Genomic DNA, 227,980 nt, shown 5'->3' with positions numbered 1-227,980 from the left:
CTGGAGCCGCCCCGGCGGCGCCGCCCGCCGCCCCCGCCGGTACGCGAGGAACCGCCGACCGACATCATCCCCGCCCAGGCCCCGCCGGAACCGGCGCACGAAGAGCCCGGCGAGTTCTTCGCCGAGGACGACGAGTACGCGGAGTACGACGAGTACGACGACGAGTACGCGGACTACGACGACGCTGAATACGACGAGTACGACGACTACGAAGACGAGCCGGCCAAGCCCCGCAAGAAGAAGGGCAAGCGCGCGTTCGGCTGGGTCGCCGCGCTCGTCGTGATCGTGCTGCTCGCCGGCGGCGCCTACTACGGCTTCACCAAGATCTTCGGCTACGAGGACTTCGAAGGCTCCGGCGACGGCGACGTGCTGTTCCAGGTCGACGACGGCGACTCGACGTCGGCGATCGGCGCGAAGCTCGCCTCGGCGGGCATCGTCGCCAGCGGCAAGGCCTTCGTGAAGGCCGGCGAGGACAACCCGAAGCTGGCCCGGATCCAGCACGGCTTCTACGTGATGAAGTCGCACATGTCCGGCGCCAGCGCCGTCGACCGGATCACCGCCGCCGGCTCGCGCGTCGGGCAGCTGGAAATCCGGCCGTACACGCAGTTCGACGACATCACCCAGCCCGACGGCAAGGTCACGCCCGGCGTGTACAGCCTGATGGCGAAGGCGTCGTGCGCGCAGCTGAACGGCAAGAGCACCTGCGTCTCCGCCGACGACCTGCGCAAGGCCGTCGACGCGGCGGACCTCAAGGCGCTCGGCGTCCCGGACTGGGCGATCGAGCCCGCCAACAAGGCCGACCGCAAGGACCGCAGGCTGGAGGGCCTGATCGCGCCGGGGCTCTACGACGTCCGGCCGGGCGCGACCGCCCAGGAGATCCTCGGGCAGCTGGTGCGTTCCTCCACCGAGGCGATCCAGAACGCCGGGCTGAGCCCGCAGTCGACCGGCCCCGGCATGACGCCGTACCAGACGCTGATCATCGCCTCGATCATCGAGCGCGAGGCCGTGAAGGCCGACTTCGGCAAGCTGTCGCGGGTGATCTACAACCGGCTGGCGATCAACATGCGGCTGCAGATGGACTCCACGGTCAACTACGTGCTCGACCGGCCGACACTGCTGACGGACGAAGCCGACCGCGTCAAGTCCGGTGCCTACAACACCTACAAGAACACCGGGCTGCCGCCGACGCCGATCTCGGTGCCGAGCGCGGACGCCATCCAGGCGGCCGTGCACCCGGTGGCCGGGGACTGGGTCTACTTCGTCAAGTGCGAGAAGAACGGCCTGTCCTGCTTCGCGGTGACGAACGACGAGCACAACAGGAACCGGGACCTGGCCAGGCAACGCGGTGTCATCTGAACCCCGGAAGGCCGCCGTGCTGGGCAAGCCGGTGGCGCACTCGCTGTCGCCGGTGCTGCACGGCGCCGCGTTCGCCGCGCTCGGCCTGAGCGGCTGGACCTACGAGCGCATCGAAACCGGCGCCGACGAGCTGCCAGGCCTGGTCGACGGCCTCGGCCCGGAGTGGGCCGGCCTCTCGGTCACCATGCCGGGCAAGCGCGCGGCGCTGGACCACGCGGACGAGGTGACGCCGCGCGCGGCCGCCGTCGGCGCGGCCAACACCCTGGTGCGCACGGCGAAGGGCTGGCTGGCGGACTGCACGGACGTCGACGGCGTCACGGGTGCCCTGCGCGCGGCGGGCGGTTACGAACCGGCGCCGTCGGACACCGCGGTCGTGCTCGGCGCGGGCGGCACGGCGGCCGCATCGGTCGTCGGCCTCGCGGCCCTCGGGGTGCGGCAGGTGCGCCTGGTCGTCCGGGATCCCGCGCGGGCCGCGGAAACCCTCGACGCGGCGAAGCGGGCTTCGCTCGACGTCGACGTGCTTCGCTGGGCTGACACGGACTTCGCGGCGTTGGCGGGCGCAGCCGCGGTGCTGGTGAACACCGTCCCGCCGGACGCGGTCGTCCCGCACGTGGCCGACCTCGCGGCGGTCGCGCACGTCCTCGACGTCATCTACCACCCGTGGCCGACGCCGCTGGCCGAAGCGGTCGCCGAGCGCGGCGGACGGCTGGCGACCGGCCTGGACATGTTGCTGCACCAGGCGTTCGGGCAGGCCGAGCACTTCACCGGCCGCCCGGCACCGCGGGCGGCGATGCGCGACGCGTTGCGCGAAGCGACCGGGAACCTGCTGCCGCTGCCGATCGACTGACGAAAACCCCTGGACAAGGTCCGATATTCTGGCGGACTGCCTTCGAGAAGGGGGTCTACCGGAATGACCAGCCAAGAAGCGTTGAGCGACGAGCAAATCCAGGACGGCTGGGTCGGCGACGCGCCGGAAGCTCAACTCGACCGTCACGCTCGTCGACTACGACCCGCGGTGGCCGGAGCTCTTCGAACGCGAAGCCGAGCGGATCCGCGGCGTGCTGGGGGAGCGGGTGCTCGTCCTCGAGCACGTCGGCTCGACGTCGGTGCCGGGGCTGTGCGCCAAGCCGATCGTCGACATCCTCCTGGAGGTGCCGGACACCGACGACGAGGACGCCTACCTCCCGGCGCTGGAGGCGGCGGGCTACCGGCTCGTCATCCGCGAGCCGGACTGGGAGAAGCACCGCTGCTTCAAGGGCCCGGACACGAACATCAACCTCCACGTGTATTCGCCGGGCAACGGCCAGACACCGCGCTACCGGCTCTTCCGCGACCGGCTCCGGTCGCACCCGGAAGAGCTGGCGCTGTACGCGGCGAAGAAGCGCGAGCTCGCCGCGAAGACGTGGAAGTACATCCAGAACTACGCCGACGCCAAGACCGAGGTGGTCGAGGAGATCCTCGGCCGCGCCCGGGCCGAGCAGTACGACGGCCACAGCGAGGCCTACGCCGAGCACGCCGAGAAGTCCGTCACGAACGTCCTCTACGACCGGCCCGCGATCCTGGACCTCGCCGGGGATGTCGCGGGCAAGCGCGTCCTGGACGTCGGCTGCGCGGCCGGGCACCTCAGCGCGCTCCTGGCCGAGCGCGGCGCGGACGTCGTGGGCGTGGACGCGAGCGCGGGCATGGTCGCCGTCGCGCGCCGGAAGTTCGGCGACGTCGCCCGGTTCGAGGTCGCCGACATCACGCGGCCGCTGCCGGTGGAGTCCGGGTCTGTCGACGTGCTCACGGCGTCGCTGGTGCTCCACTACGTGAAGGACTGGGGCCCGACGTTGGCGGAGTTCCGCCGCGTCCTGAAACCCGGCGGGGTGCTGGTGTTCTCGGTGCACCACCCGGGCGAGGACTGGCGCTGGTTCGGGAAGGAGAACTACTTCGAGGTGGAGCTGCTCGAAGACGAGTTCCCGCCCGGACAGGTCGTGCGGTTCTACCGCCGTCCGCTGAGCTGGACGTTCCAGGCGGTCCGCGACGCCGGGTTCGCCGTCGACCGCCTGGCCGAGCCGATGCCGGTGGCCGAAGCCGACGAGGCCGACCCGGAGTGGGCGGCGAACCTGCGGACGAAGCCGCGGTTCCTGTACTTCCGGGCGGTCAATCCCGCTTGGCGAGGTCCTGGATCAGGTCGACGATCTCCCGGCTGACCGGCCGGAACACCCGCAGCCGGGAGAGTGCGGCCAGCTTCGCCAGCAGCGGGACGCTGCGCTCGACCAGCATCCGGCTGCGCTTCGTCCCGGCCGAGCGGTCGTGGACCCAGAACAGCACCACGCCCATCTGGTAGAGCCACAGCAGCTCGGGCAGCTGCGCCCGCAGTTCGGGGTCGAGCTTGACGTCGGAGCCGTCGACGACCTCGCGCATGAGGCCGATCGACGCGTCGCGGGCGGCCGAGGAGTCGTCGCTGAACGGGCTCAGCGGCGACTCCGGGTCGGCCGCGTTGACGAAGAACTGCGTGCCGAAGCGGTGGTAGGGCTCGGCGATGTCGAGCCAGCACAGCAGCACGTCTTTCAGGCGGGCCGCGAAGCCGGTCTCGCGGTCCAGCAGCGGGCGCGCGGCGGCGAGGTGCTGCCGGGCGATCTCGTCGTAGAAGCCCTGGATGAGCTGTTCCTTCGACGAGAAGTAGTAGTACGCGTTCCCGACGGAGACCCCCGCTTCGGCGGCGATCGCGCGCATCGTCGTGCGGTCGTAGCCGTTCTCGGTGAACAGCCGCATCGCGGTCGTGACGATCAGGGACCGCGTTTCCTCGCTCTTGGCCACGCGCTGCACGTTAGCGCCGAGCACGTCAGCGCGCGGGGAAGGGCGGGACCTGCGGAGTGCCGGGGTAGGGCAGGGGCAGCGGCGGGGCGGCGGGCTTCGGGGCCAGGTGGCGGCGCCGGATGCCGTTGAAGACCAGCACGTTGGTCAGGTGCATCGCGCCGAGGATCAGCGCGACGACGCCGACCTTCACCGAGAGCAGCTCGAACACCTCCCGCGCGGTGGCGACGTCGGCGTGGCTGGTCAGGAAGAGCGTCACGAACCCCAGGCTGACCAGGTAGAAGCCGACGACCAGGAGCTGGTTGACGGCGTTGGCCAGGCCGGGGCTGTCGGCGAAGACCTCGGCGAGGAAAGTGCGGCCGTGCTTGCTCAGGGTGCGGGCCACCAGCACCGTCAACGGGATGCTGATCAGCAGGTAGAGCGCGTAGGCGACGACTACTCGGTCCATGGTTCCTCCTCTTTTGAACGTGTTCAAGAAGTACCGTAGCGCGGTTTTTGAACGCGTTCAAGAGGGTAGGGTGGCCGCCGACTGGGAGGTACCACCGTGAAACGCATCGCCGCCGGGCTGACGGCCGCCGCGCTCGTCGCGCTCTTCGTGCCCGCCACCGCATCCGCGCACCCCGGACAGCACGTCCGGTTCGCCACGTTCAACGCCTCGCTGAACCGCGCCGCCGCCGGCCAGCTCGTGACCGACCTGTCCACGCCGGACAACGCGCAGGCGCGCGAGGTCGCCGAGGTCGTCCAGCGCAACCGCGCCGACGTCCAGCTGATCAACGAGTTCGACTACGTGCCCGGCAACGCCGCCGCGGACCTGTTCCGGAAGAACTACCTGGCCCTCGGCCAGAACGGCGCGCAGCCGATCGACTACCCGTACGCGTACACGGCACCGGTCAACACGGGTGTCCCGACGGGCTTCGACCTTGACCGCAGCGGCACGGTCGGCGGCGGCAACGACGCGCAGGGCTTCGGCGCGTTCGAGGGTCAGTACGGGCTGCTCGTGCTGTCGAAGTACCCGATCGACCTCGCGCACGTGCGGACGTTCCAGCACTTCCTGTGGAAGGACACGCCGGGCGCGCTGCTGCCGGACGACCCGGCCACCCCGGCCCCGCACGACTGGTACAGCCCGGCGGAGCTGAACGTGCTGCGGCTGTCGTCGAAGTCGCACTGGGACCTGCCGCTGAAGATCGGCCGCTCGACGGTGCACTTCCTGGTGTCGCACCCGACGCCGCCGAGCTTCGACGGCCCGGAGGACCGCAACGGCACCCGCAACAACGACGAGATCCGCTTCTGGGCGGACTACGTGACACCGGGCAAGGGCGGCTACATCTACGACGACGGCGGCCACCGCGGCGGCTTGGGTGCCGCGGAGCGTTTCGTCGTGGCGGGCGACAACAACTCCGACCCGCTCGACGGCGACAGCGTCCCGGGCGCGATCGACCAGCTGCTGCACGCGCGCCGCGTGATCGAGACGCACCCGGGCAGCCAGGGCGCGGTGGAGGCGGCGCAGGTCCAGGGCGGGGCGAACGTCGGCCAGAAGAGCGACCCGTTCTACGACACGGGCGACTTCAACGACGTCGCGCCGGGCAACCTGCGGACCGACTACGTGCTGCCGTCGAAGGGCCTGCTGCCGTGGCACGCGGAGGTGTTCTGGCCGGTGGCGTCCGACCCGCTGTCACGGCTGAACGACGCCTCCGACCACCACCTGGTCCGGGTGGACGTGTTCGTCCCGCGCGCCTAGCCCCAAGCGCCCCAATGTGGCCTTCGGTGCGTCTGCCGCAACCAAGGCGGCCTTCGGTGCGTGTGACGCAACCAAGGCCGCCTTGGGGCGCTCGGCCGCTTGCCGCCGACTAACGTGAGGTCCATGCGCATCGCGATTCTCGACGACTTCCAGAACGTCGCTCTCACCTTCGGAGACTGGAATTCGCTCAAGGCCGACATAACGGTCTTCACCGAGCCCCTCACCGACGTCGTCAAGCAGCTGCAGGGCTTCGACTGCGTGGTCGCGATGCGCGAGCGCACCCGGTTCCCGGCCGAGGTGCTCGACGGGCTGCCCGATCTCAAGCTGCTCGTCAGCACCGGCAAGCGCAACGCCGCCATCGACGTCGGGGCCGCGACGCGCAACGGCGTCGTCGTGTCCGCCACCGGCTACATCGGCGAGCCGACCGCCGAGCACACCTGGGCGCTGATCCTCGCCGCGTCGCGGAACCTGCCGCAGGAGTTCCGGTCCATGCGGGAGGGTGGCTGGCAGACCACCGTCGGCACCATGCTGCACGGCAAGACGCTCGGCCTGCTCGGCCTCGGCAGGCTCGGCGCGGGCGCGGCGAAGATCGGGCAGGTCTTCGGGATGAAGACCATCGCCTGGAGCCAGAACCTCACGCAGGAGAAGGCGGACCCGCACGGCGTCACCGCGGTGTCCAAGGAGGAGCTGTTCGCCCGCTCGGACGTGCTGTCGGTGCACCTGGTGCTCAGCGCGCGCACCCGGGGGCTGGTCGGCGCGGCCGAGTTCGCCGCGATGAAGCCGACGGCCTTGCTGGTGAACACCTCGCGCGGCCCGATCGTCGACGAGGCCGCGCTGGTGGACGCGTTGCGGCGCAAGGAGATCCGAGCCGCGGCGCTCGACGTCTACGACACCGAGCCGTTCCCCGCCGACCATCCACTGAGGACGATGGACAACGCCGTCCTCACGCCGCACATCGGCTTCGTCGCCCGGGAGACCTACGAGATCTTCTACGGCGACGCGGTCGAGGACATCGCGGCCTTCCAGGCGGGGGCGCCGATCCGCGTCCTGACCGAGTGAAGGCGTGCGGCCCGCCGGGGCCCGAGGTCCCCGCACCGGCCCGGCGGCGGGCTCGCACCCCTAGATGACACCACCCGGCCCGAGGCGGCGGCAGGGTCTTTGGACCCTGTCCCGCCCGGGTCGTCGGTCCTCACCACCGGTCGGCGATTTTCCCTCAGGGAAAGGGAATCGTGTCGGGTGCGCACGTCGTCCCGGCCGCCGGCGCGGCCAGGTCCGCCAGGTAGCGCACCACGGCCGCCGACGCGCACGCGCTCGGGACGTCGAGCGAGGTGTGGCCGTAGCCGTCCACGACGAGCACCCGCCCGTCACCCAGCTCGGCCGCCGTCGCCTCCGCGTTGTGCAGCGGCGTCGCCGGGTCGAACCGGTTGTTCAGCACCAGCACCGGGTTCTTCCGCACCCGGTTCCACGGCCCGGTGTAGCGGTCCTCGTCGTGTCCGGGCCAGCCGACGCACTGGGCCATCGAGTACACCGCGCTCAGCCCGAAGTACGGCTGCTGCGTGCGTTCGCGGGCGGCGAGCGCGGTGTAGTCCGCGATCGACGACGGGTTGTCGCTGTCGACGCACTGGACCGCGAGGAAGCCGGGGGAGTGCGTGGGCACGTACGGGTCGAGCACCGGTGCGGCCGCTCCCGGGTCCGACGGCATCGCCGCGAGCGTCTGGGCGAGCCGCTTCCACCGGCCGGACTGGTACAGCGCGCTGTCGACGGTCTTCATCAGGGACGCCACGCCGGAACCGCGGGACGCGTGGGCGAAGATCCCGGCGAACCGCTGTTTCGGGTCACCCGCGGAGAACGCGCACTTCGGCCCGGCCGCGGCGCAGACGGCGAAGAACTGGTCCAGCTCCTGCTGCTGGGCGCCCGCGACGTCGGCGCGGACGTCCACGGGTGCTTTCTCCTGGCCCGGCTTCCCGGTGGCGTTCGCGACGAGGTCGAGCGTGCCGTCGAGGACCATCGCGCGGACCTCGTCCGGGAACAGGTTCGCGTACGTGCCGCCCAGGTAGGTGCCGTAGGAGTAGCCGTAGAAGTTCAGCGAGGCGTCGCCGACGGCCCGGCGCAGCAGCTCCAGGTCGCGCGCCACGTTCGCCGTCGAGAGGTGGTCCAGGAGGGCACCCGAGGCGGCGCAGGCCTTGCCGGTCGCCGCGCTCGCCGCGAAGAACGCGTCCGGCTGCCGCAGCGGCGACCCGGCGGGCGGGGCATGGTCCGCGCCGGGACAGCTGACCGGAGCCGACCCGCCGATCCCGCGCGGGTCGAAGCTCACCAGGTCGAACCGGGCTCGCAGCTCTTCGGGGTAGCGGGCAGCAAAGCGCATTAGCTCGCCGACGCCGTCCGTTCCCGGGCCACCGAAGTTGAAGAACAGCGAGCCGAGCCGCCGTCCCGGGTCACTCGCGGGCAGCCGGATGACCGACAGCGTGATCGCGGTGCCCTTCGGCGCGCGATAGCTCAGCGGCACGGAAGCGGCCGCGCACTGGAACTGCCCGTGGCACGACGTCCAGCGCAGCGTCGGCACGGCGGCGCCGTTGGTGCCCATCGCCGGGGGAGCCTCGGCGGGTTTCGACGCGGGCGCGGGGACGGTCGCGGCTTGCGGCGCGCTGCAGGCGGTCAGCAGCAGGAGCGCGGCGAGGAGGAGGACCCGCTTCACGCGCCCAGTTCGGCCAGGACGGCGTCGGTGTAGGCGGGCCAGACCTCGGCGGCCCACGGGCCGAACGCGCGGTCGGTCAGGGCGACGCAGGCCGCGCGCGCGTCCGGGTCGACCCAGAGGAACGTGCCCGACTGCCCGAAGTGCCCGAACGTCCGCGGCGAGCTGTGCGCGCCGGTCCAGTGCGGGCTCTTGTGGTCGCGGATCTCGAAGCCGAGGCCCCAGTCGTTCGGCTTCTGGTGGCCGAAGCCGGGCAGCACCCCGGACAGCCCGGGGAACACGACGTTCGTCGCCTCGGCGACGGTGGCCGGGTCCAGCAGCTTCGGGGCCTGCAGCTCGGCGGCGAACGCCACCAGGTCGTCCACAGTGGACACCGCACCGGACGCGGGCGAGCCTTCCAGCGCGGTCGACGTCATCCCGAGCGGCGCGAACAGCGCCTCGGCCTGGTACTGCGCGAACGGGATGCCGGAGTGCTCGGCCAGCGCGTCGGCGAGCTGCTCGAACCCGGCGTTGGAGTAGAGCCGCCGCGTACCGGGGGCGGCCATCGCCTTGTGCGCGTCGAAGGCGAGCCCGGAGGTGTGCGCGAGCAGGTGCCGCACGGTCGAGCCGTCGGGCCCGGCCGGGGTGTCGAGCTCGACGACGCCCTCTTCGACGGCGATGAGCGCGGCGTAGGCCGTGAGCGGCTTGCTGACCGAGGCCAGCCGGAACTTCCGCGCGGTGTCGCCGTGGCTGCCCCGGACGCTGCCGTCGGCGGTCACCACGGCCGTCGCGGCGTTGTCCACCGGCCACTCGTCGATCAGGCGCACGCTCTCCATGCGCCCACCCTACGAAACGAAAGCCCCCGCACCGGTGTCGGGGACCGGTGCGGGGGCCTCGCGCGAGGGTACGGCGTCAGGCGTCGAGGTCGGTGGCGACGAGCTGGGCGACCGCTTCCACGGCCTCCTCGGCACCCTCGCCCTCGGCGCTGATGATGACCTCGTCGCCGTAGCCGGCGGCGAGCGTCATCAGGTTGAGCACGCTGCCGGCGGCCACCGGGTCACCGCCGGCCTTGGCGATCTGCACCGCGACGGGCTGCGCCGCGGCCGCCTTCGCCACCAGCGCGGCCGGCCGGGCGTGCAAGCCCACCTTGCTGGCCACGGCGACGCGTTTCTCCGGCATGTTCGTCCTCTCCACGGGGTGTTACGTCGGTACGGATGTTACTTCGCGGCCGTGCGGTCGAGGTCCGCCTCGATCGAGTCGTCCTCGCGGCCTGGGGTGCGCAGGTTCCACTTCGTGATGACGATCCGGAACACGAAGTAGTAGATCACCCCGAAGACGAGGCCGATCGGGATGAGCAGCCACGCCTTGTGGGCGGTGTCCAGGCTGGAGTTGAGCAGGAAGTCGATCGCGCCGCCGGAGAACGAGAAGCCCAGGTGGATGTCGAGCGCGTTCACCACCGCCAGCGAAACGCCGGTCATGATCGCGTGGAAGATGTACAACGGCCACGCCACGAACATGAACGAGAACTCGATCGGCTCGGTGACACCGGTGATGAACGAGGTCAGCGCGGCCGCGATCATCACACCGCCGACGATCTTCTTCTGCGCCGGGCGCGCGGTCTGCCAGATCGCCAGCGCCGCCGCGGGGAGGGCGAACATGAAGATCGGGAAGAACCCGGTCATGAACGTGCCCGAGCCCTGCACGTGGTTGAAGAAGTTGGTCAGGTCGCCGCCGTTGAAGATGAACCACACCGGGACGTTCAGCAGCTGGTGCAGACCGACGGGGATGAGCAGGCGGTTGAAGAAACCGTAGATGCCGCCACCGACGACCGGCGCGCCGACGATCGCCTCGCCGAGGTTCTGGATGCCCGCGTCGACGTACTTGAAGACGAGGCCGAACAGAACGCCGAGGATGATCATGGCGAAGGCGGTGATGATCGGGACGAACCGCCGTCCGCCGAAGAAGGCCAGCCACGCGGGCAGCTTGATCCGGTGGTACCGCTGCCACAGCAGCGCCGCGACGATGCCGGACACGATGCCGGTCAGCACGCTGTAGGGCCAGTGCAGCGGAGAGCCGTCCCAGCTGGGCTTGTAGCCCGCCTGGCTGCTGATCGGCGCGATGGCCTGGATCACCCGGTTGAAGACGACCCAGCCGACGGCCGCGGCCACCGCGGTCGAGCCGTCGCCCTTGCGGGCGAACCCGACGGCGATGCCGATCGCGAACAGCAGCGGCAGCCAGTCGAAGAGCGCGTTGCCCGCCGAACCGATGACGGCAGCGACCTTGTCCCAGCCCAGCCCGTCCTTGCCGAGCAGGTCGTCCTGGCCGAACCGGTTGAGCAGGCCGGCCGCCGGGAGGGTGGCGATCGGGAGCATGAGGCTACGGCCGAAGCGCTGAAGACCGGCGAGACCGCCGCCGCTCTTCTTCGCCCCCTCCGCGGTGGTGGAGCTCATCAGGAACCTCCATAGTGGGGTGGTTGACCGGGTTCCGGGGTGTTCCGGTCCAACTGCATGGTCACCTGGTAGTGATCTCCCCGGTACCAGGACGTGATGTCTTCGATGGGGTCGCCGCCCGCGCTGGAGACCCGACGGAACACGAGCAGGGGGCTGCCGGCGCGCATGCCGAGCAGCCGGGCCGTCTCGCGGTCCGCTCCTTCGGCCCAGACCGTCTGCCACGCCTGGTCGGGACGCACACCGTACGTCTCGGCCAGCTGCGAGTAGATGGACTGGGTCAGGTCGAAGCTCGAGCAGGCCGGGAGCCCGGCCCGCGTGGTACCACCCGCGCTCGACGGCCAGTGGCACGCCGTCGGCGTGGCGCAGCCGCACCAGGTGGTGCGCGGGTGCGCCCTCGGCCAGGCCGAGGGCGTGCGCCGAGGCGGTGGGCGGCACCTCGGTGGCCGCGGAGACCACCTCGGTCGTCGGGGTCAGCCCCCGCCTCCGCATGTCGTCGGTGAACGACATCAGGTAGAGCTGCAGCTCCATCCGCCGGGCGGCGGTGAACGTGCCCTTGCCGCGGACCCGGGCCAGCAGGCCCTCCTCGACCAGCTTGCCGATCGCCGATCTGACCGTGAGCCGCGACACGCCGTAGCGTTGTGCGAGCTCGCGTTCCGACGGGATCGGCGCACCCGGCGGAGCTCGCGCTCCACCGTGCGGCGGAGGATTTCCCGCAGCTGGGCGTGCTTGGGCGTGGGCCCGTTGACGACCCGGTCGGGTGGCGGGACGTGCGCGGCCGCGCTCATCGGCGTCACCCTCCTCGTTCTCGCGGCACCGGGGACCGGTGCTCGCGTCCGGCCCGGAACATTGGTACGTTCCGGTCTAGACCAATGATCTGATGGGGCAGGATGCTCCGCCGTGCGGACGGGTGTCAACCACCGTTATCCGTTCGTGGCCCGCGGCGGGGTGCATGCCGACGATCGGCGTAGTACAGGTGGACACGCGGTTCGCGTCAGGTTGGGAACAAACAGTGATCAAGGAGACCGCGATGGCGGATGACAGGCCCGAAAAGATCCTCGCGGCACTCGGCGGCGCGGACAATCTCACCGAGGTCGAGGGCTGCATCACGCGGCTGCGCTGCGAGGTCGAGGACATGAGCCTCGTCGACGAGGCGGCCCTGAAGAAGGCCGGCGCGATGGGCGTCGTGAAGATGGGGTCGACGGCGCTGCAGGTGATCGTCGGGCCGGAGGCGGACACCATCGCCAGCGACATCGAGGACCTCCTGTGAGCCTGGAGATCCTCAGCCCGGTCGCCGGGCGCGTGGTGCCGATCACCGAGGTCCCGGACCCGGTGTTCGCGCAGGCCATGGTGGGTCCGGGCATCGCGGTGCAGCCCTCGGGCGGGCGGTCGGACGCGGTCGCGCCGGTCGACGGCACGGTCGCGACGCTGCACCCGCACGCCTACGTCGTCGCGACCGAGGACGGCAAGGCCGTGCTGGTGCACCTGGGCATCGACACGGTCAAGGAGAAGGGCGAGGGCTTCACGCTGCACGTCGTCAAGGGCGAGCAGGTGCGCGCCGGCCAGCCGATCGTCAGCTGGGACCCGGAAGCGGTCACCGCGGCGGGCTACTCGGCGATCGTCCCGGTGGTCGCGCTGGACGCGTCGGCGGACGTTCTGTCCGGTTTGGACACCGAGCGCGACGTCGAGGCGGGCGCCCGGCTGTTCGGCTGGGACGCCTGAGGTCTTTCTGTCACACGAAGGGCCCTTGTGGACGGACGTCCGCAAGGGCCCTTCGCGCCGCCCGGCTCGTCAGCCGGCGACGACCTTCCCGTTCTCGACCTTGACCGGCACGCTCGGCAGCGGCTTGTTCGCCGGGCCCTGCTTGACCTCGCCGGTGAGCGCGTTGAACACCGAGCCGTGGCACGGGCAGACCAGGTCGGCGCCCTTCGGCGCGACCGTGCAGCCCTGGTGCGTGCAGATCGCGCTGAACGCGGCGCAGGCCGACTCGGACGTCCGGGCCACGATCACGTCGGAGCCGTCCGGCGCCTTGGCGGCCTTCGCCTGCCCGACCGGGACGTCGGCCAGCGCGACCAGCGGCGTCCCGGCGGCGATCGGCGCCTGCGCGGTGCCCGGCTTCCCGTCGTCGGACGAGCAGGCGGAGAGCGCGACGGCGCCGACGGCGGCACCGGCGACGGCGGCACCCGTGGTCAGGACGGTGCGGCGGGAGTGCAGTTCGGCAGTCATGCCCTACTGAACGAGATCGACACCGGTTCGGTTCAATCGCCGGTGAACCGGATCGGCCTCCGTTCCGTGTATAGACCCGAGTGGGTGTGGAGTGGAGGAACGATCATGGTGGGATGGGTTCTGCGCATCGTCGTGGCGGCCGCGCTGCTCGGCTCGGCGGGCGTGCACTACTTCCTGTGGACGGAGGACTACCCGGGCATCGTCGGCCCGCTGTTCCTCCTCGACGCGATCGGCGGGCTGGTCATCGCGATCGCGGTGCTGGCCTGGCGGCACTGGCTGCCGGCGCTGGGCGCGGTCGGGTTCGGGGTGCTGACGCTGGGCGCGTACGTACTGGCCGCGACGGTCGGGTTCGCCGGGAACCACGACCAGTTCAACAGCCAGCCGGAGTACTGGGGTGTGATCACCGAGTCGGTGTGCATCGTGGGCGGGCTGGCGCTGATGTTCGTGAAGGACCGGCGCCGCGCCGCGGTCTAGGTCCGCGCCGGTGAAGGAAGTCGCCGAAGACGCGCTGATGCGCGCGCTGCACGAGGAGCATTCGGCCGCGCTGTGGTCGTACGCGCTCCACCTGACCTCCGGCGACCGGATCCGCGCCGAGGACGTCGTCCAGGAGACGCTGCTGCGGGCCTGGCGGTCGACGGCGGTGCTGGACCAGTCGCAGGGCTCGGCGCGGGCGTGGCTGTTCACGGTCGCGCGCCGCATCGCGATCGACGGCTGGCGGTCGGCGTCGGCCCGCTCCGAGGTGGTGACGGACCGGCCCCCGGAACGCGCGGTCGCCGACGGCACGGACCGCGCGGTGCAGGGCTGGCTGGTGGCCGAGGCGCTCGCCGAGCTGTCCGAGCGCCACCGCGAAGTGCTGGTGCTGTGCTACTTCCAGGGCTATTCGGTCGCCGACGCGGCGCTGCGGCTGGGAGTGGCCGAGGGAACGGTGAAGTCGCGCACGCACTACGCGTTGCGCGCGTTGCGGCTGGTGCTGGAGGAGAGGGGGGTGACCCAGTGAGCGAAGACCCGTTCGCGACATTCGACGCGGCGTACGTGCTGGGAGCGCTGTCCCCCGAGGACCGCCAGCGGTTCGAAGCGCACTTGGCGACGTGCGACCGCTGCGCGGCTTCGGTCCGCGAGCTGGCGGGCCTGCCGGGGTTGCTGGCCAGGGTCGACGCGCCTTCGGTGGCGTTCGACGCGGGTCCGCCCCCGCCATCGCTGCTCCCGGCGATGCTTCGGCGAGTCCGCCGAGGACGTCGGATCCGGGTGGCGGTGACGTCGGCGTCGGCGGCACTGGCGGTGTCGGCGTGCGTGGCGCTGGGCGTGGTGGCGGCGTGGCCCGCGCCCCAGCCGCCGCCATCGGTGGCGATGACGGCGCTGGGCGAGTTCCCGGTCCGCGCGGACGCCCGCCTGGACACGTTCGCGTGGGGCACGCAGGTCGACATGTCGTGCAGCTACACGGGCGGCCGCAGTGGCGGGGAGTACGTGCTGGTGGCGATCTCGAGGTCGGGGGAGGAGACGCAGCTGGCGACGTGGAAGGCGGTCCCGGACAACACGGCCCGCATCGTGATCGGCACGGCGCTGCAGCGGTCGGACCTGGCGGCGCTGGAGGTGCGCGGGGGGAGCGGGCGCCCGTTGCTGCGGTTGACCTTGTGACCGGGGGTGGGTGGCTCGTCCGGGGCGCAGGGGGTCCCGGACGAGCCCGCCTGCTTCGGCACCCCGCCGAGGTGGGCTGAAGGGTCCTTTCCTCGCATCAGATGCGAGGAAAGGACCCTTCACCGCATCAGATGAGAGGAACGTCCCCTTCAGCTCGCCCGGGTACCCGGCCGCGCGAGCCGCCCCGCACGGCCGTTCGTCACCTGTCCGAGGCCGCGAACACCCGACCCAAACCCGCCCGAAATCGTCGCTCACAGGAGTGAAAACGGGCCGAAAACGTCGCGAACCTTCCGTTCGCGGCAACCGACATTTGCCCAGCTCAACCCCGCCCAGCACGCTGGGGACATGACCTCCCCGATCCTCCTCACCACGACCACGACGGCAGCCGCCGCACCCCTCACCACGACGCTCCTGAAACGCGCCGAGGCACCGATCCCCGCGATCCCGGCGGCGATCCTGACGGCCCTCGGCGTAACGACCGTCACCCTCCTCGGCCAAACCGGCGGCAGACCCACCTGGTGGCTGCCGATACCCGTCCTGCTCACCGTCCTGGCCGTCCCGCTCGCCCTCGCCGACCTGAGACACCTCCGGCTGCCGGATGTCCTCACCCTCTCCGCCTACCCTCTCCTCGGCGCCGCGATCGGCGCAGCCGCACTCGGCGGTGGCGGCCCAGCCCTGGCGATCCGCGCCACCGCCGGAGCCCTGCTCTTCGGCGGCGCCCACGCCCTGGTCCACCGGGCGAAACCGGGGAGCATCGGCGCCGGTGACGTCAAGCTGTCCGGCAGCCTCGGTGCCGTGCTGGGGGCGGTCGGCTGGCCCGCGCTCGCCGTCGCCGCGGTGCTGGCCGCCCTCCTCAGCCTCGCCACCGCGATCGCCACCGGAACCCACCGCGTGCCCCACGGACCCGCCCTGCTCACCGCCACCTGGCTGTGCGCCGTCTTCCCCGGTGCGCCGTGACCGGAGGCACGTCCCGCCCCGCACCGCGCCCGTGACAGGATTGACGCCATGTTGCGCTGGATCACCGCAGGTGAATCGCACGGACCCGCGCTGGCCGCCGTGCTCGAAGGCATGCCCGCCGGCGTCGGCGTCACCACCGCCGACGTCACCGAGCAGCTCGCCCGGCGCCGCCTCGGCTTCGGGCGCAGCCCGCGGATGGGCTTCGAGACCGACCACATCGAGTTCCTCGGCGGCGTCCGCCACGGCCTCACCCAGGGCGGCCCGGTCGCGATCCAGATCGAGAACGCCGAGTGGCCCAAGTGGGAGCAGGTCATGGCGGCCGACCCGGTCGACCCGCAGGTCCTCGAAGGCCTCGCGCGCAACGAGCCGCTCACCCGGCCCCGCCCGGGCCACGCGGACCTGCCCGGCATGCAGAAGTACGGCTTCGACGAGGCCCGCCCCGTCCTCGAGCGCGCCAGCGCCCGCGAGACGGCGTCGCGGACCGCGCTCGGCACCGTCGCGCGCAACTTCCTCAAGCAGCTGCTCGGCGTCGAGATCCTCAGCCACGTCGTCTCGATCGGCGGCGCGGACGCCCCTGAGGGTCCGCTGCCGAAGGCCGAGGACCTCGCGGCCATCGACGAGAGCCCGGTGCGCGCCTTCAGCCAGGAGGGCACCGACGCGATGGTCGCCGAGGTCGACGCCGTGCGGAAGGCGGGCGACACCGTCGGCGGCGTCATCGAGGTGCTCGCCTACGGCCTCCCGCCGGGCCTCGGCTCCCACGTCCACTGGGACCGGCGGCTCGACGCGCGGCTGGCCGGCGCGCTGATGGGCGTCCAGGCGATGAAGGGCGTCGAGGTCGGTGACGGCTTCACCACCGCCCGTCGCTGGGGCAGCCAGGCGCACGACGAGATCGACCGCGGCACCGGCCCGGTCGGCGTCACCCGCCGGTCCAACCGCGCGGGCGGCCTCGAAGGCGGCATCACCAACGGCGAGCCGCTGCGGGTGCGCGTCGCGATGAAGCCGATCTCGACCGTCCCCAAAGCACTGTCCACTGTGGACGTCAAGACGGGCGAGCCCGCCGTCGCCATCCATCAGCGGTCGGACGTCTGCGCGGTGCCGCGCGCCGGGGTCGTGCTGGAGTCGGTGGTGGCGCTCGTCCTCGCCGACGCCGCGCTGGAGAAGTTCGGCGGCGACTCGCTCGCCGAGAGCAAGCGCAACGCCGAGGCGTACCTCAAGGCCCTCGAGGAGCGGTGGTGAGCCCTCGCGCGGTGGTCGTCGGGCCGCCCGGCTCGGGCAAGAGCACCGTCGGCCCGCTGCTCGCCAAGGCGCTCGGCGTCGCGTTCCGCGACAGTGACGACGACATCGTCGCGCGCGCCGGGCGCAGCATCTCCGACATCTTCGCGGAAGACGGCGAACCCGCTTTCCGCGCCCTGGAAGAAGAAGCGGTCGCGACGGCGCTGGCGGAGCACGACGGCGTGCTCTCCCTCGGCGGCGGCGCGCCGCTCACCCCGGGCACCCGCGCGCGGCTGGCCGAGCACACCGTCGTGTTCCTCAACGTCGGCCTCGCCGCCGGCGTGCAGCGCACCGGTCTGTCGAGTGCGCGACCGCTGCTGGCCGGGGTGAACCCCCGCGCCACGTTCAAGAAACTGCTCGACGAGCGGGTGCCCGTCTACCGCGAGGTCGCCACCGTCGAGGTCGTCACCGACGACCGCACCCCGGCCGAGATCGTCGCGGACCTCGCCGCGCGGCTCGCCCCCGCCGAAGCCAAGGAGTGATCCCCCCGATGTCCGACCCGGTGCGCATCCCGGTCGCCACCGCCCACCCCTACGACGTCGTGGTCGGGCGCGGCCTGCTCGGCGACCTCACCGAGCACCTGGCCGACGCCTCGAAGATCGCGCTGATCCACCCGCCGACGCTCACCACCACCGCCGAGGCCATCCGCGACGAGCTGAACGCGGCGGGCCTCGACGCGCACCGCGTCGAAATCCCCGACGCCGAAGACGGCAAGGCACTCACCGTCGCGAGCTTCTGCTGGGAGGTGCTCGGCCGGATCGGGCTGGACCGGCGCGGCGTCGTCGTCGGGCTCGGCGGCGGCGCCGTCACCGACCTCGCCGGGTTCGTCGCGGGCACCTGGATGCGCGGGGTCCGGCTGGCCAACGTGCCGACCACGCTGCTCGGCATGGTCGACGCCGCGGTCGGCGGCAAGACCGGCATCAACACCGAGGCGGGCAAAAACCTCGTCGGCGTTTTCCACGAGCCGAGCGCGGTCTTCGTCGACCTCGCGACGCTGGAAACCCTGCCGCCCAACGAACTCGTCGCCGGGATGGCCGAAGTCGTGAAGACCGGCTTCATCGCCGACCCGCGCATCCTCGAGCTGATCGAGGCCGACCCGGCCGCGGCGCTCGACGCGACCGGCGAGGTGCTGGGCGAGCTGGTCCGGCGGTCGATCCAGGTCAAGGCCGACGTCGTCGCCGCGGACCTGCGCGAGTCCGACCTGCGGGAGATCCTCAACTACGGCCACACGCTCGGGCACGCCATCGAGCGGCGCGAGCGGTACCGGTGGCGCCACGGCGCCGCGGTGAGCGTCGGACTCGTGTTCGCGGCCGAGCTGGCGCGGCTGGCCGGTCGGCTCGACGACGCCACCGCCGAACGGCACGCCGCCGTGCTGAAGCTGCTCGGCCTGCCGACGACGTACGACGCCGACGCGTTGCCGCAGCTGCTCGAAACCATGAAGGGCGACAAGAAAACCCGCTCGGGCGTGCTGCGGTTCGTCGTCCTCGACGGGCTCGCGAAGCCGGGGCGGCTCGAGGGCCCGGACCCGTCGTTGCTCGCCGCCGCGTACTCGGCGATCGCGGCCGAGGACACCAAGAGCGGCGGGAGCGTGCTGCTGTGAAGGCGTTCGTGTTCAACGGCCCCAACCTCGGGCGCCTGGGCAAGCGCGAGCCGTCGGTCTACGGCTCGACCACCCACGACGACCTCGCCGCGCTGTGCGTGAAGACCGGCGAAGAGCTCGGGATCGAGGTCGAGGTCCGGCAAACCGACCACGAAGGTGAGCTGGTCGGCTGGCTGCACGAAGCCGCCGACGGCGGCAACCCGGTGGTGCTCAACGCCGGTGCGTGGACGCACTACTCGATCGCGGTGCGCGACGCCGCGGCGCAGCTGCCCGCGCCGCTGATCGAGCTGCACATCTCGAACGTGCACAAGCGGGAAGCGTTCCGGCACCACAGCGTGCTCTCGGACATCGCGACCGCGGTGATCGCGGGCCTCGGCGTCGACGGCTACCCCCTGGCACTGCGCTGGCTCGCCGCCCACCCGGGATGAGCCTGCCGCAGCTCACCACCCCGCGGCTGCGGCTGCGGCAGCTCGTCGAGGCCGACCGCGACGCCGTCGTGAAGGTCTTCTCCGATCCGGAGATGAGCCGGTTCTTCGCGGCCGACTTCTCGGACCCGGCCGCGGCGAATGCGATGGTGGACCGGCGGCTGGCCTACCGCGGGCCGGCCGGGCAGGGGCACTGGGTGATCGAGCGCGACGGCGAGGTGATCGGCGTCGCGCACCTGCGGCCGTCGTCGGAGCTGCCGGGCGGGGTGGCCGAGCTGGGCTACTACGTCGCGAGCGCGCACGCCGGGCAGGGCCTCGCGTCCGAGGCCGCCCGCGCCGTGCTGGACCACGGGCTCGACGCGCTCGGGCTCCCGGCGGTCTGGGCGCTGGTGCACGAAAACAACGCCGCGAGCCGGAAAGTGGCCGGGCGGCTGGGTTTCCTCGACGTCGGCGGCGGCGTGCACTACGGCGACCTGCACCGCGTGCTCGTCGCGCTGCCCGCCGTCCACGGGCGGGCGCACCACATCGAGCTGTGGGTGCCGGACCTCGCCGCGGCCGAACGCAGCTGGGGCTGGCTGCTCGGCGAGCTCGGCTGGCGGGCGTTCCAGCGGTGGCCCGCCGGAGTCAGCTGGCGGCTCGGCGGGACGTACCTCGTGGTCGAGGCTTCCCCCGCGCTGAGCGCGGCGGAGCACGAGCGCACCCGGCCGGGGCTGAACCACCTGGCTCTGCACGTGGACACCCGCGCCCGCGTCGACGAGCTGGCGACGCGCGCGACCGAGCACGGCTGGCGGCCGATGTTCGCCGACCGGTACCCGTATGCGGGCGGAGACGCCCACTACGCGGCTTACCTGGAGAACGACGCGGGGTTCGAGGTCGAGCTGGTCGCGATCGAGGGACCGCCGACCGGGAGCGTCATCACCCGGACAGGTTAGGTCTCGCTACACTTCGATGCCGTGCACCCTGTTCGTCGTGGGGGTCGGCGACCCGCTCGTGCCTTCCTCGTCAGTGTCCTGGCGGCCGTACTGCTCGCGGGGTGCACCGAGGGTTACGCCCAGCCGCAAGCGGCGGGGGAGCAGCCCGCCATCGCGGGCGGGAAGACTGCCGCGCCGCCGCGTCCGGTCGACGTCAAACTCCCTTCGGGTGACCCCCGCCAGAGTGGTGGCGTGATCGCCGCCGGTGGGGCGGACGCCGTCTACAACTACGGGCCGTCCGTGATGCTCGACCGGGGGCAGACGCGGATGTGGTGGTGCAGCCAGTACGGCGGCGCCGGCCCGGCGGGCGACGACATCCTGTACGCCCAGGCGCAGTCGATCGACGGGCCGTTCACCGCGCCGGGCGGCGGCATCCCGGCGGCCGTGTTCTCCGGCGCGCCCGGCAACTTCGACGGCATGCACACGTGCGACCCGTCGGTGCTGCGGGTCGGCTCGACGTACTACCTGTACTACACCGGCGCGGCCGGCGACCACGCGCTCGGCAACGCCATCGGGCTCGCGACCAGCACGGACGGCGTCCACTGGACGCGCGCGGCCGGTGGGCGCCCGATCCTCGGCCCGTCGCACGACGTGCACCGCGACAACGTCTACGGCGCGGGCCAGCCGTCGGCGGTGTACCTCGACGGCTGGTTCTACCTGATGTTCACCGACACGACCGGCCGCGCCGCGGAGTGGAACGGCGCGGGGCAGTTCGTGCTGCGGTCCCCGGACCCGGCGTTCGGCTCCGGGGTGCAGGCGCTCGACGTCGGCGGGTTCGTGCCGGTGGCGTCGACCGCGACGGCGCGGACGCGCTCGGTGGTGGAGGGGTTCAGCGCGGACCTGATGTGGGTGGGCGCGCTGGACGCGTTCGTCATCGCGCACGAGACCGACGCCGGGACGACGCTGACGTTCTGGACGGCGGACTTCGCGGAGCACCCGTACCAGCCGGTGGTGATCGCCGGGCCGTGGAAGGAGGGGCCGGGGCTGGTGCGCCGCCCGGACGGGCACGCGCCGCTGTCGTCGGCGGACCCGTGCGACCGGGTGCCGTTCGACGTGGTCCGCGCGACGGCGATCGGCGGCGCGGCGGCCCCGACCGCGCTGCGGCACTTCGGGCTGGACCTGCTGGGCAGCCAGGCGTGCGCGACGCCGTCCCGGGTGGCGAAGGCGTTCGACGGGGTCACGATGCCCTCGCCGGAGCGCACGATGGACCTGGTCCGCGAGGGCAAGCAGGTCCGGGTCGACCGCCGCGCGGTGGCGGTGGCCCTGGCGGGGGAGCTGCTGGAGAAGGCCCCGTCGGCGGTGGCGGCGTTGCCGGTGGCGGCGAGGTTGCGGTCATCGGCGGAGGCGCTGGCGGCCCCGGGCCGGGGGTACGCGCTGGTGCTCGACGACCACCGCCTGTGGCGCGTCCCGGACGCGGGGGTGCTGACGCTGAACGGGTCGGCGAGCCGCCCGGTGACCGACGCCCAGTGGGACGCGGCCCCGAAGGGCCCCGCGCTCAGCGGCTGAGACCGCTACCCGCGCGGTTCCTCACCCGGCGGCTGAGACCGCCCGATCCGCCCGCCGACGAACAACCCCAGCCCGGCCGGGATCAACACCAGCAGCGCGGAAAACGCCGCCCCACCGGTGAGGGCCCCGCCCAGCTCGGACACCCCGGTCTGGTCCACGAACACGGCCCGGCCGATCACGTACAGGATCCCCGCCACCGGCCCGGCGACGATCGCCGAGATGAACCACACCCGGCCGCGGTCGGCCAGTCCGCGCCACGCGTCCAGCGCGCTCCACAGTGCCGCCGCGCCGACCAGGACCGCCAGGGCCAGCGACACCACCAGGGTCTGGTCCGTCGGGTGGTAGACCGCGTATTTGGCGAGCAACGTCAGCGCCACGCCGTGCAGCACCGCCATCCCGAGTCCGCGGATCACCCAAGCGCTCATCCTGCGGAGTGTAGGCCAGGTTACCGACGAGTTGCCCTTGCCGGCGCGCACTAGGGTGAAGACGTGCCTGAAACCCATGGACGACGTCGTGCGGCGCTGCGCCGGCTCCTGACCGAAGCCGGTGTCGACGCGCTGCTGGTCACCGATCTGCTGAACATCCGCTACCTCACCGGGTTCACCGGCTCGAACGCCGCCGTGCTGCTGCACGCCGACGGGGACGGCAAGACCCTCTTCTGCACCGACGGCCGCTACACCACCCAGTCGGCCGCCGAGGTGCCCGATCTCGACAAGGTCGTCGACCGGGCCAGCGCCGCCGCCCTCGTCGCCAAGGCCGCGAAGGACCCCAAGACCTACGGGCGCGTCGGCTTCGAGAGCCAGCACGTCAGCGTCGAGGACTACGAGGCCCTCAAGCAGGACGTCGACCTGACCCGGACCCCCGGGCTCGTCGAGCAGTTGCGGCTGGTCAAGGACGAGGCGGAGATCGACGCGCTGCGCCAGGCGTGCGCGGCCGCGGACCGGGCGCTGGACGACCTCGTCGCCGCCGGGGGGCTGCGGCCCGGGCGGACCGAGCTGGAAGTGGCCCGTGACCTGGAGAACCGGATGCTGGAGCACGGCTCGAGCGAGCCCAGCTTCGCCTCCATCGTCGCCGCCGGCGCGCACTCGGCCATCCCGCACCACCGGCCCACCCACGCCGAGCTCAAGCGCGGCGACTTCGTCAAGATGGACTTCGGCGCGACCGTCGACGGGTACCACTCCGACATGACCCGCACCTTCGTCCTCGGCGAGCCCGCCGACTGGCAGCGGGAGGTCTACGACCTCGTGCACGCCGCGCAGGCCGCGGGCGTCGACGCCGTCGTCCCCGGCGCCGAAGTGTCCGAAGTGGACGCCACGGCGCGGAAGGTGATCGCCGACGCCGGGCACGGCGAGCACTTCGCGCACGGCCTCGGCCACGGCGTCGGCCTGCAGATTCACGAGGCGCCCAGCTTCGCCGCGACGGGCGTCGGTACACTGTCCGCCGGTATGGCGGTCACCGTCGAGCCCGGCGTGTACCTCGCGGGGCGCGGTGGCGTGCGCATCGAGGACACGCTCGTCGTGCGGGCTGGGGAGCCCGAACTCCTCACCCTGAGCACCAAGAACCTCGTGGTCGTCTGACGGCGGCCCCGAACCGTAGATCGACACAGGAGACTGCAAGCTCGTGGCCACGACCAACGACCTGAAGAACGGGCTCGTCCTCAACCTCGAGGGCCAGCTGTGGACCGTCACCGCGTTCCAGCACGTCAAGCCGGGCAAGGGCGGCGCGTTCGTGCGCACCACCCTCAAGCACGTGCTCACCGGCAAGGTGGTCGACAAGACGTTCAACGCGGGCACGAAGGTCGACACGGCCACGGTGGACCGCCGCAACATGACGTACCTGTACAAGGACGGCGCCGACTTCGTGTTCATGGACGGCGACACCTACGACCAGATCACGGTCCCGGCCGAGGTCGTCGGCGACAACGCCAACTACATGCTCGAGAACACCGAGGTCCAGGTCGCGGTGCACGAGAACGAGCCGCTGTACGTCGAGCTGCCGACGTCGGTCGAGATCGTCATCCAGCACACCGACCCGGGCCTGCAGGGCGACCGCTCGACCGGTGGCACCAAGCCGGCGACGCTGGAGACGGGCGCGGAGATCCAGGTCCCGCTGTTCCTGTCCACCGGCGAGAAGATCAAGGTCGACACGCGCGACGGCCGTTACCTGGGCCGCGTCTCCAGCTGATGCCGACGTCGAAACCCCACCCGAACCGCGGCGGCGCGATCAGCCGCAGGCAGGCGCGCCGCCGTGCGGTGGAAATGCTGTACGAGGCCGCGCAGCGCGACACCGACGCGGTGACGCTGCTGGCCGACCGGGTCGGCGCGACGGACGTCGACCCGATCGCGGACTACACGATCAGCCTGGTCGAGGGCGTCACCGGGCGGAAGCCCCAGATCGACGAGCTGCTGGCGGAGCACGCGCAGGGCTGGACTCTGGAGCGGATGCCGAAGGTCGACCTCGCGGTGCTGCGGGTCGGGGTCTACGAGCTGCTCTGGGCCGAGGACGTGCCGGACCCGGTCGCGATCGACGAGGCCGTGGGCCTCGCGAAGGAACTGTCCACGGACGACTCGCCGCGGTTCGTCAACGGCGTCCTGGGCCGGATCGGCACGATCGCCGACCGCCTCCGCGCCGTGCTCTGAGTGCCGGGAGCCCCCCGACGAAGTCAGTGAGCGTCTCCGGTGCCCCACCGGGAACGCTCACTGCGTCGGCCACAGCACATCGAGCGATCAGTCCTCCTTGGAAGGACGAGCCTCCGGCGGGAGCACACCCCAGTCGATGAGCTGCTCGGTCAGCTCGCCGGGGGTCATGTCGTAGATGATCGCCAGGGACCGCAGGTCTTCGGTCCGGATCGAGAGCACCTTGCCGTTGTAGTCGCCGCGCTGGCTCTGGATCGTCGCGGCGTAGCGGGCCAGCGGGCCCACCTTCTCGGCCGGCAGCTGCTGCAGGCGCTCGAGGTTGATCACGATCTTGGTGGCGGGCTCGGCGCCGGAGGGGACCCGGCCCTCGGGCAGCAGCTCGACCACCGGCACACCGTAGAAGTCGGCCAGCTCGGCCAGCTTCTGGACGGTGACGGCACGGTCGCCACGCTCGTACGAGCCGACGACGACGGCCTTCCAGCGCCCACCGGACTTCTGCTCGACCCCGTGCAGGGACAGGCCCTGCTGCTGGCGGATCCCGCGGAGCTTGGCCCCGAGCGCCTTGGCGTAATCGCCCATCTGGTCGTTCTCCGTTCTCCACCCCCTTCCCGGTCGGGGTGACCGGTCCAGGGGACTCTTCGAGTCGAATACTCAGAGTAATGGTTACGCATTGTTGTCACCAGGTCAAGCGCGAGCTTGTCGCGAATCACGCCACACCACCCGGAAGACTGAGCAAAGTCCCTGCTACTGTCGGTGCGAAAGCCCCGACCAGCAGGGGAACAGACGTCCTTTAAGGACCCGTCCGGTGAGGCGGGGAAGGAGTCCGAAGTGTCGTCACGTCCGCGTGGCGCGGCTGGTTCGGCCGGGGAGCGCGAGCTCCTGACGGCCGGCGATGTCGCGCGCACGATCGCCCGAATGGCCCATCAGGTCATCGAAAAGACCGCGAACGGTGCGGAAAGCACTACCCCGCCCGTGTTGCTCGGGATCCCGTCCCGCGGTACCCCGCTCGCCGTCCGGCTGGCCGACAAGATCGGCGAATTCTCCGGGGTCCGCCCGCCGACCGGCGCCCTCGACGTCACCCTCTACCGGGACGACCTCCGCCGCCGCCCGCCGCGCGCGCTCGAACAGACGCAGCTGCCGCCCGACGGCATCGACGACCGCGTGGTGATCCTGGTCGACGACGTGCTCTTCTCCGGCCGGACGATCCGGGCCGCGCTCGATGCCCTCCGTGATCACGGCCGCCCGCGCGCGGTGCAGCTGGCCGTGCTGGTCGACCGCGGGCACCGCGAGCTGCCGATCCGCGCCGACTACGTCGGCAAGAACGTGCCGACCGCGCGCGCCGAAGGCGTGTCCGTCCTGCTGGCGGAGATCGACGGCCGCGACGCGGTGCTGTTGCGCCCCGCCGAAGTCACGGGAGAAGAGTCTTGAAGCACCTGCTCGCCACCGACGGCCTGGACCCGGCGCTGGCCACGGCCGTGCTCGACACCGCCGACGAGCTCAAGCACACGCTGCTCGGCCGCGAGGTCAAGAAGCTGCCGACGTTGCGCGGCCGCACGGTGATCACCCTGTTCTACGAGAACTCGACGCGCACCCGGGTGTCGTTCGAGATCGCCGGGAAGTGGATGAGCGCGGACGTCATCAACGTCTCCGCCTCCAGCTCCTCGGTCAACAAGGGCGAGTCGCTGCGGGACACCGCGCTGACGCTGGCCGCCGCGGGCGCCGACTGCGTGATCGTCCGCCACCCGGCCAGCGGCGCCGCCCAGCGGCTGGCCGACTGGCTGGCCGAGCCGGGCACCTCGGTCGTCAACGCCGGCGACGGCACCCACGAGCACCCCACGCAGGCGCTGCTCGACGCGGCCACGCTGCGGGAGCGGCTCGGGTCCCTCAAGGACCGGCGCATCGCGATCGTCGGTGACGTCCTGCACAGCCGCGTCGCCCGCTCGAACATCCACCTGCTCGCCGCCCTCGGCGCGGAGGTGGTGCTGGTCGCGCCGCCGACGTTGCTGCCCTACGGCGTCGAAAGCCTCCCGGTGACCGTCTCGCACGACCTGGACGCCGAGCTGCCCGCGGTCGACGCGGTGATGATGCTCCGGGTCCAGGCCGAGCGGATGCACGGCGGCTTCTTCCCGAGCGCACGCGAGTACTCGATCGCCTACGGCCTCTCGGAACGGCGGCAGAAGCTGCTGCCGGACCACGCGGTCGTCCTGCACCCCGGCCCGATGCTGCGCGGGATGGAGATCGCGAGCGCGGTCGCCGACTCCCCGGCCTCGGCCATCACCGAACAGGTCCGCAACGGCGTCCACGTGCGCATGGCGGTCCTCTACCACCTCTTGGCCAGCGAAGGAGCCGCAGCGTGAGCACCGTGATCAAGGGCGCCCGCCCGTACGGCGAGGGTGACCCGGTCGACGTCCTGGTCGAGGACGGGGTGATCACCGCGATCGGCGCCGTCCAGGTTCCCGAAGACGCCGAAGTGATCGAGGCGGGCGGCCAGGTGCTGCTCCCCGGCTTTGTCGACCTGCACACTCACCTGCGCGAACCCGGCCGTGAGGACACCGAGACGATCGACACCGGCTCGGCCGCGGCGGCGCTCGGTGGCTACACCGCGGTGTTCGCCATGGCCAACACCGACCCGGTCGCCGACAACGCCGTGATCGTCGAGCACGTCTGGCGGCGCGGGCAGGAGGTCGGGCTGGTCGACGTCCACCCGGTCGGCGCGGTCACCGTCGGGCTCAAGGGCGAGAAGCTCGCCGAGCTGGGCACGATGGCGAACTCGCAGGCGCGGGTGAAGGTGTTCTCCGACGACGGCCTCTGCGTCGCCGACCCGCTGCTCATGCGGCGCGCGCTGGAGTACTCGACCGCGCTCGACGTCGTCATCGCGCAGCACGCGGAGGAGCCGCGGCTGACCGTCGGCGCCCAGGCCCACGAGGGGGAGCGCGCGGCCCGGCTCGGCTACACCGGCTGGCCCGCCGCCGCCGAAGAGTCGATCGTGGCCCGCGACTGCCTGCTGGCGCTGCACGCGAACGCCCGGCTGCACGTCTGCCACGTCTCCACCTCGGGCACCGCGGACGTCCTGCGGTGGGCGAAGGACCGCGGCACCAAGGTGTCGGCCGAGGTCACCCCGCACCACTTGCTGCTCACCGACGAGCGCCTGGCCACCTACGACCCGGTCAACAAGGTGAACCCGCCGCTGCGGACCGAGTCCGACGCCGAGAAGCTGCGCGCCGCGCTGGCCGACGGGACCATCGACTGCGTCGCCACCGACCACGCGCCGCACGCCGTCCAGGACAAGGACACCGAGTGGACCGCGGCCCGGCCGGGCATGCTCGGGCTGCAGACGGCGCTGTCCATCGTGGCCGAGACCATGGTCCGCACCGGGCTGCTCGACTGGCGCGGCGTCGCCCGGGTGATGAGCGAGCGGCCCGCCGAGATCGGCAACCTGGCCGACCAGGGCCGGCCGATCGCGGTGGGCGAGCCCGCCAACCTGGCGCTCGTCGACCCGGACGCCGAGTGGACGGTCCGCGGCGCCGAGCTGGCCAGCATCGCGGCCAACACCCCGTACGAGGGAATGCGGCTGCCCGGCGTGGTGACCGCCACGCTGCTGCGCGGGCGGGTCACCGCCCGGGACGGGAAGATCTGCTGATGGAACGCCTTTGGCTGGTGCTGGCGATCATCGCCTTCTTCCTGCTGTGCCTCTGGGGCATGTACGTCGGCTGGCGGCGCAAGTCCCGCTCGCAGAGCGCGCAGCTGCCGCCGTTCCCGTCGATCCCCGAAACCCCGGGCGAGGCGCTGCTGGAGTCCACCGGCGTCTACGTGGCCACCACGACGGCCGGGAACTGGCAGGACCGCGTCGTCACCCGCGGTGCCGGGCTCCGCACCGGCGCGGTCTGGCGCCTGCACGACGGCGGGGTCGCCGTCGAACGCGGGGGCGCGCCCGACTTCTGGATCCCGCGCGACGCGATCACCGGCGTCCGGCGCGACACGAAGATCGCCGGGAAGGTGATGGGCACGGACGCACTGCTGGTGCTCACCTGGCGGCTCGGCGACGCCGAGCTCGACACCGGCTTCCGCGGCGACGACCTCGATGACTATCCACAGTGGATCGAACGGATCCAGATCAAGGGAGGTGCCCAGTGAACGCGCGCGCTCAGGCCGCACTGGTACTCGAAGACGGCCGGGTGTTCCGCGGCGCTGCCTACGGCGCGCAGGGGCGAACCCTCGGCGAGGCGGTGTTCTGCACCGGCATGACCGGTTACCAGGAGACGCTGACCGACCCGTCCTACCACGGCCAGATCGTGGTGCAGACGGCGCCGCAGATCGGCAACACCGGCTGGAACGACGAGGACGACGAGTCCTCGAAGATCTGGGTCAACGGCTACGTGGTCCGCGACCCCGCCCGCACGCCGTCCAACTGGCGCTCGAAGCGCACGCTGGACGAGGAGCTGGAGCGGCAGGGCATCGTCGGCATCGCCGAGGTCGACACCCGCTCGCTGACGCGGCACCTGCGCGAGCTCGGCGCGATGCGCGCCGGGGTCTTCTCCGGCGACGCGCTGGGCACGGTCGACGACATGGTCGCCCAGGTGCTGGCCAGCCCGAAGATGGCGGGCGCCGACCTGGCGGGCCAGGTCACGACGCCGAAGCCGTACGTGGTCTCGCCCGAGGGGGAGACGCGGTTCCGCGTCGTCGCGCTGGACCTGGGCATCAAGTCCAACACCCCGCGCCAGATGGTCAAGCGGGGCATCGAGGTGCACGTGCTGCCCTCGACGTCGACGCTGGACGAGCTCCTGGCGGTCGAGCCGGACGGCGTGTTCCTGTCGAACGGCCCCGGCGACCCGGCCACCACGACGCACGCCACCGAGCTGACCAAGCAGGTCCTCGGCCGCGAGATCCCGCTGTTCGGCATCTGCTTCGGCAACCAGATCCTCGGCCGCGCGCTCGGCCTGGGGACGTACAAGATGCGCTACGGCCACCGGGGCATCAACATCCCGGTGATCGACGTCGCGACCAAGCAGGTCGCGATCACCGCGCAGAACCACGGCTTCGCCCTCGAAGGCGAGCCAGGGCAGCGCTTCGAGTCGCCCTTCGGCGCGGCTCAGGTCAGCCACTACTGCGCCAACGACGGCGCGGTCGAGGGCCTGCGGGCCTTCGACGTCCCGGCGTTCTCGGTGCAGTACCACCCCGAAGCCGCGGCCGGCCCGCACGACGCGGCCCCCCTGTTCGACGATTTCGTTTCGCTCATGGAGAAGAAGGCCTGATGCCGAAGAGGACGGACATCCAGCACGTGCTGGTGATCGGCTCCGGGCCGATCGTGATCGGGCAGGCGGCGGAGTTCGACTACTCCGGGACCCAGGCCTGCCGGGTGCTGCGCAGCGAAGGCCTGCGCGTGTCCCTGGTGAACTCGAACCCGGCCACCATCATGACCGACCCCGAGTTCGCCGACGCGACCTACATCGAGCCGGTCACGCCGGACTTCGTCGAGAAGGTCATCGCCGAAGAGCGTCCCGACGCGCTGCTCGCGACCCTCGGCGGGCAGACCGCGCTGAACTGCGCCGTCGCGCTGCACGAGCGCGGCGTGCTCGACAAGTACGGCGTCGAGCTGATCGGTGCCGACATCGACGCGATCCAGCGCGGCGAGGACCGGCAGAAGTTCAAGGACATCGTCCGCACGGTCGGCGCCGACGTCCCGCGCTCCCGCGTCTGCCACGACATGGACGAGGTCCGGGACACCGTCAAGGAGCTCGGCCTGCCGGTCGTCATCCGGCCGTCGTTCACCATGGGCGGGCTCGGCTCCGGCATGGCGCACACGCCCGAGGACCTCGAGCGGCTCGCGTCGACCGGGCTCGCGGAATCTCCCGTCACCGAGGTGCTCATCGAGGAGAGCGTGCTCGGCTGGAAGGAGTACGAGCTCGAGCTGATGCGCGACAAGAGCGACAACGTCGTGGTCGTCTGCTCGATCGAGAACGTCGACGCGATGGGCGTGCACACCGGTGACTCGGTCACCGTCGCGCCGACCATGACGCTCACCGACCGCGAGTACCAGGTGATGCGCGACGTCGGCATCGCCGTGCTGCGCGAGGTCGGCGTCGACACCGGCGGCTGCAACATCCAGTTCGCGATCAACCCGCGCGACGGCCGGATGGTCGTCATCGAGATGAACCCGCGCGTGTCCCGCTCCAGCGCACTGGCGAGCAAGGCGACCGGCTTCCCGATCGCCAAGATCGCCGCGAAGCTCGCCATCGGCTACACGCTCGACGAGATCCAGAACGACATCACCGGCGAGACCCCGGCGGCGTTCGAGCCCGCGCTGGACTACGTCGTCGTGAAGATGCCGCGGTTCGCCTTCGAGAAGTTCCCGGGCGCGGACCCGACGCTGACCACGACGATGAAGAGCGTCGGCGAGGCGATGTCGTTCGGCCGCAGCTTCCCCGAGGCGCTCGGCAAGGTGATGCGGTCGATCGAGACGAAGGCGACCGGCTTCTGGACCCTGCCGGACCCCGAGGGCGCGACGCTGGAGTCCACATTGGACGCCCTGCGCACGCCGCACGAGGGTCGGCTGTACGAAGTGGAGCGTGCCCTGCGGCTCGGCGCCACCGTCGAGCAGGTGCACGAGGCGTCCGGTATCGACCCGTGGTTCATCGACCAGATCGCCCTCATCGGCGAAGTGGGCGCCGAGGTCCGCGACGCGCCCGTGCTGAACGGCGACCTGCTGCGCCGCGCCAAGCGCACCGGGCTCTCGGACCGCCAGATCGCCGCCCTGCGCCCGGAACTGGCGGGCGAGGACGGCGTCCGCGCGCTGCGCCACCGCCTCGGCGTGCGGCCGGTGTTCAAGACCGTCGACACGTGCGCGGCCGAGTTCGCGGCCAAGACGCCGTATCACTACTCGGCCTACGAGTCCGACCCCGACGCCCAGTCCGAAGTGGCCGTCCAGTCGGACAAGCCGAAGGTGCTCATCCTCGGCTCGGGCCCGAACCGGATCGGCCAGGGCATCGAGTTCGACTACTCCTGCGTCCACGCGGCGATCGCGTTGCGGGAGGCGGGTTTCGAGGCCGTCATGGTCAACTGCAACCCGGAAACCGTGTCCACCGACTACGACACCTCCGACCGGCTGTACTTCGAGCCGCTGTCCTTCGAGGACGTCCTCGAGGTCGTGCACGCCGAGCAGGCGTCCGGCACCGTCGCGGGCGTGATCGTCCAGCTCGGCGGCCAGACCCCGCTGGGCCTGGCGAAGCGGCTCGCCGACGCCGGGGTCCCGGTCGTCGGGACGCCGCCGGAGGCCATCCACCTGGCCGAGGACCGCGGCGCGTTCGGCGAAGTCCTCACCGACGCCGGGCTGCCCGCACCGCGCTACGGCACGGCGACGTCCTTCGAAGGCGCCAAGCGGATCGCCGACGAGATCGGCTACCCGGTCCTCGTCCGGCCGTCCTACGTGCTCGGCGGGCGCGGCATGGAGATCGTCTACGACGAAGAGACCCTGGCCGGCTACATCCGGCGCGCGACCGAGGTCACGCCGGAGCACCCGGTGCTCGTGGACCGCTTCCTCGACGACGCCATCGAGATCGACGTCGACGCGCTGTTCGACGGCGAGGAGCTCTACCTCGGCGGTGTCATGGAGCACATCGAGGAAGCCGGGATCCACTCCGGCGACTCCTCGTGCGCGCTGCCGCCGATAACGCTGGGCCACACGGACCTGCAGGCCGTCCGGAAGTCCACCGAGGCGATCGCGCGGGGCGTGGGCGTCCGCGGGCTCCTGAACGTCCAGTACGCGCTCAAGGACGACGTCCTGTACGTCCTGGAGGCCAACCCGCGCGCGTCGCGCACGGTGCCGTTCGTGTCCAAGGCGACGGCGGTGCCGCTGGCCAAGGCCGCCGCGCTGATCATGACCGGCTCGACGATCAAGGACCTGCGCGCCGACGGCGTGCTGCCCGCCGAGGGCGACGGCGGGCAGATGCCGGCCGACTCGCCGGTCGCGGTCAAGGAAGCCGTGCTGCCCTTCCACCGCTTCCGCACCCCCGAGGGCCACGGCGTGGATTCCTTGCTGGGCCCGGAGATGAAGTCCACCGGCGAGGTGATGGGCGTCGACGTCTCCTTCGGCAAGGCGTTCGCCAAGTCGCAGAGCGGCGCGTACGGCTCGCTGCCGACGTCCGGGCGCGTGTTCGTCTCGGTCGCCAACCGCGACAAGCGGTCGCTGGTGTTCCCGGTGAAGCGGCTGGCGGACCTCGGGTTCGAGATCCTCGCCACGTCCGGCACCGCGGAAGTGCTGCGGCGCAACGGGGTCGCGTGCACGGTGGTGCGCAAGCACTACGAGGGTTCGACCGAAGCCGAGCCGAACATCGTGGACGTCATCCTGGCCGGCGAGGTCGACATGGTGATCAACACCCCGTACGGCAACAGCGGTCCGCGCGTCGACGGCTACGAGATCCGCACCGCCGCGGTGTCGCGCGACATCCCGTGCGTGACCACCGTGCAGGGCGCCGCGGCGGCCGTGCACGGCATCGAAGCGCTGATCCGGGGCGACATCGGGGTCAAGTCGCTGCAGGAGCTCCAGGCGGCGCTGAAGGCGCAGTCGTGAGCACGCGGGAGCGGTTCGGGGCGCGGCTGGCCAAGGCCGTCGCGTCCCGCGGCCCGCTGTGCGCCGGGATCGACCCCCACCCGGGCCTCATCGAGGCCTGGGGACTCCCGGTGGACGCCTCGGGCCTGGAACGGTTCGCGCTGTCCGCCACGGAGGTCCTGGCCGCCCGCGCGGCGATCGTGAAACCGCAGTCGGCGTTCTTCGAAAGTTTCGGCGCGGCCGGGATCCGGGTGCTGGAACGGGTGGTCGAGACCGCCCGCGACGCGGGTGCCCTGGTGCTGCTGGACGTCAAGCGCGGCGACATCGGCTCCACGATGGCGGCGTACACGGCCGCGTATGTGGCCGACGGCGCGGCGATCGCGGCCGACGCGATCACCGTGTCGCCGTACCTCGGGTTCGGCTCTTTGGAGCAGTGCGCGGCGACGGCGGTCTCCGCGGGCCGCGGGATCTTCGTGCTCGCGCGGACTTCGAACCCCGAAGCGGCCGCCGTGCAGAACGCGAAGCTGCCCGACGGGCGCACGGTGGCGCAGGCGATCGTCGACTCGGCGGCGGCGCTCAACGCAGGAGCGGAACCGCTCGGCGATGTGGGTGTCGTCGTCGGGGCGACCATCGCGCCGGGAGAAGCTCGATCTCGCGCGGCTGAACGGTCCGGTGCTGGCACCCGGTTTCGGGGCCCAGGGAGCCACTGTGGCCGATCTTCGGGCGATCTTCGGGCCGGGACTGCCGGGAGTGCTGCCCGCGTCGTCTCGCGACATCCTGAAGCACGGTCCGGAGCAAGCGGCTTTGCGCCAAGCGGTCGAACGCGTCGCCGAAGTGCTGGCCGACCCGCAGGAAAACGGCCAATAGCAGGGCCCGGAACGGGCCCCCACCAGGCACCCCCGCATTGTGGCCGGTGCTCACGGGTGGGTACCGTCGCGTCACCCACCCAGATTTGAGAACTACCGGAGGAAAACGTGGCACTTCCCCAGCTGACAGAGGAACAGCGCGCTGCGGCGCTGGAGAAGGCCGCCGCCGCCCGCCGCATCCGTGCTGAGCTGAAGGAGCGGCTGAAGCGGGGCGGTACCACTCTGGTCGACGTGCTGAAGCAGGCCGAGGAGAACGAAGTCCTCGGCAAGATGAAGGTTTCGGCTCTGCTCGAGGCCCTTCCGGGCGTCGGCAAGGTCCGCGCCCAGCAGACCATGGAACGACTGGAGATCGCCCCCAGCCGTCGCCTCCGCGGCCTCGGCGACCGGCAGCGCAAGGCGCTGCTGGCCGAGTTCAGCGGCGAGTGAGCGGCGTCGGTCGGGACTACCCGGTGCACCGGGGCGCCGACCGCGGCAGTGAGCCGGTGGCGGGGGACCTCTCCCGCCACCGGCTCACCGTCGTATCGGGGCCTTCCGGGGTCGGGAAGTCGAGCGTGGTGGGCGAGCTGCGGAAGCTGGAGCCGGAGATCTACTTCAGCGTCTCGGTGACCACGCGCGCGCCGCGGCCCGGCGAAGTCGACGGCGCGCACTACCACTTCGTCGACCGCGCGGAGTTCGACGCGATGGTCGACGGCGGCAGGCTGCTGGAGTGGGCCGAGTTCGCGGGCAACCGCTACGGCACCCCCCGCGAGCCCGTCGAGAAGGCGCTCGCCGAGGGCCGCCCGGCGGTCCTGGAGATCGAGCTGCAGGGCGCCCGCCAGGTCCGGGCGGCCATGCCGGAGGCGCGGCTGGTGATGCTGATGCCGCCGTCGTGGGAGGAACTGGTCGGCAGGCTCACCGGGCGCGGCACCGAAAACGAGGCCGCCGTGCAGGCCCGGCTGGCCGAGGCGGAGCGCGAGCTGGCGGCCGCGGGGGAGTTCGACCACCGCGTCGTCAACGCCGACGTGCGGGAGGCCGCCGAGCACTTGCTAAACTTGATTACTGCTGATCAGTTTTCCGAAGAAGCGGAGCACCACGAGTGACCACCCAGGCAACCCTGACCGAAGAGCTCGAGGGCATCACCAACCCGCCGATCGACGACCTGCTCGAGAAGGTCAGCTCGAAGTACGCGCTGGTGATCTACTCGGCCAAGCGTGCCCGCCAGATCAACGACTACTACGCCCAGCTGGGCGAGGGCCTGCTCGAGTACGTCGGTCCGCTCGTCGAGCCGGGCCCGCGCGAGAAGCCGCTCTCGATCGCGCTGCGCGAGATCCACGGCGGCCTGCTCGAGCACACCGAGGGTGAGTAAACCCCGCGTCGTCCTGGGCGTGGGCGGCGGCATCGCCGCCTACAAGGCCTGTGAGGTGCTGCGCGGGCTGACCGAGTCCGGTCACGACGTCCGCGTGGTCCCCACCGAAGCCGCGCTGAACTTCGTCGGCGCGGCCACCTTCGAAGCCCTCTCCGGGCACCCGGTGCACACCGGTGTGTTCACCGAGGTGCCCGAGGTCCAGCACGTCCGCGTCGGCAAGGAAGCCGACCTCGTCCTGGTCGTCCCGGCCACGGCGAACCTGCTCGCCAAGGCCGCCCACGGCATCGCCGACGACCTGCTGACCAACACCCTGCTCACCGCCCGGTGCCCGGTCGCCTTCTTCCCGGCGATGCACACGGAGATGTGGGAGCACCCCGCGACCCGCGACAACGTGGCGCTGCTGCGTTCGCGCGGCATGATCGTCACCGAGCCCGACTCGGGCCGGTTGACCGGTGTCGACACCGGCAAGGGCCGCCTGGCGAACCCGGCCGAGATCGTCGACCTCGCCAAGCTGCTGCTGGCCCGCCCGGACGCCCTCCCGCGCGACCTCGAAGGCGTCCGCGTCGTCGTGTCCGCGGGCGGCACCCGCGAACCGCTCGATCCGGTCCGCTACCTCAGCAACCGCTCGTCCGGCAAGCAGGGCTACGCACTGGCCCGCGTCGCCGCCCAGCGCGGTGCCGACGTCACCCTGGTCGCCGCGCACACGGTCGCCCTGCCCGACCCGGCGGGCGCCACCGTGCGGCACGTCTCGACGGCCGAGGAGATGCGGCAGGCCGTGCACGCGGCCGCCGCCGAAGCCGACGTCGTCGTGATGGCCGCCGCCGTCGCCGACTTCCGGCCGGCGAACCGGGCCGACCACAAGATCAAGAAGTCCGACGACCAGCCGGACCCGGTCATCACGCTCGACCGCAACGCCGACATCCTGGCCGAACTGGTGCGAAACCGGCGAAGCGGACAGGTTGTCGTCGGGTTCGCCGCGGAAACCGGCGACGCGCAGGGCAGCGTGCTCGACCACGCCCGCACGAAACTCAAGCGCAAGGGCGCCGACCTGCTGATGGTCAACGCCGTCGGCGACGGCAAGGCGTTCGGCACCGAGGACAATTCGGGCTGGCTGCTGGGCTCCGACGGCACCGAAATCCCGATCCCCCTCGGCGCGAAGGCTGAACTGGCGTCCACGTTGTGGGACGCTGTTGTGAGCTTCATGAAGCGTTGACCGGCCCCCGAGCGATAGTCAGTACCCTTGCACAGGTAAGGGGTGCCTAACTCGCGCGGCATCCGACGACTAGGTGAGGAAGTGACGGCCACCGTGACCGCGTCTAGCAGCAGATTGTTCACCTCGGAGTCGGTGACCGAAGGGCACCCCGACAAGATTTGCGACGCCATCAGCGACTCGATCCTCGACGGCCTCCTGTCGAAGGACCCCCGCAGCCGCGTCGCCGTCGAAACCCTGATCACCACCGGCCAGGTGCACGTGGCCGGTGAGGTGACCACCGAGGCGTACGCCGACATCCCGACGATCGTCCGCGACGTCATCCTCAAGATCGGCTACGACTCCTCCGCCAAGGGCTTCGACGGCAACTCGTGCGGCGTCAACGTCGCGATCGGGTCGCAGTCGCCCGACATCGCCCAAGGCGTCGACACCGCGTACGAGTCACGCGTCGAGTCGGACGAGGACGAGATCAACCGCCAGGGCGCCGGCGACCAGGGCCTGATGTTCGGCTACGCCTGCTCGGACACTCCCGAGCTGATGCCGCTGCCGATCGCGCTGGCCCACCGCCTCTCGCGCCGGCTGACCGGGGTCCGCAAGGACGGCGTCCTGCCGTACCTGCGCCCGGACGGCAAGACCCAGGTGACCATCGAGTACGCCGGCGACCAGCCGGTGCGCCTCGACACCGTGGTCGTGTCGACCCAGCACGCCGACGGCATCGACCTCGACCGCATGCTCGGCGTCGACGTCAAGGAGCACGTCGTCGCGCCCGAGCTCGAGGGCCTGGGCATCGACACGTCGAACGCGCGGCTGCTGGTCAACCCGACCGGCCGCTTCGTCATCGGCGGCCCGATGGGCGACGCCGGCCTGACCGGTCGCAAGATCATCGTCGACACCTACGGCGGCATGGCCCGCCACGGCGGCGGCGCGTTCTCCGGCAAGGACCCGTCCAAGGTCGACCGCTCCGCCGCGTACGCGATGCGCTGGGTGGCGAAGAACGTCGTCGCGGCCGGGCTGGCCACGCGGACCGAGGTGCAGGTCGCGTACGCGATCGGCAAGGCGGCCCCGGTCGGCCTGTTCGTCGAGACGTTCGGCACCGAGACGGTCGACCCGTCGAAGATCCAGCAGGCCATCACCGAGGTCTTCGACCTGCGGCCGGCGGCGATCATCCGCGACCTCGACCTGCTGCGCCCGATCTACGCGCCGACGGCGGCGTACGGCCACTTCGGCCGTCCCGAGCTGGACCTCCCCTGGGAGAGCACGGCCCGCGCCGAGGCGCTGAAGAACGCCGCGGGCGCCTGACCCGAGCGAGCTGAAGGGGACTTTCCTGGCATCTGATGCGAGGAAAGTCCCCTTCACCGCGTCAGACGCACTGAACGTCCCCTTCAGCCCGCCTGGCGAGCGGGGTTGTCGGAGGGGTCTGGTAGAGATCACGGGGTGAGCAGTTCCGAGCCCGCTGCCCTCTGGGACCTCCCGGAGCAGCCGCCTTCGCCTTCGCCGAAGTCGGCACCTTCGCGTGCGCGGAAGAAGCCGAAGCCCGGCGAGAAGGCGAAGGGCGCCCAGCAGCCCGCGCCGGAGCGGCCGGTCGCGCGGATCGTCGTCGACATCCCGCTGGCGCACCTGGACCGCACCTTCGACTACCTCGTGCCGGAGAAGCTGCACGAGACGGCGGTGCCGGGGTGCCGCGTCCGCGTCCGGTTCGCCGGGCAGCTGGTCGACGGCTACCTCGTCGAACGCGGCGAAACCAGCGACTACGGCAGCAAGCTGGCGTTCCTCGACCGCGTGACGTCGCCGGAGCCGGTGCTGCCGCCGTCGCTGCACGCGGTGTGCCGCGCGGTCGCCGACCGCTACGGCGGCACCCTGTCCGACGTCCTGCGGCTCGCGATCCCGCCGCGGCACGCGAAAGCCGAGGGCGAGGCCCCGCCGAAGCCCGCGGAGCCGCCGGAAGCGCCGGACACCGAGGCGTGGGCGCGCTATCAGCGTGGCCCGGCCTTCCTGGAGGCACTGGCCGAGGGCAAGCCGGCGAACGCCGTCTGGCAGGCCCTGCCGGGCGAGGACTGGCCGCGGCGGCTCGCCGAGGTCGCGGGGTCCGTCGCCGCCCAGGGCCGCGGCGCCGTGCTCGTGGTGCCGGACCACCGCGACCTGACGCGCGTGCACGAGGCGTGCGCGGCGGTCGTGGGGGAGGACGCCGTGGTGGCGCTGATCGCCGGGCTCGGGCCCGCCGAGCGCTACCGGCGCTGGCTGGCGGTGCTGCGCGGCGCGGTGCGGGTGGTGGTCGGCACGCGGGCGGCGATGTTCGCGCCGGTCCACGACCCTGGCCTGTTCGTCGTCTGGGACGACGGCGACGACCTGCACCTCGACCAGCACGCGCCGTACCCGCACGTCCGGGACGTGCTGATGGACCGCGCGCACGCGGCGAAGGCGTCCCTGCTGGTCGGCGGCTTCGCGCGGACAGCGGAGGCGCAGCTGCTGGTGGAGTCCGGCTGGGCCGCGCCGGTGCTGGCGGACCGCGCGACCCTGCGGGCCGCCGCCCCGCGCGTCACGCCGGTGGGGGAGGACTTCGACGTCGCCCGCGACGAGGCCGCCCGGGTGGCCCGGCTGCCCGCGGTGGCGTTCGAGGCGGCGCGCCAGGCGTTCGCGGCGGGTTTCCCGGCCCTGGTCCAGGTGCCGCGCCGCGGGTACGTGCCGGGCCTGGCCTGCGGCAACTGCCGCACCCCGGCCCACTGCCGCCGGTGTGCGGGACCGCTGGCGCTGCCGGGCGGCTCGGTCGACGGGCAGCCGAAACCCCCGGCGTGCCGCTGGTGCGGCGTCCCGGAGACGACGTTCCGCTGCACGGCGTGCGGTTCGGTGCGGTTGCGCGCGGTGATCGTCGGCGCGAAGCGGACGGCGGAGGAGCTGGGGCGCGCGTTCCCGGGCATCCCGGTCCGCACGTCCGGAGCGGCGGAGGTGCTGTCGTCGGTGCCGGGCAAGCCGGCACTGGTGGTGTGCACGCCCGGAGCGGAGCCGGTGGCCGAGGGCGGCTACGGCGCGGCGTTGCTGCTGGACGGCTGGGCGTTGCTGGGCCGCCAGGACTTGCGGGCGGGCGAGGAGACGCTGCGCCGCTGGATGGCGGCGGCGGCGTTGGTCCGCCCGGGTTCGTCCGGCGGCCGGGTGATCGTGGGCGCGGAAGCGGGCCTGGCGGTGGTCCAGGCCCTGGTCCGCTGGGACCCGGCGTGGCACGCGGGCCAGGAGCTGGCGGAGCGGCGCGAGCTGGGCTTCCCCCCGGCGATGCGGATGGCGAGCGTGGAGGGCAGCCCGGACGCGGTAGCGGCCCTGCTGGACGACTTGCCGTTGCCCGAGTCCGGGGAAGTGCTCGGCCCGGTGCCGCTGGGAGAAGTGGACGAAGAGGGCAACGCGGAACGGGAGCGGGCGCTGGTCCGGGTGTCCCGGGCGGAGGGCAAGGCACTGGCGGCCTCGATCCACGCGGCGGCGGCCCGCCGCGACGCCCGCAAGGCGACGGAACCGATCCGCATCCAGCTCGACCCCCTGGACCTCATCTAGTCTCGACGGGGGAAGGGACCACGATGGCCTACGACGAAGACCTGGCGGAGCGGGTCCGCGACGCGCTCGAGGGCGAGCGCGGGCTGGCGGAGAAGAAGATGTTCGGCGGGCTCGCGTTCCTGCTCGACGGCAACATGGCGGTCGGCGTGACCGGCGACGCCCTGATGGTCCGGCTCTCCGCCGCCGACGGCGAGGACGCGCTGGCCGAGCCCGGTGCGCGGCCGTTCGACATGACCGGCCGCCCGATGAAGGGGTGGCTGCTGGTGGATCCGGCCGGTCACCGGAAAGCGGCGGACCTCGGCCGCTGGGTCGGCCGGGGCGTGGCGTTCGCGCGCACAATGCCGCCGAAGTAGCGCGTCAGGCGGCGGTCCGGGTCAGCTCGGCCGCCCCGAAGGAGACGTTGAAGCGGTCGCACCAGATGCTCACGCTGCGGTACGCCGCCGGGTCGAAGTCCGCCGGGAGCGGGTAGTTCTGGTTTCCCTTGTTGCCCTTGAGCTTTCCCGCGTCGAGGTACTTGCCGTCGTCGAACACGTGCCAGCCGTCTTCGCCCGGCTTGACCGCCGCGTCCGTGAGCCACACGTGCACGTCCGGGCCGCTGCTCGTGGCCAGGTTCTCCAGGCGCAGCACGTACTTCCCGTCGGCCCCGCGCACCACGCGGACCGTGCCGCTCGTCCCGTGCTCGTGGCTGATCAACGCGCCGCTCGCGAACTCAGCGGGAGCGGGAGCGGGCGCCGGGGCGGGCGCGGAGGACGTGGCGGGCGCCGCCGCCGCGGGCGGGAAGTCCTCCTGCACCGTCTCGTCCACCCACAGCCGCCACGGCTGGAACCAGTACAGGCCGGCCGCCACCGCGACCAGGGCCGCCGCCAGGAGGCCGAGTAGCCAGGGGCGCATGAGTTCTCCTCGATGGGTCGTCCGTCACCGCTCATTCAACGGGACGAACCGCCCATCGCGTACTTACCGAACCCTTACAGCGCTTCCTGGCGCACGACGTCGAGGTTGCGGAACACCGCGGGTCCGTCGCAGATCTTCGCCATCGACTCGGCGAACGCGCTCGTCTCGGGCCGGTTCGAGTTCTCCATCGCCTCCTCGTACGACGGGAACTCGACGATCTGCACGTACGTGTCCGCCTGGTCGCGGTCCCGGGTCAGCGTGCCGTGGGTGGGCACGCGGGCGCCTTCGGTCTCGGCGATCCACGCGTCCAGCGCGCTGGTGAACTCGTCGATCCGGGTGGTCTTGAACTCGATGGTCTGCACGAACTTGGTCATCGCTCGCTCCTGTCCGAACCCCGCGCGGACCGCGCGGTCACCCAGTCGACCACGCCGTCCCCGGCCGCGCCCAGGGCCGAAAGCCCCAGGTCAGCCGGGGTTGATCGGCGCGTGAGTCGGTTGGCGTCTTGAAGGCGCCCGGCCCGAGGGGCAGACTCGCCCGCATGCCCGCGCACAGATGCCGCAGAATCCTCGTCATCGCCGCCACCGCCGCGCTCGTCACCTCCGTCGCGGCCGGACCCGCCACCGCGGCCACCCCGACCCCCAAGTCGCCCGTCGCGGTCGGCTTCGGCGGCGCCGTGGCCAGCATCGACGCCGACGCCACCGCGATCGGCACCAAGGTCCTGCGCGACGGCGGGAACGCCGTCGACGCCGCCGTCGCGGTCGCCGCCGCGCTCGGCGTCACCGATCCCTTCTCCGCCGGCATCGGCGGTGGCGGGTTCTTCGTCTACTACGACGCCAAGACCCACCGCGTGCACACCCTCGACGGCCGCGAGACCGCGCCGAAGACCGCCGACGAGAACCTGTTCGTCGAGAACGGCAAGCCGCTGCCCTTCGCCGACGCCGTCACCAGCGGCCTGAGCGTCGGTGTCCCGGGCACGCCCGCGACGTGGGCCGAAGCCCTCCGCAAGTGGGGTACGCGGTCGCTCGCGAAGTCGCTGAAGCCCGCCGAAAACCTCGCGCGCGACGGCTTCGTCGTCGACCAGACGTTCCAGACGCAGATCGCGAACAACCAGGCGCGGTTCTCGGCGTTCCCGTCGACGCGCTCGCTGTACCTGCCCGGCGGTGCCCCGCCGTCGCCCGGGACCGTCTTCAAGAACCCCGACCTCGCGGCGACGTACGCGCAGCTCGAGCGCTACGGCGTCGACGCGCTCTACGCCGGCCCGATCGGCGCGGACATCGCGAAGACCGTGCAGCAGCCGCCGAAGGACCCGGCCTCGCCGCTGAACGTCCGCCCCGGCAAGCTCAGCACGGCCGACCTCGCCGACTACGACGTCATCGAACGGCGTCCGACGCACATGACCTACCACGGCCTGGACGTCTACGGCATGCCCGCGCCGTCGTCGGGCGGGCTCACGGTCGGGGAGTCGCTGAACATCCTCGAGAACTTCGACCTCAAGCACGCCTCGAAGGCCGACTACCTGCAGTACTTCCTGGAGTCGACCCGGTTCGCCTTCGCCGACCGCAACCGCTGGATCGGCGACCCGGCGTTCGTCGACGTTCCCGCGCGCGAGCTGGTCAGCCAGCGCTTCGCCGACTCACGGGCGTGCCTGATCTCGAAGGACAAGGCCGCGACCAGCCCGGTCGCCCCGGCCGACCCGCGGCACCCGACGCCGTGCGCCGCGGGCGCCACCGCCGCGCCCACGCCGTACGAGGGCGAGAACACCACGCACCTGACGGTCGCCGACAAGTGGGGCAACGTCGTCGCCTACACGCTGACCATCGAGCAGGAGGGCGGCAGCGGCATCGTCGTGCCGGGCCGCGGGTTCCTGCTCAACAACGAGCTGACCGACTTCTCGTTTACCCCGGTGACGCCGGGCGTGCCCGACCCGAACCTGCCCGGCCCCGGCAAGCGGCCGCGCTCGTCGATGGCCCCGACGATCGTGCTCAAGGACGGCAAGCCGTTCTTCGCGACCGGCTCGCCGGGTGGCGCGTCGATCATCACGACGGTGCTGCAGGTCCTGACCGGCCGCATCGACCGCGGCCTGTCGCTGGAGGACGCGATCGCGGCCCCGCGCGCGTCGCAGCGGAACTCGGCGGAGGCCCAGGTCGAGCAGGCGTTCCTCGACCAGGACAACGGCGAGCTGGTCGCGGACTTGAAGGCCCGCGGCCAGGGCTTCTCCAAGACCCCGGCCGAGATCGGCGCGGCGACGGGCGTGGAGCGCCTGCGTGACGGCCGCTGGCTGGCGGCGGCGGAGCCGGTCCGCCGCGGCACGGGCGCGGCCCAGGTGGTCTACCCGGCGAACTGGTAGCGCCGGACCCAAGCGCCCCAATGTGGCGTTCGGTGCGTCCAACGCACCGAACGCCACATTGGGTGCGTCCAGCGCACCCAATGCCACATTGGGGCGCTTGGGTCAGACCTCGAGGGCCCAGCGGATGTAGCGCGTCTTCGGCTCGAAACCGGCCCGCGCGAACACTCCCGACGCACCCGACCGGTCCGCCGAGTCCACGCTCAGGCTCGCCTGGTCGTACCCCTGCTCGGCGGCCGCGCGCAACGCGTGGGCCAGCAGCGCACTGGCGGCTCCCCGCTTCCGGTACTCGCGGACCGTCCCGACGACCATGAAGTGCGCGTCGCGGACGCCGGTCGCCGCCGTGTCGGCGTCCCACGACAGCGTCACCAGCACGCTCACCGGCGTGCCGGTCGCCGCGTCGCGGAGCAGGAAGCTGACCGGGGGCCGGAACGTCTGGTTGGTGATCTTGTTGCGCCACTGGTCCATCGGCATCGGCGCCGCACCCCAGTGGTCCTCGAACGCGGCGTTCCGGACGCGCCGGAAGTCGTCCTCGGCCCGTTCGGACCACGGCTCGACCGCCAGCCCGTCCGGGATCGGGACGGCGGGGAGCGCCTCGAGCGGGTGCTCCATGCGCCGGAACCACCGGGCCGGGGCGAACCCCCGGGCCCGCATCAGCTCGGGGAGACCCGCGATGTGCTCGGCCTTGTGGACGTCGACCACGAGCTTGCGGCCCGGGTGGTGCCGGTCGTGCAGCACCTTCGCCGCCTCGACCCCGGCCTCGACGAGCGCCGTGCCGACGCCGCGGCGGCGGTGCGCGGGGTGGACGCCGCCGTCGAGGAACACTCGGTGCACCTGATCCGCCGACGGCTTGAAGCGGATCTTCATGTACCCCGCCATCGTGTCGCCGTCGAAGGCCGCGAGGCTGCCGCGCTCGAGGTCCGCGTACGGGTCGACCAGCTCCTGGCGGGTGTCCTCCGCGGTGTAGTGCTCGCCGATCCGGTCCACCGCCTCGATGGCGTTGAGCAGGTCGGCCGCCGCCTGGGCGTCCTCGGGAACGAGCGGCCGCCACGTCAGGGCGGGAGTGCGTCCGGGCATGCGGCCGACGCTAAACCCCCAGCTCGCGGGCTGTCGCCTGGTTTACGGGCGCGAGCGCGCCGCGATCACGGGGGCCTTCTAGACTCGGCCTCGATGTTCCAGCCACGTGAATCCTCCCTGCTCTCGCCGGGGGTGGGCCGATGAAGCTCGTCTTCGCCGGCACCCCCGAGCCGGCGGTCCCCGCCCTGCGTGCCCTGCTCGATTCCGGACGGCACGAGGTCGTCGCCGTCGTCACCCGGCCCGACGCCCAGGCCGGCCGCGGCCGCCGGGTCGTCCGGTCGCCGGTCGGCGCGCTCGCCGACGAACACGGCATCGAGGTCCTGACGCCGTCGCGCGCGAGTGACCCGGCCTTCCTCGCGCGGCTCACCGAGCTTCGCCCCGGACGCCTGCCCCGTCGTCGCCTACGGCGCGCTGCTGCCGCAGGCCGCCCTCGACATCCCCCGCCTCGGCTGGGTGAACCTGCACTTCTCGCTGCTGCCCGCGTGGCGGGGCGCCGCGCCGGTGCAGGCCGCGATCCGCGCCGGGGACGAGATCACCGGCGCGTCGACGTTCCGGATCGTCAAGGAGCTGGACGCGGGCCCGGTCTACGGCGTCGTCACCGAGACGATCGGGGCCACCGACACCGCGGGCGTGCTGCTCGGGCGGCTCGCGGAGTCCGGGGCCAAGCTGCTGCTGTCCACCATGGACGGTCTGGCCGACGGCACCCTCCGCGCGCAGGAGCAGCCCGCCGACGGCGTCAGCTACGCGCCCAAGGTGACGGTCGAGGACGCGCGGATCTCCTTCGCCGACCCGGCTTCCGCGGTCGACCGGCAGATCCGGTCGGTGACGCCGGACCCGGGCGCGTGGGCGGAGTTCCGCGGCGAACGGCTGAAGCTCGGCCCGGTCACGGTGCTCGACGAACCCGGCCCGCCGCCGGGCGAGATCGTGGTCGAACGCAAGCGGGTGCTGGTCGGGACGGCGACGAAGCCGTTGCGGCTCGGCGAGGTCCAGGCACCCGGCAAGAAACGGATGGCGGCCACCGACTGGGCGCGCGGTACGAGGATCGACCAGGGAGAGCGCCTCCGGTGAACGACCACAGGGAACGACGTCCGTCACGGCCGCAGCGGGGCCGCCCGGCACCGCGCAAGGAAGGGCCCCGCCGCCCGCCGGAGGTGGACCCGGCCCGGCAGGCCGCGTTCGACGTCCTCGCGGCCGTCCGGACCAAGGACGCCTACGCCAACCTCGTCCTGCCGGACCTGCTGCGCGAGCGGCGGATCACCGGTCGCGACGCGGCGCTGGCCACCGAGCTGGCGTACGGCACGTCGCGGGCGCAGGGCCTGCTCGACGCGATCATCGAGTCGTGCGCCGAGCGCCCGCTGTCCAAGACCGACCCCGCGGTGCTCGACGCGCTGCGCCTCGGCGTCTACCAGCTGCTGCGCACCCGCATCCCGGAGCACGCCGCCGTCGGGTCCACTGTGGACCTGGTGCGCGCGGAAGCCGGTTCGTGGGCCACCGGGTTCGCCAACGCCATCCTGCGCAAGGTGTCCGAAAAGGACGAAGCGGCCTGGCTGGACGAGCTGGCCCCCGACGAGGGCGCCGACCCGATCGGCGCCTACGCGCTGCGCACCGCGCACCCGCGCTGGATCGCCCGCTCGTTCGCGGAAGCGCTGGGGGACAAGGGCGCCGAGCTCAAGGCGGCGCTCGAGGCCGACGACGCGCGGCCCGAGGTGCACCTGGTCGCCCGCCCGGGCGAGATCAGCGCCGACGAGCTGGCCGCGATCACCGGCGGCGACCCGGCGCCGTACTCGCCCTACGGCGTGCGCCTGCCCGCCGGCGCGGGCGACCCGGCCGACGTCGAGCCGGTCCGCGAGCGGCTGGCCGCGGTCCAGGACGAGGGCAGCCAGCTGTGCGCGATCGCCGCGACGAAGGTGCCGCTCGACGGCTCCGACGAGCGCTGGCTCGACCTGTGCGCCGGACCCGGCGGCAAGGCCGCGCTGCTCGGCGCGCTGGCCGCGTTGAGCGGGGCGACGGTCGACGCCGTCGAGAAGGCGCCGCACCGCGCGAAGCTGGTCGAGAAGGCCACCAGCGGCCTGCCGGTGAAGGTGCACGTGGGAGACGGGCGCGAAAGCGGGCTGGAGCCGGGCTACGACCGGATCCTGGTCGACGCGCCGTGCAGCGGGCTCGGTGCGCTGCGGCGGCGGCCGGAGGCGCGCTGGCGCCGCCAGCCGTCCGACGTCGCGGACCTGACCAAGCTGCAGGGCGAGCTGATCACCGCGGCCTACGAGCTGCTGCGGCCCGGCGGCGCGCTCACCTACGTCGTCTGCTCGCCGCACCTGGCCGAGACCGAAGGCGTGTTCGGCGAGACGGCGCGGCGGCTGAAGGCCGAAGTGCTCGACGCGAAGGAGTTCTTCCCGGACGTCCCGCGGCTCGGCGACGGGCCGTACGTCCAGCTGTGGCCGCACCGCCACGGCACCGACGCGATGTTCTGCGCCGTGCTCCGCAAGCCGTGAGGGACCTCGGCTTGGTGGCCGGCTCGTGCGGCGGGCTGGACACCCGGTTCGCCGCCGAGCTGGTGAAACCCGCCACCGAGCGCGGCTGGCGCCCGGCGATCACCCTGACGCCGACGGCGCACCGGTGGCTGGAGTCCACGGGCGGCCTCGCCGACGTCGCCGCGGCCACCGACCTGCCGGTCCGCAGCGTCTCCCGGCTGCCGGGGGAGCCGCGGCCGCACCCGGACCCGTCGGTGTTCCTCTTCGCGCCGGCGTCGGCCAACTCGGTCGCCAAGCTGGCGCTCGGCATCGCGGACAACCAGGCGCTGACCGTGCTCGGCGATGTCCTGGGCGCGCCGGGGATCACGATCGTGGTGGCCTACCAGATCCAGGACACCCGGGTGCACCACCCGGCGTGGCAGCGTCACCTCGACACCCTCGCGGGCGCCGGGGTGACGCTGCACCGCCTCGACATCGGCCGCCCGTGGACCGAGGCCCTGGACCTGTTGCCCTGACTACTCAGTGAGGACGGCGTGCGCACGAGCCGAGCGGTGAGCTGGGAAGGCTTCTTCAACACCAGGGACCTCGGTGGCCTGCCCACCCGGTCCGGCGGCACGACCGGCCGGGGAGCCTTCTTCCGGGCCGCCGACCTCCGGTTCGTCACGGAGGCCGGGTGGGCGCAAGCGCGCGAGGCCGGCGTCGCCACGGTCGTCGACCTCCGGAACGCGGACGAGATCCGGCCCGCACGGACTCCGTTGACGGCCCAGGCGGGTTCGGCGCAGTTCACTGCCGCCGCGGAAGGTCCCGTCACCCCGGCGGGCGTCGACCGGCTCGAAGTCCCGCTCGACGACATCGAGGACGTCGAGTTCTGGCAGCACGTCAACGGGGAGAAGCTCAACGGCACCCCGCTCTACTACCCCGTCTTCCTCCGGCGGAAGGCCGAACGGTGCGCCGCCGTCATCAAGGCGATGGCCTGCGCCCGTCCCGGTGGGGTGCTGTTCCACTGCGGCGCCGGCCGGGACCGGACCGGGTTGATCGCGCTGGTGCTGCTCGCGCTGGCCGACGTCGAACCCGCCGCGATCGCCGCGGACTACGCGCTGTCCGCCGAAGCCCTCAAGCCCCTGTTCGCCGCCATGGGAACCGCGGGCCAGGATTCGGCCATCTTCGCCGTCCTCGCCGACCGGGGCACCACGGTGGAAGAGGCCGTGATGGCGGTGCTCGACGGCTTCGACGTCGAGCGGTACCTGCTCGAAGCGGGTGTCACCGGCGGCGAACTCCGCGGTGTTCGCGCCCGGCTACTGGGAGGCGACCTGCGCTGAAGCTCGCGAACGGCGGACTACGAACACACCGCCGCGTCGGTGACGGCCAGCAGGTGCGCGTTCGTGTCGGCCGGGGTGGGGTTCTCGTTCAGCACCACCGTCGCCCGGCGGCCGCCCGGGCCCACGCCGGCCAGGTTGGTGAACCCGATGATCCCGCCTTCGTGGCCCCAGAACTCGCCGCACGACACCGGGATGCTGCCCAGCCCCAGTCCGTACCCGGCGCCCGGCACCCCGAGGTCGGCCGGGACCGTGCGCTTCATTTCGGCCAGTTCGGCCGGGCGCAAGACCCGGCCGCCCAGCAGGGCGCCGTAGAACCGGTTCACGTCGGACGGCGTCGTCACCAGGCCGCCCGCCGCCCAGGCGATCGTCGCGTCGAAGTCGCTGAAGTCGACCAGCTTTCCGCCGATCGGCGTGTACCCGACCGCGTGCGGCGACGGCAGCCGTTCGTCGCCGCGGCGCGGCAAGTACGTGTCGCGCAAGCCGAGCGGCCCGGTGATCCGCCGGGCGATCTCGCCGCTCAGGTCGTGCCCGGTCACGCGTTCGACGAGCATCCCGGCCACGACGTAGTTGGTGTTCGAGTACGACCAGCTCGTGCCGGGCTGGAACAGCGCCGGGTGCTTCAGCGCCATCGCCACCAGCTCTTCCGGCTCGGCGCCGCGGTGCCGCAGCGTTTCCGGGTCGACGTCGGCGAGGTCGTCGGTGTAGTTCGGCAGCCCGCTCGTGTGCTGCAGTACCTGCCGCACGGTGATCCGCTGGTCCGGCAGCAGCCCCGGCAGGTACCGCTCGACCGGCGCGTCCAGCCGCACCCGCCCTTCGGCGACGAGCTGCAGCACGACCGTGGCGACGAATGTCTTGGTGACGCTGCCCGCGCGGTACGAACCGTCGCGCGGGAACGGCTTCCCGGTGGCGAGGTCGCCCGTGCCGCCGCGCACGACCCGGGTCCGGGCGCCGTCCTGGATCACGGCTTCGGCGCCCGGGACGCCGTCTTGCCCGGTGAGCACGTCGAGGCCGGACCGCACCGGGTCGGCGGCGGCGAGCGCCGGTGCGGCGGTGGTGGCGGCGAGCAGCGCGACGAGCGTTCCGACGGCGACGATCCGCTTGCCGCGCAAGGATTTCCGCATGGATGAACCCCCTGTCTCTCGGTCCCTCCCACGCTAGGGAGCCGGGAGTCCGCGGGGCATGGGGCAGACCGCCGGAACGCACCGGGGGCCAGCCCTACCCGAGGTGGCCCGGCTGGACGATCCCGGCTTCGTAGGCGATCACCACGGCCTGGCTGCGGTTGGCCGCGCCGAGCTTGCCGAAGATGTTGCCCACGTGGGTCTTCACCGTCTCGAGGCTGATCACCAGCGCGGCCGCGATGTCCTGATTGGACAGTCCGGTGGCGATCAGCCGCAGCACCTCGGCTTCGCGGCGGGTGAGCGCCTTCGCCGCCCGCGTGTACCTCCCGCCCGGCGGCCTGCCGGTCACCAGCCGCCGGATCGCCTCGGGGAACAGGAGCGACTCCCCGGCCGCGACCGTGCGGACGGCGTGCGCGAACTCCTCCTTGCGTGCCCGCTTCAGCAGGAACCCGCTCGCCCCGGCCAGCAGGGCTTCGTGGACGTAGTCGTCGTTGTCGAACGTCGTGACGACGAGGACCTTCGGCGGCTCGGTGAGCGCGTCGAGCAGCAGGCGGGTCGCCTCGATGCCGTCGGTGCCGGGCATCCGGACGTCCATCAGCACGACGTCCGGCCGGGCCCGGCGCACCGCGGGCAGCACCTCGGCGCCGTCGGCCGCTTCGCCGACCACGGTCAGGCCCTGCTGTTCGAGCAGCGCCCGCAGGCCGGTGCGGACCAGCGGCTCGTCGTCGGCCAGGAGCACGGTGGGCGTCATGCGCCCGGCCGCAGCGGGATCGTCGCCGAGAGCCGCCACCGCGGCCCGTCCGGCCCGGCTTCGAGGGCACCGCGCAGGGCTTCGACGCGCTCGGCGAGCCCGGTCAGGCCGCGCCGCCCGCCGCGCGGCTCGTCGCCCGGCAGCGCGTTGACCACGGCGATGGCCAGCCGGTCCGGTCCGGCCTCGACGCGAACGTCCACCGCGCCCGGCCCGGCGTGGCGCAGGGCGTTCGTCAGGCCTTCCTGGACGATCCGGTAGCCCTCGCGCGACACCGTGGCGGGCAGTGCGGCGACCGGCCCGCTGACGGCTAGCCGGACGTCGAGCCCGGCTTCGCGGGCGCGCACGGCGAGGACGTCCACTTCGGCGAGCGTGCGCGTGGGCTCCTTCGTGGCGGGTTCCTCGCGCAGGAGGCCCAGGACGTGGTCGAGGTCCTCGAGCGCGCTGCGCGACGCCTCTTCGATCGTGCCGAGCGCGCGCCGGACCTGCGCCGGATCCGCCTCGACCAGCTCGGCCGCGGCCGCCGCCTGGATGGTCGACGTCGTGAGCGTGTGCCCGATCGAGTCGTGCAGCTCCCGGGCCAGCCGGTTGCGCTGGGCCAGGACGGCGGCGCGCCGCTCAGCCAGCGCCGTGCGTTCGGTCTCGGACGGGCCGAGCAGTGCTTCCGTGGCGGCGCGGAACGCGCGGGTGGCTCCGGCGAGCAGCACGAGCGCGCCGAAGAGCAGCAGGACGCCGAAGGGGACCGTCCACCCGCCGAGCGGGACGTCGTCCCAGAACAGGCTGATCCGGTCCTGGCCGCCGGCCAGCCAGATCGCGGGCACGAGCAGTCCCAGCCCGAGGAACGCGAGCACGGTCAGCAGCAGCCCGCTCAGCGCCGTGTGCAGGGCCAGCCACAGGCCCGAGCGCAGCCGCGTCCCCGCGTCAGGGCGCCCGGCCGGGGCCGGGACGGCGGTGCCGAGCAGCAGGTTCGCCAGGCCGATGCCGCCCCGCCGCACCGGCCCCAGTAGGCCCAGCAACCCCATCAGCACCGCCAGGGCGACCAGGGCGAGCAGGGCCCGGACGCGCGAATCGGCGTCGACGGACACCGCCGCGGCGAGGGCGAACGGCGACACCGGCACCGTGAGGACGGCGCCCGCGACGGCGAACGGGAGGCTGCGGTAGGTGCCGATCCGCGCCAGGGACGGGAAGAATCCGGACATGGCGGCGAGCCTATGGCCGCTCGTGTGGCCAACACCTCCCCCCGCGGAGCCAGATCCTGGTCACAACCGGTTAGTGAGCGTTAGCACCCTCCTCCTACACTCAGGACGTGGCAGACCGACCCCTGATCGCCCCCAGCATCCTGTCCGCGGACTTCGCCCGGCTCGGCGAGGAGATCGCCGCCGTCGCCGGCGAGGGGGAGACCCGCGCCGACTGGGTGCACGTCGACGTCATGGACGCGCACTTCGTGCCCAACCTGACCCTCGGCCTGCCCGTGGTCAAGGCGCTGCTGAAGAGCACCGACGTCCCGATCGACTGCCACCTGATGATCGAGGACCCGGACCGCTGGGCCATCGGGTACGCCGAGGCCGGCGCCTACAACGTCACCGTGCACGCCGAGGCCGCGAAGGACCCGATCGCGCTGGCCAAGAACCTGCGGGCGGCGGGCGCCAAGGCCGGGCTGTCGATCAAGCCGGGCACCGCGCTCGAGCCGTGGCTCGAAGCGCTCAAGCACTACGACACGCTGCTGGTCATGTCGGTCGAGCCGGGCTTCGGCGGCCAGTCGTTCATCCCGGACGTCCTGGCGAAGGTCCGCGCCGCGCGGCGGCTGGTCGACACCGGGCACCTCAAGCTGGTCGTCGAGATCGACGGCGGGATCAACGCCGAGACCATCGAGCAGGCCGCCGAAGCCGGCGTGGACTGCTTCGTCGCCGGGTCCGCCGTCTACGGCGCGGGCGACCCCGGCAAGGCGGTCGCCGCACTGCGCGAGCAGGCGGCCCGCGGCCGGGCCGGCTGACCCCGGGGCGGCACCGGAGAAGCCACCGGGCCGCTTCGGGTGTTGGATGGTCAGGGACGGCTCACAAGGAGGCAGCGGACGTGTTCACCGGCATAGTCGAGGAGATCGGCGAGGTCACCTCGGTCGAGCAGCTGACCAACGCGGCGCGGCTGCGGGTCCGCGGCCCCCTGGTCACCAGCGATGCCGGGCACGGCGACTCGATCGCGGTCAGCGGGGTGTGCCTGACCGTCGTCGAGGTGGCGGGCGGCGAGTTCACCGTCGACGTCGTCCACGAGACGCTGCAGCGCTCGAGCCTGGCCAAGGTCGCCGTCGGCGACCGGGTCAACCTCGAACGCGCGACCCCGGCGGGCGGCCGGCTCGGCGGGCACATCATGCAGGGCCACGTCGACGGGACCGGGGTGTTCCTCGGCCGCGACGAGAACGGCGTCACGACGTTCGCCATGCCGGGGCACCTGTCCCGGTACGTGGTCGAGAAGGGCTCGATCGCGGTCGACGGCGTTTCGCTGACGGTCGCGGCGATCAAGGACGACCAGTTCGCGGTGGCCCTGATCCCGACCACGCTGGAGGCGACCACGCTCGGCGGGCGGGAAGCGGGCGACCTGGTCAACCTCGAGGTCGACGTGGTCGCGAAGTACGTCGAAAAGCTGGCCGAGGCGCACATCCGCGACCAGGTGCACAATCGGGACGGCGGCACGGAGGAGCGGTCATGAGCGAGACGAGTGCGGCGGAGCCCGAGGCGGGCTGGACGCCCTGCGGCACCGGGGCGGTGTTCGATGCCGACGCCATCGAGCGGGCGATCGCGGACATCGCGGCGGGCCGCCCGGTCGTCGTGGTGGACGACGAGGACCGCGAGAACGAAGGCGACCTCATCTTCGCCGCCGAGAAGGCGACGCCGGAGCTGCTGGCCTTCATGGTCCGCTACACCTCGGGCTACGTCTGCGTGGCGCTGACCGAGGCCGAGGCGGACCGGCTGGACCTGCCGCCGATGTACCACACGAACCAGGACGCGCGGGGCACCGCGTACAGCGTCACGGTCGACGCCGCCGAGGGCATCAGCACCGGCATCTCGGCCGCCGACCGCGCGCACACGATCCGGCTGCTGGCCGACCCCGCGTCCACGGCGAAGGACTTCCGCCGCCCCGGGCACGTCGTGCCGTTGCGGGCGAAGGGGGGCGGCGTGCTGCGCCGTCCCGGGCACACCGAGGCGTCGGTCGATCTGGCCCGGATGGCCGGGCTCGCGCCCGCGGGCGTGCTGTGCGAGATCGTGTCGCAGAAGGACGAAGGCGACATGGCCCGCCGCGACGAGCTGGAGGTGTTCGCGGCCGACCACGACCTGGCGATCATCACCATCGCCGACCTGATCGCCTACCGCCGCCGCACCGAGAAGCAGGTCGAGCGCGTCGCCGAGGCACGCATCCCGCTGGCCGCGGGCACGTTCCGCGCGGTGGGCTACGACTCGCTGCTGGACGGCATCGAGCACGTCGCGTTCGTGTACGGCGAAATCGGCGACGGCCAGGACATCCTGGTGCGCGTCCACTCCGAGTGCCTGACCGGCGACGTCTTCGGTTCGCTGCGCTGCGACTGCGGCCCGCAGCTGGAAGCCGCGCTGGAAGCGGTGGCCGCCGAGGGCCGCGGCGTCGTGCTCTACATCCGCGGCCACGAGGGCCGTGGCATAGGCCTGCTGCACAAGCTGCAGGCCTACCAGCTGCAGGACGACGGCGCCGACACGGTGGACGCCAACCTCGCCCTCGGCGTCCCGGCCGACGCCCGCGACTACGGCACGGGCGCGCAGATCCTGTGCGACCTCGGCGTCCGCACCATGCGGCTGCTGTCGAACAACCCGGCCAAGCGGATCGGCCTCGAGGGCTACGGCCTGCGCGTCACCGGGCGCGTGCCGCTGCCGATCTCGCCGAACCCGGAGAACCTGCGCTACCTGCGGACCAAGCGCGACCGGATGGGCCACGACCTCGCCCAGCTGGAGCACTACGACCAGGTCGGCGCGGGCACCGACCACCCCGACGGAGGCATTCTGTGAGCGGCGAAGGCCGTCCCGACGTCCAGCTGGACCTCTCCGACTGCAAGTCCCTGAAGCTCGGCATCGTCGCCACCAAGTGGAACGCGGACATCACCGACGTCCTGCTGGAGCGCGCCCTGGTCGCGGCGCGCGAGGCGGAGCTGGAGGAGGAGCCGACGGTGGTCCACGTCGCGGGCGCGATCGAGCTCCCGGTGGTGGCCCAGGCACTGGCCCGCAACCACGACGCGGTGGTGGCGCTGGGCGTGGTCATCCGCGGCGGCACCCCGCACTTCGAGTACGTGTGCGACGCGGTGACGGCGGGCCTGACCCGGGTGGCCCTGGACGAGAGCACCCCGGTCGGCAACGGCGTGCTGACGTGCGACACGCACGAGCAGGCGGTCGACCGTTCGGGCCGTCCGGGCGCGAAGGAGGACAAGGGCTACGAGGCGACGGTCGCGGCCCTGGACACCGCGCACGTCCTGCGCGGCCTGCGCCAGCCGTGGACCGAGCGGGGTTTCGTGTGATCGTGGATACCCGACTGGTGATCCGGCCCCGCCGCGCGCTGATCATGTGCAGCGTGCTGGCGGTGGCGCTGGTGGCGGTGTTCGTGGTGGTGGCGGTGCTGCTGCGCAACGGCGACACGGGGGTCCGGTTCCAGCGGTCCGACCAGGCCGCGATGGTGGGCATCGGCATCCTGCTGGGTTGCGGCGTGATGCTGTTCGCGATCGCCCGGGTGCGCGCGGACGCGGAGGGCATCGAGGTCCGCAACGTGCTGATCACCCGGCGCTTCGCGTGGACGGACGTGCTTTCGGTGAGCTTCCCGGACGGCGCGTCGTGGGCCCGGCTGGAGCTGCCGGACGACGAGTACCACGCGGTGATGGCGGTCCAGGCGGTGGACCGGGACCGGGCGGTGGAAGCGGTCCGGGCACTGCGCAAGCTGCACCGAGCAGCCACCGGCGGCTGACCCCGCGACGTCCCAAGCGCCCCAATGTGGCCTTCGGTGCGTCAGACGCACCCAAGGCGGCCTTCGGTGCGTCTGACGCAACCGAGGCCACATTGGGGCGCTGGAAACCCGGTGTCAGAGGTCCAGGTCGACCACGATCGGCGCGTGGTCCGACGGCCCCTTGCCCTTCCGAGCCTCCCGGTCCACGTACGAATCCGTCACCGCGGAAGCGAAAGCCTCGTTCCCGTACACAAGGTCGATCCGCATGCCCTTGTTGTTCGGGAAGTTCCCGGCCCGGTAGTCCCAGTACGTGAACGGGTGGTCGTACTTCAACGGCCGCGGGAACACGTCCGACAACCCGAGGTCCCGCAGCCGCGCCAAGGCGTCCCGCTCCGGCTTGGTCACGTGCGTCGACTCGGCGAACAAAGCGATGTCCCACACGTCGGCGTCGGTCGGTGCCACGTTGAAGTCCCCGAGCACCGCGAACGGCCCGGAAGAAACCTCCGAAGCGACCAGCGACCGCAACGACTCCAGCCATTCGAGTTTGTACGCGTAGTGCGGGTTGTCCGGCTCACGCCCGTTCGGCACGTACACCGACCACACCCGCACCCCACCACACGTGGCACCCACCGCCCGCGCTTCCGAAGCGCCGTCGAACTGCGGCTCGCCCGGCAGCCCGCGCACCACGTCCGTCAGCCCCACGCGCGACACGATCCCGACGCCGTTCCAGCGCCCGAGCCCGTACGCGGCCACCTCGTAGCCCAGCGCCTCGATCTCGGCCGCCGGGAACGCTTCCGTCGTGTTCTTCAGCTCCTGCAGGCACAGCACGTCCGGTGCCGTCTTCTCCAGCCAGTCCAGCACCCGGGGCAGGCGGGGGACGATGGAGTTCACGTTCCAGGTGGCGATCCGCATGCCCGCGAGCATCCCACACGCCACCGACAGTTCCGGGTGGCGCGGTCGGGACCGCGCCACCCGGAAGAAATCAGACGCCCGCGGTGCTCCGGATCCAGGACCGGCTCGCCGCCACGCTCGCGTAGTTGTTCGTGCCGCGCGTGTTCGAGCCGCTCTGGTTCTGGACCGTCGACGCGACGCCGACCTGGACGCCGTTCGCCACCTGCGGGCCGCCCGAGTCGCCCTTCCATGCCGAGCCATTGATGCCGACGCTCTGGATCGCCGGGCCGCCGTAGGCGTCCGTCGACCGGCCCGTCACCTGGACGTTCGCCGTCTTCAGCGACGACGCCGGCGGGCCCGTCGGCGTGGTGCGGCCCCAGCCGTAGATCTGGTTGGTGCTGCCCCGCGCCGGGTCCGAGCTCCCGAGCGCGATCGGCGTCGTGCTCGTCGACGAAGCCAGGTGCAGCAGCGCGATGTCGCCGTTCGGGGACTCGTACTCGCCGTCGACGGCGATCTCCGTGCCCGAGAACAGCGTGTTGCTGCCGACCTTGACGTGCATGCCCGAGCCGTCCTGGTCGAGGCAGTGGACGGCGGTCAGCACCCAGCGCGCGGCGATCACCGTGCCCGAGCAGTTGAAGCCCTCGAAGTCGCGCCCTGGCGTGTTGACGTACACCTGGGCACCCCAGGAGACGGTGGGGGCGGTCGTGCCGCCGACGATGTTCGGCTGGACGCCGGCGGAGGCGACGGCGCCACCCGCGAGGGTCAGCGCGACGGCGGCCGCGGAGGCGGCGCCGAGGATGCGGAGAGTGCTCACGGTGGTGATCCTTTCGGACGGGGGCCGGATCGGCCGGTCGGAAAGTAACCACCGCGTCACCCGCGCGGACACCTACCGAAGTCGGAAGCCGACATACCCCCTACTTCCGGCGGGCCCGCGCGTCGTGAGTGTTTAGGGCGGTTAGAACCGCCCTGAACACTCACGACCGGCCGCGGCAGACCGGGGGGCCACCGAGAACTGTCGGTGCCGACCCATAGTCTGGGGAGGTGGCTGACCCGACCACCTACCGACCCGCTCCGGGAAGCATCCCGGAGGCCCCTGGCGTGTACAAGTTCCGCGACGCGACCAAGCGGGTCATCTACGTCGGCAAGGCGAAAAGCCTCCGCAGCAGGCTGAACTCCTACTTCGCCGACCTCTCCGGCCTGCACCCGCGCACGCGCCAGATGGTGACGACGGCGGCGAGCGTCGAATGGACCGTCGTCACCACCGAGGTCGAGGCGCTCCAGCTCGAGTACAACTGGATCAAGGAGTTCGACCCCCGCTTCAACGTCCGCTACCGCGACGACAAGAGCTACCCGGTGCTCGCGGTGACGCTGAACGAGGAGTTCCCCCGCCTGCACGTCTACCGCGGCGCGCGCCGCAAGGGCGTCCGCTACTTCGGGCCGTACTCGCACGCGTGGGCCATCCGCGAGACGCTCGACCTGCTGCTGCGCGTGTTCCCGGCCCGCACCTGCTCGGCCGGGGTGTTCCGGCGCCACGGCCAGATCGGGCGGCCCTGCCTGCTCGGCTACATCGACAAGTGCTCGGCGCCGTGCGTCGGGCGCGTCTCGGCCGAGGAGCACCGGGACATCGTCGAGGACTTCTGCGACTTCCTCGCCGGCAAGACCGATGTCATGATCAAGCGCCTCGAAACCGAGATGGCGAACGCGGCCGAGGAGCTCGAGTTCGAGCGCGCCGCCCGCCTGCGCGACGACCTCGGGGCGCTGCGGCGGGCCATGGAGAAGCAGGCCGTGGTGTTCGGCGACGGCACGGACGCCGACGTCGTGGCGTTCGCGCACGACGAGCTGGAGGCCGCGGTCCAGGTCTTCCACGTGCGCGGCGGCCGGGTCCGCGGCCAGCGCGGCTGGGTGATCGACAAGGCCGAGGAGATGGACGTCCCGGCGCTGGTCGACCACTTCATCACCCAGTTCTACGGCGAGCAGGCCGAGCTCGACGCGCGCGACGACGTCGACTCCGGCCCGGTCGTGCCGCGCGAGGTGCTGGTGCCCGAGCTGCCCGCGGACGCCGACGCGCTCACCGAGTGGCTCAGCGGGCTGCGCGGCTCGAAGGTCCAGCTGCGGGTGCCGCAGCGCGGCGACAAGAAGGCCCTCGCCGAAACCGTGGAGCGCAACGCGGGGGAGGCGTTCACCCAGCACAAGCTGCGCCGCGCGGGCGACCTCACGGCGCGCTCGGCGGCGCTCACCGAGCTGCAGGAGTTCCTCGGCCTGGACACCGCGCCGCTGCGCATCGAGTGCATCGACATCAGCCACATCCAGGGCAGCGACGTCGTGGCGTCGCTCGTCGTGTTCGAGGACGGGCTGGCGCGCAAGTCCGAGTACCGGCGTTTCGCGCTGCGCGAAGCGGCCGAAGAGGGCGACGTCGCCTCCATCGCCGAGGTCGTACGACGCCGGTTCTACCGCTACCTCAAGGAAACCGCGGAGGAGTCGAGCAAGCCCGGCCTCGACCCGGAGACCGGGCGGCCGAAGAAGTTCGCCTACCCGCCGAACCTGCTGGTCGTCGACGGCGCGGGCCCGCAGGCCACCGCGGCCGCCGACGTGCTGGCCGAGCTCGGCATCACCGACATCGCCGTGGTCGGCCTGGCCAAGCGGCTCGAAGAGGTGTGGCTGCCCGCCGACCCCGACCCGGTCATCCTGCCCCGGACGTCCGAGGCGCTGTACCTGCTGCAGCGCCTGCGCGACGAGGCCCACCGCTTCGCCATCACCTACCACCGCGAGAAGCGCTCCAAGCGGCTGCAGACGTCCGAATTGGACAGTGTGCCCGGGCTGGGGCAGGCTCGCCGCACCGCGCTGATCAAGCACTTCGGCTCGGTGAAGAAGCTCAAGCAGGCCAGGATCGAAGAGATCGAGGCGGTGCCCGGCTTCGGCAGGCGCACCGCGGAGGCCGTGGTCGCCGCGCTGGCCGGGGAGTCCGGCGCGAGCAACGGCACACAAGCAGGGGAGTAGGGAACGACAGTGAGTGCGCAAGAAGAAATCCGCGGGTCCGGCATGGAGGTCGCGGTGGTCTCCGGCCTGTCCGGGGCGGGCCGCAGCACGGCGGCGAAGTGCCTGGAGGACCTGGGCTGGTTCGTCGTGGACAACCTGCCGCCGGAGCTGATCGCCACGATGGTCGAGCTGGGCGCGCAGGCGCGTGGCGCGATCACGAAGGTGGCCGTGGTGATGGACGTGCGCTCGCGCGCGTTCACCGACGACCTCGCCTCGGTGATCAAGGACCTCGACGCCCGCGGGTACAAGCCGCGCGTGCTGTTCCTGGAGGCGACCGACGCGGTGCTGGTGCGCCGCTTCGAGGCCGTCCGCCGCGGGCACCCGATGCAGGGCGACGGCCGGCTCGCCGACGGCATCACCGCCGAGCGGACGCTGCTGGAGCCGCTGCGCGAAGAGGCCGACCTGGTGCTCGACACGTCGTCGCTGTCGGTGCACGACCTGCGCGCCAAGATCGAGGACGCCTTCGGGTCCGAGGCGAGCACCCAGACCCGGGTCACCGTGCTGTCCTTCGGCTACAAGTACGGCCTGCCGATGGACGCCGACCTGGTGATGGACGTCCGGTTCCTGCCGAACCCGTTCTGGATCCCGGAGCTGCGCGAACACACGGGCCTCGACGGCGAGGTCCGCAACTACGTCCTCTCGCAGGAGGGCGCCGAGGAGTTCCTGGACCGCTACCACCAGCTGCTGCGGCTGATCGGCGCCGGCTACAAGCGCGAGGGCAAGCGGTACCTGACGCTGGCCGTCGGCTGCACCGGCGGCAAGCACCGCAGCGTGGCGCTGTCCGAGGAGCTCGCCCAGCGTCTGTCCAATGAGGACGGTATGGCCGTGAAGGTGGTGCACCGCGACCTTGGTCGTGAATAACGTGCGCGCGGTCGCCCTCGGGGGCGGCCACGGGCTGCACGCCACGTTGTCCGCGGTGCGGCGGGTGACCCCCGACGTCACCGCGGTCGTGACCGTGGCCGACGACGGCGGATCGTCCGGACGGCTGCGGCGCGAGCTCGGGCTGCTGCCGCCGGGCGACCTCCGGCAGGCCTTCGCCGCGTTCGCCGCGGAAGACGGCGGCACGCTGTGGGCGGAGGTCTTCCAGCACCGCTTCGGCGGCGACGGCGCGCTGGCCGGGCACGCGGTGGGGAACCTGCTGCTGGCCGGGCTGTTCGAGGTGCTCGGCGACCCGGTCGCCGCGCTCGACGAGGCGTGCCGGCTGATGGGCGTCTCGGGTCGCGTGCTGCCGATGTCGCCGGAGCCGCTGGAGATCGAGGGGCAGGTCAGCGGCCTCGACAGCGAGCACCCGGCGGCGCTGCGCACGATCCGCGGCCAGGTCGCGGTGGCGACGACGCCGGGGCAGGTGCAGCGCGTCAGCCTGCACTCGCCGGACCGGTCGGGGCGGCCGCCGCGGGCGTGCGCGGAGGCCGTCGACGCCGTGCTGGCCGCCGACGTCGTGTTCCTCGGGCCCGGCTCGTGGTTCACCAGCGTGCTGCCGCACCTGCTCGTGCCGGGGCTGCACGACGCGCTCGTGCGCACGGCCGCGACGAAGGTGCTCGTGCTCAACCTTGTCCCCCAGCCGGGGGAAACCGCGGGGTTCTCCCCGGAGCGGCATCTGGACGTACTCTTCGAGCACGCGCCGGATCTGCGGGTCGACGCGGTGATCGCGGACCGCGATTCCGTGCCCGACCCGGCGAATCTCCGGCGCGCGGCGGAACGGCTCGGCGGGCGGGCACACCTGGGGGCGGTGGCCGACCCGGTTGTGGCGGGACGGCATGATCCTGATGCGCTCGCGTTGTGCATGCGGGAGGCTCTCGGTCTCGGCGGGGAGCACGGGGGAGGAGCGAAAGGCAGGGAGGGGCAGTAATGGCGATGACCGCCGCGGTGAAGGACGAGCTGAGCCGGCTGGAGATCACGAAGATCGGGCCGCGCCGGGCGGAGGTCGCGTCGCTGCTTCGCTTCGCCGGCGGGCTGCACATCGTGGCCGGCCGGGTGGTCGTGGAGGCGAAGCTCGACACGGGTTCGGTCGCGCGACGGCTGCGCAAGGAGATCCACGAGCTGTACGGCCACCATTCGGACGTCCACGTGATCACCGCCAGCGGCGGCCTGCGCAAGGGCACCCGCTACGTCGTGCGCGTGGTGAAGGACGGCGAGGGCCTGGCCCGCCAGACCGGCCTGATCGACCAGCGCGGCCGCCCCGTGCGCGGGCTGCCCGCGGCCGTGGTGTCCGGGGGGGTGGCGGACGCGGAAGCGGCGTGGCGGGGGGCGTTCCTCGCGCACGGCTCGCTGACCGAACCGGGCCGGTCGTCCTCGCTCGAGGTGACGTGCCCGGGCCCGGAGGCGGCGCTGGCGCTGGTGGGCGCGGCCCGCCGGATGGGCATCCAGGCGAAGTCCCGCGAAGTGCGCGGAGCGGATCGGGTGGTGGTCCGGGACGGCGACGCGATCGGAGCGCTGCTGACCCGCCTGGGCGCGCACGCGAGCGTCCTGCAGTGGGAAGAGCGCCGGATGCGCCGCGAGGTCCGCGCGACGGCGAACCGCTTGGCGAACTTCGACGACGCGAACCTGCGCCGTTCGGCCCGCGCCGCGGTGGCGGCGGCGGCCCGCGTGGAGCGGGCCCTGGAGATCCTGGGCGACACGGCCCCGGACCACCTCCTGGCGGCGGGCAAGCTGCGCCTGTCGAACCGGCAGGCGTCCCTGGAGGAGCTGGGCCAGCTGTCGGACCCGCAGATGACGAAGGACGCGGTGGCGGGCCGCATCCGGCGGCTGCTGGCGATGGCGGACAAGCGGGCCAAGGACCTCGGCATCCCGGACACGGAGTCCGCGGTCACGCCGGAGATGCTCGAGGAAGAAGACGCCTGAGCGCGCCCGCCGTTAACGGGAGCCGTCATCTCGTAACACCGCGGTAGCGCCCGGGACCGGCCGTCGAAACGCGGCACCCCGAACCTCGGAAGCGAACGAGGGAAGGGGAAACGCATGCTGCAGGTTTCGCCGGAAATCGGCACCTGGCTCGCCCGCCGCAGCGGCAAGGCCGGGGACTGGACCACCCAGGAGCTGGTCGCGGCCAAGCGCGCCACCACGGTCTCCGTCGTCATCCCGGCGCGGAACGAGGAAGCCACGGTCGGCGCTATCGTCACGGCGATCCGCGAAGATCTCGGCGGCCGCCTGGTGGACGAAATCCTCGTCGTCGACAGCCACTCCACCGACGCGACGGCCGAAGTCGCCGCGGCGGCGGGCGCGGCCGTCGTCGCGCAGGACTCCGTCTTCCCGGCCCTCGAAGGGCTGCGGGGCAAGGGCGAGGCGCTCTGGAAGGGCGTCGCGGCGACGACCGGTGACCTGGTCGTCTTCGTCGACGGCGATCTTCACGACTTCACCACCGAGTACGTCACCGGGCTGCTCGGCCCGCTGCTCACCGACCCGTCGGTGGCCTACGTCAAGGGCTTCTACCACCGTCCGCTGGGCACCGAAGCCGACGGCGGCGGCCGCGTCACCGAGCTCGTCGCCCGGCCGCTGCTCAACATGTTCTGGCCCGAGCTGTCCGGGTTCGTCCAGCCGCTCGCGGGCGAGTACGCGGGCCGCCGCGAGGTGCTGGAGAGCATCCCGTTCGTCGCCAACTACGGCGTCGAGATCGGGCACCTGATCGACCTGCTCGAACGGTACGGCCTCGACGCGCTCGCCCAGGTCGACCTCGGCCACCGCGCGCACCGCCACCAGAGCACCCAGGCGCTGGGCCGGATGTCCGGGCAGATCATGCAGACGCTCTTCGACCGCCTGGAACGCTACGACCGCCTGGTGACGGCCGTGCCCCCGGCCACGACGCTGGCCCAGTTCCGGCGCGGGACGTCACCGGGTGTCGAGCGCGAGATCGTGCTGACCGACCTCACCTCACCGCAGCGCCCGCCGCTGAACAGCCTCGCCCTGCGGGACATCGCGTAGGCCGTGCTCGGGCTGCCAGCCGGGCGGCCCGAACACGTAGCCCGCGCGCTCGCGCCACGTCCGGGCGCCGCGCAGGTCGCGCAGGATCGAGCCGTACTCGTGGAAGCCGACCTTGAGCAGGTTGTACGTCCCGATGTTCTTCGTCAGCCCGTACTTCGGCCGCCTGCCCTCCGGGACGAAGCTGCCGAACATGCGGTCCCAGATGATCAGGATCCCGCCGTAGTTCGCGTCCAGGTACTCCTCGTCGCTGCCGTGGTGGACGCGGTGGTGGGACGGGGTGTTGAAGACGTACTCGAACCAGCGCGGCAGCTTGCCGACTTTCTCGGTGTGCACGAAGAACTGGTAGACGAGGTCGATCGAGAGGCCGGTCAGGATCATCCACGGCGGGATCCCGCACAGCGCCAGCACCGACCAGAAGGGGAGCTGGAAGTACGGCGTCCACTTCTGGCGCAGCGCCGTCGAGAAGTTGTAGTGCTCGCTCGAGTGGTGCACCTGGTGGCCCGCCCACAGCAGCCGCACGCGGTGGCTCGCCCGGTGGTAGGCGTAGAACACCAGTTCCTGGCCGAGCAGCATGAGCACCCACGTCCACCAGTCGTGCGGGTCGAGCTTCACCGGCGCCAGCTCGAACAGCGCCGCGAACACGACCAGCATCACCAGCCGGAACAACGCGTTGACGCCGACGGCGACCGTGCCCATCAGCATGCTCGTGCGGGTGTCGGCGACGCTGTAGCCGACCACGTTGTCGTCGTGGCCGAGCACGTGTACGGCGACGATCTCGATCGCCACGAAGAGCAGGAACACCGGGATCGCGAACAGCACGGGGTCGCGCAGGTGCGCCAGGAACTCGGCCACGTCGCCTCCTTGATCTGACCTGACGGTAACTTACCCCAGGGTCACTTTACGCACGGTAGGCTCTCGCGTGTGACGGAGTCAAGGGCGGTCGGGACCAAGGGGATGCCCCGCGGAGAGCGCGAGGCCCAGCTCGTCGTGGCCGGCACCGAGGAGTTCGGCCGGGCGGGCTACGCGGGCGCGTCGATGGTCGAGATCGCGCGCCGGGTCGGGGTCACGAAACCGTTGCTGTATCAGTACTTCGGCTCGAAGGACGGGCTCTACCTGGCATGCCTGCACCGCGCGGGCGACCGGCTCACCGAGGGCGTCGCGACCACCATGGCCGAAGGCGGCGAGCCCGACCAGATGCCGTTGAAGGTGCTTTCGGCGATCTTCACGACGTTCGACCACGACCGGTACGCGTGGCGCCTGCTGCGCGACCCGACCGTGCCGGCCACCGGAGACATCGCCGCCGCGGCGGCCGACTACCGGCGCCGCCTGGACGCGTTCGCCCTGCTCGGCGCGACGCAGTTGATGACCTCGCGCGGCCTGGCCGACCCGGTGGACATCGAGGCCATCGCGCAGGTCTGGACCGGCGTGGTCGATTCGCTGATCAGCTGGTGGATCGACCGGCCGGACGAGGACGCGGCGGCGATGTCGGCGCGGTGCGCGCGCATCATGGCGGGTCTGTTCGGCTGGTGAGCTCGGTGCGGGCCTCGGCGAAGAAGGCCGCCCGATCGTCGCCGAAGGTCACCGCCGCGGCCGAAAGCGCCTGACCCAGCGCTTCGGCGGGATCGGCCTTCGCCGCGGCGAAGATCGCCGGAAAGGCCATGGCCTGCTGCAACGCGTTGTCGTGGCGCCCGTCCGGCGTCCGGACCAGCGTGTGCGGCACCGCGGGATCCGACAGCAGGCGATCCCAGGCCGTCTGCCAGTCGTCGAACGGCGGCGGCAGTGGCCGGTCTTCCTCGAGCGCGCGCAGGCCGTCGGCGATCCAGCCGACGCTGTCCAGGCCGGCTCGTTCGAACGCCCGTCGCGCGACCCACCGGGCGAGCGCGCGCTGGTTTTCCGGAGGAGCCGCCACGACGGCACCGATCAGCGCGCGATCCTGTTTCGCCAGCTGCCGAAGGGTGCCCCGGAGCCGCAGGATCTCCTCGCCCGGCAGTTCGCCGTCCCATTCGCGGAGCAGCTGCTCGTCCCGCGCCTTCGCCCGCGCCTCCTCTTCGGCCCGCTGCCGCGCCTCCCAGGCCTCGGCGAGTTCCTCGGGCGTCGGCGGTGGCGGGAGCTCCCGCGCGAAGCCGTGCCAGTAGGCGGAGATCGCGCTGTGCTGCCGCACGACGGAGTCGGGCGCCGGAGCCGCGGGCCAGAACTGCAGCAGGTAACGGTCTTTCTCGGGTTGGCCGTCGAGGCGGGTGTCCTGCTCGCGGCCCGCGTCCATCGCGGTGGCGCTGTAGCGGACGCGGTAGTCACCCGGCTCCAGCTCGAGGTCCCACGAATCCCCGCCGCCCCAGGTCACGAGCATCGCGCGCCCTTCCACCCGGAACGACGCCTCGACGACGTCCTCGCCGCCGGCGTCGGGCGGCTCGCTTTCGTGCACCTCGGCGGTGAACCCGACGTGCCCGGTGTGCAGTCCGGTGATCAGGAAGAGGGTGCCCGGCACGGCGGCGCCGCACAGCCCGTTGACCTGCCCGGCGAAGCACGCCGACAGGTCGCCCTCGAAGTCCTCGCCGCCCTCGCTGTGGACGTAGATCTGTCCATAGTGGACATGAACGTCGCCGTGCACCACGGTTCGCATGCCCGCCATCTTGGCAGGGGCCACCGACAGGTTCCGCTCTGCCGCTTTTGTCCGTTCCGCAGCCACGGAGAGTGGTGGTCGTCGATTGTCTTCCCGAACGGCGTAGCGAAACCGGGCGCGTTTCCGATTAATCAGGGAAGCCATCGCGTCGAGAGGTGTCCCATGCCCGAACCAGCCGCCCCCGTCCCGGCCGACCCCGCTCTCGCCGCGCGGTTCACCGAGGACCTGCTCGACGGCTGCCGGGTCCTCGCCAGGGACTACGGCTACCGGCCGGCGCAGTTCGAGCGCATGGTGCGCGAACACGGCGGCGTCGAAGCCGCCCGCCTGCTGCTGCGCGGCGCGGGGACCGCGGGCGGGTTCACCATGCTGTGGGAGAAGAACCAGCTCGGCCGCAGCTCCGAAGCGACCATGCTGCGCGAGGAGTACGCGGAGCTGTTCACCCCCGACGAGCTGCTGCTCGCCCGGCGCCGCCTGGAGGAACACGGCTTCGACGTCGACGCCCACCTCCGCCGGATCGCCGAACCGACGTGAGGAGTGGAGCGGCGGGGGTGACCGGCGCCGCTCCGGTCACCCCCGCCGCGGCTTTCAGGCCGCCGCGCTGGACTTGCCGCGCAGCTGCACACTGGCCGTCGAGGCGCCCTTTATCGCGGTTTCGATCTGAGCCATCGACGAGGAGGACGTCAGGCCGGGGACCGTCGCGGTGTTCAGGGCGTAGAGCGTGAACGTGTACGGGTGGCTGGATCCGCCGGGGCAGGGGCCGAAGTACTTCTGCGCGTTCGCCCCGCTGCCCATGGCTTTCTGCTTCGCGCCACCCTGGTTCGGCACCGTGTACCCCGCGCCGAGCCCTTCCGGGAGAGAACGAGTGGCCGCCGGGATGTCCCAGATCGCCCAGTGCAGCTTGTTGCCGCTGTTCGCGACGTCGGCGAACACGACGGCGTAGCCCTTCGCCCCGGCCGGAGCGCCCCACGCGAGCGGCGGCGACGGGTCCTGGCCGGCGGAGCCGTCACCGGCGCAGGTGTACTTGTCCGGGATGGTGGCGTTGTCGGCGAAGGCGGAGCTGGTCAGCTTGAACTCGCCCGGCGTGGCACCGCCGGGGAACTTCAGCCGCACGATCACGTTGTCCAGCACCGACGGCGTGCCGCCGTTCTTGTCGTTGTTGGTCGAGGTCAGCCACAGCCCGCCGTCCGGCGTCTTGGTGACCGAACGCAGGCGGCCCCAGCGGCCGGAGAACAGCGTCGACACCGTGCCGACGCCGGTGCCCGCGGAGTTGATCTGCGTGGCGAACATCTGCTGCCCGGTAACGCCGGCGATGTAGATCCAGTCGTTGACGATCTCCAGCCCGCTCGGCCCGGCCTGCGACGTCGACCAGGTCTTCTTCGGGGCGATGAAGCCGCCGCAGCTGCCGATCGTGCCTTCGCAGCTGGGCCAGCCGAAGTTGCCGCCCTTCGTGATCAGGTTGAGCTCGTCCTGGCTGCTCTCGCCGAACTCGGCCGCCCACAGCTGGCCGCGGGAGTCCCAGGCCAGGCCCTGCGGGTTGCGGTGGCCGTAGCTCCAGACGTACCGGGCGTTGCCGCCGGTGGCGTAGAACGGGTTGTCGTTCGGTGCCGAGCCGTCGGCGTTGAGCCGCAGGATCTTCCCGTTGAGCGAGCTCTTGTTCTGCGCGTTGTCGCTGTTCTTCGCGTCGCCGACGGTGGCGTACAGCTTCCCGTCCGGACCGAACTTGATCCGGCCGCCGTTGTGGTACCGGTTCTTGGCGATCCCGGTGAGCACCGGCGTCGACGTCGACGACAGCGTGGTGCCGTCGTAGGTCATCTTCACGATCCGGTTGTCGCCGGAAGCCGTGTGGTACAGGTAGATCGCGTGGTCGCTCGTCCAGTTCGGCGAGATCGCCAAGCCGAGCAGGCCGCCCTCGCCGGTCGTGGTCACCGCGCCCGGCACCTTGCCCAGGGTGGTCTTCTGCCCGGACGGCGTCACCAGCACGATCTCGAACCGGTCCCGCTCGGTCACCAGCGCGTTGCCGTTCGGCAGGAAGTCGACCGACCAGCCGAGGTCGACCTTCGCGATGTCCCGGTCGTACTCGGGGATCCCGCCGCCCCCGGTCGCCGCGGTCTTGACGGTGACGGCGTTGCTGGCGGCCGAGCTGTTGCCGTCGGGGTCGCGCGCCTTGACGGTGAAGGTGTACGAGGTGTTCGGGCTCAGCCCGGTCACCGTGGTGCCGAGCGACGTCGTCGTGGCGACCTTCGTGGTGCCCTGGTAGACGTCGTAGCCCGCGACCGTGCCGCTGTTGTCCGTGGAAGCGTTCCAGGCGAGGGAAACGCTGTTGGCCGTGACACCGGTGGAGCGCAGGCTGCCCGGCACGGTGGGCGGGGTGGCGTCGTCGCTGGGCGGGGTGGTGAAGGTGACGACGTTGCTCTGCTGCGACGGGTTGCCCGCGGCGTCGAACGCGCCGACCGAGATGTCGTAGGCGGTGTTCGGGGTCAGGTTGTCGACAGTCGCGCTGGTCGTGGTCCCGTCGACGGTCTTGAGGATGTTGCCGCCGCGGTTGATCTCGTAGCGGACGACGCCGACGTTGTCCGTGGCGGCGGTCCAGGTGAAGGTGGCCGCGGTGGGGAGGACGTTGCTCGCCTTGAGGTTCGACGGCGGCGACGGCGGTTCGCTGTCGGCGGGCGCGGTGAAGGCGACGGTGAGCTTGTCGGCGTTCGGGCCGCCGTTGGCGGTGGTCGCGGTGGTGCGGACCTTGTTGACCCCGGCGGTGAGCTGGACGGTCGCGGTGGCGGTCTTCCAGGTGGTCCACGCGCCGGTGCCGGGGAAGTCGACGGTGCCCTTGTCCCCGCCGTCGACGATCAGCTTCACCGGCCGGTTGTCGGTGGTTCCGTTGGCGTAGCGGAAGGTCAGGGTGTGCGTGCCGGCTTGGGCGGCGGTCACGGAGTATTCGACATAGCTGCCGACGACGTTGTCGAAGTTGACGAATCCGGTGCCGGAGTAGCCGGCGTGGTTCGACTCGACGGCGCCCTGCGAGACGACGGCGTTCTCGGATTCGTAGTCGGTGTCCGCGGCGAAAGCGCTTACCGGGCTGAGCGCGGTGAGACCGAGGACCGCGACGGCGGTACCGGCCAGTACCGCGCGCCACGGTGGACGGGGTGCCACTGGGAGCCTCCTGCGTGGGTGGGGGACAGGGGGTGACCGGGGCGGAATGGTCGGCGGACCACCGGCGGCAATAGTTAGGAAAGTTTCCTATCTATGGGGGAGATCACACACCCTCGGGAGGGCGGTGTCAATACTCGACGCGACGGCTCACCCACTGTGTGAATGGCTTTCCCGCTCACCGGGGCGAACCCCGCCTGGACGGCGGAACCGGGACCCGCTCCGGTCCGGAAGGGGTCGCCCCAAGCGCCCCAAGGCGGCCTTGGTTGCGTCCGACGCACCGAAGGCCGCCTTGGTTGCGTCTCACGCACCGAAGGCCACATTGGGGCGCTTGGGGCGCTGGGGACTCAGCCCACTCGGGCGTCCGGCTGGGCTCCCTCGCCCGCCCAGTCGCGCGGCACCAGGAACGCGGCCAGCTCGGCCTCGGGACTCCCTGGCTCCGGCGTCAGCTCGAACTCCCAGCGCGCCAACGGCGGCAGCGCCATCAGGATCGCCTCGACGTACCCGCCGGTCTGCAGCCCGAACCGCGTCCCGCGGTCGTGGACCAAGTTGAACTCGACGTACCGGCCGCGGCGGTAGAGCTGCCACTGCCGCTCGCGGTCGCCGTGCGGGCGGTCCTTGCGGCGGCGCACGATCGGCAGGTACGCGGGCGCGATCGTGCCGATCCCGGCCGCCGCGAAGGCGGCCGCGCGGCGCCAGCCGTCCGGGCCCGGCGGGCTCAGGTGGTCGAAGAAGATGCCGCCGACGCCGCGGGTCTCGTCGCGGTGGGGCAGCCGGAAGTAGTCGTCGCACGCGCTTTTCGCCTGCGCGTGGAACGCCGGGTCGAACGTGTCGCAGTAGCCCTTCAGGACGCGGTGGAAGTGCGTCGCGTCCTCGGCGAAGCCGTAGCAGGGCGTCAAGTCCGCGCCGCCGCCGAACCAGAACGTGCCGCCGGACTCGAAGTACCGGAAGTTCGCGTGGAAGGCCGGGACGTACGGGTTGCGCGGGTGGATCACCACCGACAGCCCGGTGGCGAAGAAACCGCTCTCCGGGTCGAGCCCGTGCTGCACGGCGACCGATTCGGGCACGCGGTCGCCGTGCACGGCCGAATAGTTGACGCCGGCGCGCTCGAAGACGTCGCCGTTCTCCAGCAGCCGCGCCTGCCCGCCGCCGCCTTCCGGCCGCAGCCACGTGGAGCGCCCGAAACGGGCACCGCCGTCGAGGCGTTCCAGCTCGGCCACCAGCTCGCGCTGGCCGGAGCTCATGATCGCCTTGACGGCGTCGCGTCTGTCGTCCTCACCCGGAAGCATGACCCCCACCCCCGCGGGCGAGAGTACCAGCGAAACCGGGTCAACCGGCGATTTCGGCCCGCGCGATGACCTTGGTGATCTTCGCCCGGACGAGCGACTCCTCGGGGACGGCGTTGCGCTTGCCGTACTCCTCGGCCCGCTCGGTACCCATGTACCGGCCGCCCAGCTTGGTCGCCCACGCGAGCATGTCGTCGAAGTCGTGGGTCAGCCGCGCCTCGGCGGTGAACTGGACGTACGAATACGGTGGTTTCTGGTCGTCGACGGCAAGGGAAATGCGGCCGTCGCGGGCGATGGCCTTGCCTTTCAGCGTCTCCGTGCCCGTCGTGAAGATCAGCTCGTCGCCGTCCGGGCCCTCGTTCAGCAGGAACCACACCGGGGTCACGATCGGGGCGCCGTTGGCTCGGACCAGCCCGAGCATGCCCGTCCGGGTCCCCTCCGAGCAGAACTGCCACCACTCTTCACGGCTCATCTCACGCATGCGGGGGACGTTAACCTGTCACCCGCGCGTGCGCAGAGGGTGGCCGACTAGCCTGGCCTGCTGTGCGAGACGACGACACCGGGGGGCCGGGCCTGGCCGACGAGGGGCTGACGCGCCGCCTCAAGGCGCTGGCCTGCACCGCGCCGCTCCACGACCTGGACGCGCGCAAGGCGCTGCTCGACTGGGCCGACTGCACGATCTACCAGATGGCGGAGATCGCGCTGCACACGATCGACCAGGTCACCATCGCCATGGACTTCGACACCGGCGCCGGCCACGACGAGGTCATCGACCGGCTGCTGCCCTTCATCGCGCAGCAGGCACCGTCGCGGATGCCCGAGGAGCACGTCCGCGTCGCCAAGTGGGTGCTGGACAACCTGATCAACGTCGGCACCACCGACCGCGGCTTCCGGCGCGTCTACGGCTCGATCGGCCCCGCCGGCTACCAGCGGCGTCAGTTCGACTTCAAGCTGCTCGTCGAGCTGGCCGCCCCGGACGGCGAGGTGTACCTGCGCGCCACCGACGAGGCCATCAACGTCCTCGTCGGCGCCCTCGACACCGACGTCGAGTCCGCGCAGATCGCCGCCGAGGTCAAGCTCGAGAACCTGATCAACCGCGGTCGCCTCGCCGACGCGAAGCTCGCGGCCGAGCAGGCGCGCTACCGGACCGTCCAATACGGCGAGACGCTGCGCGCGAAGCTCGACGCCACCCGCCGCGACGTCCGGTCGGTCGACTGGGAACGCGAGGTGCCCGAGCTGCTGGACAGCGCGCTCAGCCACATCGAGGCCCGCTTCCGCGCCGAGAACGCCATCCTCAAGAACATCACCACCGCCCGCGACGAGACCGAGGACCTCGACAAGAAGCGCCGCGCCGCCGAGCTCGTCGACATCGTCGGCGACTGCATCCGCCGCCACACCCGCCTGCAGTCCCGGCTCGCCGACGCGGGCGCCGTCTTCCGCGCCGAGCAGGACCGCCAGCAGTTCTCCGGCCCGCCCCAGCGCGCCACCCTCGACCTGTTCGGCCAGCTCCTCGTCCCGACGCTCGGCCTGCCGCTGGCCGACGCCGTCGCCCCGGCCGAGCACTTCTTCCACGCCGTCGCGGGCATCACCGCGCCCGTCGTGCCGTCCCTGTCGAGCCTGGTTTCGCTGCTCCTGCGCCCGGCACCCGAACGTGACCAGCTCGTCGGCGAGGTCCCCGAGCCGGAGCTGATGCCCGCCGAGGTCACCGACAAGTTCGGCGACGACGTCTGGCGCGCGGCCGACGAGCTCCTCGACCTGCCCGAGGTGCCGCGGCGGCTCTCCGGCCTGCTCGAAGAGGCTCGCCGCAGCCGTCAGCCCGGGTTGGCCGCCCTGGTCGCGCTGCGCGCCGTCCACGCCTACAGTCCCGGGGTCGGCGCGGCCCGCCGCCAGGGCGACCGGCAGGTCCTGCTGGCCGTCGACGACGGCATGCTCCTGGACGACCCGGAGTTCGGCGGCGCCGACCTGCTGCTGTCCACGGCCGCCGTCGAGCGCGCCGACGAAGAGGAAAACGAGGAGGTCGCGTAATGGCGCTGTCCCACAGCAGCGTGGACGCCGAGGCCGCGGCCCGGCTGGTCGCCTTCGGCATGCGGCCCAAGCAGCTCCCGGCCCGCGACGTCGTCTACGGCGACCTCGTCCGCCGCTACGGCGAGGACAACGCGTTCAAGGCCCTCACCCACGCCGTCGCCGCCGGGCTCGGCCTCATGGTCCTCGAGGTCAACCAGCAGGCCGGCGCGGTCCTCGCCGCGACCGACGAGTCCGTCTTCGAGATCAAGATGGACTCCTACGCGCGCCAGGCCAAGATCCGCGAGCGCCGCGAGACCGAGAAGGTCCTGCACGGCCTGATCCACCTCGCCACCGCCGCGCTCGGCTACCCGCGTCCCGACGACCTGGCCAACGACACCTACATCGGCCGCGTGAGCGTCGAACAGGTCGACGCGATGGTCCGCGAAGCCGCCCGCATGCTCGACGAGCGCGCCGCGGCGGCCGAGGCCAACAACGACCCCCTGGCCGACGCGCCCGAGCTCGAACAGGCCTGGCGCGCCTACGCCCGCCGTCCCGCGGCGGCCGCCACCAAGGACGGCCGCCTGGCCGCCGACACCACCCGCGGCATGGTCAGCCGCGCCCTGCGCTTCCTCGCCGACCAGGGCTTCCTGGTCCCGGTGAGCGACGAGCAGGGCGGCACCTACCGGACCACGCCGCGCTACCAGATCCAGGTCCGCGAGCTCGCCGCGGACGCCGCGTTCGACGACCTGCTCGCGCTCGACGTCGTCGCGGTCGCGAACGCCGGGGGCACGCTGCGCGCGGCGGCCTCGGACACGCTTTAAGAGGGGATTCGATGTACGAGCTTTCGCGGGTCCGCCTGCACTCGGTGGGCCCGGCGGGTGCCCGCTACCAGGACGTCGTGCTCGACTTCAGCGGCGTCGGCGCCAAGATCACCGCGCCCCAGCAGGACGCGCTGTTCAGCGCGGGCATCCACGCGACCGGGCCGGCCGAGCTGCGCCGCCCGTCGCCGGCGAGCGTGCTGTTCCTCGAGAACGGCGGCGGCAAGTCCGTGCTCATCAAGCTGATCTTCTCGGTGATGCTGCCCGGGCGGCGCCAGGTCGTCGGCACCACGAGCACCAAGGTGCTGGAGAAGTTCGTCGCCGCCAAGGACGTTTCGCACGTCGTGCTGGAGTGGCTGCACGTCGAGAGCGGGCACCGGATCATCACCGGCAAGGTCTCCGAGTGGCGCGGGCACGTCGTCTCCGCGGATTCCGAGAACCTCGTCGACTCCTGGTACTGCTTCCGCCCGACCGCGGCGCTGGGCCTGGACTCCCTGCCGATGACGCAGGATTCGCGGCTGCTCACCATGTCCGGCTTCCACGACAAGCTCGCCGCCGCGCAGCTGGCCGAGCCCGAGCTGGAGCTGTTCTGGACCCGCCGCCACCACGAGTGGACCGGCCGCCTCGACGGCCTCGGCCTCGACACCGAGCTGTTCCGCTACCAGCGCGCGATGAACGCCGGCGAAGGCGAGGCGGCGGACGCGTTCGCCTTCGGCACCGACGACGCGTTCGTCGAGTTCCTGCTGCGCGCGGTGATCTCCGAAGAGGAGCCGAAGGACCTCGCCGAGGTCGTCGCCACCTACGCGCACAACCTCGCCCAGCGCGGGGACCTGTTGTCCGAGCGGGACTTCGTCGCGGGCGCGCTCGACCTGCTGGGCCCGCTGGCCGCCGAGGAAGGCGTGGCCGCGGAGTCCCGGAAGATAGCTGAATCAGCGAAGGCCGACATGGCCGAGCTGGCCGGGCGGGTCGTCGCGCGCAACGAGCTGGAGAACGCGCGGCTGTCCGGGCTCGAGGAGCACGTCGCCGAGGTCAAGTCCGCCGAGAAGCTCGCCGAGGGCGACCACCGGCGGCTCGCCGCGGCCGTCACCGAGCTGCGGCGCCTGGTCGCCGTGCTGCGGCTGGACGAAGCCCAGGAAGTCCGCAAGCGCGTCGACGCCGAGCTGGCCGAGGCGAAGACCGAAGCCGAGGCCTGGCGCGAGACGGCGACCGTGCTCAACCAGCTGAACGCCGCCCGCAAGGCGAAGGACCTGCGCGAGCTCGTCGGCAGCCGCGAGGAGAAGGCGCGCCCGGCGTTGCAGGCGCGCAACGACGCGGCGGCCGCTCTCGCGCGCGGGTTGCACGCCCTGGCGCAGGACGCCCAGCGTCAGGCTGACAAGGCCGAAGCGCACGCAGGTGCGTTGCGTGCCGAAGCGGAGAAGGCGCAGACCGAGCGCGACGAAGCCGCGAACCTCGCGGCCGCGCGGCGAGCCGAAGCGCGGGGCCTCACCACGCGGATCACCGAGCTGCGCGAAGAGGTCCAAGCCGCCGTACGCGCGGGGTTGCTGCCCTCGGGCGCCGACGTCGCCGAAGCCTCCCGCGCCGCCCGAAGCGCGGCCGAAGCCGCCTCCGCCGAGCTGACCCGGCGCGAGCAGGAGCTGGACCGCGTCGCGGCGGATCTTCAAGCGGCGCAACGGGCCGTGAACGAGGCGCACCAGCTCGCGGGCACCACGCAGGACCGCCTCGAACGCGCCACCGAGGACCTCGACCGCGCCCACCGCCGCACCGACGCGCTCGCCGCCGAGGGCCGTCTCGTCGAGCTGCTCGGCGCCGACGACGTCAACCTCGAAAGCGACCTGCCGGTGTTGCTGGAACGGCTGCGCGAGGCGAGCGCCGCAGTCGAGAAGGAGCAGACCGCGCTGCGGATGGAGGAGTCCACCGACGAACGGGCGCTGGCCGCGCTCGGCTCGGGCGGGCTGCTGCCGCCGCCGGAGGACGTCCAGGCCGCTCTCGACGCCTTGGAGGAAGCCGGGATCACCGCGTGGTCCGGCTGGCGTTATCTGTCCAAACTGGACGCTTCGCGGCGCGCCGAGGTGCTGGAAACCCTGCCGCAGCTGGTTTCCGGCGTCCTGCTGAACGACGCCGCGCACGCCGATCGCGCCCGCGAGGTCCTGACGAAGCGGCGGCTGCTGCCGAGCGCGATCATCGCCGTCGGCACGACCGAGGCCCTGCAGGCCGAGGTGCCCGCCGCGCCCGGCGTCGAGTTCCTCGTGCCGCCGAACCCCGCGATGTACGACGAAGAAGCCGCCGACGCCGAGCGGGAAGCCGTGGCGCGGCGGCACACCGAGCGGCAGCGGCGGCTGGAAGCGTTGGCCGCCAAGCTGTCCGCGGACGGCGCGTTGACGTGGAAGCTCACCACCTGGCGCGAGGACTACCCGCCCGGCGCCATCGCGACCCTGGCCGAGCAGGCGCAGGCAGCCCGCACCGCGCGCGAGACCGCCCGGACGGCGCTGGCGCAGGCCGAGGCGGAGTTCGCGCGGTTGAGCGAAAAGACCGCGTCCCTGCGAGAGCGTGTGCCCGAGTTGCGGGCGGCCGCGGCCGAGGCCGAGGAGAAGGCCCGGCGGCTCGGCGAGCTGGGCGCCCGCAGCGCCCGGATCGCGGAGTGGACCGAGGAGGTCGAGCGCGCCACCGAGATCGCGGAGCGGGCGGACCTGCAGGCGTCCGACGCGGCGGGCAAGGCCGCGCGGCTGCGCGAGCAGGCGGGGGAGGAGCAGCGCACCGCCGACGGCCACCGTCGGACCGCGACCACCGCGCGCGCCGAGCTGGCCGAAGTGCCGGGCGCGGCCGAAGCCGCCGAAGGCCCGGCGCCGACCGAACCGGTCGACGCCCTGCGCCGGACGTACGCGTCGGCGTCGGAGGCGTACGCGAAGGTCGAGGTCGGCAGCGACCTGCGCGGCGAGCTGGAGCAGGCCGAAGCCGCCGAGGCGGCCGCGGCGTCGGCGGTGGAGTCGCTGGACGAAGCCGTCCGCGCCCGGGCGGCCGAACTCCTCGAGACGCCCGATGGTTCCGACGCTTCGGCTCGCGCGGCGGCGTTGGCACGCGCCCGCCGCGTCGTCGACGGCCTGGAAGACGAGCGCACGGAAGCGATCGGGCTCGTCTCGACCCGGCGGGCCGAGCTGGACGCGCTGCCGCTGCAGAACGGCGCCACCGGCGAGAAGCCGCGCGACATCGAACACGGCCTGGAGCTGATCGACGCGGCCGGGCTGGAGGCGTCGGCGGCCGCGCGGAAGTGGGAAGAGCTGCAGGAACGCCGGGCGGCGGCGGAAGCGACGCTGGAGTCGGCGCGCAGTTCCGCCTCGGGCTTCTCGCTGCTAGCCGAGTCGATGGCGCACCTGGTGACCGACACCGACGCTGTGGCCTACGACGGCGACGTCGACACCGCGCGGGCCCAGCACACCCGGCTGAACGCGACGTTCACCGAGGCGCAGGAAGCCGCGGACGCGGGCGACCGGCGGGTGCGCGCGGCCGCGGACCAGCTCGCGCAGTACGCGACGGAGAAGCGGTTCGAGAAGCTGAGCACGCCGGTGCGCCAGCAGGTCATCTCGGTCAAGCGCGACCAGCTCCCGGCGCACGCGGCGGAGTGGGCGGAGGCCCTGCGGCCCCGGCTGCGGTCCCTCACCGACGACCTCGCGCAGATCGACCGCCACCGCGGCGGCATCATCACGCGGCTGCAGGGCATGGTCGACGGCGCGCTCCGGACGTTGCGCTCGGCCCAGCGCGTCTCGCGGCTGCCGGACGGGCTCGGCGACTGGTCCGGGCAGGAGTTCCTCCGCATCCGATTCACCGAGCTGGAGGACAACGCGCTCACCGAGAAGCTCGGCGAGGTCGTCGACGAGGCCGCGGTGGGCAGGACCGCCGACGGCCGCGACGTCAAGCGCGACGGGCTTTCCCTGGTGCTGCGCGGAGTCCGGGCCGCGGCGCCCAAGGGATTCCGCGTCGACATGCTCAAGCCGGACTCGGTGCTGCGGACCGAACGCCAGCGCGTCTCGGAGATCCGCGACGTGTTCTCCGGCGGCCAGCAGCTGACCGCGGCGATCATCCTGTACTGCACGCTGGCCGCGTTGCGGGCGAACAACCGCGGCAAGGTCCGCAACCGGCACTCGGGCGTCCTGTTCCTCGACAACCCGATCGGCCGCGCGTCGGCGGGCTACCTGCTGGAGCTGCAGCGGGCGGTGGCCGAGGCCCTGGGCGTGCAGCTGATCTACACGACGGGGCTGTTCGACGCGGGCGCGCTGTCGGAGTTCCCGCTGATCGTGCGGCTGCGCAACGACGCCGACCTGCGGGCGGGCCGCAAGTACCTGTCAGTCGACTCGACGATCCGCAACTCCCTGGAGGACCTGGGCGAACCCGACGGCGTCGCACGGCTTTCGGCGACCCGGATGTTCACCCGGCCCGCCGAACATCCCGCCGATTCCGCTGAGGACGAACAGACCGCTTGACGGGAACATCCGCCCGGGTTCCGTGGTTGCCCGGCGCATGACGAACCTGGGGGCGCTGGGCGCCACGCTGAACACGACCGGTCCGGAGACCGTGGCGGCCGCCGCCGAGCTGGAGGAGCTGGGGTACGCCGCGCTCTGGCTGCCGGGCGGGCAGGGCAGCAACCTGCCGCTGATCACCGACGTCGTGCACGGGACGGCGAAGATCCCGGTGGCCAGCGGCATCCTCCCGGTCGACCGGGTGCCCGCCGCCGACGTGGCCCGGGCGTACTCCGACCTGCCCGCCGGCCGGTTCGTCGTCGGTCTCGGCGGCGCCCACGGCGCGCGGCCGCTGGCCACGCTGAACGACTACCTCGACGAACTCGACGACACCGTCCCCGCCTCCGCGCGGATTCTTTCCGCGCTGGGCCCGAAGATGCTGGAGCTGGCGCGGGACCGCGCGGCGGGTGCGTACCCGTACCTGGTGACGACGGACTACGTCGCTTCGGCGCGCGAGATCCTCGGTACCGGACGGCAGCTGGTGGTGCTGCTGAGCGTCGTCCCGGAGCCCGACGCGGCGACGGCTCGTGAGCGCGCTCGGGGCGGCTCGCTGGGCTTCCTGGCCGGGATGCCGGGCTACGCGAACAACTTCCGCCGCATGGGCTTCACCGACGCCGACATCGCGGACCTCTCGGACCGCTTGGTCGACGCCCTCACCGTGCGCGGCGACCTCGACGCGGTCGTGGCCCGCCTGCGCGAGTACCGGGCGGCGGGCACGGACCAGGTCGTCGTCCCGGCCGGTGACCTGCCCCGCGAGTGGTGGCCGGCGCTGGCGGAGGCCCTGCGGTGACCTCCGCGCGGGCCCGCGGGCTGACCCACGGCGTCCCGGCGGAGGTGTCCCTGCAGGACGCCCTCGCCGCGGTCGGCGACCCGGTGCGCCGCAGCATCCTGCGCTCGCTCGCCGAAGTGCCGGAGTGGACGAAGGCGTGCGGCACGTTCGACCTGCCGGTCGCGAAGGCGACACTCAGCCACCACTTCTCGGTACTGCGCGCGGCGGGCCTGATCGAGCAGCGCGACGAGGGCCCGCGGCGGCTGAACCGCTTGCGGCGCCCCGAATTCGACGCGGCGTTCCCGGGCCTGCTCGACCTGGTGCTCAGTCACCCCGGCCGGTGAAGGCCAGCCCGGTGCCGAGGCCGATCATGACGAGGCCGCCGGTGCCGCCGACCATCTCCAGCCGCCGCGGCGAGCGCGCGAACCACGCGCGGGCGGTGCCCGCGACCAGCGCCCACGCGCTGTCGGTGGCCAGCGCGATCGCGGGCAGGCAGAGCCCGAGGACCAGCATCTGCGCGGCCACCGACCCGGCGACCGGGTCGACGAACTGGGGGAGCAGGGCGGCCAGGAACACGATCGACTTCGGGTTCGCGAAGCCGACGACGAAGCCGTCGCGCAGCACGGTGAGCACCCGGCCCGGCGTCGCGCGGACTTTCGCGGCCATGGCGTCGGTGAGCTTCCGGCGGTGCCGCACGGCCTGGATCCCCAGGTACACCAGGTAAAGCGCACCGGCGACCTTGATCGCGGTGAACACCGTGGCCGAGGTCGTCACGAGCGCGCCGAGCCCGAAGGCGACCGCGACGACCTGCGTGTAGACGCCGACGGAGTTGCCCACCACGGTGAGCAGGGCGTCGCGCCGCCCGACGGTGAGCGCGCGGCTGATCGTGAACAGCACGCTCGGTCCGGGGACGACGACCATGAGGAACGTCAGGGCGGCGAAGGCCGCGAGGTGCGCACCGGAGACCATCCGCCGAGGCTAACCCCGGGTGGTCCGGGACGACCAGGCGTTTTTGTCGGTGCCGGGTGGTAGGAAAAACGGGTGCTTCCGAAGATCAGCGCCGAGCAGCGCCGGGCCCGCCTCGCCGTCCGCCACCACCTGGCCGCACCCGCGACGACGGTGGCGGACGCGGTGGCCGGGGTCGTCGCGCTGCACGCGACCGACCCGGCGACCGTCCACCTCTCCGCGTCCGCGCGGCTCGGTTCACCCGCGGTCGCGTCCGTGGAGCAGGCCCTCTACGACGAACGCAGTCTGGTGCGGCTGCTGGGGATGCGCCGCACGGTGTTCGTCACGGACCTGGCCACGGCGGCGCTCGTGCAGGCGGGGTGCTCGGCCGACATCGCGGTGAAGCAGCGGAAGCTCCTGGAGCAGCACCTCGGCACGCAGGGCTACCCGGAGAACGTGCCGGAGCCGGGGAAGTGGCTGGCGGAGGTGGAGGACGCGGTCGAGGCGGCGCTGCGGGCCCGGGGGTCGGCGACGGCCCAGCAGCTGAGCGAGGACGAGCCCCGGCTGCGCCAGCAGCTCCGGATGGCGGCGGGCAAGCCGTACGAGGCGATCGGCAACGTGACGAGCCGGGTGCTGTTCCTCCTGGCGGCGGACGGCCGGATCATGCGGGGGCGTCCACGCGGGAGCTGGCTCAGCAGCCAGTACGTCTGGCACCCGCTGGATTCGTGGATCCCGGGCGGGCTCGCGGTGCTGGGCGCGGAGGAGGCGCGGGTGGAGCTGGCCCGGCGTTGGCTGCGCGCGTACGGCCCGGCGCCGGTGTCCGACCTGCGCTGGTGGACGGGTTGGACGGCGGGACAGACGAAGAAGGCACTGGCGGCCTTGGGGCCGGTGGAGGTCGATCTCGACGGAGTGCCGGGCGTGGCGCTGGCGGACGACCTCGCGCCGGTGCCCGCGCCACCACCGTGGGTGGCGTTCCTGCCGGGCCTGGACCCGACCCCGATGGGCTGGCAGGACCGCGACTGGTTCCTCGGCCCCCACCGGGCGGCGTTGTTCGACCGCAGCGGCAACATCGGCCCGACGGTGTGGTCGTCCGGCCGGGTCGTCGGCGGATGGGCCCAACGCGCGTCGGGGGAGGTGGTTTTCCGGCTGCTGGAGGACGTCGGAGCGGAGGCTCGGGCGCAGGTCGAGGCGGCGGCGGAGCGGTGCGCGGAGTGGTTCGGCGAGATCCGGGCGACGCCGCGGTTCCGCACGCCGTTGGAACGCGAGCTGGCTGGCTGAGCCCGCGCGGCACGGCCTTCACCGGGTTGTCGGCGGGTGGGTCTCGGGGCGGCGGGCGAGGTCGCGAATGGGTCATTGGGGACCGTGGGCGGCGGGCGACGTCGCGAATGAGTCATTGGGGACCGCGGAGGTCGCGAATGAGTCATTGGCGGCGTGCGGGAGCCGTCGCGGCTGACTCTCGGGCGGCGAGCGGAGGTCTTGAATGAGTCATTCAAGACCTCCGAAGACCTGAATGAGTCATTCAGGACCCCGCCGGGCCCGAGTGTGCCCTTCGCGGCACCACCCGCCGAGGTCCCGACCGGCTGATCCCCGCTCCCTGGATCGGTCGAGTCATCGACCTCACGCCCGTCCGGAACCCCACCGCGCGCGCCTCCGAAACACCCGTCGAAGCCGCCGAAATCGCGCGCCGGGCTGAATCGGTCAAGTGGCCGTCGTCGGATCCCGACCCGATGGCGGCCGCACCCGCCACTTCCAGCCGGAACCGGTCCCGAGACCCCGAACCTGACCCTCGCCTGGTCCGCCGTGGTCCACCCCGGAAACCCGCCCCGCGACCGCCCGGCTTCTTAATCGATTCTTGACCCGTTCGCCAAGTGGTGGAAGTCTCGTCAGGGCAGTCAGGGACGCGCGTGCCCGCACGCTAGGGTGACCGCGAGCCCGCAAGTCACGGCCGGGGGTCCCGGCCGATCCTCAGAGGAGTGGCAGCAGTGACCGTTCGCGTAGGTGTCAACGGCTTCGGCCGCATCGGCCGCAACTTCTTCCGCGCCGTGCAGGCCAGCGGCCACGACATCGAGGTCGTCGCCTTCAACGACCTCGGCGACGTCGCCACGATGGCCCACCTGCTGAAGTACGACTCCATCCTGGGCCGGTTCCCGGGTGAGGTCAGCGTCAGCGACGAGGGCATCGTCGTCGACGGCAAGACCATCAAGGCCCTCGCCGAGCGCGACCCGGCCAACCTGCCCTGGGGCGAGCTGAACGTCGACGTCGTCCTCGAGTCGACCGGCTTCTTCACCAACGCCGACGCCGCCAAGGCGCACATCGCCGGCGGCGCCAAGAAGGTCATCATCTCCGCGCCCGCCAAGGGCGAGGACCTGACCGTGGTGCTCGGCGTCAACGACGACAAGTACGACGGTTCGCAGGTCATAATCTCGAACGCCTCCTGCACCACCAACTGCCTCGGCCCGCTGGCCAAGGTCCTCAACGACGCCTTCGGCATCGAGCAGGGCCTGATGACCACGGTCCACGCCTACACGCAGGACCAGAACCTGCAGGACGCCCCGCACAAGGACCTGCGCCGCGCCCGCGCCGCCGCCCTGAACGTCGTCCCGACCTCGACCGGCGCCGCCAAGGCCATCGGCCTCGTCCTGCCGGAGCTGCAGGGCAAGCTGGACGGCTACGCGCTGCGCGTCCCGATCCCGACCGGCTCGGCGACCGACCTCACCGTGACGCTCTCCAAGGCCGCCACGGTCGAGGAGATCAACGCCGCCTACAAGGCCGCCGCCGAGGGCCCCCTCGCGGGCATCCTGCGCTACTCGGACGACCCGATCGTCTCGGCCGACATCGTCACCGACCCGGCGTCCTGCATCTACGACGCGCCGCTGACCAAGGTCATCGGCAACCAGGTCAAGGTCGTCGGCTGGTACGACAACGAGTGGGGCTACTCCAACCGCCTCGCCGACCTGGTCAAGCTCGTCGGTTCGAAGCTGTCCTGAACCCGATGAGCGTCAAGAACCTCGACGACCTGCTGGGCGAGGGCGTTCAGGGCCGCTACGTGCTGGTGCGCAGCGACCTGAACGTCCCGCTCGACGGGGACCGCATCACCGACGACGGCCGGGTCCGCGCCGCGCTGCCGACGATCAAGAAGCTCGCCGACGCGGGCGCGAAGGTCGTCGTCACCGCGCACCTCGGCCGCCCCAAGGGCGAGCCGGACCCGAAGTACACCCTCGCGCCCGTCGCCAAGCGGCTCTCCGAGCTGCTCGGCGCCGAGGTCGCGCTGGCCGGTGACCTGGTCGGCGAGTCCGCGAAGGCGCTGACCGGCGGCCTGGCCGAGGGTGGCGTCGTCCTGCTGGAGAACGTGCGCTTCGACGCGCGCGAGACGAGCAAGGACGCGGTGGACCGCTCCGAGCTGGCCGCCGAGCTGGGCGCGCTCGTCCCGGGCGGCGCGTTCGTCTCCGACGGCTTCGGCGTCGTCCACCGCAAGCAGGCCTCGGTCTACGAGGTCGCGTCGGTGCTGCCGGCGTACGCGGGCGGGCTGGTGCTGGCCGAGCTGGACGTGCTGAAGAAGCTGACCGACGACGTGCAGCGGCCCTACGTGGTCGTGCTCGGCGGCGCGAAGGTGTCCGACAAGCTCGGCGTCATCGCGAACCTGCTGACCAAGGTCGACCGGCTGCTCATCGGCGGCGGCATGGCGTACACCTTCCTCAAGGCCCAGGGCCACGAGGTCGGCCAGTCGCTGCTGCAGGAAGACCAGCTCGACCAGGTCAAGGGCTTCCTGGCCGAGGCCGAGAAGCGCGGCGTCGAACTGGTGCTGCCGGTCGACGTGCTGGCCGCGACGGAGTTCTCGGCCGACGCCGAGCACGAGGTCGTCGACGCCACCGCCATCCCGGCCGACCGCCAGGGCCTCGACATCGGCCCGCGCAGCCGCGAGCTGTTCGCGGGCAAGCTGGCCGACGCCAAGACGGTGTTCTGGAACGGCCCGATGGGCGTGTTCGAGTTCGAGGCCTTCTCCGGTGGCACGCGTGCCGTCGCGGAGGCGCTCGTGAAGAGCGACGCGTTCACGGTGGTCGGCGGCGGCGACTCGGCGGCCGCGGTGCGGCAGCTGGGCCTGCCCGAGGACGGCTTCTCGCACATCTCCACCGGCGGCGGTGCCTCGCTGGAGTACCTCGAAGGCAAGGAACTGCCGGGCGTCTCTGCCCTTGAAAGCGTCGCCCTGGAGGAGAAGAACTAGTGGCACGCAAGCCGTTCATCGCCGGCAACTGGAAGATGAACCTGAACCACCTCGAGGCGATCGCGCTGGTGCAGAAGATCGCCTTCGCGCTGCCGGAGAAGTACTACGCGAAGGTCGACGTGGCGGTGCTGCCGCCGTTCACCGACATCCGCAGCGTGCAGACCCTGGTCGACGGCGACAAGCTTTCGCTGACCTACGGCGCGCAGGACCTGTCGCCGCACGACTCCGGTGCCTACACCGGGGACGTGTCGGGGGCGATGCTGGCGAAGCTGGGCTGCAGCTACGTCACGGTCGGGCACTCGGAGCGCCGCGAGTACCACGGCGAGTCCGACGAGCTGGTCAACAAGAAGGTCAAGGCCGCGCTCAAGCACGGCATCACGCCCATCCTCTGCGTCGGGGAGAAGCTCGAGGTCCGCGAGGCCGGCGAGCACCTCCACCACACCACGGCGCAGCTGATGGAGGGCCTCAAGGGCCTCAAGGCCGAGCAGGTCAAGGACGTGGTGGTCGCGTACGAGCCGGTCTGGGCGATCGGCACCGGCAAGGTGGCGTCGTCGTCGGACGCCGAAGAGGTCTGCCGGGAGATCCGGGTCCCGCTCCGCGAGAAGTACGGCGAAGAGGTCGCTTCGTCCGTCCGGGTGCTCTACGGGGGTTCGGTGAAGTCGGGCAACATCAGCGAGCTGGTGGCCGCCACCAACATCGACGGTGCCCTGGTCGGCGGAGCGAGCCTCGACGCGGACGAGTTCACGAAACTCTGCGCACTCGCCGCGGGCGGGCCGCTGCCCTGATCGAGGCCACGACCGGGTAGCCTGTGTATCCGGTCCGTCACACAGCAGTGGACGAGTCCAGGGGTACGGTGGGGTTCGGAAACGACCATGCCGTACCCCTGCATTCTCCTAGAGCCCAGAGGATGACATGAAGCTGTTCCTGCAAATCCTGTTGATCGTCTCCAGCGTCCTGCTGGTGGTCGCCGTGCTGCTGCACCGCGGCCGGGGCGGTGGCCTGTCGTCGCTGTTCGGCGGTGGGATGCAGTCCAGCCTGGCCGGGTCGAGCGTGGCCGAGAAGAACCTCGACCGGATCACCCTGCTGCTGGGCGCGGTGTGGCTGATCAGCATCGTGGGCCTGGGTCTGCTGCTCAAGGTGTGAGGCGTCCGGCGTCCCGTCCGCCGGCCACGACCGGGTCAGCGGCAGGGCACAGTGATTCGGCGTGCCTATTGGGGGGCGCGCCGCCGATTCCTAGGTGTGAGGATTCATGGTTGGCGGTAACGCGATTCGGGGCACCCGGGTGGGTGCCGGTCCTACGGGCGAATCGGAACGGGGAGAGTCGGCGCCGCGCCGCCGCATCTCCTACTGGTGTGCCAACGGGCACGAGGCCCGGCCGTCGTTCGCGCTCGACGCGGAGATCCCCGATGAGTGGGACTGCCCCCGCTGCGGGCTCCCGGGGGGCCAGGACGAGAAGAACCCGCCGGCCGCACCGCGGACCGAGCCGTACAAGACGCACCTCGCGTACGTGAAGGAGCGGCGCAGCGACGCCGACGGCGAGGCGATCCTGGCCGAGGCGCTCGACCGCCTGCGCAAGCGCCGGGAAATCATCTAGCTTTCGTGGCTGGAGCCACCCCGGGACACCTCGGGGTGGCTTTTCGCGCGTTCAGCCCGGCCCGGCGGGCTGAAGGGTCCTTTCCTCGCATCAGATGACAGGAAAGCGCCCTTCAGCGCATCTGATGCGATGAACGTCCCCTTCAGCCCAGGGGCCGGAGGTCAGCGATCCAGCGGATACCGCGCCCGCACCCGGAACCCACCATCCTCGGTATCCGACGTCTCGAAGCTCCCGCCCAGCAGCCGAGCCCGCTCGGCCAGCCCGGTCAGCCCGTGCCCGCCCGAAGGCAACGCCTCCGCCGGGCGGCACGCCCGCTCGTTGCGGACCTCGATCTTGAGCGCCCCGTGCTCACCCTGGATGCGGATCGTCGCCGTCGCGCCCGGGGCGTGCTTGTGGACGTTCGTCAAGCACTCCTGGACCGTCCGGTACGCCGCCGCCGAGACCTGGTTCGGCAGGGCCTCCGGCAGGTGCTCCACCGACAGGTGCACCGGGACCTCCGATGTGCGGATCAGCCGGTCGAGGTCGTTGATGCCCGGGCGGGGGCCGTCGTCGTCGGCGTCCGAGCGCAGCACGCTCAGCAGGGACCGCAGCTCCTCCAGCGTCCGCTTCGACAGCGTGCGGATCACCTGCGCCGTCTCCTGCGCCCGGTCGTCGGCCGTCTGGGCCTGCAGGGCGCCCGCCTGCATCGCGATCAGCGTGATCTGGTGGGAGACGACGTCGTGCATCTCGCGGGCCAGCCGCGCTCGCTCCTCGGCGCGGACCGCGTCGGCGTGGAAGCGGCGCTCGCGGTCGCGGCTCGTGGCCAGCTCGGCGAGCTTGTTCGACACCTCGGCCCGCGCCCCGATGAGCAGGCCGATCGCGATCGGCATGCCGGCGACGAGGACGCCGTAGATGCCGTCGAGGATGTGCTCGCGCCAGCTCAGCTCGGCGAAGTCCTCCAGGGGCCACTGCACGAACCGGCAGGTCCACACCAGCGCGGCGCCCACCCACACCTGCCAGTGCAGCTGGCGCCGGGTGGCGAGCATGCCCAGCGTGATCATCGACGCGAGCTGCGCCCACCCGGCCAGGAAGCCGGGGACGGCGACGAGCACCGCGAGGAACGGGAACTTCCGGCGGAACACCACCGCGAGGCACGCCGCGCCGGAGAGCCAGATCGAGTACGGCTGGGCCTTCTCCGGGATCACCAGCCAGACGTCGAGCACGGCCAGGATGACCGCGGCCGCTTCGATGGCGAACGTGACCAGCGCGGGGCGCGGCACCGAGCCGAACAGGCTCAACCCCCGCTTTCGCACCCGCTCGGCGGCCGACGGCCCCGAGCCCGCGATCGAGATGCCTGGAATCGAGAGTCCCTCTGTACTCATCGCTGGCGACCCCATTCGTCTTGTGGACTTGATGATGAGAGGTGCTCAGAGCCCGATCGGGACGCGCAGCCGCACACAAATGTGCGGATGCTAACGAGGTCGGGTGGGAAGACGGTAAGTTTCACCCGCCACCGGAGTACTGGCGTCCGAATTCCGCAGGGAATTGCTCCGTTCGGGGGTACTGAGCGGCCGTCGCGCTACCGAGACGATGACCCCGGACCGCGAATGCCGCCGCTTCCGCCCGGCTGGTGAGACCGAGCTTCGCGAGGATGTTGGACACGTGGTGCTCGACCGTCCGGCGGCTGACGAACAGCCGCGCCGCGATGCCGGGGGTTCGACAGCCCCTCGCCGAGCAGGTCCAGCACCTCGCGTTCCCGGGCCGTCAGGGTACCGCTGCCGCGCGGGCCGGTGTGCCCCCGAACGCCGAGGCGGCGCAGCAGGCCCGTGGCGGCGTCGGCGTCCCGCGTGGCCGAGAGCCGCTGGAACGACTCGAGCGCCGTCCGGGCTTCGACCAGCGCGAGTTCAGGCTGGGCTGTCGCGAGGACGTCGGCCAGGTCCAGGCGGACGCGCGCGGCCTCCAGCGGCAGGCCCAGCCGGGCGAACGCGCTCAGCGCCGACTCCAGTGACCCGGCCGCGTCCTGCCCGCGTGCGGCCGCGACCAGCCCGGCGGCGTGGTCGGCGAACGCGGCGGCCAGCGGCGCGGTCGGCAAGTCTCGCAGCCGGAGAGCGGCTTCGGCGGCCGCGTCGGCGTCGCCGAGCGCCAGCCGCGCCTGGACGAGCAGCATCAGCAGGGGAGCGGCCAATTCCGCCGGGGGATCGGTGCGGAAGAACCGGTCGATCCGGGCCGCCGCCAGCTCCGCCTCGCCCCGCGCCAGGTGCAGCTCGACCTGCGGCTTGACGGCGTACGCGTCGTGCTCGGCGCCCGCCAGCAGCTCACCGGCCTCGGCCAGGCGGCCCTGGCGGACGCGCAGCGCGGCCAGCCGCACCACGGCCGCCGCGCGCAGCGCCCGGTAGGTCCGGTCGTAGAGCTCGATCGACGTGACGAGCTCGCGCTCGGCGTCGGCCCACCGGCCGGCGGCGGTCAGCACGCCGCCGTAGTGCGTGCGGCAGATCGCGCTGATCGGCACCCGGTCGGTGCGCGCGACGAACCGGTCGGCCAGCGCCAGCCAGTCTTCGGCGCGCCGGACGTCGCAGGTCAGCTCGCAGGCGTGCAGCATCTTGCAGTACATCGCGCCGATCGACACGAGGTCGGCCACCTCGCCGGCCGCGACCGCCGCGAGGGCTTCGTCGAGCAGCGCCATCCCGGCGTCGACGTCGCCCGCCGCGACGAGGTGCAGCCCGCGCAGGCTCATCGCGTCGAGCACCAGGTCGGTGTCGCCGCAGCGGGTCGCGATGGCCGACGCGGCGCTCAAGTGGCGTTCGCGCCCGGCTTCGTCGGTGCTCAGCACGGCCAGGGTCAGCTCGACGCGGGCGCGTTCCGGGCAGTCGCCGGCGGCCTCGGTCAGCCGGACCGCCCGGCCGAGCCAGCCGCGCGCGACGGCGGCGCTGCCGTGCACGACGCCGTACAGATATCCGGCGAGCCGTGCGCAGACCGACGCGCGCAGATCGTTCCCTTCCGCGCGGAACGCGGTGAACGCGCGCTCGGCGGCTTCGATCGCGCCGGCGTAGTCGCCTTCGGAGAACAAAGCCTGCGCGAGGCCGTCGAGGGCTTCGCCGCCCGGGCCCGCCTGCTCGAAGCACGCCCTGGCCCGCGCCCACTCACCTTCGGCGAGTGCGCGGCGGCCGGCCTCCAGCGCGTCCTGCACGGGCTCATCGTGCCGCAGAACGGCCCGCGCCGAAATGGTCGAACTCACCCATGCCGCACCGCCGCGCCCCGGCCGATGATGCCGTCACCAGCGAAAACCCCGGAGGCAGCGATGACGACGCTCAGCACCGCCCACGACGTCAAGGCCTGGCAGCGCACCGGCTGGAGCGAGCAGGCCCGGCACTGGTACCGCCAAATCGAGGTGACCCGGCGGCAGTGGGAGCCGCTGTCGGACGGCGTGCTCGACCTGGCCCGGGTCACCGCCGGCGACCGCGTGCTCGACCTGGCCTGCGGCGTCGGCGACCCGTCGATCGCCGCGGCCCGCCGGGTCGGGCCGTCCGGGAAGGTGATCGCCACCGACCTGGCGCCGGACATGGTCGCCTTCACCGCGCAGCGCGCGGCCGAGGAGGGGCTGACTACGGTCGAGACGCACGAGATGGACGCCGAGGCGATCGACCTCCCGGCCGCGAGCGTCGACGCCGTCGTCTGCCGTCTCGGGCTGATGTTCGTGCCCGACCTGGACCGCGTGTGCGCGGGCGTCCGCGACGTCCTGGTGCCGGGCGGCCGGTTCGCCACGGCGATCCCGTGGCGCCCGGCCGGCCAGGCGATGCCGCGGCTCATCGGCGCGATCCTGGCCGCGCTCGACCTGCCGCCGCTGCCGCGGCCCGAGCCCGGCAGCCCCGGGATCTTCAGCCTCGCCGACGCGTCCGTCGTCTCGGCCGCGCTGGAGGGGGCGGGGCTGACCGGGATCGAGATCCGGCCGTACACGCTGCTGCACGACTTCGTCTCGCCCGACGAGTGGCTCGAGTTCCTCTTGGCGCTGAACCTGCCACTGCGGCTGCACCTGGCCGGGGTGCCCGAAGCCCGGATCCGCGGCACGCGCCAGGCCGCGATCGACGCGATGCGGCCGTGGATCCAGGACGACGGCCACGTCCGCTTCACCGCGTACGGCTACTACGCGGCGGCTTCGCGCCCCGCCGGGTGATCGTCGCTCAGCAGGTGGTGCAGGCCTTCGGCGCAGGCTGCCGCGGTCTCGATCGACCGCGGCAGCATCCCGGCTTCGTACGCGCGGACGCCGGTGCCCGTGGCCAGCGCGGTGGCGAGTTCGGTGCCGTCCAGGAGGGCGAGGTTCGCGCCGACGCCGAGCGGCGGCATCAGGTGCGCCGCGTCGCCGAGGAGCGTGAGGCTCGGCGTGTGTGTCCAGGCGTGGGGGACCGGCAGGACGTACAGAGGACGGTGCGTGAACCCGCTGTCGTTGTCGGCGAGGAAGCCCAGCAGTTCCGGGTGCCAGCCCGCGTAGCGCTCGAGCAAGTTCTCGCGCTCCGCGTTCCGCGCGTCTTCGGTCGCGTAGAAGGTCGCGTAGCAGCGGATGTGGCCGTTGCTGTTGCGCTGCGCGAAAAGGGCTTGGCCGCCGCGCTTCGCCACCATCGTGCCCTGGCCGGTCAACGCGGCCAGCGCCGGGTGGCGGCGGTCGGCGTCGTCGAGGCCGAACTCGACGAAGGTGACGCCGCTGTATTCGGGCCGGACGCCGGTGAGCGCGCGGCGGACGCGGGACCACGCGCCGTCCGCGCCGACGACGAGGTCGAAGTCCTCGGTGCCGCCGTCGGCGAACGTCAGCCGGGCGCCGGGGGTGACGTCGGCGACCGACCGTCCCCAGTGGACGGTGCCGGGTACGAGCGAGCCGAGCAGGAGGCCGCGCAGCTGACCGCGGTCGATCTCCGGGCGGAACTCGTCGCCGTCCTCGGGGATCTCGTCGTCGACGACCTCGGCGGTCAGCGCGTCCACGGCGCGCATCTGCTGGCCTTCGGGGCGGGCGAGGGCGCGGAACTGCTCGTGGAGGCCCGCCGTGCGGAGGGCGGCCTGGCCGGTGTCGGCGTGCATGTCGAGGGTGCCGCCCTGGGGGCGGGCGTCGGGCGAGGGTTCTTGTTCGAAGACGGTGACGTCGAGGCCGTGGAGCTGCAGGACGCGGGCGCAGGCGAGTCCGCCGAGGCCGGCGCCGACGATGGCGATGGAGTTCATGGTTCCCAGAAAAACACAGTGACTCAAAAAGTGCAACGACTTAACTTTTGAAGTGAGTTCACCATCGCGTAGGCTGGGCGCATGACGGAAGTGATCGGACGCCGCGAGCGCAAGAAGGCGCAGACGCGACAGGCGCTGGCCGACGCGGCACTGGCGCTGTTCCTGGAGCGCGGCTTCGACGAGGTGGGGGTGAAGGAGGTCGCGGACGCGGCCGACGTCTCGGTGACGACGTTGTTCAAGTACTTCCCGAGCAAGGAAGCGCTGCTGTTCGACCAGGAGGCCGACATCGAGGCGGCCCTGGTGAACGCGGTGCGCGGGCGGCCGCCGGGGCGGTCGATCGTGGACGCGCTGCGCGAGCACATCCTGCGCGACGTCTCCGACGGCGGCCCGGACGACGAGTTCCTGGCGCTGATCGAGAGCACGCCGGGGCTGCGCGACTACGCGAGGCGGATGTGGATGCGCCACGAGACGGCGCTGGCCCGCGCGATCGCGGAGGAGTCGGGAGCGCCGGAGGACGACGTCTCGTGCGCGGCACTGGCGCGGTTCGCGTTGGCCTCGCGGGAGCTGATCACGGGCCACGAAAACCCGCGCGCGGCGGCGGAGGAGATCTTCGGCCGCCTGGCCCGGGGCTGGCGGCCGGCGAGCTGAAGGGGACTTTCCTGGCATCAGATGCCAGGAAAGTCCCCTTCAGCTCACCACATGCGCCCAACGTCCCCTTCACGACGGAGGCCCCCTCGGCGCGAACCGAGGGGGCCTCCGTCGAGAAAGGACTCACGCCGTGGGCGGCTGGTACACCTTCGTCAGCTTGCCCGCGGCGGCCCGGTCGAGCAGCCACAGCGTCCGGCGGTGCCCACGCGCCCCGGCCACCGGCAGCTGGACCTCGCCCGCACCGGCCAGCGCCAACGCCACCGCGTCCGCCTTCGCGTCGCCCGCCGTCATCAGCCACACGTCCCGCGCCCGGCGGATCGCCGGGAGCGTCAGGGAAACCCGCGTCGGCGGGGGCTTGGGGCAGTTGCGCACCGCCACCACCGACCGCTCGGTCTCGTACACCGCCGGCGACTCCGGGAACACCGACGCCGTGTGCCCCTCGCCGCCGAGACCCAGCAGCATGATGTCGAACGACGGCACGTCGCCGTGGTCCTCCGGGCCCGCGTTCGCCGCGAGCACGGACGCGTAGGCCTCGGCGGCGGCGTCGGGATCGTCGCCGAACTCGCCGTCCGACGGCGCCATCGCGTGCACCCGCTTCGGGTCGAGCGGGACGTGGTCGAGCAGCGCCTCGCGGGCCTGCTTCTCGTTCCGCTCGTCCGAATCCGCCGGGACGAACCGCTCGTCACCCCAGTAGACGTCCAGGCGCGACCAGTCGATCGCGTCCCGGGCCGCCGACGCCCGCAGCTCCGAGAGCACCGCGATGCCGGTGCCGCCGCCGGTGAGCACGAGCGACGCCGACCCCTTGGCCGCCTGGACGTCCACCAGCCGGGTCACCAGCCGGGCGGCCGCGGCGGCGGCCAGGAGGTCCTGGTTCGCGTAGACGACGACCTCGGTCTTGCTCATGAGGCGCTCTTCGCGGCCGTGGCCTTCTTCGCCGCCGCGGCAGCGGACGGCGCCGAGCCCGTGGTGATCTTCCCCAGCCCGCGCAACGACGTCTCGTACACCTCGTCCGGGTCGAGCCGGCGCAGTTCCTCGATCAGGCAGTCCTGGTTGTCGCGGCGCTGCAGCGCGATCCGGCGGGTCGGCTGGCCCGGCTGGGTCAGCGTGCCGACGCGGCCGTCCGGCCGGTGCAGCTCCACCGGGCCCGAGCGGCGGTCGAGGGTCACCGAGATGATCCCGGCCGCGCCGGTGCTCTTGACCCGCTTCACCGGCACCTTCAGGTACTCGGCGAGCCAGGCGGCGAGCAGCTCGGTCGACGGCGAGTCGGCCTCGCCGGTCACCGTCGCGCTGGTCACCTTCTCGAACGGCGGCAGGTCCAGCGCCGACACCAGCTGCGCCCGCCAGCGGGTCAGCCGGGTCCACGCCAGGTCGGTGTCGCCCGCGGTGTACGCCTTCGCGCGGGTCGTCAGGGCCCGCACCGGGTGCTTCTCCGCGGCGGAGTCGGTGATCCGGCGCTGGGCCAGCTCGCCGAGCGGGTCCTTCGCCGGGTCCTTCGGCCCGGCGCCCGGCCACCACGTGACGATCGGCGCGTCCGGCAGCAGCAGCGGCACCACCGCGCTCTGGCCCTGCGAGGCCAGCGGGCCGTAGAGCCGCAGCACGATGACCTCGCTCGCGCCGGCGTCGCCGCCGACCCGGATCTGGCCGTCTATGCGCGGCGCCGCGGTGCGCGCGCCCTTGGCCACCACGATCACCCGCGACGGGTGCTCGCGGCTCGCGCCGTTGGCCGCCTCGATGGCGTCCTCGAGGTTGGCGTCGTCGTCGGCCACGATCACCAGCGTCAGCACCCGCCCGAGCGCGACTTGCCCGCCCTGTTCGCGGATCTCCACCAGCTTCTTGTTCAGGGCCGAAGTCGTGGTGGACGGCAGGTCGATGATCACGGGCGCCTCCATTTCCGGCCGGTGCGCTCCAGCATTTCGTCGGCGGACGGCGGGCCCCACGTGCCCGGCGGGTACTGCTCGGGCGCGGTGCCCTGCTTCGCCCAGTGCTCGAGGATCGGGTCGAGGATCTTCCAGGAGAGCTCGACCTCTTCGTTGACCGGGAACAGCGACGGCTCGCCGAGCAGGACGTCCAGGATCAGGCGTTCGTAGGCCTCGGGGGAGGACTCGGTGAACGCGTGCCCGTACCCGAAGTCCATCGTGACGTCGCGGACCTCCATCGTGGTCCCCGGCACCTTCGAGCCGAACCGCAGCGTGATGCCCTCGTCCGGCTGGACCCGGATGACCAGGGCGTTCTGCCCCAGCTCCTCGGTCGACGTCGAGTCGAACGGCAGGTGCGGCGCCCGCTTGAACACGACGGCGATCTCGGTGACGCGGCGGCCGAGCCGCTTGCCGGTGCGCAGGTAGAACGGCACCCCGGCCCAGCGGCGGTTCTGCACCTCGAGGGTCACCGCGGCGTAGGTCTCGGTCTTCGAGTCCTTCGCGAAGCCCTCTTCCTCCAGCAGGCCGGGCACCTTCGTGCCGCCCTGCCAGCCGCCGGCGTACTGCCCGCGGGCGGTCGTCTCGCTCAGCGGGCCGACCGGCGTGACGCCGGAGAGCACCTTGATCTTCTCCGCGCGCAGGGCCCGCGGCTCGAACGAGAGCGGCTCCTCCATCGCGGTGAAGGCCAGCAGCTGCAGCAGGTGGTTCTGGATGACGTCGCGGGCGGCGCCGATGCCGTCGTAGTACCCCGCGCGGCCGCCGAGGCCGATGTCCTCGGCCATGGTGATCTGCACGTGGTCGACGTAGTTGGCGTTCCAGATCGGCTCGAACAGCTGGTTCGCGAAGCGCAGCGCCAGGATGTTCTGCACCGTCTCCTTGCCGAGGTAGTGGTCGATGCGGAACACCGACTCCTCGGGGAAGACGTCGTTGACGATCGCGTTCAGCTCTTCGGCGCTCTTCAGGTCGTGGCCGAAGGGCTTCTCGATGACGACGCGGCGCCAGGTCTTCTCGTCGGCGTTCGCCAGCCCCGAGCGGGCCAGCTGCTTGGTCACCACCGGGAACGCGCTGGGCGGGATCGACAGGTAGAACGCCGTGTTGCCGCCGGTGCCGCGCTCGGCGTCCAGCTCGCGGACGGTCTCGGCGAGCCGGTCGAACGCGTTGTCGTCGTCGAAGGTGCCCTGCACGAACCGGATGCCTTCGGCGAGCCGGTTCCACACCGACTCCTTGAACGGCGTCCGCGCGTGCTCCTTGACCGAGTCGTGCACGAGCTCGCCGAAGTCCTGGTGCTCCCAGTCGCGGCGGGCGAACCCGACGAGCGAGAAGCCGGCGGGCAGCAGCCCGCGGTTGGCCAGGTCGTAGATGGCGGGCATCAGCTTCTTGCGGGCCAGGTCGCCGGTGACGCCGAAGATCACCAGGCTGGACGGCCCGGCGATCCGCGGGAGCCGCTTGTCCCGCGGATCGCGCAGCGGGTTGGTCCACGTCATGCGGTGACCTCCTGTACCGCGCGGACGACCGCCGCGAGCCCGGCGGCCCGGTCGGTCAGGTGCAGGCGCAGCACCGGGCGGCCGTGCTCGGCGAGCACCTGCCCGTCGCCCAGGGCCTGCGCGTGCTGCAGCTGCCCCAGCGTGTACGGCCGGTCCGGCACGTCGAGGTCCTGCTCGACGGCACCGGTCAGCTGCAGGAAGACACCGTTCTGGTGCCCGCCCTTGTGGTACTGGCCGGTGGAGTGCAGGAACCGCGGGCCCCAGCCGAACGTCGTCTGCTTCCCGGTGCGCTTGGCGATCTCGCCGCGCAGCACCGACGTCGAGGCGTCGTCGAGCCGGTCGAGGTAGGCCTGCACGGCGATGTAGCCCGCGTCCGGCGCCGAGGCGAAGAACGCGCGCAGCACGTCGGTCAGGCTGCCGTCGGTGGAAACCCCTTCGGAACCGAAGATCTCGACCGGGCCGTCCACATTGGACGCCGTTTCGCCGCCCTTCAGCTTCTCCGGGTCGTCGAGCAGCGCGCGCGCCGCCTTCTTGGCCGCCTCGACGTCGGGCTGGTCGAACGGGTTGATCCCGATCAGCCGCCCGGCCAGCGCCGTGGCGAACTCCCACAGCAGGAACTGCGCGCCGAGCGAGCCGGTGACGGCGATCTTCGCCGACCCCTGCGCGCTCCCGACCGCGGTGGCCGTGGCGTCGGCGCCCGCGTCGGCGAACCCGGCCGCCTCGGGGCCTTCGACGGCGACCGGCAGCAGGCCGGTGCCCAGCTTGCCGGTGGACTCCGCGATCAGCTGCTCGGCCCAGTCCGGGAAACCCTTGATGCCCGAACCGGTGTCCGCCAGCACGACCTTCTCGGCACCCGCCTCGTGCGCCGCGGCCCACGCGGCGGCCAGCTTGACCGCCGGGTTGGCCGCGTCGTCCTTGGCGAGCTCCTCGGCCACCGAAGCGGCCTGGTCGAGCAGCCGGGCGACGTCCGCGCCGGCGAGCCCGGCCGGGACGAGCCCGAACGCGGTCAGCGCCGAGTAGCGGCCGCCGACGTGCGGGTCCGCCAGGAAGACCTTGCGGTAACCCTCCTTTTCGGACAGTTCCTGCAGCGGCGAGCCCGGGTCGGTGACGACCACGATCCGCCGCGCCGCGTCGATCCCCGCGTCGGCGAAGGCCTTCGCGAAGATCCGCCGGTGGCTGTCGGTCTCGACGGTGCCGCCCGACTTCGACGACACCACGATCACCGTGCGCTCGAGGTCGCCCGCGAGCGCGTCGGCGACCTGGCCGGGGTCGGTCGTGTCGAGCACGGTCAGCGCGACGTCGTCGGTCCCGGTGATCACCTCCGGCGCCAGCGACGAGCCGCCCATGCCGGCCAGCACGACGCGGTCGACGCCCTCACTCCGCAGCTCGGTCCGCAGCGCCTCGATGTCGCCGATCAGCGGCCGCGACGACTTGTGCAGCGTCGTCCACGACAGCCGGATCGACGCCTCGGGCTCGGCGTCCGACCCCCAGAGCGTCGCGTCCTGCGCCGCCAGCTTCGACGCGGCCCGGTCGGCGACCAGCCGCTCGGCCAGCGGCGCGGCCCGCTCCGCCAGTTCGGCGTCCACGATCTCGACGCCGGTCTTTTCCCCTGTCGTCATCTCGTGCTTCAGCCCTTCGCCTTCGCCAGCTGGCCGGTGACGGTCTCGAGCAGCTCCACCCAGGACTTCTCGAACTTCTCGACGCCTTCGTTCTCCAGCGTCAGGAAGACGTCGCGGATGTCGATGCCGACGCCCTCGAGCTTGTCGAAGACCTCCTGCGCCTCGGCGCCGCGGCCGGTCACCTGGTCACCGGTGATCTCGGCGTGCTCGGCGACCGCGTCGAGGGTCTTCTCCGGCATCGTGTTGACGGTGTCCTTCACGACGAGCTGGTCGACGTAGAGGGTGGGGGAGTAGTCCGGGTTCTTCACGCCGGTCGAGGCCCACAGCGGCCGCTGCGCGTTCGCGCCGTCGGCGGCCAGCGCCTTCCAGCGGTCGGAGGCGAACAGCTCCTCGAAGGCCGCGTACGCGAGGCGGGCGTTGGCGACGGCCGCCTGGCCGCGCAGCGCCTTGGCCTCGTCGGTGCCGATCGCGTCCAGGCGCTTGTCGATCTCGGTGTCCACGCGGGACACGAAGAACGACGCGACCGAGTGGATGCCGCGCAGGTCGTGGCCGTTGGCCTTCGCCTGCTCCAGGCCGGCGAAGAAGGCCTCGATGACCTTCCGGTAGCGCTCGACGGAGAAGATCAGCGTGACGTTGACGCTGATGCCCTCGGCGAGCGTGCGGGTGATCGCGGGCAGGCCCTCTTCGGTGGCCGGGATCTTGATCAGCACGTTCGGCCGGTCCACGGTCTTCCACAGGTCCTGCGCCTCGGCCACCGTCTTCTCGGTGTCCTTGGCCAGGCGCGGGTCGACCTCGATGGAGACGCGGCCGTCGACGCCGTTGGTGGCGGTGTAGACGTCGCGGAACAGGTCGGCGGCGTTGCGCACGTCGGTCGTGGTCAGCTCCCGGATGGTCGCCTCCACGTCGGCGCCGCGCTCGGCGAGCTGCTTGGTCTGCTCGTCGTAGGCCTCGCCCTTCGACATCGCGTTGGCGAAGATCGTCGGGTTGGTCGTCACGCCGACGACGTGCTTGTCGCGGACCAGCCCGGCGAGGTTGCCGGTGTTCAGGCGTTCGCGCGAAAGGTCGTCGAGCCAGATCGAAACACCGGCGTCGGACAGCTGCGCCAGCTTGTCGTTGCTCATTTGCTGCGTCACTTCCTTCAGTTCTTGGTGTTGGCGATCGAGCGACGGGCGGCCTCGACGACGGCTTCCGCGGTGAACCCGAACTCGCGGAACAGCGTCGCCGCGTCGGCCGACGCACCGAAGTGCTCGATCGAAACGTTCACCCCGGCGTCACCGGTGAAGCGGTGCCACGACTGGGCCACGCCGGCCTCGACGGACACGCGGGCCTTCACCGTCGGCGGGATGACCGCGTCCTTGTAGGACTGCTCCTGCGCGTCGAACCACTCGACGCACGGCATCGACACGACGCTCGTGGGGACGCCGTCGGCCTCGAGGGTCTTGCGGGCCTCGACGGCCAGCTGCACCTCGGACCCGGTGGCGATGAGGATCACCTCGGGTGCGCCGTTCGACGCCTCGGCGAGCACGTACCCGCCCTTCTTCACGCCCTCGGCGTTGGTGCCCTCGAGCACCGGCACGTTCTGCCGGGTCAGCGCCAGGCCGGACGGGTGGTGGACGTCCTCCAGGACGGCCTTCCACGCGTACGCGGTCTCGTTGGCGTCCGCCGGGCGGACGACGTTGAGGCCCGGGATCGCGCGCAGCGCGGAGAGCTGCTCGATCGGCTGGTGCGTCGGGCCGTCCTCGCCGAGGCCGATCGAGTCGTGCGTCCACACGTAGATGACCGGCGCCTTCATCAGCGCGGCCAGCCGGACCGGCGGGCGCATGTAGTCGGAGAAGATGAGGAACGTCGCGCCGTACGGGCGGGTGCCGCCGTGCAGCGCGATCCCGTTGAGGATCGAGCCCATGGCGTGCTCGCGGACGCCGAAGTGCAGCGTCCGGCCGTACGGGGTGGCCTGCCACATCTCGGTGGCGGCCTTCTCGGGCCCGAACGAGTCGGCGCCCTTCATCGTCGTGTTGTTGCTCTCGGCCAGGTCGGCCGAGCCGCCCCACAGCTCCGGCAGCGGCTCGGCGAGGGCGTTGAGCACCTCACCGGAGGCCTTGCGGGTCGCGATGCCCTTGGCGTCCGGCTCCCAGGACGGGAGGTGGTCGGCGAAGCCGTCGGGCAACGTGCGGGTCGAGAGCCGGTCCGCGAGCTTCTTGCGCTCCGGGTTGGCCTGGGCCCACGCGTCGTACTTCTCCTGCCACTCGGCGCGCGCGGCCTTGCCGCGGTCGAGCGCCTGGCGGGTGTGCTTGAGCACGTCGTCCTCGACCTGGAAGGACTGCTCCGGGTCGAAGCCGAGGATCTCCTTGACCGCGGCGACCTCGTCGGCGCCCAGCGCGGCGCCGTGCGCCTTGCCGGTGCCCATCTTCTTCGGCGCCGGGTAGCCGATGACGGTCCGCAGCGCGATGAACGACGGCCGCTGCGTCTCGGCCTTGGCGGCCTTGATGGCCTCCTCGATCGCGACGACGTCCTCGCCGCCCTCGACGACCTGGGTGTGCCACCCGTAGGCCTCGTAGCGCTTCACGGTGTCCTCGGACAGCGCGATGTTCGTGTCGTCCTCGATCGAGATCTTGTTGTCGTCCCAGAAGACGATCAGGTTCCCCAGCTCCTGGCGGCCCGCGATGGACGAGGCCTCGGAGGTGACGCCCTCTTCGATGTCGCCGTCGGAGGCGATCACGAAGATGTGGTGGTCGAAGATGCTCTCGCCGGGCGCGGCGTCCGGGTCGAGCAGGCCGCGTTCGCGGCGGGCGGCCATCGCCATGCCCACGGCGTTCGCCAGGCCCTGCCCGAGCGGGCCGGTGGTGGTCTCGACACCCTTGGTGTGCCGGTACTCCGGGTGACCGGGGGTCTTCGAGTCCCACTTGCGCAGCTGCTTGAGGTCCTCGAAGCTCGAGGCCGAAGCCGGCGAGGTACAGCTGGATGTAGAGGGTGAGGCTCGAGTGACCGGCGGAGAGGACGAACCGGTCGCGGGCGGGCCACTCCGGGTCGCTCGGGTCGTGCCGCAGGGTGCGCTGGAACAGCGTGTAGGCCAGCGGCGCCAGGCTCATCGCCGTGCCGGGGTGGCCACTGCCACAGTTTTCCACCGCGTCGGCCGCCAGCACCCGGACGGTGTCCACGGCGCGGGTGTCGGTGTCGGTCCAGTCGGCGGGCGTGTTGCGCCGGAGGAGCGGGTTGTTCTCGCTGGTAGTGGCGGTTTCGGACACTGAACTCCAACTCCCGGTCATGATGGTTGCGGCTGGTCTTCCTCGTTCCGGTTACCCGTGCGCGCGGCTACTTATCTCAATCGATCCCGAAGGGACGATATTCCTGCTCGCGGCCATGCGCAGGGGCAATCGCGGCCCGTCGCGGCCAGCCTAGTGCTTGGCGGTGTCGAGGACCCGCGATCACCCACGGGATTCACCACGTCTAACATCGTTCGAGGGTTCAGACCGGCGTTCCACCACGGCCTTCCGGCACGGACCCGACCGAACCTGACGCAGGGAGTGAAATGTCGTTGGTGAACGCTGCGCACGGACGCAGTGACGACACCAGCGCCGTGCACCCGACCGGTGAGCGACCGCACGGTGACCGGCGAAGCCTCCGCCGGGTGGTGGGCGCGTACGCCGCCTTGGCGAAGCCGCGGGTCATCGAGCTCCTCCTGGTGACCACCATCCCGGCGATGTTCCTGGCCGGCCGTCAGATCCCGTCGCCGTGGCTGGTGCTGGCCACGCTGGTCGGCGGGACGATGGCCGCGGGCAGCGCGAACGCGCTCAACTGCGTGATCGACGCGGACATCGACAAGGTGATGAACCGCACGAAGCGCCGTCCGCTGGTGAAGGACTCGGTCCCCCGGCGCGGCGCGCTGATCTTCGGCCTCGTGATGGGTGTCGCGTCGGCGGCCGTGCTGTATTTCACGGTGAACCTGCTGTCGGCGATCCTGGCGGTCGCGACGATCTTGTTCTACATCTTCGTCTACACGCTCGGCCTGAAGCGGCGCACGTCGCAGAACGTGGTCTGGGGCGGCGCGGCGGGCTGCATGCCGGTGGTGATCGGCTGGGCGGCGGTCACGGGCACGGTGCAGTGGCCGGCGTTCGTGATGTTCGGCGTCATCTTCTTCTGGACGCCCCCGCACACGTGGGCGCTGGGCATGAAGTACCGCGACGACTACGAGCGCGCGGGCGTCCCGATGCTGCCGGTGGTCGCGACGGCTCAGCACGTGGCCCGCCAGATCGTCATCTACTCGTGGGTGATGGTGGCGTGGACGCTGCTGCTGCTCCCGGTGACGTCGTGGCTGTACGGAACGTTCGCGATCCTCGCGGGCGGCTGGTTCCTCTTCTACGCGCACAGCCTCCAGGCGGCGGTGCGGCGGGGTGAGGAGACGAAGCCGATGGCGCTGTTCCACCGGTCGAACACGTACCTGATGATCGTGTTCGTGGCCCTGGCGGTCGACTCGGCCATCGGGCTGCCCACCCTCGGCCTGCCGTTCTGAGACGCGCCGAGGTCGGCGCCGACCACACGTCATCACCCGAGCGGGTGGCGGAGCTGCTCGGCGACGCGGAGGATCCCCGAGGAACGGGCTGTGGCGAGACCACGACCTGGCAGTCCGCCGCGCGAACCATGGTCTCCGTGGTGGCCGGTTCGTGAGAACTCCGATGATCAAGAAGATCGGCGTCGGCGCGGTCGCGGTCGTCGTCTTCGGGCTGCTGGCCCTCCTCGGTCGCGGCAGGGTGTCGCTCGACACGAACCAGCTGCTCGGCACGGGCTGCGCCATCCCGTCCCGGATCACGGCCCTCCCCGGCCCGGCACCCGACGGCGGCGCTGTCCGCGTCGCCGAACAGGGGCCGGGTGCCGCTGTGCTGGAGAACACCAGCACGCTGGCCGCGTACCGGATCCCGGTCACGTCCGGTGGCCGGACCGTCGAGGTACCGGTGCTGCTCCCGGGGGAGCGGATCGGGGTCGCGCTCGACCGGCCGGTGGTCGGTTCGACGGTTTGGCTCGCGCCCGAGGCTCTCGGCGGCTTCACGCCGGTGAGCGCTGTCGTCGTGCCGGGTGGCGTTCGCTACTCCTCGGCGAACTGCCGGGCCCTGACCAGCCGCGGAGCTGCCGTGCTCTTCCGCGACTCCTCCGGGCACCTCACCGGCGGGGAGCAGCTGCCGCCGTCGAGCGTGTCGTGCGCGGTGGGGGAGCGGGTGCTTCCCGTCACCGGCCGGCCCGGCGAGATCTACCCGTACTGCGACCTCCGGCCGGAATGATCGCGCAGCAGTGACCGTTAGACTTGTTCGGCTCTTTTCCTTGAGGCGAAAGCAGGATCTTTGTCTTCGGACGACTTCACCGCCGAGCTCGCCCGCGAGCAGGCGTACGTCACCACCCTCTACGAGAAGCTCGACGCCGAGCGCCTCGACGCCCAGCGCCGCCTCGACGAGACCCTCCGGCAGACCGGCGGCACCCCGCAGGCGCGCACCGAACGCGACGTCGCCACCACCCTCTACACCGACCGGCTCGCCCAGCTCGGCTCCGTCGAGCAGGGGCTGGCCTTCGGGCGCCTCGACTTCGTCCCCGAGAGCGCCGAGGAAACCACCTACATCGGCCGCCTCGGGTTGTTCGACGAGGACGACGACTACAAGCCCCTCCTCGTCGACTGGCGGGCGCCCGTCGCGCGGCCCTTCTACCTCGCCACCGCCGCGTCGCCCGAAGGCGTGCGACGGCGGCGGCACCTGCGGTCGCTGACCCGCAAGGTCACCGGCTTCGACGACGAGATCCTCGACCTCACCGCCGCCGACCAAGGTCAAGACCTCGGGCTCGCCGGGGAGGCCGCGCTGCTGGCCGCGCTCGAACAGCGTCGCACCGGTGAGATGAGCGACATCGTCGCCACCATCCAGGCCGAGCAGGACCGCATCATCCGCGCGCCGCTCGGCGGCGTCATGGTCGTGCAAGGCGGTCCCGGCACCGGCAAGACCGCCGTCGCGCTGCACCGCGCCGCCTACCTGCTCTACACGCACCGCCAGCAGCTCACCACCCGCGGCGTGCTCGTCGTCGGCCCGAACAGTACCTTCCTGCGCTACATCGGCCAGGTCCTGCCGTCGCTCGGCGAGACCGGCGTGCTGCTCGCCACCATCGGCCAGCTCTACCCGGGCCTGGACGCCGACGGCGTCGAGCCGCGCGAAACCACCGAGGTCAAGGGGCGGCTGGTGATGGCCGACGTGCTGGCCAACGCCGTCCGCGACCGCCAGCGCGTGCCCGAACCGGTCATGGAGATCGAGTACGAGCACGACGTCCTCAAGCTCGACCGCAAGACCTGCACCGACGCCCGCACCCGCGCCCGCCGGTCGCGGCGCCCGCACAACCCCGCGCGGCGCCTCTTCGTCTCCGACGTCCTCGACGCCCTGACCCGCCAGGCCGCCCGGAAGCTCGGGGAGGACCTCCTCGACGGCCAGGACCTGGCCGACATCCGCGCCGAGCTCGCCGCGGACGAGAACATCGCGGCGGCGCTGAACGAACTGTGGCCGGTGCTGACGCCCGAAGGCGTGCTCGACGACCTGTTCGCCGACCGCGAACGGCTCGACAGCGCCGCCCGGAAGCTCCTGCCGGAGGAAGACCGCGCGCTGCTGGAGAGCGGCCGCGACGCGCGCTGGACGCCCGCCGACGTGCCGCTGCTCGACGAGCTGGCCGAGCTGATCGGCGTCGACGACACCGAGGCCCGCGTCGAGCGCAAACGCCGTGAGCGCGAGGATCGCGCGTACGCCGAGGGCGTGCTCGACATCCTCGAGCAGGACGAAGAGATCATCGACGAGGAGCTGCTGCGCGTCTCCGACGTCCTCGACGCCGAGCTGTTCGCCGAACGCCAGCAGGCGCGCAGCGAGCTGACCGCCGCCCAGCGCGCCGCGCAGGACCGGACGTGGACGTTCGGGCACGTGATCGTCGACGAGGCGCAGGAGCTGTCGGCGATGGACTGGCGGCTGCTGATGCGGCGCTCGCCGAACCGGTCGATGACGCTGGTCGGGGACGTCGCGCAGACCGGCGCCGCCGGGGGCGCGCGGTCGTGGGGCGAGGTGCTCTCGCCCTACGTCGAGGTCCGGTGGCGGCTGGAGCAGCTGACCGTGAACTACCGGACGCCCGCCGAGATCATGGCCGTCGCCGCGCGGGTGCTCGCGGAGGTGGATCCGGCGCTGTCGGCGCCGTCTTCGGTGCGGGAGACCGGGGTGCCGCCGTGGTCGGTGCGCGCTCCCGTCTCGGAGCTGCCGGGGCTGGCGGCGCGCGAGCTGTCCGAAGTGGACGGTGGCACGGTGGCGGTCCTGGTGCCGTCCGGCCGGCTGGATGAGGTGTCCGCGCTGCTCGGCTCGCCCGACGAACGGCTGAGCGTGCTGACCGTCGAGCGGGCGAAGGGCCTGGAGTTCGACTCGGTGGTGCTGGTCGCGCCGGACGAGGTCGTCGCGGGTTCGCCGCGCGGGCTCAACGACCTGTACGTCGCGCTGACGCGCGCCACCCGGCGGCTCGGCGTGGTCCGGACCGGTGACGACGTTCCGGCACTCTCCGTGCTTGGCTAGGGTGCCTCGCATGCAGAAGATCGGGAAGATCGTGGTCGTCGCCGCGGCGGCGTTGTCGCTGGCCGCGTGCGGCCAGGACGCCAAGACCCAGACGGCCGCCCCGGCGGGCCCGTCCGTGCCGTCGTCCGACGCCGCCCAGGCGACCCAGAGCAAGGGCCGCGAGTGCACCGCGGACGACATCAAGACGACGGGCAAGTTCGGCGAGAAGCCGGCGATCACCATCCCCGACGACTGCGACCCGCCGAAGAAGCTGATCACCAAGGACCTGTCGGAGGGCACCGGCAACGGCGCGAAGGCCGGCCAGCCGCTCAAGATGAACTACCTGCTGGTGACGTGGTCGGACCGGAAGGTGCTGGACAACTCCTACGACCGCGGCGAGACGTTCGACCTGAACCTCGGCGCGGGCGAGGTCATCCCGGGCTGGGACAAGGGCCTGGAGGGCATCAAGCAGGGCGGCCGCCGGCTGCTGATCATCCCGCCAGACCTGGCCTACGGCCAGGGCGGCCGCGGCATCGAGCCCAACGAGACGCTGGTCTTCGTCACCGACGCCGTCTCGGTCCCGACCGACAAGGGCTGAGGGCTCTCCCCGTGAAAGCGCCGCCCCGGGCGGCACTTTTCACGGGAAAGTGCCGGTCAGGGGATGAGCAGCAGCTTGCCGGTGGTGCGGCGGGCCTGCAGGTCCTCGTGGGCCTGGCGGGCGTCGGCGAGCGGGTACTTGCCGCCGATGCGGATGGTCAGCTCGCCCGCCTGGATCGCGTCGAACAGCTCCTTCGAGCGCCAGTCGATCTCCTCGCGCGTGCGCGTGTAGTGCGCCGACGTCGGGCGAGTCAGGTAGAGCGAGCCGCCGGAGTTGAGGCGCTGCGGGTCCACCGGCGGCACCGGGCCGCTCGACGCGCCGAACAGGGCCAGCAGCCCGCGGACCTTCAGGCTGGCCAGGCTGCCGTCGAAGGTGTCCTTGCCGACGCCGTCGTAAACGACGTCCACACCCTCGCCGCCGGTGAGGTCGCGGGTGATCTTGGCGAAGTCCTCGCGGTCGTAGCGGATGACCTCGTCGGCGCCGGCTTCGCGGGCCAGCTTCGCCTTCTCCTCGGTCGACACCGTGCCGATCACGCGGGCCCCGCGCGCCTTCGCCAGCTGGACCAGCAGCAGCCCGACGCCGCCCGCCGCCGCGTGAATGAGTACGTCGTGGCCCGGCTTGACCTCGAACGTCGACGCCACCAGGTAGTGCGCCGTCATGCCCTGCAGCATCGTCGCGGCCGCCGTCTCGAGGGAGACGCCTTCGGGCACCTTCACCGCCACCGACGCGGGCACGAGCTTGCGTGCCGCGTAGCTGCCGATCGACCCCTGCCAGGCGACGCGGTCGCCCGGGGCGAAGCCGCTTTCGGCGCCCGCCTCCACGACCGTGCCCGCGCCCTCGAGGCCCAGCACGAACGGCACGTCCATCGGGTAGATGCCCTGGCGCTGGTAGGTGTCGATGTAGTTGACGCCGGCCGCGGCGACGTCGACCAGCAGCTCGCCGGCCTCCGGGGCCCGGACGTCCACTTCGGCCGGTTCGAGCACTTCCGGGCCGCCGGTCTTCGTCACCTGCACTGCGGTGGGCATGCGTCCTCCTCGGGTCGGGTTCTCCCAGGCACAACTATGGCCGACGCCACGCTGTTCCGCGCCCGGGCCGGTTGTTGGTTATCGTTCGGGACGTGGCTGATTCGGAAGAGACCGTCGTCCCGCCGTCGGGTGCGCAGCTGGGCGCGGCGCGCAAGTTCGTGAAGGCGCACGGCAAGCCGTCCCGTGCGGTGGTGGAGAACATCGGCCGGGCGGGCGCCCGGGTGGTGCTGGTCGGAGCCGACGGCGCACTGGGCGACGTCGTGGTGCCGAGCGTCGCGACCGGCGAGGCGCTGGTCGAGGCCGTCGAGGACCTCGAAGCGGCCGAGTGGGACGCCGAGACGGTCCAGGCGACGAAGATCGGCCCGGAGCACCGCCGCAAGATGGCGGGCCGGTGAGCCGCAGCGCGATCCTGGTCAGCTGCGCGGAGCTGCCGTCGGGCGACGGAGACGACGACGCGGTGCTCCCGGCCCTGAGCGAACTGGGTTTCACGGTGTCGTGGGCGGCCTGGGACTCGGGGGCGGACTTCGCGTCGGCCGACGCGGTGATGCTGCGCGCGACCTGGGACTACGCACCGCGCCGGGCCGAGTTCCTGGACTGGTGCGAGTCGGTGCCGTCGTTGTTCAACTCCGCGGCGGTGGTGCGGTGGAACACGGACAAGTCGTACTTGGCGGAGCTGCTCGACGCGGGTGTCGCGGTGGTCCCGACCTCGCTGGTCGAGCCGGGTGACAAGGCGCGGTTCCCGTCATCGGACTTCGTGGTGAAGCCGTCTGTCGGCGCGGGTTCCCGCGGCGCGGCGCGTTTCGCTGCCGGTGAAGACGCTTCGGCGCACCTGGCGTCGCTGCACGCCGAGGGTCACACGGCGTTGATCCAGCCGTATCAGTCCAGTGTGGACACATCCGGTGAGCTGGCGTTGGTGTACCTGGGCGGGATCTACTCGCACGCGTTCGCCAAGGGCGCGATGCTGGGTTCCACAATGGACGCTTCGGGGCTGTACCTGTCGGAGGAGCTGGCCCCGGCTTCGCCGCCTTCGGACGCGGTGGCGTTGGCGGAGGACGTGCTTGACGCGGCGACGGCGGTGCTGGGCATCCTGCGGGCGGAGCTGCTGTACGCGCGGGTGGACGTGGTCCGGGGTGCGGACGGGAAGCCGTTGCTGCTGGAGCTGGAGCTGACGGAGCCGTCGTTGGGCTTCCGCCAGACGGACCCGTCGGCAGCGATGCGGTTCGCCTCGGCGGTGCGGCAGCAACTGACGTAATCATCGCGCGGCCTGCTGCACGGCAGCCAGCGCGAGCGCGACAACCGCGCCGATTGTGGTCACGGCGAGCGAGCCGGTGAGCAGGTAGAGTCCGCCGACCCCGGTCAGACCGGCCTTGACCAACTCCCGCAGCCTGCGGTCGCGCGGGGGTTTGCTTGTTCTTTCCTTGGCCACTGTGCTACCCCTTTATCGGTGTACTAGTACGCACGGGCAATGGTGACTGGTGGCGCGAGGCAGCGGAAATGATCTTTTGTTCTCGGGATGAGTTTCTCGTTGCGTCTCCCTTGTCGTCACCGATCGCGCCGTTGTCCAGGCTTGTTGTGAATTGTCGATCTTCGTCGGGGTAGCGGAGGGCGCCGTGACCATCCGGATGGACAGCGAGCATGTCGAGGAGACGACTTCGCCGGCGGAAATCGAAGCCGCGCTCCGCTGGCTGGCGAGACGCAAAGACGGCGAGCCGCTGCAATTCCTCCGCAGCGCGATCGAAGAACCGGCGAGCGAGTCGGCTGCCGTGCTTGGCGCCTTGGCGGCACCGACGGCGTCCCTTTCCGCGGAGACGATCGAGTCGCGAGCACTCGCCCTGTGGGGCTTGATCGTCGACGAGATCGCCGCCGCCGGGAACACGCGCCGCCGCAGCGCATTGATGGCCGCGTTCCGGGTACCGCCGGCGCCGGGCGAGACCGGATGGAAGGCCACGCTGGGCGACCGCTTCCGGCAGTTGATGGTGCTACCGGGTGTCTTCGGCGATCCGTCGCCCACCACCACGACTCCGATGCACCAAGCCTGGCGGTGGGCGCTCACCGCGTTGGCCGTCGGCCTTGCGGAGAAACTGGCTTCGCTGGACGAGCCGGGCTGGCGAGGCTACATCGACATCGGGCGAGCGGCGATGGAAGTCGCGAACGACGAGCGCGTCGGCTGGCGGGCGCGAGCTGCTTCGAGAGGGGCGCAGCCGGTGTTCGTGGAACGCATGGTCGTCACCGCGGTCATGCACCGCCGAACCGTGCGGCGAAGGATCACCGAACGCGACATCATCGCGTGTGAGGACGGCGTCGACGGTTATGACGTCCATGCCCTTACCGGCTGGACACACGACTTGGAAGAGATACCGGTGACGGCCCTTTGGGCGTGCCGTCTGGTCGCATCCCGCGGTCCCCATCCCGGTGATCCGGCGCAGGCGCGCCTGCGCTTTCGCCGGACGCTGCGGAAGGGTGAGCGCTACAGCTTCGTGTCCGAGGCGCTCGACGGGCACCTCGATGAAGAACGCCGTTGGCTCGACGTCGAGATCGACCACCACGGCATCGCGCCCGGCGAACGCGATACGGGTGGCAAGCCGGTCGGTGGCCTGACCATCCAGCTGAGCTTCGACGCGAGATGCCTTCCCGCGGCGTGCTGGTGGTATGCGGAACAATTGGATTTCGAGCGAACGCGTCAACCGCCGGACGGTGATCCACACCTGCTTTCCGTCGAGGACGGTTTCGTCCGGCACACCTTCGCCGAAGGGTGTCATCCACGGGAGAACTACGGCATCGCCTTCAGGTGGAAATCCTCGTGACCACCCGTGGTGCCACGTCTGGTGACGAGGATTTCCTGCCCCGTGCGCTGACCCGGGCTCTATCAGTTGCCGGTGTTGCCGCCGCCACCGCCACCGCCGGGCTTGGCGGACGCGGCGAATGTGACGGTGGTGTTCACCGGTGCCGGGGCGGTCGACACCGGGGCTAACAGCCCGCCCACCGCGAGGACCACAGCGCCTGCCGCTGCGATCTGCCGAAGCTTTCCGTGCCGGACGTCGGACTTGGGTTCCACGTGAGTCTCCTTTGTCGATCGGAAGGTGGCTCACCGTAAGAGAAAGCGAACGACACGATCGAGCCGGACATATCTCTTTCGTGTCGTCGCAGGCACATTAAGCTGAAGCACTTACGCGCTTGGCCGCCAGCCGATCGGCCCTCGGCCACCGCACATCGGTCGCCCAGCCGAGCTGCTCGAAAGTCCGGATCACCCGGGCCGAGACGTCCACCTGCCCCCGCAGCACGCCGTGCCGCGCGCACGTCGGATCCGCGTGGTGCGAGTTGTGCCACGACTCGCCCATCGACAACAACGCCAGCGGCCAGAAGTTCGCCGCCCGGTCTCGGCTGGCGAACGGGCGCTCGCCGACCAGGTGGCAGACCGAGTTCACCGACCATGTCACGTGGTGCAGGAACGCGATCCGGACCAGCCCGGCCCAGAAGAACGCCGTCACCACGCCCCACCACGACCACGACAGCAAGCCGCCGAGGACCGCGGGCAGGGCCAGGCTCAGCGTGATCCACAGCCAGAAGTAGCGGTTCACCACCCGCAGGTCGCGGTCCGCCACCAGGTCCGGGGCGAAGCGGTCGGCGTTGGTCACCTCGCGGGCGAACATCCAGCCCATGTGCGCGTGCCAGAAGCCGCGCAGCAGCGCCGACGGCGATGTGCCGAACAGCCACGGCGAATGCGGGTCGCCCTCGCGGTCGGCGAACGCGTGGTGCCTGCGGTGGCTCGCCACCCAGAAGATCACCGACCCCTGGACCGCCATGCTGCCCGCGATCGCCAGCGCCACCCGCAGCGGCCGCGAGGCCTTGAACGCGCCGTGGGTGAAGTAGCGGTGGTAGCCGACCGTCACGCCCAGTGTCGCGAACACGTAGAACACCGCGGCCAGGATCAGGTCGACCCACGTCATGCCCCAGCCCCACATCAGCGGGACCGCGACGAGCAGCGCCGCGAACGGCACCAGCAGGAACGTCTTGAGCACGATCATCTCGCCCGTGCCGCGGCGGTGGGAGATCAGCGGCTTGGGCGCGGAGCGCGTCGTCATGGGGCGGACCGTAGCCGCGGCGCGTTACGGCCGGGTGGCCGCCGGTTGCTCAGGCGGTGGCGAGTTCCTTAGGCGCCGCCGTCAGCGACGTCACCGGGCCGCGGTCGCGGCTGCCGACCCACAGTGACGCCGTCGCGATGATCACCGCCATCGCGCCGAGCACGTGGAACGACACCATCGCCTCCGGCACGCCCAGCGCGTACTGCAGCGAACCGAGCCCGCCCTGCGCGACCGCGATCACCCACACCCAGGTGTAGCGCTGCCACAGGCCCTTCGGCGCGCCGATGCGCATCAGCTGGAGGCCGAACACCGCGAGCAGCAGCAGGTAGAGCACCAGCAGGCCGCCGTGGACCTGGGCGAGCGACTCCACGGAGATCGCCAGGCGGTGGGTGTTGATGTCGCCGCTGTGCGGGCCCGCGCCGGTGACCGTGGTGCCGGCCGCGAGGACCAGCCACATCGCCACGGCCAGCGCGACCAGGATGCCCCGGCCGGACGCCGGGACCAGCGAGCGCGCGGGCTCGTCGCCCTCGCGGAACGCGCGCAGCAGCAGGACGGCCAGCCACACCAGGGGAGTGGTGGCGAGGAAGTGGATCGCGACGGTCCACCACTCGAGTTTCGCGAGCACGGTCATCCCGCCGACGACGGCCTGCAGCACGACACCGCCGGGCATGGTCCAGGCGAGCTTCACCAGCCGCTTGCGCCGCGGGTGGTCGATCTGCACGCGCCACGCGGTGATGACGGCGACCGCGGCGACGGCGATGACGACGCCGGTCAGCAGCCGGTTGCCGAACTCGATCCACTGGTTCAGCGCGTGGATGCCGGGGTGGTTCACCGGCACCAGGCTCCCGGCGACGCACTGCGGCCAGGTCGGGCAGCCGAGCCCGGACCCGGTGACGCGCACGACGGACCCGGTGACCCCGATCAGCGCCTGCGCGAGAACGGCGGCGATCCCGACGGCCCGCTGCACGGCGGCGGACGGAAACGGCAGGCGGGCGACGAGGCTGGTGAACGGCACGTGCTCGATGGTAGAACCGCGCGGAAACCGGGCTTTCGGCAGGTCCCGGCGCCCAGAACCGGCACGCGGGCACAAGGGACCTAGGTCACGCCCGCGCCGGGACTCGTGAGTGTTTAGGGCGGTTAGAACCGCCCTAAACACTCACGACAACCCGCGCCGCGCCTCAGGTGAGCTTCGTCGTCCGCGACGCCACCGCGCCCGCGACCACGGCCCAAACCGCCAGCACCAGCATGGGCCCCGGAGCGAAAGCCCCATCGACCAAAGCGGCCCGCATCCCCTCGGCCAGCGCCCCCGAAGGCAGCAGTTCGACGACGACCGCGAGCCCGGAAGGCAGCGACGAGGGAGCCAGCAGAATCCCACCAGCCAGCAACAACACGAACCAGACGATGTTGGCCAGAGCGAGCACGGCCTCAGCCCGCAAAGCCCCGCCAAGGAGCACACCCAAAGCCCCGAAAGCCAAAGTTCCCAGCACCAGCAGCAGAACGGCCGAGAAGAGCCCGGAGAGCGAAGGCGACCACCCGAGGAAAGCCGCCACGACACCGATGATCACCGACTGGAGAACGACCACGACCAGAGCGGCGATCAGCCTCCCCGCGACGAGCAACCACCGAGGCAAAGCAGTAGCCGAGAGACGCTTCAAAACCCCATAACGCCGATCGAAACCGAGCGCGATCGCCTGCCCGGTGAACGCCGAAGACATCACCGCCAGCGCCAGGATCCGCGGCGTGATCCAGTCCACCTTGGACACCGAACCCAGCTGAGCGGCAGGCAGGATGTCCAAAAGCGACAAACCGATCAGCAACGCCAGCGGGATGAGCAGTGTGAGCAGCACCTGCTCGCCGTGCCGCAAGGTCAGGCTCGCCTCGACCCGCGCGTGCGTCCGCAGCATCCGGCCCAGCGATCCGCGTCCGGGGGCGGGGGTGAACACACCCGGCTCGAAGACCGTCATGCCCGCAGCTCCCGTCCGGTCAGCTCGAGGAAGACCTCTTCGAGCGTCCGCTTGCCGACCTGCAGCTCCTCCGGCAGCACACCCTGCTGCGCGCACCACGCCGTGACCGTCGACACCACCTGTGGGTCGACCGCACCCACCACCATGTACGTGCCCGGTGCCGACTCGCGCACCGCGTAGCCCTCGGGCAGCGCCGCCGTCAGCAACGCCGTGTCGAGGCGCGTTCGGGCCTTGAAACGGAGCCCCGCCGCGCCCGTTTCGTCCATCGTCAGCGACTGCGGCGCACCCGAGACGACGACCTTGCCGTGGTCCACGATCACCACCGTGTCGGCCAGTGCCTCGGCCTCTTCCATCAGGTGCGTGGTCAGCAGCACCGAAACGCCGTCGCGGCGCAACGCCGCCAGCAGGTCCCACACCAGACGGCGGGCCTGCGGGTCCATGCCCGCCGTCGGCTCGTCGAGGAACACCAGCTCCGGGCGCCCGACCAGCGCGCACGCCAGCGACAGCCGCTGCTGCTGCCCGCCCGAGAGGCGCTTGAACGGCGTCCGGCGCACCGAAGCCAGCCCCAGCACGTCGAGCAGCCACGCCGGGTCCAGCGGGGATGCCGCGCAGGAGGCCACCAAGTGCAGCATCTCGTCGGCTCGCACACCCGGGTACGCGCCGCCGCCCTGGGGCATGATGCCGACGCGGGGGCGCAGCGCCGCCGACTCGCGGACCGGGTCGAGGCCGAGCACGCGCACCGTTCCCGCGTCAGGCTTGAGGAAGCCTTCGCAGAGCTCGACGGTGGTGGTTTTGCCGGCCCCGTTGGGGCCGAGCAGGGCGAGCAGGCTGCCGCGCTCCATCCGCAGGTCGAGACCGTCGACCGCGCGGGTGGAGCCGTAGCTTTTCACCAGCCCGGTGATCTCGACGGCGGGGGCACTCACATCGGGTCACGATACGGGCTCGGCCCGCGCGGGCAGCCGCGGGGACGGCCTGGACAGCAGCACGGGCGCCAGCCGCCGGACGATCAGCATCCCCGCGCCGCACACGACGATCGCCGCGACGTAGGCGAACGGCAGCACGTACGGGCGGCCGTCGAAGGTGCTGCCCGTGGGCGGGAGCAGGAACGGCAGGGCCGCCGACAGCACCGCCGCGGCCACCCGGAAGCGCGACGTCCCGGCCGCCGCGGCGAGGGGGATCACCGCCCACAGCACGTACCAGGGCTGCAGGTTGATCTGCAGGATCATCACCGCGCCCAGGGACACGCCGAGGCCGATGATCGGCCGGTAGCGCCACTTGAAGCTGTCCCAGAGGAACTTGAACGTGATCGCGACGGCGACCAGGTAGCCGAGCGCGCCGAGGATCGGCACCAGGCCGTTGGTGTGGTTGCCGAGCCCGAGCGCGATGCCGAGCACGCCCGACAGGTTGGCCAGCTCGGCGGTGGGGGAGATCCACGACCGGACGAGGCCGGGTGTGTTGAACGTCGCGCCGACCCAGCCGAAGCCGAGCCCGGTGCCGAAGCACACCGCGACCAGGACCACGCCGAACCACGCCGCCATCGGCGCGCCCGCGTAGAAGAGGTCCTTGAGCCTGCCGTGCCAGCGCCGCGCCACCATCACCGCGAAGAACGGCAGCGCGAACACCGCGGGCAGCTTCACCGCGACGCCGAGGGTGATGATCGCGACGCCCAGTCCGATGTAGAGCAGCTCACCGCGGGCCAGCGGCGGCGGGGTGTCGCCCTTCACGCGGATCGGCAGCCGCCGGATGCCCACCTCCAGCCCGGCGAGCATCAGGCCGACGGCGAGCGCGTCGTTGTGGGCGCCGGCGACGAAGTGGAAGATCAGCAGCGGGTTGGCCGCGCCGAGCCACAGCGCCGTCGCGGGCTGCACGCCGAAGCGGCGCGCCAGCCGGGGCAGGGCCCACACGATGAGGATGACGCCCGCGAGCGCGAGCACCCGCTGCAGCAGGACACCGACGGCGATGCTGTTGCCCGCCAGCGGTGCGAGCCAGCCGCCGAGGCGCAGCACCAGCGGCCCGTACGGCGCCGGCGTCTCGCGCCACATGTTCGACACGCCCGCGGTGAACGGGTCGGCGACGCCGAGGGCCTGCGCCGGGCCGAGCACGTAGGGGTCCATCCCGCGGTGCACGATCTCGCTCTGCGCGAGGTAGCTGTAGACGTCGCGGGAGAACAGCGGCGGGATGACCAGCAGCGGCAGCACCCACAGCGCGATGGTGCGGGCGAGCTGGCCCTGCGACGCGAGCCGCGTGCGGCTGGGCTGGGCGAACCGGCCGAGCATCAGCCAGCTCAGCACCAGGATGCCCATGCCGGAGATGGCGATGGCCAGCGACACCGTCGGGATGCGGGTGAACAGCCGCAGCACCGGGATCTCCTGCACCGGGTTGATCACCGGGGCGGCGCCGGCGCCGAGGGAGCCCAGGGCGAGGAAGAGCGACCCGACCGTGCCGAAGCGGCGCACGACGTTCAGCCCGCGCTGCTCGTCGGCCTCCAGGGGGAGGGGTTCGAGGGGGCGGACCGGGGAAAGCGTGACGGGGTGGGCACGCTCGGTCGCGACCGCCGCCGCCTGCTGGTCCTGTTCGCCCACTGCCACGCGTGCAGGGTATCGGTCCGCCCCGGAGTGAGTCGGGTCACTGCCGGACACCCCGCCTTTGCGGGTCATCCGGAAATAAGACACACTTGTGTTGTGAAAAAGACGGAGGCGGGTGACCAGGCGGGCGGCGACATGCCGCGTGCCCCGCATCCGCACGTCCCGTCGCAGGTCAGCGCCGAGGGCAAGACCCGCCAGGAGGTCGCCCGGCTGCTGCTGGAACAGGGTCCCATGACCGCCGTCGTGGTCGCCGAGCAGCTCGGCATCAGCCCGACGGCGATCCGCCGCCACCTCGACGCGCTGCTCGCCGACGGCGAGGCCGAGACGCGGGACGCGCCGCGCCGAGGACCCCGGGGCCGGGGTCGCCCGGCGAAGCTGTTCCTGCTCACCGAGGCCGGCCGCGCCCGGTTCGGGCACGCCTACGACGACCTGGCCGTCTCGGCCATCCGCTTCCTCGCCGAGCACGCCGGTGAAGACGCCGTCCGCGCCTTCGCCGAGCACCGCATCGAGAAGCTGGTCGGGCCGCACCGCTCGGCGATCACCGGATCGAGTGATCCGGCGGCACGCGCGGAGGCCCTCGCGGCCGCGCTGACCAGGGAGGGCTACGCTGCGTCGACCCGTCAGGTCGGCGCTCCCGCACCCAGTCAGAACGTGGGGGCGCAGCTCTGCCAGCACCACTGTCCGGTCGCCCACGTCGCCGCGGAGTTCCCGCAGCTGTGCGAGGCCGAGACGGAGGCGTTCGCGCAGCTGCTGGGCACCCACGTCCAGCGGCTGGCGACCATCGCACGCGGGGACTCCGCGTGCACCACACACGTGCCCGTCACGACGGGTGACCCGGCCCATCCCGAGCCGGGCAGCACGGTGCCCTCTGGGCGCGAAGCACGGATCCCGAATGGAGGGAAACCCGCATGACTGCCGCTGCCGAGCAGCGCACTCCCACCACCGCGCCACTGAGCCAGGAAGAGACCATCGAGTCCCTTGGCAAGTACGCGTTCGGCTGGGCGGACTCCGACGAGGCGGGCGCCAGCGCCCGTCGCGGGCTGAACGAGGACGTCGTCACCGACATCTCCTCGAAGAAGTCCGAGCCGGAGTGGATGCGCGAAGCGCGACTGAAGGCGCTCAAGCTCTTCGAGAAGAAGCCCATGCCCAACTGGGGGGCCGACCTCTCCGGGATCGACTTCGAGAACATCAAGTACTTCGTGCGGTCCACGGAGAAGCAGGCCACCTCCTGGGAGGAACTGCCCGAGGACATCAAGAACACGTACGACAAGCTCGGCATCCCCGAGGCGGAGAAGCAGCGCCTCGTCGCCGGTGTCGCCGCGCAGTACGAGTCCGAGGTCGTCTACCACCAGATCCGCGAGGACCTGGAGGAGCAGGGCGTCCTGTTCCTGGACACCGACTCCGCGCTCAAGGAGCACCCGGAGCTGTTCCAGGAGTACTTCGGCTCGGTCATCCCGGCCGGTGACAACAAGTTCTCCGCGCTGAACACGGCGGTGTGGTCCGGCGGCTCGTTCATCTACGTGCCGAAGGGCGTGCACGTCGAGATCCCGCTGCAGGCCTACTTCCGGATCAACACCGAGAACATGGGCCAGTTCGAGCGCACCCTGATCATCGTCGACGAAGGTGCGTACGTGCACTACGTCGAGGGTTGCACGGCGCCGATCTACCAGTCCGACTCGCTGCACTCGGCGGTCGTGGAGATCATCGTCAAGAAGGGCGCCCGCTGCCGCTACACGACCATCCAGAACTGGTCGAACAACGTCTACAACCTGGTCACCAAGCGCGCCAAGTGCGAAGAGGGCGCGACCATGGAATGGATCGACGGCAACATCGGTTCCAAGGTCACGATGAAGTACCCGTCGGTGTTCCTCATGGGCGAGCACGCCAAGGGCGAGGTTCTGTCGGTCGCGTTCGCGGGCGAGGGCCAGCACCAGGACGCGGGCGCCAAGATGGAGCACCTCGCGCCGTACACCTCCTCGACGATCGTGTCGAAGTCGGTGGCGCGCGGCGGCGGCCGGACGTCCTACCGCGGCCTGGTCAAGGTCGCGAAGCGGGCGCACCACTCGCGCTCCAGCGTGGTCTGCGATGCCCTGCTGGTGGACACGATCTCGCGTTCGGACACGTACCCGTACGTGGACATCCGCAACGACGAGGTGTCCATGGGCCACGAGGCCACGGTGTCCAAGGTCAGTGAGGACCAGCTGTTCTACCTGATGTCGCGCGGTCTCGACGAGGCCGAGGCGATGGCGATGATCGTGCGCGGCTTCGTCGAGCCGATCGCCCGTGAGCTGCCGATGGAGTACGCGCTCGAGCTGAACCGCCTGATCGAAGCTCCAGATGGAAGGGTCCGTCGGCTAGTCATGTCGGTTACCGAGAACAACGTTTCCGAAGCCCTTCGCGAGGGGGCCGTCATCCCGGCGGCCTCCCGCGCGGAGCGGTTCACTTCTTACGACGTCGAGGCCTTCGAGGTCCCGGGCGGGCGTGAGGAGAACTGGCGCTTCACGCCGATGAAGCGCGTCCGCGGCCTGCACGACGGCAGCGCCACCGCCACCGGCGAGATTACCTTCGAAGCCGAGGCCGCGCCCGAGCTGAAGATCGAGACCGTCGGCCGTGACGACGCCCGCCTCGGCGAGGCGGGCGTACCGAGCGACCGGATCGCCGCGCAGGCGTACTCGGCGTTCCAGAAGGCCACCGTCGTGACGGTGCCGAAGGAGACCAAGGCGTCGAAGCCGTCCGTGCTGCGGATCCACGGCCCGGGCCAGGACCAGGTCGCCTACGGGCACCTGCAGGTCCGCGCCGAGGCGTTCGCCGAGGCCGTGATCGTGCTCGACCACGTCGGCTCCGGCACCTACGCCGACAACGTCGAGTTCGTCATCGGCGACGGCGCCAAGGTCACCGTGGTCAGCGTCCAGGACTGGGCCGACGACGCGGTGCACGTCTCCGAGCAGCACCTGAAGCTGGGCCGCGACGCCGCGCTGCGGCACACCGTGATCACCCTCGGCGGCGACCTCGTCCGGATCTCGCCGACGGCGACCTTCGCGGACAAGGGCGGCGACGTCGAGATGCTCGGCGTCTACTTCGCCGACGAGGGCCAGCACCAGGAACACCGCCTCTTCGTCGACCACGCGGTCCCGAACTGCAAGTCGCGCGTGATGTACAAGGGCGCGCTGCAGGGCGAGGGCGCGCACACGGTGTGGATCGGCGACGTCCTGATCCGCGCGGCCGCCGAGGCCACCGACACCTACGAGCTCAACCGCAACCTGGTGCTCACGCCGGGGGCGCGCGCGGACTCGGTGCCGAACCTCGAGATCGAGACCGGCGAGATCGAAGGCGCCGGCCACGCGAGCGCGACGGGAAGGTTCGACGACGAGCAGTTGTTCTACCTGCAGTCGCGCGGGATCGCGGAGGAGGCGGCGCGGCGCCTGGTCGTGCGCGGGTTCTTCCACGAGATCCTGGTCAAGATCGACGTCCCCGAGGTGCGCGAGCGCCTCGAAGCGGCGATCGAAGCCGAGCTCGAAGCCGTTGGCGCCTGACCGTCCCCCTCTGACTTAGGAAAACGAAGAAATGGCAACCCTGGAAATCAAGGACCTGCACGCCTCGGTGACCACCGAGGAAGGCGCCAAGGAGATCCTCAAGGGCGTCAACCTGACCATCAAGTCGGGCGAGACGCACGCGATCATGGGCCCCAACGGTTCCGGCAAGTCCACCCTGTCCTACGCCATCGCCGGGCACCCGAAGTACGAAGTGACCTCCGGCGAGGTGCTGCTCGACGGCGAGAACGTCCTCGAGATGAGCGTCGACGAGCGCGCGCGGGCCGGTCTGTTCCTGGCCATGCAGTACCCGGTCGAGGTGCCGGGCGTGTCGATGTCCAACTTCCTCCGCACCGCGGCCACCGCGGTCCGTGGCGAGGCCCCCAAGCTGCGCCACTGGGTCAAGGAGGTCAAGGAGGAGATGGGCAAGCTCGAGATCTCGCATGAGTTCGCCGAGCGCTCGGTCAACGAGGGCTTCTCCGGCGGCGAGAAGAAGCGCCACGAGATCCTGCAGCTGGCGCTGCTCAAGCCGAAGTTCGCCATCCTCGACGAGACCGACTCCGGCCTCGACGTCGACGCGCTGCGGATCGTCTCCGAGGGCGTCAACCAGTACAAGGCCTCGAGCGAGGTCGGCGTCATGCTGATCACGCACTACACCCGGATCCTGCGGCACATCACGCCGGACTTCGTGCACGTCTTCGCCGGCGGCAAGATCGTCGAGTCGGGCGGCAAGGAACTGGCCGACGAGCTGGAGGAGAACGGGTACGTCAAGTACGTGGGCAAGCCCGAGCCCGCGTCGCTCTGACTTTCCGCCAGTACACACCGAGAACGAGAGGAGTCGGCCCGATGACCACCACCTCGGCCAGCTCTTTGCCACTGGACGTGGCGGCCCTGAGGGCCGACTTCCCCATCCTGTCGCGCACCGTCCGCGACGGGAAACCCTTGGTGTACCTGGACTCCGGCGCGACGTCGCAACGTCCGGAAGCCGTGCTCGACGCCGAACGGCACTACGTCGTGACGTCGAACGCCGCCGTGCACCGCGGCGCGCACCAGCTGTCCGAAGAGGCGACCGACGCCTACGAGTCCGCCCGGGCGAAGATCGCCGAGTTCGTCGGCGCCGACCCCGAGGAGCTGGTGTTCACCAAGAACGCCACCGAGGGCATCAACCTGGTCGCCTACTCCTTCGGCAACGCCGCCACCGCGGGCCCCGAAGCCGCGCGCTTCGTGGTCGGCCCGGGTGACGAGATCGTCGTCACCGAGATGGAGCACCACGCGAACCTCGTGCCGTGGCAGCAGCTGTGCCAGCGCACCGGGGCGACGCTGAAGTGGTTCAAGGTCACCGAAGACGGCCGCCTGGATCTGTCCGATGTGGACGAGCTGATCACGCCTCGCACGAAGGTCGTCGCCTTCGCGCACCAGTCGAACGTCCTCGGCACGGTCAACCCGGTCGAGCTGCTCGTCGAGAAGGCCAAGGCCGTCGGCGCGTTCACCGTGCTCGACGCCTGCCAGTCGGTGCCGCACTTCCCGGTGAACTTCCACGCCCTCGGCGTCGACTTCGCCGCGTTCTCCGGGCACAAGATGCTCGGCCCTTCCGGCATCGGCGTCCTCTACGGCCGCACCGAACTGCTCGAAGCGATGCCGCCGTTCCTCACCGGCGGATCGATGATCGAGATGGTCAAGATGGAGGGCTCCACCTTCGCTCCGCCGCCGCAGCGGTTCGAGGCCGGTGTCCCGATGACGTCGCAGGCCATCGGCCTCGGCGCGGCCGTCGACTACCTCACCGCCATCGGCATGGACCGCATCGCCGCGCACGAGAAGGAGCTCGCCGCGGCGGCCCTCGAGGGCATCGGCGCGATCCCGGGTGTCCGGATCATCGGGCCGACCGACCTGAAGGACCGCGGCGCGACGGTGTCGTTCGTGATCGACGGCGTGCACCCGCACGACGCCGGCCAGGTGCTCGACAGCCTGGGCATCGCCGTGCGCGTCGGCCACCACTGCGCGTGGCCGCTGCACCGCGCCTGCCACGCGCAGGCGACCGTGCGCGCGTCGTTCTACCTCTACAACGACCTGTCCGAAGTGGACGCCCTCGTCGCGGGCATCCGCGAGGCGCAGAAGTTCTTCGGGGTGGCGCGGTGAACCTGGAGAGCATGTACCAGGAGATCATCCTGGACCACTACAAGAACCCGCACGGGCGCGGCCTGCGCGACCCGTTCGACGCCGAGTCGTTCCAGGTCAACCCGACCTGCGGCGACGAGGTGACGCTGCGGGTCAAGCTCGACGACGGGAAGGTCGCCGACGTCTCCTACGAGGGCCAGGGCTGCTCGATCAGCCAGGCTTCGACGTCGGTCTTGACGGATCTCGTCGTCGGCCACACGCTTGAAGAGGCGTTCACCACCATGGACGCCTTCGTGGAACTGATGCAGGGCAAGGGAAAGGTCGAGCCGGACGAGGACGTGCTGGAGGACGGGGTCGCCTTCGCGGGCGTCGCCAAGTACCCCGCCCGCGTGAAGTGCGCCCTCCTCGGCTGGATGGCTTTCAAGGACGCCGTCGCCCGGACGACCAGTGGAGCTGAGAAGGCATGACCGAAGACACCGCCACGGACGCTCGTGACGGCCGCACCGCCGCCGACCTCGACGCCGAGACCACCGCGAAGCAGGACCTCGACCTCGCCAAGATCGAGGACGTCGAAGAGGCCATGCGCGACGTCGTCGACCCGGAAGCTCGGCATCAACGTGGTCGACCTGGGCCTGGTTTACGACATCCGCGTGGAGCCGGACAACACGGCGACCCTCGACATGACGCTGACGTCGGCGGCCTGCCCGCTGACGGACGTGATCGAGGACCAGACGTCGGCGGCGCTGACGTCCGGCGGCCTGGTCAAGGACTTCCGGATCAACTGGGTCTGGATGCCGCCGTGGGGCCCGGAGAAGATCACCGAGGACGGCCGCGAGCAGCTGCGCGCCCTCGGCTTCACCGTCTGACACTCGTTTCGCAGGGAAGGTCGCTCTCCGGAGCGGCCTTCTTCGCGTATAACGGCCTATACCGCGGGCCTCGGGCTACGATCCCGGAGTGGTCCTGCGGTCGATCCTCCTGTTCCTGGCCGCGGCGGTCTGCGAAATCGGCGGCGCCTGGCTGGTCTGGCAAGGCGTCCGGGAGAACCGCGGCTGGCTGTGGATCGGCGGGGGAGTGCTGGCGCTGGGCGTGTACGGCTTCGTCGCGACCCTCCAGCCGGACGCCCACTTCGGCCGCATCCTCGCCGCGTACGGTGGCGTGTTCGTCGCGGGCTCGCTGGCCTGGGGAATGGTCGCCGACGGGTACCGCCCCGACCGCTACGACGTCATCGGCGCGCTGCTCTGCCTCGCCGGGGTCGCGGTGATCATGTACGCGCCGCGGTCAGCGGGCTGACCGCCGTCCGGAGCGCCGGAAGACGACGAACAGCAGCCGCAGGCCCACCAGCGCGCTGATCACCAGCAGGTTGTAGCCGAACACCTGGTGCAGCGTCAGCTCCGGCAGGATCCGGGGCCCGCCGGAGCCGCTGAGCAGCAACACCGCCATCAGCCCGGTCGCCGCGCCGACGAACGCCAGCAGGACCTCGTGCACCAGCCCGGTCACGACGTCGCGGTCGCGCTCGTCGGAGAACAGCCGGACGTTCACCGACAGCCTGCCCTCCTCCAGGGCCGCGCCGATCCGGTCGACGCGGCGCGGGATGCGGCGCAGCACCGGCAGCAGCGCCATGAGCTCGGTGGTGGCGGTGCGGCGCAGCGAGTCCGGCCGCAGCCCGGCGCCGACCCGCTCGACGGCGAACGCGCGTGACTCGGCGACGACGTCGAACCCGGGGTCGAGCGCGGCGAGCGTGCCCTCCACCGTGGCCAGCGCGCGGAACACCGCGGCGACCGGCGGCGGCACGCTCAGCCGGAAGTCGGCGACGACCCGGAAGAGGCCGGTGAACAGGTCGAGGTCCGGGGTCCGGCCGGGCCCGAAGTGCCGGGCGACCAGGGCGCCGAGGGCGCGTTCGAGGCGCTGCTCGTCGATGTCGCCGGTGCGGTCGACGATCTCCAGGAGGCCGTCGCGCAGGGCCGCCGGGTCGCCGCGGTCCAGGGCCAGGACGAGGTTCTGCAGGCCGCCGCGCAGGCCCGCGTCGAGGCGGCCGACCGAGCCGAAGTCGAGCAGGCCCAGGCGGCCGTCGGCCAGCAGCATGAGGTTGCCCGGGTGCGGGTCGGCGTGGAAGACGCCGCCGACCATCACCTGGTCCAGCAGGCACCGCAGCAGCGACCGGGCCAGGCGCTTGCGGTCGGCTTTGGGGGCGGTCTCGAGCGGCTTTCCGTCCAGTTTGGACATCACCAGTACGCGCTCGGTGGACAGTGCTTTGTGGACGATCGGCAGCGCGACGTCCGGGCACGAAGTCGCGGCCACGGCGGCGATGTTGCGGGCCTCGATGGTGAAGTCGAGCTCTTCGGCCAGCGCGGCGGCGAACCCGTCGGCGAGTTCGGCGACGCCGAGCGAGCGCGCCCAGTCCGTGCGGTCTTCCAACGCCGCGGCGACGCGCCGGACGATGTCGACGTCGCGTTCGGCCTGCTCCCGCACGCCGGGCCGCTGGACCTTGACGACGACGTCCTCGCCACCGCGCAGCCGGGCGCGGTAGACCTGCGCGACCGACGCGGCGGCCAGCGGTTCGGGGTCGAACTCCGCGAAGACGTCGTCGGGTGAGCCGCCGAGCTCTTCGGTGAGCACCGCCCACACGGCGTCGGTGCGGGCGGGCGCGACCTGGTCCTGCAGCTTGCCGAGCTCCTCGACGAACACCGGCGGCAGCAGGTCGGCGCGGGTGGAGAGGAGCTGTCCGAGCTTCACGAACGTCACGCCGCCCTCCTCGAGGGCGCGGCGCAGCGACCGGGCGAGCTTGGCGTGCCGCCCGGGCGCGAGGCCCGGCTCGCGGCGGCCGGCCAGGTACCGGCCGAGGCCGTGCTTGATCGCGATCCGGGTGATCTGCGAGTACCGGCGGGCCCGGGAGATCCGCGTCCGGACCGACCGCAGCCTGCCGAACCCGCCGCCGGCGGGCACCGCCATCTCGGCGACGAACAGGAAGATCAGCGTCGCGAGGAAAGCACTGCCCGCCAACGGGATCAGCAGGCCGAGGGCGGCACCGCCGTTGTGCAGCAGGGAAAGCGGGAAGGCCTGCGCGATCCCGCCGGCGACGAGCCACCCGAACCCGGCGGCGCACAGCGCGCGCACGGCACCGATCCGGACGCCGAGCACCCGCCGCGACGCGACGACCAGCGGCCACAGCACGAGCACGTACAGGGGGAGGGTCAGCAAGCCCAGCAGGATGTCCACGCCGCAGAGCAGACCACGGCGGCGGGGGCGGGCGGCTCACGCAGCGGCGGGACCGGGCTCCCTCCCGCGAGGGAGCTACTTTCGGCCGTGGCCGCGTTGTCGGTGGACTTCTAACGTGATTCCGCGAACGACGGTGAAGTGTTCTCTGAACCGGACGAAGGAGACACGATGAACGGACGGGTGATCGGCGCGGCCCTGGCGCTCGCGACGGCGATGGGCATCGGGTTCGCCCCCGGCGCTTCGGCGGCCGCGGTCACGACGCTCTACTACAGCTCCTCGGGCGCACCGGACTACCTCGCCCAGATCGACCAGGGGGCGGCCAACTGGAACGCCGCGGTGACGGACGTGAGGTTGGTGAAGCGGAGCACGGGGGCGACGATCGTGTTCCACGAGACGCACAGCGGCGGCTCGTACACGAACACGAACGGCCATGGCCGAGGCGACATCTACCTGGACACGAGCCAGGTGGCGGAGGGCTACGACCCGACCCGCATCGCGGCGCACGAGCTGGGCCACAACCTGGGGTTGCCGGACCACTACAGCGGACCGTGCACGGAGCTGATGTCGGGCCACGGCCCGGGGACGGCGTGCAAGAACGCCAACCCGGACGCGGCGGAGGCGGCAAAGGTGCAGTCGTTGTGGGTGAACGGTTTCGCGGCGGCGCGGGAGGAGAGCCGCCAGGTGGTGCACTGAGCGGCGGCCGGAGCGCCCCAATGTGGCCTTCGGTGCGTGAGACGCACCCAAGGCGGCCTTCGGTGCGTGAGACGCAACCAAGGCCGCCTTGGGGCGCTTGGGCAGGCGGCCGGTTGAGGGGCGCTCGGCCGCCCGTGGTCGGCCCGGCGGGGTCGTCCGCGGTCGCGGGTGGCGTGCCCCGCGCGGCTCCGGGGCCGCAAGCGCCGCCCGGTCGCCGCCCCGGTTACGCGGCCAGGTCGAGCAGCCTCTTGGCCGCCACGGTCGCCCCGTCGATCCGAACCTCCGCGGCCACCGCCTTCGCGCGCGCCCGCGTCTCCGGCGTCAACACCTCGGCCAGCGCGGCGGAAAGCGACTCGGCCGTCGGGCTCGGATCCAGGTGAGCCGCGCCGATCCCCAGCTCGGCCACCCGCGCGGCCCACAGCGGCTGGTCCGCGATCCGCGGCACCACGACCTGGGGCACCCCCGCCCGGGTGGCCGCGAAGGTCGTCCCCGCGCCGCCGTGGTGCACGACCGCCGCGACGCGGGGGAACAGCGCCTGCTGGTTGACGTCACCCACGACGAAGCAGTCGTCAAGCTCGTCGATCGCGGTCAAGCCCGCCCAGCCGCTGGCCAGCACCACCCGGCGCCCCCGCGTCCGCACCGCTTCGATGGCCACCCGGGCGGCGTCCTTCGGTGCGTGCGCGGCCATGCTGCCGAAGCCGACGTACACCGGAGGCTCCCCAGCCCCCAGGAACTCCTCCAACTCCGGCTGGAGCGGCCGGTCGTCAGGCAGCGTCCACGCGCCGGTCTGGAAGACGTTCAGGTCCGTCTTGCCCTCCGACGGGCACAGCACCGGGTCCGCCGCGAGCCACGGCTGCTCCGTGAAAACGTAGTCGCGGACGTTGTCCACCGGGGCCAGGCCGATCGCCGCCCGGTGCTCGTTGACCGCCGGGCGGTACAGCGCGTTCACCCGCTCCGCGTCCTGGCGCCACAGCACTCGGTTGTCCGTCTCGCCCGCCGGGGACGGCGGGCCCGGCCGCAGCATCGGCGGCGGGACGTGCCGCGACGGCAGGCCCAGCAGGTGGAAGCACGCGAACACGTACGGCAGCCCCAGCTTCTCCGCGACGTCCGGCGCGCCGGCGGGCATCAGCCCCGTCGCCAGGAGCGCGTCACAGCCCTCGGCCGCCTCCGTCAGCGTCTCGAACCGCGCGCGGACCAGCTCGGGCGCGAGCCGGAACGCGTCCTCGCCCGTCGGCGGCTTCGGGTTGGCCACGATCGAGTGGACCGTCGGGCCGAGCGGCACCATCGGCACGCCGACCCGGTCCAGCAACGTCACGAACTCCTCGTCCGGCGGCGCGCACACCACCGCCTCGCCGCCGAGCTCCCGCACGGCCACCGCGAGCCCGGCCAGCGGCTCGACGTCCCCGCGCGACCCCCACGTCGTCATCAGAACACGCACCTGTGAATCCCCATTTCCCCACGTCACGGCGTTCGGAGCGGCCATTCTGGACGATCACCCCGGCCTTGCCGCAAGCCCCGGGGTCGGCTATACCTTGAAGGGGGCGGGGTCCACCGCGAGAGGGAGGCGCCCGCCGCGCCGGGCCTGCGAAGATCGACCGGTGCGCGTATTCCGGCCTTTGACGAACAAGGCGACGTACCGCCGCTGGGTGTACCTCGTCCTCGGTGGCGCGATCAGCGTGCCCTACCTGCTGTTCTCCGCGGTCGCCGTGCCGTCGCTGCTGCCGTTCGTCACGACGTTGGAGCGCGCGACGCTGGTCGGCGGCGCGCTGACGCTGCTCGTCCTGGCCGCGACGGCGTTCCTGCCCGCGGTGCACGTGCTCGAGTCGACGGCGATCCGCGAGCTGCTGGACGACCCGGTGCCGGACGCGCCCGCCCAGCCGCACACCCGCCGCGGCCGCCTGCACGCGGCGACGATGTTCGTGCTGCACGTCGTCGCCGGGTTCGTGGTCAGCTTCTTCAGCCTCCTGGCGCCGGTCGCGATCGGCGTGTCGGTCAGCGCCGTGTTCACCGGGCACCTCATCCAGACCGGTGAAGGCGACGAGGTGCGCGTGCCGACGGGCTGGGCGTCGGCGTGGCTGCCGGTGGTGTTCGTGCTCGCCACGGTGCTGCTGGTGTACGCGGTGTGGGCGGTCGGCGGGCTGCTGCGCCGCGCGGCGGCCGGGCTGCTGGGGATGAGCGCGGCCGACCGGATCGCCCGGCTGGAGCGGCGGACCGAGCAGCTCGCCGAGCGCAACCGGCTGGCCAGGGAGCTGCACGACTCGGTGGGGCACGCGCTGAGCGTCGTCACGGTGCAGGCGGGCGCGGCTCGCCGGACGCTGCGCACCGACCCGGACTTCACCGAGCGCGCGCTGGGCGCGATCGAGGAGTCGGCCCGCACGGCGCTCGACGACCTCGACCACGTCCTCGGGCTCCTGCGCGAGGAGGCGGCGGGCCGCACACCGCGGCCGACGCTGACGGAGCTTCCCGGCCCTGCTGGAGACGACGCGGCTGGCGGGCACCGAGGTGACCGCCGAAATCGATGGCGACCTGGCCGCGGTGCCCGCGGTGGTGTCCCGCGAGGTGTACCGGATCCTGCAGGAATGCCTGACCAACGCGGTGCGGCACGCCGGTAGGGTCCCGGTGGCGGTGGTCGTGGAGGTCACGGGGCACGAGCTGGTGGCAAAGGTGGCGAACCCACTGGGCGGCGGCTCGGGCCGATCCGGCGGCGGCCGCGGGGTGCGGGGCATGACGGAGCGGGTGGCGGTACTGGGCGGCGAGCTGTCGGCCGGGCGGGTGGACGAGCGGTGGGAGGTCGTGGTGCGGGTGCCGTGGGGGAGTGGGCGATGAGTGCGGGGGTGCCGGTCGACGGCGAGCGGCTGACCCGGGTGGTGCGGGTGGCTGGCGGCTCGGTGCGCGGGAGCGGGCGATGAACGTGCGCGTTCTCCTTGTCGACGACGAGCCCCTGATCCGCGCCGGACTGAAGGCGATCATCGACACCGAACCCGGCCTGGCGGTGGTCGGCGAGGCCGCCGACGGCGCCGAAGTCCCCGGCCTGGTGGCCCGCCTTCGCCCGGACGTCGTGCTGATGGACGTCCGGATGCCCGCGGTCGACGGGATCCGCGCGACCACCCACCTGATGTCCACAGTGGAGGATCCGCCGAAGGTGATCGTGGTGACCACCTTCGAAAACGACGACTACGTCTACGACGCCCTGGTCGCGGGCGCCAGCGGGTTCCTCCTGAAACGCGCACGCCCCGAAGAGATCGTCGCGGCGATCCGCACGGTCATGACGGGCGACTCCCTCCTGTTCCCGGCGGCGATCCGACGCCTGGCCGCCCAGCACGGGCCGTCTCCAGCGGGTGACGCGCTGGCGAGCGCCGGTCTGACCGAACGCGAACGCGAAGTCCTGCGGCTCATGGCAGGCGGTCTGTCCAATGTGGAAATCGCCGGAGAACTGTACCTCGGGATCCAGACAGTGAAGACCCACGTGGGCAACGTCCTCGCCAAGCTGGGTGCGCGAGACCGGACCCAGGCGGTGATCCGCGCGTACGACTCGGGTTTCGTGACCCCCGCGGGCTAGGCGGTCGTGAGTGTTTAGGGCGGTTCTAACCGCCCTAAACACTCACGACGGGCTAGGCGAGGTCGTCGAGCAACGCCTGGATCGCCGCCGCCATGGCCGCCGGGTCGCCGTCGCCCGGTCGCAGCACCAGGTCCGGGGACGATGGCCGTTCGTACGGGGCGTCGATGCCCGTGAAGCCCGTGATCTCCCCCGCGCGCGCCTTCGCGTACATCCCCTTCGGGTCCCGCGCCTCGCACACCTCCAGCGGCGTGTCGACGAAGACCTCCACGAACGGCAACCCGTCGTGGATCGACCGCGCTCGCGTGCGGTCCGCCTCGTACGGGCTGATCAGCGACGCGATCGCCACCACGCCCGCGTCCGCGAACAGGCGCGCCACCTCCGCCACCCGCCGGACGTTCTCCGCGCGGTCCGCCGGGCTGAAGCCGAGGCCCGCGTTCAGCCCGTGGCGCAAGTTGTCGCCGTCCAGCAAGTACGCCGGGCGGCCCGCCGCCACCAGCCTGCGCTCCAGCTCCACCGCCACCGACGACTTGCCCGACGCCGACAGCCCCGTCAGCCACACCGTCGCGCCGCGGGTCGGGCGGTCCTCGCGGCGGACCGCCGCCGTGTGCCAGACCACCGGGGACGCCACCGCGCCCGTGATCATGCCCGCCGCGACCGTGTCACCCGTGTGCTCGTCCACCAGCAGGAAGCCGCCCGTCGCGCGGTTGCGGCGGTACGGGTCGAACAGCAGCGGTGCCCGCGTGCGCAGCCGTATCCGGCCGATGTCGTTCAACGACAGCGAATCCGCTTCCGAGCGGTGCAACGTCGTCACGTCGAGGCGGTACTCCAGCCGTTCCACCGTGCCGCGGGTCTCGGTCGTCGTGTGCCGGACCGCGTACGACGCCCCGGGCGTCAGCGAGGAACGCGCCGAGAACCAGCACACCAGCGCGTCGACCTCGCGGGCCGACTCCGCGCGGTTGCCCGGGCGGCACAGCATCGCGCCGCGCCCCAGATCGAGGTCGTCCGTCAGCTCGACGGCCACCGCCTGCCCGGTGAACGCCTCCGCCAGCGGCGTCCCGCCCGGACCCCACACCGCGCGCACCCGGGACGTGAACCCCGACGGCAGCGCCACGACCTCGTCACCCGGCTTGAACACTCCGCCCGCGATCGTGCCCGCGTAACCGCGGAAGTCCGACCGGCGGATCACGTACTGCACCGGGAACCGCGCGTCGATCAGGTTCCGGTCCGAGGCGACGTGCACCTCTTCGAGCTGGTGCAGCAGTGAAGTCCCTTCGTACCAAGGCATGCTGGCGCTGCGGTGGACGACGTTGTCGCCGTGCAACGCCGAAACCGGGACGAACGTCAGGTCCGCGACGTCCAGCTTCATCGCGAACCGGCGGAACTCCTCGCGGATCTCGTCGAACCGCTCGCGCGACCAGCCGACCAGGTCCATCTTGTTCACGCACACCACGAGGTGCCCGATCCCGAGCAGCGACGCGAGGAACGCGTGCCGCCGCGACTGCTCCAGCACGCCCTTGCGCGCGTCGACGAGCACCAGTGCCAGGTCGGCCGTCGAAGCACCCGTCACCATGTTGCGCGTGTACTGCAGGTGCCCCGGCGTGTCCGCGATGATGAACTTCCGCTTGGGCGTGGCGAAGTAGCGGTGGGCGACGTCGATCGTGATGCCCTGCTCGCGCTCGGCGCGCAGGCCGTCGGTGAGCAGCGCGAGGTCCGGGTAGTCCTCGCCGCGGTCGCGGCTGGCGCGCTCGACCGCGGCGAGCTGGTCGGTGAAGATCGCCTTCGAGTCGAACAGCAGCCGCCCGATCAACGTCGACTTGCCGTCGTCGACGCTGCCCGCCGTGGCGATCCGCAGCAGCTGCATCAGAAGTAGCCCTCCCGCTTGCGGTCTTCCATGCCTGCCTCGGAAATCCGGTCGTCGGCGCGAGTCGCGCCGCGCTCGGTGACACGCGTGGCGGCCACCTCGGCGACCACTTCGGACGGCGTCGCCGCCGACGATTCGACGCAGCCGGTGCAGGTGGCGTCGCCGACGGTCCGGAAGCGCACCGTCGCCTCGTACGGCCGCTCACCGTCCACAAGCGACAGGAACCGCGTGACCGCGAGCAGCATGCCGTCCCGCTGGACCACCGGACGCCGGTGCGCGTAGTACAGCGGTGGCAGCGCGATCCGCTCGTCGCGGATGTACTGCCAGATGTCCAGCTCGGTCCAGTTCGACAGCGGGAACACGCGGATGTGCTCGCCGCGCCGGTGCCGCCCGTTGTAGAGGTTCCACAGCTCCGGGCGCTGCGCCCGCGGGTCCCATTGGCCGTGCTCGTCGCGGAAGCTGAACACGCGCTCCTTCGCGCGGGCCTTCTCCTCGTCGCGCCGGGCACCGCCGAACACGGCGTCGAAACCGCTTTCCCGGATCGCGCGCAGCAGCGTGACCGTCTGCAGGCGGTTACGGCTGGCCCGCGGCCCGGTCTCCTCGACGACGCGGCCCGCGTCGATGTCGTCCTGCACGCGCGCGACCTCGAGGCGCAGGTTCAGCGCGGCGACGGTCTCGTCGCGGAACCGCAGCACCTCGTCGAAGTTGTGGCCGGTGTCGACGTGCAGCACGGGGAAGGGCAGCGGCGCCGGCCAGAACGCCTTCGCCGCGACGTGCAGCATCACCACCGAGTCCTTGCCCCCGGAGAACAGCAGGACGGGGCGCTCGAAGGTCGCCGCGACCTCGCGGAAGACGTGCACGGCCTCCGCTTCGAGCGCGGCCAGGTGCGACAGTTCGTAGGCCACGGACACGGGAAAAAAGTAGAACATGTTCTTGTCATCGGTCAAGCGGTGCGAGACCCTGTGAAGATGGACTTGGTCGTACTCGAAGAGATCCGGCGGCTGAAGTACCGCTACCTGCGCGCGGTCGACCTGAAGCAGTGGGACGAGGTGGCCGACACCTTCACCGTCGACGCCACGGCCGACTACGGAACGCACGCCGTGGGCGGCGACGGGAAGAAGTTCGAGGGCCGCGACGCGATCGTCGAGTTCCTCACCAAGAGCCTCGGCAACGGCATCATCACCGTCCACCACGCAGGTCAGCCCGAGATCGAAGTCGACGGCGACACCGCGACCGGGCGCTGGGCGTTCACCGACAAGGTCATCGTGCCCGACCACAAGGTGATCATCGAAGGCGCCGCGTTCTACGAGGACACCTACCGCCGGGAAGCCGACGGCGCCTGGCGGATGTCGCACATCGGGTACGTCCGGACGTACGAGTCGATGCTCTCGTGGGAGGGCAACCCCGGCTTCCGGCTGCTCGCCAACCGCTGGGCCGTTCCGGCATGATCGAGAACGAGTTCTCGTTGACCCGGCCGTTCGCCGACGCCATCGCCGAGGCCGAGAAACTGATCGCCGAAGCCCCGCACGTGAAGACCGAGCAGGACCTCCTCGAGGGCTACGACTACCTCGCCGGCAGCATCCGCGCGTCGCTGCAAATGGCTTGGGCCTACCAGCGCGACTTCCCGTACTTCACCGCGTCCACCGGGCCCTACACGAAGATGGGCTTGGACAACCCGGACACGCTCTACTTCAACGCGAACATCCGCGCCGACCGCGAGTACCTGGTCACCGGCCGCCGCGGGACCACCGCCGACCTGAGCTTCCAGGTGCTCAACGGTGACTACTCGCCGGTGGTGGTGCCCGACAGTCTCGCCGCGTTCGACGACCGGGCCATCGAAATCGGCGACGACGGCCGGTTCGAGCTGCGGTTCGGCCCGGCGAAAGAGAACCCAGGCCCGAACTACTTCACCCTCGGCGAGGGCTCGTCGATGCTCGTGGTCCGCGAGGTCTACAGCGACTGGGCCACCGAGCGGCGCGGCGAGATCCGCATCCAGTGCGTCGACACCGCGGGCCAGGCGCCGCCGGTGCCGGACCGCTCCGCGCTGGCCAAGCGCTACGGCGTCACCGGCAAGATCCTGCTGAGCAGGCTCAAGACGTTCCTGGCCTTCCCGAAGTGGTTCTACTACGACCTGCCGGTGAACACGATGACCGAGCCGCGCTCGACGCCGGGCGGGCTGACCACGCAGTTCTCCTCGGCCGGGCACTACGAGCTCGGCGACGAAGAGGCGATGATCGTCACCGTGCCGAAGTGCGCGGACGCGCCGTACCAGGGCATCCAGCTCGGCAGCCTCTGGTACGTCTCGCTCGACTACATCAACCACCAGACGAGCCTCACCGCCGACCAGGCCCGCGTCGACCCGGACGGCAAGATCCGGTTCGTGGTCAGCGAACGCGACCCCGGGCTGGCGAACTGGCTCGAGCGGACCGGCCACGACCGCGGGTACGTGCAGATCCGCTGGCAGCGGCTCGCGCGCGACCTCGGCCCGGAGGACGGCCCGGTCGTCGAGGTGGTCAAGGTGGACGAACTGCCCGACCGGCTGCCGTTCCACGCCGAAGCGCGCGTGACGCCGGCGGAGTGGTCGGCGAGGATCGCGGCCCGGCAGGACGCCGTCGCCGCCCGGATGCTGGGGTGACCGTGGAGAACCTGTTGCGGGACAAGGTGGTCGTCGTCTCGGGCATCGGCCCGGGGCTCGGCCGGTCGATCGCCGTGCGCAGCGCCGTGGCCGGGGCCGACGTCGTGCTCGCCGCACGCACCGAGTCGCGGCTGACCGAGGTCGCGAAGGAGGTCACCGACCTCGGGCGCCGCGCCGTCGCGATCCGGACCGACATCGACGACGCGGACTCCGCGGCGAACCTGGTCGCCGAGGCGCTCGGCGCGTTCGGCCGGGTGGACGCCGTGGTGCACAACGCCTTCGCCGTGCCACCGCTGACCGATCTGGCCACTGTGGACCTCGACGCGGTCCGCGCCGGGTTCGAGACGGCCGCCATCTCGGTGCTCCGGCTGACCCGGGGGTTCCTGCCCGCTCTCAAGGAGAGCAAGGGCTCGCTGGTGATGATCAACTCCGCCGTGCTGCGGCACTCGCGGCGCACGTTCGGCGCCTACAAGATGGCGAAGTCGGCGCTGCTGTCGCTGTCCCAGAGCCTCGCGAGCGAGCTGGGCCCGGACGGCGTGCGGGTCAACACGGTCGCACCCGGCTACATCTGGGCGCCGAACCTCAAGTGGTACTTCGCCTACCTGGCCAAGGAACGCGGCATCACGCCGGAAGAGGTCTACGCCGAGACGGCGTCCACAATAGACCTGCGCAAGCTCCCGGAACCCGACGAGATCGCCGACGCCGTCGTGTTCCTCGCCTCGCCGATGGCGCGCGCGATCACCGGGCAGTGCCTCGACGTCAACGGCGGCGAATACCACCACTAGGAGGACCCATGCTCCCCGGCCGCGAAGACGTCGGCACCGTCGAGGACCTGCACGCGTCGGCCACCAAGCTCACCGGGCTCGACGACTTCGGTGACGACGAGCACGTCGAGGGCCTGCGCGTGCTGCTGGAGTCCTACGAAGCCGACGAAGAGCTGACGCCGTACGGGAACAAGGTGCACCGCGCGATGCTGCGCGGCGCGCTCGTGGCGCGGCTGCTCAGCGAAGCGGCGTGGAAGCAGCACCCGGCGTACGCGGACGTCGCGATCGAGCGGCCGATCTTCGTCACCGGCCTGCCCCGCACCGGCACGACGGCCCTGCACCGCCTGCTCGCCGAGGACCCGGCCCACCAGGGACTCGAAGTGTGGCTCGCCGAGGTGCCACAGCCGCGGCCGCCGCGGTCGACGTGGGCGGAGAACCCGATCTTCCAAGGGATCCAGGCCGGGTACGAACGCCACCACGTCGAGCACCCGGAGTTCATGGGCGTGCATCACATCTCCGCCGACCAGGTGGAGGAGTGCTGGCAGCTGCTGCGCCAGTCGATGCGCTCGCTCTCCTTCGAATGCCTCGCGCACGTGCCGCGCTATTCGCGCTGGCTGGCGAAGCAGGACTGGACCGATGCCTACGCCCGGCACCGGCGGAACCTGCAGCTGATCGGGCTGCCGGACGCGGGGAAGCGGTGGGTGCTGAAGAACCCGAGCCACCTCTTCGCGCTCGACGCGCTGATGGCGGCGTACCCGGACGCGCTGGTGATCCAGACGCACCGGGCGCCGCGCACGATCATGGGCTCGATGTGCAGCCTGGCGGAGAAGGCCGCCGACGGGTGGTCGGCGAAGTTCCGCGGCGACGTCATCGGCCGCGGTCAGCTCGACCTGTGGGCCCGCGGCGCCGACGAGTTCCGCGAGGCCCGCGCCCGCTACGACCAGGCCCAGTTCTGCGACGTGCGGTACGAGGACTTCGTCGCCGATCCGATCGGCACGGTGTCCACTGTGTACGACCACTTCGGACTGTCCTTCAGCGACGACGCCCGCGCGGCGATGACCTCGTTGCACGAGGAAAGCCGTTCCGGGGAGCGGAAACCGGCACACCGGTACAGCCTGGCGGACTTCGGCCTGACCGCCGACGAGGTCGACGAGCGCTTCGCGGGCTACTTGCGGGCGTACTTCTGACCGGTCGTGATCAGCTCGACGACGTCGGCCATCGACGGCCCGGCGGCCATCTCGGCGGCGAGCTCCCTCGCGCGCTCGCGGTAGCGCGGCTCGTCCAGGACCGCGCGGACGTCCCGCCGCAGCTTCTCCGGCGGAACCGTCGGCCGGGCCCGGCCGATCCCGGCACCGGACCAGGTGACGCGGGCGGCCACCTCGCGCTTGTCCTCGCTGGCCCCGACCACGACGAGGGGGACGCCGTAGCGCAGGGCGTGGTTCACGCCGCCGTACCCGCCGTTGCTGACCATCGCGGCGCAGCGGGGGAGCAGCTCGTCGTAGGGGAGGAAGTCGGCCACGCGGACGTTGGGCGGCAGCGGGCCGGGCCGCAGCGTGCCGCCGCACGTCGTTGCCACGACCAGGACGTCTTCCTCGGCGAGCGCGGCGATCGCGGGCTCGACGAGGCGGCCGAGGTCGTCGTTGGCGATCGTCCCCTGCGTCACGTGCACGACCGGGCGGGAGCCGTCGAGGTCGCCCCACCACGGCGGGAGCGGGTGGTCGGCCGTGCGGCTGACGGTCGTCGGGCCGATGAAGTGCAGGGGCGCGCCGGGGCGCGGGTATTCGAAGCCGGGGCAGGTCATCTGGAGAACGCCGTCGCTGCGCAGCGGCCAGTCCGCGAAGAGCAGGCCGGGGTCCTCGCCGAGCAGCTCGCGGGCCAGCCGCTGCGCGGGACCGAGCACCCACGGCGAGAGCGCCTTGAAGACCGCGCCGCCGACGCGGTCGCCCAGGGTCTTCGGCGGGGGACCGCTCGGCACGGGCGGCATGAACGGCAGAAAGCCCAGCACCAGCACGCGTGGCCGGTGTTCGCGGCGGACCAGGGCCAGCCCGGCCATGAAGAGCGGGTCGCAGAGCACGACGTCGACGTCGTCGTCGAGCACGGACAGCTGGGCGGGCATCGCGCGGACGAAGTGGGCCAGCTCGAACCGGGCGAGCTTGAGCCCGCGCAGTCCCTTGCGGCCGGGGATGGTGCCGTCGAGGTCGGTTTCGTCGAAGTCGGCCTCCTCCGGCAGCAGGCGCACGTGCGCGCCGAGCGCCTCGAAGGCCTGCCGGTAGCGGGCGCCGGTGACGACGGTGACGTCGTGCCCGGACGCGAGCAGGGCCTCGACGATCGGTTTGGTGGGGCCGACGTGTCCGCGGGCGGGCTGGACGCACACGAGTACCCGGGACATGGCGACCTCCGATATTGATCGATACGCTGTACTATCGAATTATGGCGGAAGGCGAGCGTCGGCGCTACGAGTCCCCGGCGCGCGAGGCCCGGGCCCGGCGCACCCGGAAGCACGTCGTCGAGACGGCGGGGCGGTTGTTCGCCGAGCGGGGGTACGCGGGCACGAGCGTGCGGCAGATCGCGGCCGCGGCCGGGGTGAGCCTGGAAACGGTGACGCAGACCGGGCGCAAGGCGGACCTGCTGCTGGCCGCGTTCCGGGACGGCTTCACGGGCAATCCCGACGCGGTGAACCTGGACGCGGTGGTCGGCGACGCGGGGATGGCGGACTTGCCGTCGGCGGTCGCGCGCGTCGCCGAGGGGGTACGGCGGTCGCTGCCGATCTGGCGGGCGTTCACGACAGCGGCGGCGGAGGACCCGGCGGTGGCGGCGGTCCGAGCGGAGCTGGCGGTGGTCCGCCGCGCGGAGATCGTGGCCCGCCTGGAGTCGACGGGCTTGGCGGCCTCCGACCGGCTCGCGGACGCGATCGGGCTGCTCACGTCGCACGAGGCGTACGAGCACCTGACGACGGTGTGCGGCTGGCCGCACGAGGACTACGTGTCCTGGGCCGCGGCGGCGATCCAGTCCCAGCTGACCCTCGCCTGGCGGTCGTGAGTGTTTAGGGCGGTTAGAACCGCCCTAAACACTCACGACTACGGGAGCCGCGGCCGGTCAGCCCGCAGCAGCTTGCAGGCCTCGGGCGCCGATTCCGCGCAGTACCTCGACGCGGTCCGAGCCCGGCCTGCTCAGCACCCAGCTCGACCCCGGCACCGCCTTCGCCCGCTTCTTCAACGGTGCCAGCAGCCGCGAAACCTCCTGGTACGAGCGGATCGCGTCGCTCGCGCAGACCAGCGTCGCCAGTGACACCGTCACCGGCATCCCGTCCGCCGACCACGGGCGGTCCAGCAGGGCCGCCGCCACCGTCGCGATCTCGTCGACGTCGCAGACCACCAGGAAGTCGTCGCCGCCCACGTGGCTCACCCGCATCCGGCGCAACCGCCCCGCCAGCTCCGTCAAGGCTCCGCCCAGCTCGCGGATCAGGTCGTCGCCCGCCGCGAAGCCCGCCGTGTCGTTCACCGCCTTGAACGCGTCCACGTCCAGCCACGCCGCCACGAAGGGCTCGCCGATCGTGATCCGGCGCGCGACGTCGCGGGCCACCGTGTCGCTGCCCGGCAGCCTGGTCAGCGGGTTCAACGCCGCCGCGGCCTCGACCTTCGCCTCGGCCACCCCGCGGACCACCTCGGTCACCAGCACCACGCCGAGGCAGCGGCCCACTTCGTCGACCACCACGACGTCGTCGCCCGTGCGGCCCCAGTCCGCGTCCGTCACCAGCTCGAGGAACTCCATCGCGCCCGCGCGTGCCTCGATCGTGTGCGGGGTGTCGGCCAGCCGCTCCGCCGGGCGCTTCGCGTGCAGGGCGTGGCCGTACGGGCCGGTCACCGCGACCAGGAACCGCGTTCGGTCGACCGACCAGCGGGGCCGGTTCAGCTCGTCGACGCCCACCACGCCAGAAGGCGCGTCGGCCGCCGCGAGCACCGCGCGGACCTCGTCGCACGTCGCCGTCTCCGGCAACGTCGTGGCCGGACGCAGGAAGTCGCCGACGCACTGCGCCGGACCCGGCGCGCGCACCGTCCGCGGCCGCGCGAGCAACGCCGGAGCCGGGCCTTCGGCCGTCGGCGGGGCGAGCAAATTGCCCTGCGCGATCCGGATGCCGAGGTCGCGGACGGCGTCGAGCTGGGCGTCGGTCTCGACGCCGGTCGCGACCAGGCGCGTGCCCGTGCGGTTCGTGTAGTGCAGCATCGCCTCGACGACGGCGGCGCAGCCCTGGTCGTCCGGCAGCCCGCGCAGCACCGTGCGGTCGAGCTTGACGACGTCGACCGGCGCTTCGACGAGCAGGCCCAGCGGCAGGTCACCGCGGCCGAGGCCGTCGAGCGCGAGCCGGAAGCCGAGCTCGGTGAGCCCGCGCATGCCGGCCAGCGCGCGCTCGGCGGGCACCGGCGCGAACGGCGGCCCGAGCTCGAGCACGACGTCGCGGGTGCGGCGCCCGGCGTCGGCGAGCTCGGCCAGCAGGTCGTCGAACATCGCCGGCGGCGCGGTGAGCGTGCGGGCGGAGAGGTTCAGGTGCAGCGGCAGCGACGTCTCGTCCTGCCGGACGGCGGCGATCGCCAGCCCGAGGTCGGCTTCGGCGAGTCTGCCTTCGCGACGCGCCTGCGTGAGCAGCTCCGGGACGGTTCCCTGGGCCGGCCTGGCCAGCGCTTCGTGCGCCACGACGCCTCCCGTGTGGAGGCTGTACAGCGGCTGGAAGGCGAAGCGGACCGCGCGTGGCGACTTCACGTCACCGATCGTCGCCGCTCGCGCGCGTGAGGGGAACCGATGTCGACTGATGTTCACCCCCGTTACCCACATCGGAGTAACGCAGCGTGACCTCCGCCACTAATTCAGAGTTGACTTATATAAGCACAAGCTTGTAGCTTGGCGACGTGCACGCGTTCGACGTCCTCGGCGACCCGGTCCGCCGGCGCATCCTCGAGCTGCTGGCCGACGGCGAACGGGCCGCCGGCGCGGTGACCGAGGTGATCCGGGCCGAGTTCGGCATCTCGCAGCCCGCCGTTTCCCAGCACCTGAAAGTGCTGCGGGAGAACGGCTTCGCGGTCGTCCGCCAGGACGGCACGCGGCGGCTGTACGCGGTCGGCCACGCGCCGCTGCGCGACGTCGACGTCTGGCTCGACCGGTTCCGCCGGTACTGGACCCCGCCGCTGGACGCCCTCGCCACCGAAATCGCCCGCGGCAAGCGCGCGCGACGAGTCACCGATGAAGGAGAAAGCTCGTGATCGACGTCAGCCACCAGATCAGCACCGTCCGCCGGACGGTCGGCCGCCGCGTGCTCGAAGCGGGGGAGGCGCGGGTCATGACCATCAGCCAGGTCTACGCCACCGACGCCGACGACCTCTGGGACGCCTGCACGAACGCCGAGCGCATCCCGCGCTGGTTCCTCCCGGTCTCCGGCGAGCTGCGGGTCGGCGGGAAGTACCAGCTGGAGGGCAACGCGGGCGGCACGGTCGAGCGCTGCGACCCGCCGAAGAGCTTCGCCGCGACCTGGGAGTTCAACGGCGGCGTCAGCTGGATCGAGGTCCGCGTGACGCCGGAAGGCGAGGGCGCGCGGTTCGAGCTGGAGCACACCGCGCACGTCGACGACCACTGGGAGCAGTTCGGGCCCGGCGCGGTCGGCATCGGCTGGGACATGGCGCTGACCGCGCTGGTCCGGCACCTCGCCGCCGACCCGGGGTACGTCGTCGACCCGCAGGAGGCGATGGCCTGGATGGCGTCGCCGGAGGGCGTCGAGTTCGTGACGAAGGCCGGGGAGGCCTGGTACGAGGCGCACATCGCCGGGGGCGAGGCCGAGGACGTCGCCCGCGCCCAGGCCGACCGCTGCCTGGCTGCCTACACCGGGCAGGCCTAGCGGTCGTCGTACTTGACCGCGGTCAGGGTGATCACGGCGTCGGGCGCGACCTCGGTGCCGGGCGCCGGGTCCTGGCCCGTCTGGACCCAGTTGCGGTCGATCACCAGCGCGCGGCCCTGGCCGGTGCCGTCGACCTCGCGCAGGTTGTAGAGCCCGGCGCGCTGCATCGCGTTCTGGGCGTCCTGATGGTTCATGCCGGAGACGTCCGGAACCTTGATCAGCTTGGCGGGTGCCGAGGTCGACGTCGACGTCTTCACCGCGGTCGTGGTGCCGGGCTCGCCCGGTGGCGCGCCGCAGGCGACCGGGACGAGGGCGAGGACCGCGAGTGCCGTGACCATCCGTCGGGACATGCCTACCGGGTACCCACGCGCCTGCCCGCCGTTCAGGTGAATCGCCGGATAAGGTCGGGCGCATGGATCAGGGCAGTGAGCACACCGACCCGCGGGCGGCCCGGCGTGACCCCGTGGCGGGCGTCGGCGGGTTCACCGACCTGGCGACCAGCCCGTTCCGGATCGACCGCGACCGGATCGCCGCGTCGCCGTTCTTCGCGCGCCTCGGCGGCGTGACGCAGGTGGTCAACGCGGGCGGGGCCGGGCTGCTGCACAACCGGCTCACGCACAGCCTGAAGGTCGCGCAGGTCGCGCGCGCCATCGCGGAGCGGATCACCTCGGGTCCCGACGCCGCCCTCGCCGACAAGCTCGGCGGCTGCGACCCCGACGTCGCCGAGGCCGCCGCGCTCGCGCACGACCTCGGGCACCCGCCGTTCGGGCACCTCGGCGAGCAGACGCTCGACCGGATCGCGCGGCACCGCTTCGGCCTCGCGGACGGGTTCGAGGGCAACGCGCAGACGTTCCGCATCATCACCACGACCGACGTGCGCGGGCCGTCGGCGAGCGGGCTCGACCTGACCGCGGCGGTGCGCGCGGCCGTGCTGAAGTACCCGTGGCTGCGGCTGCACCACCCCGCGCCGCACCCGTCCGGGATGGCCGTCCCGCCGCGCGGGGCGGGAGAACCGCGCGAGGTGCCCGGCACCGGCGCGGCCAAGTTCTCCGCCTACGCCACCGAACTCGACGACTTCGAGCAGGCGCGGGCGGTCTTCGCGGGCCGCGTCGAAGGCTGGCAGCAGACGGTCGAAGCGTCCGTGATGGACACCGCCGACGACATCGCCTACGCCATCCACGACCTGCAGGACTTCCACCGCATCGGGGTGCTGCAGCACGCGCCGGTCGCGGCGGAGCTGGGGGAGTGGCTCGAGCGCGCGACCGAGCTGGCCGCCCTCGACGACGAGACGCTGCACGCGGGCCTGCGCCGCCCGGGCCGGTCGCTGGAACGGCTGCGCCGCCGCATGCACGCGAAGGACGCGTGGATCGGCGACGACGACGCGTTCGCCGCGGCGGTGGCCCGGGTGCACGCGGAGCTGGTCGACGGCTTGCTCGCGGCGGAGTTCGACGGCTCGATCGAGGCCGAGCAGGCGACGGCGGCGTTCTCGGCGAACTGGACGGCCCGCCTGGTCGACGGCGTGTACGTGCTCGCGGCGCCGTCCACCCGCACCGGCCACGTGTCCCTGCGGCCCGCGCAGTGGCACGAGGTCCAGGTGCTCAAGTTCGTGCACCGCCGGTTCGTGCTGCTGCGCCCGGACCTGGCGCTGCACCAGCGCGGCCAGGCGGGATTGGTGACGAGCCTCGTCGACGCGCTCGACGCGTGGCTGCTGGACCGCGACGAGGTGTCCCGCCTGCCGCGGCGGCTGCACGACCTGGTCGAGCTGGCCCACGCCGAGTACACGGTCCTGGCGCGGTCGGCGCCGGAGCTGCTCGTCGGGGCGACGGGCGAGCGGGTGTCCGGCGCGGATGCTGTGCGGGGTCTGGCTCGGGGGCGGGCTGTCGTGGACTTCGTGGCTTCGCTGACGGACAAGCAGGCGGTGACGTTGCTGGACGCGTTGTCCGGGCGGGCCGCGCAGCCGTGGTCGGACTCCTTTGTCCTGTGATTGTCCGGTGCTCGGCACGCTGTTGCGCTGAACGGCCTACGTCGTCCGGTCCATTCGGGAAAATATCCGTCCTTTGTCACTCGAACGGCTGCTTTTTACCGAGAACTTACCGTACTTAGCTTGATCCAGCCGGTGATCACCGGCTGTCGGTCAGCGTGAGTCGGGGCACGCGCCTGGAGATTCGGAGGGCGCACGTGCGTCGTACCCGTTCCACGAGATCGAGATCCACTGTGCTCACCGCCGGAGCCGCGGCCCTGATCGCCGCGCTCGGCCTGGTTTCCCCACCCGTCGCGGGCGCCGCCACGGCGTCCACACCGGACACCTTCAATGAAACCGCGCAGCAGCAGATCGCCGCGCTGCAAGCGGTCAAGGCGGGCCGCACCGCCACCGAGTCCAAATTGGACAGCAAGCTGCTCGTCGCCGAAAAGGGGGTCGGCAAGCAGCTGAGCGCGCTCCAGTCCGGGGTCTCCTCGGCCGGGACCGTGCTGGTCGACATCCGCGCGAGCAAGGTTTCGCCCGACCTCATCGCCGGGCTCACCAAGGCCGGGGCGGGCATCCGCGCGGTGTCCGACCGGTACGCCAGTGTCCGGGCCGAAGTCCCGGTCGCCCAGCTCGGTGCGATCGCCGCCCGCGCGGACGTCCAGCGCGTCGAGCAGGCCGACGAGGCGATGACCGCCCGCGAGCTCGCCACTCCGGCGACGCCCGGGAAAACCACCGAAACCAAGCAGCAGAAGGCCGATCGCCTCGCCGGTGAGCTGCAGAAAGCGGTCTCCGCCAAGACCCAGCGCAGCGCCGCCGCGGCCGCCACGCTGACCAGCGAAGGCGACCGCGCGCACAACGCCGACATCGCGCGCCAGCAGTTCGGCGTCACCGGCGTCGGCGTCAAGGCGTGCGCCCTTTCCGACGGCGTCGACTCGCTGGCCGCGTCGCAGGCCAGGGGTGAGCTCCCGGCCGTCGACGTCATCGCCGGGCAGGAGGGCGAGGGCGACGAGGGCACCGCGATGCTCGAGATCATCCACGACCTCGCGCCCAACGCGAAGCTCGGCTTCGCCTCGGCGTTCAACTCCGACGCCAGTTTCGCGGACAACATCCGCAAGCTGCGCTTCGAGTCGCACTGCGACGTCATCGTCGACGACGTCATCTACTTCAAGGAATCCCCGTTCCAGGACTGGATCATCGCCCAGGCCGTCAACGACGTGACCGCCGACGGCGCGCTGTACTTCTCGTCCGCGGGCAACGAGGGCAACGTCGCCGACGGCACCGCCGGGCACTGGGAGGGCGACTTCGTCGACTCCGGCAAGTCGGTCGGCAAGTTCGCCGGTGCCGCGCACAACTTCGCGGGTGCGGCCGGCAACCAGATCTACGAGCCGATCTCGGACGCGTCCTCGGCCGGCGTCCCGGTGACGCTGCACTGGTCGGACCCGATCGGCCAGTCCGCCAACGACTACGACCTCTACCTGCTCAACGCCGCGGGCGCGGTGGTCAGCTTCAGCCAGAACGTCCAGGACGGCACCCAGGACCCGTACGAGATCCTGCGGACGCCGACCTTCGGCGGCACCGGGCTGCGCCTGGCCGTCGTGAAGTTCTCCGGCCAGAACCGCTACTTCTCGCTGTCGGCGTTGCGCGGCCGGTTCTCCGACTCGGCCGACGGGCTCAAGGCTTACAACACCCCGGGTGTGACGGTCGGCCACTCGGCGGCGCGGGACGCCTTCAGCGTCGCGGCCGCCCCGGCGGCCAAGGCCTTCGGCCGGCTCCTGGAGCCGGGCGACCCGGCCAACCCGGCCGGCCCGTACCCGGGCGCCTTCAGCGGCGCCACCAAGGCCGAGCGGTTCACCTCCGACGGCCCGCGGCGGATGTTCTACGAGGCCGACGGCACGCCGATCACCCCCGGCAACGTGTCCTCGACCGGTGGTGAGGTCCGGGCCAAGCCGGAGATCACCGCGGCCGACGGCGTGACGACCAGCGTGACCGGGTTCAACCCGTTCTTCGGCACGTCGGCCGCCGCGCCGCACGCGGCCGCGATCGCCGCGCTCGTGCTGTCCGGCAACCCCGGCCTGCCGCCGTCGGAGGTGCGCGAGGCGCTGATCAACACCGCGATCGACATCGAAACCCCGGGCCGCGACAACTTCACCGGCGCGGGCGTCATCCTCGCCGACAAGGTGCTTGCCTACACCGGCGCCAGCCCGCAGCCGCTCGCGGTGGCCAAGCAGCCGACGGTCACCCCGGCCGACGGCGGCTCGGCGCTCGACCCCGGCGACACCGCCAAGGTCAGCCTCCCGGTGGCCAACGAAGGCGACGGCACCGCGGTGTCGACCAGCGTCGTGCTCTCCAGCCCGACGCCGGGCGTGACGATCGCGCCGCGCTCGAAGTCCTACGGCACCATCAGCCCGGGCCAGACCGGCGTCAACGACTTCACCGTCACGGTGCCGTCGACGCAGCAGCTCGGCGACCCGGTGGTGCTCAACGCCCGCGTCACCTTCGCCGGGGCGCACTCGCCGACGACGTCGACGTTCTCGCTGCCGGTCGGCACCCCGTCGCCGGTGACGCAGGACTTCGCCTACGCCGGCGCGCCGGTCGCGATCCCGGACAACAGCCCGGTCGGGGCGTCCGTGACCATCCCGGTCACCGGGGTCGGCCGCGCGTCCAAGGTCGCGTTCTCGGTCGACGGGACCACGTGCGGCACCGACCCGAACTCGACGACGGTCGGTCTGAACCACTCCTACGTCGGTGACCTGGTCGGGACGCTGACCGCGCCTTCGGGTGCGAAGGCGACGGTGTTCCAGCGCAACGGCAGCTCGGGCAAGAACCTGTGCCAGGTCGTCTTCACCGACTCGGCCGCGGCCGCGTTCAGCACGGTGACCTCGGCGAACGCGCCGTTCACCGGCACCTGGCGGCCGACGCAGGCGCTGACCGCCGGGCTCACCGGGGCCGTCGTCGACGGCACCTGGACGTTCTCGGTGGTCGACGCCGCGGGCGGCGACGCCGGTTCGATCCGCGCGGTCGCCTTGCACCTCAACGGGTTCGTCCAGCCCCCGGCGCCCGGCGCGCCGTCGAACGTGCGGGGCTACACGAACAACGGCCCGGTGCACCCGCTGTAAGTCCCAGCGCCCCAAGGCGGCCTTCGGTGCGTCAGACGCACCGAAGGCCGCCTTGGGTGCGTCTGACGCAACCAAGGCCACATTGGGGCGCTTGGGGCCGTAGCGTGGGGCCCATGGCGAAGGCACGGCAGGTCGCGGGTGGCGGGCGCGCCGTCGAGGTCCCGCCGGAGCGGCTCGCCGGGTGGTTCGCCCGCTTCGCCGCCTCGCACGGCGGGATCGCCGCCACCGACGTCACGCCACTGGAGGTGCGCGTAACCGCGGCCGACGGCACCACCGCGACCGCGACCGTCCCTTTCGGACCTCTCGGCGACCTGTCCATCGACGGGCTCGTGGCGCACGCCGCGAAGCCCCGCCGGATCGCGCTCGTGCTCGTCCGGCGCGGCGGCCACAGCGTCGGGATCGCCCGCGACGGCCGCATCGAGGTCTCCCGCACCGACCGGCACCTCGTCCAGGGCCGCTCCGCCGCGGGCGGCTGGTCGCAGCAGCGCTTCGCCCGGCGTCGCGCGGGCCAGGCGCGGCACGCGCTGCAGGACGCGGCCAAGGACGCCTTCGAAGTCCTGCTGCCTCGACTGTCCGAAGTGGACGCCGTCGTGCTCGGCGGCGACCGGCGCGCCCTCGACGAGCTGCGCGAAGACCGTCGGCTGGCCCCGCTGTTCGCCCGCGCGGAACCCCGCGTGCTCGACGTCGGGGAGCCGAGCCGGGCCGTGCTCGAAGACGCCGCCGTCCGCGCGCTGTCCGTGCAGGTCACGCTGCGCGACGGGTGAGTCCGCACACGTCCGGAAAATCCGCTGGACCGCGGCCCGTACACTGGGCTTCGTGGATATCCAGCTGGAGTGACGCCGCGCCGGTCGCCGACCGGCCGCCTGACGCTGTCCTCCGTTCACCCCCGTCCACGGGAGTTCCCCTTGATCACGGCCACCGGCGTTGAGCTGCGCGCGGGTTCGCGCATCCTGCTCGACGGCGCCACCCTCCGCATCCAGCCCGGCGACCGCATCGGTCTCGTCGGCCGCAACGGCGCGGGCAAGACCACCTCGCTGAAGGTCCTCGCGGGCGAGGGCGAGCCGCACGCGGGCGAGGTCCGCCGCACCGGCGAGCTCGGCTACCTGCCGCAGGACCCGCGCGAAGGAGACCTGTCCGTCACCGCGAAGGACCGCGTGCTGTCGGCGCGTGGTCTCGACAAGCTGATGCGCGACATGGAGAAGGCGCAAGCCTCCATGGCCGAGCTCGTCGACGACGCCGCGCGCGACAAGGCCATCAACCGCTACGCACGGCTCGAAGAGCGCTTCGCCTCCCTCGGCGGGTACGCCGCCGAGAGCGAAGCCGCGCGCATCTGCTCGAACCTCGGCCTGGCCGACCGCGTGCTGGCCCAGACGCTGCAGACGCTTTCCGGTGGTCAGCGCCGCCGCGTCGAGCTGGCGCGGATCCTGTTCGCCGCGGCCGAGGCGGGCGCCGGCGGCAAGTCCGAGACGATCCTGCTGCTCGACGAGCCGACCAACCACCTCGACGCCGACTCCATCAACTGGCTGCGCGGGTTCCTCAAGCAGCACGACGGCGGCCTGGTCGTGATCAGCCACGACGTCGAGCTGCTGGCCGACGTGGTCAACAAGGTCTGGTTCCTCGACGCCACCCGCGGCGAGCTCGACCTGTACAACATGGGCTGGCAGCGCTACCTCGACGCGCGCGCGACCGACGAGAAGCGCCGCCGCCGCGAGCGCGCCAACGCCGAGAAGAAGGCGTCGGCCCTGCAGCAGCAGGCCGCGAAGCTCGGCGCGAAGGCGACGAAGGCCGTGGCGGCCAAGAACATGGCCCGCCGCGCCGAGCAGATGCTGTCCGCGCTCGAGGACACCCGGCAGGCCGACAAGGTCGCCCGGATCAAGTTCCCCGAGCCGGCCCCCTGCGGCCGGACCCCGCTCACCGCCGAGGGCCTCTCGAAGTCGTACGGCTCACTGGAAATCTTCACCGGCGTCGATCTCGCCGTCGACCGCGGTTCGAAGGTCGTCGTACTCGGGCTGAACGGCGCGGGAAAGACGACATTGCTGCGGCTGCTCGGCGGAATGGAAACGCCGGACACCGGATCCGTCGTTCCGGGTCACGGATTGCGTTTGGGCTATTACGCTCAGGAACACGAAACTCTTGATCATGATGCGTCGGTGTGGGAAAACATCCGACATCTCGCTCCGGACACGGGCGCGCAGGAGTTGCGGAACCTGCTCGGGTCGTTCCTCTTCACCGGCGAACAACTCGACCAGCCCGCCGGCACCCTTTCCGGCGGTGAGAAGACCCGGCTCGCGCTGGCCGGCCTGGTCTCCAGCGCTGCCAACGTCTTGCTGCTCGACGAGCCGACCAACAACCTCGACCCGGCCAGCCGTGCGCAGGTCCTGGACGCCTTGCGCAGCTTCGCCGGCGCCGTCGTCCTGGTGACGCACGACCCCGGCGCGGTCGAGGCGCTGGAGCCCGAGCGGGTCATCCTGCTGCCCGACGGCACCGAGGACCACTGGTCGGCGGACTACCTGGAACTTGTCCAGCTCGCGTGATCGATGCGTCCATTCGGGTGCAAGATCACTCCGCGTCAGGCACTGGAATGGCCCAATGTGATCGCAATTTCGGTCGTTTTGCGGCTGTCGTCTGGCATTCCGGCGCTCGGTGTTCGATCATTGCCCCGGCAGGGGCCGATATGTGGCCCAGAACACCCTCGGCGGGAAGGCGATCGACGTGGCTGATCTCAAGAAAGGCGCGCGGATCACCGGCAACACGCGCGACAAGCTGGCCGCTGACCTGAAGAAGAAATACGAGAAGGGCTCGAGCATCCGGGCGCTCGCGGAGTCGACGGGGCGCTCCTACGGGTTCGTCCACCGGGTCCTGTCGGAGTCCGGGGTTCAGCTGCGGGGGCGCGGCGGGGCCACCAGGGTCAAGAAGAAGTAGTCGCGGACTGCTGCGCGGGGGGCGCAGCGGGAGCTTCGGCCACGCGGAAGGCCAGGTGGGCCCCGAGCAGGACCAGCGGGTACACCAGGTAGCCGTAGCGGGTGGCCGGGGTGAGCAGGATCAAGGCGCCGAGTCCGACGGCGATGCGCAGCAGTGTGCCGGAGCCGTTCGCGGGGGGCCGGCGCACCAGCCACACCAGCGTGGCCACGGCCGCGGCGCCGACCAGCACGAACGCCGTCACCTGGCCGGCCACGCCGGTTTCGGCGATGAGGTGGCCCGGCAACGGGCTGGCCGCGGGCGAGCGCACGACGCCCATCCCGAGGGGGAACCGGAAGACGTGCTCGACGAACGCCGCCGGATCCACCAGGTACACGGGCAGGTGCAGCGCGGCCGTCGTCGCCACCAAGGCTGACGCGAACCGGGCGAGTCCGGGCCAGTCGAGCCCTGGTTCGTTGCGAGCCCGGCCCTGCCGCACCAGCACGAACACCGCCAGGACCGCGGCGGCGGGCGCGACGATGAGTTTCGCGCTGATCACCAGCGCCAGCACCAGTCCCGACCAGGCGACCCGTCCGGTGGCGGCGAGTGCGCACGCCAGCACGAGCAGGCCGACGATCGCGAGGTCCGGGCCGGCGACCGCCCAGGTCAGCGCGGTGAGCGGGCAGGCGAGCGCGAGCTGCGCGGCGCCGACGGGAACCTTCGGCCACTTCAACAGCTTCAGCGTGCCCAGCACACAGGCGCACGCGGCCAGTGCGAACATCCACCGGGCGTCGGTCAGCGCGTTCGCCACCGGCGTGCCGCCGAACACCGCGCGAGGCAGTCCGAAGATCGCCATGACCGGGCCGTACGGCGTGTAATCGTTTACCTCGGCCGGGCGCCCGAGCGCGGTGACGTCGACGTACGGGGTTCCGTGCCGCAGCAGGAGATCCGCGGACCGCTCGATCACCCAGACCTCGGGCTGCGCGGCCCAGGAAACCGGCGTGATCAGCCAGTCCACTCCGGTCAGTCGGCGAATCACCAGAAGCGCCAACGGAAGGATCATTGCCAACACGGCGACGGCCGCGATCCCGCACCAGCGGGAACCGAGTGCTCCGCGTGGCGTACGCCCGCTGCGTGCGGACAGCAGCAGCCAGCCGCTGTGCAGCGCGCCGAGGCCGTACGCGACCGTCGCGAAGTTGCCCCAGACGCGGTAGCCGTAGAACTCGGACTTGAGCGCCGTCGGCAGCGCGAAGGCCAGGCAGGCGAGGTAGAAGCCCAGGTCCCACCGCAGGGCGGCGACGCCGGGAGCTGTCGCGGGTGCCGTGAAGAGCCGTGCCGCCCGTTGCCACGCGGGCACCCGGCCCACCTCCGTTCCCACCCCGCCAGGCTACCGAGCGCGCCGGAATCGTCGCCGCCCGCCCGGTTCAGCCCGGCTCCCGCCGGTCTTGAATGAGTCATTCAGGACCTCCGACGCCCTGAATGACTCATTCAAGACGCCGCGGGCCGGGCCGGAGACCCCCGTTCAGCCGAGCTCTCGCAGGCGGGGGAGCAGCTTCGCGGCGGCCTCGGCCGCGACGGCGACGTCCTCGCCGACCGGCATCAGGACGAGCTCGGTGAACCCCGCCTCGACGTAGCCGTGCGCGAGCCGCAGGGCACTGTCCGCATCGGACGGCAGCCGGAACTGCACCGCGCGGCGGATCTCCGCCGGGTCTCGGCCCACCGCCGCGCAATGCGCGTCGAGCACCGCCGAAAGCCGTTGCAGCTCGGGGATTTCCGTCCCCGGGAGGGCCGCGTTGAGCCAGACGTCGGCGTGCTCGGCGACCACCCGCAGGCCGCGCTTCTCGCCGCTGCTGCCCAGCCACAGGGGCGGCTTCGGCTGCACCGGCTTCGGGTCGCTCACCGCGCCGGTCAGCGTGTAGTGCCGCCCGGGGAAGTCCGTCTTGGGCCGGGTCCACAGCAGACGGAGGATTTCGCAGGTCTCGGCCAGCCGTTCGACGCGTTCGACGGGTGACGGCGTCGGCGTGCCCATCATCGCGTCGGTCAGCGCGTCGCCGCCCGCGCCGAGGCCGACGTCGAGGCGGCCGCCGGAGAGGTGGTCGACGGTCGCCGCGATCTTCGCGAACGTGCCCGGGTGGCGGTTGGTGGTGCCGGACACCAGGCAGCCGATCCGCACGCGCCGGGTCGCCTCGGCCATCGCGGCCAGCAGGCTCCAGCCGTCGAAGACGTCGCCGGTGCGGTCGCGGCCCATCGGGGCCAAGTGGTCGAACACCCAGCAGCCGTCGAAGCCGGCGTCGTCGGCGATCGCCCAGGTCCGGCGCAGTTCGGCGACGGTGATGTGCTGCTGGGGCGGCTTGAGTCCGATGGTGACCATGGGTTCTCCTGATTATCAGTTCGACAAATCATCAGTAAGACTGACGATCAGGGTAAGTGTAGAGTTCTCCCGTGTCCAGCGACCTCGGCGCGCCGCCCGCCGTCACCCGCCGCCTCGGCTACCTGCTCAAGCACGCCCAGCTGCGGCTGGCCGAGTTGGCCGAGCCGCTGTACGAGCCGCTCGGCGTCACCGGGCGGCAGCTCGCCCTGCTCACGCTGTTCGGGGAGGGTCCGGCGCAGTCGCAGCAGGACGGCGCCGCGCGCCTCGGTGTCGACCGGACGACGATGGTGGCGCTCGTCGACGAGTTGGAAGCCAAGGGACTGGTCCGGCGCGAGGTGGCGCCGGGGGACCGCCGCAAGCGCCTGGTGACGCTGACCGCCGAGGGCGAGCGCGTCCGGGCGGCGGGGGAGGAGGTCACGCGGCGCGCCGAAGCGCTGCTGCTCGATCCCCTCTCCGAGCGGGACGCCGAGCAGCTGCGGGCGGCCTTGGGGCGGGTTGTTCGCGGCGAGTGAACGCGAGCGGGAAGCAAACGGACAACCGGGGCGTTGTCCAGGTCATATCCGGAGAAAACCTCAGCTATAGTAGAGGTTTTGAGACTGGGGGTTTCCCATGGACAACATGTGGGGGCTGTGGAGCTCCGCGATGCGCGCCAACGACGCGCCGAAGGCGCTCAGCCGCGGCACGCTGAAACGCGTCGCCCGCTTCGCACGGCCACACTGGCGACGGCTGCTCGCCTTCCTCGTGCTGACCGTCGTCTCGGCCGTCCTCGCCGTGACGACGCCGGTGCTCGCGGGCAAGGTGGTCGACGCCATCGTCGGCGGCCACGACGTTTCACTGGTCATCTGGCTCGCCGTCGTGATCGCCGCGTTGGCGGTCGCCGACGCCGGGTTCGGGCTCGTCGAACGCTGGCAGTCCGCCCGCATCGGCGAGGGCATCATCTACGACCTGCGCCGCGCGGTCTTCGAGCACGTGCAGCGCATGCCGATCGCCTTCTTCACGCGCACCCGCACCGGCGCGCTCGTCTCGCGGCTCAACAACGACGTCATCGGCGCGCAGCGGACGTTCACCGCGACCCTGTCCGGCCTGGTCACCAACGTGATCCAGCTGGCGCTGTCGCTGGCGGTCATGCTGACGCTGTCCTGGCAGGTGACGCTGATCGCGTTGGTGCTGCTGCCGATCTTCGTGCTGCCCGCGCGCCGGCTCGGCCGCCGGATGGCCGGGCTGCAGCGCGAAGCGGCGAACCTCAACGCCGGGATGACCACGCAGATGACCGAGCGGTTCTCCGCGCCGGGCGCGACGCTGGTCAAGCTCTTCGGCCGGCCCGTGCAGGAGGCCGACGACTTCTCCGTGCGCGCCGGGCGCGTGCGCGACATCGGCGTCCGCACCGCGATGCTGACCCGCTGGTTCATGACCAGCCTGACCCTGGTTTCGGCGCTCGCGCAGGCTCTCGTCTACGGCCTCGGCGGCTACCTCGCGCTGACCGGCGTGCTCGCGCCGGGCACCGTGGTCGCCCTGGCCCTGCTGCTGACCCGGCTGTACGCGCCGCTGACCGCGCTGGCGAACGTCCGCGTCGACGTCATGACCGCGCTGGTGTCGTTCGAGCGGGTCTTCGAGGTCCTCGACCTCAAGCCGATGATCGAGGAGAAGCCGGACGCGCGGGCGCTGCCCGCGTCGGCCGGGGTGTCGGTCGAGTTCTCCGACGTCCGCTTCGGCTACCCGGCGGCGGACCGGTACTCGCTGGCGTCGCTGGAAGACGTCACCACCCTCGACCACCGCGGTGGCGAAGAGGTGCTGCACGGCATCTCGTTCCGCGCCGAACCGGGGCAGATGGTCGCGCTGGTCGGGTCTTCGGGCGCGGGCAAGTCGACGATCGCGTCGCTGCTGCCGCGGCTCTACGACGTCGACTCCGGCTCGGTGCGGCTGTCCGATGTGGACGTCCGGGACCTGACTTTCGCTTCGCTGCGGGAAACCGTCGGCGTCGTGACGCAGGACGGGCACCTCTTCCACGACACGATCCGCGCGAACCTCGCGTACGCCCGGCCCGGCGTCACCGACGAAGAGATCTGGGCGGCGCTGGAGCGCGCGCGGCTCGGCGAACTGGTGCACTCGCTGCCCGACGGCCTCGACACGACGGTGGGCGAGCGCGGCTACCGGCTCTCCGGTGGCGAGCGCCAGCGCCTGACCATCGCCCGGCTCCTGCTGGCGCGGCCCAAGGTCGTCATCCTCGACGAGGCGACCGCGCACCTGGACTCCGAGTCCGAAGCCGCGGTCGGCGAGGCCCTCACGCACGCGCTGGCGGGGCGCACGGCGCTGGTCATCGCGCACCGGCTGTCGACGGTCCGCGCCGCCGACCAGATCCTGGTGCTGGAACACGGCGAGATCGTCGAGCGCGGCACGCACGAGCAGCTCCTGGCCGCGGGCGGCCGCTACGCGACCCTGCACGCGACGCAGTTCGCGGAGGAGGAGCCCGCCGTCGCCTGAGCGGTCGTGAGTGTTTAGGGCGGTTCTAACCGCCCTAAACACTCACGACGGTTGCTGCGCCGACAAGCTTTCGTAGACGGCGTTGACCAGCGCCATCTTGCGCGGGTCGTCGCGGATCAGCGGACCCAGCTGGTTGAGCGTGTAGCCGAACGCGATGCCGTTCTCCGGGTCCGCGCCGCCGGTGGAGCCGCCGAGGCCGTCGTGGCCGAACGCGGTGGGGTTCGGGCCGAAACCGCGGGCGTCGCTGCCCAGGTAGAAGCCCAGACCCCACTCGTTCGGCAGGCCGAGCACCGCGTCGACCTCTTTGCCCTGGCTCTCGCGCGCCCGGGCCAGCGCCGCCGGTGACAGGAGCGAGCCGTCCACGAGGGCGGCGTAGATGGTCGCGATCGCGCGGGCCGTGCCGTGGCCGTTCAGCGCGGGCATGACGGCGTGGCGCCAGGCCGGTTCGTTGGCGTCGTGGCCCTGCAGACGTGGGTTCATCAACGCGGCCTGGGCGACCGGACCGGCCGCGGCGAACGCCGTCGCCAGTGCATTGGCCATCTCCTCGGTCAGGACGGGGTCGACCAGGGTCGCGCAGCGGTCCAGGTCGGCGTCACCGGGCAGGCCGATCGAGAAGTCCGCGCCGAGCGGCCCGGCGACCTGCTCGGCGAAGAACTCGCGGACCCCCTGCCCGGCGATCCGCCGGACGACCTCGCCGACCAGCCAGCCGTAGGCGAGCGCGTGGTAGCCGCCCGCGGATCCCGGCTCGCACAACGGTTCCTGCGCCGCCAGCAACGACGTCATCAGGTCCCAGTCGTACAGCTCCTCGATCCGCACGGGCCGGTCGAGGCCGATGCCGGGGACGCCGGAGCGGTGGGAAAGCAGCCACCGCACGGGGACCTCGGCCTTGCCCGCGGCGGCGAACTCCGGCCAGTACTTCGCGACCGGCGCGTCGACGTCCAGCTCACCGGCGTCGGCCAGCTTGTGCGCGCAGATCGCGGTCATGCCCTTGGTCGTCGACCAGACGTTGGCCAGGGTGTCGGCCCGCCACGGCTTCGCCCGGTCCGGACCGGACCAGCCGCCCCACAGGTCCACCACGACCTCGCCGTGGCGGATCGCGGTGAACGCGGCACCCAGTTCACCGCGCTCGCGGAAGTTGGCCTCGAAGGCCTCGCGCACCGGTTCGAACCCGGGCGCGCACTCGCCGTGCACCTCGACCGCCGTCGCGTCCATGGGACCTCCTCCCGGGACCGGTCCACACCGACCAGTCGGTATGTCGACGCTAAAGCGGCCGGGCACGTCCGTCAAGACGTGCCCGGCCGGTGCTTTTTCACGGGTTACCGCAGTTGCGGCACGATTTCGCTGTACTTGGCCAGCAGTGCCTTGTTGGCTTCGTCGCCACCCTCCACATTGGAGCTGCGCCACAGCGGGACGTCCAGGCCCTCGGCCGTGCCGCGGTCGTAGACCTGGGCCAGCACCAGGTTCCACAGGAACGCGTTGACCACAGTGGACAGCGGCGCGGTGCGCGGCGCGTCCGGCGGGTAGCTCGCGTCGCCGGGGATCACCAGCGAGTCCAGCACCACCGTGCCCTGCTCGACCAGCGTGCTCGACGACCGCTTCGGCGCCGCCGCCACGCACGCCCGCGACGTCACCGCGATGACCGCCGCGCCGCGCTTGCGGGCCTCGATGCACAGCTCGACCGGGTACGGGTTCGAGCCGGACGTCGAGAAGACCACCAGCACGTCGTCCGGGCCCGGCGCCCGCTCGGCCAGCACTTCGGCGGCCAGGCCCGTGCGACGCTCGGTCTGTGTGCTGTGCACCGCGCCGTGCAGCGGCAGCAGCTCCGGGTGGTACAGCGGGTACACGCAGGCGAGCCCGCCCGCCCGGTAGAACGTCTCGGCGACCGCGGCCAGCGAATGCCCGGCGCCGGCGGTATAGACCAGTGCGTCGGCCCGGATCACCCCCAGTACCAGGTCCGCCGCGGCGCGTACCGCTTCGGCGTTGGCCTGTTCGACGTCGGCCAGCTGCTTGGCGACACTGCCCGAGATGTCCGTGGCGCTCACCACACCCACCCTTCCGTAGGGGATCGGGCGCCGAATCTACCGCGAAGATGGTGGTGCGCGGTGGAATAGCCGGGCGGCCGGGCGAGGTTGACCCGGATGTCAGCGAGGAGGCGCGGGTGGAAAGGGAACCGGCGGTGTCCGTGTGGCCGGCACGCGGGCGCACCGAGGCGGTGGTGCTCGTGCTGCACGGCGGTGCGGAGCACGGCACCGGTGCGGTGCCGCCCTGGAAGCTCGCCTACCTCCGGATGGTGCCGATCGCGCGGGCGCTGCACGGGCCGGCCGCAAGGCCGGAGTCGAGGTGCGGCTGCTGCGCAACCGGCGCTACGGCTGGAACGCGCCCGCGATGGACCCCGTCGCCGACGCCCGCTGGGCCCTCGAACGCATCCACGCCGACCACCCCGGCCTGCCGGTCGTGCTGGTTGGGCACTCCATGGGCGCCCGCGTGGCGCTGCGCGTGGCCGACGACCCGGCCGTGCGCGGGGTCTGCGCGCTGGCGCCGTGGACGCCGCGGGGCGAACCGGTGGACGCCGTCGCCGGGCGGTCCGTGCTCATCGTGCACGGCACCCGCGACCGGATGACCAGCCCGGCCGAGTCGCACGCCTTCGCGGAGCGGGCCGAGGGCGTCGCCGCCCGCGTCGTCCGGTTCGAGGTCGCGAACGAGGGACACGCGATGCTGCGCCGGTCGTCCGTGTGGACCCGGCTGACGATTGCTTTCACACTGGAAGTGCTCGCCGGGGACACCGGCGCCGAGCTGGCGGGCGCGTGGGCCGCGCCGGGACCCGAACGGCTGCGAATACCGGTGTGAGGGGCCCCCGAACAGGGCATTCAGCGACACGCGCCGCGGGGGTGCGGCGACTAGGATCGATCACCGGCGGACCTGGCCGGCGGAGGGAGAACCGTGACCACCTCGAGTGTTGACCGGGCGCCGGCACCGGACGTCCCCGAAGAGTCCCGGTGGCCGGGCTTGGCCACCCCGCCGCACTCCGCGCTGCGCGCGCGGGTCGCCGCCGCGCTGTTCCGCCGCGCGGTCCGCCCGCTCGACATCCGGGTGACCTTCCCGGACGGGACCGTGCTCGGCGCCGGCGGGCCCGAATCGCCCGAAATGCGCATTCTGCGGCCGGAAGCGTTCTTCCACCGCCTCGGCGTCGACGCCAAGATCGGCTTCGGCGAGTCCTACATGGCCGGTGACTGGGAGGCGTCCGACCTCGCCGAGGTGCTGACGCCGTTCGCCGAGCGGATGGCCACCCTCGTCCCGCCCGTGCTGCAGAAGTTCCGGCGGATCGCCGAGCGCACGCAGCCGCCGTCCGAGGAGAACACCCTCGAAGGCGCGCGAGCCAACATCCACCGGCATTACGACCTGTCCAACGACCTCTTCGGCGCGTTCCTCGACGAGTCGATGATGTACTCCTCGGCGCTGTTCGGCCCCGGTGACGACCTCACCACCGCCCAGCACCGCAAGATCGACAGCGTGCTCGACTACGCCGGCGTCCGCGACGGCAGCGAGGTCCTCGAAATCGGCACCGGCTGGGGCGAGTTGGCCATCCGCGCGGCGGCCCGCGGCGCGCACGTGACGTCACTGACCATTTCGGAGGAACAGCGCGCGCTGGCCACCGAGCGCATCGCGGCGGCCGGGTTCGCCGACCGCGTCGACGTGAAGCTGTGCGACTACCGCGAGTCCAGCGGCCAGTACGACGCCGTGGTCAGCGTGGAGATGATCGAGGCCGTCGGCGCGTCCTACTGGCCGGCGTTCTACGCCACGATCGGGCAGCGGCTGCGCCCCGGCGGGCGGTTCGGCCTGCAGGCCATCACCATGGACCACGACCGGATGCTGGCCGCCTCGCGCGCCTACACCTGGATCCACAAGTACATCTTCCCCGGCGGCATCATCCCGTCGGTGCGCTCGATCGAGGAGGGCGTCAAGGCGAACACCCGGCTCAAGCTGGCCGGGATGCGCGAGTTCGGCCAAGACTACGCGCGCACGCTACGGTTGTGGCGCGAACGGTTCCTGCACCGCTGGGCCGACATCGCCGGGTTCGGGTTCGACGACGTCTTCCGCCGGATGTGGGAGTTCTACCTGGCCTATTCCGAGGCCGGGTTCCGCTCCGGGTACCTCAAGGTCCACCAGTTCGGCTACGAGGCAACCGGCAAGTAACCCCGGTCGCAACCCAAGCCCGGTGCCGCACGTCCCTCTTTCGAGGGCGTGCGGTGTACTGACGAAGACAGGTTTGTCCGGATCGGGATTGGGTGATGGTGATGACGTACCGTGGCGACGACGGCGGGCGCCGGATGCCGCCGCCCCGGCCGCCCGCCGGGCGCCCCCGGGAGCACCAGCGCGCGCAGATGATGCCGCTGCCCGGGCGCGGTCGCAGCCCGTACGACGAGCGCACCCGTCCGATGGGCTCCCGCGAGCCGGAGCCGCAGTACGCGCCGCCGCCACCGCCGCGGCGTGAGCCGCCGCGCCCGGACGAGGACTACCCGCCGTCCCGCCCGCCCCGGCGTCGCCGCTGGGGCTTCGGCCGGGTCCTGCTGACCCTGCTGCTGGTCTTCGTGGTGTTCCTCGCCGGCATCTGGGTCTACCTGGAGTTCTCCATCAAGCGCGTCGACGCGCTCGCCGACTACTCGGGCCGCCCGGTCGCGGCGTCCGGCACCAACTGGCTGATCGTCGGCTCCGACAGCCGCGAGGGCCTCACCGCCGAGGACGAGGAGCGGCTCGCCACCGGCGACGTCGCCGCGGCGGGTGGCGGGCAGCGCACCGACACGATCATGGTCGCGCACCTCCCGGACAACTCCACCAAGCCGACGCTGCTGTCGCTGCCGCGCGACTCCCAGGTGAAGATCCCGGGCCACGGCACGAACAAGATCAACGCGGCGTTCTCGCTCGGCGGGCCGAAGCTGCTCGCGCAGACCGTCGAAGGCGCCACCGGCCTGCACATCGACCACTACGCGGAGATCGGCTTCGGCGGGTTCGCCAAGATCGTCGACGCGATCGGCGGCGTCGACATGTGCATCGACAAGGACATGAACGACACGGTGACCGGCATCAGCATCAAGGCGGGCTGCCAGTCGCTCGACGGCCGCTCGGCGCTGGGCTTCGTCCGCATGCGCCACAGCGACGCGACGCCGCGCTCGGACCTCGACCGCGTCGCCAACCAGCGCAAGTTCATCGGCGCGCTGGTCAGCCAGATCGCGAGCCCGGGCACGCTGCTCAACCCGTTCGACTTCTTCCCGCTGCTGTCCTCGGCGCCGGACGCGCTGACCATGGACTCGGGCGACCACGTGCACAACCTGGCCGGGCTGGCGATCGCGATGCGCGGCATCTCCTCGGGCGGCGTCGTGACGACGACGGTCCCGGTGACCAGCGGCTCGGCGGAGAACTGGGACAAGAACAAGTCGAAGCAGCTGTTCGACGCGCTGAAGAACGACACCCCGGTGCCCGACAGCGTCATCGTCAACTAATTCGGAAGCGTTTCGCACTCGGCCGGGGCACCATGGGAGCCATGGAGACCCCGGCCGAGACGTTCACCCGTGACGAGTTTTCGCTGACCCGCTGGCAGTCCGGCGACGGCGCGGTGCTGCGCGCCGCGATCGAGGCGTCCGGGGCGCACCTGGCCGACTGGATGTTCTGGGCGGCCGACGGCTACTCGGACGAGGACGCGGCGACGTTCCTGCGGCTCTCCAACGAAAACTGGGAGACCGGGCGCACGTACGACTACGCGATCCGCGTCGGCGACGCGCTCGCGGGCGGCATCGGCGTGATGACCCGCGAGGGCGGCGTCGAGATCGGCTACTGGCTGGCCCGCGACTTCACCGGCCGCGGCTTGATCACGCGCGCGGTCACCCTGCTGACCGAGGACGCGTTCCGCCGCGGCGCGGGCTACGTCGAGATCAAGCACGACGAGCTGAACGTCCGAAGTGGAGCGGTCCCGGCCCGGCTCGGGTTTTCCGTGGTGGGCAAGGAACCCGCGGAGGCCGACCGCGCCCCGGCGTGCTGCGGGACGAACCGGGTGTGGCGGCTGACCCGGCCCTAGGAGACCTTGTCGCGTTCGCGGAGGATCTTGAGCGCCTGGTCGGCGTGGACGGTGAAGTTCAGCTCGCTCTTGATCTTCTCGAGGATCCGGCGGTCCTCGCCGATCACGAAGGTGACGCGCTTCGCGTGCAGGGGAAGGAGTTTCCGCCACACGCCGAACTGCTTCGCGACCTCGCCGTCCACATCGGACAGCAGTGGGTAGTCGAAGCTGTTGGCTTCGGAGAAGGCGCGCTGCTTGGTGACGGCGTCCGGGCTGATCCCGACGCGGTGCGCGCCGACCTCGGCGAACTCCGCGGCGAGGTCCCGGAAGTGGCAGCTTTCGGTGGTGCACCCGGTCGTCATCGCGGCGGGGTAGAAGAACAGCACGACCGGGCCGGTGGCCAGGAAGTCCGACAGCGTGCGGTCCTGACCGCGGTCGTCGGGCAGGGTGAAGTCGGGGGCGAGGTCTCCGGCGTCCATGGACGTCCCTTCGTCGGCGGCAGAACCCATCCTGCCGGGTCTTCGAAGCCACGCCCGCACCGGCTTGGTCTCAAGCGCCCCAATGTGGCCTTCGGTGCGTGAGACGCACCCAAGGCGGCCTTCGGTGCGTCAGACGCAACCAAGGCCACATTGGGGCGCTCTGGGCCTAGCGGTCCGGGTGGCGGGCGATGAGGTCGTCGACCTCGTCGCCCGTTGCCGAGTCCGTCACGAACGGGCCGCGGGCCGCGATCACGCCCAGCTGGCGCAAGCGGGCCGCCTGCTCGTGCGTGCGCACCCCCTCCGCGCCCACCCGCAGCTTCAGCTCCCGGGCGCGCGTCACCAGCTGCGTCAGGTGGCGGATCGCAGCCTCCGGGGGGTCGTCCGTGTCGAGCGCGTCGACCACCGCTCCCGACAGGATCACGTGCCGGACCGGCAGGCGGTGCCGGGGGATCAGCTCCAGGTCCGCCGACCCCGAAATCGTCAGCACCAGCTGCGTGCCCAGGTCGGCCAGCACCGCGAACGAGTCCAGGACCTCGCCGTTCGGGTCCAGCACCGAGTCGCGGTCCGTGCACAGCCGCAGCGCCTCGGCCGGCAGCTCGTGCTTGTCCAGCTGCTCCTTGACCAGCAGCACCAGGTCCGGGTCGATGGCCAGCCGCGTCGGCAGCCGGACGCAGACGTCGGGCGCCGCCTCGCCGAAGCGCGTCCGCCAGCGGGCCGTGGCGGCCAGTGACTCGGCCAGCAGCCAGCGGCCGAGCGGCACCGTCATCCCCGTCGTCTGGGCCAGCGGGTAGAACTCGTCGGAGTCCAGCTCGCCCTTGTCCGGGTGGTTCCACCGCAGCCCGGCGTTGACGGCGGCGAGCGCGCTGGTGTCCGAGAGCTTCACCGTCGGCTGGTAGACGAGCGAGAACTCGCCGTTCTCCAGCGCGCCGGCGATCACCGCGCCCAGCTGGTAGCGGCCGCGGTCGCGGGCGTCCAGTTCCGGGTCGAACAGCATCCACTGCGCCTTGCCGGCCTCCTTGGCCCGGTGCAGCGCGATCTCCGCCGCCCGCAGCAGCTCGGCGGCGCCGCCTTCGACGGCCGCGCGCACCACGATGCCCGCGCTCGCGCTGACGCCGATGCCGTGCCCGCCCAGGTAGATCGGCTCGTTGAGGTCCTCGAGGGCGCGCTCGACGAGGCCGATCACCTCGGTGGCGGTGAGCTCCCCGCGCAGCAGTACCGCGAAGCCGTCACCGGACAGCCGCGCGACGAACCCGTCGTGGTGACCGGTGAACACCGCCGACAGCTTGCTCGCCACCCCGCGCAGCACCTGGTCGCCGACGCCGGCGCCGAGGCCGTCGTTGATCACCTTGAAGCCGTCGACGTCGAGGTAGATCAGCGCGATGTCGTCCCGCGCGCCGGCCCCGAGCGCCGCCTCGAGCTTGGTGGTGAACGACGACGCGTTCGGCAGCCCGGTCAGCGGGTCGTGCACGTTCTGGTGCAGCAGCCGCTCCTGCAGCAGGTGCAGCTCGTTCGCGTCGGAGACCATCAGCACCGGGTAGACCGAGCCGGGCCGGTCGCCGGGCAGCCTGGCCAGCGTGACGTCGGTCCAGAGCTGCCCGTCCTCGGCGTGGTCGAGCAGCATCCGCTCCTGGTAGCGCTCACGTCCGGCGAGCACGAGCTCGAGCCCGGCCTGCAGGCGCGAGACGTCGTGGTCGGTCGAGCCGAGCTCGGTCAGGTGCCGCCCGCGCAGCTTGTTCGGCGAGCAGCCGAGGAGCTGGCCGAGCGCGAGGTTGGCCTCGACGATCTCGCCGTCCGGGTCGGCCAGCGCGATGCCCATCGGCGACGCCGCGTAGAGCGCGGTGAACCGTTGCAAAGCACCGGCGTGGCCGATCGCGTCCTGCGCGAGCTCCAGCAGCAGCGGTTCCAGCTCCTCCGGGGGAAGTGTTACTCCTTTGGTGTCGGCCAACGTCGCCGCCCACCGGCGCGCCACGTCCAGCAGTCCTGGCGCGGCACCGGGCTCAGGCACACTCCACCTCTTCACGCACAGGTCAGGCCAGTTCAGACACGGTGTCGGGGATCATGAAGCCACACTAGGTACCCCTCCGCCGCGATCGATGCCACGCCATCATGCGCGTAACGGGGTGTCTACCGGCTGAACGAGTGAACGAATCTCCACAACTGGTGACATGATGTCACCGCCTGTATGCGGTGGTGGACAGTGCCGGGTCAGCGGGGCGTCAGGCGCACCGGGAGACCGTCGGCGGGCACCGGCAGCGAGACGTAGTCCCACTTCGCGGTGTAACTCTCCGGAACCGACCAGCGGTGGGCCCGCAGCATCTCGTGCATCAGCAACTTGACCTCGATGCTGCCGAAGTGCAGCCCGATGCACTTGTGCGCGCCGCCGCCGAAGGGCATCCACGCCATCCGGTGCGACTTGTCCTCGCGGCGCGGTTCGGCGAACCGCTCGGGGTCGAAGGTGAACGGGTCGGTCCAGCACTCGGGCGCGAAGTGGTTGACCGTCGGGGAAACGCCGACGAGCGTCCCCGCCGGGATGTAGTGGCCGAGCACCTCGGTGTCCTTGACGGTCTGCCGCGTCAGCGACGGCACCGGCGCGACCAGCCGCAGCGCCTCCTTCATGACCAGGTCGAGGGTTTCGAGCTTGTCGATCGCGTCGATGTCGAGCAGGTCGTCGCCGAGGGCGAGGGACTCTTCGCGGGCGCGCTCCTGCCACTCGGGGTGCTTGGCGAGGTAGTAGGCCATGGCGCTGCTGGTGATGGTCGTCGTGTCGTGCGCGGCCATCATCAGGAAGATCATGTGGTTGACGATGTCGGTGTCGGAGAACCGGTCGCCGTCTTCGGTGGTGGCGTGGCAGAGCGCGGCGAAGAGGTCGTCGCCGTCGGCCTGGCGCTTGGCGGGCAGGTTCTCGCCGAAGTAGCGCTCGAGGACCTTGCGGCCGTGCAGCCCGGCCGACCAGCGCCCGCCGGGCACCGGGAAGCGCACGAAGGCGGTGCCGGCCCGCACGGAGCTGACGAACGCGCGGTTGATCCGGTGCGCGTCGGCGCCGCTGCGCATGCCCATGAACACGCGCGTGGCGACGTCGAGGGTCAGCTGCTTGAGCGCCCAGTACAGCCGCGGGCGGTCGGTCGAGCCCCAGCTCGCGACGCCCTCGCGCAGCGCGGGCGCCATCTGGCCGACGTAGCCGGCCAGGCGGGGCCGGGTGAAGGCCTCCTGCATGATCCGCCGGTGCAGGCGGTGCTCGCCGAAGTCCATCAGCATCAGGCCGCGCTCGAAGAACTTCTCGATGAAGAACTTCCAGCCCTCCTGCGAGAACGCCTTGTCCTTGTTGACGAGCGCGATCTGGGTGGCTTCCGGCCCGGACAGCGCGACGATCCGGCGGCCGAACCCGCCCGTCCACGACACCGGGCCGTAGAGCTCGTGGCGGCGCAGCCCGAAGGCGGGGCCGAACCGCATCATCTCGAGCATGTGCCCGACCACCGGCGGTCCTTCGTCGCCGAGGACGGGCTTGAGGCCGCTGCCCGCGGGCGGTGTCGCGAGTTCCTTGACGGGCCAGCGCGACCGCAGCCAGCGCTGGTCGACGCCGCGGGGGAGGGGGAGCGCGGTCAGCGGTGGAACGCGTTCGCGCAGTGCTTCGGTGGCTCGGCTCACGGTGCCCGTCACGGTGACCATCTCCCCGGTGAGATCGGCTGCTCCCCTCACGATGCACCCTTGTTGACGACCTGACAACACCTGGGCCGCCCTCTTTTCGGGTGGACCGCGCTCAGCCGCGGCGGGCGGTGCTGAACCGGCGCTGGTAGGCCGCCGGGCTGATCGACAGCTTCTTCGCGAACACCCGCCGCATGCTTTCGTAGCCGGGGAACCCGGCGAGCTCGGCGGCCTGCGTCGCGGTGTGGCCGCGGTCGAGCAGCGCCCGGGCCAGGTCGAAGCGGATGGCCTCGACGTACCGGGCGGGCGTCGTGGCCAGCTCGTCGTGGAAGAGCCGGGTCAGGTGCCGCGTGCTCACGTTGAGATGCTTCGCCAGCTCGCCGAGCGAGTGGTCGCCTCGGGGGTTCGCCGTCACGAGGTCGGTGATCGTCCGCAGCGCGGGCGACCGGGGCGGCGGTCCCTGCAGGGGCGCGGAGAACTGCGACTGGCCGCCCGCGCGCTGCAGGTAGACGACCATGGCGCGGGCGACGTCCCGCGTCAGGTCGGGGCCGTGGTCCTCCTCGACGAGCGCGAGCGCCAGGTCGATCCCGGCGGTGACCCCGGCCGAGGTGTAGGTGGTGCCGTCGCGGACGTAGATCGCGTCGGGCTCGACGCGGCACGTGGGGCACCGCGCGGCCAGCTTGTGGGTGACCTGCCAGTGCGTGGTCGCGCGCTTGCCGTCGAGCAGTCCGGCGGCGGCCAGGATGAACGCGCCGGTGCAGATCGACCCGACGCGTCCGGCGCCCTCGGCCGGGACTCGCGCGGCCGCGGCCAGGTCTCCCGGCACCGGCTCGCCCGGGAAGCGGTCGGCGCCGGGCACCAGGTAGGTGCCGTCGCCGGCGGCGACCGGGCCGTCGACCCCGACCCGGAACCCGAGGTTCGACGTGACGTCCTCGCCGGTCGGGGACAGCAGCTCGATCCGGTAGTCCGCGCCGAAGCGGTTCGCCGTCTTGAAGACCTCCGCCGGGCCGGCGACGTCCAGGAGGGTCACGCCGTCGTAGACGAAGAAGGCGACCCGGTGTGCTGAGGGCATGGGACATGCGTAGCACACCAGTTAAGTTACATATATTGACTGTAACGTAAGTGGCGGTTAGGTTCGGCCCGTCGCGGCGACGAAGCCGCGGGAAGGTGGTTCGTTCCATGGCGGAGACGTACGTTTTCGTGCCCGGCGCCTGGCAGGGCGCCTGGGCCTGGCGCCCGGTCGCGGCCCGGCTGCGCGCCGACGGGCACCGGGTGGCCACGCTGACCCTGCCCGGCCTCGCAGACGGCGACGGCGGACAGCGGTTCGAGCTGGCCGACACGGTCGATTTCCTCGCCGGTTTCCTCGAAGAAAACGACCTGTCGGGGGTCACCCTGGTGGGGCACAGCTGGGGCGGCTACCCCGTGTTCGGGGCGGCGCACCGGGTTCCGGAGCGGCTGCGCCGGGTGGTCTTCTACAGCGCCTTCGTGCCGGAGAACGACGTCCCGCTCATCGAAGACGTGCCGCCGGGGCACGCCGCGTTGTTCCGGCAGCTGGCCCGCGACGGCTCGGTCATGCTCCCGTACCAGGTGTGGGAGAGCGCGTTCGTCCAGGAGACGCCGGAGCCCGTGCGGAAGCTCCTCTTCGACCTGCTCGTGCCGCAGCCGATGAGCTACTTCGAGCAGGCGTTGAAGGCACCCGAGTTGTCGACGCTCGGCGTGCCGATCAGCTACCTGGCCGGGGAGAGCGATCTGGCCATGCCGCCGGGTGACTACGCGTGGTGCCCGCGGTTCCCCGCGCGGCTCGGCGTCCAGCCGATCGCCGTCCCCGGTGACCACCAGGCGTTCGTGACCCGGCCCGAAGAGTTCGTCGCGGTGCTCGACGGGCTCACCGCGTCCTGATCCGAGGGGTTCCCGGCCGGATGGAGGCGGCGCCGGACGGGGCCCGCTCGGCAGCATGGGAAGCGGACATCCAGTCCGTCAACCACGAGAAAGCCCACAGCCATGTCAGAGATCATCGCGGGGGTGGAGGTTCCCGAAACGGCCGCGACCGCCGAAGCGGCCAAGCTCGTCCGGGAGTCGATCAGCCCCCTGCTCTACGACCACTCCCGCCGGGTGTACTTCTTCGCCCGGATCCACGCCGAGCGGCTCGGCGTCAAGCCGGACCCCGAGCTGCTCTACCTCGCCGCCCTGTTCCACGACACCGGGCTGGTGAAGCCGTTTTCGGACGAGGAACAGCGGTTCGAGGTCGACGGCGCCGACCACGGGCGCGCGTTCCTGCTCGGCCACGGTTTCTCCGCGGCCGCCGCGGAAACCGTGTGGACGGCGATCGCGTTGCACACCACGCCGGGCATCCCGCACCGGATGGGCCCGGAGATCGCCGCCACCTACTTCGGCGTGCTGACCGACGTGCTCGGCTTCGGCCTGGACGAGCTGGACGCCGACCGCGTGGCGGAGGTCGTCGCCGTGCACCCGCGCGGTGACTTCAAGAACGAGTTCCTGCGGGCCTACGTCGACGGGCAGAAGGACCGCCCGGAGACGACCAACGGGACGGTGAACTCCGACGTGCTGGAGCACTTCATCCCCGGCTTCCGGCGCGTGAAGACCGTCGAGCGGATCCTCGGCTCGGGGTGGGAGAGCTGATGAAGGCGATCACCGTGCAGGACCGGGCTTCCGGTCTCGTCCTGAGCGAGCGGCCGCACCCGCACGCCGCCGAGAACGACGTCATCGTGCGGGTGCACGCGGCCGGGTTCACCCCGGGAGAGCTGGACTGGCCGACGACGTGGGCGGACCGGGCCGGGCGTGACCGCACGCCCAGCGTGCCCGGCCACGAGCTGTCGGGTGTCGTCGCGGAACTGGGTTACGGCACCACCGGGCTCACCGTCGGCCAGCGCGTGTTCGGCCTCGCCGACTGGGCGCGCGACGGATCGCTGGCCGAGTACACGGCCGTCGAGGCGCGCAACCTCGCCCCGCTTCCCGCCGACATCGCCCACGAGGTCGCGGCCGCGTTGCCGATCTCGGGACTGACGGCGTGGCAGGGGTTGTTCGACCACGCGCGGCTCGTCGCCGGGCAGACGGTGCTGATCCACGGCGCCGCGGGAGCCGTCGGGTCGATCGCGATCCAGCTGGCGCGCGAGGCGGGAGCCCGGGTTATCGGCACGGGCCGTCCCGACGCCCGCGACGCCGTGCTCGGTCTGGGAGCCCACGAGTTCCTGCCGGTCGCGGACCTTGCCGAGGCGGGCGCGGTCGACGTCGTGTTCGACGTGCTCGGCGGCGAGGTGCTGGAGCGCTCGGCCGAGCTGGTGCGGCCGGGTGGCACGCTGGTGACGGTGGCGGAGCCGCCGACGGTCCGGCCACGTGACGGCCGCGCGATCTTCTTCGTGGTCGAGGCCGACCGCGTCCGGCTCGCGGAGCTGGCCCAGCGGGTGCGGGACGGGCGGTTGAAGCCGCCGTCCGGTCCGGTGCGTCCGCTCGAGGAGGCGCCCGACGCGTTCGCGCACCGTCAGCGGGGCAAGACGATCATCCGGGTCACCACGGACTGAGCCCGAACGCCCCAATGTGGCCTTGGTTGCGTCTGACGCACCCAAGGCGGCCTTCGGTGCGTCTGACGCACCGAAGGCCACATTGGGGCGCTTGGGGCGCTCAGTCCCAGTCGAGGGCGCCGCCCGACTGGTACTCGATCACGCGGGTCTCGAAGAAGTTCTTCTCCTTCTTCAGGTCCATCGCCTCGGACATCCACGGGAACGGGTTCTCGGTCTCGCCGAAGATCGGCTGGAGGCCGATCTGCTGCGCGCGCCGGTCGGTGATGAAGTGCATGTACTGCTCGCACAGCTGCGCCGACAGCCCCAGCATGCCGCGCGGCATCGTGTCGCGCGCGTACGCGACCTCCAGCTCGCACGCCTCCTGCAGCATCCCGCGCACCTCGGCCTGGAACTCCTCGGTCCACAGGTGCGGGTTCTCGATCTTGATCTGGTTGATGCAGTCGATCCCGAAGTTCAGGTGGATCGACTCGTCGCGCAGGATGTACTGGTACTGCTCGGCGATGCCGACCATCTTGTTCCGGCGGCCCAGCGACAGGATCTGCGCGAAGCCGGTGTAGAACCACATGCCCTCGAAGATCACGTAGAACGCGACGAGGTCACGCAGGAACGCCTGGTCGGCCTCCGGCGTCCCGGTCTCGAAGTCCGGGTTCTCCAGGTTCTGCGTGTACTTCAGCGCCCACGCGTCCTTGTCCGAAATGGACGGGACCTCGCGGTACATGTTGAACAGCTCGCCCTCGACCAGGCCGAGGCTCTCGCAGATGTACTGGAAGGTGTGCGTGTGCACGGCCTCCTCGAACGCCTGGCGCAGCAGGTACTGGCGGCACTCGGGGTTGGTGATCTGCCGGTACACCGCGAGCACGATGTTGTTGGCCACCAAGGACTCCGCGGTCGCGAAGAAGCCCAGGTTGCGCTTGAGCATCTGCCGCTCGTCCTCGGTGAGGCCGTCCGGCGACTTCCACAGCGCGATGTCGGCCTGCATGGCGACCTCGGTCGGCATCCAGTGGTTGTTGCAGCCGGCCAGGTACTTCTCCCACGCCCACTTGTACTTCATGGGCAGCAGCTGGTTGACGTCGGCGCGCGCGTTGATCATGCGCTTGTCGTCGACGTTGATCCGGGCGGCGCCGACCTCGATCTCCCCGAGGCCGGTCGCGTCCGTCGTCTCCACGTTGGTCATGTCACTCACTTCATGCAGGTGGGGTCGTGAGTGTTTAGGGCGGTTCTAACCGCCCTAAACACTCACGACCCGCGCGGGAGGGCTTACTGGCAGGCTTCGCAGTCGGGGTCGTCGATGCGGCAGGCGGCGCCTTCGGTGGCCACGAAGTCGACGTCCGGCGCGGGAGCCGGAGCAGGCGACGGCGAAGGCGAAGGCGCCGGGGCCGGGGTGGGAGCGGGCGCCGGGGCCGGGGTGGCCGAGACGGCGTTCAGCTTGCCGTCGGTGCCGCGCAGGGTGCTCTTCTCCACGTGCGTCGCGGACTGCGCCCGCAGGTAGTACGTGGTCTTGAGGCCCTTGTGCCACGCGTAGCGGTACAGCTCGTCGAGCTTGCGGCCGCTCGGCGCCGCGATGTACAGGTTCAGCGACTGCGCCTGGTCGATCCACTTCTGCCGCCGCGAACCGGCGTCCACCAGCCACTTCGACTCGATCTCGAACGCCGTGGCGTACAGCGCCTTCAGGTCGTCCGGCACGCGGTCGATCTGGCCGAGGCTGCCGTCGAAGTACTTGAGGTCGCTGACCATGACCTCGTCCCACAGCCCGCGCGCCTTGAGCGAGCGGACCAGGTGCGGGTTCACCACGGTGAAGTCGCCGGACATGTTCGACTTGACGTACAGGTTCTGGAACAGCGGCTCGATCGACTGGCCGACGCCGCAGATGTTGGAGATCGTCGCGGTCGGCGCGATCGCCATCACGTTGGAGTTGCGCATGCCGACGGTCTTGACCCGCTCGCGCAGCGGCGCCCAGTCCAGAGTGGTCGACAGGTCGACGTCGAGGTTGTCACCCTGGCGCGCGTCGATGAGCAGCTGCATCGAGTCGATCGGCAGGATGCCCTTGCTCCACAGCGAACCCTCGAACGACTGGTACTGGCCGCGCTCCTCGGCGAGGTCGGTCGACGCCGAGATCGCGTAGTAGGAGATGTGCTCCATGCTCGTGTCGGCGAACTGCACGGCGGCCTCCGACGACAGCGGCAGGCCCAGCTCGAACAGCGCGTCCTGGAAGCCCATCAGCCCCAGCCCGACCGGCCGGTGGCGCAGGTTGGAGCGGCGCGCCTCCGGGATCGTGTAGAAGTTGATGTCGATCACGTTGTCCAGCATGCGGACGGCGGTGCGCACGGTCTTCTCGAGGCGCTTGGTGTCAAGGCCTTCCGGGGTGACGTGCTTGAGCAGGTTGACCGAGCCGAGGTTGCAGACCGCGACCTCTTCGCTGTTGGTGTTCAGCGTGATCTCGGTGCACAGGTTGGACGAGTGCACGACGCCGACGTGCTGCTGCGGCGAGCGCAGGTTGCACGGGTCCTTGAACGTGATCCACGGGTGACCGGTCTCGAACAGCATGGTCAGCATCCGGCGCCACAGGTCGACGGCGCGGATCCGGCGGAACACCTTGATCTCGCCGCGGTCGGCGGCGGCCTCGTACTCGCGGTAGCGCTGCGCGAACTCGTTGCCGTAGAGGTCGTGCAGGTCCGGAGTCTCGTTCGGCGAGAACAACGTCCACTCGGCGTTGGCCTCGACGCGGCGGAGGAACTCGTCCGGCACCCAGTTCGCGGTGTTCATGTCGTGGGTGCGGCGGCGGTCGTCGCCGGTGTTCTTGCGCAGGTCGAGGAACTCCTCGATGTCCACGTGCCAGGTCTCGAGGTACGCGCAGGCCGCGCCCTTGCGCTTGCCGCCCTGGTTGACCGCGACGGCGGTGTCGTTGGCGATCTTGAGGAACGGCACGACGCCCTGCGACTGGCCGTTGGTGCCCTTGATGTGCGCGCCGAGGCCGCGGACCGGGGTCCAGTCGTTGCCGAGGCCGCCCGAGTACTTCGCCAGCAGCGCGTTGTTCTTGTAGGCCTGGAAGATGGAGTCCAGGTCGTCGTCCACGGTGGTCAGGAAGCAGGACGACAGCTGCGGGCGCGTGGTGCCCGAGTTGAACAGCGTCGGCGTCGAGGCCATGAAGTGGAAGCTCGACAGCAGCTCGTAGAACTCGATGGCACGGGCTTCGCGGTCGTCCTCGCGGATCGCGAGACCCATGGCGACGCGCATGAAGAACGCCTGCGGCAGCTCGAAGCGGGTGCCGTCGTGGTGCTGGAAGTACCGGTCGTAGAGGGTCTGCAGGCCGAGGAAGCCGAAGTCGAGGTCGCGCTCGGGCCGGATCGCGGCGGTGATCTTGTCCAGGTCGAAGCGCTGCAGCTCGCCGTCGACCAGCTCCAGCTCGATCGCGCGGCGCAGGTAGGCGCGGAAGTACGCGGGGTACTCGGTCGCCATCTCGTCCTGGCTGGCCTGACGCGGCTTCTTCGCGAGGTAGCTCAGGGCCTCGCCGCGCAGCTTGTCCAGCAGCAGACGGGCGGAGACGTAGGAGTAGTTCGGCTCCTGCTCGACCAGCACGCGGGCGGCCATGATCTGGGCCAGCGCCAGCTCGTCGGCGCTGATGCCGTCGTAGAGGTTGCGCTTGGTCTCGGCCAGCACCGACTCGGCGCTGACGTCGTCAAGGCCGGCGACGGCTTCGCCCACCACGTGGGAAACGCGGGCCCAGTCCAGCGGACGGAGGATGCCGTCGGTGCCCTTGACGTTCAGGGCGACCTCGGCCGCGACCGGCTTGGCGGCCTCGCGGGCCTTCGCGCGCTCCTCGCGGTAGAGGACGTACGCGCGCGCGACCTTGTGGTGCTCGCCGCGCATCAGCGCGAGCTCGACGAGGTCCTGGATCTGCTCGATGTGCAGGGCGGTCTCGGGGCCGGCGTGACGGAGCAGGGAGGCCTCGACCTGCTGGGTCAGCTCGGCGACGACGTGGTGCACGCGGGAGGACGCGGCGGCGTCGCCACCCTCGACCGCGAGGAACGCCTTGGTCAGCGCGACCGAGATCTTCCCGGCGTCGAACGGCGACACGCTGCCGTCCCGCCGGATGACCCGGATCGCGGTGGGTGTGTCGGCGGCTGACGGCCGCTGACCGGTTTCGACTGACATGCGTGTCTCCTGATTTTGGGCGCGTTCGATCGCCGCACGGCCTCGCGAGGCCGTGCGCTGCAGGTTCTTCAAAGCTGCCCGGCGACCCTCTGCAGCGGTCTCCCCGTCGCTGGGGGCTGCCGGTTCCCAGAGACTACATGTAGGGGTCGAGGCGCGCGCGGGACCCAAGGGATGGCGTGTCGCGCTTACTCACCCTGGCGGGTTACGTGATCACCCAGAGGTGCTGCTCACGGCGCGGCCGATGTCTTGAATGACTCATTCAGGTCTTCGGAGGTCCTGAATGACTCATTCAAGACCCGCGGCCGCTCAGGCGCCGAAGCGCAACGTCGAAGAAGGCAGCTCCAAGCTCGCCACCGGACGCCGCCCGGCGAGGTAGCCGAGGGGGCCCTCCGGGTTGAAGCTCCAGTCGGCCGACGCCGGGCGCGGGCTGATCTTCGCGCCGACCGGGGTCCGCAGGAGCCCGTCGCGCTCCTGGACCACCTCGAACGACGTCGGCAGCCGCAGCGGCAGTCCCGCCCGGCGGGTGAAGGCCGCCGTCGCGATCCAGTCGTCGGCCGTTGCCGCCGTCGCCGTGAACGTGCGGCCGCCCGTGAAGTCCAGGGCCGCCAGGTCCTTCGGGATCGCCCACAGCTCCCGGCCGCCCGCCAGGGACGCCTCGCTGTCGACCCAGATCTCCGTGATCGTGCACGACACGCGGCGGGCCTTGATCGACACCGCCGCCAGCAGCTCGTGGTAGCTCAGCTGCCCGGGCGGGGTGTAGTCGATCCACGCCGTGAACACGCTCGCCTGCCCGGCCACGAGCAACGGCGAGACGCCGTCGGGCAAGGCCGGCAGCTGAGACGGCGGCACGCGCCAGACCGACACCCGCGCGTCGGCGGTCAGGTTCCAGGGCTGCGGCGGGTAGAGGCTCATTCGTCCAACCAGGGGAGGTACGGGGGAAGGTCCTTGTCGACGCGCATGCCGAACGACGGCGGGCGCTTCTGCAGGAACGACATCACGCCCTCGACGGCGTCCGGGCTCGTGCCCAGGCCGCCGATCAGGCGCGAGTCGAGCTCGTGCACCGGGAACGGCGAGTCCGCGCCCGCCATCCGGTAGAGCAGCTGGCGGGTCACCGCGACCGACACCGGCGCCGTCGTCGCCACGATCTCGCGGGCCACCGCGTAGGACTCGTCCAGCACGGTCCCGGCCGGGAAAACCCGGTGCACCAAGCCTTTCCCGACGGCCTCGGCCGCGGGGAACACCCGGCCGCTGATCATCCAGTCGAGGGCGGTGCCCATGCCGACGAGCCGGGGGAGGAACCACGCCGACGCGCCTTCGGGGTAGATGCCGCGGCGGGGGAACACGAACCCGAACCGCGAGTCCTCGGCGGCGAACCGGTAGTCGCAGGCCAGCGTGATGGTGATGCCCGCGCCGACGGCCGCGCCGTGCAGGGCCGCGATCACCGGCTTGTTCATCGTGAAGATCCGCTTCGAGCACCGGCCGGCCGGTTCCTGCCAGGCGGCGTCCGGCCCGGTCTCCGGGTCGAAGTCGAAGCCACCCTGCGACAGGTCCGCGCCGACGCAGAAGTCCTTGCCCGCACCGGTCAGCACGACCACGCGGACGTCTTCGTCGCGGTCGGCGCGGTCCATCGCGTCGCCGAGCTCGTCGGCCATCCGGATCGTGTAGCCGTTGCGCGCCTCCGGGCGGTTCAGCGTGACCGTGGCGATCCGGTCCGCGACGGCGTAGGTGATCTCGGCGTAGTCGGCCATGGTCAGGAAAGTATTGCAGTCCGCCGCTACTGGCAAGATGTCAATAGTGTGTCCGCAGCGTCCGGGGCGAAACAATCAGGCGTGCTTGATTTTTCCGACGGCCGGTGCGACGCTGGGCGGCAGGACGCAAGGAGGCGGCGGATGGCGGATCTCGGCGTGATCCTCGGGGATCTCGACGCGGAGACACGGACGATCGACGACGTGGTGGCGGACCTGCCCGCGTCGGACTGGGCGCGGGAAACCCCGGCCGCGGGGTGGACGATCGCGCACCAGATCGCGCACCTGGCCTGGACCGACCGCAAGGCCCTGATCGCGGCGGCCCACCCGGAGGACTGGCAGGCCGAGGTCGAAGAGCTGCTCAAGGCGGGGGAGACCTACGTCGACGACGGCGCCGCCGCGGGGGCCGAGCGGCCGCCGCGCGAAATCCTCGAAGACTGGCGGGTCGGCCGCGCGGCGCTGGCCGAAGCGCTCGCCGCCGTGCCGGAGGGGCAGAAGCTGCCCTGGTACGGGCCGCCGATGAGCGCGGCCTCCATGGCCACCGCGCGGATGATGGAAACCTGGGCCCACGGCCAGGACGTCTTCGACGCGCTCGGCCTGACCCGCGAGCCGACCGCGCGGCTGTGGCACATCGCCCGCTTCGGCACGCGCACCCGCGACTTCGCCTACCTGACCAACTCGCTCGCCCCGCCGGCGGAGGAGTTCCGCGTCGAGCTGACCGCGCCGGACGGCTCCACCTGGGCGTTCGGCCCGGAGGACGCCGAACAGAAGCTCACCGGCAGCGCGCTGGACTTCTGCCTGGTCGTGACGCAGCGGCGGCACCCGGCCGACACCGATCTCCTCGCCCACGGCGCCGACGTCGAGGAGTGGCTCGGCATCGCGCAGGCCTTCGCCGGGCCGCCCGGGGCGGGCCGGAAGCCGGGGCAGTTCGCATGACCTACCGCATCGGCAACGCGTCCGGCTTCTACGGCGACCGCTTCAGCGCGGTCCGCGAGATGCTCACCGGTGGCCCGCTCGACGTCCTGACCGGCGACTACCTGGCCGAACTGACCATGCTCATCCTCGGCCGCGACCGGATGAAGGACGCCAACCGCGGCTACGCCAAGACGTTCCTGCGCCAGATGGAGGAGAACCTCGGCCTGGCGCGGGAAAAAGGCGTCAAGATCGTCGCCAACGCGGGCGGGCTCAACCCGGCCGGGCTCGCCGGCGCCCTCCGCGAACTGGCGGGCAAGCTGGGCCTCGACGTCAAGATCGCGCACGTCGAAGGCGACGACCTGGTGGCCCGCGCCGAGGAGCTGAACCTCGGGAAACCGTTGACCGCCAACGCCTACCTCGGCGCGTGGGGCATCGCGGAGTGCCTGAACGCGGGCGCCGACGTCGTCGTGACCGGGCGCGTCACCGACGCGTCGGTGATCGTCGGCCCGGCCGCCGCGCACTACGGCTGGGCCCGCGACGACTTCGACGCCCTCGCCGGCGCGGTCGCGGCCGGGCACGTCATCGAGTGCGGGGCCCAGGCCACCGGCGGCAACTACGCCTTCTTCACCGAGCATTCCCTCGGCGTGCCCGGATTCCCGATCGCCGAGATCGAGGCCGACGGCTCCAGCGTCATCACCAAGCACCCGGGCACCGGCGGCGTGGTGAACGTCGGCACGGTCACCGCGCAGCTGCTGTACGAGATCACCGGCGCGCGGTACGCCGGGCCGGACGTCACCACGCGGTTCGACACGCTCTCGCTGACCGAAGATGGGCCCGACCGCGTCCGCATCTCCGGCGTCCGCGGCGAAGCCCCGCCGCCCACGCTGAAGGTCGCGCTGAACACCCTCGGCGGGTTCCGCAACGAGACGACGTTCGTCCTCACCGGACTCGACATCGAGGAGAAAGCCGCGCTGGTGCGGGAACAGCTCGAAGCGTCCTTGAAGGACCGGCCGCCCGCCGAGATCCGCTGGACGCTGGCCCGCACCGACCACGCCGACGCCGACACCGAGCAGACCGCGAGCGCGTTGCTGCACGTGGCCGTCAAGGACGCCGACCCGAAGGTGGCCGGGCGGGCGTTCACCGGCGCCGCCGTCGAGCTGGCCCTGGCGAGCTACCCGGGGTTCCACGTCACCGCGCCGCCGTCGGACGCGTCGCCGTTCGGCGTCTACACCGCGGCCTATGTGGACGCCCGCGAGGTTCCGCACGTCGCCGTGCTGCCGGACGGGATGCGAGTCGACATAGCGCCTTCGACGTCCACCCGTGAATTGTCCGAAGTGGACGAGCCCGCGTTGCCGGAGCCGTTGGACCACGGGCGCGTGCGGCGGGTGCCGCTGGGCACGATCGCCGGGGCCCGCAGCGGCGACAAGGGGGGCAACGCCAACCTCGGTGTCTGGGTGCGGTCGGAAGAAGCGTGGCGGTGGCTGGTGCACCGGCTGACCGTCGCCGAGTTCAAGCTGCTGCTGCCCGAGACCGCCGACCTCACCGTGACGCGCTACCTCCTGCCGAACCTGCGGGCGATGAACTTCGTCGTCGAAGGCATTCTCGGCCAGGGCGTCGCGTCGCAGGCGCGGTTCGACCCGCAGGCCAAGGCGCTGGGCGAGTGGCTGCGCTCCCGGCTCATCGACATCCCCGAGGTGCTCCTGTGACCGACCCGTTCCGGACCCCCGAGCGGGCCGAGCTGCGCAAGACCGTGCGGAAGTTCGTCGAGCAGGAGGTCCTGCCGCACCTCGACGGCTGGGAGCGCGAGGGCGAGCTGCCCCGCGAACTGCACCGCAAGGCCGGGGACCTCGGCCTACTGGGCGTCGCCTTCCCCGAGGAGATCGGCGGCGGCGACGGCAACTACCTGGACGCGCTGGTCGTCGCTGAGGAGATCCACTACGCGGGCGGCTCCGGTGGGCTCTTCGCGTCGCTGTTCACCTGCGGCATCGCCGTCCCGCACATCGCCGAGGCGAACGACCCGGTGCAGATCGAGCGCTGGGTGCGCCCGACGCTGGCCGGGGACAAGATCGGCTCGCTGGCCGTCACCGAACCCGACGGCGGCTCCGACGTCGCCGGGATCCGGACGACGGCCGTGCGTGAAGGCGACGAGTACGTCATCAACGGCGCCAAGACGTTCATCACCTCCGGCTGCCGCGCGGACTTCGTCACGACGGTCGTGCGCACCGGCGGCGACGGCGCTCACGGCCTGTCGCTGATCGTCGTCGAGCGCGGAACGCCCGGGTTCACCGTGTCCCGCAAGCTGGAGAAGATGGGCTGGCTCTGCTCCGACACCGCCGAGCTGTCCTACGTGGACGTCCGGGTGCCGGTGGAGAACCTGGTCGGGGCCGAGAACAGCGGGTTCGCACAGGTGGCCACCCAGTTCGTCACCGAACGGCTTTCGCTGGCCGTGCAGGCGTACGCGCACGCCCAGCGGGCCCTCGACCTGACGCTGGACTGGTGCCGCCTGCGGGAGACGTTCGGCCGTCCGCTCATCTCCCGGCAGGTCGTGCAGCACAAGCTCACCGAGATGGCGCGGAAGATCGACGTCGCCCGCGTCTACACCCGGCAGGCCGCGATCCGGCACGTGTCCGGGGAAGAGGTCATCGCCGAAGCCTGTTTCGCCAAGAACACCGCCGTCGAGGCCGCCGAGTGGGTGGTCAACGAGGCCGTCCAGCTGCACGGCGGGCTCGGCTACATGCGCGAGTCCGAAGTGGAGCGCCACTACCGCGACGTCCGGATCCTCGGCATCGGCGGCGGCACCACCGAGATCCTCACCGGCCTGGCCGCGAAGCGATTGGGATACACCTCGTGACTACCCTGAGGTCCACAGTGGACACGCGGGCCGCCGAGTTCGGCGCGAACCGCGACGCGATGCTGGAGAAGCTCGCCGAGATCGACGCCGAGCACGCCAAGGCCGTGGCCGGTGGCGGCGAGAAATACGTCGAACGGCACCGCAAGCGCGGCAAGCTCCTCGCGCGGGAACGGATCGAGCTGCTGCTCGACCAGGACTCGCCGTTCCTGGAGCTGTCGCCGCTGGCCGCGTGGGGCACCGACTACCGCGTCGGCGCGAGCCTGGTGACCGGCATCGGCGTCGTCGAAGGCGTCGAGTGCCTGATCTCGGCGAGCGACCCGACGGTCAAGGGCGGCGCGAGCAACCCCTGGACCACGAAGAAGTCCTTCCGGGCCGCGGACATCGCCGCGCAGAACCGGCTGCCGACGATCAATCTCGTCGAGTCCGGCGGCGCGGACCTGCCGACGCAGAAGGAGATCTTCATCCCGGGCGGCCGGATCTTCCGGGACATCACCCGCGCCTCGGCCGCGGGCTGCCCGACGGTCGCGCTGGTCTTCGGCAACTCGACCGCCGGTGGCGCGTACCTGCCGGGCATGTCGGACTACGTCGTGATGGTCAAGGAACGCGCGAAGGTGTTCCTCGGCGGTCCGCCGCTGGTCAAGATGGCGACCGGTGAGGAGTCCGACGACGAGTCGCTCGGCGGCGCCGAGATGCACGCGCGGACGTCCGGCCTGGCCGACTACTTGGCCGTCGACGAGGCCGACGCCATCCGCCTGGGCCGCAACATCATCAAGCGGCTCAACTGGACCAAGCAGGGGCCGACGCCGAAGCCGGACTACGACGAGCCGCTGTACGACGCCGAGGACCTGCTCGGCATCGTGCCGACCGACCTCAAGGTGCCGTTCGACCCGCGCGAGGTCATCGCCCGCGTCGTCGACGGCTCCGACTTCGACGAGTTCAAGCCGCTGTACGGCTCTTCGCTGGTCACCGGTTGGGCGAGCATCCACGGTTACCCGGTCGGCGTGCTGGCCAACGCCCAGGGCGTGCTGTTCGGCGAGGAGTCGCAGAAGGCCGCGCAGTTCATCCAGCTGGCCAACCAGATCGACACACCGCTGGTGTTCCTGCACAACACGACCGGCTACATGGTCGGCAAGGAGTACGAGCAGAGCGGCATCATCAAGCACGGCGCGATGATGATCAACGCCGTGTCGAACTCGAAGGTGCCGCACCTGTCCGTCCTCATGGGAGCGTCGTACGGCGCCGGGCACTACGGCATGTGCGGTCGTGCCTACGACCCGCGGTTCCTGTTCGCGTGGCCGAGCGCGAAGTCCGCGGTGATGGGCCCGGCTCAGCTGGCCGGGGTGCTGTCCATCGTGGCCCGCGCGGCGGCCGAGAGCCGCGGCCAGGAGTACAACGAGGAGCACGACAAGGCCATGCGCGCCATGGTGGAAGGTCAGATCGAGGCCGAGTCGATGCCGATGTTCCTCTCCGGCATGCTCTACGACGACGGCATCATCGACCCGCGTGACACCCGGACCGTGCTCGGGCTGAGCCTGTCCGCGATCCACAATGGACCAGTGAAGGGCGCCGAGGGCTTCGGCGTCTTCCGGATGTGAGTGAGCGATGATCCAGAACCTGCTGGTCGCCAACCGCGGCGAGATCGCCCGCCGCGTGTTCCGCACCTGCCGCGACGCCGGGATCGGCACGGTCGCGGTGTTCTCCGACGCCGATGCCGCCGCCCCGCACGCCCTCGAGGCCGACGCCGCCGTCCGGCTGCCCGGCAACGCGCCGTCGGACACGTACCTGCGTGCCGAGCTGCTGGTCAAGGCCGCGGCCGAGACCGGCGCCGACGCCGTCCACCCGGGCTACGGCTTCCTGTCCGAGAACGCCGCGTTCGCGCGGGCCGTCCTCGACGCCGGGCTGACGTGGGTCGGGCCGCCACCGTCGGCGATCGAGACGATGGGCTCCAAAGTGGAGTCCAAGCGGCTGATGGCCACGGCCGGGGTGCCCGTGCTGTCCGAACTGGACCCGGCCTCGGTGACCGAGGACGACTTGCCGTTGCTGGTCAAGGCGTCCGCCGGCGGTGGTGGCCGCGGCATGCGCGTGGTCCGCTCGCTCGACGAGCTGGCCGAAGCGGTGGAAGGCGCCAGCGCGGAAGCCGGATCGGCGTTCGGCGACCCGACCGTCTTCTGCGAGCGGTACCTGGAGACCGGGCGCCACATCGAGGTCCAGGTCCTGGCCGACACCCACGGCACGGTGTGGGCGGTGGGGGAGCGCGAGTGCTCGATCCAGCGCCGCCACCAGAAGGTCGTCGAGGAGGCACCGTCGCCGTTCGTCGACGCGGCCATGCGCGAGGAGCTGTTCGAAGCCGCGCGCAAGGCCGCCAAGGCGATCGACTACGTCGGTGCGGGCACGGTCGAGTTTCTGGCCGGGCCGGACGGCCGGTTCTACTTCCTGGAGATGAACACGCGCTTGCAGGTCGAGCACCCGGTCACCGAGAACGTCACCGGCCTCGACCTGGTCGCGTTGCAGCTGCGGATCGCCGAGGGCGAGCGGCTCCCGGCCGACCCGCCGCCCACGGTGGGCCATTCGATCGAGGTCCGGCTCTACGCCGAGGACCCGGCCGCGGGCTGGCAGCCGCAGAGCGGCACGCTGCACACGTTCGAAGTGCCCGATGTGGACCGTTCGTTCACGCACGGGCCGGGGCTGCGGCTCGACTCGGGGTTCGAGAGCGGTTCCGTGGTGGGGGTCCACTACGACCCGATGCTCGCCAAGGTGGTCACGTGGGCCCCGACCCGCGCCGAAGCCGCCCGGCGGCTGGCCAAGGCGCTGGCCGCGGCCAAGATCCACGGTGTCGTCACCAACCGCGATCTCCTGGTGAACATCCTGCGGCACGAGGCGTTCCTGGCCGGGGAGACCGACACGGCGTTCTTCGACCGCCACGGTCTCGACACCCTCGCCGCACCACTGGCCACTGAGGACACCGAGCGTCTCTCGGCGCTGGCCGCGGCGCTGGCCGACGCGGCGGGCAACCGGGCGGCCGCGACCACGCAGGGCAGGCTGCCCAGCGGCTGGCGCAACGTCCGTTCGGCCGGGCAGCGCAAGGTCTTCACGGTCGCCGACCGCGAGTACGAGGTCGTCTACTCACTGACCCGGGACGGCCTCCGCGCGGAAGGTTTCGAAGCCGACCTGGTGACGGCCGAGCCGGGCCGGGTCGTGCTGGACGTCGCCGGGGTGCGGCGCACGTTCGACGTCGCCCGGCACGACGGCGTGTCCTACGTGGACTCGCCGCTGGGTTCCGTGGCGCTCAAGGCCGAGCCGCGGTTCGCCGACCCGGACGCGGCACTGGCCGCCGGGTCCCTGGTGGCGCCGATGCCGGGCACCGTCGTCCGGCTCGCGGTTCAGGCCGGGGACGCGGTGAAGGCGGGCGACCCGCTGCTGTGGCTCGAGGCGATGAAGATGGAACACCGGATCGCCGCCCCCGCCGACGGCGTGGTGGCGGAGCTCCCGGTCACGGTCGGTCAGCAGGTCGAAGTGGGCACGATCCTCGCGGTGGTGGGAGAAAACGCATGAACGCCATGAACTTCATCGAGCCGGAAGAGCGGATCGCGCTCCGCAAGGCGGTCGCCGAGCTCGGCGCCAAGTACGGGCACGAGTACTACGCCCGCAAGGCGCGGGCGGACGAGAAGACCCACGAGCTGTGGGACGAGGCCGGCCGGCTGGGCTACCTCGGCGTCAACATCCCCGAGGAGTACGGCGGCGGGGGTGCGGGCATCGCCGACCTCGCGGCAGTGCTCGAAGAGCTGGCCGCGGCGGGCTCGCCGTTGCTGCTGATGGTCGTCTCGCCGGCGATCTGCGGCACGGTGATCTCCCGCTTCGGCACCGAAGAGCAGAAGAAGCAGTGGCTGCCGGGCATCGCCGACGGAACCAAGCGGATGGTCTTCGCGATCACCGAGCCGGACGCGGGCTCGAACTCCCACAAGATCACGACGACGGCCAAGCGCGACGGCGACGGCTGGGTCCTCAGTGGACGCAAGGTGTTCATCTCCGGCGTCGACGAGGCCGACGCGGTGCTGGTGGTCGGCCGCACCGAGGACGCGAAGACGGGCAAGCTGAAGCCCGCGCTGTTCATCCTGCCGACGGGCACCGAGGGCTTCGAGTACACGAAGATCCCGATGGACATCATCGCACCGGAGAACCAGTTCTCGCTGTTCCTCGACGACGTCAAGCTCCCGGCGGAGGCGCTGGTGGGCGAGGAGGACGCGGCGATCGCGCAGCTGTTCGCGGGCCTGAACCCGGAACGCATCATGGGCGCGTCGTTCTCACTGGGCATCGCCCGGTACGCGCTGGCGAAGGCGGTCGGCTACGCGAACGAGCGGAAGGTCTGGGGCGCACCGATCGGCACGCACCAGGGCCTGGCGCACCCGCTGGCGGAGATCAAGATCGAGCTGGAGCTGGCGAAGCTGATGACGCAGAAGGCGGCGTCGCTCTACGATTCGGGCGACGACTTCGGCGCGGGCGAATCGGCGAACATGGCCAAGTACGCGGCGGCCGAGGTGGCGATCCGAGCGACGGACCAGGCGGTCCAGACACACGGCGGCAACGGCTTGGCGACCGAGTACGGCCTCGGCACCCTGGTGACGGCGGTGCGCTTGGGCCGGATCGCCCCGGTCAGCCGCGAGATGGTGCTCAACTTCGTCGGCCAGCACAGCCTCGGCCTCCCGAAGTCCTACTAGGAGGGTCGCTTTGTCTACACTGGACGGCAAGACGATCATCATGTCCGGCGGCAGCCGGGGCATCGGCGAGGCGATCGCACTCCGAGCGGCTGCGGACGGCGCGAACATCGCGTTGCTGGCGAAGACGGCGGAGCCGCACCCGAAGCTCCCGGGCACGATCTACACGGCGGCGAAGGCGATCGAAGAGGCGGGCGGCCAGGCGTTGCCGATCATCGGCGACGTCCGCGACGACGACGGAGTGGCGGCCGCGGTGGCGAAGACGGCGGAGCAGTTCGGCGGCATCGACATCGTGGTGAACAACGCGAGCGCGATCGACCTGACGCCGACGGACCAGGTGAGCATGAAGCGCTACGACTTGATGCAGGACATCAACGCGCGCGGAACGTTCCTGCTGTCCAAGCTGTCGATCCCGCACCTGCGCCGGTCGTCGAACGCACACATCCTGACGTTGTCCCCGCCGATCAGCCTCGACGAGAAGTGGTTCACGGCCGGACACTTGGCGTACAGCATCGCGAAGTACTCGATGAGCCTGGTAACGGTGGGCTTGGCGGCGGAGCTGCGCGAGGACGGGGTGGCGGTGAACTCGCTGTGGCCCCGGACAACGATCGACACGGCGGCGATCCGCAACGTGGTGGGGGCGGAGTTGGCCTCCCGAAGCCGAACACCGGAGATCATGGCCGACGCGGCGCATGTGATCCTGACGAAGCCGAGCACGTCGGCGACGGGCAACTTCTACATCGACGACGAGGTGCTGCGCGAAGCCGGGGTGACGGACTTCGCGAAGTACCGAATCGGCAACACGGCGGAAGAGGACCTCCAGCTCGACTTCTGGGTGGAAAAGGCTTGACCGGCATCCGCGAGCCCCAGCAGGAGCGCAGCCGCACAACGCGGCGGCGGTTGATCGAGGCGGCGTTGGACAGTTTCGGAGAGCGAGGCTGGCACGGCGTCACGGTGGCGGGCATAGCCGAGCGGGCGGGGGTATCGCGAGGAGCGGCGCAGCACCACTTCCCAGCCCGCGAGGACCTGGTGGTGGCAGCGGTGGACCTGCTGGGGCAATCGCAGATAGACGAGCTGAAGGCCCAGGCGGCGGACCTCCCGAACGGCTCGACGCGCATCGAGCGCGTGGTGGAGATGGTCCTGAATCTGTACACGGGACCGTTGTTCAGGGCGGCGCTGCAGCTCTGGTCGGTGGCGGCGACGGACGAGGCGCTGCGAGAGGTCTTGGTGCCGTTGGAGGCAAGGGTGGGCCGCGAGGCGCACCGGATGACGGTGGAGCTGCTGGGTGTGGACGAGTCCCGCCCGGGAGTGCGCGAACTGGTCCAGGCAACGTTGGACTTGGCCCGAGGCCTGGGCTTGGCCAACCTCCTGACGGACGACACGCGAAGGCGCAAGCAGATAGTCAAGGAGTGGGCGAGAACGCTGGAGCTGCGCTTGGCAGACGGCTGAGGGCGGCCCCGGCTACGATCCGCGCATGCCCGATGACGTCTGGCCGATCTCAGCCGAGCATCCCGGCCCCCGAAGCCTCCGCAGCGCGAACGGAATCGGCTTCGAGTTCAAGGGTTTCACCCGCAAGGACGAGAGTGGCTACTGTTTCGCCACCCGCTGGTTCATGGTGTTCGGCCTGCCGATAGCACCACTGGGCAGGTATTACGTACGAGACCACGGCATCGACCCGGCGGGCACCAACCACCTGACGATCACAACGCGCTACGAGATAGCGGGCTGGTCCCGCGTGAGGGCACCAGAGGTGGCCCGAACGTACGCGTACGGCTGGCTGACCCCGGCAGCGATCCTGGCGCCGTTATTGGTCTTGCTGGGCCACGCGGACTACCTGCCGTGGTGGCTACCGCTGGTGGCATTGGTGGTCTGGCCACTGACAACGATCCCGTTGACGGTGGCAATGCTGATGTATTACCGCGACTACCTGGCACCCCAGCGAAAGCCGAAGTGGCAAGCGGGTCCATGACCCAGAAAGGAGCGGGATGACCACCTCGCGGCCCCCACGAGAACGCAACAAGACTACGAAGCCCCGGCCATCCCAGAGCCTGCCCGTCCGGCGAGGACATTCTTTGTCTTTGAACCCGCGTCCAACGAAAAAGAAGGCGGGCCCGACATCCCCCACCCCTCCTCGCGGAGTGTTCAGCCGCCGGTCGACCTTGTCAAGGCGGGAAAGCGTGCCTTGACAAGCTCAACCGTCGACTGAAGAGCGGCGAGGACGAGGGGCGGGGGAGGTCTGGTGACGTCGTGCCTGGTTTGCGTTGCCGGCCGCCGGTTGCTCGGGGGAGCCCGGCCGCCGGTTGCTCAGGCGAGGTCGTGGTCTCTCCCGCTGGCCCCTCACCGAAAAGCCGCGAACGGCACGGAACCTCACCCGCACCCGAAGCGTCATAGTGCCGTAAGTAACACAATCGGCCCAACGGGCGAATGACTCGTTGTAGTGGTTGCGAGAGGAAGGCAGTCCGGTGTCCGGTTCAGGAGTCGAGCTCACTCACCGCGCGATGGCGATGCTGAAGGCGGTGGCCGCCGGTCGCGCGCAGATGTCGTGTAGCTGCGAGCCCGACCTCTTCATCGATGGATTCGCCTGCTGCGATCAGATGACCGCGCACGCCCTCGCCCACGGTGGCTACCTGCGGCCCGCCGTCGAAGGCGCCAGCGGGCGCGTTCCCGCCGAGCTGACCGAGGCCGGGCGGGCCGCGCTGGAGATCACCGTCGCTGCCTGATCGTTACCCACCGTCGTCGACTCGAACATGTGTTCGATTTCTGCTCGGGTCGCTGACCTGGCAGGCTGGTGCCCATGGCGGAGCACCCCCCACCGGTGGACGACGAGGCGACGGTCTACCTCCCCTCTGAGCTGCGCGGGCCCCACTGGCCGACGCGCGATCTCGACCTCTCGCGTCGGCCCTACGACGAGTTCGCCACCCAGATCGTCGCGCGGCCGCCCGCGTCGCCGGTCACTGCCGGGCGGGGTGAGGGCGCCGGTTCCTCGCTCGCCCGCTCGAGCGGGCGGATGGCCGTCGCCTCCACCGTCAGCCGGATCACCGGGTTCGTCGCCAAGCTGCTGCTGGCCGCCGTTGTCGGGACCGGGGTCGTCAACGACTCCTTCACCGTCGCGAACACGCTCCCCAACATCGTGTTCGAGCTGCTCTTCGGGGGCGTGCTCGCCAGCGTCGTCGTTCCTCTGCTCGTCCGGTCGCAGGACGACCCCGATGGCGGCCGCGCCTACACGCAGCGGCTGCTCACGATGGCGCTCGTGCTGCTGACCGTCGGAACGGCCGTCGCGGTCGCCATCGCGCCGCTGTTCACCGCACTCTACGTCGACAAATCGTCTCCGACCGCCAACCCGGCACTCACCACGGCCCTGGCCTACCTGCTGCTGCCGCAGATCCTGTTCTACGGCCTCTTCGCGCTCGTGTCCGCGATCCTCAATGCCCAGAACGTCTTCGGCCCGCCCGCCTGGGCACCCGTTTTGAACAACGTCGTCGTCACGGGCACGCTCGTCGTGTTCGCCGTCGTGCCGGGGGAGCTGACGCTCGACCCCGTCCGGATGAGCGACCCGAAGCTGCTGGTCCTCGGCCTCGGCACCACGCTCGGCATCGTCGTGCAGGCGGCCGTGCTGATCCCCGCGTTGCTGCGCACCGGGTTCCGGTTCCGCTGGCGCTGGGGCTTCGACCCGCGGATCAAGGAGTTCGGCGGGCTCGCCGCGTGGATCCTCGGCTACGTCGTGGTGAGCCACGTCGGCTTCGTCGTCACGACGCGGGTGCTGACCGGTGGCACCGGCGGCGGTGTCACGGCCTACAGCTACGCGTCGCTGCTGTTCCAGCTGCCGTACGGCATCCTCGGCGTCTCGCTGCTGACCGCGCTGATGCCGCGGATGAGCCGCGCGGCCGCCGACGGCGACACCGTGTCGCTCGTCGGCGACCTTTCGCTCGCCTCCCGCGTCTCGACCGTGCTCTTCGTGCCGATCTCCGCGGTGCTGGCCGTCGTCGGCACGCCGATCGGCATCGCGATCTTCACCTGGGGCCGTGGCACCCTCGGCGACGCCGAGCGGCTCGGGCAGACATTGGCCGTGTCCGCCGTCGGGCTGCTGCCGTTCGCGCTGGTCATGCTGCAGCTGCGGGTGTTCTACGCGATGAAGGACGCCCGCACGCCGACGCTGATCATGCTCGTGATGACCGCGGTGAAGATCCCGCTGCTGCTGCTCTGTCGCGGGCTGCTCGACGGCGAGCACATCGTCTACGGCGTGATGCTGGTCAACGGCGCGGGATTCGTCGTCGGCGCCGTGCTCGGCCAGGTGTGGCTGTGGGTGCGGCTCGGGCACCTGCGCAGCAAGCGCTCGCTGCGCGTCGGCCTGATCACGCTCGGCGCCAGCGCGCTCGGCGTCGGGGCGGCGCTGCTCGCCGGGTACGCCGTGCCCGGGTCGCTCGGCGCGATCCCGGCCGCGTGGGTGAAGCTGCCGGTGCAGGGACTGCTCGGGATCGCGGTGCCGTTCGGGTTGCTGGCGCTGCTGAAGCTGCCTGAATTCACCCCGGTGACCCGGCGGGTGGCCGGGTTGGCGCGCCGGTTCGCGGCTCGTTGACGACTACGGCCGAAAACGCGCCGCGGATGTCTCGAAACGCTAACGAGAGCGCTGCGATCAGCGCGTTTACAATTCCGGCGCGGGTTCCTAATATCCTCCCCGATCACTGACGGGGAGGTTCGTGCATGACGCGCAGGGCGCGCAGGCGGCGGGACCGGGTCACGGTCGACGAGCTGCTGCGGCAGGCGGGTGCCCGGCCGCGCAAACCCGGCTCGCGCTCGGCCGAAGGGGCCGCCCGGCGGGGTCCGGAGGCCGAGCCGCGCGGGGCGGCGGGCCGCGTCGCGCTGGCGTCGGCGGTGCTCGTGGTGCTGGGCGGGCTGGTGCTCGCGCTGGCGACGCGGCCCGACCCCGTGCCCGGGTCCACGCAGTTCCCGCAGCTGCAGCCGGCCACCGGCGTCCCGTCGTCGAGCGCCGTCGCCGCCCCGCCCACGCGGACGACCACGCCGTCCCCGGTGGTGATGCACGCGCGCCGGACGCCGACGCCCACGCCGACCGTGACCGTCGAGCTGCCCCCGCCGTCGACGACCGTGCCACCGTCCACATGGGACCCACCGTGGAACTGCTATCCGTACTACCACTGCGGTTACCGCCGCTGACGGCGCAGCAGCAGGTAGGTGCCGGCGGCGAGCACGAACCCGGCCGCGAACGTCAGGTCGCCGGTGCCGGGCACCGCCTTCGGGATCGGCGCGGTGTAGAGCGCCTGGTTCGCGAACAGGCCGACGGAGGCGACCAGCCCGACGAGGAACGCCGTGAACCCGGCGACGTTGCGGTGCCGCCGGTCGGCGAGCAGGTCGCCGAACTCGGTGCCGCGGCGCAGGTGGTGGTCGGCCAGCAGCACACCCAGCCACGGGCCGATCCAGTAGGCGATGACCAGCAGGAAGTTCTCGTAGGCGTGGCCGGCGTCGGCGAGCCCGAGCCAGGCGAGCACGAACCCGACCGCGCCGAAGGCGAGCGCGACGACCGCGCGGCGCCAGGCCAAGGGCAGCCGGACGCCGAGCGCGAGGAAGGCGAGCGCGCCGGAGTAGACGTTGAGGACGTTCGCGGCGACCGCGCCGAGGGTGATGGCCAGCAGCGTCGCCGCGGCCAGGAAGCCGGGCAGGTGGCCGGTGAACGCCGTCGCCGGGTTGGCGTCGTCGGCGCCGCCGATGGTCGTCGAAGCCGCGCCGACGAGCATCAGGACCGTGGTGGAAAGGAACAGACCACTGCCGGCGTAGAGGCCGATAGCGCGTTTCGACGCGGTTTTCGGCAGGTAGCGCGTGTAGTCGGCGGCGTAGGGGTTCCAGCCGGCGGTGTAACCGAACGCGGTGCCCACGGCGAGGAGGAAGCCGCCGACGCTGCCGGTGTTGGTCGTGGGCCCGGCCTTGGTGAAGGTGACGACGCTCGCGACGGCGAACACGACGGCGAGCACGACGAAGACGTACTTTTCGTACGCCTGGACGAGGTTGTGCCCGAAGAAGGCGATGACGATCTGCAGGGCGACGACGATGACGAGGCAGGCGAGCACGGGCAGCCCGGTGAGGCTGGTGAGGGCGAAGGCGCCGCTGACGCTGTTGACGGCGAACCAGCCGACGCCGGCCATGACGGACATGAGCGCGGCGGGCACCAGGTTCCCGCGGTACCCGAAGGCGGCCCGCCCGAGCACCATCTGCGGCACGCCGTAGCGCGGTCCGCGGGCGCTCAGGACACCGTGCGCGACGGCGCCGAGCCCGTTCCCCACGACGGCGGCGAGCGCGGCCTGGGTGAAGGAGAGCCCGAAGGCGGTGACCGCGAGCACGCCGACGAAGACGGTGGCGAACTCGAGGTTGGGGGAGGCCCAGGTCCAGGCCAATTGCCGGGGAGTGCCGTGCCGGTCGCCGTCGGCGACGGGTTCGACCCCACCGGGCTCGACGGCCACCACCTTGTCGCCGTAACCGGCCTCTTCGGTCCGCGTCATGCGAAGACGGTAAGCGACGAACGTTGCGGTGGTGTGACGAAATCCGGCTCCCGGTCACCGGAACCCGTCCCGGCCACCGAGACCCGCGAAGGCCCCCTCACCGACCCCGATGCCGGTGAGAGGGCCTTCGACAGCCCCACTACGGGCCGGTGTCAGCCGGTGTACCCGGCGACGATCTTGGTGAACGCGTACTTGTCCTGGGTGATGCCGCTACACTCGCCGCCGCCGCTGCAGTCGCGGTTCGTGGCCCAGAACGTGAAGCGGGCCAGGTGGTGGCTCGCCGCGTAGCCGCGGATCGAATTGAAGTTCGCCACCGTGACCGTCTCGCCCGCGTTGTCGGTCTTGCCGTTCATCGAGGAGAGGCCGCTGTGCCGGTAGGCCGTGTCGTCGCTCCAACCGAACGTCGTCTTGAGCTGGTTCTTCAGCCCGTCCACCGCCGACTTCGTCAGCGCCGCCATGTCGCCGCCGTTGGAGAAGTCGAACGGCATGACCGACCAGACGTCGACGCCCGCGCCGATCGCCTTGGCCTGGTTGATCAGGCGCTTGCCCCACGTGTCCGGGCCGGTCGTGGTGGTGCCGATGGTGATGACGACCTTCAGGTTCGGGTTCTTCTGCTTGGTCAGCTTGACCGCGTTGAGGATGCGGTCCTGGACCGTCGCGTTCTGGAACTCGTCGGTGTTCTCGATGTCGAGGTCGATCGCCTTGAGCTGGTAGGCGTCGATCACCTTCTGGTATGCGCCCGCCAGCGCCGAGGCCGACGTGCACTTCGAGCCCAGCTTCGTGCCCGACCAGCCGCCGAACGACGGGATCACGTCGCCGCCCGCGTTGCGGATGTTCTGGATCATCGTCTTGTCCGAGCCGGTCAGCGAGCGGCTGCCGTCCCACTTCGGGTTGCAGGTCCCGTCGGACAGGACGAACGCGAGGGTAAACGCTTTCACACCGGTCGCGGACATCGCCGCGGTCGGGCTGGTCTGCCCGCCCCACTGGTACAGGTACGGGGACGCGAGCACCGGGTCGACCGCGGCCATGGCCTGCGGGGCGAGACCGACCGCCGTCGCCATCGCGGCTCCGGCCGCGACCGCGAGGGTGACCAGACGGCGCACTGATTTCATCGGGATCCTCCAAACGCGCAGGGTGGAGCACCTCCGGTTTGAGGCGGCGGGATCATCCCTGGAGGAGCACTGTGTGCCATCACACAGTGGACTAGACCAATGTTGCGTGTCAACCCTCCGACGGTCGGAAAATGACCCACGGCGGGGCATTGTGAAATTCCCCTGAAGGCGGAGTGACAGCGCCGGGCATTCCGGCTACTTTGCCGAAATGGTGGGGGATTCCACGGTCGCAGCCGGCGGGGGACGCCGCCGCGGGCGGTTCCTGCCCGCCGTCGCCCTCCAGCGGTGGGCCCTGTGGCGGCTGCCGCGTCGCGGACACACCTGGTACCTCGTCGCGGTCGACGTCCTCGCGGTCGCCGCCGTCGTCCTCGCCGCCATCCGGTTCCCGCCGCTCGCCGTGATGCTCGTGCCTTTCGCCCTGCTTGCGGGCGGGATGCTGGTGTCGGCCGAGCTCTCCCGGCCGGTCGAGCGCCACCGCGAGGACACCCTCCTCGGCCCCGGCGTCGACACGCCGTGGATCTTCGCCGGTGTGCTGGTGCTCCGGCCCGGCCTCGCTGTCGCCTTGGTCGCGCTCTCCGCGCTGCACCAGTGGTTCCGGGTCCGCAGAAGACCCGTGTACCGGCAGGTGTTCGGCGCCGCCGCGACGGCGTTGGCCGGTCTCGTCGCCGGGGCGTTCCTCACCGCGACCGGCGCCCGGCCGCTCGGTGAGGTCCTCGAAGCCCGCACCGTCGTCCTGCTCGCCGCCGCCGGGCTCGTGTTCCTCGCGGTGAACGCCGCGCTCGTCACCGCCGCCGACGGCCCGCGCCGCCCCCGCGAAGCCCTGCCCGGGCACGCCTTCGACGCCGCGATGACCGCGTTCGCGCTCCCGCTCGCCTGGGCCGTCGTGGCCGCGCCGCTGCTGGTGCCGGTGCTGGCCGGCGCCACCGTCGTGCTGCACCGCGGCGGGCTGGGCCACGGCCGCCGCGACCACGTCACCCTCGATCCCGGCACGGGCGTGCTGACGGCGGCGTCGTGGCGCGGGGCGGCCGAAGCCGAGCTGGACCGGCAGGGCCGCCACGGCCCCGGTCCGGCCGTGCTGCTGCTCGACCTCGACCACTTCCGCCAGCTCAACGACCGCTACGGCGTCCGCATCGGCGACGCGGTGTTGCGCGCGGTCGCCGACACCCTGCGCGACGAGGTCCGGGCCGCGGACCTCGTGGGCCGCTCGGGCGGCGAGGAGTTCGCGGTGCTGCTGCCGGGCACCGGCCCGTTCGACGCGACGGCGATCGCCGAGCGGATCCGGCTGAAGATCGCCTCGACGCTGGTGGCGTTGAAGGCGACCGGCGACGGCCCCCAGTTCGTCGGGGTGACGGTGTCGATCGGCGTCGCGGGCCGCGGCCCCGCCGACGACCTGGCCGACACGCTCCTCGCGGCCGAGGCGGCGGTGCTGCGGGCCAAGGCCTTGGGCCGCAACCGGACGATCTGCGCGGAGCCGCGGTCGTGAGTGTTTAGGGCGGTTCTAACCGCCCTAAACGCTCACGACAACGTGCGCCGGGGTCAGGTGAGGGTGATCGCGTCGAGCTTCTCGCGCAGGTACTCCGACGCGATGACCTCCGGGTAGGTCGTGCGGCCGAGCGGCAGTGCCAGCGACGTGATCCGCGCGTCGTGGTCGGTCTCGTAGAAGAAGATCAGCGACACCAGGTCCTCGTCCGGTGCGGTCGCCGCCGGTGGGAGGACTCGGTGACGCGTCGAGCGCCAACGGTCGCCCGTCCAGCGGGCCATCAGGTCGCCGATGTTCACCGTGAACGCGTCCGGGTGGAACGGCGCGTCCTCCCACTCGCCGCCGTCTGTGTAGACCTGCAGGCCGCCGACGCCCGCCTGGCGGTCGAGCACCGTCACCGTGCCGAAGTCGGTGTGCGGGCCGATCCGGAACTGGTCCGGCGCCGGCTCGCCGACGTGCGTCATCGGCGGGTACCAGTTGATGTTGAACGTGTACGTCGGGTGGGCCGTGTGCCGCGTGAAGTGGCTTTCGGCGAGGCCGAGCGCCGCCGCGAAGATCTCCAGCAGGTGGTCGGACAGGGCCCGCATCCGGCGCATGTACTCCGTCGCCGTCTCGGCGAAGCCCGGCACCTCGTCCGGCCAGACGTTGGGCTGGAACCAGAACCCGTCGACCTCGGCGACGCCGGTCCGGGCGTCCGCGCCCGCCGAGTAGGACTCCTTGAGGTCTGGCGGGGTCTCGGTGCCCTCGGCGTACCCGTTGGCCTCGACGCCGGGCGGCAGCCAGCCGCGGCCGCCGACGGTCACGGCGTAGCGCTGCTTGACGTCCTCGGGCAGCGCGAAGAACTCCCGCGCCAGCTCACGGGTCCGCGTGCGCAGCTCGTCCGGCACGCCGTGCCCGGTGACCAGCAGGAAGCCGGACTCCCGCAGCGCGCGGTCGATCCGCCCGGCCACCTCGGCCCGGCCTTCGGACGTACCCGCGAACCACGGCGAAAGGTCCACGAGCGGAACGGATGACGGCATACCGGCTCCTCGCAGGAACTGTCCTATTCGGACTTCTCGACCCCGATGTCCTCGAACCACAGGTCCGGGCGCGCGGCGATGAACTCCGTCATCAGCGCGGTGCAGGCGGGGTCGTCGAGCAGGGTGATCTCCACGCCCAGCCCGGCGAGCCAGTCGTGCCCGCCGTGGAACGTCTCCGCCTCGCCGATGACGACGCGCCCGATCCCGAACTGACGGACGAGCCCGGAGCAGTACCAGCACGGCGAGAGCGTCGTGACCATGATCGTGTCGCGGTAGTGCGGACGGCGGCCGGCGTCGCGGAAGGCCGCGGTCTCGGCGTGCATCGACGGGTCGCCGTCCTGCACGCGGCGGTTGTGCCCGCGGCCGAGCAGGGTCCCGGCGCTGTCGAACAGCGCGGCCCCGATCGGGACACCGCCTTCGGCCTTGCCGAGCTCGGCTTCCTCACGGGCGACGGCGAGCAGGGCGTGCGGATCGATCGGCATGCGCCACTCTTTCCGGCCGGGCCGGTCCCTGGCAAGTGTTTGACGATTCAACTGCACCTTCCGGCGGATCGCGGACCGGAACTGTCCGCGATGTCTGGCACACTGCGTGCCATGTACGGCACATCGGAACGCCTGCTCAGGCTGCTCTCGCTGCTGCAGGCCCGGCGCGACTGGCCGGGCGCCGACCTCGCGGCGCGGCTCGAGGTGGACGTCCGCACGATCCGCCGGGACGTCGAGCGGCTGCGGTCGCTGGGCTACCCGGTGCACGCGACGCCGGGGGTGGCGGGCGGCTACCGGCTCGGCGCGGGGGCCGCGCTGCCGCCGTTGCTGCTGGACGACGACGAGGCCGTCGCGGTCGCGGTCGGCCTGCGCACGGCGGCGAACGGCACGGTCAGCGGCATCGAGGAGACGTCGGTGCGCGCGCTGGCGAAGCTGGAGCAGGTGCTGCCGGCGCGGCTGCGCCCGCGGGTCGGCGCCCTGCAGGCGGCGACGGTGTCCCTGCCCGGCAGCGGGCCGACGGTGGACGCGTCGGTGCTGACGACGATCGCGGCGGCCTGCCGCGACCACGAGCGCCTGCGGTTCGGCTACGGCGACCGGACCGGCGCGGAGACGGAGCGGTCGGTCGAGCCGCTTCGGCTGGTCCACACCGGGCGACGCTGGTACCTGGTCGCGTTCGACCTCGACCGCGCGGGCTGGCGCACGTTCCGCGTCGACCGGATCACCGGCGTCCCGGCGCCCGGGTTCCGGTTCACGCCGCGCGAACCCCCGGCCGAGGACCTCGCGGCGTACGTGTCGCGCCAGATCTCGTCGGCGCCGTACCCGCACCAGTTCGTGCTGCGGGTGGCGGCCCCGGCCGACGTGCTGGCGCAGCGGATTCCGCCGACCACCGGTGCCATCGAGGCGATCGACGAGCACAGCTGCCGGGTGCGGACCGGAGCGAGCACCCTCGACACCGTGCCGTACTACCTGGCCCAGTGGGGCTACGACTTCGTGGTGGAGGAGGCTCCGCCGGGGTTGGTGGAGCGGCTGCGGGACGTGGCGGAGCGCTTCGCCAGGGCGGTCGGTTAGGGCGCTTTCACGTGCACGCCGTCGCTTTCGCCGTCGGACAGGAACGACGCCAGCGCGCCGCCCTCCTCTTCGACGGCCGCGCGATCGGCCTTCGGAAGCCGTCGCAGCGGGGTGACCACAACGGTTCCGGCGTCGACCGTCCAGGTGGCCGACACGCGGCCGTCCACCAGCAGCACCCGCTCGCCCGCGACCGACAGGCCGCGGTGGGCGTCGTCGATGATCCGGGTGCGGTCGTCGTAGCCGAGGATCGCGTTGTCGAACGCGGGCAGGAACCGGGGCGGGGCGGGCGTTTCCGGGTCGGGCCGCGGCGCGTCCGGCAGGTCGAGCAGTTCGCGGCCGCGTTCGTCGCGGAAGAACATGAGTTCGTCGCGCAGGGCCTTCACCGTGGCCGGGAGTCCGGTCAGGCCGCTCCAGGCCCGGATGTCCGCGGTCGCCGCGGGGCCGAACGCGGCCAGGTAGCGCCGCACCAGCGCCCGGTCGTCGGGCGCCGGGTCGACGTCGCGGCCGAGCCAGTCCGCCAGCGGGAGGGTGCGCACGCCCGCCTTGGTGCGCCACAGCCCGCGCGGCGGCAGCTGAGCCGACGGGATGAGCGCGGCGATCAGCATTTCGCCGAGGGGCCGCGGGCCGGGCTCGGGCCAGCGGTCGGCGACGGCCCGCGCGATCTCGCCCATCGAGCGCGGCTCGCCGTCCGCCAGCACGGCGCGGCCCGCGGCGGCGAGTTCGTCGAGGTCCACGCCGTCGAGTTCGCGGCGGTAGGTGCCGAGGACGCGCTGGCGCAGCATGGTGTCGAACCGCGCCCGCCACGCGAGGACGTCGTCGGCGGTGAGCAGGTGGACGGTCCGGCGCATGAGGTGCGTCCGCACGACGCGCCGCCCGGTCAGCAGGTCCGAGAGCACCGCCGGGTCGAACGCGCGCAGCCGAGACCACAGGCCGGTGAACGGCTCCTGAGGTTCCTGGGCTTGCAGGCCGCAGAGGTGCGCGACGGCGTCGTGCGCGGGCAGGTCGGCGCGGTCGAGCAGGAGCTGCCGGGCGAGCGTCGCGCGGTTGAGCGCGCGCGTGTCCAGGACGGGGTGCATGAGCCCACGGTGCCAGAGATAGCGGTCAAGGACTGTCCGCTATCGTTGAACGACTGCTTAGTCTGTGACCTGGGTCTCAGTGGCGGCGCCCAGCATCCGGAGCACGAGCTCGCCGTACTCCTTGCCGAGCGCGGTCGGCGTCTGCCGGGCGCGCTCGGAGTACCACCGGGCGACGTCGACGCCGAGGGAGAGCACGGCGCGGGCGGAGATGTGCGGGTCGGAGACGGTGAAGACGCCGTCGGCGACGCCGTCGGCGATGACCTCCCGCACGATCCGTTCGATGCGCCGCCGCAGCTCGGCGACCACCTCGAACTCCTCCTCGGGCAGGGCCTGCAGCTCGTACTGGACGACCCGGGCGACGGTGTGCCGCCGAGCGTGCCAGGCGACGAAGTCCTCGACGATGAGCCGGATCCGCGCGACGGGATCGGACTCCTTGGCGACGACGTTCTCGACGAGGGCCAGGGTCTGCTCGTGCCCGTACCGGCTGATGGCGAAGAGCAGGGCGGCCTTGGAGGGAAAGTGCACGTAGAGGGCGGCGGGACTCATCCCGGCCGCTCCGGCGATGTCCCGGGTGGTGGTGGCGTGGTAGCCGCGTTGGGCGAAGGCTTCCACCCCGGCGAGCATGAGCCGCCGAGCGGTCTCAGGCTGCACATCGGGCCACAGTTCCGCCGAGAGCGACATCGTCATCCGCTGATCCTCCCAGACAACCCGAGTCAACCCGGCCACCCGCGACGACGGTCGCCGCCGACGCCATTGTAAGCGGTTGCTAACCTGCCGTTTCCGGGGTGGCCGACGCCCGGCACGGTCCGCTCGCAAGTGACGCTCGCCCGGTCGACTGGTCCACCGGGACAGCCCGGAAGTGGACCACTCAGTCACCGCCGGGTTTCTCTAGCGTGAAGGCATGACTGAACCCGTGATGCGGATCTTCCTCGCCGGTGCGTCCGGCGCGATCGGGCGCCGGGTGGTGCCTGCCCTTCTCGGCCGGGGTCACGAGGTCGTGGGGCTGACCCGCAGCGAGGATTCGGCCGCCAGGATCAAAGCGCTCGGTGCGGGCGCCGTCGTCGGGGACGTCTACGACGCCGAGGCGCTCGCCCAGGCGGTGCGGGCCGCCCGTCCTGACGTGGTGATGCACCAGCTGACCGACCTCGGTGCCGGGGACCGGGCGGCCAACGCGAAGCTGCGGGTGGTCGGCACCCGCAACCTCGTCGACGCCGCCCGCGCGGCCGGAGTGCGGCGGGTCATCGCGCAGAGCATCGCGTGGGCCTACGCGCCCGGTGCGGAGCCGGCCACCGAGGACACCCCGCTGGACCTGCGGGGCGCACCCGAGCGTGTCGCCACGGTCGAAGCCGTCGCGGCGCTGGAGACGGCCGTCGCCGAGCTGCCCGAGTGGGTGGTGCTGCGCTACGGCACGCTCTACGGGCCGGGCACCTGGTACGAGCGCGGTGCCTTGATGGCGCAGCTGGCTCAGGCCGGACAGCTTCCGGCCAACGCCGACGTCTCCAGCTTCGTGCACGTCGACGACGCCGCGTCGGCCGCCGTGTCCGCCTTGGACTGGCCCGCTGGCGCGGTCAACGTCTGCGATGACGAGCCCGCGCCCGGTTACGAGTGGGTCCCGGTGTTCTGCGCCGCTGTGGGAGCGCCGGAGCCCGCTCGTGCCGAGGGGGAGCGGACGGGTTGGGCGCGGGGTGCCGACAACAGCCGGGCACGCCACGAGCTTGGCTGGGTACCGACGCGCCCGTCGTGGCGCGAAGGGTTCACCACGGCGTGACGGCGGTGGGTGGGGCCGTCGACTTGATCCAGGCCGGGGAGCCGCTCACAGTGCTCTTCAGGGGCGAGCCGGGGCAGTGCCGGTGGATGCGCGCGAGATGAGGGTGGGTGGCGTCACCACCGTGCGGGCGGCGCGATCGTTTCCGGCCTCCTGCAGCAGATCCAAGGCAGTCGTGGCGATCTGGGCGAAGGGGACGCGCACGGTCGTGAGCGGGACGGGCAGGCTGCTGACGACCGGGATGTCGTTGTAGCCGACCAGGGACAGGTCTTCGGGGATGCGGAGGCCGAGGGCGTGGGCGGCGGCCATGACCCCGATCGCGGTGTTGTCGTTGACGGCGAAGATGGCGGTGGGCCGGTCGGCGCGGTCGAGCAGCGCCCGGCCGGCGAGTTCGCCGGATTTCATGGAGAACGAGTCGCCGGTGATCAGGGAGTCGTCGACGGTGACACCTGCTTCGGAGAGGCCTTCGCGGTAACCGTCGAGCCGGCCGCGGGCGCTCGAGGCGTAGCCGGGGCCGCCGACCAGGCCGATCCTGCGGTGGCCGAGGTCGATGAGGTGGCGGACGGCCAGCCGGGCGCCGAGGTTGTCGTCGCCGATGGCGGCGGGGCCGATGCCGTCGGTGCGCAGCGCGAGGGCGTGCGGGACGCCTTGCGCGGTCGGGACGTCGAGTCTCGCGGTGGTGAGGACGAGCCCGTCGACGCGGCGGCGGACGAGCGTCTGGACGGCGAACCGCTCGGTCGCGGGGTCGTCTTCGGTCGTGGCCACGACGGCGAAGAGACCGCGGCTGGCCGCCGTGGCGGCGATTTGCTCGTAGAGCATCGCCATGACGGTGTCGGTGAGCCGGGGGACGATCACCCCGACGGTACTGGTGCCGGCGCGGCGCATGCCGGCGGCGAGCGGGTCGCGGACGTAGCCGAGTTCGGCGGCGACCTGGCGGACGCGCTGGGCGGTCTCGCTGTTGGAGCGGGGGAGCCGTTCGTCGAGCACGCGGGACACGGTGGACTTGCTGACGCCCGCGGCCCGTGCGACGTCGAGGATGGTCACCACGGGTTCAGGCTACTGGTCGCAGGGTCATTTTCCGGGGAGGGGTTGACGGCTAAGGTCATGGAGCGCATCGTATGGGAACGTTCCCGCGAACGTTCCCAGATCCGTCGAGAAAGGCTTGCGAATGTCCTCCGAACACACCCTCGACCTGCGCGGGCTGGTGCCCGCCCCCGTTACGCCGTTCACCGTCGAAGGTGCGGTGGACCACGCGGCTCTCGCGTCCTACGGGAAGTGGCTGGCCGGGTTCGAAGGGGTGAAGGGCCTGGTCTGCCTCGGCCACGCGGGGGAGGGCACCTTCCTGACCCAGGACGAGCAGGTCGCCACCATCCGCACCCTGGTCGAGGCGGTCGGCGGCACGGTCCCGATCATCGCCGGCATCACCGGCGAGGGCACGGCCGTCGCCGCGGAGGAAGCGGTGCGCGCGGTGCACGCCGGCGCGTCCGCCGGGCTGGTCTACCCCTCCCACGGCTGGCTGCGGTTCGGCTTCCAGGCCGGCGCGCCCCAGGACCGCTACCGGGCGATCTTCGAAACCTCGGGGCTGCCCCTGATCCTGTTCCAGTACCCGGACGTCACGAAGGCGAGCTACGACCTGGCGACCCAGCTGGAGATCGCGGCGCAGCCGGGCGTGTTCGCCACCAAGAACGGCGTCCGCAACATGCGCCGCTGGGACACCGAGATCCCCGTGCTGCGCGCGGAACACCCGGACCTGCAGATCCTCTCCTGCCACGACGAGTACCTGCTGCACACGATGTTCGACGTCGACGGCCTGCTGGTCGGCTACGGCGGTCTGGCTCCCGAGCCGCTGCTGGAGCTGATCGCCGCGGGCAAGGCACGGGACTACCCGGCCGCCCGCGCGGTCCACGACCGGCTGCTGCCGGTGACCAAGGCCGTCTACCACCGCGGTTCGCACATGGAGGGCACCGTGGCGCTCAAGCTCGGCCTCAAGGCCCGCGGCGTCCTGCCGAACGCCACGGTGCGGTCCCCGCTGATCGACCTGTCGGCCGAGGCCGAAGAGGAGATCGTCCTCGCGCTCAAGGCCGCCGAACTCCTCTGACCGTCGATCGGGGCGGCGGCACCCCGCTGCCGCCCCGCGATCCGGTGACAATGCAGTCCCGAAAGGACTCCGCGACGAGGCGGAGAGCGAGGAACGAACCCATGACCACCATTGCTGCAGGCGGAGGGACCGCGACCGCGGCCCTGGTCGCCCGTCTCGAGCGGCTCCCGATCACCCGACGGCTCCTGCTGATCCGCGTCATCATCGGCTCGGCGACCTTCTTCGACGCCTACACCGTGCTGGTCATCGCCTTCGCGATGCCCCAGCTGGTCACCGAATGGCACCTCGGCCCGGCCCAGGTCGGCGCCATCCTCTCCGCCGGCTACGTCGGCCAGCTCATCGGCGCGGTCACCTTCGGCTGGATCGCCGAGAAGTCCGGCCGGATGAACACCCTGCTGATCACGATCGTCCTGTTCGTCTCGATGGACATCGCCTGCCTGTTCGCCTGGAGCGGCACGTCGATCCTGATCTTCCGGTTCCTGCAGGGCATCGGCACCGGCGGTGAGGTGCCCGTGGCCAGCGCCTACATCAACGAGTTCATCGGCGCCCGCAAGCGCGGCCGGTTCTTCCTGCTCTACGAAGTCATCTTCCCCGTCGGGCTGATGTTCGCCGGTATCGCGGGCTACTTCCTCGTGCCCGTCTACGGTTGGCGCGCCCTGTTCGTCGTCGGGCTCGTCCCCGCCGTGCTGACCATCCCGCTGCGCCTGCTGATGCCGGAATCGCCGCGCTGGCTGGCCGCCAAGGGCCGCGTCGAGAAGGCCGACAAGGTCGTGTCGATGCTCGAGAACGAGGCCGTGAAGCAGGGGCACGTCCTGACCGAGCCCGTGATCCGTCCCGTCGGCCCGAAGGTGAAGACCCGTTCGGACTGGCGCGAACTGTTCCAGGGCATCTACCGCGGGCGCACCTTGATGATCTGGGTGCTGTGGGCGACGGTGTACCTGGTCAACAACGGGCTGGTCACCTGGCTGCCCACCCTCTACAAGCAGCTGTTCCACCTGCCGCTGCAAACCAGCCTGGCCTACGGCTGGGTCACTTCCGGCGTGGGTGTGCTGGCCTCGGTGGCCTGCGCGCTGCTGATCGACCGGGTCGGCCGGAAACGCTGGTACTCGTGGGCATTCCTGCTCGCGATCGTCCCACTGGTCGCGCTCACCGTCTCCGGCGCGACGTCAGCGATCCAGGTCTTGATCATGGCCACCCTCGCTTACGCGATCCTGCAGACGATTTCGTTCTCGCTCTACCTTTATTCCGCCGAGCTGTACCCCACGCGGCTGCGCGCGATCGGCACCGGCTTCGGCAGCGCGTGGCTGCGCGCCGGTTCCTCCGTCGGCCCGCTGCTGGTCGGCTGGATCGTGGCGGACCTCGGCATCCGCTACGTGTTCTCCGCCTTCGCGGCGGTCGCCCTCGTCGGCGGCATCGTCACCATCCTGTTCGCGGTCGAAACCAGGAACAAGGTTCTCGAAGAACTCTCACCATGACCTGCCCGGGACAAGCCCACGTCGTCGACCTGGTCAGAGCTGGCGGCCGAGCAGGTTCGCCTGCCGCTGCATGATCGGCCCGAACCGGGTCCGCAGCTCGTCGACGGAGACCCGGGCGGCCGACGCGCTCACCGACATCGCGGCGACGACTCGGCCGGCCGGGTCGGTGACCGGTACCGCGATGGAGATCAGTCCCAGCTCGAGCTCCTCCTCGCTGATCGCCACGCCTTCGGCGCGAGCGTGCTCGACGCGTCGCTTGACGGCATCTGCGGTCACCGGCGTTTTCGGTGTACGTGCTGGGAAATCGCCGGAGTCGAGGTACTCGGTCAGCTCGTCGTCGGCGAGGCCCGCGAGGAGGACGCGTCCGGTAGCCGAGGCGTAGAGCGGCACCCGAGCCCCAACGCGTACGCCGGTGTTGACGATGCGCGTGCCCTCGCTGCGCGCGATGAAGAGCGATTCGCCCGCCGAGAGGACCGCGAGCGACGCTGACTCGTCCACCGCGTCGCGGACGGCGGTGAGGTGCGGCCGGGCTAGCTGGGGCAGCTGGACGGACTCGCCGTAGGTCGCGCCGAGGCGCAGTACCCGTGGTGTGGGGGCGAAGAACTTGCCGTCGAACGTGACGTATCCGAGGTCCGTCAAGGTCATCAGGCAGCGCCGGGCCGCTGCCCGGCTCAGGCCGGTGGCGCGAGCGGCGTCGCTGATCGTCAACCGCGGCGATGACGCGCCGAACGCCTCCAGCACTGCGAGTCCTTTGGCCAGTCCTGCCATCACCTCTGCGGTCATGCGCACATCTTTCCTTGACATCGCGGACAGCGGCGACTCTACTACCGGTGTTCGGATTATAGACATGTGTTCGTTATTCGAACAAGAGAGGAGTGTCGTGGTTGTCAGGACACCGTCACCGCGGAGCTGGCCCCGGTCGCTGACCGAGGTGCCGTACTGGGTGTTCCAGGACGAGGACGTCTACCGGGCCGAGCAGGAAAAGATCTTCCACGGCCCGTTCTGGAGCTACCTGTGCCTCGATGCGGAGCTGGCCGAGCCGGGCGATTTCTGCGCCACCTTCATCGGTGAACAGCCGGTGCTCGTGACCCGGGACGTCGACGGTCAGCTCTACGCCTTCGAGAACCGCTGCGCCCACCGCGGCTCGCTGATCGCCATGGAGCACTACGGGCACGCCAAGGACTTCACCTGCGTCTACCACGCCTGGACCTACAACCTCCAGGGTGACCTCACCGGGGTCGCGTTCGAGGAGGGCATCAACGGCAAGGGCGGCATGGGCCAGGACTTCTGCAAGGCCGCGCACGGTCCGCGCCGGCTGCGGCTGGCGACCGTCCACGGCCTGGTCTTCGGCAGCCTGGACAACGACGTCGCCGAGATCGAGGAGTACCTCGGGCAGGAGATCCTCGACCGGATCGAACGAGTCCTCGGTGGACGGAAGCCGGTCGTGCTGGGTCGCTTCACCCAGATGCTGCCGAACAACTGGAAGCTCTACGTGGAGAACGTCAAGGACTCCTACCACGCCAGCATCCTGCACCTGTTCTTCACCACGTTCGGGCTCAACAAGCTGAACCAGAAGGGCGGCATCATCGTCTCCGAGAACGGTGGCCACCACGTGAGCTGGTCGGCGATCGACCGGGACGCGGAGACCGGCGAGCACTACAAGAGCCAGAAGATCCGCTCCGACAGCGAATACCAGCTCGAGGACCCGTCCCTGGTGGACAGCTTCAGCGAGGTCGGCGACGACATCACCCTGCAGATCCTCTCGGTTTCGCCGGGGTTCGTGCTCCAGCAGATCCAGAACTCCGTCGCGGTCCGGCAGGTGCTGCCGACCGGTGTCGATTCCACCAGGCTCAACTGGACCTACCTCGGGTTCGCCGATGACACCGAGGAACAGCAGCTCATCCGGATGAAGCAGGCCAACCTGGTCGGTCCGGCGGGGTACGTCTCGATGGAGGACGGTGCCATCGGCGGCTTCGTCCAGCGGGGCATCGCCGGTGCGGGCGACGAGTTCGCCACCGTCCAGATGGGTGGTGACCAGGCGGTCTCCAGCGAGAGCCGGGTCACCGAGGCGTCGATCCGCGGCTTCTGGAAGCTCTACCGCGAGGCGATGGGCTTCACCGTCGAGGAGGACGCGTGATGGACGCGTTCACCATGATCAACCGGGCGCAGGGCAGCTATGTCCGCGCGATCGACGACGGCCCGATCGACGAGTGGCCGGACCATTTCACGGACGACGCCTTCTACAAGGTGACCACCGCGGACAACCACCGCCGCGGCCTGCCCGCCGGGCTCATCTGGGCGAACAACAAGGCGATGCTCAAGGACCGGATCTCCGCGCTCAAGGAAGCCAACATCTACGAGCCGCACTCCTACCGGCACCTGCTCGGCCAGCCGGCGCTCCTCGACGAACGCGCGGACGGGGCGACCAGCGAAACCTCGTTCCTCGTCGCGCGGATCACCGGCGACGGGCCCACCGACCTGTTCGCCAGCGGGCGTTATCTCGACGAGTACGTCTTCACCGACGGCAAGGCACTGCTCGCGAAGCGCGTCGTGGTCTGCGACAGCTCCCGCATCGACACGCTGCTGGTGCTGCCGCTGTGAGCCGCCTTCTGCTCAGCACCGGTGACCCGAACGGCATCGGTCCCGAAATCGCCGTGAAGGCGGTGGCGCGACTCGGTGCCACCGCGCCGGTGATCGTGGGGGACCGGTGTGCCGTCGAGGCCCCCGCCGAAGCATGCGGTCTGCGACTGCGCGCGGCCGAACCCGGAGCGCTCGCCGAAACCGGTGTGTGCGACGTGATCGACGTCGGTGCGCTCTCGGCCGACGAGCTGCGCGTCGGACAGGTGCGGGCCGAGGCCGGCGCCGCCACCATCGCCTACGCCAGGGCCGCCGTCCGGCTCGCGAGTGGCGGCGGGTTCCGCGGCGTCGTCGCGGGCCCGCACTCGGAGACCGCGGTGCACGCCGCCGGTATCGCCTTCGCCGGCTACCCGCCGCTGATCGCCAAGCTCACCGGCGTCCCCGAGGAGCGTGTCTTTCTCATGCTCGTCGGCGGCGGCCTGCGCGTCGCCCACGTGACACTGCACGTCTCGATGGCCGAGGCACTGCGGCGGCTGACTGTCGAGCTGGTCACCGAAGCCGGCCTCGCACTGCACCGCGCACTCGGCTCGATGGGTGTCCGCGGTCCCCGGCTCGGCATGTTCGGCATCAACTGCCACGCCGGCGAGGGGGGACTGTTCGGTGACGACGACCTCCGGGTCACGGCCCCGGCCGCCGAGCGGCTGCGAGCCGCCGGCGTCGACATCACCGACCCGGTCGGCGCGGACGTTCTGCTCGGCGATCCGCGGTGCGATGGCTACTTGGCGATGTATCACGACCAGGGCCACATCCCGGTCAAGCTGCTGGCCGGCCGTGGCGCGGCCGCGGTCGCCATCGGCGCCGGTGTCCCGTTCGCCAGCGTCGGTCACGGCCCGGCTTTCGACATCGCCGGCCAGGGCGTCGCCGATCCGAGCGCCTTGCTGTCCGCACTGAGCCTGTTCGGCAACGCACCGCAGGAGGCCGTGACGCGATGAACACCATCAGCGTGACCGACACCGACATCACTTTTCCTTGCGAGCCGGGACAAACCGTGCTCGACGCGGCGGAGGCGGCCGGCTGGGCGATCCCGTACTCCTGCCGCAAGGGCGTGTGCGACACGTGCCTCGGTGGCATCACCGCCGGTCCGGTCACCGTTCCCGGCACGGGCTCGATCCGTGGTCCCGCCGACGGGATCCGGTTGTGCCGGGCCACCCCGGCCGGCGACGTCGAGATCCACCCGCGCCGCATCAAGGCGAGCACGCCACCGGTGCGGAAGCGGCTGACGACCACCGTCCACCGCAGGCGTCAGGTGGCGCCGGGCGTGACGATCCTCGACCTGCGCTACCCCATCGGGCGGCGGACCCCGTTCCGCGCCGGACAGTTCCTGAACGTCATCCTCGACGACGGCGACACCCGGTCGTACTCGCTGGCCAACGTCCCGCACCACAACGACCTGGCTCAGCTGCACGTCCGCCACGAGCCGGGTGGGGTGTTCTCGGCGAAGATCCTGAACCAGCTGGAATTCCACGACACCGTGGAGATCGAGGCGCCGTTCGGCGAGTTCTTCGTCGAGGACACCGCCGAGCCGATCCTGCTGCTGGCGACCGGGACCGGCTTCGCCCCGATGCGGTCGATCATCCTCGACCACATCGCCCGGCGGCTGACGACCCCGGTCCACTTGTACTGGGGCGGCCGGACCCGCGAAGACCTCTACCTCGCCGACACCGTGGCGGAGTGGGCCCGGCGGTATCCGTGGCTGCGCTTCACCCCGGTCCTCTCCCGCGCCGACGCCGCCTGGACCGGTGCCGTCGGCTGGGTGCAGGACGCGGTCCTGGCCGACTACCCCGAGCTGGGAGCGCGTCACGTCTACGCCTGCGGCAACGAAGCCATGACCGTCGCCGCCCTCGACACGCTGACGCGGGAACGCGGACTCGATCCCGAACGGTTCCACGCCGACGCCTTCGTCCCCGCCACCGGCACCCGCCCGGCCGCGCCCTGAGCCGAGCCGGCGCCACTCCCACCCGCTGTGGAGGTTTCCATGTCAGCAAGTACCACCGGACAGTCGCGGACGCTGCGGTTGCCCGGGTTCATCGACGAACGCCGGTCAGGCCGGTTCCAGCTCGGCATCGTGCTGCTGTGCGGTCTGGTGATGTTCCTGGACGGCTTCGACACCCAGGCGATCAACTACATGGCGCCGGCGATCACCAAGGACTGGGGGCTCACCAAGGCCGACATGGGGCCGATCTTTTCCGCCGCGCTGGTCGGCCTGATGATCGGCTACCTGGTGATCGCTCCGCTTTCGGACAAGTTCGGGCACAAGCGGCTGGTCGTCGCCGGCACCCTGCTGTTCGCGCTCAGCACGCTCGCCTCGGTCTGGGTGCAGAACCCCGAGCAACTGCTGACACTGCGTTTCGTCACCGGCATCGGCCTGGGCGCGACCACCCCGAGCACGATCGCCCTCACCGCCGAGTACAGCCCCAAACGCTTGCGGGCCAGCTTCGTGCTCGCGATCTACGTCGGATTCTCGATCGGCTTCGTCGCGGCCAACTACGCGGCGGACTGGCTGATCCCCACCCACGGCTGGCGTTCGGTCTTCGTGGCAGGCGCGGTGCTGCCGCTGGTTCTGGCGCTCGCGTTGCTGGTGTGGTTGCCCGAGTCGCTGTCCTTCCTGATTCGCCGCGGCCGGCAGCCGGCGGCGTACGCGGTGTTCCGCAAGATCGATCCTTCGCTGCCGGCGCTCACCGATCCGCGGATCGAGGCCGAGAACTCCGCCCAGGGGGAACGGGTCAAGCTCCGTCAGCTCGTTTCCCGCGGGCAGCTGCTCGGCACCGTCCTGCTGTGGATGGTTTTCGCGCTGAACCTGGCGATGTTCTACGGCCTGCAAAGCTGGCTGCCGACCATCCTCGCCGACCACGGCTACTCCAGCGGCACCCTGGCGACCGCGTCCTCGATGACCACGATCGGCGGTATCGCGGTGGCCTTCGTGATCGGGCCCGCCATGGACCGGCTCGGCGCCTTCGGCAGCCTGGCGACGCTCTACTTCGCCGGCGGTGCCTTCCTGGCGCTGATGACGGTCGCGTTGGGCGCACCGGTGTGGTTGCTGCTGATCGCCATCTTCCTGATCGGGTGCGGGGTCAGCGGCGGGCAGAAGAGCGTGATCGCGCTGGCCTCCGTTTTCTACCCGGTCGAGGTGCGGTCGACGGGCGTCGGCTGGGCACTCGGCATCGGCCGGGTCGGCGGCATCCTCGGACCGCTGATCATCGGTGCGGCGCTCAGCGGTGGCTGGAGTGCCCAACTGGTGTTCCTCGCGCTCGTGGTGCCCTCCGTGGTCTGCGGGACTTTGGTGCTCTACCTGGGCCGGAGCGGCAAAGCCGCCGCCCGTTGACCGCATTTCGATCCACTGCGATTCAAAGGAGAATCAGATGGACTACGTGCTCGTCCACGGCGCCTGGTTCGCCGGATGGAGCTGGGACCAGGTCGCCGGCTTGTTGCGGGCGCGGGGCCACGGCGTGCACGTCGTGGAGCAGTTGCCCAGCGGGGGAGCGGACCCCGCGAAGCTCGGTGACCTGCCTGCCGACGTGGCGCACGTGCGTGCCCTCATCGACGACCTCGGCCGCGACGTCGTGCTGGTCGGGCACTCCTACGGCGGCATGGTGGTAACCGAGCTGGCCGGCCATCCACGCGTGCGCCACAGCGTGTTCGTCACCGCGTTCCGCCCGAAGCGAGGGCAGACCCTCCTCGACGTACGGTCACCGCACCCCGTCGAGTTTCTCGTGCCGGACGACGACGGCACGATTCGGGTGATCGACGACGTGGCGCTGGCGCGGGAGGTGCTCGCCGCCGAGCTCGACGAAACGGCCTTCGCGGAGGCGCATGGCCGGCGGGGCGTGCAAGCACTGGTCAGCTTCACCCAGCCCGGTACCGAACCGGAGCGCACCCACCCGGTCACGTACGTCCTGTGCGAAGAAGACAAGACGATCTTCCCCGCGGACCAGGAGAAAATGGCCGACGGCGCCGACCACGTCGTGCGCCTCCGGGCCCCGCACCTGGCTCCACTGACTCACCCGCGCGAGCTGGCCGAGCTGCTGGCGGGCGTGGATTGACGGCTGGCGAGCGTCCGGGATCGAGGCTGGAGTCCCCGACCCCGCGGGCCGATCTCCAGCTCCTGGCAGAACCGGCGTGCCGACCTTGGTACCGGCGTCGGCTCGCGCCAGACCGTGATCCGGGGTCTCGAGCGGCAGGTCGGTCAAACGCGCCGCCTCCGCGCTGACCCACAGTCATTTACATAGACCATAAATATAAATGTGCTATGTTTCGCGGGTGAGTCGTCAAGACGCAGCTCGTGGCGCGTCCGCCGCCGTCGGGGCGGCCCTCTACGGCCTGGCCACCAGGGCCGCGCGACGCCTGCCCCGGGACATGAGCCTGACTTCCGCCGCCACCCTGGCCACCCTGGACCGGACCGGCCCGCGGCGCATCACCGATCTGGCCGCCGTCGAGGGCGTCACCCAGCCCGCGATGACCGCCCTCGTCCGAAACATGGAGGAGGCCGGCCTGGTCGAGCGGCGCGGTGACGCGTCCGACAAGCGGGTCACGCTCGTGTGCCTGACCGAGGCCGGTGCTTCCTACGTCCGGACACGGCAGCAGGCGGGCGTCTACGCGTTCGAGCGCTTGATCGGCGAACTCACCGGCGACGAAATCGAGGCGCTGGTGGCGGCCCTTCCGGCGCTGAAGCACTTGGCAGAGCTCGAAAGCCGCGAAGGGCCGCGGCAGTGAGCGGCACGCGGCTGCTGGTCCCCGCCCTGGTTTTCATCGCTCTGGTCGTGGCGGCGGTCGCCAGTCTCGGCACGCCGCTGATCACCAGCGTGGCGACGTCGTTCCACGTCTCGCTCGACAGCGCGCAGTGGACGCTGACCGTCGCGCTGCTCAGCGGTGCTGTCGCCACGCCGGTCCTGGGGCGGCTCGGAGCCGGCCCGCACCGGCGGGCCACGATTCTCGCCACGCTGGCGGTCGTCGTCGCCGGCAGCGCGCTCACCGTGCTGCCGCTGCCGTTCGCGTGGCTGCTGGCCGGCCGGGCGGCCCAGGGCGTCGGGCTCGGGCTGACGGCGCTGATGATGGGCGTGGCCAGGGACCACCTCCCCGAGGAGCGAGGCGCGGCCGTGATCGCCCTGATCTCGGTGGTCTCGATCATCGGGGTCGGCGTCGGCTACCCGCTGGCCGCACTGCTCGCCGATCTGGGTGGAGTACGGGCCGCCTACGGCCTCGGGCTGCTCGTCACCGCCGCTGCCCTGCTGACGGCGTGGCTCTCCGTGCCCGACGCCCCCGAAGGCCGCTCCGGCCGCGTGGACGTGGCAGGCGCGGTCGTCCTGGCCGCCGCGCTGTTGCTGGTGCTCTTCCTCGCCGGCGAACGGAATCTGTGGAGCGGGCACCTCGCCGTGGCGGCGGGCCTCGCCGTCGTCGCGGTGGTGCTGCTGTGCGTCTGGGCCGTCATCGAGCTGCGCAGTTCGACGCCTCTGGTCGACGTGCGGGCGGTGCGGCACCCGGCGGTCGCCGGGGCGAACCTCGCCATGTTCGTCGGCGGGATCGGCATGTACCTCCTGCTCACGCTCATCACCCGGTACGCGCAGACGTCGCCCGGCGCCGGCTACGGCTTCGGGCTGACGACGTTCGTCGCGGGGCTGGTCCTCATCCCGTTCTCGGTGCTGGGGTTCGTGGCGGGCAAGCTCACGTCCCGGGTCCGGACGCGGATCGCCGCCCCCCCCCTGCTCCTGGCCGGCAGCGCCGTCGTGGTCGGCGGCGGGTTCGCCCTGTTCGCGGCGGCCCGGTCGAACCTGGCCGAACTGTTCGCGGCGATGGGCGTGCTCGGCTTCGGCGTCGGCGGTTTCTCGGCCGCGATGCCCGGCGTCATCCTGGCCGTCACGCCCAAGAGCGAGACTTCGAGCGCGATGAGCTTCAACTACGTCGTCCGCAGCGTCGGGTACTCCCTGGGCAGCGCCATCGGTGGCCTGGTTCTCGCCGCGGGGACCGGCTCGGGCCACCTGTTCCCCGACAACAGCGCGTACACGACCGCGGCGCTGGTCGGTGTCGGCGCCATGGCGGTCACGACGCTGACCAGCCTCGCGCTCGTCCGCCGACGCTCGTCCGAGATCGACCCGTAAGTCATTCCACCACAGGAGGTTCCATGCCCAAGGGCTACTGGGTCAGCGTCTACCGCACCATTTCCGACCCGGAGAAGCTGGCCGCGTACAACGAATTGGCGGCCCCGGCGGTCAAGGCCGCGGGCGGCCGGACGATCGTCCGAGGCGGCCGCGTCGTGGCGCACGACGCGGGCATCGCCGAGCGCACGGTCCTGGTCGAGTTCGACAGCTTCGAACAGGCCGTCGCGGCGCGCGAGAGTGCGGCCTACCAGGAGGCGCTGGTCGCACTTTCCGATGGCGTCGAGCGCGATTTCCGCATCGTCGAAGGCATCGACTGACCGAGGCCCAGCCGGATCTTCACGGAAGGACGGCTACGCCCCGGGGCCGGACCTGAAGGCGATCGCGGCGGGCGGGGTCGACCCGGCCTCGCCGTTGCGCGCATCAAGGTCAACGCGGTGACGTCCGTCCACTGGGCCACCGTCGTCGATGATGCCGAAACCGGTGGGTTGTTCGACGACGAAGGCCACCGTGGGGGAGTGGTCTACGGACCGGTCACGGAATCTCCACCGTCGAGCGGCACGAGCTGCGCGCCGGCGCACGCGGCCTGACGGATCGTCGTCGCGCGCTGGTACTCCGGCGAGTGGTACATCGCGAGTGCCACGTCCATCGAGGGGAACCTGTCCAGGAAGTCCTGCTCGAACTGCATTTCCCCGCCAGCTGGACCCGGCCACGTGGCCCAAGCCGGCCGCCTCGGCCCAGGAATCTCATCGCGCGTTGGTCAAGGCGCTGCGCGAACACGACGCCGATTCGGCGGCCGAGGACGCCGATGCCGGCGGCGTGGTAGGCCTTGTCGGCCAGCGTGGTCAGGCCTTGCCCGGCGGCGGCGGTCAGGGCGCCGACGATGTCCAGGTCGCGGGCGGCGGAGAGGTCGTTGCGGGAGCCGGGCAGCACCGGAGAGACCCAGAGCGGGAACCCGTCGGGGGTGGCCAGGAACTGGATGTTGCCGCCGAAGGCGCGGTGCTTGCCGGAGTACCACAGATGCACGGTGGCCCCCCGGTTGCGGCCTTTGGTTTTGATCGTGGTCGCCGCGACCCGGTCACAGGTGATCAGCGTGCCGTCGAGGATGACGTGGGTGTCCCCGGTGGCCCGGCGTTCGTGCAGGACCTGGTGCAGGTCCGGGGCGTGGGCGGCCAGGGCGGTGATCGCTTCGTGCAGGTAGCGGTAGGCGGTAGCCACGCTGATCCGGTGGTCGGTGGCCAGGCGGTGGATTGGGGTGGCGTCGCGGAACCAGCGCAGCACCAGCACCGCCTGCCGGTACGGGGTCAGGGCCCGACGGCCCCGGCGGGTGCCACGGGCCCGGCGCGCGGTCCGCAGGACACGCGCAACGAACAGGGTCAACTCGCGCGCCACATCAAGCGTGGCACCATAGCTAATCACGTGGGGCCTCTGGAATCTCGGACTCGGTCTTCGCAAACTCAGTCCTACCAGCGGCCCCACGCCTCACCTGCGCACAACACACCCAGCCCCAGCCCTACTGAGAAAACCTCAATCGGAACTCGTGACTGCAGGACTTCAGGCTCGGCCGCGCGACCGCCTGTGCGGTCTTCACTCACAAGGGTGACATCTCATTCTTTGATCACGGTTTGACGGTCCGGGCAGCGCACGCGACCATTTGGCCCATGTCCGGTTTCGTCCGTCTGGTGCAGCGGCGTCACGTTGATCTGCGCCACCAGGCCAGCGCACTCTGTAGGACTTTCTGACGGTTCTCCGCCTTCGGGCGGCTTTCCACCGCGCGCCGGTGGTTTCCGGGCGCGCGTGGCAACTCCGGTCTTCCCTCTTTTCGCGTGTCCGAAAGGAGGGAAGAAGTGTCTGTTCCGTTGTGCCTGTTCAAAGGAATCAGGGAGAATGCATGTCGTTGAAATCGCTCCGGTGGCGAAAGGTGGTGACCGGAGCCGCGGCACTCGCTCTCGCCGTCGGCGCCGTCACGTACACCGGCTCGGCCACCGGCGCCTACGCCGACGTCCAGACCATCACCGACGCGAAGACCGCGTCCGACGGCAAGCAGTACTGGGTGCGGAACCACCTGGTCACGAAGGACCTCGCCGCCGATTCGCGTTCGGCAGGCGGTACGCCGAAGAAGTGGCTGCTCGTCTGGGCCGGTGACGAAAACATCGCCGACACGCTCGTCAAGGACGTCAAGAACCTGCCGGGCACGCTCGGCGGTGGGCTCAACAAGGTCAAGAACGCCTTGCCCGGCCCGGACTTCCTCGCCGTGATCGACGCGACGCAGGGTTCGCCGACCTACGGCAAGGTCGTCAACACCGCCACCGTCGGCCCGCTCGTCGAGAACGAGCCGCACCACATGCAGTACGTGTGGCACAAGGGCGACACCGTCTACGCCGGGGCGCTGTTCGCCGCGGCGACCTACGCCTTCGACGTCAGCGCGTTGCCGCAGTTGAAGCTCAAGGGCGTCAGCCTGCCGACGAACACCCTGGGCGGCAGCGTCCCGGACGCGTACTGGGTCCTCAAGGACGGCACCGCGTACGGCACGTACATGGGCGGTCCGGTCGTGCCCGGCCCGCACGCCTACGCCGACGGCTCCACGCAGGTCGGCAACGGCTTCGCGGGCAGTCCCGGCGAGGTCGTCCACTTCGGACAGAACGCGCAGGTGCTGTCCGAGTCCCCGGCGGCGACCCCGCAGGGCGACAACGCCAAGCTGTGCGACAACCTGCCGCAGCTGGGCAAGCCGACCTGCGCCAACCCGCACGGCATCCAGGCCCGCGAGGACCTGAACACGCTCGTCACCAGCGACTACGCCGAGCCGCGCAACATCATCCTCGACCCGGTGAAGCAGCCGTCGCCGTACCTGCGGCGCCCGACCGTGCGGACCTGGGACATCTCCGACCGCGACCACCCGAAGCTGAAGTCGGTGTCGTACCTGGCCGACGGCCCGCGCGCCGATCCGGCCGACCCGCTGCACGCCGAAAGCCGCGCGGTCATGGAGACCACGGTGACCAACCTGCCGGGCCACAAGGGCGCGTTCGCCCAGACCATGCAGGGCGGCGCGGTGTTCTACACGCCGGACATCACCGCGGCCGAGCCGCACTGGATCGAGGTGTTCGACGACGGCGCGGCGAACAAGTCGATCCACGCGAACAACGACTCGAACGGCGCCAGCTCCAACGGCGGCTGGATCCAGACGAGCCCGGACGACAAGTACCTCTACCGCGCGATCGTCGGGCGGCAGAAGGGCACCCTCTCGGCCGACGACCCCGGCACCACCGGCGGCGTCTACGTCCTCGACATCCGGAAGCTGGTCGACGCCGGCGACCGGATCGAGGACATCGAAGGCCGGATCGACACGAAGGCGAAGGCGCAGCAGGGCGGGGGCGGCGACCTGCCGACCGTCGTCGGCGCGGCCCCGATCAACCCCGGCACGCCGGGCGCGGGCCCGCACTGGGGCGCCTACGACAACTTCGCGCTCGGCGACGACGGCTTCTACCACGAAACGACGTCGCCGCAGCACCTCGCGGTGTCGAACTACTTCGTCGCCCGGTCCGGTTTGGACGGTGACCACAAGGTCAACCTGCTGAACCTCGGCCCGGACGGGAAGGTGTCGGTCGACTCGGACTTCCGAGACGAGTTCACCGGCCAGGTCGGCATCAACTTCAACCGCAAGTCGTGGCCGCACGGGGACTTCGGCAACGCCAAGCCGCACTCCGAGCTGTTCGTGGTCGCCGACGCGAACGTCAAGTAGCCGACGCGGGCGGGGTCGTCCGCGACCCCGCCCGCACCTCTCCGGAAGGTCCCGATGGAACACGACCACTCCACGCCCACCGGTTCGTCTACTGTGGACCTGCTGGCGTTGATCCTCCGGCTCGCCCTGCTGCTGTCCACGGCGTTCCTCGCCGGCGGCGGCCTCCTGTGGCCGCCGGGGCGGCGGCCGCGTCTCGCGCTGTACGTCCTCGGCGGCGTTTCGGTGCTGCTCGCCGTGGCGTCGGCCTTCGCCGTCGAAGTCAACGTCGTCGCGGTGGCGATCCACGTGGTGCTCGCGGTGGCGGTGCCGGTGCTCCCGCGGGCCACTCGCTGGACGTCGTTCGCGCTGCTGGTGCTGCTGGTGCTCGAGACGTCGCTCGGCGGGGCCGGCGTCGAGTTCGCGCTCGACTCGGTGTTCGTCGCCGGCGCGGCGGTGTGGTTCGGCTTCGCCTTGTCCGGGCCGGTGCCGACGACGGCCATCCGCCCCGGGCCCCTGGCCATCACCCTCGGCGGCCTCCTGGTGCTCGCCGGCGCGGTGCGGTTCGGGCTGTCCGGCCTCGGCTTCGACCGGCGGCTCCACTCGACGCTCTTCGGGCTCGCCGTCCTGGCCGTCGTGGTCCTTCCGCTGGTGGTGAGCGTGCTCGCCGCGGTGGTCAAGGGCCGTGCGTACCGGCTGGGGGTCGTCGGCATCGCCCTCGGGTTCCTCGCGTGGAGTGCGCTCGGCGCGATCCCGGTGCCGCCGCCGCTGCCGGTTCCGGGCGTGCCGCTGCTCGCCGACAACGCCGGGTTCCCGGTGCTGGTCAGCCCGCAACGGCCGGGGCACAACGTCGTGCATTTCCCGAAGAGCGCGGGCAACGACCTCTCCGCCGGGGTCCGCGGTGGCCTGGTCACCCAGGCCGTCGCGCGGCCCGGCGCCGAGGGCACCTGGGCCGATGTCGAGCTCCCGCCCGGGCGCAGCGACCTTGAGATCCGCCGCGGCGGCACGACGACGGTCGTCGAGGTCGACGCGGGGGAGGCCCCAGGCCCGCCGATCACCGATGCCGACGCGCCGGAATGCGCTTCGGCGGCGCTCGGGAGCCTGGTCGCGGGCCGCGCCGAGGTGCTGGCGTCGTGCCCGTCCGACGTGCTGTCACCGGACGACGCCGGGGCGCTGGTCAAGCTCGTCGAGTTCCTCGGCGAGCGCAAGCCGGCCGGGATCACGCTGGTCGGGGACGACTCGCCGCGGGGCGCCGCGGCCGCGAAGCTGGTGCGCGAGACCGCGGCGCGCACCAGGCTGGCCGTGCGGCCGGACGCCGGTCCCGACACCGCGCTGGTCGTCGTCTCCGGCTGGGCCGCCGGGTACACGGCGATGACCCGGGCGGCGGAGTCGCAGCGCCTCCAGCCCACCCACCAATACGGGCTCTACCTGGCGCCGTGGCTGCTCACCGGGCCGATCGTCAACGCGGTGGCGAGCGCGTCGCTGCCACTGCGGTTCGACCCGCGGGAAGCGACCGCGGTCGGGTACGCCGTCGCGGTCGGCGACCGCTTCGGGGGCGAGAACCCGACAGCCGGGGGCTTCCGGAACTGGCTGGGCGCGGACCGGCCGGCGGCGGACGTGCAGATCTTCGCCGCCGCCCAGGTCAACGCCATGCCGATGTACCCCACCGAACCCCACGCCACCGGAATGGTGATGGACCGCGACTACGCGGGCCAGTGGGTGCCCGACGGAACCATCGTGCCGATCACGTCGGTTCTCCGCTGAAACCCTGTGAGGAAAGGAAAAGCATGAAGCGTCTTGCTGCCCGCCTGCTGCTGCCGCTCGTCGCGGCGACGGCGTTCACCGGCCTCGCCGCCGGTGTGGCGTCCGCGGCCCCCACCGACGGCTCTGTCTGGCTCGTCCCCGGCGTCGATCTCGGCAGCGTGCTCGGCCCGCTCGGCCAGCCGGTCGACCTGCTCGCCCCCGTCTTCGGCCTGATCACCACTGTTTCCTGAAAGGCGCGAACCATGAAGAAGAACCTCGCCCGCGCGGCCGGTGCCGCGGTCCTCGCCGGTGCGGCCCTGCTCGGCGCGGCCGCGCCGGCGCTCGCCGCCACCCCGGACGTCGTCGTGGTCGACGAGCCGGACACGAGCGGCCTGAACAACATCTGGACGTTCGCGCCGCTCGGCGTCCCGGTGCTCGGCCTGATCCAGTCGGTCAACGGCGTGCCGGGCAAGCTCCTGCCCTCGCTCTGACCCTACGGCGGCCCCTCTCCGCGAGGGGCCGCCGCAGGGCAGCCCTGGCGCACGGACCTCTCGTGGACGTCCCGCGGTTCGGTGGCACCGGGCGACCCGCATCCCTTGATCCCCATGTCCTCTTTGGAGTGTCGATGTCCACGTCCACCGAGCGGAACTTCCTGCTCAGCTCGCCCACGTCGTGCGCCGCGCCGCGGCCCGCGCCCGAAGAACCGGTCCGGGTGGTGCCACTGGCCCTCGCCGCCGTGTTGTCCGCCGCCCTGAGCTGGTACGTCTGGGCGTCCTACGGCGCCAAGTACGGCGCGTTGCTGGTGGTCGGGCTGCTCCTCGGCCTGGCCCTGTTCCATTCCCGGTTCGGCTTCACCTCCGCGTGGCGGCAGCTGATCGCGGTCGGCAACGGCGCCGGGCTGCGCGCGCACACCCTGTTGCTCGGCACCGCGGCGACGTTGATCGCCCTGATCGCGGGGACCGGAGCGGGGCTGTTCGGCGGCACGCCGAAGCTCACCGCCGGGCCGATCGGGCTCGCGCTGTTCGCCGGAGCGGCCCTGTTCGCGGTCGGCATGCAATTGGGCGGCGCCTGCGCCTCGGGCACGCTGTTCGCCGTCGGCGCCGGCCAGTCCACGATCGTGCCGACACTCGGCGGCTTCATCGCCGGCTCGGTGCTCTTCACCTGGGCTTACCCGATCTTCACCGGCTGGCCGCAGGTGTCCGGCTTCCTGCTGGCCGACCACGTCGGCTGGTGGGGCTCCTGGGCGATCACCGTCGCCGCGCTGCTGCTCGTCGTCGTGCTGACGCGCGTGGTCCAGGCCCGCCGCACGCCGCCTCCGGTCGACGCCGTCCCGACCGCGCGGGGCTTCGCGCGGGTGTTCCGCGGTTCCTGGCCGCTGCTGACCGGCGCGGTCGTGCTGGGGGTGCTCGCCGCCGTGGTGGTGCTCGTGTCCGGCAGCCCGTGGGGTGTGACGTTCGCGTTCGCGCTGTGGGGCGCCAAGCTGCTGCAACTGGTCGGCCTGCATCCGGAAACCTGGGAGTTCTGGCAGAGCACGACCAACGCCAAGGCGCTGGCGAGCCCGATCTGGACGGACAAGACGAGCCTCACCGACATCGGCATCATTCTCGGCGCCGCCGTCGCCGCCGCGGCCGCCGGAACCTGGAGGATTCGCGCGGAGATTCCCTGGCGGACCGCAGCCGCGGCCATCCTCGGCGGAATCCTCATGGGCATCGGCGCACGCCTCGCCGGTGGCTGCAACATCGGCGCCTACCTGGCCGGAATCTCCACCGGCAGCCTGCACGGCTGGCTGTGGGGAGCATTCGCACTCGGTGGGACCTGGGTCGGGATCCGGCTCCGCCCGCTGTTCGGCCTGACCAATCCCCAACCCACCGACAGCATCTGCTGAGTCATCGAGCGGAGCTCGTAGCTGGTCCTGTGCCACGGGCCGCGCAGTTCGCCGACTCGGCCCCTGAGGGGACGTCGCGCCGGATTCACCTTCGTCCCGTGAGCCGAGGAAGATCGGCCAACTCCGTTCCGCGAGCCGCCTGGCAGCCTCGCAGCCGAGGCCCTTGTCGGCTCCGGTGATCAGGACCGAGGTCTGTTCTGAATTCGTCATGCCCACTGGGCACCGCTCCCTGCCTTCTGGTGACGGCTTGCGAGCGGCGTCATGCCGGGCTTGGCGGTCAGGGCTTGGCGGGCAACGGTTTTCGCCAGTGTTCGGCCGCTTGGACCATGTCCCGCCGGACGTGCTCGAGCCACTCGCTGGTGGCGTGCAGCCGGGCCCCGGCCGACGTGTTCCCGCCGAAGAGTTCGGCGCCCTGCCTGGTGACGTCGGCCCACAGCGCCATGCCTTCCATGCTGGCCAGCCAGGCCTGGTGCCACACGTGGTCGTCGACCAGGTAGCGCTCGCGCCGGCCGTCCCGCTCGCGCCGGAGCAGCCCGCGCTGTTCCAGCCAGGCCACCGCCTTGGAGACCGAGGCCGGGCTGACCTGCAGGCGGGTCGCCAGCTCGGCGGCGGTGAGACTGCCCGACTCGGTGGTGAACAGGCAGACCAGGACTCTCGCCATCATCGCCGGGACGCCGGTCCGGGTGGCCATCCGCGCGAACAGCGCCTCGAACTCACGGCGGGCCCGCGGGTCGGCCGGGTCGGCCGCGGGCGCCGGGCCGGCCGGGGGCGAGACGGTGACGCGGCGCCGGGCCCGCCACTGGGTGGCTTGCTGGGCGCGGCCGGCGCAGTAGGCGTGCGCGCCGCCGTTGCGGGCCACCTCGCGGATCACCGTCGACCTCGGCCGCCCCAGCCGGCGGGCGATCTCGGCGTAGCTCAGGCCTTCCGCCAGCCCGGCGGCGACGTGCCGGCGTTCCTCGTAGCTCAGTCTGCTGCCCGGCATCCGGTCCTCCCGATCGGTGCATTAGCTCGCACGTCATTGCATCAATTTCCAGGACTCTACCTGCCTATACGCTGATCACAGTTTGCTGGCGGAGGAAATTCGACCTTAGTGTTCCGCGTGCTGTGAAGGGTTGACGGAAAGGGAACCGCGGTGACCAGGACACTGCCGACCGAGCGGCCGGCCGACCGGCCGTTCGACCCACCCGCGGGGCTGCGCGAGCGGGGCCCGCTGAGCAGGCTGGACTACCCGGACGGGCACACGGGCTGGCTGGTCACCGGTCACGCCCTGGTCCGGGAGGTGCTGGCCGACCAGCGGTTCAGCGCCCGGGCGGAGCTGCGGCACCTGCCGGTCCCCGGCGCGCCGGGCGGTGACCAGCCGGCGCCGCCGGGGATGTTCGGGTCCATGGACGCGCCGGAGCACACCCGGTACCGGCGTCTTCTCGCCGGCCAGTTCACCGTCCGCCGGATGCGCCGGCTGACCGAACGGATCCAGGTCATCACCGACGAGCACCTGACCGCCATGGCCGAGCGGGGCAGCCCGGCGGACCTCGTGCCGGCCCTGGCCCGGCCGCTGCCGGCCCAGGTGATCTGCGAGGTGCTCGGCGTGCCCTACGCCGACCGGGACCGATTTCACCAGCACGCGCTCGACCTGTTCCGCTTGGACAACACGCCGGAGCAGGCCGGCGCGGCGTACGCGGCGCTGCACGGGTTCATCGGCGAGCTGGTCGAGGCCAAGCGGAAGACGGCCACCGACGACCTGCTCAGCGGCCTGACCGAGAGTGACCTCACCGACACCGAGCTGGTCAACATCGGGTTCACCTTGCTGGGCGCGGGACTGGACACCACCACCAACCAGCTGGCGCTGGGCGTCTTCGCCCTGCTCGAACACCCCGCCCAGCTCGCCGCGCTGCGGGCGGACCCGGGCCTCGCCGACCGCGCGGTGGAGGAACTGCTGCGCTACCTGAGCATCATCCCGTTCACCGTGCGCACCGCGCTGGAAGACGTGGAGCTGGGCGGCCAGCGGATCGCGGCGGGCGAGGCGGTCACGGTGTCCGTGCCGGCGGCCAACCGCGACCCGGCGCACTTCGCCGACCCGGACGTTCTCGACCTGCTCCGCAAGACCAGCGGGCACGTGGCTTTCGGCCACGGCATCCACCAGTGTCTCGGCCAGCAGCGGGCCCGGGTGCAGCTCCAGGTGGCGCTGCCCGCCCTGCTGGGCAAGTTCCCCACGCTGCGGCTGGCCGTCCCGGCCGGGGAGATCGCGCCGCGTTCCGACATGCTCATCTACGGCGTGCACGAGCTGCCCGTCGCCTGGGAGGACTGACCCGTGCCCAAAATCTGCCTCGTCACCGGCGCGTCCGCCGGGATCGGCCGCGCCACCGCGCTGGAGCTGCTGCGCGCCGGCCACGTCGTGTACGGTGCCGCCCGCCGCGTGTCCAAAATGGACGAACTCGCCGACGCCGGTGGCCACGCCCTGGCCATGGACGCCCGCCGGGAGGCCGACCTGGACCGTGCCGTGCGCACCGTGCTGGACGAGCACGGGCGCATCGACGTCCTGGTGAACAACGCCGGAACGGTGCTGCACGGCGCCGCCGAGGACGTTCCGCTCGCCGCGGCCCGCGACCAGTTCGAGGTCAACGTGTTCGCCCCGGCCCGGCTCGTCCAGCTCGTCCTGCCGAGCATGCGCGCGCAGGGCTCCGGCGTGATCGTCAACGTCTCCTCGATCGGTGGCGAGATCAGCTTGCCGCTCGGCTCCTGGTACTACGCCTCGAAACACGCGCTGGAGGCGTACTCCGACACGCTCCGCATGGAAGTCCGGCCCTTCGGCATCGACGTCGTGATCGTCCAGCCGGGCATCATCAAGACCGAGTTCGAGGACCGGACCGCCGCGCAGCTGCGGGAGTACTCTGGCCAGGGCGCCTACCGGGAGATGGCCGAGGCCATGGCGCGCCGCGGCGAGACCGGCCTCGCCGACGGTTCCGACCCCGCCGTGGTCGCCCAGGCCATCCGCGAGGCCGTCGAGGCCGAACACCCGCGGACCCGCTACGCCGTGGGATGGCTCGCCGACAAGCTCCTGGAGCTCAACCGGAGCCTGCCCGACCGCGAGTTCGACGACCTCGCCACCCGCTCCATCAGCTGACGCCGGGTGCGCATCGGGCGCTCCCGCCGGGACACCGATGTCCGGTTCGCGGGCGCTCTCAGTCTCTGTGTCCGGCCCGGTTCGCGTTGCGGGAGACGAAAAACGCTCCGACCAGGATTGCCGCGCTGCCGGTGATCTGCAGAGCCGACGGACGTTCGCCGAGCGCGACGGCGCCGAGTACCAGGGCGCCGATCGGGGTCAGCATGAGCAGGGCCGCGCCGGTCTCGCTGGGCAGGTGCGGTGTCGCGATGGCGACGAGCAGCCACCCGGCGACCTGGCCGCCGAGCGCGACCAGGAGCAGCCAGCCGAGTTGGGTCCAGCCCGGTGCCAGGGTCATGCCGTGCCAAAGGAATCCCGCACCGAGCGAGACCAGCGCCGCGCTCACGAGCACGTACGAGTAGGACTGCACCGGGCGGCCGGAGCTTCCGCCTCGCCGCAGCAAGAACAGGAACCCCGAATAGCAAGTGGCCGCCAGAAGGGCGTGGATCGTGCCGCCGACGGGGTCGCGGCCGGCGCCGTGTTCGAGAACGCCGCCGGTGAGCACGATCCCGATGATCATGACGGGCAGGATCGCCAGGAACCGCCTGCTGACCGGTTCGCGGTCCACCGCCAGGGCGAGCAGGGGGACCAGCACCACCTGGGCGTTGACCAGCACGGTCGACAGTCCCGCGCCGACCTCGCCGATCGCTTGGGTCCACCACAGCGCGTCGCCGGCGAAGAGCACTCCGGCGACCGACGCGTAGATTCGCTGCCGCTTGGCCGGGTGACCTTCGCGGCGTCGCTCGAAGACCGCCAGAGGCAGCAGGATCGCCGCGGCCAGTGCGCAGCGGTAGAACGTCGCCGTTCCCGGGGAGGCACCCGAGACGCCGATCAGGACAGCGGACGTGGAAACGCCGAGCGCCCCGGCCGCCATCGCCCACGGCGACGAGAGCGCGGCCGGCCACGTCGTCGCGCGATTCCGGCGAACTGTGACGCGCATGGGCGTCACCGCGCCGACGGCTCGGCTCGGCTCTCCCCGGTCGCGTGCACGACCGCGACCGGGCAGGGCGCGTGGTAGATCATCGCGTGGCTGACCGAGCCGAGCAGGAGCCTGCCGAGCGTGCCGCGGCCGTGACTGCCGACGACCAGCAGCGCGGCGCCGTCGGCGGCGTCCAGCAGCGCACGGGCGGGCCGGTCGAGGCTGATCGTCCGGCGGACGACGACGTCGGGGTGCCGCCGGGCGTGGTCGGCGAGCGACTCGGCGAGCAGCTCCTGGCCGCGGCGGCGGATGTCCTGCCAGTCCTCGGCCCAGCCGCCGGTGGGCTCCATGGCGTGCATCGGCAGGTCGGTCCAGGCGTGCACCGCCACCAGTTCTCGCCGGTGCCGGTCGGCGAAATCGCAGGCGAAGGCGACGGCCGCCGAGCTGATGTCCGACCCGTCGACGCCGACCACGACCGGCCCGGTCCCGTCGGGTGAACCGGCGGGACGGACCACGACCACCGGCCGTTCGCAGGTGTGCAGCACCTCGGCGGCGGTCGAGCCCAGCACGACCCGGGGCAGCCCGCCTTGCCCGGCTTCCCCGATCACCAGCAGTTCCGCCTGCCGGGCGAGGCCGGCCAGCGTCTCGGCGGTCCGGCCCGACTCGACGCTCGTGCGCACGGTCAGCTCCGGCCAGGACTCGCCCAGCTCGTCGGCGAGGTCGGCGAGCAGGGCCTCGGCCTGCGTGCGCGCGGTCAGCTCCTGGGTGGCCTCGTCGGTGCCGGGGACCAGGCGGGGGCCCGGGATCGGCCAGTGGACGACGTTGACCACGGCCAGCGCGCAGCCGCGGCTTCCGGCTTCCCGGGCGGCCCAGTCCACCGCCGACCGAGCCTGCTCGGACCCGTCGTAACCGGCCATCACCCAGCGTTGCGCGGCGGGCGCTTGAGACATGACAACCTCCGGTCGCGATCAGCCGGCACGCGGAGGCCCTCAGGACGGCGGCAACCGCGACACGGCGGCTTCACCGGTGGACAGGGCCTGCGTCGCCGAGTCCACGACGAACGGCTACCCGGCTGACGCCCGCGCCAACCACGGCGACCGCCGTCGCCGCCGTCGCCGCGGGCACCGGCCCGGGCTACTGGGTCAGCGTCTACCGCGCCCGACGGTCGCGGCCTGCCGATGCTCGCCGCTGTCCGGGACACTGGGCGTCGGTCACCGTCGCATGAGCCGGTGGGTCAGGTGCGGCGAGGAGGTGTCCGCCCGCTCGCGGTCGAGCCGCACGGCGTCGAAACCGCCCTTCGGGTCGGTGTACAGGCGGATTGCCAGGCCGTCGGGGGTACTCAGCTCGACGAGGTCCCCGATGAACCCGGATACCACCGGGGTGTGCGCCACGCCGCGGGCGTCGAGGTGGTCCACCCAGGTCTGCAGCGCGGCGCGATCGGCCACGCCGAAGGTCACCGGGTCGTAGCCGGCGACCGCCTCGGCCGCCGCGGGGGCCAGGCGCAGCTCGACCGGCACGTCGAGTCCCGGCAGCATGATGATCACCGCGAACAGCTCGCCCGCATCGTCGTAGTGGTCGAACCGTTCGACGTGCCGGGCACCGAACGCGTCCGCGAACCAGGCTGTGGCGGCCGTCAGGTCGCGCACGGGCAGCTTGAGGTGGTGGATGCCGGACAGGGTCGGTTCCATCAGTTCTCCCTCATCGTGACGGTCAGCGCCGGAATGCCGGTGATGGTCGCGTCGATGCGGTCGCCCGGCCGCAACCAGCAGCCGCCGTGCTCGGCCGCCGATCCCGCCGGCGACCCGGTGAACACGATGTCACCCGGCACGAGCGTCGTGTACCGGCTGATCTCGGCGAGCAGCTCGTCGACGGGGTAGAGCATCTCCCGGGTCGACGCGTCCATCATCGGCCGGTCGTTGACGGACAGGCTGATGCGCAGATCGCCGTCGTCGGGAACGAACCGGGCGGGCACCACGACCGGGCCGCACGGCGCCATCGTGTCCTGGGCCTTGCCCCGGGCCAGATCGATCCCGAGGTCGTCCTCGACCCGGATCAGGTCGCGGCAGGACAGGTCGAGCCCGATGGTGTAGCCCGCGATGGCGGTTCGGGCCTCGGCCCGGGTGGCGCGGCGGAGGCGACGGCCGAGCACGACCGCGAGCTCGCACTCCCAGTCGAATTGCCGGGTGGCGTCGGGGATGCGGACGGTGTCACCCGGCCCGACCAGACACGTGCGCGGTGGCCGGTGGAAGAACGGCATGGGGTCCCACCGCCGCACCGTCAGCCCCATCTCCCGCAGGTGGCCCGCGTAGTTCGCGCCGACCGCGAGCAGGGTGTCGGGATACCGCACCGGCGTGAGCAACGGCGTGTCCGGCGGCACCGTCGACCCACCGTTCTCGGCCAGCTCGGCGAGTAACGGCAGGGCCGCGTCCCAGTCGTCGAGCAGGTCGCGCACCGTCCGCGTGGCGAGCGCCGCCGGTGCGGTCAGGCTGCCGTCCGCCAACCGCAGCGCGGCGCGGGCGTGCCCGTCGATCTCGGCCGTGGCCAGCGCGAACCAGGTCACCGCGCCACCTCCGCCACGATGACCGGGCTCGGCCGCGGCGCGGTCCGCCCCGCCAGGACGATCGTGACCGCGGCGAGTACGGCGGCCACGGCGGTGATCAGGAAGATCGTCGACGACGAGTAGCCCGTGCCGAGCAGCACGCCGCCCAGCACCGGACCGAGAATGCCGCCGACCCGCCCCGCGCCCATCGCGGCCCCCACCCCGGTCGCCCGCGACGGCGTCTCGTAGAAGCCCGCGCACACCGCGGCCAGGCACATCTGGGAACCGATCGCGAAGAAGCCGGTCACCGAAGTCACCACGAACAGCGCGCCGCTCGACCCACCCGCCCAGGCCAGCCCGGCGATGGCCACCGCGCCGAGCAGGAAACCCACGCCGACAACGACGACGGGCCGGCGCCGGTCGGCGATCCGGCCGAGCACGAGGCAGCCGGCGATCGCGCCGACGTTCAAGGTGGCGACGGCCAGTGACGCCCCGGCCGGCCCGGCGCCGGCCGCCCTGGTGACCAGGGGAACCCAGTTGACGAGCAGGTAGGCGAGCATCAGGGCCAGGAACAGGGTCGTCCACAGCAGCACCGTGCCGAGCGCGCGCCCGTCGGCGAACAGCCGGGCCACCGGGGAACGGGGCGGGGCGGGAGTGTGCGCGATCCGGACGCCGGAGGCGTCCATCCGGGCCAGGACCCGGTCGAGCCGAGCGTGTTCGCCGCGCTGCAGCAGGTACTGCGGTGACTCCGGCAGCGACCGCATGACCGGCAGCAACGCCAGCGGCAGCACGCCGCCGACCACGAAAACGCTCGCCCAGCCCCACGACGGCACCAACGGCGCCGCGACGAGCCCGGCGAGCACGCCGCCGAACGGGAATCCGCAGAACATCAGCCCGACGACGAAGCCACGCCGCCGGGGCGCCGCGAACTCGGACGTCAGGGTGATCGCGGCGGGCAGGGCGCCGCCGAGCCCGATGCCGGTCAGGAATCGAGCCACGACCAGCGCGGGCACCGACCCCGCCAGCGGGGTCAGGAGCGAACACCCGGCGAACAGCCCCACGGAGGCGAGGAGCAGCCCGCGCCTGCCGTACCGGTCGCCGAGCCTGCCGAGCAGCACCGTCCCGACGAGGCTGCCGGCCAGGCCGACGCCGAACACGCTGCCGAACGCGGCGGCCGGCACTCCCCATTCGCGGGAAATGCTCGGCGCGGCCAGGGCGATCGACTGGGTGTCGAAGCCGTCGAGGGTGGTGACGACGGCGCACAGCAGGACGACCAGGCGGCGCAGGGGCAGCGAGCCGGCCCGGTCGAGCAGGTCGTCGAAGGTGGGGTGGGCGGGAACGGTCATGTCGCAAGCCTCACTGCTCGGGACGGGGGGTGATGTGCTGGGCGGGACGGAAGACGTCGTCCGGGTCGAGGCGGTGCTTCACCCGGCGGAGGCGATCGTGGACCGGGGCCCCGAGTACGGTCGCGAGATCCAGCTCCCGGTCGGCGAAGTTGAGGTAGGCGCCGCCGGTGCCGAGCCCGGCGATCACCGCGTGCGTCTCCCGCGCCCACCGCCGCTGCGCCGCTTCGAGTGCGGGATCGTCCGCACTGGCGGTGACGTTGACCGCGAAGGCCGCGGCGCGACCGGGAAACGCCGTCGCCTCCTGCGGGACGTCGGCGACCGCGCCGCCGAGGCGAAGGACCTCCAGCTGCGGATCGCCGGCCGGGAACCGGGTCGCGCCCTCGACGAGCGCTTCGGCTTGGGCGGGGCCGAGTTCGGCCAGCTGAGCCGGTTTGAGGTAGTACCGGCCGCCGTGCGGGAATCGGTGGTCCACAGTGGTCTGGACGGCGGGGAACCGGCGGGTGCGCACGGTTCCGGCCGGAAGGCCGAGCGGGCGGATCGCGGCCGCCGCGTCGGCGGGGTCGGCCGACCACACCCATTCGACGCCGAGCACCGGCACGGCCGCGGGTCGCTCGAGCCGAGCCAGTACGCCGAGTGCGCGCGGGAGTTCGGCCGCGCACGCGCCGATCCGGGTCAGCACTTCGGCCGCGCGATCGAGCGGGATCTCGCTGCGCCCGGCGACCACCGGCCCCTGCGGATGAGTCCGGAACACGAACCGGGTGGCGACCCCGAAGTTGGCCCCGAGTCCCCGCAGCGCCCAGAACAGGTCGGGGTCGGTTCCCGCGTCGACGGTGCGGGTTTCGCCGGCCGCGGTCACCAGGTCGACGGAGATCAGCGAGTCGCAGGTCAGGCCGAGCCGGGGGGACAGCCACCCCACCCCGCCGCCGAGCGTCAGCCCGCCGACCCCGGTGTGCGAGACCGTCCCGGCCGGGACGACCCGGCCGACGCGGTCCGTGGCCCGGTCGAGGTCGCCCAGCAGCGCTCCGCCGCCGACGCTCACGGTCCCGTCCGCGGAGATGTCGGCGTAGCGCATCGGCGAGAGGTCGAGGACCACCCCGTCCGCCACGACGGCGGCCCCGGCGATCTGGTGGCCGCCGCCGCGAACCGCGACCGGCAGCCCTTCGGCCCGCGCGATCCGCAAGGCGAGGGCGACATCGGCGGCATCGGCACAGCGCAGAACCGCGGCCGGGCGAGTGTCCACTGTGCCGTTCCAGACGGCGCGGGCCGCCTCGAAGCGGGCGTCGCCGGGCAGGATCGCCCGGTCGCCGAAGTGCCGCTCCAGGGCCGGAAGCCGGATGGTGGTCGCGGTCAACGAAGGCCTCCTCCTCGAGAGTCGGCCACATTCTGTGCCGCGCGCCGCGACGGCCACCACGCATCGATGACGGCCGTCGCAGGCCCGGAACACCCACAAACAGGGGGGTCAGAGGAGGCCGTTGCGCGAGGCCTTGGCGACGGCCTCGCCGCGCGAATGGACGCCGAGTTTCGCGTAGAGCCCACGGGAGTAGCTGCGCACCGTGGCGGGGGAGAGCCGCAGGCGGGCGGCGATCTCCTTGTACGGGCGCCCGGCGGCGAGTTCACGCAACAGCGAGGACTCCCGTGCCGTCAGCGCGGGGCCGGACGCGGCCGGGGGTGCCGACCCGGCCGCACCGGACGCCCGCGCCACCGCGGCGACCAAGGTGGCCGGAGCTTCGTCGCGGTAGACCGTGTTCCCGGACCGTGCGCCGAGTTCGTCGTGCACGATGACGAGGCGGTCGCTGGGAGCCGTCCAGTCGACCCCGGAGCCGGTCACGATCACATCCGCGTTCGCGACGATCTCGTCGAGCCGGGGATCCCAGCCTCCGCTCGCGACGTCGACCTGCGCGGGCAGCCCGCGTTCGACGATCCGGGCCAGGCCGTGCGCGACGAGCAGGTCCGGATGCACCACCGCGACCCGGAGCGGTTCGCCGGGGCCGCGCCCGAACCCGAGCGCCGCCGCGAGCAGGCCGGTGGACGAGGTGATCGCGGCCACGACCGGTGACCAGTCCCGGCCGGACTCGGTGCAGCTCAGCAGCACGGCGCCGACCGTCCGGCCGCGGACGACGAGCGGAACGCCCGCGCCGGCCCGGAAACCCAGGGTCAGGGCGAGTTGGTCGATCGGCCGGTCGAACCCCGATTCGCCGCGCAGATCAGCGGAGGACCAGACTCGTCCCGCCGCGACCGCGACGAGCCGGCTCGACACCGCCACGGGCGAATTCGTCCCGACCGTGAGCAGATCGGGACCGGACGCCGCCAGTACCGAGCAGACGTCGGCGTCGATGTCGACCAGCGCCACGTGGTCGACGTCGCACACCGACCGCACCAGTTCCGCGACGAGCGGAGCGTCCGGCTCCGGGTGCTGCGCGAGCAACGCGACAAGACCACCGGACAGGGCCGATTCCATCGCCGGCGCGTCGACGTCGTCGTCGGCGGTGGTCACCGCGTCACCTCCTGACGCGTGTCAGCGTAGTCCGGATCTTGGGGCAGCTCCACCGGTGCCGACCGGAGATCACCCGCGGTCGACGACCGACTCCTTGAGCGGAACGCCCAGGTCGGCGGCGGCAGCCGGGGGGATGGTCCGGCCCGCCGCCAAGGCCCGTTTGACCGCCATGAAGTCCTTCGGGCGGTTGACCGATTCGGCGGCGATCAGCACGCCCGCCCGGTAGTACAGCACCGTCAGCTCCGCCGGGTCCGGGCCGCGCACCACGTACTCGTCGTGCCCGTTCGAAATGCCCGCGATCTGCAGCTTCAGGTCGCGCTGGTCCGACCAGAACCACGGCACCGGCGTCTGGGGTGCCGCGACCCCGGCGATCGCGGCAGCCGCCGCCTTGGCCTGGTCGTTCGCGTTCTGCACCGACTCTGCTCCGATGACCTCGCCCGGCAGATGCGGATGCGGCGCGACCGTGCAGTCGCCGACGGCCCATACTCCCTCCCGGCTCGTGCGGCACTCCGCGTCGACGACGATGCCGCGTTGCACCGTCAACCCGAGCTTCTCGGCGAGGGTGGTTTCCGGGACCGCCCCTATCCCCGCGAGCACGAGGTCGGCGGGCAGCACTCGGCCGTCGGCGAGGACGACCTCACGGACCCGGTGCCCGTCTCCCACTAGCCCGCGGACGTCGGCGCCGAGCTCGAACCGGACGCCCCACTCGCCGTGGCGGTCGCGCAGGAAGCGGGACAAAGGCTCCGCGCACACCCGGCTCAGCAGCCGTTCTTCCCGCTCGACCACGGTGGTGGCCAGCCCCCGGGCACTGCTGACCGCCGCGGCCTCCAATCCGATGAACCCGGCGCCGATGATCACCACGCGCTCGGCTTCGGCGAGACGGTCCCGCACCGTCGCCGCGTCGCGGAGGCTGCGCAGCGTGCACACGCCCTCCAGCGACGCGCCCTCGAACGGCAGCGGACGCGCTCGTGCTCCCGTCGCCAGGACGAGCTTGCCGAACGGGATGACTTCCCCGTCGGCGCACGTCGCCTCGCCGCCGCCGGCGTCCTTCAGCTCGATGTGGGTAATCGCGCGGCCAGTGCGGACTTCGATGCCCGCCGCGCGGAAGTAGTCCGGGGTGCGCAGGGCCAGGTCGTCCTCGTCCGCCTTGCCGCCGAGGAACGCCTTCGACAGCGGTGGGCGCGAATACGGCTGGTGCGGCTCGTCGCCGACGACCACGATCCGGCCCTGGTAATCCAGCTCCCGCAACGCGGTCGCCACCCGTACGCCCGCTTCGCCTGCCCCGACGACGAGCACGCCGTCTCGCGCGGACCTGGTTCCGGTTTCCATCGCGTCCGTCTCCGTCACTGTTCCGGCGCCACGGTCACTTCGATGCCGTCCAGCTGGTCGGTCATCCGGATCTGGCAGGACAACCGGCTGGCGGCGGTGCGCTCGGCGACCGCGTCGTCGAGCATTTCGTCCTCGAAGTCGTCCGGTTCCCCGGCCTTCGCGAGGAACGCGTCCGCGACGTAGACGTGGCACGTCGCGCACGCCATGGCGCCGCCGCATTCCGCGACGATCCCGGGAACCCCCGACTTGGTCCCCGCTTCCATGATCGAGGCGCCTTCGCGAGCCTCGACGACGCGAGTCGATCCGTCGGGGCAGGTGAACACGATCTTGGGCATGACGGGGTGCTCCGATCAGCTAGGGGGTCCCGGAACCGGCGGGGTCAGAACAGCTCGAAGTACTCGCGGTGCTCCCAGTCGGTGACACCGTTGACGTAGCTCTCGGCGTCCGGGTGCTCGGCGACCCAGGCGTCGTAACGGGAAATCTCGCAGCGCTTCACGGCGACCAGGTAGTCGACGAAGACGTCGCCGAATTCCTTGCGGAAGAAGGGATCCGCCTCCAGCGAGTCGACCGCCTCGGCGAGGGTGGCGGGCAGCTGCGGCACTTCGGCCGAGTACGGGTCCTCGCTCAGCGGGCCGGGGGAGGTCCGGTTGAGGATGCCGTCGAGCCCGGCCGCGACCTGGGAAGCCATGTACAGGTACGGGTTCGCCGCGGACTCGCCCACCCGGTTCTCGACATGCGAGGCCTGGTCGCCGGGGCCGCCGATGACGCGCATCATGGCCGCGCGGTTGTCGTGGGCCCAGGTGAGCCGGTCCGGCGCCAGCGAGTACGGGCGGCGGCGCCGGTATCCGTTGACCGTCGGTGTGGTGAACACCGACGCCGGGGCGCCGTGCGCCAGCTGGCCGCCCACGTAGTGCCGGCCGAGCTCGGAAAGCGCCTCGCCCGCGCCGGGAACCATCAGGTTCTCGCCGGTCTTCGCGTCCGCGATCGAAGTGTGCAGGTGCCAGCCGCTGGCGTAGAACCCTTGGAGCGCGGGCGTGCACATGAACGACGCCAGGTAGCCGCGGCGCTTGGAGATCTGCTTGACGGCCATCTTGAACAGGCTGGCCGCGTCGGCGGCGGCCATGCCCTCCATGACGTCGAACGTGGTCTCGACCTGGCTCGGCGCCCACTCGTCGTCGAAGGACCGCAGCGGCAGCCCCATCGACTGCAGGGCCTCGCGGATCGGGATCAGGGCGTCGTCGATCTCGTCGAGGTGGTCGAGCAGCAGGTAGTTGTAGCCGCGGGCGACCGGGGCCACCAGCGGCGGGTCGGCCGGGCTGCCGGGCGCGCCCAGCGAGCACTTGCCGAGCAGGTCGTCGAGGACCTTGGTCAGGTGCCACTCCATCTCGATGCCGGAGACGAGCCGGTAATCGTGCGAGGCGAGGCGGTCCAGCTGGGCGCGCAGGATCGTGCGCGGGGCCAGCGGGAACGGGCTGCCGTCGTTGAGGTACAGGTCCGCGAACACCACCGCGGTCTTGGCCACCCAGGGCAGCACGGTGAACGTCGCCGGGTCGGGCACCATGGTGACGTTCGGGCTGCCGCCGAGGCCGGGGATCGCGAACCCGCCGTCCGGGGTGAACGGGTTGAGCACGATCGCGTTGGCCGAGTCGAAGAAGAACGGGGCCATGGTGATCTCGCTGCCCGCCGACAACGCGCTGGTGTAAGCGGCTTTCGTCAACGCCTTGCCGCGCAGCAGACCGTGCTGGTCCGGCCACACGATCCGGACCATCTCGATGCCGTGCTGCTCGATCAGCTCCAGGGAGCGTTGGGCCGCCTCGGCCTGGGCCGGGGTGAAGAGGCCGTGTCGTTCGATGAACTTCGCGCTGCCGGACATGGATTTCTCCTTTGAAATCAGGGGCGGGATGTCGGGGAGGACGGGAGGGAGTCGAACCAGCGGTTCAGCAGGCGGCGGGAATCACCGGCGCCCGCCGAGAAGTACCGCTGTGCGTCGCGGCGCAGGTCGGCCACCGGAACGCCGAATCGTTCGAGCTTCGGGCCTTCGACGGCGAGAAGCGCGTCGACGCCGTCCATCGTGATTTCCGGGTGGAACTGGACCGCGAGCGCGGACCCGCGAACCCAGGCCTGGGGGTACCGGTCGGAGCGGGCCAGGATTTCCGCGTTCTCGGGCGGAGTCACGGAATCGGAGTGGAACGAGAAGAATTCGCCGCCCACCTCGTCGCGGGTTCCGTCGACGGGCCGCACGGCGATCATGCCCGCTTCGAGACCGGAACCGCCGGGAGCGGCGGATCCGCCCAGCGCCCGCGCCAGCAGCTGCGAGCCGAGGCAGATGGCCAGCACCGGGACCTCGGCTTCGACCGCCTTGGCCAGGTACCGCTCTTCGGTCCGCAGGTACGGGAGGTCGTCGTAGGCGTTCTGCGGCCCGCCCATGACGACGACGGCGTCGAGCTCGTCGAGCCCGGGCAGTTCGTCGCCCAGGTAGGGCCGCACGATCCGCAGCACGTGTCCGCGTTCGGCGGCGATCTGGGCCACCAAGCCGACATCGGCCCCGTCGACATGGGTGATCACCACGATCCCGGTCACGGCTGCGGCCTCGGTTCGATCGCGGTGCGCCACGGGTTCCAGTGATCGACGTGCGCGAGGGCGCCCATCAACGCGGTCGCCTTCGCCCGGTCCACCGCCAGCCAGCTGCCGTCGGGCACGATCCCGTAGGGCGTGAAGTCCCACAGGCCCAGGTGTTTGACCTGATCGACCAGCGGCGCCGTGGTCGCCAGTTCGCTTTCCACCCGGAGGAGCCGCAACCGCAGCAAGGCGTTCTCACGGCGGAGCCGCTCGAGTTCGCCGTCGCCGGGATCCCGGTTCGGGGTGCGGTCGTCGTCCATTCAGAACACCAACGTCAGGTTCTCGTGGATCTGGTCGGAATCGAGGAGGTTCGCCTGCTTGACCCGGATCCGCCAGCCGTCGCCGGTGTTCCGCAGCACGTGGCCGTACCAGCCGGCATAGGTCTTGGCGACGCCGGCCCGGAACTCGTGCACGGTGAAGTTCGAGCGCACCAGCCGATCCCCGGTCTCCGGATCGGCCGACGTCTCGACGTTGCCGATCACCCGCCGGGTCCGGGAGGCCGGGATCTGGCTGAACGCCAGTCCGGTGCGCAGCCAGTAGACGCGGTCGGTGAGGCGGCGCCGGTCGTCGAAGGCGTGCGACACCTCCGTGGCCGGGTCGCCGCCGCCCGCGACCACCGGCACCCAGTACAGGCAGTCGTCGGTGAACAGGTCGAGCCAGTGGTTGAACCGGCCGTCGTCGATCAGCCGGGCTTCCCGGGCGAGGAACGTCGCCGCGCGCACGGTTTCCTCGACGGTCGCTTCGGGCCAGTCTTCCCGGAGCAGGTTCGTTTGCCGGCGCAGCTCGCGGTAGTACTCGTCGTCGACGTGGTAGGACCAGGACGACGTGTCGGCGTAGCGCGGCGGGATCGTGCGGGTCATCGGGTCGCCTCCGGAGCCATCAGGTCGAGCCAGGTGGCGTAGTACTGCCGCATGTGCCCTTCGTCGGTGACCGCACTGGACACGACCCCGTCCGGGCCGATCTCCTGCCAGCCCGGGACGTCCAGCCCGCGGTTCATCAGCACCCATTCGGCTTCCGGCGCGGCGAGTCCACGTTGGACTTCTTCGAAGTTCGCCTGGTCATCGGGCTCGCCGAAGGCGGGGAAGTCCTCCTGCGTGCGCATCCGGACGGTGTTGATCTCCGGCGGCACCCCGCCGATCGCGGTGGCGTGCCAGCTCAGCTGGGTGCGGTCGACCGCGAGCGGCTCGATC

213 protein-coding genes and 10 pseudogenes (2 of these 223 cut by a window edge) are annotated in these 227,980 nt (G+C 71.6%); 136 read left to right on the top strand and 87 right to left on the bottom strand.

What is annotated here, in order from left to right; all coding sequences use genetic code 11:
• From mltG to QP939_RS48775, 3 genes and pseudogenes are all read left to right on the top strand, one after another.
• Window positions 1-1,356, top strand: the 3' portion of a protein-coding gene (gene mltG, locus QP939_RS48785) for an endolytic transglycosylase MltG (protein WP_285453779.1). Its footprint begins 864 nt before the window's first position; 1,356 of the gene's 2,220 nt are visible here — the last part of the coding sequence; the start codon falls outside the window, past its left edge; the stop codon is at window positions 1,354-1,356.
• Between the two features lie 16 nt (window positions 1,357-1,372).
• Entirely contained in the window at window positions 1,373-2,203 is an 831-nt protein-coding gene (locus QP939_RS48780) for a shikimate dehydrogenase (protein ID WP_285460015.1), read from the top strand.
• 63 nt (window positions 2,204-2,266) lie between these two features.
• Window positions 2,267-3,548: pseudogene (locus QP939_RS48775) on the top strand (GrpB family protein).
• Here QP939_RS48775 and QP939_RS48770 read toward each other — a convergent pair.
• Both QP939_RS48770 and QP939_RS48765 read right to left on the bottom strand, forming a co-directional pair.
• Entirely contained in the window at window positions 3,499-4,158 is a 660-nt protein-coding gene (locus QP939_RS48770; protein ID WP_285453778.1) for a TetR/AcrR family transcriptional regulator, read from the bottom strand. The pseudogene QP939_RS48775 and the gene QP939_RS48770 overlap by 50 nt on opposite strands.
• 25 nt (window positions 4,159-4,183) lie before the next feature.
• Window positions 4,184-4,603 (bottom strand): hypothetical protein, encoded by a 420-nt coding sequence (locus tag QP939_RS48765; RefSeq protein ID WP_285453777.1) that lies wholly within the window; start codon window positions 4,601-4,603, stop codon window positions 4,184-4,186.
• A gap of 96 nt (window positions 4,604-4,699) precedes the next feature.
• Here QP939_RS48765 and QP939_RS48760 point away from each other — a divergent pair, with 96 nt between their 5' ends.
• Together QP939_RS48760 and QP939_RS48755 are read left to right on the top strand one after the other, a co-directional pair.
• Entirely contained in the window at window positions 4,700-5,893 is a 1,194-nt protein-coding gene (locus QP939_RS48760) for an endonuclease/exonuclease/phosphatase family protein (protein WP_285453776.1), read from the top strand.
• 123 nt (window positions 5,894-6,016) lie between these two features.
• The gene (locus tag QP939_RS48755) at window positions 6,017-6,952 is read left to right on the top strand and encodes a D-2-hydroxyacid dehydrogenase family protein (RefSeq protein WP_285453775.1); all 936 of its coding nucleotides are present in this window, start codon (window positions 6,017-6,019) and stop codon (window positions 6,950-6,952) included.
• Between the two features lie 154 nt (window positions 6,953-7,106).
• On the opposite strand, the gene QP939_RS48750 is transcribed toward QP939_RS48755, so the two are convergent.
• The 5 genes and pseudogenes from QP939_RS48750 to QP939_RS48730 all read right to left on the bottom strand — a co-directional run bounded on the left by QP939_RS48750 (window position 7,107) and on the right by QP939_RS48730 (window position 11,799).
• On the bottom strand, window positions 7,107-8,588 hold the full coding sequence (locus tag QP939_RS48750; protein WP_285453774.1) for an alpha/beta hydrolase: 1,482 nt from the start codon (window positions 8,586-8,588) through the stop codon (window positions 7,107-7,109).
• The gene (locus QP939_RS48745) at window positions 8,585-9,400 is read right to left on the bottom strand and encodes a serine hydrolase domain-containing protein (protein ID WP_285453773.1); all 816 of its coding nucleotides are present in this window, start codon (window positions 9,398-9,400) and stop codon (window positions 8,585-8,587) included. Before QP939_RS48745 ends, QP939_RS48750 begins: the two co-directional genes overlap by 4 nt.
• 76 nt (window positions 9,401-9,476) lie before the next feature.
• A complete protein-coding gene (locus QP939_RS48740) occupies window positions 9,477-9,743 on the bottom strand; it encodes an HPr family phosphocarrier protein (protein WP_043789650.1) in 267 nt (88 codons plus the stop codon).
• Between the two features lie 38 nt (window positions 9,744-9,781).
• The gene (locus tag QP939_RS48735) at window positions 9,782-11,014 is read right to left on the bottom strand and encodes a PTS transporter subunit EIIC (RefSeq protein WP_285453770.1); all 1,233 of its coding nucleotides are present in this window, start codon (window positions 11,012-11,014) and stop codon (window positions 9,782-9,784) included.
• Window positions 11,014-11,799 (bottom strand): annotated as a pseudogene (locus QP939_RS48730) (GntR family transcriptional regulator). The gene QP939_RS48735 and the pseudogene QP939_RS48730 overlap by 1 nt, the downstream one beginning before the upstream one ends.
• A gap of 242 nt (window positions 11,800-12,041) precedes the next feature.
• On the opposite strand from QP939_RS48730, the gene QP939_RS48725 reads away from it, so the two are divergent.
• Window positions 12,042-12,281 (top strand): PTS sugar transporter subunit IIB, encoded by a 240-nt coding sequence (locus QP939_RS48725; RefSeq protein WP_072482356.1) that lies wholly within the window; start codon window positions 12,042-12,044, stop codon window positions 12,279-12,281.
• Window positions 12,278-12,733: a PTS sugar transporter subunit IIA gene (locus tag QP939_RS48720; RefSeq protein WP_285453768.1), complete on the top strand. Its 456-nt coding sequence runs from the start codon at window positions 12,278-12,280 to the stop codon at window positions 12,731-12,733. The genes QP939_RS48725 and QP939_RS48720 overlap by 4 nt, the downstream gene beginning before the upstream one ends.
• Before the next feature lie 69 nt (window positions 12,734-12,802).
• On the opposite strand, the gene QP939_RS48715 is transcribed toward QP939_RS48720, so the two are convergent.
• Window positions 12,803-13,237, bottom strand: coding sequence for a QcrA and Rieske domain-containing protein (locus tag QP939_RS48715; RefSeq protein WP_285453766.1), 435 nt, complete (start codon window positions 13,235-13,237; stop codon window positions 12,803-12,805).
• Window positions 13,238-13,342: 105 nt separating this feature from the next.
• Here QP939_RS48715 and QP939_RS48710 point away from each other — a divergent pair, with 105 nt between their 5' ends.
• From QP939_RS48710 to QP939_RS48665, 10 genes are all read left to right on the top strand, one after another.
• The gene (locus QP939_RS48710) at window positions 13,343-13,711 is read left to right on the top strand and encodes a hypothetical protein (protein ID WP_285453764.1); all 369 of its coding nucleotides are present in this window, start codon (window positions 13,343-13,345) and stop codon (window positions 13,709-13,711) included.
• A gap of 10 nt (window positions 13,712-13,721) precedes the next feature.
• The gene (locus tag QP939_RS48705; RefSeq protein ID WP_285453763.1) at window positions 13,722-14,234 is read left to right on the top strand and encodes a sigma-70 family RNA polymerase sigma factor; all 513 of its coding nucleotides are present in this window, start codon (window positions 13,722-13,724) and stop codon (window positions 14,232-14,234) included.
• Window positions 14,231-14,872, top strand: coding sequence for an anti-sigma factor family protein (locus tag QP939_RS48700; RefSeq protein WP_285453762.1), 642 nt, complete (start codon window positions 14,231-14,233; stop codon window positions 14,870-14,872). The genes QP939_RS48705 and QP939_RS48700 overlap by 4 nt, the downstream gene beginning before the upstream one ends.
• A gap of 345 nt (window positions 14,873-15,217) precedes the next feature.
• Window positions 15,218-15,829 (top strand): prepilin peptidase, encoded by a 612-nt coding sequence (locus tag QP939_RS48695; protein WP_285453761.1) that lies wholly within the window; start codon window positions 15,218-15,220, stop codon window positions 15,827-15,829.
• A gap of 48 nt (window positions 15,830-15,877) precedes the next feature.
• Window positions 15,878-17,065, top strand: a complete 1,188-nt coding sequence (gene aroC / locus QP939_RS48690) for a chorismate synthase (protein WP_285453760.1) — start codon at window positions 15,878-15,880, stop codon at window positions 17,063-17,065.
• On the top strand, window positions 17,062-17,583 hold the full coding sequence (locus QP939_RS48685; RefSeq protein ID WP_285453759.1) for a shikimate kinase: 522 nt from the start codon (window positions 17,062-17,064) through the stop codon (window positions 17,581-17,583). The genes aroC and QP939_RS48685 overlap by 4 nt, the downstream gene beginning before the upstream one ends.
• 8 nt (window positions 17,584-17,591) lie before the next feature.
• Complete coding sequence (gene aroB, locus QP939_RS48680) at window positions 17,592-18,701, top strand: 3-dehydroquinate synthase (protein WP_285453758.1); 1,110 nt, start codon at window positions 17,592-17,594, stop codon at window positions 18,699-18,701.
• Window positions 18,698-19,129 (top strand): type II 3-dehydroquinate dehydratase, encoded by a 432-nt coding sequence (gene aroQ / locus QP939_RS48675; protein ID WP_285453757.1) that lies wholly within the window; start codon window positions 18,698-18,700, stop codon window positions 19,127-19,129. Before aroB ends, aroQ begins: the two co-directional genes overlap by 4 nt.
• A complete protein-coding gene (locus QP939_RS48670; protein WP_285453756.1) occupies window positions 19,126-20,058 on the top strand; it encodes a GNAT family N-acetyltransferase in 933 nt (310 codons plus the stop codon). Before aroQ ends, QP939_RS48670 begins: the two co-directional genes overlap by 4 nt.
• Window positions 20,059-20,289: 231 nt before the next feature.
• Entirely contained in the window at window positions 20,290-21,603 is a 1,314-nt protein-coding gene (locus tag QP939_RS48665) for a glycoside hydrolase family protein (protein WP_352249550.1), read from the top strand.
• Between the two features lie 5 nt (window positions 21,604-21,608).
• On the opposite strand, the gene QP939_RS48660 is transcribed toward QP939_RS48665, so the two are convergent.
• Window positions 21,609-22,028, bottom strand: a complete 420-nt coding sequence (locus QP939_RS48660; protein WP_285453755.1) for a B-4DMT family transporter — start codon at window positions 22,026-22,028, stop codon at window positions 21,609-21,611.
• Between the two features lie 63 nt (window positions 22,029-22,091).
• Here QP939_RS48660 and QP939_RS48655 point away from each other — a divergent pair, with 63 nt between their 5' ends.
• The 3 genes from QP939_RS48655 to nusB are packed head-to-tail and all read left to right on the top strand — an operon-like array spanning window position 22,092 to window position 24,242.
• The gene (locus QP939_RS48655; protein WP_285453754.1) at window positions 22,092-23,180 is read left to right on the top strand and encodes a M24 family metallopeptidase; all 1,089 of its coding nucleotides are present in this window, start codon (window positions 22,092-22,094) and stop codon (window positions 23,178-23,180) included.
• 43 nt (window positions 23,181-23,223) lie between these two features.
• Window positions 23,224-23,787 carry an elongation factor P gene (efp, locus tag QP939_RS48650; RefSeq protein WP_125315891.1) on the top strand — a complete coding sequence of 188 codons (564 nt, stop codon included), beginning with the start codon at window positions 23,224-23,226 and terminating at the stop codon, window positions 23,785-23,787.
• Window positions 23,787-24,242 carry a transcription antitermination factor NusB gene (gene nusB / locus QP939_RS48645; RefSeq protein WP_285453753.1) on the top strand — a complete coding sequence of 152 codons (456 nt, stop codon included), beginning with the start codon at window positions 23,787-23,789 and terminating at the stop codon, window positions 24,240-24,242. The genes efp and nusB overlap by 1 nt, the downstream gene beginning before the upstream one ends.
• An 87-nt stretch (window positions 24,243-24,329) precedes the next feature.
• On the opposite strand, the gene bldD is transcribed toward nusB, so the two are convergent.
• Complete coding sequence (bldD, locus tag QP939_RS48640) at window positions 24,330-24,818, bottom strand: transcriptional regulator BldD (protein WP_003096372.1); 489 nt, start codon at window positions 24,816-24,818, stop codon at window positions 24,330-24,332.
• Window positions 24,819-25,067: 249 nt separating this feature from the next.
• Here bldD and pyrR point away from each other — a divergent pair, with 249 nt between their 5' ends.
• The 14 genes and pseudogenes from pyrR (at window position 25,068) to QP939_RS48570 (ending at window position 40,095) form a co-directional block, all read left to right on the top strand.
• A complete protein-coding gene (gene pyrR / locus QP939_RS48635) occupies window positions 25,068-25,667 on the top strand; it encodes a bifunctional pyr operon transcriptional regulator/uracil phosphoribosyltransferase PyrR (protein WP_285453752.1) in 600 nt (199 codons plus the stop codon).
• Window positions 25,664-26,596, top strand: a complete 933-nt coding sequence (locus QP939_RS48630; protein WP_285453751.1) for an aspartate carbamoyltransferase catalytic subunit — start codon at window positions 25,664-25,666, stop codon at window positions 26,594-26,596. The genes pyrR and QP939_RS48630 overlap by 4 nt, the downstream gene beginning before the upstream one ends.
• A complete protein-coding gene (locus tag QP939_RS48625; protein ID WP_285453750.1) occupies window positions 26,593-27,879 on the top strand; it encodes a dihydroorotase in 1,287 nt (428 codons plus the stop codon). The genes QP939_RS48630 and QP939_RS48625 overlap by 4 nt, the downstream gene beginning before the upstream one ends.
• On the top strand, window positions 27,879-28,373 hold the full coding sequence (locus tag QP939_RS48620; protein WP_285453749.1) for a PH-like domain-containing protein: 495 nt from the start codon (window positions 27,879-27,881) through the stop codon (window positions 28,371-28,373). Before QP939_RS48625 ends, QP939_RS48620 begins: the two co-directional genes overlap by 1 nt.
• Window positions 28,370-29,491: a glutamine-hydrolyzing carbamoyl-phosphate synthase small subunit gene (gene carA / locus QP939_RS48615; protein WP_285453748.1), complete on the top strand. Its 1,122-nt coding sequence runs from the start codon at window positions 28,370-28,372 to the stop codon at window positions 29,489-29,491. The genes QP939_RS48620 and carA overlap by 4 nt, the downstream gene beginning before the upstream one ends.
• Window positions 29,491-32,805, top strand: coding sequence for a carbamoyl-phosphate synthase large subunit (carB, locus tag QP939_RS48610; RefSeq protein WP_285453747.1), 3,315 nt, complete (start codon window positions 29,491-29,493; stop codon window positions 32,803-32,805). Before carA ends, carB begins: the two co-directional genes overlap by 1 nt.
• Window positions 32,802-33,651, top strand: a pseudogene (gene pyrF, locus QP939_RS48605) (orotidine-5'-phosphate decarboxylase). Before carB ends, pyrF begins: the two are co-directional and overlap by 4 nt.
• 107 nt (window positions 33,652-33,758) lie before the next feature.
• Window positions 33,759-34,076 (top strand): integration host factor, actinobacterial type, encoded by a 318-nt coding sequence (gene mihF, locus QP939_RS48600; RefSeq protein WP_003096398.1) that lies wholly within the window; start codon window positions 33,759-33,761, stop codon window positions 34,074-34,076.
• Window positions 34,073-34,729, top strand: coding sequence for a guanylate kinase (gmk, locus tag QP939_RS48595; protein ID WP_285453741.1), 657 nt, complete (start codon window positions 34,073-34,075; stop codon window positions 34,727-34,729). The genes mihF and gmk overlap by 4 nt, the downstream gene beginning before the upstream one ends.
• Window positions 34,726-34,995: a DNA-directed RNA polymerase subunit omega gene (rpoZ, locus tag QP939_RS48590; protein WP_206788720.1), complete on the top strand. Its 270-nt coding sequence runs from the start codon at window positions 34,726-34,728 to the stop codon at window positions 34,993-34,995. Before gmk ends, rpoZ begins: the two co-directional genes overlap by 4 nt.
• Window positions 34,988-36,208 carry a bifunctional phosphopantothenoylcysteine decarboxylase/phosphopantothenate--cysteine ligase CoaBC gene (gene coaBC, locus QP939_RS48585; protein WP_285453739.1) on the top strand — a complete coding sequence of 407 codons (1,221 nt, stop codon included), beginning with the start codon at window positions 34,988-34,990 and terminating at the stop codon, window positions 36,206-36,208. Before rpoZ ends, coaBC begins: the two co-directional genes overlap by 8 nt.
• Before the next feature lie 93 nt (window positions 36,209-36,301).
• A complete protein-coding gene (metK, locus tag QP939_RS48580) occupies window positions 36,302-37,504 on the top strand; it encodes a methionine adenosyltransferase (RefSeq protein ID WP_285460012.1) in 1,203 nt (400 codons plus the stop codon).
• A 135-nt stretch (window positions 37,505-37,639) separates the two neighbouring features.
• Window positions 37,640-39,742, top strand: a complete 2,103-nt coding sequence (locus tag QP939_RS48575) for a primosomal protein N' (protein WP_285453738.1) — start codon at window positions 37,640-37,642, stop codon at window positions 39,740-39,742.
• Between the two features lie 23 nt (window positions 39,743-39,765).
• Complete coding sequence (locus tag QP939_RS48570) at window positions 39,766-40,095, top strand: TfoX/Sxy family protein (protein WP_285453737.1); 330 nt, start codon at window positions 39,766-39,768, stop codon at window positions 40,093-40,095.
• Window positions 40,096-40,099: 4 nt separating this feature from the next.
• Here QP939_RS48570 and QP939_RS48565 read toward each other — a convergent pair whose 3' ends face one another.
• Both QP939_RS48565 and QP939_RS48560 read right to left on the bottom strand, forming a co-directional pair.
• Window positions 40,100-40,633: a DM13 domain-containing protein gene (locus QP939_RS48565; RefSeq protein ID WP_285453736.1), complete on the bottom strand. Its 534-nt coding sequence runs from the start codon at window positions 40,631-40,633 to the stop codon at window positions 40,100-40,102.
• 74 nt (window positions 40,634-40,707) lie between these two features.
• On the bottom strand, window positions 40,708-41,007 hold the full coding sequence (locus QP939_RS48560) for a hypothetical protein (protein ID WP_285453735.1): 300 nt from the start codon (window positions 41,005-41,007) through the stop codon (window positions 40,708-40,710).
• Window positions 41,008-41,171: 164 nt separating this feature from the next.
• Between QP939_RS48560 and ggt the strand changes: the two genes are divergently transcribed.
• Window positions 41,172-42,980, top strand: coding sequence for a gamma-glutamyltransferase (gene ggt, locus QP939_RS48555; protein WP_285453734.1), 1,809 nt, complete (start codon window positions 41,172-41,174; stop codon window positions 42,978-42,980).
• A gap of 102 nt (window positions 42,981-43,082) precedes the next feature.
• Here the strand turns inward: ggt and QP939_RS48550 are convergent, their stop codons facing one another.
• Together QP939_RS48550 and QP939_RS48545 are read right to left on the bottom strand one after the other, a co-directional pair.
• Complete coding sequence (locus QP939_RS48550) at window positions 43,083-44,054, bottom strand: GNAT family N-acetyltransferase (protein WP_285453733.1); 972 nt, start codon at window positions 44,052-44,054, stop codon at window positions 43,083-43,085.
• A 65-nt stretch (window positions 44,055-44,119) separates the two neighbouring features.
• On the bottom strand, window positions 44,120-44,362 hold the full coding sequence (locus QP939_RS48545) for a hypothetical protein (protein WP_285460050.1): 243 nt from the start codon (window positions 44,360-44,362) through the stop codon (window positions 44,120-44,122).
• Here QP939_RS48545 and fmt point away from each other — a divergent pair.
• The 4 genes and pseudogenes from fmt (at window position 44,249) to QP939_RS48525 (ending at window position 47,841) form a co-directional block, all read left to right on the top strand.
• Window positions 44,249-45,122, top strand: a pseudogene (gene fmt, locus QP939_RS48540) (methionyl-tRNA formyltransferase). The gene QP939_RS48545 and the pseudogene fmt sit on opposite strands and share 114 nt — an antisense overlap.
• On the top strand, window positions 45,119-46,543 hold the full coding sequence (locus QP939_RS48535; RefSeq protein WP_285453732.1) for an RsmB/NOP family class I SAM-dependent RNA methyltransferase: 1,425 nt from the start codon (window positions 45,119-45,121) through the stop codon (window positions 46,541-46,543). The pseudogene fmt and the gene QP939_RS48535 overlap by 4 nt, the downstream one beginning before the upstream one ends.
• Complete coding sequence (locus tag QP939_RS48530; RefSeq protein WP_285453730.1) at window positions 46,540-47,037, top strand: flavoprotein; 498 nt, start codon at window positions 46,540-46,542, stop codon at window positions 47,035-47,037. Before QP939_RS48535 ends, QP939_RS48530 begins: the two co-directional genes overlap by 4 nt.
• 18 nt (window positions 47,038-47,055) lie before the next feature.
• Window positions 47,056-47,841, top strand: a complete 786-nt coding sequence (locus QP939_RS48525; protein ID WP_285453729.1) for a tyrosine-protein phosphatase — start codon at window positions 47,056-47,058, stop codon at window positions 47,839-47,841.
• Window positions 47,842-47,858: 17 nt separating this feature from the next.
• On the opposite strand, the gene QP939_RS48520 is transcribed toward QP939_RS48525, so the two are convergent.
• The 3 genes from QP939_RS48520 to QP939_RS48510 all read right to left on the bottom strand — a co-directional run bounded on the left by QP939_RS48520 (window position 47,859) and on the right by QP939_RS48510 (window position 50,906).
• On the bottom strand, window positions 47,859-48,962 hold the full coding sequence (locus tag QP939_RS48520; protein ID WP_285453728.1) for a serine hydrolase domain-containing protein: 1,104 nt from the start codon (window positions 48,960-48,962) through the stop codon (window positions 47,859-47,861).
• A 94-nt stretch (window positions 48,963-49,056) separates the two neighbouring features.
• On the bottom strand, window positions 49,057-49,710 hold the full coding sequence (locus tag QP939_RS48515) for a response regulator transcription factor (RefSeq protein ID WP_285453727.1): 654 nt from the start codon (window positions 49,708-49,710) through the stop codon (window positions 49,057-49,059).
• On the bottom strand, window positions 49,707-50,906 hold the full coding sequence (locus QP939_RS48510) for a sensor histidine kinase (protein ID WP_285453726.1): 1,200 nt from the start codon (window positions 50,904-50,906) through the stop codon (window positions 49,707-49,709). The genes QP939_RS48515 and QP939_RS48510 overlap by 4 nt, the downstream gene beginning before the upstream one ends.
• A 122-nt stretch (window positions 50,907-51,028) precedes the next feature.
• Between QP939_RS48510 and rpe the strand changes: the two genes are divergently transcribed.
• The 5 genes from rpe (at window position 51,029) to QP939_RS48485 (ending at window position 54,678) form a co-directional block, all read left to right on the top strand.
• Window positions 51,029-51,700: a ribulose-phosphate 3-epimerase gene (rpe, locus tag QP939_RS48505; RefSeq protein ID WP_285460011.1), complete on the top strand. Its 672-nt coding sequence runs from the start codon at window positions 51,029-51,031 to the stop codon at window positions 51,698-51,700.
• An 80-nt stretch (window positions 51,701-51,780) separates the two neighbouring features.
• Entirely contained in the window at window positions 51,781-52,410 is a 630-nt protein-coding gene (locus tag QP939_RS48500; protein ID WP_285453725.1) for a riboflavin synthase, read from the top strand.
• Window positions 52,407-53,735: a bifunctional 3,4-dihydroxy-2-butanone-4-phosphate synthase/GTP cyclohydrolase II gene (locus QP939_RS48495; protein WP_285453724.1), complete on the top strand. Its 1,329-nt coding sequence runs from the start codon at window positions 52,407-52,409 to the stop codon at window positions 53,733-53,735. The genes QP939_RS48500 and QP939_RS48495 overlap by 4 nt, the downstream gene beginning before the upstream one ends.
• Complete coding sequence (gene ribH / locus QP939_RS48490) at window positions 53,732-54,238, top strand: 6,7-dimethyl-8-ribityllumazine synthase (protein WP_285453723.1); 507 nt, start codon at window positions 53,732-53,734, stop codon at window positions 54,236-54,238. Before QP939_RS48495 ends, ribH begins: the two co-directional genes overlap by 4 nt.
• Window positions 54,235-54,678, top strand: coding sequence for a PH domain-containing protein (locus QP939_RS48485; RefSeq protein ID WP_285453722.1), 444 nt, complete (start codon window positions 54,235-54,237; stop codon window positions 54,676-54,678). Before ribH ends, QP939_RS48485 begins: the two co-directional genes overlap by 4 nt.
• A 114-nt stretch (window positions 54,679-54,792) precedes the next feature.
• On the opposite strand, the gene QP939_RS48480 is transcribed toward QP939_RS48485, so the two are convergent.
• Together QP939_RS48480 and QP939_RS48475 are read right to left on the bottom strand one after the other, a co-directional pair.
• Entirely contained in the window at window positions 54,793-55,569 is a 777-nt protein-coding gene (locus QP939_RS48480; protein ID WP_285453721.1) for an exodeoxyribonuclease III, read from the bottom strand.
• A 70-nt stretch (window positions 55,570-55,639) separates the two neighbouring features.
• Complete coding sequence (locus QP939_RS48475) at window positions 55,640-56,362, bottom strand: S1 family peptidase (RefSeq protein ID WP_285453720.1); 723 nt, start codon at window positions 56,360-56,362, stop codon at window positions 55,640-55,642.
• Between the two features lie 227 nt (window positions 56,363-56,589).
• Here QP939_RS48475 and uvrC point away from each other — a divergent pair, with 227 nt between their 5' ends.
• The 5 genes from uvrC to QP939_RS48450 all read left to right on the top strand — a co-directional run bounded on the left by uvrC (window position 56,590) and on the right by QP939_RS48450 (window position 62,499).
• Window positions 56,590-58,545 (top strand): excinuclease ABC subunit UvrC, encoded by a 1,956-nt coding sequence (uvrC, locus tag QP939_RS48470; RefSeq protein WP_285453719.1) that lies wholly within the window; start codon window positions 56,590-56,592, stop codon window positions 58,543-58,545.
• 42 nt (window positions 58,546-58,587) lie between these two features.
• Complete coding sequence (rapZ, locus tag QP939_RS48465; RefSeq protein WP_176178290.1) at window positions 58,588-59,445, top strand: RNase adapter RapZ; 858 nt, start codon at window positions 58,588-58,590, stop codon at window positions 59,443-59,445.
• Window position 59,446: 1 nt separating this feature from the next.
• A complete protein-coding gene (locus tag QP939_RS48460; RefSeq protein WP_285453718.1) occupies window positions 59,447-60,433 on the top strand; it encodes a gluconeogenesis factor YvcK family protein in 987 nt (328 codons plus the stop codon).
• Window positions 60,433-61,425 (top strand): DNA-binding protein WhiA, encoded by a 993-nt coding sequence (gene whiA / locus QP939_RS48455; RefSeq protein WP_285453717.1) that lies wholly within the window; start codon window positions 60,433-60,435, stop codon window positions 61,423-61,425. The genes QP939_RS48460 and whiA overlap by 1 nt, the downstream gene beginning before the upstream one ends.
• 114 nt (window positions 61,426-61,539) lie before the next feature.
• Window positions 61,540-62,499 (top strand): glucosyl-3-phosphoglycerate synthase, encoded by a 960-nt coding sequence (locus tag QP939_RS48450; protein WP_285453716.1) that lies wholly within the window; start codon window positions 61,540-61,542, stop codon window positions 62,497-62,499.
• On the opposite strand, the gene QP939_RS48445 is transcribed toward QP939_RS48450, so the two are convergent.
• Window positions 62,449-63,351, bottom strand: coding sequence for a sterol desaturase family protein (locus QP939_RS48445; RefSeq protein WP_285453715.1), 903 nt, complete (start codon window positions 63,349-63,351; stop codon window positions 62,449-62,451). The two genes, QP939_RS48450 and QP939_RS48445, sit on opposite strands and share 51 nt — an antisense overlap.
• Window positions 63,352-63,420: 69 nt before the next feature.
• Between QP939_RS48445 and QP939_RS48440 the strand changes: the two genes are divergently transcribed.
• Entirely contained in the window at window positions 63,421-64,029 is a 609-nt protein-coding gene (locus tag QP939_RS48440) for a TetR/AcrR family transcriptional regulator (RefSeq protein WP_285453714.1), read from the top strand.
• Here QP939_RS48440 and QP939_RS48435 read toward each other — a convergent pair.
• Entirely contained in the window at window positions 64,004-65,119 is a 1,116-nt protein-coding gene (locus QP939_RS48435) for a hypothetical protein (protein ID WP_285453713.1), read from the bottom strand. The two genes, QP939_RS48440 and QP939_RS48435, sit on opposite strands and share 26 nt — an antisense overlap.
• A 162-nt stretch (window positions 65,120-65,281) precedes the next feature.
• Between QP939_RS48435 and QP939_RS48430 the strand changes: the two genes are divergently transcribed.
• Complete coding sequence (locus QP939_RS48430) at window positions 65,282-65,650, top strand: hypothetical protein (protein WP_285453712.1); 369 nt, start codon at window positions 65,282-65,284, stop codon at window positions 65,648-65,650.
• Between the two features lie 54 nt (window positions 65,651-65,704).
• Here QP939_RS48430 and QP939_RS48425 read toward each other — a convergent pair whose 3' ends face one another.
• The 3 genes from QP939_RS48425 to QP939_RS48415 all read right to left on the bottom strand — a co-directional run bounded on the left by QP939_RS48425 (window position 65,705) and on the right by QP939_RS48415 (window position 70,030).
• Window positions 65,705-68,266 (bottom strand): YbhB/YbcL family Raf kinase inhibitor-like protein, encoded by a 2,562-nt coding sequence (locus QP939_RS48425; RefSeq protein ID WP_285453711.1) that lies wholly within the window; start codon window positions 68,264-68,266, stop codon window positions 65,705-65,707.
• A gap of 344 nt (window positions 68,267-68,610) precedes the next feature.
• Window positions 68,611-69,552 carry an oxygen-dependent coproporphyrinogen oxidase gene (gene hemF, locus QP939_RS48420; protein WP_285453710.1) on the bottom strand — a complete coding sequence of 314 codons (942 nt, stop codon included), beginning with the start codon at window positions 69,550-69,552 and terminating at the stop codon, window positions 68,611-68,613.
• Window positions 69,553-69,592: 40 nt separating this feature from the next.
• Window positions 69,593-70,030 carry a PPOX class F420-dependent oxidoreductase gene (locus QP939_RS48415; protein WP_285453709.1) on the bottom strand — a complete coding sequence of 146 codons (438 nt, stop codon included), beginning with the start codon at window positions 70,028-70,030 and terminating at the stop codon, window positions 69,593-69,595.
• Window positions 70,031-70,092: 62 nt separating this feature from the next.
• Here QP939_RS48415 and QP939_RS48410 point away from each other — a divergent pair, with 62 nt between their 5' ends.
• From QP939_RS48410 to QP939_RS48390, 5 genes are read left to right on the top strand one after another with little or no spacing between them, the layout of a single operon-like run.
• Window positions 70,093-71,574, top strand: a complete 1,482-nt coding sequence (locus QP939_RS48410; protein WP_285453708.1) for a hypothetical protein — start codon at window positions 70,093-70,095, stop codon at window positions 71,572-71,574.
• Window positions 71,574-72,374: a hypothetical protein gene (locus QP939_RS48405; protein WP_003077197.1), complete on the top strand. Its 801-nt coding sequence runs from the start codon at window positions 71,574-71,576 to the stop codon at window positions 72,372-72,374. The genes QP939_RS48410 and QP939_RS48405 overlap by 1 nt, the downstream gene beginning before the upstream one ends.
• Before the next feature lie 11 nt (window positions 72,375-72,385).
• Window positions 72,386-76,846 carry a coiled-coil domain-containing protein gene (locus QP939_RS48400; RefSeq protein ID WP_285453707.1) on the top strand — a complete coding sequence of 1,487 codons (4,461 nt, stop codon included), beginning with the start codon at window positions 72,386-72,388 and terminating at the stop codon, window positions 76,844-76,846.
• A 37-nt stretch (window positions 76,847-76,883) separates the two neighbouring features.
• Window positions 76,884-77,672: a TIGR03620 family F420-dependent LLM class oxidoreductase gene (locus QP939_RS48395; RefSeq protein WP_285453706.1), complete on the top strand. Its 789-nt coding sequence runs from the start codon at window positions 76,884-76,886 to the stop codon at window positions 77,670-77,672.
• A complete protein-coding gene (locus tag QP939_RS48390) occupies window positions 77,669-77,995 on the top strand; it encodes an ArsR/SmtB family transcription factor (protein ID WP_285453705.1) in 327 nt (108 codons plus the stop codon). The genes QP939_RS48395 and QP939_RS48390 overlap by 4 nt, the downstream gene beginning before the upstream one ends.
• Here the strand turns inward: QP939_RS48390 and QP939_RS48385 are convergent.
• The gene (locus QP939_RS48385) at window positions 77,976-78,620 is read right to left on the bottom strand and encodes a LysE family translocator (RefSeq protein WP_285453704.1); all 645 of its coding nucleotides are present in this window, start codon (window positions 78,618-78,620) and stop codon (window positions 77,976-77,978) included. The two genes, QP939_RS48390 and QP939_RS48385, sit on opposite strands and share 20 nt — an antisense overlap.
• Before the next feature lie 72 nt (window positions 78,621-78,692).
• Here QP939_RS48385 and QP939_RS48380 point away from each other — a divergent pair, with 72 nt between their 5' ends.
• From QP939_RS48380 to QP939_RS48355, 6 genes are all read left to right on the top strand, one after another.
• Entirely contained in the window at window positions 78,693-79,874 is a 1,182-nt protein-coding gene (locus QP939_RS48380; protein WP_285453702.1) for a winged helix DNA-binding domain-containing protein, read from the top strand.
• Window positions 79,875-80,578: 704 nt separating this feature from the next.
• Window positions 80,579-81,583 carry a type I glyceraldehyde-3-phosphate dehydrogenase gene (gap, locus tag QP939_RS48375; protein WP_285453701.1) on the top strand — a complete coding sequence of 335 codons (1,005 nt, stop codon included), beginning with the start codon at window positions 80,579-80,581 and terminating at the stop codon, window positions 81,581-81,583.
• A gap of 5 nt (window positions 81,584-81,588) precedes the next feature.
• On the top strand, window positions 81,589-82,818 hold the full coding sequence (locus QP939_RS48370) for a phosphoglycerate kinase (protein ID WP_285453699.1): 1,230 nt from the start codon (window positions 81,589-81,591) through the stop codon (window positions 82,816-82,818).
• The gene (tpiA, locus tag QP939_RS48365) at window positions 82,818-83,603 is read left to right on the top strand and encodes a triose-phosphate isomerase (RefSeq protein ID WP_285453698.1); all 786 of its coding nucleotides are present in this window, start codon (window positions 82,818-82,820) and stop codon (window positions 83,601-83,603) included. The genes QP939_RS48370 and tpiA overlap by 1 nt, the downstream gene beginning before the upstream one ends.
• A 127-nt stretch (window positions 83,604-83,730) precedes the next feature.
• Window positions 83,731-83,961 (top strand): preprotein translocase subunit SecG, encoded by a 231-nt coding sequence (gene secG, locus QP939_RS48360; protein ID WP_003071471.1) that lies wholly within the window; start codon window positions 83,731-83,733, stop codon window positions 83,959-83,961.
• A gap of 106 nt (window positions 83,962-84,067) precedes the next feature.
• On the top strand, window positions 84,068-84,412 hold the full coding sequence (locus QP939_RS48355; protein WP_033262808.1) for an RNA polymerase-binding protein RbpA: 345 nt from the start codon (window positions 84,068-84,070) through the stop codon (window positions 84,410-84,412).
• Between the two features lie 161 nt (window positions 84,413-84,573).
• On the opposite strand, the gene QP939_RS48350 is transcribed toward QP939_RS48355, so the two are convergent.
• Both QP939_RS48350 and QP939_RS52120 read right to left on the bottom strand, forming a co-directional pair.
• Entirely contained in the window at window positions 84,574-85,773 is a 1,200-nt protein-coding gene (locus QP939_RS48350; protein WP_285453696.1) for a sensor histidine kinase, read from the bottom strand.
• A 121-nt stretch (window positions 85,774-85,894) separates the two neighbouring features.
• Window positions 85,895-86,086, bottom strand: a complete 192-nt coding sequence (locus QP939_RS52120; RefSeq protein ID WP_352252877.1) for a response regulator transcription factor — start codon at window positions 86,084-86,086, stop codon at window positions 85,895-85,897.
• A 1,603-nt stretch (window positions 86,087-87,689) separates the two neighbouring features.
• On the opposite strand from QP939_RS52120, the gene QP939_RS48340 reads away from it, so the two are divergent.
• Entirely contained in the window at window positions 87,690-88,562 is an 873-nt protein-coding gene (locus QP939_RS48340) for a class I SAM-dependent methyltransferase (RefSeq protein WP_285453694.1), read from the top strand.
• Here QP939_RS48340 and QP939_RS48335 read toward each other — a convergent pair.
• Entirely contained in the window at window positions 88,532-89,596 is a 1,065-nt protein-coding gene (locus tag QP939_RS48335; RefSeq protein ID WP_285453693.1) for an FAD-dependent oxidoreductase, read from the bottom strand. The genes QP939_RS48340 and QP939_RS48335 overlap by 31 nt on opposite strands.
• Before the next feature lie 81 nt (window positions 89,597-89,677).
• On the opposite strand from QP939_RS48335, the gene QP939_RS48330 reads away from it, so the two are divergent.
• Window positions 89,678-90,244 carry a TetR family transcriptional regulator gene (locus QP939_RS48330; protein ID WP_285453692.1) on the top strand — a complete coding sequence of 189 codons (567 nt, stop codon included), beginning with the start codon at window positions 89,678-89,680 and terminating at the stop codon, window positions 90,242-90,244.
• Window positions 90,245-90,367: 123 nt separating this feature from the next.
• Here the strand turns inward: QP939_RS48330 and pgl are convergent, their stop codons facing one another.
• From pgl to tkt, 6 genes and pseudogenes are all read right to left on the bottom strand, one after another.
• The gene (gene pgl, locus QP939_RS48325; protein ID WP_285453690.1) at window positions 90,368-91,147 is read right to left on the bottom strand and encodes a 6-phosphogluconolactonase; all 780 of its coding nucleotides are present in this window, start codon (window positions 91,145-91,147) and stop codon (window positions 90,368-90,370) included.
• Window positions 91,144-92,121, bottom strand: coding sequence for a glucose-6-phosphate dehydrogenase assembly protein OpcA (opcA, locus tag QP939_RS48320; protein ID WP_285453689.1), 978 nt, complete (start codon window positions 92,119-92,121; stop codon window positions 91,144-91,146). The genes pgl and opcA overlap by 4 nt, the downstream gene beginning before the upstream one ends.
• Window positions 92,118-93,644: a glucose-6-phosphate dehydrogenase gene (gene zwf, locus QP939_RS48315; protein ID WP_285453688.1), complete on the bottom strand. Its 1,527-nt coding sequence runs from the start codon at window positions 93,642-93,644 to the stop codon at window positions 92,118-92,120. The genes opcA and zwf overlap by 4 nt, the downstream gene beginning before the upstream one ends.
• Window positions 93,641-95,263, bottom strand: a complete 1,623-nt coding sequence (locus QP939_RS48310) for a phosphoglucose isomerase-related protein (RefSeq protein WP_285453687.1) — start codon at window positions 95,261-95,263, stop codon at window positions 93,641-93,643. Before QP939_RS48310 ends, zwf begins: the two co-directional genes overlap by 4 nt.
• A gap of 8 nt (window positions 95,264-95,271) precedes the next feature.
• Window positions 95,272-96,384 (bottom strand): transaldolase, encoded by a 1,113-nt coding sequence (gene tal, locus QP939_RS48305; protein WP_285453686.1) that lies wholly within the window; start codon window positions 96,382-96,384, stop codon window positions 95,272-95,274.
• A 17-nt stretch (window positions 96,385-96,401) separates the two neighbouring features.
• Window positions 96,402-98,505: pseudogene (gene tkt, locus QP939_RS48300) on the bottom strand (transketolase).
• 284 nt (window positions 98,506-98,789) lie between these two features.
• Between tkt and QP939_RS48295 the strand changes: the two are divergent.
• From QP939_RS48295 to QP939_RS48280, 4 genes are all read left to right on the top strand, one after another.
• Complete coding sequence (locus QP939_RS48295) at window positions 98,790-99,770, top strand: heme o synthase (protein WP_285453685.1); 981 nt, start codon at window positions 98,790-98,792, stop codon at window positions 99,768-99,770.
• 151 nt (window positions 99,771-99,921) lie between these two features.
• Complete coding sequence (locus QP939_RS48290) at window positions 99,922-100,533, top strand: hypothetical protein (RefSeq protein ID WP_285453684.1); 612 nt, start codon at window positions 99,922-99,924, stop codon at window positions 100,531-100,533.
• Window positions 100,534-100,593: 60 nt separating this feature from the next.
• Window positions 100,594-102,825 carry a HelD family protein gene (locus QP939_RS48285; protein WP_285453683.1) on the top strand — a complete coding sequence of 744 codons (2,232 nt, stop codon included), beginning with the start codon at window positions 100,594-100,596 and terminating at the stop codon, window positions 102,823-102,825.
• Window positions 102,826-102,835: 10 nt separating this feature from the next.
• Complete coding sequence (locus QP939_RS48280; protein WP_285453682.1) at window positions 102,836-103,402, top strand: FKBP-type peptidyl-prolyl cis-trans isomerase; 567 nt, start codon at window positions 102,836-102,838, stop codon at window positions 103,400-103,402.
• A 56-nt stretch (window positions 103,403-103,458) separates the two neighbouring features.
• Here QP939_RS48280 and QP939_RS48275 read toward each other — a convergent pair whose 3' ends face one another.
• Window positions 103,459-104,427: a quinone oxidoreductase family protein gene (locus QP939_RS48275; RefSeq protein ID WP_285453681.1), complete on the bottom strand. Its 969-nt coding sequence runs from the start codon at window positions 104,425-104,427 to the stop codon at window positions 103,459-103,461.
• 92 nt (window positions 104,428-104,519) lie between these two features.
• Here QP939_RS48275 and QP939_RS48270 point away from each other — a divergent pair, with 92 nt between their 5' ends.
• Together QP939_RS48270 and QP939_RS48265 are read left to right on the top strand one after the other, a co-directional pair.
• Window positions 104,520-104,822, top strand: coding sequence for a hypothetical protein (locus QP939_RS48270; protein ID WP_285453680.1), 303 nt, complete (start codon window positions 104,520-104,522; stop codon window positions 104,820-104,822).
• Complete coding sequence (locus QP939_RS48265) at window positions 104,819-105,679, top strand: ATP-grasp domain-containing protein (RefSeq protein ID WP_285453679.1); 861 nt, start codon at window positions 104,819-104,821, stop codon at window positions 105,677-105,679. The genes QP939_RS48270 and QP939_RS48265 overlap by 4 nt, the downstream gene beginning before the upstream one ends.
• Here QP939_RS48265 and QP939_RS48260 read toward each other — a convergent pair whose 3' ends face one another.
• Window positions 105,680-105,853 (bottom strand): hypothetical protein, encoded by a 174-nt coding sequence (locus QP939_RS48260; protein ID WP_285453678.1) that lies wholly within the window; start codon window positions 105,851-105,853, stop codon window positions 105,680-105,682. It lies immediately after the preceding gene.
• A gap of 184 nt (window positions 105,854-106,037) precedes the next feature.
• On the opposite strand from QP939_RS48260, the gene QP939_RS48255 reads away from it, so the two are divergent.
• Complete coding sequence (locus tag QP939_RS48255; RefSeq protein ID WP_285453676.1) at window positions 106,038-107,231, top strand: hypothetical protein; 1,194 nt, start codon at window positions 106,038-106,040, stop codon at window positions 107,229-107,231.
• 62 nt (window positions 107,232-107,293) lie between these two features.
• Here QP939_RS48255 and QP939_RS48250 read toward each other — a convergent pair whose 3' ends face one another.
• The 6 genes from QP939_RS48250 to mptB form a co-directional block, all read right to left on the bottom strand.
• On the bottom strand, window positions 107,294-107,482 hold the full coding sequence (locus QP939_RS48250) for a hypothetical protein (RefSeq protein WP_285453674.1): 189 nt from the start codon (window positions 107,480-107,482) through the stop codon (window positions 107,294-107,296).
• 97 nt (window positions 107,483-107,579) lie between these two features.
• A complete protein-coding gene (locus QP939_RS48245; RefSeq protein WP_285453672.1) occupies window positions 107,580-108,509 on the bottom strand; it encodes an acyl-CoA desaturase in 930 nt (309 codons plus the stop codon).
• 49 nt (window positions 108,510-108,558) lie between these two features.
• Window positions 108,559-109,524 carry a COX15/CtaA family protein gene (locus QP939_RS48240; protein ID WP_285453671.1) on the bottom strand — a complete coding sequence of 322 codons (966 nt, stop codon included), beginning with the start codon at window positions 109,522-109,524 and terminating at the stop codon, window positions 108,559-108,561.
• Between the two features lie 163 nt (window positions 109,525-109,687).
• Window positions 109,688-110,473, bottom strand: coding sequence for an ABC transporter permease (locus tag QP939_RS48235; protein WP_285453670.1), 786 nt, complete (start codon window positions 110,471-110,473; stop codon window positions 109,688-109,690).
• On the bottom strand, window positions 110,470-111,396 hold the full coding sequence (locus tag QP939_RS48230; protein WP_285453669.1) for an ABC transporter ATP-binding protein: 927 nt from the start codon (window positions 111,394-111,396) through the stop codon (window positions 110,470-110,472). Before QP939_RS48230 ends, QP939_RS48235 begins: the two co-directional genes overlap by 4 nt.
• Window positions 111,397-111,402: 6 nt before the next feature.
• A complete protein-coding gene (mptB, locus tag QP939_RS48225) occupies window positions 111,403-113,055 on the bottom strand; it encodes a polyprenol phosphomannose-dependent alpha 1,6 mannosyltransferase MptB (protein WP_285460010.1) in 1,653 nt (550 codons plus the stop codon).
• 138 nt (window positions 113,056-113,193) lie between these two features.
• On the opposite strand from mptB, the gene QP939_RS48220 reads away from it, so the two are divergent.
• The 8 genes and pseudogenes from QP939_RS48220 (at window position 113,194) to QP939_RS48185 (ending at window position 119,993) form a co-directional block, all read left to right on the top strand.
• A complete protein-coding gene (locus QP939_RS48220; protein ID WP_285460009.1) occupies window positions 113,194-113,970 on the top strand; it encodes a helix-turn-helix transcriptional regulator in 777 nt (258 codons plus the stop codon).
• Window positions 113,967-115,416, top strand: a pseudogene (gene sufB, locus QP939_RS48215) (Fe-S cluster assembly protein SufB). Before QP939_RS48220 ends, sufB begins: the two are co-directional and overlap by 4 nt.
• 2 nt (window positions 115,417-115,418) lie before the next feature.
• On the top strand, window positions 115,419-116,591 hold the full coding sequence (sufD, locus tag QP939_RS48210) for a Fe-S cluster assembly protein SufD (protein ID WP_285453668.1): 1,173 nt from the start codon (window positions 115,419-115,421) through the stop codon (window positions 116,589-116,591).
• A 31-nt stretch (window positions 116,592-116,622) separates the two neighbouring features.
• Complete coding sequence (sufC, locus tag QP939_RS48205; RefSeq protein WP_285453667.1) at window positions 116,623-117,393, top strand: Fe-S cluster assembly ATPase SufC; 771 nt, start codon at window positions 116,623-116,625, stop codon at window positions 117,391-117,393.
• A gap of 41 nt (window positions 117,394-117,434) precedes the next feature.
• Window positions 117,435-118,724, top strand: coding sequence for a cysteine desulfurase (locus QP939_RS48200; RefSeq protein WP_285453666.1), 1,290 nt, complete (start codon window positions 117,435-117,437; stop codon window positions 118,722-118,724).
• The gene (gene sufU / locus QP939_RS48195) at window positions 118,721-119,170 is read left to right on the top strand and encodes a Fe-S cluster assembly sulfur transfer protein SufU (RefSeq protein ID WP_072477978.1); all 450 of its coding nucleotides are present in this window, start codon (window positions 118,721-118,723) and stop codon (window positions 119,168-119,170) included. The genes QP939_RS48200 and sufU overlap by 4 nt, the downstream gene beginning before the upstream one ends.
• Window positions 119,167-119,569: pseudogene (locus QP939_RS48190) on the top strand (metal-sulfur cluster assembly factor). The gene sufU and the pseudogene QP939_RS48190 overlap by 4 nt, the downstream one beginning before the upstream one ends.
• A gap of 88 nt (window positions 119,570-119,657) precedes the next feature.
• Window positions 119,658-119,993 carry a YnfA family protein gene (locus tag QP939_RS48185; RefSeq protein WP_285453663.1) on the top strand — a complete coding sequence of 112 codons (336 nt, stop codon included), beginning with the start codon at window positions 119,658-119,660 and terminating at the stop codon, window positions 119,991-119,993.
• Here the strand turns inward: QP939_RS48185 and QP939_RS48180 are convergent.
• Complete coding sequence (locus QP939_RS48180) at window positions 119,982-121,919, bottom strand: ABC1 kinase family protein (protein WP_285453661.1); 1,938 nt, start codon at window positions 121,917-121,919, stop codon at window positions 119,982-119,984. The genes QP939_RS48185 and QP939_RS48180 overlap by 12 nt on opposite strands.
• 168 nt (window positions 121,920-122,087) lie before the next feature.
• Between QP939_RS48180 and QP939_RS48175 the strand changes: the two genes are divergently transcribed.
• The gene (locus tag QP939_RS48175; RefSeq protein ID WP_285453660.1) at window positions 122,088-122,612 is read left to right on the top strand and encodes a snapalysin family zinc-dependent metalloprotease; all 525 of its coding nucleotides are present in this window, start codon (window positions 122,088-122,090) and stop codon (window positions 122,610-122,612) included.
• A gap of 223 nt (window positions 122,613-122,835) precedes the next feature.
• Here QP939_RS48175 and QP939_RS48170 read toward each other — a convergent pair whose 3' ends face one another.
• The gene (locus QP939_RS48170; RefSeq protein ID WP_285453659.1) at window positions 122,836-124,038 is read right to left on the bottom strand and encodes a glycosyltransferase; all 1,203 of its coding nucleotides are present in this window, start codon (window positions 124,036-124,038) and stop codon (window positions 122,836-122,838) included.
• Window positions 124,039-124,210: 172 nt separating this feature from the next.
• Here QP939_RS48170 and QP939_RS48165 point away from each other — a divergent pair.
• Window positions 124,211-125,438: pseudogene (locus tag QP939_RS48165) on the top strand (sensor histidine kinase).
• A gap of 79 nt (window positions 125,439-125,517) precedes the next feature.
• Window positions 125,518-126,171 carry a response regulator gene (locus tag QP939_RS48160; RefSeq protein ID WP_285453657.1) on the top strand — a complete coding sequence of 218 codons (654 nt, stop codon included), beginning with the start codon at window positions 125,518-125,520 and terminating at the stop codon, window positions 126,169-126,171.
• Between the two features lie 52 nt (window positions 126,172-126,223).
• On the opposite strand, the gene cysC is transcribed toward QP939_RS48160, so the two are convergent.
• Together cysC and cysD are read right to left on the bottom strand one after the other, a co-directional pair.
• The gene (cysC, locus tag QP939_RS48155; protein WP_285453656.1) at window positions 126,224-128,032 is read right to left on the bottom strand and encodes an adenylyl-sulfate kinase; all 1,809 of its coding nucleotides are present in this window, start codon (window positions 128,030-128,032) and stop codon (window positions 126,224-126,226) included.
• A complete protein-coding gene (gene cysD, locus QP939_RS48150) occupies window positions 128,032-128,961 on the bottom strand; it encodes a sulfate adenylyltransferase subunit CysD (RefSeq protein WP_285453655.1) in 930 nt (309 codons plus the stop codon). The genes cysC and cysD overlap by 1 nt, the downstream gene beginning before the upstream one ends.
• A gap of 39 nt (window positions 128,962-129,000) precedes the next feature.
• Here cysD and QP939_RS48145 point away from each other — a divergent pair, with 39 nt between their 5' ends.
• Genes QP939_RS48145 through QP939_RS48130 form a run of 4 tightly spaced genes read left to right on the top strand, consistent with a single transcriptional unit; the run spans window position 129,001 to window position 132,618 of the window.
• Window positions 129,001-129,480 carry a nuclear transport factor 2 family protein gene (locus QP939_RS48145; RefSeq protein ID WP_285453654.1) on the top strand — a complete coding sequence of 160 codons (480 nt, stop codon included), beginning with the start codon at window positions 129,001-129,003 and terminating at the stop codon, window positions 129,478-129,480.
• Window positions 129,477-130,667: a hypothetical protein gene (locus QP939_RS48140; RefSeq protein ID WP_285453653.1), complete on the top strand. Its 1,191-nt coding sequence runs from the start codon at window positions 129,477-129,479 to the stop codon at window positions 130,665-130,667. The genes QP939_RS48145 and QP939_RS48140 overlap by 4 nt, the downstream gene beginning before the upstream one ends.
• Window positions 130,664-131,452: an SDR family oxidoreductase gene (locus QP939_RS48135; RefSeq protein ID WP_285453651.1), complete on the top strand. Its 789-nt coding sequence runs from the start codon at window positions 130,664-130,666 to the stop codon at window positions 131,450-131,452. The genes QP939_RS48140 and QP939_RS48135 overlap by 4 nt, the downstream gene beginning before the upstream one ends.
• A gap of 8 nt (window positions 131,453-131,460) precedes the next feature.
• Window positions 131,461-132,618 (top strand): sulfotransferase family protein, encoded by a 1,158-nt coding sequence (locus QP939_RS48130; RefSeq protein ID WP_285453649.1) that lies wholly within the window; start codon window positions 131,461-131,463, stop codon window positions 132,616-132,618.
• Here the strand turns inward: QP939_RS48130 and QP939_RS48125 are convergent.
• Window positions 132,597-133,820 (bottom strand): glycosyltransferase, encoded by a 1,224-nt coding sequence (locus QP939_RS48125; RefSeq protein WP_285453648.1) that lies wholly within the window; start codon window positions 133,818-133,820, stop codon window positions 132,597-132,599. The genes QP939_RS48130 and QP939_RS48125 overlap by 22 nt on opposite strands.
• Window positions 133,821-133,861: 41 nt before the next feature.
• Between QP939_RS48125 and QP939_RS48120 the strand changes: the two genes are divergently transcribed.
• Window positions 133,862-134,470, top strand: a complete 609-nt coding sequence (locus QP939_RS48120; protein ID WP_285453647.1) for a TetR/AcrR family transcriptional regulator — start codon at window positions 133,862-133,864, stop codon at window positions 134,468-134,470.
• Window positions 134,471-134,527: 57 nt separating this feature from the next.
• Here QP939_RS48120 and QP939_RS48115 read toward each other — a convergent pair whose 3' ends face one another.
• The gene (locus tag QP939_RS48115) at window positions 134,528-136,189 is read right to left on the bottom strand and encodes a GGDEF domain-containing protein (RefSeq protein WP_285453646.1); all 1,662 of its coding nucleotides are present in this window, start codon (window positions 136,187-136,189) and stop codon (window positions 134,528-134,530) included.
• Between the two features lie 146 nt (window positions 136,190-136,335).
• On the opposite strand from QP939_RS48115, the gene QP939_RS48110 reads away from it, so the two are divergent.
• Together QP939_RS48110 and QP939_RS48105 are read left to right on the top strand one after the other, a co-directional pair.
• Window positions 136,336-136,686, top strand: a complete 351-nt coding sequence (locus tag QP939_RS48110) for an ArsR/SmtB family transcription factor (RefSeq protein WP_285453645.1) — start codon at window positions 136,336-136,338, stop codon at window positions 136,684-136,686.
• Entirely contained in the window at window positions 136,683-137,315 is a 633-nt protein-coding gene (locus QP939_RS48105) for an SRPBCC family protein (RefSeq protein WP_285453644.1), read from the top strand. Before QP939_RS48110 ends, QP939_RS48105 begins: the two co-directional genes overlap by 4 nt.
• On the opposite strand, the gene QP939_RS48100 is transcribed toward QP939_RS48105, so the two are convergent.
• A complete protein-coding gene (locus tag QP939_RS48100) occupies window positions 137,312-137,665 on the bottom strand; it encodes a PASTA domain-containing protein (protein WP_285453643.1) in 354 nt (117 codons plus the stop codon). The genes QP939_RS48105 and QP939_RS48100 overlap by 4 nt on opposite strands.
• Before the next feature lie 62 nt (window positions 137,666-137,727).
• On the opposite strand from QP939_RS48100, the gene QP939_RS48095 reads away from it, so the two are divergent.
• From QP939_RS48095 to QP939_RS48075, 5 genes are all read left to right on the top strand, one after another.
• On the top strand, window positions 137,728-139,299 hold the full coding sequence (locus QP939_RS48095; RefSeq protein WP_285453642.1) for a deoxyguanosinetriphosphate triphosphohydrolase family protein: 1,572 nt from the start codon (window positions 137,728-137,730) through the stop codon (window positions 139,297-139,299).
• A 230-nt stretch (window positions 139,300-139,529) separates the two neighbouring features.
• The gene (locus QP939_RS48090) at window positions 139,530-142,397 is read left to right on the top strand and encodes a S8 family serine peptidase (RefSeq protein ID WP_285453641.1); all 2,868 of its coding nucleotides are present in this window, start codon (window positions 139,530-139,532) and stop codon (window positions 142,395-142,397) included.
• Window positions 142,398-142,510: 113 nt separating this feature from the next.
• Window positions 142,511-143,161: an acVLRF1 family peptidyl-tRNA hydrolase gene (locus QP939_RS48085; RefSeq protein WP_285453640.1), complete on the top strand. Its 651-nt coding sequence runs from the start codon at window positions 142,511-142,513 to the stop codon at window positions 143,159-143,161.
• Window positions 143,162-143,302: 141 nt separating this feature from the next.
• Window positions 143,303-144,931, top strand: a complete 1,629-nt coding sequence (locus tag QP939_RS48080) for an ABC-F family ATP-binding cassette domain-containing protein (RefSeq protein ID WP_285453639.1) — start codon at window positions 143,303-143,305, stop codon at window positions 144,929-144,931.
• 178 nt (window positions 144,932-145,109) lie between these two features.
• On the top strand, window positions 145,110-145,319 hold the full coding sequence (locus QP939_RS48075) for a helix-turn-helix domain-containing protein (RefSeq protein WP_003071237.1): 210 nt from the start codon (window positions 145,110-145,112) through the stop codon (window positions 145,317-145,319).
• On the opposite strand, the gene QP939_RS48070 is transcribed toward QP939_RS48075, so the two are convergent.
• Both QP939_RS48070 and QP939_RS48065 read right to left on the bottom strand, forming a co-directional pair.
• Window positions 145,306-146,661 (bottom strand): glycosyltransferase 87 family protein, encoded by a 1,356-nt coding sequence (locus QP939_RS48070; RefSeq protein WP_434219694.1) that lies wholly within the window; start codon window positions 146,659-146,661, stop codon window positions 145,306-145,308. The two genes, QP939_RS48075 and QP939_RS48070, sit on opposite strands and share 14 nt — an antisense overlap.
• A 156-nt stretch (window positions 146,662-146,817) precedes the next feature.
• Window positions 146,818-147,666 carry an LLM class flavin-dependent oxidoreductase gene (locus tag QP939_RS48065; protein ID WP_285453637.1) on the bottom strand — a complete coding sequence of 283 codons (849 nt, stop codon included), beginning with the start codon at window positions 147,664-147,666 and terminating at the stop codon, window positions 146,818-146,820.
• Between the two features lie 71 nt (window positions 147,667-147,737).
• Between QP939_RS48065 and QP939_RS48060 the strand changes: the two genes are divergently transcribed.
• Both QP939_RS48060 and QP939_RS48055 read left to right on the top strand, forming a co-directional pair.
• Complete coding sequence (locus QP939_RS48060) at window positions 147,738-148,178, top strand: MarR family winged helix-turn-helix transcriptional regulator (RefSeq protein ID WP_285453628.1); 441 nt, start codon at window positions 147,738-147,740, stop codon at window positions 148,176-148,178.
• Between the two features lie 97 nt (window positions 148,179-148,275).
• Window positions 148,276-150,147 carry an ABC transporter ATP-binding protein gene (locus tag QP939_RS48055; protein ID WP_285453627.1) on the top strand — a complete coding sequence of 624 codons (1,872 nt, stop codon included), beginning with the start codon at window positions 148,276-148,278 and terminating at the stop codon, window positions 150,145-150,147.
• 42 nt (window positions 150,148-150,189) lie between these two features.
• Here the strand turns inward: QP939_RS48055 and QP939_RS48050 are convergent, their stop codons facing one another.
• Both QP939_RS48050 and QP939_RS48045 read right to left on the bottom strand, forming a co-directional pair.
• Window positions 150,190-151,359, bottom strand: a complete 1,170-nt coding sequence (locus QP939_RS48050; protein ID WP_285453626.1) for a serine hydrolase domain-containing protein — start codon at window positions 151,357-151,359, stop codon at window positions 150,190-150,192.
• Window positions 151,360-151,463: 104 nt separating this feature from the next.
• Window positions 151,464-152,192, bottom strand: coding sequence for an SIS domain-containing protein (locus QP939_RS48045; protein ID WP_285453625.1), 729 nt, complete (start codon window positions 152,190-152,192; stop codon window positions 151,464-151,466).
• A 167-nt stretch (window positions 152,193-152,359) separates the two neighbouring features.
• On the opposite strand from QP939_RS48045, the pseudogene QP939_RS48040 reads away from it, so the two are divergent.
• The 4 genes and pseudogenes from QP939_RS48040 (at window position 152,360) to QP939_RS48025 (ending at window position 156,217) form a co-directional block, all read left to right on the top strand.
• Window positions 152,360-152,994, top strand: a pseudogene (locus QP939_RS48040) (alpha/beta hydrolase).
• 93 nt (window positions 152,995-153,087) lie between these two features.
• Complete coding sequence (locus tag QP939_RS48035) at window positions 153,088-154,341, top strand: SAM-dependent methyltransferase (RefSeq protein WP_285453624.1); 1,254 nt, start codon at window positions 153,088-153,090, stop codon at window positions 154,339-154,341.
• A 95-nt stretch (window positions 154,342-154,436) separates the two neighbouring features.
• On the top strand, window positions 154,437-155,645 hold the full coding sequence (locus tag QP939_RS48030; RefSeq protein WP_285453623.1) for an LCP family protein: 1,209 nt from the start codon (window positions 154,437-154,439) through the stop codon (window positions 155,643-155,645).
• A gap of 41 nt (window positions 155,646-155,686) precedes the next feature.
• Window positions 155,687-156,217 (top strand): GNAT family N-acetyltransferase, encoded by a 531-nt coding sequence (locus QP939_RS48025; RefSeq protein WP_285453622.1) that lies wholly within the window; start codon window positions 155,687-155,689, stop codon window positions 156,215-156,217.
• Here QP939_RS48025 and QP939_RS48020 read toward each other — a convergent pair.
• The 4 genes from QP939_RS48020 to QP939_RS48005 form a co-directional block, all read right to left on the bottom strand.
• Window positions 156,214-156,675 (bottom strand): peroxiredoxin, encoded by a 462-nt coding sequence (locus tag QP939_RS48020; RefSeq protein WP_285453621.1) that lies wholly within the window; start codon window positions 156,673-156,675, stop codon window positions 156,214-156,216. The two genes, QP939_RS48025 and QP939_RS48020, sit on opposite strands and share 4 nt — an antisense overlap.
• A 166-nt stretch (window positions 156,676-156,841) precedes the next feature.
• A complete protein-coding gene (locus QP939_RS48015; RefSeq protein ID WP_285460008.1) occupies window positions 156,842-158,644 on the bottom strand; it encodes a putative bifunctional diguanylate cyclase/phosphodiesterase in 1,803 nt (600 codons plus the stop codon).
• A 236-nt stretch (window positions 158,645-158,880) separates the two neighbouring features.
• The gene (locus QP939_RS48010; RefSeq protein WP_285460007.1) at window positions 158,881-160,341 is read right to left on the bottom strand and encodes a cytochrome P450; all 1,461 of its coding nucleotides are present in this window, start codon (window positions 160,339-160,341) and stop codon (window positions 158,881-158,883) included.
• Between the two features lie 91 nt (window positions 160,342-160,432).
• A complete protein-coding gene (locus QP939_RS48005) occupies window positions 160,433-161,389 on the bottom strand; it encodes a GlxA family transcriptional regulator (RefSeq protein WP_285453620.1) in 957 nt (318 codons plus the stop codon).
• A 107-nt stretch (window positions 161,390-161,496) separates the two neighbouring features.
• On the opposite strand from QP939_RS48005, the gene QP939_RS48000 reads away from it, so the two are divergent.
• The 3 genes from QP939_RS48000 to QP939_RS47990 all read left to right on the top strand — a co-directional run bounded on the left by QP939_RS48000 (window position 161,497) and on the right by QP939_RS47990 (window position 163,856).
• Window positions 161,497-162,216, top strand: a complete 720-nt coding sequence (locus QP939_RS48000; RefSeq protein ID WP_285453619.1) for an alpha/beta fold hydrolase — start codon at window positions 161,497-161,499, stop codon at window positions 162,214-162,216.
• A 123-nt stretch (window positions 162,217-162,339) separates the two neighbouring features.
• Window positions 162,340-162,957, top strand: coding sequence for an HD domain-containing protein (locus QP939_RS47995; protein ID WP_285453617.1), 618 nt, complete (start codon window positions 162,340-162,342; stop codon window positions 162,955-162,957).
• Entirely contained in the window at window positions 162,957-163,856 is a 900-nt protein-coding gene (locus QP939_RS47990) for an NADP-dependent oxidoreductase (protein ID WP_285453615.1), read from the top strand. The genes QP939_RS47995 and QP939_RS47990 overlap by 1 nt, the downstream gene beginning before the upstream one ends.
• A 100-nt stretch (window positions 163,857-163,956) precedes the next feature.
• On the opposite strand, the gene QP939_RS47985 is transcribed toward QP939_RS47990, so the two are convergent.
• From QP939_RS47985 to QP939_RS47970, 4 genes are all read right to left on the bottom strand, one after another.
• Complete coding sequence (locus QP939_RS47985; protein ID WP_191316514.1) at window positions 163,957-165,030, bottom strand: ribonucleotide-diphosphate reductase subunit beta; 1,074 nt, start codon at window positions 165,028-165,030, stop codon at window positions 163,957-163,959.
• 83 nt (window positions 165,031-165,113) lie between these two features.
• Complete coding sequence (locus QP939_RS47980; protein ID WP_285460006.1) at window positions 165,114-168,038, bottom strand: ribonucleoside-diphosphate reductase subunit alpha; 2,925 nt, start codon at window positions 168,036-168,038, stop codon at window positions 165,114-165,116.
• Between the two features lie 276 nt (window positions 168,039-168,314).
• The gene (locus QP939_RS47975; protein WP_285453613.1) at window positions 168,315-168,920 is read right to left on the bottom strand and encodes an acetoacetate decarboxylase family protein; all 606 of its coding nucleotides are present in this window, start codon (window positions 168,918-168,920) and stop codon (window positions 168,315-168,317) included.
• Window positions 168,917-169,756 carry an enoyl-CoA hydratase-related protein gene (locus QP939_RS47970; RefSeq protein ID WP_285453612.1) on the bottom strand — a complete coding sequence of 280 codons (840 nt, stop codon included), beginning with the start codon at window positions 169,754-169,756 and terminating at the stop codon, window positions 168,917-168,919. The genes QP939_RS47975 and QP939_RS47970 overlap by 4 nt, the downstream gene beginning before the upstream one ends.
• A 141-nt stretch (window positions 169,757-169,897) precedes the next feature.
• On the opposite strand from QP939_RS47970, the gene QP939_RS47965 reads away from it, so the two are divergent.
• From QP939_RS47965 to QP939_RS47910, 12 genes are all read left to right on the top strand, one after another.
• A complete protein-coding gene (locus QP939_RS47965) occupies window positions 169,898-170,689 on the top strand; it encodes a TIGR03084 family metal-binding protein (protein ID WP_285453610.1) in 792 nt (263 codons plus the stop codon).
• On the top strand, window positions 170,686-172,374 hold the full coding sequence (locus QP939_RS47960; RefSeq protein ID WP_285453609.1) for an acyclic terpene utilization AtuA family protein: 1,689 nt from the start codon (window positions 170,686-170,688) through the stop codon (window positions 172,372-172,374). Before QP939_RS47965 ends, QP939_RS47960 begins: the two co-directional genes overlap by 4 nt.
• Window positions 172,371-173,519 (top strand): acyl-CoA dehydrogenase family protein, encoded by a 1,149-nt coding sequence (locus QP939_RS47955; RefSeq protein WP_285453608.1) that lies wholly within the window; start codon window positions 172,371-172,373, stop codon window positions 173,517-173,519. Before QP939_RS47960 ends, QP939_RS47955 begins: the two co-directional genes overlap by 4 nt.
• Complete coding sequence (locus QP939_RS47950) at window positions 173,516-175,114, top strand: acyl-CoA carboxylase subunit beta (protein ID WP_285453607.1); 1,599 nt, start codon at window positions 173,516-173,518, stop codon at window positions 175,112-175,114. Before QP939_RS47955 ends, QP939_RS47950 begins: the two co-directional genes overlap by 4 nt.
• 7 nt (window positions 175,115-175,121) lie before the next feature.
• Complete coding sequence (locus tag QP939_RS47945; protein ID WP_285453606.1) at window positions 175,122-177,071, top strand: acetyl/propionyl/methylcrotonyl-CoA carboxylase subunit alpha; 1,950 nt, start codon at window positions 175,122-175,124, stop codon at window positions 177,069-177,071.
• Entirely contained in the window at window positions 177,068-178,234 is a 1,167-nt protein-coding gene (locus QP939_RS47940; RefSeq protein ID WP_285453604.1) for an acyl-CoA dehydrogenase family protein, read from the top strand. Before QP939_RS47945 ends, QP939_RS47940 begins: the two co-directional genes overlap by 4 nt.
• Before the next feature lie 10 nt (window positions 178,235-178,244).
• Window positions 178,245-179,081, top strand: a complete 837-nt coding sequence (locus QP939_RS47935; RefSeq protein WP_285453602.1) for an SDR family oxidoreductase — start codon at window positions 178,245-178,247, stop codon at window positions 179,079-179,081.
• Window positions 179,078-179,680, top strand: a complete 603-nt coding sequence (locus tag QP939_RS47930) for a TetR/AcrR family transcriptional regulator (RefSeq protein WP_285453601.1) — start codon at window positions 179,078-179,080, stop codon at window positions 179,678-179,680. Before QP939_RS47935 ends, QP939_RS47930 begins: the two co-directional genes overlap by 4 nt.
• A gap of 25 nt (window positions 179,681-179,705) precedes the next feature.
• Complete coding sequence (locus QP939_RS47925) at window positions 179,706-180,200, top strand: hypothetical protein (RefSeq protein WP_285453600.1); 495 nt, start codon at window positions 179,706-179,708, stop codon at window positions 180,198-180,200.
• A gap of 493 nt (window positions 180,201-180,693) precedes the next feature.
• Window positions 180,694-180,951: a hypothetical protein gene (locus QP939_RS47920; protein WP_285453599.1), complete on the top strand. Its 258-nt coding sequence runs from the start codon at window positions 180,694-180,696 to the stop codon at window positions 180,949-180,951.
• 74 nt (window positions 180,952-181,025) lie between these two features.
• A complete protein-coding gene (gene murJ, locus QP939_RS47915) occupies window positions 181,026-182,807 on the top strand; it encodes a murein biosynthesis integral membrane protein MurJ (protein ID WP_285453598.1) in 1,782 nt (593 codons plus the stop codon).
• A gap of 125 nt (window positions 182,808-182,932) precedes the next feature.
• The gene (locus QP939_RS47910) at window positions 182,933-183,403 is read left to right on the top strand and encodes a hypothetical protein (protein ID WP_285453597.1); all 471 of its coding nucleotides are present in this window, start codon (window positions 182,933-182,935) and stop codon (window positions 183,401-183,403) included.
• Here QP939_RS47910 and QP939_RS47905 read toward each other — a convergent pair.
• On the bottom strand, window positions 183,391-184,740 hold the full coding sequence (locus QP939_RS47905; protein ID WP_285453596.1) for a purine-cytosine permease family protein: 1,350 nt from the start codon (window positions 184,738-184,740) through the stop codon (window positions 183,391-183,393). The two genes, QP939_RS47910 and QP939_RS47905, sit on opposite strands and share 13 nt — an antisense overlap.
• Window positions 184,741-184,892: 152 nt before the next feature.
• Window positions 184,893-185,852 carry a chitinase gene (locus tag QP939_RS47900; protein WP_285453594.1) on the bottom strand — a complete coding sequence of 320 codons (960 nt, stop codon included), beginning with the start codon at window positions 185,850-185,852 and terminating at the stop codon, window positions 184,893-184,895.
• A gap of 208 nt (window positions 185,853-186,060) precedes the next feature.
• Here QP939_RS47900 and QP939_RS47895 point away from each other — a divergent pair, with 208 nt between their 5' ends.
• Window positions 186,061-187,335 carry a GGDEF domain-containing protein gene (locus QP939_RS47895; protein WP_285453593.1) on the top strand — a complete coding sequence of 425 codons (1,275 nt, stop codon included), beginning with the start codon at window positions 186,061-186,063 and terminating at the stop codon, window positions 187,333-187,335.
• A 53-nt stretch (window positions 187,336-187,388) separates the two neighbouring features.
• Here QP939_RS47895 and QP939_RS47890 read toward each other — a convergent pair whose 3' ends face one another.
• Window positions 187,389-188,351 (bottom strand): isopenicillin N synthase family dioxygenase, encoded by a 963-nt coding sequence (locus QP939_RS47890; protein WP_285453592.1) that lies wholly within the window; start codon window positions 188,349-188,351, stop codon window positions 187,389-187,391.
• Between the two features lie 23 nt (window positions 188,352-188,374).
• Window positions 188,375-188,833, bottom strand: a complete 459-nt coding sequence (locus QP939_RS47885; RefSeq protein ID WP_285453591.1) for a nucleoside deaminase — start codon at window positions 188,831-188,833, stop codon at window positions 188,375-188,377.
• A 111-nt stretch (window positions 188,834-188,944) separates the two neighbouring features.
• Between QP939_RS47885 and QP939_RS47880 the strand changes: the two genes are divergently transcribed.
• Complete coding sequence (locus tag QP939_RS47880; RefSeq protein ID WP_285453590.1) at window positions 188,945-189,901, top strand: helix-turn-helix transcriptional regulator; 957 nt, start codon at window positions 188,945-188,947, stop codon at window positions 189,899-189,901.
• Here QP939_RS47880 and QP939_RS47875 read toward each other — a convergent pair.
• Window positions 189,898-190,977 (bottom strand): winged helix DNA-binding domain-containing protein, encoded by a 1,080-nt coding sequence (locus QP939_RS47875; RefSeq protein ID WP_285453589.1) that lies wholly within the window; start codon window positions 190,975-190,977, stop codon window positions 189,898-189,900. The two genes, QP939_RS47880 and QP939_RS47875, sit on opposite strands and share 4 nt — an antisense overlap.
• 57 nt (window positions 190,978-191,034) lie before the next feature.
• Window positions 191,035-191,664: a TetR/AcrR family transcriptional regulator gene (locus tag QP939_RS47870; protein ID WP_285453588.1), complete on the bottom strand. Its 630-nt coding sequence runs from the start codon at window positions 191,662-191,664 to the stop codon at window positions 191,035-191,037.
• A 214-nt stretch (window positions 191,665-191,878) separates the two neighbouring features.
• Here QP939_RS47870 and QP939_RS47865 point away from each other — a divergent pair, with 214 nt between their 5' ends.
• Window positions 191,879-192,745 carry an NAD-dependent epimerase/dehydratase family protein gene (locus QP939_RS47865; protein WP_285453587.1) on the top strand — a complete coding sequence of 289 codons (867 nt, stop codon included), beginning with the start codon at window positions 191,879-191,881 and terminating at the stop codon, window positions 192,743-192,745.
• 57 nt (window positions 192,746-192,802) lie between these two features.
• Here QP939_RS47865 and QP939_RS47860 read toward each other — a convergent pair whose 3' ends face one another.
• Window positions 192,803-193,789 (bottom strand): LacI family DNA-binding transcriptional regulator, encoded by a 987-nt coding sequence (locus QP939_RS47860; protein ID WP_285453586.1) that lies wholly within the window; start codon window positions 193,787-193,789, stop codon window positions 192,803-192,805.
• Between the two features lie 121 nt (window positions 193,790-193,910).
• On the opposite strand from QP939_RS47860, the gene QP939_RS47855 reads away from it, so the two are divergent.
• Together QP939_RS47855 and QP939_RS47850 are read left to right on the top strand one after the other, a co-directional pair.
• Window positions 193,911-194,840, top strand: a complete 930-nt coding sequence (locus tag QP939_RS47855) for a dihydrodipicolinate synthase family protein (RefSeq protein WP_285453585.1) — start codon at window positions 193,911-193,913, stop codon at window positions 194,838-194,840.
• 101 nt (window positions 194,841-194,941) lie between these two features.
• On the top strand, window positions 194,942-196,315 hold the full coding sequence (locus QP939_RS47850) for an MFS transporter (RefSeq protein WP_285453584.1): 1,374 nt from the start codon (window positions 194,942-194,944) through the stop codon (window positions 196,313-196,315).
• Window positions 196,316-196,348: 33 nt separating this feature from the next.
• Here the strand turns inward: QP939_RS47850 and QP939_RS47845 are convergent, their stop codons facing one another.
• Entirely contained in the window at window positions 196,349-197,098 is a 750-nt protein-coding gene (locus QP939_RS47845; RefSeq protein WP_285453583.1) for an IclR family transcriptional regulator domain-containing protein, read from the bottom strand.
• Window positions 197,099-197,195: 97 nt separating this feature from the next.
• Here QP939_RS47845 and QP939_RS47840 point away from each other — a divergent pair, with 97 nt between their 5' ends.
• The 9 genes from QP939_RS47840 (at window position 197,196) to QP939_RS47800 (ending at window position 205,361) form a co-directional block, all read left to right on the top strand.
• The gene (locus QP939_RS47840; protein ID WP_285453582.1) at window positions 197,196-198,452 is read left to right on the top strand and encodes an aromatic ring-hydroxylating dioxygenase subunit alpha; all 1,257 of its coding nucleotides are present in this window, start codon (window positions 197,196-197,198) and stop codon (window positions 198,450-198,452) included.
• Window positions 198,452-198,916 (top strand): aromatic-ring-hydroxylating dioxygenase subunit beta, encoded by a 465-nt coding sequence (locus QP939_RS47835; protein WP_285453581.1) that lies wholly within the window; start codon window positions 198,452-198,454, stop codon window positions 198,914-198,916. The genes QP939_RS47840 and QP939_RS47835 overlap by 1 nt, the downstream gene beginning before the upstream one ends.
• Window positions 198,913-199,884 (top strand): PdxA family dehydrogenase, encoded by a 972-nt coding sequence (locus QP939_RS47830; protein WP_285453580.1) that lies wholly within the window; start codon window positions 198,913-198,915, stop codon window positions 199,882-199,884. Before QP939_RS47835 ends, QP939_RS47830 begins: the two co-directional genes overlap by 4 nt.
• On the top strand, window positions 199,881-200,888 hold the full coding sequence (locus QP939_RS47825) for a 2Fe-2S iron-sulfur cluster-binding protein (RefSeq protein WP_285453579.1): 1,008 nt from the start codon (window positions 199,881-199,883) through the stop codon (window positions 200,886-200,888). The genes QP939_RS47830 and QP939_RS47825 overlap by 4 nt, the downstream gene beginning before the upstream one ends.
• 39 nt (window positions 200,889-200,927) lie before the next feature.
• Window positions 200,928-202,274, top strand: a complete 1,347-nt coding sequence (locus tag QP939_RS47820; protein ID WP_285453578.1) for an MFS transporter — start codon at window positions 200,928-200,930, stop codon at window positions 202,272-202,274.
• A 37-nt stretch (window positions 202,275-202,311) separates the two neighbouring features.
• Window positions 202,312-202,992: an alpha/beta fold hydrolase gene (locus tag QP939_RS47815; RefSeq protein WP_285453577.1), complete on the top strand. Its 681-nt coding sequence runs from the start codon at window positions 202,312-202,314 to the stop codon at window positions 202,990-202,992.
• A gap of 217 nt (window positions 202,993-203,209) precedes the next feature.
• Entirely contained in the window at window positions 203,210-203,662 is a 453-nt protein-coding gene (locus tag QP939_RS47810; RefSeq protein ID WP_285453576.1) for a MarR family winged helix-turn-helix transcriptional regulator, read from the top strand.
• A complete protein-coding gene (locus tag QP939_RS47805) occupies window positions 203,659-205,044 on the top strand; it encodes an MFS transporter (RefSeq protein ID WP_285453575.1) in 1,386 nt (461 codons plus the stop codon). The genes QP939_RS47810 and QP939_RS47805 overlap by 4 nt, the downstream gene beginning before the upstream one ends.
• A 23-nt stretch (window positions 205,045-205,067) precedes the next feature.
• On the top strand, window positions 205,068-205,361 hold the full coding sequence (locus QP939_RS47800; protein WP_285453574.1) for a DUF1330 domain-containing protein: 294 nt from the start codon (window positions 205,068-205,070) through the stop codon (window positions 205,359-205,361).
• A 33-nt stretch (window positions 205,362-205,394) separates the two neighbouring features.
• Here the strand turns inward: QP939_RS47800 and QP939_RS47795 are convergent, their stop codons facing one another.
• The 3 genes and pseudogenes from QP939_RS47795 to QP939_RS47790 all read right to left on the bottom strand — a co-directional run.
• Window positions 205,395-205,550, bottom strand: a complete 156-nt coding sequence (locus QP939_RS47795; RefSeq protein ID WP_285453573.1) for a hypothetical protein — start codon at window positions 205,548-205,550, stop codon at window positions 205,395-205,397.
• Window positions 205,551-205,564: 14 nt separating this feature from the next.
• A complete protein-coding gene (locus QP939_RS52115) occupies window positions 205,565-205,672 on the bottom strand; it encodes a DUF1330 domain-containing protein (RefSeq protein ID WP_352249450.1) in 108 nt (35 codons plus the stop codon).
• Window positions 205,673-205,863: 191 nt separating this feature from the next.
• Window positions 205,864-206,259: pseudogene (locus tag QP939_RS47790) on the bottom strand (transposase family protein); the annotation flags it as partial.
• A gap of 673 nt (window positions 206,260-206,932) precedes the next feature.
• On the opposite strand from QP939_RS47790, the gene QP939_RS47785 reads away from it, so the two are divergent.
• The 5 genes from QP939_RS47785 (at window position 206,933) to QP939_RS47765 (ending at window position 212,384) form a co-directional block, all read left to right on the top strand.
• Window positions 206,933-208,780: a hypothetical protein gene (locus tag QP939_RS47785; protein WP_285453572.1), complete on the top strand. Its 1,848-nt coding sequence runs from the start codon at window positions 206,933-206,935 to the stop codon at window positions 208,778-208,780.
• A 54-nt stretch (window positions 208,781-208,834) separates the two neighbouring features.
• Entirely contained in the window at window positions 208,835-210,520 is a 1,686-nt protein-coding gene (locus QP939_RS47780; RefSeq protein ID WP_285453571.1) for a hypothetical protein, read from the top strand.
• Window positions 210,521-210,543: 23 nt separating this feature from the next.
• The gene (locus tag QP939_RS47775; RefSeq protein ID WP_285453570.1) at window positions 210,544-210,750 is read left to right on the top strand and encodes a hypothetical protein; all 207 of its coding nucleotides are present in this window, start codon (window positions 210,544-210,546) and stop codon (window positions 210,748-210,750) included.
• A gap of 12 nt (window positions 210,751-210,762) precedes the next feature.
• Window positions 210,763-210,990 (top strand): hypothetical protein, encoded by a 228-nt coding sequence (locus QP939_RS47770; protein ID WP_285453569.1) that lies wholly within the window; start codon window positions 210,763-210,765, stop codon window positions 210,988-210,990.
• 134 nt (window positions 210,991-211,124) lie between these two features.
• Window positions 211,125-212,384, top strand: coding sequence for a YeeE/YedE family protein (locus QP939_RS47765; RefSeq protein WP_285453568.1), 1,260 nt, complete (start codon window positions 211,125-211,127; stop codon window positions 212,382-212,384).
• 277 nt (window positions 212,385-212,661) lie between these two features.
• Here the strand turns inward: QP939_RS47765 and QP939_RS47760 are convergent, their stop codons facing one another.
• Window positions 212,662-213,366, bottom strand: a complete 705-nt coding sequence (locus QP939_RS47760; RefSeq protein ID WP_285453567.1) for a helix-turn-helix domain-containing protein — start codon at window positions 213,364-213,366, stop codon at window positions 212,662-212,664.
• Window positions 213,367-213,516: 150 nt separating this feature from the next.
• Here QP939_RS47760 and QP939_RS47755 point away from each other — a divergent pair, with 150 nt between their 5' ends.
• Together QP939_RS47755 and QP939_RS47750 are read left to right on the top strand one after the other, a co-directional pair.
• Window positions 213,517-214,689: a cytochrome P450 gene (locus QP939_RS47755; protein ID WP_285453566.1), complete on the top strand. Its 1,173-nt coding sequence runs from the start codon at window positions 213,517-213,519 to the stop codon at window positions 214,687-214,689.
• A 12-nt stretch (window positions 214,690-214,701) separates the two neighbouring features.
• The gene (locus QP939_RS47750; RefSeq protein ID WP_434219693.1) at window positions 214,702-215,505 is read left to right on the top strand and encodes an oxidoreductase; all 804 of its coding nucleotides are present in this window, start codon (window positions 214,702-214,704) and stop codon (window positions 215,503-215,505) included.
• Between the two features lie 58 nt (window positions 215,506-215,563).
• Here the strand turns inward: QP939_RS47750 and QP939_RS47745 are convergent, their stop codons facing one another.
• The 14 genes from QP939_RS47745 to QP939_RS47680 form a co-directional block, all read right to left on the bottom strand.
• Complete coding sequence (locus QP939_RS47745; protein WP_285453550.1) at window positions 215,564-216,484, bottom strand: DMT family transporter; 921 nt, start codon at window positions 216,482-216,484, stop codon at window positions 215,564-215,566.
• A gap of 5 nt (window positions 216,485-216,489) precedes the next feature.
• Complete coding sequence (locus QP939_RS47740) at window positions 216,490-217,413, bottom strand: universal stress protein (protein WP_285453549.1); 924 nt, start codon at window positions 217,411-217,413, stop codon at window positions 216,490-216,492.
• A 261-nt stretch (window positions 217,414-217,674) separates the two neighbouring features.
• Window positions 217,675-218,151, bottom strand: coding sequence for a VOC family protein (locus tag QP939_RS47735; RefSeq protein WP_285453548.1), 477 nt, complete (start codon window positions 218,149-218,151; stop codon window positions 217,675-217,677).
• On the bottom strand, window positions 218,151-219,023 hold the full coding sequence (locus tag QP939_RS47730; protein ID WP_285453547.1) for a fumarylacetoacetate hydrolase family protein: 873 nt from the start codon (window positions 219,021-219,023) through the stop codon (window positions 218,151-218,153). Before QP939_RS47730 ends, QP939_RS47735 begins: the two co-directional genes overlap by 1 nt.
• Window positions 219,020-220,348 (bottom strand): MFS transporter, encoded by a 1,329-nt coding sequence (locus QP939_RS47725; RefSeq protein ID WP_285453546.1) that lies wholly within the window; start codon window positions 220,346-220,348, stop codon window positions 219,020-219,022. The genes QP939_RS47730 and QP939_RS47725 overlap by 4 nt, the downstream gene beginning before the upstream one ends.
• Before the next feature lie 10 nt (window positions 220,349-220,358).
• Window positions 220,359-221,699: an FAD-binding oxidoreductase gene (locus QP939_RS47720; protein ID WP_285453545.1), complete on the bottom strand. Its 1,341-nt coding sequence runs from the start codon at window positions 221,697-221,699 to the stop codon at window positions 220,359-220,361.
• 108 nt (window positions 221,700-221,807) lie between these two features.
• Window positions 221,808-222,842 carry a LuxR C-terminal-related transcriptional regulator gene (locus QP939_RS47715; protein WP_285453543.1) on the bottom strand — a complete coding sequence of 345 codons (1,035 nt, stop codon included), beginning with the start codon at window positions 222,840-222,842 and terminating at the stop codon, window positions 221,808-221,810.
• A gap of 69 nt (window positions 222,843-222,911) precedes the next feature.
• Window positions 222,912-224,171, bottom strand: coding sequence for an NAD(P)/FAD-dependent oxidoreductase (locus QP939_RS47710; RefSeq protein ID WP_285453542.1), 1,260 nt, complete (start codon window positions 224,169-224,171; stop codon window positions 222,912-222,914).
• A 14-nt stretch (window positions 224,172-224,185) separates the two neighbouring features.
• Window positions 224,186-224,506 (bottom strand): 2Fe-2S iron-sulfur cluster-binding protein, encoded by a 321-nt coding sequence (locus tag QP939_RS47705; protein ID WP_285453541.1) that lies wholly within the window; start codon window positions 224,504-224,506, stop codon window positions 224,186-224,188.
• A 44-nt stretch (window positions 224,507-224,550) separates the two neighbouring features.
• A complete protein-coding gene (locus QP939_RS47700) occupies window positions 224,551-226,044 on the bottom strand; it encodes a glutamine synthetase family protein (RefSeq protein ID WP_285453539.1) in 1,494 nt (497 codons plus the stop codon).
• A 17-nt stretch (window positions 226,045-226,061) separates the two neighbouring features.
• The gene (locus QP939_RS47695) at window positions 226,062-226,751 is read right to left on the bottom strand and encodes a type 1 glutamine amidotransferase (protein WP_285453538.1); all 690 of its coding nucleotides are present in this window, start codon (window positions 226,749-226,751) and stop codon (window positions 226,062-226,064) included.
• Complete coding sequence (locus QP939_RS47690; RefSeq protein ID WP_285453537.1) at window positions 226,748-227,050, bottom strand: hypothetical protein; 303 nt, start codon at window positions 227,048-227,050, stop codon at window positions 226,748-226,750. The genes QP939_RS47695 and QP939_RS47690 overlap by 4 nt, the downstream gene beginning before the upstream one ends.
• Window positions 227,051-227,650: an aromatic-ring-hydroxylating dioxygenase subunit beta gene (locus QP939_RS47685; RefSeq protein ID WP_285453536.1), complete on the bottom strand. Its 600-nt coding sequence runs from the start codon at window positions 227,648-227,650 to the stop codon at window positions 227,051-227,053.
• Window positions 227,647-227,980 carry the 3' portion of an aromatic ring-hydroxylating oxygenase subunit alpha gene (locus QP939_RS47680; RefSeq protein ID WP_285453535.1) on the bottom strand. 995 nt of this gene lie beyond the right edge of the window, so the window shows 334 of its 1,329 coding nt (coding positions 996-1,329); its start codon lies beyond the right edge, outside the window; its stop codon occupies window positions 227,647-227,649. Before QP939_RS47680 ends, QP939_RS47685 begins: the two co-directional genes overlap by 4 nt.

Source organism: Amycolatopsis nalaikhensis, assembly GCF_030264295.1.
Lineage (GTDB): Bacteria > Actinomycetota > Actinomycetes > Mycobacteriales > Pseudonocardiaceae > Amycolatopsis > Amycolatopsis nalaikhensis.
Note: the sequence above shows the minus strand (reverse complement) of the source record. Positions and strands in the feature narration are given on the sequence as shown.

Coding starts and splice junctions, on each gene's coding strand:
- QP939_RS48395 (WP_285453706.1), top strand. CDS start 76,884: ATGACGAACCTGGGGGCGCTGGGCGCCACGCTGAACACGACCGGTCCG.
- QP939_RS48565 (WP_285453736.1), bottom strand. CDS start 40,633: ATGCGCCCCTGGCTACTCGGCCTCCTGGCGGCGGCCCTGGTCGCGGTG.
- QP939_RS48085 (WP_285453640.1), top strand. CDS start 142,511: ATGGCGAAGGCACGGCAGGTCGCGGGTGGCGGGCGCGCCGTCGAGGTC.
- QP939_RS48310 (WP_285453687.1), bottom strand. CDS start 95,263: ATGACGACAGGGGAAAAGACCGGCGTCGAGATCGTGGACGCCGAACTG.
- QP939_RS47925 (WP_285453600.1), top strand. CDS start 179,706: ATGCCCGATGACGTCTGGCCGATCTCAGCCGAGCATCCCGGCCCCCGA.
- QP939_RS48020 (WP_285453621.1), bottom strand. CDS start 156,675: ATGGACGCCGGAGACCTCGCCCCCGACTTCACCCTGCCCGACGACCGC.
- QP939_RS47905 (WP_285453596.1), bottom strand. CDS start 184,740: ATGACGCGGACCGAAGAGGCCGGTTACGGCGACAAGGTGGTGGCCGTC.
- QP939_RS47895 (WP_285453593.1), top strand. CDS start 186,061: ATGGTGGGGGATTCCACGGTCGCAGCCGGCGGGGGACGCCGCCGCGGG.
- QP939_RS47975 (WP_285453613.1), bottom strand. CDS start 168,920: ATGAGCCTCTACCCGCCGCAGCCCTGGAACCTGACCGCCGACGCGCGG.
- QP939_RS48295 (WP_285453685.1), top strand. CDS start 98,790: ATGTCGTTGGTGAACGCTGCGCACGGACGCAGTGACGACACCAGCGCC.
- QP939_RS47900 (WP_285453594.1), bottom strand. CDS start 185,852: ATGAAATCAGTGCGCCGTCTGGTCACCCTCGCGGTCGCGGCCGGAGCC.
- QP939_RS47945 (WP_285453606.1), top strand. CDS start 175,122: ATGATCCAGAACCTGCTGGTCGCCAACCGCGGCGAGATCGCCCGCCGC.
- QP939_RS48385 (WP_285453704.1), bottom strand. CDS start 78,620: ATGGTCTCCGGTGCGCACCTCGCGGCCTTCGCCGCCCTGACGTTCCTC.
- QP939_RS52115 (WP_352249450.1), bottom strand. CDS start 205,672: ATGTACCACTCGCCGGAGTACCAGCGCGCGACGACGATCCGTCAGGCC.
- QP939_RS48480 (WP_285453721.1), bottom strand. CDS start 55,569: ATGCGGATCGCCACCTGGAACGTGAACTCCATCGTCCCCCGCCTGCCC.
- QP939_RS47940 (WP_285453604.1), top strand. CDS start 177,068: ATGAACGCCATGAACTTCATCGAGCCGGAAGAGCGGATCGCGCTCCGC.
- QP939_RS47760 (WP_285453567.1), bottom strand. CDS start 213,366: ATGCCGGGCAGCAGACTGAGCTACGAGGAACGCCGGCACGTCGCCGCC.
- QP939_RS47815 (WP_285453577.1), top strand. CDS start 202,312: ATGGACTACGTGCTCGTCCACGGCGCCTGGTTCGCCGGATGGAGCTGG.
- QP939_RS48220 (WP_285460009.1), top strand. CDS start 113,194: ATGCCGCGTGCCCCGCATCCGCACGTCCCGTCGCAGGTCAGCGCCGAG.
- QP939_RS48170 (WP_285453659.1), bottom strand. CDS start 124,038: ATGACGACGTGGGGGTCGCGCGGGGACGTCGAGCCGCTGGCCGGGCTC.
- QP939_RS48670 (WP_285453756.1), top strand. CDS start 19,126: ATGAGCCTGCCGCAGCTCACCACCCCGCGGCTGCGGCTGCGGCAGCTC.
- QP939_RS48235 (WP_285453670.1), bottom strand. CDS start 110,473: ATGACGGTCTTCGAGCCGGGTGTGTTCACCCCCGCCCCCGGACGCGGA.
- QP939_RS47890 (WP_285453592.1), bottom strand. CDS start 188,351: ATGCCGTCATCCGTTCCGCTCGTGGACCTTTCGCCGTGGTTCGCGGGT.
- QP939_RS47965 (WP_285453610.1), top strand. CDS start 169,898: ATGGCGGATCTCGGCGTGATCCTCGGGGATCTCGACGCGGAGACACGG.
- QP939_RS47850 (WP_285453584.1), top strand. CDS start 194,942: ATGACCACCATTGCTGCAGGCGGAGGGACCGCGACCGCGGCCCTGGTC.
- QP939_RS48125 (WP_285453648.1), bottom strand. CDS start 133,820: ATGTCCCGGGTACTCGTGTGCGTCCAGCCCGCCCGCGGACACGTCGGC.
- QP939_RS47685 (WP_285453536.1), bottom strand. CDS start 227,650: ATGACCCGCACGATCCCGCCGCGCTACGCCGACACGTCGTCCTGGTCC.
- QP939_RS48175 (WP_285453660.1), top strand. CDS start 122,088: ATGAACGGACGGGTGATCGGCGCGGCCCTGGCGCTCGCGACGGCGATG.
- QP939_RS48740 (WP_043789650.1), bottom strand. CDS start 9,743: ATGCCGGAGAAACGCGTCGCCGTGGCCAGCAAGGTGGGCTTGCACGCC.
- QP939_RS47985 (WP_191316514.1), bottom strand. CDS start 165,030: ATGACCAACGTGGAGACGACGGACGCGACCGGCCTCGGGGAGATCGAG.
- QP939_RS48695 (WP_285453761.1), top strand. CDS start 15,218: ATGACCTCCCCGATCCTCCTCACCACGACCACGACGGCAGCCGCCGCA.
- QP939_RS48145 (WP_285453654.1), top strand. CDS start 129,001: ATGGACTTGGTCGTACTCGAAGAGATCCGGCGGCTGAAGTACCGCTAC.
- QP939_RS48055 (WP_285453627.1), top strand. CDS start 148,276: ATGGACAACATGTGGGGGCTGTGGAGCTCCGCGATGCGCGCCAACGAC.
- aroC (WP_285453760.1), top strand. CDS start 15,878: ATGTTGCGCTGGATCACCGCAGGTGAATCGCACGGACCCGCGCTGGCC.
- QP939_RS47970 (WP_285453612.1), bottom strand. CDS start 169,756: ATGGCCGACTACGCCGAGATCACCTACGCCGTCGCGGACCGGATCGCC.
- murJ (WP_285453598.1), top strand. CDS start 181,026: ATGGCGGAGCACCCCCCACCGGTGGACGACGAGGCGACGGTCTACCTC.
- QP939_RS47880 (WP_285453590.1), top strand. CDS start 188,945: ATGTACGGCACATCGGAACGCCTGCTCAGGCTGCTCTCGCTGCTGCAG.
- QP939_RS47770 (WP_285453569.1), top strand. CDS start 210,763: ATGAAGAAGAACCTCGCCCGCGCGGCCGGTGCCGCGGTCCTCGCCGGT.
- QP939_RS48000 (WP_285453619.1), top strand. CDS start 161,497: ATGGCGGAGACGTACGTTTTCGTGCCCGGCGCCTGGCAGGGCGCCTGG.
- QP939_RS47825 (WP_285453579.1), top strand. CDS start 199,881: ATGAACACCATCAGCGTGACCGACACCGACATCACTTTTCCTTGCGAG.
- QP939_RS48280 (WP_285453682.1), top strand. CDS start 102,836: ATGCAGAAGATCGGGAAGATCGTGGTCGTCGCCGCGGCGGCGTTGTCG.
- QP939_RS47960 (WP_285453609.1), top strand. CDS start 170,686: ATGACCTACCGCATCGGCAACGCGTCCGGCTTCTACGGCGACCGCTTC.
- QP939_RS48660 (WP_285453755.1), bottom strand. CDS start 22,028: ATGAGCGCTTGGGTGATCCGCGGACTCGGGATGGCGGTGCTGCACGGC.
- QP939_RS48120 (WP_285453647.1), top strand. CDS start 133,862: ATGGCGGAAGGCGAGCGTCGGCGCTACGAGTCCCCGGCGCGCGAGGCC.
- ggt (WP_285453734.1), top strand. CDS start 41,172: ATGCCCGCGCACAGATGCCGCAGAATCCTCGTCATCGCCGCCACCGCC.
- QP939_RS47780 (WP_285453571.1), top strand. CDS start 208,835: ATGGAACACGACCACTCCACGCCCACCGGTTCGTCTACTGTGGACCTG.
- QP939_RS48160 (WP_285453657.1), top strand. CDS start 125,518: ATGAACGTGCGCGTTCTCCTTGTCGACGACGAGCCCCTGATCCGCGCC.
- QP939_RS48450 (WP_285453716.1), top strand. CDS start 61,540: ATGCTGCAGGTTTCGCCGGAAATCGGCACCTGGCTCGCCCGCCGCAGC.
- QP939_RS47845 (WP_285453583.1), bottom strand. CDS start 197,098: ATGACCGCAGAGGTGATGGCAGGACTGGCCAAAGGACTCGCAGTGCTG.
- QP939_RS47690 (WP_285453537.1), bottom strand. CDS start 227,050: ATGGACGACGACCGCACCCCGAACCGGGATCCCGGCGACGGCGAACTC.
- QP939_RS47700 (WP_285453539.1), bottom strand. CDS start 226,044: ATGTCCGGCAGCGCGAAGTTCATCGAACGACACGGCCTCTTCACCCCG.
- QP939_RS48050 (WP_285453626.1), bottom strand. CDS start 151,359: ATGGACGCGACGGCGGTCGAGGTGCACGGCGAGTGCGCGCCCGGGTTC.
- QP939_RS48755 (WP_285453775.1), top strand. CDS start 6,017: ATGCGCATCGCGATTCTCGACGACTTCCAGAACGTCGCTCTCACCTTC.
- QP939_RS47820 (WP_285453578.1), top strand. CDS start 200,928: ATGTCAGCAAGTACCACCGGACAGTCGCGGACGCTGCGGTTGCCCGGG.
- QP939_RS47875 (WP_285453589.1), bottom strand. CDS start 190,977: ATGCACCCCGTCCTGGACACGCGCGCGCTCAACCGCGCGACGCTCGCC.
- QP939_RS48030 (WP_285453623.1), top strand. CDS start 154,437: ATGGTGATGACGTACCGTGGCGACGACGGCGGGCGCCGGATGCCGCCG.
- QP939_RS47745 (WP_285453550.1), bottom strand. CDS start 216,484: ATGCGCGTCACAGTTCGCCGGAATCGCGCGACGACGTGGCCGGCCGCG.
- QP939_RS47725 (WP_285453546.1), bottom strand. CDS start 220,348: ATGACCGTTCCCGCCCACCCCACCTTCGACGACCTGCTCGACCGGGCC.
- QP939_RS47990 (WP_285453615.1), top strand. CDS start 162,957: ATGAAGGCGATCACCGTGCAGGACCGGGCTTCCGGTCTCGTCCTGAGC.
- hemF (WP_285453710.1), bottom strand. CDS start 69,552: ATGCTTCCGGGTGAGGACGACAGACGCGACGCCGTCAAGGCGATCATG.
- QP939_RS48735 (WP_285453770.1), bottom strand. CDS start 11,014: ATGAGCTCCACCACCGCGGAGGGGGCGAAGAAGAGCGGCGGCGGTCTC.
- QP939_RS48005 (WP_285453620.1), bottom strand. CDS start 161,389: ATGCCCTCAGCACACCGGGTCGCCTTCTTCGTCTACGACGGCGTGACC.
- QP939_RS47885 (WP_285453591.1), bottom strand. CDS start 188,833: ATGCCGATCGATCCGCACGCCCTGCTCGCCGTCGCCCGTGAGGAAGCC.
- QP939_RS48140 (WP_285453653.1), top strand. CDS start 129,477: ATGATCGAGAACGAGTTCTCGTTGACCCGGCCGTTCGCCGACGCCATC.
- QP939_RS48065 (WP_285453637.1), bottom strand. CDS start 147,666: ATGGTCACCATCGGACTCAAGCCGCCCCAGCAGCACATCACCGTCGCC.
- QP939_RS48275 (WP_285453681.1), bottom strand. CDS start 104,427: ATGCCCACCGCAGTGCAGGTGACGAAGACCGGCGGCCCGGAAGTGCTC.
- QP939_RS48745 (WP_285453773.1), bottom strand. CDS start 9,400: ATGGAGAGCGTGCGCCTGATCGACGAGTGGCCGGTGGACAACGCCGCG.
- QP939_RS47870 (WP_285453588.1), bottom strand. CDS start 191,664: ATGACGATGTCGCTCTCGGCGGAACTGTGGCCCGATGTGCAGCCTGAG.
- pgl (WP_285453690.1), bottom strand. CDS start 91,147: ATGAGCAAGACCGAGGTCGTCGTCTACGCGAACCAGGACCTCCTGGCC.
- QP939_RS48130 (WP_285453649.1), top strand. CDS start 131,461: ATGCTCCCCGGCCGCGAAGACGTCGGCACCGTCGAGGACCTGCACGCG.
- cysC (WP_285453656.1), bottom strand. CDS start 128,032: ATGCAGCTGCTGCGGATCGCCACGGCGGGCAGCGTCGACGACGGCAAG.
- QP939_RS48560 (WP_285453735.1), bottom strand. CDS start 41,007: ATGACCAAGTTCGTGCAGACCATCGAGTTCAAGACCACCCGGATCGAC.
- whiA (WP_285453717.1), top strand. CDS start 60,433: ATGGCGATGACCGCCGCGGTGAAGGACGAGCTGAGCCGGCTGGAGATC.
- QP939_RS48355 (WP_033262808.1), top strand. CDS start 84,068: ATGGTTGGCGGTAACGCGATTCGGGGCACCCGGGTGGGTGCCGGTCCT.
- QP939_RS48335 (WP_285453693.1), bottom strand. CDS start 89,596: ATGAACTCCATCGCCATCGTCGGCGCCGGCCTCGGCGGACTCGCCTGC.
- QP939_RS48725 (WP_072482356.1), top strand. CDS start 12,042: ATGGCGGATGACAGGCCCGAAAAGATCCTCGCGGCACTCGGCGGCGCG.
- QP939_RS48245 (WP_285453672.1), bottom strand. CDS start 108,509: ATGACGACGCGCTCCGCGCCCAAGCCGCTGATCTCCCACCGCCGCGGC.
- QP939_RS48350 (WP_285453696.1), bottom strand. CDS start 85,773: ATGAGTACAGAGGGACTCTCGATTCCAGGCATCTCGATCGCGGGCTCG.
- QP939_RS48370 (WP_285453699.1), top strand. CDS start 81,589: ATGAGCGTCAAGAACCTCGACGACCTGCTGGGCGAGGGCGTTCAGGGC.
- QP939_RS47855 (WP_285453585.1), top strand. CDS start 193,911: ATGTCCTCCGAACACACCCTCGACCTGCGCGGGCTGGTGCCCGCCCCC.
- QP939_RS48095 (WP_285453642.1), top strand. CDS start 137,728: ATGGATCAGGGCAGTGAGCACACCGACCCGCGGGCGGCCCGGCGTGAC.
- QP939_RS47740 (WP_285453549.1), bottom strand. CDS start 217,413: ATGTCTCAAGCGCCCGCCGCGCAACGCTGGGTGATGGCCGGTTACGAC.
- QP939_RS48025 (WP_285453622.1), top strand. CDS start 155,687: ATGGAGACCCCGGCCGAGACGTTCACCCGTGACGAGTTTTCGCTGACC.
- QP939_RS48510 (WP_285453726.1), bottom strand. CDS start 50,906: ATGTCCGGATTCTTCCCGTCCCTGGCGCGGATCGGCACCTACCGCAGC.
- carB (WP_285453747.1), top strand. CDS start 29,491: ATGCCGAAGAGGACGGACATCCAGCACGTGCTGGTGATCGGCTCCGGG.
- QP939_RS47710 (WP_285453542.1), bottom strand. CDS start 224,171: ATGGAAACCGGAACCAGGTCCGCGCGAGACGGCGTGCTCGTCGTCGGG.
- QP939_RS48515 (WP_285453727.1), bottom strand. CDS start 49,710: ATGACGCCCACCGTGCTCCTGGCCGACGACGAGCCGCTGGTCCGCACC.
- QP939_RS47835 (WP_285453581.1), top strand. CDS start 198,452: ATGGACGCGTTCACCATGATCAACCGGGCGCAGGGCAGCTATGTCCGC.
- QP939_RS48765 (WP_285453777.1), bottom strand. CDS start 4,603: ATGGACCGAGTAGTCGTCGCCTACGCGCTCTACCTGCTGATCAGCATC.
- QP939_RS48435 (WP_285453713.1), bottom strand. CDS start 65,119: ATGCGAACCGTGGTGCACGGCGACGTTCATGTCCACTATGGACAGATC.
- QP939_RS48010 (WP_285460007.1), bottom strand. CDS start 160,341: ATGGTCACCGTGACGGGCACCGTGAGCCGAGCCACCGAAGCACTGCGC.
- sufD (WP_285453668.1), top strand. CDS start 115,419: ATGTCGGTTACCGAGAACAACGTTTCCGAAGCCCTTCGCGAGGGGGCC.
- QP939_RS47865 (WP_285453587.1), top strand. CDS start 191,879: ATGACTGAACCCGTGATGCGGATCTTCCTCGCCGGTGCGTCCGGCGCG.
- QP939_RS48550 (WP_285453733.1), bottom strand. CDS start 44,054: ATGCCCGGACGCACTCCCGCCCTGACGTGGCGGCCGCTCGTTCCCGAG.
- QP939_RS47800 (WP_285453574.1), top strand. CDS start 205,068: ATGCCCAAGGGCTACTGGGTCAGCGTCTACCGCACCATTTCCGACCCG.
- tal (WP_285453686.1), bottom strand. CDS start 96,384: ATGAGCAACGACAAGCTGGCGCAGCTGTCCGACGCCGGTGTTTCGATC.
- QP939_RS47765 (WP_285453568.1), top strand. CDS start 211,125: ATGTCCACGTCCACCGAGCGGAACTTCCTGCTCAGCTCGCCCACGTCG.
- zwf (WP_285453688.1), bottom strand. CDS start 93,644: ATGACGTGGACCAACCCGCTGCGCGATCCGCGGGACAAGCGGCTCCCG.
- aroB (WP_285453758.1), top strand. CDS start 17,592: ATGTCCGACCCGGTGCGCATCCCGGTCGCCACCGCCCACCCCTACGAC.
- QP939_RS47785 (WP_285453572.1), top strand. CDS start 206,933: ATGTCGTTGAAATCGCTCCGGTGGCGAAAGGTGGTGACCGGAGCCGCG.
- QP939_RS48100 (WP_285453643.1), bottom strand. CDS start 137,665: ATGTCCCGACGGATGGTCACGGCACTCGCGGTCCTCGCCCTCGTCCCG.
- cysD (WP_285453655.1), bottom strand. CDS start 128,961: ATGTTCTACTTTTTTCCCGTGTCCGTGGCCTACGAACTGTCGCACCTG.
- sufC (WP_285453667.1), top strand. CDS start 116,623: ATGGCAACCCTGGAAATCAAGGACCTGCACGCCTCGGTGACCACCGAG.
- QP939_RS48400 (WP_285453707.1), top strand. CDS start 72,386: ATGTACGAGCTTTCGCGGGTCCGCCTGCACTCGGTGGGCCCGGCGGGT.
- QP939_RS48415 (WP_285453709.1), bottom strand. CDS start 70,030: ATGCGTGAGATGAGCCGTGAAGAGTGGTGGCAGTTCTGCTCGGAGGGG.
- QP939_RS48430 (WP_285453712.1), top strand. CDS start 65,282: ATGCCCGAACCAGCCGCCCCCGTCCCGGCCGACCCCGCTCTCGCCGCG.
- QP939_RS48495 (WP_285453724.1), top strand. CDS start 52,407: ATGAGCGAGACGAGTGCGGCGGAGCCCGAGGCGGGCTGGACGCCCTGC.
- nusB (WP_285453753.1), top strand. CDS start 23,787: ATGCCGACGTCGAAACCCCACCCGAACCGCGGCGGCGCGATCAGCCGC.
- QP939_RS48715 (WP_285453766.1), bottom strand. CDS start 13,237: ATGACTGCCGAACTGCACTCCCGCCGCACCGTCCTGACCACGGGTGCC.
- QP939_RS48620 (WP_285453749.1), top strand. CDS start 27,879: ATGGAACGCCTTTGGCTGGTGCTGGCGATCATCGCCTTCTTCCTGCTG.
- QP939_RS48340 (WP_285453694.1), top strand. CDS start 87,690: ATGACGACGCTCAGCACCGCCCACGACGTCAAGGCCTGGCAGCGCACC.
- bldD (WP_003096372.1), bottom strand. CDS start 24,818: ATGGGCGATTACGCCAAGGCGCTCGGGGCCAAGCTCCGCGGGATCCGC.
- QP939_RS48520 (WP_285453728.1), bottom strand. CDS start 48,962: ATGCGGAAATCCTTGCGCGGCAAGCGGATCGTCGCCGTCGGAACGCTC.
- rapZ (WP_176178290.1), top strand. CDS start 58,588: ATGGAGGTCGCGGTGGTCTCCGGCCTGTCCGGGGCGGGCCGCAGCACG.
- secG (WP_003071471.1), top strand. CDS start 83,731: ATGAAGCTGTTCCTGCAAATCCTGTTGATCGTCTCCAGCGTCCTGCTG.
- QP939_RS48200 (WP_285453666.1), top strand. CDS start 117,435: ATGACCACCACCTCGGCCAGCTCTTTGCCACTGGACGTGGCGGCCCTG.
- QP939_RS48710 (WP_285453764.1), top strand. CDS start 13,343: ATGGTGGGATGGGTTCTGCGCATCGTCGTGGCGGCCGCGCTGCTCGGC.
- QP939_RS48330 (WP_285453692.1), top strand. CDS start 89,678: ATGACGGAAGTGATCGGACGCCGCGAGCGCAAGAAGGCGCAGACGCGA.
- QP939_RS47775 (WP_285453570.1), top strand. CDS start 210,544: ATGAAGCGTCTTGCTGCCCGCCTGCTGCTGCCGCTCGTCGCGGCGACG.
- QP939_RS48570 (WP_285453737.1), top strand. CDS start 39,766: ATGGCCTACGACGAAGACCTGGCGGAGCGGGTCCGCGACGCGCTCGAG.
- QP939_RS47705 (WP_285453541.1), bottom strand. CDS start 224,506: ATGCCCAAGATCGTGTTCACCTGCCCCGACGGATCGACTCGCGTCGTC.
- QP939_RS47735 (WP_285453548.1), bottom strand. CDS start 218,151: ATGGAACCGACCCTGTCCGGCATCCACCACCTCAAGCTGCCCGTGCGC.
- QP939_RS47910 (WP_285453597.1), top strand. CDS start 182,933: ATGACGCGCAGGGCGCGCAGGCGGCGGGACCGGGTCACGGTCGACGAG.
- QP939_RS48405 (WP_003077197.1), top strand. CDS start 71,574: ATGGCGCTGTCCCACAGCAGCGTGGACGCCGAGGCCGCGGCCCGGCTG.